The organism is uncultured Friedmanniella sp. (assembly GCF_964244285.1).
In the GTDB taxonomy this organism is placed as follows: domain Bacteria; phylum Actinomycetota; class Actinomycetes; order Propionibacteriales; family Propionibacteriaceae; genus Microlunatus.
On record NZ_CAXTHT010000002.1, the window covers coordinates 521,279 to 747,799 of the forward strand.

The following is a 226,521-nucleotide window of genomic DNA, read 5'->3' on the forward strand; positions in this document are numbered from 1 at the left end:
GGACGGTGGTGTCGTCCGCGCCGCCGACGCCGGGGGAGTCCGGCACGGCGTCGGACGTGATGGGGGCGCTGGCCGCACGGCGGGCCGAGCTGATGGACGTGCTGGTGTTCCGCCGGGTGGTGGAGCCGGGCGCGTGCCAGGTCGCTGCCGGTCGGACGCTGAGTGGGTCCGAGCGCGAGCTGCTGAGCGCTTCGCTGCAGGAGGTCGAGGTGGCGGCCGGGCCGGCGGCGCACCGGCGGGCCGACTCGCGCCTGCATCTGGCGCTCGCCGCGCTGACCGGCTCGCCGCGGCTGGTCGAGGCGGTGACCACGGTGCAGGCGGGGCTGCACGACATGCTGATCGCCATCCCGGTGCTGCGGGTCAACATCGAGCACTCGGGCGCCCAGCACCGCGCCATCGTCACGGCGGTGCTCCAGGGCCAGGGTGTGCGGGCGGCCCGGGAGATGGAACGGCACTGCGACGACACTGCCGCGCTGCTGCGGGGCCTGCTCGGCTGAGCCGGTCACGAGACGACGAGGAGAGACACTGATGGCACTGCGCAACGACCGGCACCTGAGCCCGCACGACCTGCGACGGCGGGTGAGCGAGGGCGAGATCGACACCGTCGTGGTCGCGTTCACCGACATGCAGGGCCGGCTCCAGGGCAAGCGGATGCACGGCGCCTACTTCGTCGACCACGTGCTCGACGCCGGCACCGAGGGCTGCAACTACCTGCTGGCCGTCGACATCGACATGAACACCGTCGACGGCTACGCGATGTCGTCGTGGGAGTCCGGGTACGGCGACCTGGAGTTCGCCCTCGACCTCGACACGCTGCGGCTGCTGCCGCACCTGCCGGGCACGGCGATGGTGCAGTGCGACCTGGTCCAGCTCGACCACTCACCGGTCCCGCAGTCGCCGCGGACCATCCTGGCCACCCAGCGGGCCCGGGCTGCGGACCTCGGCTACGTGGCCCTCGCCGGCACCGAGCTGGAGTTCCTGGCCTTCGAGAGCTCCTACGAAGCGGCCTGGGCCTCCGGCTACCGCGACCTGACGCCCGTGCTGGCCTACAACGGGGACTACTCGGTGCTCGGCACCACCCGGGTCGAGCCGCTGCTGCGGGCCATCCGGAACGCCATGTACGGGGCCGGGATGGACGTGGAGAGCGCGAAGGGCGAGTGCAACCTCGGTCAGCAGGAGATCGGCTTCCTGTACGCCGAGGCCATGACCACCGCCGACAACCACGCCGTCTACAAGACCGCGGCCAAGGAGATCGCCGCCAGCCTGGGCAAGGCGATCACCTTCCTGGCCAAGTACGATGCCCGCGAGGGCAACTCCTGCCACATCCACCTGTCGCTACGCAGCACCGACGGCGACACCGTCTTCTGGGCGGACGGCGCGAGGACCCCGCTCTTTGACCACTTCCTGGCGGGACTGCTGGCCACCATGGGCGACTTCACGTTGCTCTACGCGCCGAACGTGAACTCCTACAAGCGTTTCGCCGCTGGCTCCTTCGCCCCGACGACCATCGCGTGGGGCAGCGACAACCGGAGCTGCGCGCTGCGGGTGGTGGGCCACGGTGCGGGGGCTCGGGTGGAGAACCGGGTGCCGGGCGGCGACGCCAACCCGTACCTGGCCATCGCGGCGATGCTGGCCGGCGGGCTGTACGGGATCGAGCACGAGCTGGAGCTGCCGGCGGAGATGACCGGCAACGCCTACACCTCGGGGCTGCCGACCGTGCCCCGGACCCTGCGGGCCGCCCGCGACGCGTTCTCGGCCTCGGCGGTGGCCCGGGAGGTGTTCGGCGACGAGGTCGTCGAGCACTACACCCACGCGGCCGACGTCGAGCTGACCGCCTTCGACGCCGCGGTCACCGACTGGGAGCTGCGGCGCGGCTTCGAGAGGATGTGAGGTGAGCACCTACGCCGTGGTCAACCCGGCCACCGAGCAGGTCGTGGCCGAGGTGGCGATGGCCGATCTGGCCGCCACGGACGCCGCGATCGACGCCGCCGCGGCGGCCGCGCCCGCCTGGGCCGCGGTGGCGCCGGGGGACCGGGCCCGGCTGCTCCGACGCTTCGCCACCCTGGTGGAGGAGTCGGCCGACGAGCTGGCCGAGCTGGAGGTCCGCAACTCCGGCCACACGGTCGGCAACGCCCGCTGGGAGGCCGGCAACGTCCGCGACCTGCTCCACTACTATTCCGCCAGCCCCGAACGGCTGCTGGGTCACCAGATCCCGGTACCCGGAGGGATTGACGTCACCTTCCGCGAGCCGCTCGGCGTGGTCGGGATCATCGTCCCCTGGAACTTCCCGATGCCCATCGCAGCCTGGGGCTTCGCGCCCGCGTTGGCGGCGGGCAACACCGTGGTGCTCAAGCCGGCCGAGCTGACACCGCTGACCGCGCTGCGGCTGGCCGAGCTGGGCCGGGAAGCGGGGCTGGCCGAGGGCGTGTTCACCGTCGTCCCGGGCGAGGGGCCGGTGGTGGGGCAGCGTTTCGTCACGCACCCGCTGGTCCGCAAGGTCTGCTTCACCGGCTCGACCGCAGTCGGCAAAGCCGTGCTCGCCGGCTGCGCGGACCAGGTGAAGCGCTGCACCCTCGAGCTCGGCGGCAAGAGCGCGAACGTCGTCTTCGCCGACGCGGACCTCGCGCGGGCGGCGGCCAGCGCGCCGTCCGCCGTCTTCGACAACGCCGGCCAGGACTGTTGCGCCCGGTCCCGGCTGCTGGTCCAGGAGTCGGTGCTCGCTGAGTTCCTCGACCGGCTGCAGCCGGCCGTGGAGGCGATGGTGGTGGCCGACCCCGCCCGGGCTGACGCCGACATGGGCCCGCTGATCTCGGCCCGGCAGCGCACCCGGGTGCAGGGCTACCTCGACGAGGTGGACGTCGCGTTCGCCGGTAGTGCCCCCACGGGCCCCGGCTACTGGGTGCCGCCGTCGGTCGTGCTGGCCAGCGGCACCGACCAGCGGATCTGGCGCGAGGAGGTCTTCGGACCGGTCATGGCCGTGCTGCCGTTCCGCGACGAGGCCGAGGCCGTGGCGCTGGCCAACGACTCCGACTACGGGCTCTCGGGCTCGATCTTCACCGCCGACCTGGGCCGGGCCCTGCGCGTGTCCCGGGCCGTCCAGGCCGGCAACCTCAGCGTCAACTCGCACTCCTCGGTCCGCTACTGGACGCCGTTCGGCGGCTACAAGCAGTCGGGTCTGGGACGCGAGCTGGGGCCTGAAGCCCCGAACGCCTTCACCGAGGAGAAGAACGTGTTCTTCAGCGACGGCTCATGATCATCAGCAGCAAGATCAACCCAGGCAAGATCACCACGACCAAGATCACCACGAGCAAGATCAACAGGAGGATCGCATGACGGGACGGGTCGAGGGCCGGGTCGCGGTGGTGACCGGAGGGTGCTCCGGCATCGGGCTCGCCAGCGTCCAGCGGCTGGCGGCCGAGGGGGCGCGCGTCGTGATCGGCGACGTCGACGACCGCCGCGGACCTGAGGTCGCCGAGTCGGTGGGCGGCCGCTACCTCCGGACGGACGTGACCAGCCCCGAGGACGTGACCGCGCTGTTCGCCCTGGCGAAGGAGGCCTACGGCTCGGTCGACATCGCGTTCAACAACGCGGGCATCTCCCCGCCCGAGGACGACTCCATCCTGGACACCGACCTGGAGGCCTGGCGGCGGGTGCAGGAGGTCAACCTGACGAGCGTCTACCTGTGCTGCAAGGCCGCGCTGCCGCACATGATCGACCAGGGTCGGGGCTCGATCATCAACACCGCCTCGTTCGTCGCGGTGATGGGCGCGGCGACCTCCCAGATCTCCTACTCCGCATCGAAGGGCGGGGTGCTGTCGATGAGCCGCGAGCTCGGGGTGCAGTTCGCCAGGCAGGGCGTCCGGGTCAACGCGCTCTGCCCGGGGCCGGTGAACACGCCGCTGCTGCGGGAGCTGTTCGCCTCCGACCCCGAGCGTGCCGCGCGCCGGCTGGTGCACATCCCGCTGGGCCGCTTCGCCGAGCCGGCCGAGATCGCCAGCGCCGTCCTGTTCCTGGCCTCGGACGAGTCCAGCTTCATCACCGCGAACACCTTCCTGGTCGACGGAGGCATCAGCGGTGCCTACGTCACCCCGCTGTGACAACCGGGGCTGAGGATGGAGAGGTGACCCTTCCTCTGATCGGCCCTCTTCCACTCATTGGACTGAGCGCGTACCGGGAGCTCGCCGCCTTCGGCGTCTGGCACACCCAGACCGACCTGCTCAACTCCCTGTACGCGCGGTCGGTCGAGGCCGCCGGCGGCATCGCCGTCCTGATGCCGCCGCAGGGCGAGCAGGCGGCAGCGGTCGTCGACCGGCTGGACGGCCTGATCATCACGGGCGGCTCCGACGTGGAACCCGCCCGCTACGGGTCGTCGGCCCACCCGCAGACGCAGAGCCCGCGCCGCGAGCGGGACGCCTGGGAGCTGGCGCTGCTGGACCGGGCCCGTGCCCAGGGAGTCCCCGTGCTCGGCATCTGCCGGGGGATGCAGGTGATGGCCGTGCACGCCGGCGGCACCCTGGAGCAGCACCTGCCCGAGGTGGTCGGGCACGACGAGCACTCACCGGGCGGGGACGCCTTCGGCTGGGTCTCGGTCACCACGGCCGCAGGCTCGCTGGTCCAGGCCCTCGTGGGCGAGGAGATGCAGGTCAACTGCCACCACCACCAGGCCGTTGCCTCTCATCCCGGCCTGGTGGCGACCGCCCACGCCGCCGACGGCACGCTCGAGTCGGTCGAGGACCCGGAGCGCCCGTTCTGGCTGGGCGTGCAGTGGCATCCCGAACACGGTGACGACTTCGGCCTGTTCCGTGGCCTGGTCGAGGCAGCGAGTCGTCGGCTGCCGGCCGCGGCCTGACGGGCCGGCGTGAACCGACCGGCCTGGACGCCGCGGCAGAGCGTGGCGCAGGAGTGCGCCCGTCGGGGGCCGGCCCAGGTGGTCGACGGGTGCGTCGCGCTGCTCGAGGGCCGCGAGGTGGACGGCGAGCTCGTCTTGGCCCTCGGCGGGGCGCCGGCCCGGTGGGCGGTGGCCGGTGGGGAGGGCGGACCGGACTACTGGCTACGCGTCTGGGCGGCCCGCGGGCTGCTCTACGTCTGGGACGACTCGGCCACGCCGGCCGTTCTCGCCGCCCTCAGCGACGAGGCCTGGCGGGTGCGCGAGATGGCCGCGAAGGTCGTCGCCCGGCATCGGCTGGGCGACGCGCTGCCGGCGGTCGCCGCGCGGGCCGACGACCCGGTCGCCCGGGTCCGCGCGGCCGCCGAGCGGGCGGTGGTCCGGCTGACCAATGACCGCGCCTGAGACCACCTGCCCTCGCTGGACCGCGGCAGGGACCGCCGTCCAGCGCGAGGCCCATGACCGTAGCCACGCGCTGCAGGTCGGCACCGGCGGACAGCAGGTCGGCGTCGCGTCGCCAGGTCACGGCAGCGATGAGGCAGTCCAGCAGCAACCGCCGGAGATCGCGCTCGCGGGCGTCGACCGAGCGCCGGCCAGCACCTCCATGACCACGGGCTCGGTCACCGCCACCGGGCCGTCCGCGGCGACGAGGACGGTCGGCCGGGCATCGACGGCGCTGCCCGTGGCCCGGTCGAACTCGACCCGCGCTGAGGTGTCGACCAGGATCACGCCGGCCCGACGCCCGTGCCGGCCGGAACCTCGCCGATCGAACGGGTTTCGGGCATCGCCAGCGCTTCATCTCTCGTCATCGGTTGTCCCGCGAGGTGTCTCAGGGCGAGGTCGACCGCTTCAGTCTTGGTGTGGACTCCGTAACGGTCCATCACCGTCAACAGGTAGCAGGCTCGTAGCAGTGGTGACGTCAGGAGAGCCGCAGCTGCGGGTCGTCCAACCGGAACGTGCGGACCGGTCCCGGAGCGGTGTCGCGAGTCTCGAACCGGACGGTCACCCGGCCCAGCCCAGAGCCCCAGACCCAGCCGCGGCCGTGCTCATCGTGCTCGACGTCGGCCCCGGGCAGCCATCGAGGCTGCTCGAGGGGTTGTTGAGGATCTGGTGCTGGGTAGTCGTTGGTTGTCGCACGGTTATCCAGCACAAGGTCGGCGTCAGCGGCGAAGAGCTCCTCCTGCAGCACGTCGGTCAGCCCGGCCACGCTGACACCGAGCAGTCGGACGCCGGCGGTGACGTCGACGGCGTCGAGCAGCCCGTGGGCCACCGAGCCGATCACCTCGGCGCGGTCCGTGGCACTCAGCAGGGTCCGCGACCGGGTGAGGGTCGAGAAGTCGTGCTGCCGTACCTTGATCGACACCGTCCGGGCGAACAGCCCGGCCGCGCTCAGCCGGCCGGCCACCTGCCGGGCGTCGCGCCGCAGGATCGCCGTCAGCTCGTCGCGGTCGACGAGGTCGGTCTCGAAGGTGTCCTCGACGGAGATGGACTTCGCCTCGCGCTCCGGCTCGACGGGTCGGTCGTCCTGGGCGGACGCGAACGCCACCAGGGCGGCGGCGTGGCTGCGGCCGACCACCTGGGCCAGCTCGTCCACGTCGGCCCCCTGCAGGTCACCGACGAGGTGGATGCCGATCCGCTGCAGCCGGTCCACCGTGACCGGCCCGGCCCCGGGGATCACGCCGACCTTCATCGGCGCCAGCAGCGCGACCTCCGTCCCGGCCGGCACGATCCAGCTGCCGTCAGGCTTGGCCAGCTCGGTGGCGACCTTGGCCATGAACTTGGAGCTGCCCACCCCAACCGAGGCGGTGAGGCCGCCGGTCACCTCGGCGACCTCGGCCCGCAGCCGGTCGACCACGGCCTGCAGCCCGGCGCGCTGGAAGTTGGGTACCGGGTCGGCGGCCCGCAGGTCGACGAACGCCTCGTCCAGCGACAGCGGCTCGACCAGCGGCGACAGGTCGCGCAGCCGGCCCATCACCTGGGCGCTGGCCTCCCGGTACGCGAGGAACCGACCGGCGAGGAAGGCTGCGTGCGGACACCGCCGGCGCGCCTCCGAGGCGGGCATCGCCGAGCGCACCCCGAACACCCGGGCCTCGTAGGAGGCGGTGGCCACCACCCCGCGCGCGCCGACCCCGCCGACGACCACCGGCTTGCCCCGCAGCGACGGTTTGTCCCGCTGCTCGACGGAGGCGAAGAACGCGTCGAGGTCGAGGTGCAGCACACTCGCCTCTGAACGCACCTGTCCATTCTGCGGCGTCGGGCCACAGTGTCGGGGAAAACCAGGTGGGTAGGGGACCTTCATGATGACGTCCAACCGATACGCCTTCGACGGCCGCACGATCCTGGTCACGGGGGCGGGCAGCGGCATCGGGCAGGCGATCGCCCGGGCTTTCCTGGACAACCGCGCCTCGGTGGCCGTGGTCGGGCGACGGACGGCGAAGCTCGAGGAGACGCTCAGCGGCTACGACCCCGACCGCGTCCTGGCCATCGGCGCCGACCTCGCCGATCCCGAGCAGGCCGCCACGGTCGTGCCGCAGGTGGTGGAGCGGTTCGGCGGGCTCGACGTCTTCGTCAACAACGCCGCCGGCTACCTCAACGCCCCGTTCACCGAGGTGACCACCGAGCAGTGGCAGCAGCTGCGGCGGACCAACGTGGACGCGTTCGTCCAGCTGGCGCAGGCGGCGCTGCCCGAGCTGGAGCGCTCGGGCGGCAACCTGGTCGCCGTCGGCTCGGTCTCGGGGCTGAGGGGGGACTGGGGCCAGTCCTTCTACAACGCGACCAAGGCGGCGGTGATGAACTTCGTCCAGTCCTTGGCGCTGGACTACGGCCCGAAGGGCGTCCGCCTCAACGCCGTAGCCCCGGCCTTCACCCGGACCGAGGTGACCGCCGGGGTCGGTGAGGACGAGGCCTCCCTGGCTCCCCTCGTCAACCGGGTCGCCCTCGGTCGGCCCGCGGTGCCGGAGGACATCGCCCCCGCGGTGCTCTTCCTGGCCAGTGCGGACGCCGCCTACATCACCGGAGCGATCCTGGCCGTCGACGGCGGCACCAGCGCGTCCACCGGCCAGGCCCACGTCGGCTGAGCGGTCCCGACCCGGCAGGGGTGCCGTAGGCTCGGCCGGTCAGTTCGCCGACCAGACGGGGGGAGTCCGTGGACGTGCCGCACCCGACCGTCGCCGGACGCTACCGCCTGGTCGAGCAGATCGGCGCCGGTGGTATGGGGGTGGTCTGGCGGGCCGAGGACGAGCGGCTGCGCCGACCGGTCGCGGTCAAGCTGCTCCGGCCGCCGATCGGCCTGAGCGAGGACGAGGCCGAGCTGGCGACCCAGCGGGCGATGCGCGAGGCGCGGATCACCGCCCGGCTGCACCACCCGCACGCGGTGTCGGTGTTCGACGTCGTCGAGCACGAGGGCCGGCCGGGCCTGGTGATGCAGTACGTGCCCTCGGTGCCGCTGTCCGCCGTGCTCCGCGAGGGCGGTCCGCTCTCCCTCGACGAGACGGCCCGGCTGGGCGCCGAGGTGGCCTCCGCCCTCGCCGCCGCCCACCAGCTGGACATCGTGCACCGCGACGTGAAGCCGGGCAACATCCTGGTCGCCGAGGACGGGTCGGCGATGCTCAGCGACTTCGGCATCTCCCGGGTGCTCGGCGACGCGACCCTCACCGTCACCGGGATGGTCCACGGCACCCCGGCCTATCTCGCGCCCGAGGTGGCCCGGGGTGCCAGCTCCGACGCCGCGACCGACGTCTACTCCCTCGGTGCCACCCTCTACGCCGCGCTGGAGGGCAGGCCGCCCTTCGGCAGTGACCCCAACCCGATCGTGCTGCTGCATCTCGTGGCGAGCGGGGACTTCCCGCCGCCACAGCGCAGTGGCCCGCTGACCCCGCTGCTGCTGCGGATGCTGGCCGTCGACCCGGGTGGCCGGCCGACCATGGCCACGGTCGCCTCCGAGCTCGCAGCGCTGCGGATCGACCTGGCCCAGGGCGTCCAGCCGACGCGCCCGCTGGCCGTCCCGGCTCCCGCGGTGACGTCGCCAGCTCCCGAGCAGCCGGCTCCAGCACCGCCGGCTGACCTCCCGGCCGATACCCAGGCCACGCCCCTGCTGCCGGCTGCCGCCGCCGCCCCGACCGAGCAGACCACGCGACGGCCCGCCGTTCCCGCCCCCCGGCGCCGGCGGGGTGCGATCGGATGGGTGGTGGCCGTGGTGCTGCTGCTCCTGGTCGTGGGCCTGGGTTACGCCGTCCTCCACGACGGTGGCGGCTCGGGGGCCGGCATCGCGGCGTCACCCTCCGCGGCGCGCACCCCGGCGTCCAGCCGGTCCACCTCCTCGAGCACGAGCTCGGCCACGACGTCGACCAGCGCGTCGTCGAGCCCGACTGAGTCCGCGTCGTCCAGCTCGCCCACCCCGAGCGACAGCCCCAGCCCCAGCCCCAGCTCCACCCCCAGCCCCTCGGCCTCGGCCGGGGAGGCCCGGCTGGTCGAGGGCGTCACCAGCTACTACGCCCTGCTGCCCCGGGACACCGAGGCGGGCTGGGAGCGGTTGACCGGCCGCTACCGCAGTGCCACCGGCGGTCGCAAGAGCTACGACCAGTTCTGGGGCGAGTTCAGCGCGGTGTCGACGTCGAAGGTGACCGCCACCGGCGCCGACCAGGTGGAGGCGACCGTCAGCTACGTCGGCACAGACGGACGCAAGAGCTCCGAGCGTCGTTCCTTCACCCTGGTCGAGGACGACGGCGAGCTCAAGATCGACGCCTCGTCCCGCACCTGAACCCCGGACGGGCCAGGTTGCGAACTTTTGGCCAAGATCGCCCTCACCGCCGGTCCGACCCGCGCCAATCTTGAGGTAACGAACCCATACTGATGCCTCCTGGGGCGCCTCATCAGCCGTCGCAGGCGGCCAAGGGGTTGGTGGGGGCGATGAGTCGGGGCGCTCCCACCAGCCCCTTCCTGCGTGCCCCGTCAGTGCCGGGCCTTACGGTGGGGACCAGCGCCTGAGCCCAGGCGGAGCCCCCCGTCCGCCGGTTGAGCCGGCGCGGCCCGGGGTAACCCGTGGGCGCGGGCCCAGGCCTGCGATGACGCTGAACCGACCGACGCTTCGACAACCAGCTCTGACACCACACTGCTCGACACAGATACGAGGTTCCACATGGACATCTGGCCCGGAAGGCCCTATCCCCTCGGGGCGACCTACGACGGCACCGGAGTCAACTTCGCCCTGTTCTCCGAGGTCGCGGAACGGGTCGAGCTCTGCCTCATCGACGACGCCGGCGCCGAGACCCGCCACGAGCTCGTCGAGGTCGACGGCTACGTCTGGCACGCCTACGTCCCCGGCGTCCACCCCGGCCAGCGGTACGGGTTCCGCGTGCACGGACCCTACGACCCGGCGAACGGGCACCGCTGCAACCCCGCGAAGCTCCTGCTCAGCCCGTACGCGAAGGCCATCGAGGGCCAGATCGACGGTGACGAGTCGCTCTTCTCCTACCGCTTCGGCAAGCCGGACGCCTTCAACGACGACGACTCCCTCGGCCACAACATGCTCTCGGTGGTGACCAACCCGTTCTTCGACTGGGGTCACGACCGGCCGCCGCGGCACCAGTACCACGAGAGCGTCATCTACGAGATGCACGTCAAGGGTCTGACGATGACCCACCCCGACGTCCCCGACGACGTCCGGGGCACCTACGCCGCCATCGGCCACCCGGCGATCATCGAGTACCTGACCAATCTCGGCGTCACCGCCGTCGAGCTGCTGCCCGTCCACCAGTTCGTCAACGACTCGCACCTGGTCGACCAGGGCCTCAGCAACTACTGGGGCTACAACACCATCGGCTTCATGGCGCCGCACAACGGCTACGCGGCGGACACCGCGAACGGCCAGCAGACCACCGAGTTCAAGGCGATGGTGAAGGCGCTGCACGCGGCCAACATCGAGGTCATCCTCGACGTGGTCTACAACCACACCGCCGAGGGCAACGAGCGCGGGCCGACGATCGCGTTCCGCGGGATCGACAACGCGGCCTACTACCGGCTGGTGGATGAGGACAAGTCGCACTACTACGACACCACGGGCACCGGCAACAGCCTGCTGATGCGCAACCCGCACGTGCTGCAGCTGATCATGGACTCGCTGCGCTACTGGGTCCTGGACATGCACGTCGACGGCTTCCGCTTCGACCTCGCGGCCACCCTGGCCCGGCAGTTCCACGAGGTCGACAAGCTGTCCGCGTTCTTCGACATCATCCAGCAGGACCCGGTGATCTCCCAGGTCAAGCTGATCGCCGAGCCCTGGGACCTCGGTGACGGCGGCTACCAGGTGGGCAACTTCCCGCCGCTGTGGACGGAGTGGAACGGCAAGTACCGCGACACCGTCCGCGACTTCTGGCGCGGCGAGCCGGCCGCGCTGGGGGAGTTCGCCTCCCGGATCACCGGCTCCAGCGACCTGTACGCCCACTCCGACCGGCGCCCGACGGCCTCGATCAACTTCATCGTCGCCCACGACGGCTTCACCTTGCGTGACCTCGTCTCCTACAACGAGAAGCACAACGAGGCGAACGGGGAGAACGGGAACGACGGCGAGAGCCACAACCGCTCCTGGAACTGCGGGACCGAAGGCGAGACCGACGACGCGGCCGTCAAGGCACTGCGGCTGCGGCAGCAGCGCAACTTCATCACGACCCTGATGGTCAGCCAGGGTGTGCCGATGCTGGCCCACGGTGACGAGCTGGGGCGCACCCAGCGGGGCAACAACAACGTCTACGCCCAGGACAACGAGCTGGCGTGGGTGGACTGGGACCTCGACGAGGACCAGCAGGGGCTGTTGAGGTTCACCTCGGCCGCCATCGCGCTGCGGCAGGCCCATCCGGTGCTGCGCCGTCGCCGGTTCTTCGCCGGCGACGCCAGCCACGGTGGCCAGAGCGAGCTGGGCGACATCGTCTGGCTGCGGCCTGACGGCACCGAGATGGACGACAGCGACTGGTCAACCGGGTACGCCCAGAGCCTGATGGTGTTCCTGAACGGCGACGCCATCCCCGAGTCCGACGACATGGGCCGTCGGATCACCGACGAGCACTTCCTGCTCATGTTCAACGCCTCCGGCAGCGACATCGACTTCCGGGTGCCGCCCGCGCCCTTCGGCGACCACTGGGTACTCCGTCTGGAGACCGCCGACGGTACGGTCGGCCCGGCCGACGTCAAGCCCTGGGACGCCCTGACCGAGCACGCAGTCCCGGCGCACTCGATGGTGGTCCTGTCCACCGTCGTGGTGCCCGACGAGGAGCGGGAAGCCGCCGAAGGCCGGGCCCGCGAGGCCGCCCGGGTCGCCGCCAAGAAGTCGGAGAACCCGCGGAGTTCGAGGGCCAAGAAGAAGGCCTGACCGGTGTTCACTGTCCTCGCTTCGCTCGGACGTGGATGGGGCTCTGGCCCGCCTACTTCGTCGTGGCCGTTGAACGGAAAAGCGTGTTCACCGCCTCCTCCTCAGCACGGCGGCGCCCCATCCCTGGCCGTCAGGTCCGACTTCTCGGCCTGACAGCCGGAGATGGGCCAGCCCCCTCAGGCCTCCTCAGCCCACGTGGACGTGGGGGCGGCGGTCGCGGTCGGGCTCGGCCTGGCGGAGCACCTCCCGGGTGACCGGGGCGACCTCGCCGCTGCCGAAGAGCAGGAAACGGGTCAGGTTGGTCAGCGGGCTGCCCTCGGTCCACTCGAAGTAGATGTGGGGCTGGCGGCCGGTTCGGTCCCGGATGTCCAGCAGCAGGGCGGCGAGGGCGTTCGGCACGGTGGAGCTGGTGGCGGTGAGGACGCGGTAACGGCCGTGCATCACCTCCCCGCGTACCTCCAGCGTCGTCTCGAAGTCGGAGGCGTCGGCCACGGTGAGCTCGACGAAGAGCACGTCGGACTCATCGGTGAGGTCGTTGTCGCGGAGCACCTGGCGCAGTTTGTCGCTGTACTCGGCCCGGTCGCGCAGGTCGGGCTCGTTCGGCACGATCCGGATGGTCCGGCGGGCGCAGTCGCGGACGAAGCGCTCGGCCGTCGGGTCGAGCACGACCTCGTCCACCCGCAGCTCGAAGGCCCGGGACAGTCGGGAGATGAGGGAGACGGCGAGGATCGCGGCGATGAACACCGCGGCGATCTTCACCCCGTCCGGCCGCTCCACCACGTTCGCGCCGGTGGTGTAGACGAAGATCAGCGAGACCACGGCGAACGCGACGGTCTGGAACCGCTGACCCGCCCGTCGCGCGGCCAGCGTCACGGCGATGGAGGCCGAGGTGATCAGCACCAGCACCCCGGTCGCGTACGCGCCGCCCTGGGCGTCGACGTCGGCGTCGAAGATGATCGTGATGATGAAGGCGGCCGTCATCAGCACCAGGACCAGCGGCCGGACGGCACGGGTCCAGTGCGGGGCCATCCCGTACCGGGGCAGGTAGCGCGGGATCAGGTTGAGCAGCCCGGCCATGGCCGAGGCACCGGCGAACCACAGGATCGCGATGGTCGAGGCGTCGTAGACGCTGCCGAAGATGCTGCCCAGGTACTCGTGCGCCAGGTAGGCCAGGGCGCGCCCGTTGGCGGGCCCGCCGGGTTGGAAGTCCGCTGCCGGGATCAGCAGCGTGGTGACCAGGCTCGAGGTGACGAGGAAGACGCTCATGGTGAGGGCAGCGGCGGTCAGCAGCCGCTTGGCCCCGCGGATGCGGAACGCGGGCTTGACCGGGTCGTCGTCGGGAGCGCCGTCGATGTGCGGCATCACCGCGACGCCGGTCTCGAAGCCGGACAGGCCGAGGGCCAGCTTGGGGAACACGACCAGGGCGACGACCACGACCATGAGGGGGTTCGAGTGGGCTGTGGTCAGTGCCGTCTGCCAGTCGGCGAAGTGGTGCGGCACGGTGACCAGCCGGTACAGGCCGACGCCGATGACCACCACGTTGAGGCTCAGGTAGACCGCCACCAGGGCGACGGCGATGCCGATCGCCTCGCTGAAGCCCTTGAGGAACACCGCACCCAGCAGCGCCAGCAGTGCCAGCGTGATGGCCAGCTCGTGGCCCTCGAAGATGCTGCTGAGGCGGGGGTTCTGGGCCAGGTGGGCCGACGCGTCGGCCGCCGACAGCGTCATGGTGATGATGAAGTCGGTCGCGGCGAAGCCCAGCAGCACCAGCACGAAGACCTTGCCGCCCCAGAACGACAGCAGGTGCTCCAGCATGGCGATCGAGCCCTCGCCGCGGGGGCTCTCCTCCGCGACGCGTCGGTAGACCGGCAGCGCACCCAGCAGGGTCAGCGCCACCAGTACGAGGGTCGCGATCGGTGAGACGGCGCCGGCGGCGAGCGCGGCGATGCCGGGCTGGTAGCCCAGGGTGGAGAAGTAGTCGACTCCCGTCAGGCACATCACCCGCCACCACGAGTGCGTCTTCTCGGTGGACTCGGGGTGGGCGTGCGGACCGGGGTGACCGCGGGAGCGGTCGGCCAGGCCCTCGAGCAGCCAGGCCCGGACGGGGCTGCGCCGGGGGGCGGCGGGCCCGATCGCGGTGGCGCCCTCGCGGGCCGTGGTGGTCATGGTGCTCCTGTGCCGGTCAGCCGTTCGGGTGCAGTCGAAAACGGTACCCGTGGCCGGCGTCGAGAGCCCGGCCGTCGGCGTCAAGAACGCGTCAAGGACGTGTGACACGCCCTGCGCTTGTCGAAGGACAGGCTGGAGACGCGCCCTGAGCTTGTCGAAGGCCCCGAAGGGGTTGCGCTGGCCGTCGGGTAAGGCCCCGCAGGGGTTGCGCTGGCCGTCGGGAAGACCTAGCGCAACCTCTTCGAGGCCTTCGACAAGCTCAGGGCGCGGGGGTAGAAGTCCAGATGAGCCTTGGCCGCGGCTCGCCAGGTGTGGCGGGCGGCAAAGGCCGCGCCGCCCGGTAGCGGTCCCTCGGCCAGGGCGGTCCGCAGGGCGGCGGCGATGCCGGCAGGGTCGCGGCCGTAGCGGACGTGCGGTCCGAAGACCTCGGTCAGCACGGGCAGGTCGCGGGCCACCACCGGGACCCCGGCGGCCAGAGCCTCCATCGCCGCCAGCCCGAAGCCTTCCTTCGTGGAGACGAAGCCCAGTGCCGCGCAGCCCGCGACCAGGGCGGGCAGCCGCTCGTGGTCGACCGGGCCCAGCACCTGCGGGGCGACGCCCAGCTCGACCGCGCGCGCCTCGAACGCGTCCCGGTACCCCCGGTAGTCGAACAGCGTCTCGCCACCGGCGACCACCAGCCGCAGCTCGGGCGCGCCCGGCCGGACGAGCGCGTACGCCTCCAACAGGTCGATCGTGCCCTTGCGGGGCTCGATCCCTCCGACGGCCAAGAGGTACGCAGCCCCGATCTCGGCCCGCCACGCCGCCTGGCCGCCCTGGTCAGCGGCCGCGGCGTTGAACCGCTGCGCCTCCACCCCGTTCCCGATCACGGTCGGCCGTAGTCCCCAGCCCTGCTCGACCTCCCGGGCGACGGCGGCGGACACGCAGATCCGGGCGAACGGCTCGACGACCGCCCGCTCATGGCAGGCGGCGAGCTCGGGGGTGGTGAAGGTGTCGAGGTGGTGGATGGTCCGGATGCAGGGTCCGGCGGCGTTCGCGCTGATGCAGTCCTGGGCGTGCACCACGTCGTAGGAGCTCCGCTCCGGAGCGAAGCCGGCCCCGAGCACCGAAATCGAGCGCAGGATCCGGTCCCCTACGTCCTCGCCCTCGACGCCGGGGAAGTCGACCACCCGGACGGTCACCGCCTCGGCCACCGGCCGGAAGAAGGCGGCGTCCCCGCCGCGTCCGAGCGTCCAGACCGTCACCTCGGCCCCCAGCTCGGCCAGGGCCTCGGCGAGCGCGAGCGTGTGCACCACCCCGCCGCGGGGCTTCGTCGAGTAGGTGAGGAGCGCGACCCTCAACGCATCCGTGGCCGGCGACCGGGGGCTCACCGGTGGGCGGCCGGGTCGGGCTGGAGCGCGTAGGCGGCCGGACGGCGCTCGGCCAGGTGGTGCAGTACCCGGCGGGCGCGCTCGATCTCCGCCTCGACGTCCAGGTCGGCCCGGGCCAGCGCGCCCTTGGACCAGGTCCGCGACAGCACGTCGCCGCCGGGGCCGACCACCTTGGCCTGGCCGAGGAAGCGCAGGTCGCCGTAGACCCCGGTCTGGTTGGCCGAGGCCAGCACCACCTGGTTCTCCGCGGCCCGGGCGGCGTCGTAGAGGTCGAACAGCCGCGACTGCCGGTCCTCGGTGATCCGGGCGGCGCGGTTGGTGACGCTGGCCGGCCAGGCCGAGAGGGCGGCGATGATCCGGGCGCCGTCGAGAGCGAGGGTGCGGGCGGCTTCGGGGAACGTGAGGTCGTAGTCGATCAGCAGGCCGATCCGGCCGACGGGGGAGTCGAAGGCGGCGAAGGAGTCCCCGGCCGCGTAGGCGAAGTGCTCCCCGGCCGGCTGGTGCACCTTACGGTGGTGCCCCAGCACGCCGTCCCCGCTGACGCAGACGGCCGCGTTGTAGCGCAGTCCGTCGGCAGCCTCGCAGAAGCCGACGCACAGGGTCATCGACCCGGCCAGCCGGACCAGGTCGGCCACCATCGCCGACTCGAGGCCGAAGCTCGGCGGCAGGTCGTCGAGCCCGGGGTGGCGCAGGTCGGGGATGTACCCCCCGACTGTCGCGCCGGGCAGCACCAGCAGGTCCAGCCCGTCCCGGCGGGCGCTCTCGACGATCCCGGCCAGCTTGGCCATCGTCCGCTCCACGTCGCGGCCGAAGTGGGCCGCGACGGCCCCGATCCTGGTGATGGGCATGGGCGGAGCCTCTCGGGAGTGAGGAGCGGTTCCGGATGACGCGCTCGCCTGGAACGACGCCGGACTGCGTCACCCGGAACCGGGACGAACGAGCGAGATCTGGCGGAGGCCAGGACCGCGGAGCGCGGAGCGCGACAGACGAACACAACCATGCCTCAGGGTAGGGAGGCGCCGGCCGCCAGGACGGGCTCCCGCTCGGCACTGGGCGCACGAGGGTCGGCGCGACGCTGGACGAGGTGGTCGACAACATGGGCCGCGTCCCGCTGCACGCTGGCGAAGCGGCCCGAGCCCCAGGTGTGGAGCCAGGGCAGGCCCAGGAAGTACAGCCCGTCGACTGCCGTCACCCCGCGCTGGTGGCAGGGCTGGCCCTCGCCGTCGAAGACGGGGACGCCCAGCCAGCGGAAGTTGCTGGTGAAGCCCACCGCCCAGACGACCGAGGTGACGCCCTCGACGGTCAGGTCGAGCTCGGTGGACTCGACCTCGGGCCGCCACACGGGGGTGTACCGGGCCTCGGTCGGCGCGGCGATCCGGTGCCGGTCGATGTGGGCGTCGATCGCGTCCTTGATGGAGTCGGCCACCGCGTCGGCCGCGTCGAGGGAGGCCTCCAGCGTGGGGGCGAGCTGCAGGCGGCCGCCCTCGCCGCCGGTCAGCCGACCGTGGAGCCGCATCCCCTCCAGCGCGAAGGCGCGCAGGTCGATGTCGCGGCCGCCGTCGCGGCCGGTCAGGTAGTGGTTGGTCTTCTCCCGCGCGGCCAGCCCGCCGGGCTGGTTCTCCACGGCGACGTCGTAGGTGCCCATCTCCTCCAGCCAGGCCACGCAGTCCCGACCCCGGTAGAAGCGGGCGCAGCGCGGGGCCGAGCCGACGACGAGGTGGACCTGCCGCCCCTCCAGGTGCAGGTCCTCGGCAATCTGGGCGCCGGACTGGCCGGTACCCACCACCAGCACCGCGCCCTCGGGCAGGGCCGCCGCGCTGCGGTACCGCGAGGAGTGCAGCTGAACGATGTCGGCCGGCAGCCGCTCGGCCAGCCGCGGGATCCTGGGGTCGTGGTAGCCGCCGGTGGCCACGATGACGTGGTCGGCGCTGAGCACGGCCCGCTGGCCCTTCGAGGAGCTGACGGAGACCACGAACCCTCCGTCCCGGCCCTGCCGCAGCGAGGTGACGGTGGTGTGCTCGTAGAGCGGCGCGTCGACGCGGGCGACGTAGTCGGCGAGGTAGGCCACCACCTGGTCGCGGGTCATGAAGCCGTCCGGGTCGTCCCCGGGGTAGGGGTGGCCCGGCAGCCGGCACTGCCAGTTGGGCGTGACCAGGGTGAAGTTGTCCCAGCGGCTGTCCGACCACTCGTGGGCCGCGGTCTGCCGTTCCAGCACGACGTGCTCGACACCCTGTTGACGCAGGTGCCAGCTGGCCGCGAGTCCGGCCTGGCCGGCTCCCACCACGACGACGGAGACGTGCCGGCCGTGCAGCGCGGCGGCGACCCTCCCGGACGCGCTCACGCGGCACCCCGCCGGGGCGTGAGCCGCTCGACCAGGACCTCGCCGCCGGGGTAGCGGGCGGCGACCGCCTCGATCTCGGCCAGCGAGGCGGCGGCCCGGCCACAGGGGAAGCCGTAGCGGGCCTCGACGCGAGCACTCGCCGTCCGCAGGGCCTCGCCTGAGCGGCGGACGAAGTCGGCGACCGGGTACCAGGCGCCGGCGTCCAGGTGCTCGGAGACGACCAGCGAGGGGGAGTAGCTGGCCAGCCGGTGCCCGTCGGGCCAGCGGCTGACGAAGGTGAGCTCAGGCATACGAGGGCTCGGCGGTCAGCTGGGGCGCGGGCTGGTAGTCCCCGAGGACGGTGTCCAGCCGGTAGGCGCTCGGCCGGCGGTCGCGCAGGGCGTACATGCCGCCGCGGGTGGCGGCCAGCTCGCGCTGGACGTCGACGGTGGCCGTGGCCAGCCCGGGTCCGACTCCGGTCTCGGCCAGCACGTCCCCGCCCGGGCCGACGACCTTGGCGTTGCCGACGAAGCGCAGCGAGCCGAAGGTGCCGGACTGGTTGGAGGCCAGCCAGACCACCTGGTTGTCCAGCGCGCGGGCCTGGTCGTAGAGGTCGAAGCGCTTCTTCCAGCGGTCGTCCTCGAGGTTGGCCGCGGTGGCGGTCCGGGCCGCCGGCCAGGCCGACAGCGCGGCGATGATCTCGGCGCCGTCCAGGGCCAGCGTCCGGGACGCCTCGGGGAAGGCCTTGTCGTAGCAGATCAGCATGCCGATCCGGCCGACGGGGGAGTCGAAGGCGGCGAAGGAGTCGCTGGCGGCGTAGCAGAGGTTCTCCCCGAGCGGCTGGTGCACCTTGCGGTGGGTGGCCAGCACGCCGTCGCCGGTGAGGGCGACCGCGGTGTTGTAGGTGACGGCTTCGGCAGCCGACTCCCTGATGCCGAGCAGCACGGTCAGGTCGCCGGCCAGGTCGGCGACCCGGCGGAGCTCGGGCCCGTCCAGCTCGAGCGCCGGCGGGAGGTTGCGGGACCGGCGGGCGCGGGTCTCCTCGTCGTCGGAGGCGTTGCCGAGGCTGGGCAGGTAGCCGCCGAGGCAGGCCTCGGGAAGCACCAGCAGGTCGGAGCCGACGTCGCGCGCGTCGGCGACCAGGCCGGCGATGGTGGCGTACGCCTCGTCGAGGTCGCGGCCGAAGGCGGCGGAGGCGGCGGTCAACGTGTACGTGGTCATGCGGGTCCTAGTCCTGTGACGTCGGGGGAGAGGGCGGCGGTGCAGCGGCCGTCGGGCCAGCGCAGCGACACCCCGGGGGTGGTGGTCAGATCACCGCAGGACCGCGAGACGGCCGGGCCCGCAGGGGCGGGAGCGGCGTCGGCGCGGTCGGCGGTGATCATGGCGAAGCCGGGGAAGCAGGTGAGCCAGTCGCCCATGGAGGCTCCGGTGGGAAGGGGGACCTCGGCGACGTCGAGGGTGGCGCCGCAGCCACTGGCCTCGGCGAGCATGCCGAGGGTGCCGACCAGGCCGGCCATGCTGACGTCCTTGGCGGCGGCGGGAGCGGTCCGGGCGACGAACGAGCCCATGGTCTGGAGCTCCTCGGTGCTGCGGTCGCTCGAGGAGTCCCACTGCTGCCCGCGGTAGCCCCGGCGCCAGCCCCCGCCCAGGTCCGTGGTCACGCTGAGCCGGTGACCGGGGCGGCCGCCGCCGGCCGGAACGGGCGTCGAGGTCCGGCCCAGCGCGGTGACCGAGAGCGAGGCCGGCACACCCAGGGAGGTGTGGCCGCCCAGCACCGGCACCTGCCAACGTCGGCTCGCGGCCGCCAGCCCGTTCACGATCCGGGTGGCGAAGGAGCGGTCGCGGGCTCCGAAGGTGTCGAGCAGACCGACGGGCTCGGCGCCCATCGCCGCCAGGTCGTTGACGTTGACCAGCACGGCGCACCAGCCCGCCCACTCCGGGTCTCGCTCGACCATCGAGGGGAGGATCGCGTCGGCCGCCGCGACCAGGTCGATGCCGGGGACAGGGGCCCCGTCGTCGCCGCGGAAGCCGTCGCCGCCCAGCCCGTACGGCTGGAGCCCGAACGGCGCCAGGGTCGCGCCGAGCGGGGCCTTGGTGCGGGCGGCCAGCCGCGCGATGCGGTCCACCGGCCAGGTCATCAGCTGGTGCGGCCGGCCGTAGCGCTCCTCCTCGGCGAGTAGGGTCCAGCCGAGCCGGCGGAACAGGGACGCGTTCTGGGCCTGGACGGAGGCGTCGAAGCGCAGCACGCCCTCGGACTCCGCGTGCGCGCAGGCGGCCCGGACCAGCGCCGACCCCACGCCGGCCGCGTGGCCGCGGGCTCCCGGGTGCACGGCGAGCCGGCTACCGGTCCACCAGCCGAGGTCGCGGCCCGCGGTCTGAGAGGAGGCGGGAGCCAGCCGGACGGTGCCGACCACCTCGCCCGCCGGGTCCCGGGCCAGCAGCGTGATGGCCCGGTCGTCGGCGTCGCTGTCGTCGGTGTCGTGGCCGGCGAACAGTCCCTGCTCGAGCACGAAGGTCTCGTGCCGCAGCCGACGGGCGGCAATGTGCTCGCTGGCGGACTCCGCGCGGACCACGGTGACCGCGGCGGGCGCCGCGGTCGGCCGGTGCCGGGTCAGCACCTCCACATCGAACACGGGCACGTCGAAGGTCACCTCAGGCGCCCGCGTTCTTGAGGGTGCTGCAGGCGCCGCAGGCTGCGCAGCCGGCCCGCTGGCCGGCCGAGGTCATGCCGGCGGCGATCAGCGACCGGGCGACCCGGCGGGTCACGTCCTCGAGCATCGCCGGCTCGGGTGCCCGGGCACCGTCGGCCATGGCCAGCGTGCCGACCAGAGGCCTGAAGGGGACGACGAACGGGTAGACGCCCAGGGCGATCAGGTCCTCGGCGCCGGCCACCAGTTCGTCGGGGTCCTCTCCGAGCCCGACGAGCAGGTACGTCGAGACCTGGTTGCGGCCGAAGACACGGACCGCCTCGGTCCACGCTGCGCGGTACTCGGCCAGGGTGACACTGGACTTGCCCGGCATCCATCGTCGGCGGACGTCGTCGTCGAGGGACTCGACGTGGATGCCGATCGACTCAGCACCCGCCTCGTGCAGCTCCGTGATGGTGGCGAGGTCGCCGGGCGGCTCGCACTGGACCTGGATCGGCAGCCAGGGGACGGCGGCCTTGACGGCCCGGACGCAGCGGGCGAGGTGGGTGGCGCCGCGGTCCTTCGCCGCGGAGGTGCCGGTGGTCATCACCATCGAGGTCACCCCGTCCAGGGCGACGGCTGCCGCCGCGACCTCGGCGATCTCCGCCGGCCGCTTGACCGCGACGGTGGCACCGGCGGCGAGCGAGGCCTCGATCGCGCAGAACCGGCAGCGCTGGTCCTCGGCGTAGCGGACACAGGTCTGCACGACCGTGGTGGCCAGCACGTTGCTGCTGTGCAGGCGGGCGATCTGCTCGTAGCGGACGCCGCCGGCCGTGGTCAGGTCGTAGAAGTGCGGTCGGTCGATCGTCTCGACGTCCAGGCCGATGTCGGCGCCGTCGAGGGTGATCCGGTCCCGCTCGAGCAGGTACGGGCTGGTGTCGTTGATCGGGATCGCCGCGCCGAGGCCGTCGATCAGCAGGTGCTTGTCGTCGCTGGGCCCGGCGCCGGCGACCCGGCTCACGGGGGCCCGGCCGCGCACGCCCAGGATCGAGAGGTCGACCCGGGTGCTCACGCTCATGGTTGCTCCTGCGCTCCGGCCGCGACCGGGCTCAGACCATGTAGGTGGAGTTGATGATCGCGCCCTTGTTGGCGTAGTGGATGACCGCGTCCTGCACGTCGAGCGGGTGGCAGGGGATGACGCCCTCGATCAGGTCCTCCTCGCGGCCGCCGTGCAGGGCCAGGCCGAAGCGGCAGCAGAAGACGGTGCCGCCCTCGCCGATGAAGGTGGCGATCGAGTCGTTCAGGTTCTGCTCGCCAGGGAAGGCGGAGTCGCCGGTGGTCGGGAAGCCGCGGGTGGACAGGCAGTTGATCGAGCCCGGGCCGTAGAAGTAGAGCGCCGACTCGAAGCCCTTGCGTAGCGCCCGGGTGGCCTGCAGGACGGCCACGAAGCTGACCGAGGACTCGTGGGCGATGCCGTGCACGAGCGTCAGGTAGGACTGTCCCTCCGAGGCCTGGTAGTCGGGAAAGATCTTCGTCCCGCCGTAGATGCTCGAGCCCTTGGGCAGCGAGGGGTGCGGGATCTCGTTGATCGACTTCTCGATGTTGGCGGTGATGGTCTCGTCGAACTGGGGCATGGCGGAGCTCCTTCAGCAGTGGGTGGTGGGTCGGCCGGTGCGGTGCCGTGCGACATGTTCCGCAGCGGCGCCCAGCGAGCGGAGAGAGAGAACGGGGCCGATGCGGATCGGCGGCGTACATCCATTGTTGGGCCGGGCCGGTTTCCGGCTGGTTACAGCCGGAACAAGGCGGCGTGACGGCCGTAACGATCTCAGGTCCGCCGGCTCACACGCCTGCAGCCCTACGGTGACCCGGCGTGCGTCTCAGGTGGGCGGCAGCGATCTGGGTACGGTCGACCCATGCGGTTGGCGACCTTCAACATCCTGCACGGGCGCAGCCTGCACGACGGGACGGTCGACCCGGATCGGCTGGCCGAGGCGGTCCGGCGGCTGGACCCGGACGTGCTGGCGCTGCAGGAGGTCGACCGCGACCAGCCGCGCTCCCACCTGGCCGACCTGACGGCCGTGGCGGCCGAGGCGATGGGCGCGCTCAGCTACCGTTTCGCCGCCGCCCTGGTCGGGACGCCGGGCCGCGCCTGGACCGCCGCCGGCGAGGACGACCTCCCGGGCGAGGCCGCGTACGGGATCGCGCTGCTCTCGCGCTACCCGGTCACGTCCTGGCGAGTCGCCCAGCTGCCGCGGATCCCGTTCGCGTTCCCGTACTACCGGTCCCAGCAGCGGCGGGTCGTCCGGATGGTCGAGGAGCCGCGGGCGGTGGTGACCGCTCACCTCGACACCCCGGACGGCCCCCTCGTCGTGGTCAGCACCCACCTGTCCTACGTGCCCGGTTGGGGGCGGACCCAGCTGCGGCAGATCCGCCGCAGCCTGGTCGCCGTGGCCGACCCCGTGGTGCTGATGGGCGACCTGAACCTCGCCGGGGCCGCCCCGGCGCGGGTCACCGGGTTCCGGCCCCTCGCCGCACACCCGACCTTCCCCCTCGGGGCACCGGACCGGCAGATCGACCACATCCTCGCCCGCGGCCCGGTCGGCGCCGTGATCGGCAGCGCTGCTCCGGACCTGGGCCTGTCCGACCACCGGGCCCTGGTGGTCGAGCTCGCCCCGCGTGCAGCCCGCTGACTGCTCCACCTAGGGTCGGGAGAGTGCCTACCGGCACCGTACGTGTACGACCGGACACCCCTAGGAGCTCTCATGACCACGGTCCCCGACATCGCCCTCAACAACGGCCGCACCATCCCGCAGCTGGGGTTCGGCGTCTTTCAGATCGATCCCGCCGACACCGCCGACGCGGTCGGCCAGGCGTTCGAGATCGGCTACCGCCACATCGACACCGCCGAAATGTACGGCAACGAGAAGGGCGTCGGCGAGGCGCTCCGCAGCTCTGGCCTGGACCGCGGCGAGGTCTTCCTCACCAGCAAGCTGAACAACGGCTTCCACGCACCGGAGGACGCCCGGCGCGCCTTCGACCAGACACTGGCCGACCTCGGCGTCGACTACGTCGACCTCTTCCTCATCCACTGGCCGCTGCCGACGCGCTACGACGGTGACTTCGTCTCCACCTGGAAGACGTTCGAGGAGTTCTACCACGACGGCCGTGCCCGCTCGATCGGCGTCAGCAACTTCCAGCCCCACCACCTGCGCCGGCTGGCCCAGGAGAGCGACGTCGTGCCCGCGGTCAACCAGGTCGAGGTGCACCCCTACCTCGACAACGCCGAGGTCCGCGCCTACGGGGCCGAGCACGGCATCGCCACCGAGGCGTGGTCCCCGATCGCCCAGGGCGGGGTGCTGCACGACCCGGTGATCACCCGGATCGCCACGGCCGCGGGCCGCACCCCGGCCCAGGTGGTGCTGCGCTGGCACATCCAGCGCGGCGACATCATCTTCCCGAAGTCCACGACACCGTCGCGGATCCAGGAGAACTTCGAGCTGTTCGACTTCGAGCTCACCGACGCTGACCTGACCTCGATCACCGCCCTCGACCAGGGCGAGGACGGGCGGACCGGCCCCAACCCGGACGCGTTCGACTACATCCCCGACTGAGTCCGAGATCGATGTAGCACCATTGCTACGCTGGGCCCCTGAGCACGGTCGGTCTCCACGAGTTGCGCCAGAACGCCTCCGACCTCGTTCGCCGGGTCGAGGCAGGTGAGGTCGTGGAGATCACGGTGGCTGGTCGGCCGGCGGCTCGGCTCGTGCCGGTGGCCCCGCGCAGTGGCAGCCGTGGGAGGACCTCGCCGAGGTCTTCCGGGGACCGGCCGATCCGGGGTGGGTGCAGGACCGCGACGAGCTCGACCGGGATTTCGTCGACCCGCGGGAGCAGGGCCGGGCGTGAAGGCCGTTCTCGACACGAGCGTGCTCTTGGCCACGGAGCAGCCTAGGCTCGAGGGCCGGCTGGCCATCAGTGCCGACTCGCTGGCCGAGCTGCACTTCGGGGTGCTGGTGACGACCGACCCGGCCACGAGGGCCGAGCGGCTCCGGCGCCGGTGGGGATTCCAGCGTCGTTTCGCTGCTCTCCCGGTGGACGAGTCCGTCGCGGTCAGCTACGGGCAGCTGGCGGCTGCGGTCGTCGCCGTCGGGCGACGGCCGCGGGCCCGGGTGGTGGATCTGCTGATCGCGGCCACCGCTCACGTTCACGGGGCCCGGCTCTACACGCGCAACGCCGGCGATCTTGTCGGCGTCGAGCACCTCGTCGCTGTCGTCCCGGTCTGAGCGAAGCAGTCGTCGGTTTACCTCTCAGCGGCTCGAGGGTTGCGGCGCCGCCCCTTCGGGGACCAGGGGACGGATGGTGCCCCCGATCGCGATGGCCAACGCCAGCAGGGCCGCGGTGACGGTCAGGGCGTGCTGGACGCCGACGTGGCCGCCGAGGAAGCCGACCAGCGGCGGCCCGGCCAAGAACGCGGTGTAGCCGATCGAGGCGACCACGCTCACCCGTCCGGCTGCGCGAACGGGGTCGTCCGCGGCCGCGCTCATCCCGACAGGGAAGCCGAGGGCAGTCCCCAGCCCCCACAGCACGGCGCCGACCACGGCGAAGGGCAGGGCCGTCCCGAGCACGACCAGCAGCAGCCCGGCCAGGGCCAGCAGGGCCGAGCTGCGGACGGCCCGCACCCGTCCGAACCGGGCGATCACCTGGGGGCCGAACCAGCGTCCGGTGGTCATCGCGCTGAGGAAGACCGCGAAGGTCAGCGGTCCGGCGACCGGCGCGGCGTGGTAGCCGTCGATCACCGCGACGGCCAGCCAGTCGTTGCCCGTCCCCTCGCTGAAGGCCATACAGAGGACGAAGACCCCGATCAGCACCGTCCGGGGCTCGAGCCAGGCCCGGAGCGGGTTCCGGGAGGCGGCGTCGGGATCGTTGTCCGGTTCGGGCGCCGTCCCGCTCGCCGGCAGGAAGCCGCGCACCGCCAACGGGACCACGACGGCCAGCAGGACGCCGGCCCCCACCAGGTGGGCGTTCACCGGGACGTGGAGCGCCACCATGGCCGCCCCGCCGAGCGCGCCGGCCACACTGCCGACGCTCCAGCCCGCGTGGAAACGTGGCATCACGGCCCGGCCCAGGCCCTGCTCCACCGCGGCGCCCTCGACGTTCATGGCCACGTCCCAGGTGCCGTTGCCGAAGCCCATCAGGAACAGTCCGAGGACCACCGGCGGGATCCCGTACGGGTAGCCGAGACCGATCACCACCAGCCCGACGGCGAAGCAGATCGCCATCGCGGCCACCGCCCGGGCGGTGCCGAACCGGGTGACGACCAGCCCCGCGAGCGGCAGCGAGACCACCGAGCCGAGCGCGACCGCGAGCAGCACCAGCCCCAGCACCGACGGCGAGGCGTGCAGCGCGTCCCGCACAGACGGGATCCGCGAGGCCCAGCTGGCGAAGCCGAATCCGCTGGCGATGAACGCCGCGTAGGTGGCGCGCTGGGCACGGAGGACGGACGGGGACAGATGATGGGCACTCATGGCCCGCCCGACGCTACCGGTCGCGGCGGGGTCCCTCGAGCAGGAGGACAGCGGTGGCACAGTCGGAGTGGGTGGGGGAGCGCTCGCGGCGCTGGCTGGCCGGCTTGAGCGTCCGGGAGGCGCAGCTGGCTCCGGTGTCGCTGCCGTTGTTCGCCGCGGCCGGGCTCGGTCCCGGCGAGCGGGTGCTGGACGTCGGCTGCGGTCCCGGGACGACGACCGAACCGGCCTTCCGGGCCGTCCAGCCGGGTGGCCGCGTCACCGGGATGGACGTGGCGCCGGAGATGATCGACGCCGCGCGCGACCGCTTCGCGGGGCTCGACATCGACTGGCTCGTCGGGGACGCCGTCAGCACCCCGCTGCCGGAGGCGGCCTACGACGTGGTGCTCTCGCGGTTCGGCGTGATGTTCTTCTCCGACCCCCTCGCCGCGTTCGGCCGGCTCGCCGCCGCCACCCGACCCGGGGGCCGGTTGTGTGCGGCGGCGTGGCGCCGCCGACCGGAGTCGCCGTTCTTCGCCGTCCCCTACGCGGCGGTGCTGAGCGACCTGCGTCGGGGCGGCGCTGACGTGGTCGAGCCCGACCCGGACGGCAGCTCGTTCAGCCTCGGTGCGACCGACCCGGCCAGCGCGCTGCTGATGGCGGCCGGCTGGTCCGACGTGACCTGGGAAGCGCGGGACGACCGGCTCTACGTGGGCGGCCCAGGCTCGGTCGCCGACGCGGCGGCCGCGGCCGTCGAGGTGGGCTCCACCTTCACGCTGCTGGAGGACCGCACCGACGAGGAGCGCCGTTCGGCCCTGATCGCCCTCGAGCAGGCGCTCGAGCCATGGTTCGACGGCCGCGGCGTGGCCCTGCCGGGCGGGTTCTGGGTCGTGTCGGCGCGCCGTTCGCCGTAGTCGCCGGCGCCGGCCGAACGGCGCCGGCTCTGCCAGGATGACCGGATGCGCACCGTCTCGCTGCTCGACCTGGCGACGAAGGTCGCCGTGGTGGCGCTGCTGGTCCTCGCGGTGGTCTTTCCCGACCTCGGTGGGCTCAAGGGCAAGGCCACCACCGCCCGGCTGGTGGTCTACCCGCTCGGCGAGCTGGCGGTCCCGTTGTGGTGGTGGCTCTACGGCCGGCGCCGGGCCAGGCGACGCGGCGAGCCCGGGTTCCCCTGGACGGCCGACCTGCTCGTCAGCCTGCCCTGGCTGCTGGACACCCTGGGCAACCGGCTGAACCTCTTCGACACCATCAGCTGGTGGGACGACGGGATGCACTTTCTGAACTGGCTGCTGCTCACGTCCGGGGTGCTGCTGGCCTGGTCGGCGCGCGGGGTCTCCCGCAGCGTGGTGGTGATGTGTGGCCTCGCCTTCGGGATGGCCGCGGCCCTGCTCTGGGAGCTGGGGGAGTACGCCTCGTTCGTCCGCGGCTCACCCGAGCTGCAGACCGCCTACACCGACACCTTGGGTGACCTCACCCTCGGCACGCTCGGCGCCCTGGTGGCCGGGTTGGTGGTCAGCCGGCTGGCTCCACCTGCTCCCTGAGCCTGTCGAACGGGTCAGAACTGGTCGCCGGTCCGCCAGGCCATCTCCTGCAGGGTCAGGCTGTTGCCGTCGGGGTCGCTGAACCCGGCGTAGCGGACGCCACCGCCGACGTCCTCGATCTCGCCGATCTCCACCCCCCGGCCGGCCAGCTCGGCTCGCGCGGCCTCGATGTCGGCCACCACCAGGTGCAGGCCCTTGACCGAGCCCGGCGGCATCGCGTCCAGGGCCGCCATCCCGGTGCCGATGACGATCGAGCAGGCCGATCCGGGCGGCGTCAGCTGCACCACCCGTAGACCCTCGAACGGGGTGACGTCGACGTCGAGGGCGAAGCCGAGCTGCTCGATGTAGAACACCTTGGCCTGGTCCACGTCGCTCACCGGCACCGGGACGAGCTCGAGCTTCATGTCCATCGTGGCTCCTCAGCGTCTGACCGCACCTGCGCGCGGCCCGGCAGACTCTAGTGCGCGAGCGGGCTGCGGTCGCCCCCCATGCTGACGGCTTCGTCGCCGTCCTCGCGCTGCGGACGGAAGGGCAGCGCGAGGTCTGAGGGTTGGGCCGGCGGGGCGCATCGGGGCGTTGGAAGGGCAACCCGGGGACAGGACCGCCCTACGGCACGGTGAGCCAGACCTGCGCGCGCGCTCAGCGGGCCCCGGCGCCAACCTGCTCGGCGGCGCTGGGGAAGTGGCCCAGCAGGAACGTCCGGACGCGGACGAACTCGGCCTCGACGGCCCGGAGCTGCCGCTCGCGGTTCTCCGGGCCGGTCAGGTCCGGGGCCTCGAGCTCGGCGCACCGGGCTGCCAGCTCCTGGGCGCCGAGGGAGAGGGCGGCACCACGCAGGGCGTGGCTGAGCCGGCGCAGCGGGGCGTCCTCGCCTGAGGAAGCGGTGCTGCGCATCTGCTCCAGCTGGGCGGCGGAGGTGTCGAGGAACAGCCCCACCAGGCCGCCGGTCTGGTCGTCGTCGTCGCTCAGCCCCCGCAGGGTCACCAGATCCACGGCCGCACCCGGGGCCCGGCTCGGGCCCGCGCCCTCGGCCGCGCCCTCGCCCCCGCCGGTCGGGGGCAGCCGCAGCCAGCGGTTGAGGGCGGCCCGGAAGTCCGCGATCCGCACCGGCTTGGTCAGGTAGTCGTCCATCCCGGCCTCGAGGCAGCGTTCGGCGTCGCCCTTCATGGCGCTCGCGGTGAGCGCGACCACCGGGGTGTGCCGCTGGCCGGCCTCGTGCCGGCGCAACGCCGCCGTGGCCTCGTAACCGTCCATCTCCGGCATCTGGCAGTCCATGAAGACCAGCCCGTACGGGCGCCTCCGGGCCGCGGCCAGCACCTCGCTGCCGGTGCCCGCGATGTCGACGGCGCAGCCCAGCGACTCGAGCATCCGGCGGGCCACCTGCTGGCTGACCGGGTTGTCCTCGGCCACGAGGACGCACGGCAGCCCAGGCTCGGCGACTTCTGCTCCGGGCTCGGGTTCTGGCCGGGCCGTTGTCCGCGTCCCCTGGTCGAGGGTCGGCGTCGTGGCCGTGGGGCAGGTCGCCTCGGTCAGCGTCCCGGCGTCCAGCCGCGCGAGGAGTCCCGCGGTGCACTCGAGCAGCACCGAGGGCCGGACGGGCTTGGTGAGGTGGGCGTGCAGCTCGCCGCTGGTCAGCCCGCTGCGGTCACCGCTGGAGGTGAGCAGGACCCGGGCGGTCCGGCGGTGGCGCGGGTCGGCAGCCATCGCCCGCGCCAGCTCGGTGCCGTTGCGACCGGGCATCTGGTGGTCGATCCAGGCCAGGTCGAAGTGGCCGCCCACCGCGTCCCGCCGGCGCAGCTCCACCAGGGCCCGGTCGACGTCGGGGACCGCCACCACCTCCAGCTGCCACGCCTTCGCGGTCTCGGTCAGGATGGTGCGGTTGACGGCGTTGTCGTCGACCACGAGCAGGCTCCGTCCCCGCAGCTCCGTCGCCGCCGGGATCGGCGGCCAGGCCTCGGACGCCGCCCCGAGCTCCAGCTCGAACCAGAAGCGGCTGCCTTCACCCCGGGTCGTCTCGACCTCGATCGTGCCGCCCATCAGCTCGACCAGCCGTTTGGAGATGGCCAGGCCGAGGCCGGTGCCCCCGTGCCGCCGGGTCGAGGAGGCGTCGGCCTGGAAGAAGCTGTCGAACAGGGCGGCCACTGCCTCCGGCGCGATCCCGCACCCGGAGTCGCTCACCTCGAAGCGGCACCGGATCGCTCCCGGACGCTCGCCGTCGGCACCGGTGGCCACCCGGGTGACCCGCAGCACGACCTCGCCGCTGTCGGTGAACTTGACGGCGTTGCCGGCCAGGTTGAGCAGGATCTGGCGGATCCGGCCGACGTCGCCGCACAACGCCTGGGGCACGTCCTCGCCCACCGCCATCGCCAGCTCGATGTGCTTGCCGTTGGCGGCGCCGGCCAGCAGGGCGAGGATGTCCTCGACGGCCGCGCGCACGTCGAAGTCTCCCGAGCTCAGGTCGAGCTTGCCCGCCTCGATCTTGGAGAAGTCGAGGATGTCGTTGAGGACGTTGAGCAAGGCGTCGGCCGAGCTCTGCACCGTGGCGGCGTACCCCCGTTGCTGCTCGTCGAGGTCGGTGGCCGCCAGCAGCTCGGTCAGGCCGATCACGCCGTTGATCGGGGTGCGGATCTCGTGGCTCATGTTGGCCAGGAACTCCGACTTGAGCCGGGACGCCTCGAGCGCCCGCTCGTGGGCCTGCGCCAGCTCGTCGCGGCTCTCGATCCGGTTCAGGGCGGTGCCCACCATCAGGCTGGTGCTCTCGAACAGCCGGACCTCATCGGATCCGAAGACGGGGGCGTAGCGGCCGGTCTGGGCCACCAACGTGCCCGAGCCCAGCTCGAAGCGGACGACGGTCTGCTCCGCGATCTCGGCCGGCTCCTGGGCCCGCACGGCGCGGATCAGCTCGGACACGTCCTCGGGCGGACCCTCGGCCAGCAGGACCTGGCCGTCCTTCTCCAGCATCGCGGCGGCGCGGCAGCCAAGCAGTCCCTTGAGGACGGGCAGGACCGCCGCGGCCACCTCCGGGCGGCTCTCGGCCCGGATCAGGGCGAGCTGGAGGTCATAGACCCGGTCCTGCTCCGCGCGCCGCCAGACCAGCCGCACCGGGGCCGGCGGGGCGAGCCCCACCAGCACGCAGCCGGCCGCCACGACGACGAGGGCGACACTCAGACCCTGCTCGAGGGGCGATCCGGACGTCAGCAGCAGCGGCAGCAGGATGACCGCCGAGAGGGTGACCGCGCCGACGCTCAGCAGTTGCATCCGCCGCCGGGTGACCGCGGGTTCACGCCGGCCCGCCCGCCAGAGCAGCAACGCGGCCAGCACCGACAGGCCCACCCACTGGAGGCAGAACCCCACGATCCAGACGGTGAACCACCACGGGGACCGGTCCGAGGGGAAGGAAGGCAGAGCCAGCGTCCAGCAGGAGACGACGACGGTCTTGACCCCGGCGAGTCTGCGGATGAGGCGGCTGCGCTCGAACGAGGCCGCGAAGCGGATGAGGCAGTACGGGTAGATCAGGATCGGCAGCAGGACCCCGACCTTGATGAGCCACTCATACGCCGTCTCGTGGCTGGCGATGAGCTGCAGCAGGGGGCTGGCCACCACAGCCACGCCCAGCGATCCCCACGCGCCGGCGAGCCAGGCGGTGGCCGCGTCGCGGCGGCGGGACCACAGGTAGAGCGCGGAGGCCCCGAGCGCGACGAACAGCACCGGGTTGAGGATGTGGTTGATCAACGGGGGATTGGTCCCTTCTCCCCCGGACCCTTTTCGCACCATCGGGTGCGGTAGGTGGACCTTAACCCAGTTTCCTCAGGACCGTCTCAAGAACCGGTGACCCGGCCCACCAGTGCGCCGGCTTCGACCAGGACCGAACGGAGCCACCGGTGGGCCGGGTCCGCCCGGAGTGACGCATGCCACCAGAACGCCTCGCGCAGGGGCACCACCTCCCAGGGACAGGGCAGCACCCGGACGCCGGCCGCCTCAGCCAGCCGGCCGGCCAGGCCGGCCTGCAGCAGAGCGATCCGGTCGGTGCCGCCCACCAGGAACGGGACAGCGAGGAAGCTCTCCACCACCACCCGGACGTCGGGCTCCACCCCGATCACCCGGAGCTGCTGGGCGGCCGGGGTGAAGGCGGTCGGCCGGTTGTAGGTGACGACCCAGGGCAACCGGGCCACGTCAGCCATGCTGAGGGCGTCGCCGACGCTGTCGTTGTCCCGGGCCACGACGCAGACCCAGCGGTCCTCGTACAGGTCGTCGTGGCCGATGCCGGTGAGGAAGCCGTGGGGCAGGATCAGCCCGTCGACGCCCGGCAGCACGTCCGCCGCACTGCTGACCATGTCGGGGGTGTGCTGGCGCAGCTGTAGCCGGACGCCCGGCGCCTGCGCCGCCATCGCGGTCACCAGGTGGTCGCCGAGCACCGCCGCGGTGTAGTCGGAGACGAGCACGGTGAACTCCCGGACGGCGGTCGCAGGGTCGAAGTCGGGGGCCGCGTCGAAGACGCGTTGCAGGCTCGCCACGGCCAGCGAGGTGCGCTCACCGAGCTGCGCGCCGAGGGGCGTCAGCTCGTAGCGGTTGCCCTGGCGCCGCAGCAGCTCGTCGTCGAAGTGGCGGCGGAGCCGACCCAGCGCGGCGCTGACGGCGGGCTGGCTGAGTCCGAGCCGCTCGGCCGCCCGGGTCACGTTGCGCTCGTGCAACAGGGCCTCGAGGGTGAGCAGGAGGTTCAGGTCGAGGTTGCGCAGGTTGACACCGGGCATGCCATGAACGATAGACCGCGGTGATGGTAGGCATCGCGAACTCGTTATTGCCTGATGGTTCTGGGCCGACGACAGTGGAGGTCTGCCGCTGGAGGAACGTCAAGGGAGAAGCATGAACGAACGCCTGATCACCCACCTGCGCCATGTCGACCTGGCCGTGCCCGACTTCGACCGGCAGCTCGACTTCTACACCGGCATGTGGGGGCTGAAGCAGGAGACCACGGACGACGGCCTCTCCTTCCTGGCCGCGGAGGGCTCGCCGGAGCAGTACCAGGTGCGGCTGCGCAAGGCTGAGGAGAAGCGGCTCGACCTGATCTCCTTCGGTTCGGCCGACGAGGCCTCCGTCGACGCGCTGGCCCTGCAGCTGGCCCGGGACGGCGTCCAGCTGATCACCGAACCCGACAAGCTGACAACCCCGGGCGGCGGCTACGGCTTCCGCTTCTTCGACGTCGACGGCCGCACCATCGAGGTCTCCGCCGACGTGGACGTCCGCGTCCACCGCAAGATCGAGGAGGGCGAGTCGATCCCGGTCAAGCTCTCCCACGTCGTGGTCAACTCGCCCAACCCCGAGGCCACCGTGGCCTTCTACGACCGCCACCTGGGTTTCGCCCTGTCGGACACCTTGACCTCCCCGCACATGGGCGAGGTGATGTGGTTCCTGCGCACCAACCGGTACCACCACAGCCTGGCCATCGCGCGCGGCCCGCACGTCGCCCTGCACCACGCCTCGTTCGAGCTGCGGGGGATCGATGAGTACATGCGCGGAACGGGGAGGATGCTCCGCGGTGGCGTGGAGAAGGTTTGGGGCCCGGGCCGGCACAAGGCCGGCAACAACACCTTCAGCTACTTCCTCGACCCGCACGGCAACACCATCGAGTACACGACCGAGCTCGAGGAGCTCGACGAGGACACCTGGCACCCCCACCTCTACGACTTCTCCGACCCGGAGGTGACCGACCAGTGGGGGACCGCGAACGCCATGAGCGAGTTCGTGGCCAAGCAGTCCTTCAACGACGTCGACCGCGGCTCCTTCGTCGCGCCGCCGGTCTGATGGGGCTCGCTCCGCTCGGGGCCGTCTGATGCGGCTCGCGACGTACCGCACCGGCGCGGTCGTCCATGCGGGCGTGGTGGTCGATGACTCGGTGTTCCCGTTCGAGGACGGGGTGACCATGCGTGATCTCGTCGAGGCCGGGCTGGAGGAGACCCACGAGCTCGCCGACCGGGCGACGTCGCGCTGGCCCACCCGGCTCGACCGGGTGCAGCTGCTGGCCCCGCTGGTGCCGGCGAGCGTGCGCGACTTCGTGGCGTTCGAGGAGCACGTCGAGGGGGTCCGCAAGAGCGTGGACGGGGTCACCGGGGTGGCCGAGGCCTGGTACGACGCGCCGACCTTCTACTTCACGAACCCGCACGCGATCCTCGGGCCGGACGACGTGGTCGCCTTCCCCGCGGCCTGCGTTGCGCGCGACTTCGAGCTGGAGGTGGCCGCGGTCATCACCGGCGAGGCGTCCAGCCTGAGCGTCGAGCAGGCCGAGCAGCACCTCTTCGGCTACACGCTGTTCAACGACTGGTCGGCGCGTGATCTGCAGGGCCGCGAGATGCAGGTGGGGCTGGGACCGGCCAAGGGCAAGGACTTCGGCAGCACCCTCGGCCCGTGGATCGTCACCGCGGACGAGCTGGAGCCCTACCGGAACGGCGACGGCTTCCTGCAGCTCGGCTGCTCGGTGAGCGTGAACGGTACCGAGGTGGGCAGTGACGTCCTCTCCAACATGGGCTGGAGCTTCGCCACCCTGCTGGCCTACGCCTCCCGGGACAGCCGGGTCGTCTCCGGCGACCTGCTGGGTTCGGGCACCACCGGGCACGGCGGCTGCCTGGCCGAGCTGTGGGGCCGGGCGGGCAGCCAGACCCCGCCGCCGCTGCAGCCCGGCGACGTCGTGACGCTGACCGTCGAGGGCATCGGCAGCCTGAGCAACAAGGTCGGCGTCGCTCCGCCGTCGCCCCCGCTACCGCCGTTCCGCAGGTCGGACTACGTCGCGGCCCGCGCCAGGTGAGCAGGGTCGGGTGAGCGGACTGGTCGTGGTGACCGGGGCCGGCTCAGGCATCGGGGCGGCCGTGGTCGAGGCGGCCCGGGCGGGCGGGTACGAGGTCCTCGGGCTGGATGTCGCGGGGGACGGCGTCCGTCACCTGGACGTCCGCGACGAGGCGGCCTGGACGGCGTTGGCGGGCGAGCTCACCGCGCAGGGCCGCACGGTGGCCGGACTCGTGAACTGTGCCGGCACCACCTACCGGGCCCGGCTGGGCGAGGTCTCGGCGGAGGCGTTCGGGCAGGTCACGGCGGTGAACGTGCTCGGCCCGCTGCTCGGCATCCAGGCGCTGGTCCCGTTGATGGTCGCCGGCTCCTCCATCGTGAACGTCGGCTCGCTGGCCGCGCTGCAGGGGCACTACCCGGTGGCGTACACGGCGAGCAAGTGGTCGCTGCGGGGGCTGACCCACGCGGCCTGCCTGGAGCTGGGACCCCGCGGCATCCGGGTCAACATCGTGCACCCCGGCTTCATCGAGACCCCGATGACGGCCTCAGCCGCGCCGGCCTTCCGCGAGGCCTCGGTGGACGCAGCACCCCTGGGCCGGGCGGGCACCCCAGCGGAGGTCGCCGCGGTGGTGAGCTTTCTGCTGAGCGACGCCGCGGCCTACGTCAGCGGGGCCGAGATCGCGGTGGACGGCGGGGCCAGCTCGCACGGCGGGGCGAAGTCGGTGTCGGACGCGATGCGGGCATGACCGGTCGGCTCACGGGGCAGGTCGCGCTGGTCACCGGTACGGCCGGTGGTCAGGGCCGGGCAGCGGCACTGCTCTTCGCCGCCGAGGGCGCGACCGTGGTGGGCTGCGACGTTCAGACCGCGGGGGCGGCCGAGACGCACCGCCTGGTCCGCGCCGCCGGCGGCACGATGGACAGCACGGCGCCCCTGGACCTGACCGACGAGCCGGCCGTCGCCGCCTGGGTCGACGGGGCGGCGGCGCGTCACGGCGGCATCGACATCGTCTACGCCAACGCCGGGGCCACCCGCTTTGCCCCGCTGGAGGAGATCACCGCCGAGCACTGGGACTTCGTGCTGCGCTCGGAGCTGGACGTGGTTCTCTGGCCGGTCAAGCACGCCTGGCGGTACCTCAAGGTCGCAGCGGCGCCAGCGGTGGTCCTGGTCGGCTCCACGGCAGGGGTGAGCGGGTCGCGGACCAACGCGCGGGTCGCGCACACGGTGACCAAGGGCGGCGTCGTCGCGCTGACCAAGCAGCTGGCGGCCGAGGGCGCGGCGCACGGCATCCGGGTCAACTGCGTCAGCCCCGGCATGATCGAGACGCCCGCCACCCGGGCCGACCTGCTGGCCCCGGACTCCCCGATGCGCGAGATCGGGCGGCACATCCCGCTCGGCCGGGTCGGCTCGGCGGAGGAGGTCGTCCGCTGCGCGCTCTTCCTCGCCTCGTCGGACGCCTCGTACGTCACCGGTGCGAACCTGATGGTCGACGGCGGCTGGTCCGCGGTGCTGCCGGGCTGATCCGTCACGACACTGCTGCGCGGTGCCGTGCACTCACGGCACCCCGCAGCATCATGATGCCGACCGGCTCCTGACCACCGCGACGGCCAGCGCCCCGACGACGGCGACCACGGCGAACAGGTAGAAGCCCCACGGGTAGGCGATACCTGCGGTGAGCAGCATCCCGGTCAGGAACGGGCCGGTGATCGCGCCGAGCCGGCCGACCCCGGCCGCGCCGCCCAGCGCCGCACCGCGGGCCGCCGCCGGGTAGACCTGGGCGACGTAGGCGTAGACGAGCACCTGGGCGCTGAACACGAAGACGCCGGTGGCCAGCACCACGGCGTACACCCCCACCCCCGGCAGCCTGACGCTCAGCAGGGCCAGGAAGACCGCCGACGCCACGAACCAGACGACGGCAGCGCGTCGCGTCCCGATCCGGTCGGCCACCCGGCCGGCGACGAGCAGACCGAGCACGGCCCCGACGTTGAGCACGAGCAGGAGCGCCAGCGCGGCACCCAGCTCGTAGCCCGCGGACCGCATGATCTGCGGCAGCCAGGTGTTCAGCCCGTAGACCAGCAGCAGGCCCATGAACGAGGTGACCCAGAAGGCGAGCGTGGAGCGGGCCAGGCCGTGCCGGAACAGCAGCCCCACCGATCCGGCCGGGCGTCCGGCCGGTGCCTCGGTCGTCGCCGGGGCGCTGCTGCCGGCGCTGCGCCGGGCCTCGCGGGCGGTCAGGTAGGCGCCGGACTCGGGCAGGTGGCGCAGCAGCAGGGGCACCAGGACCAGGGCCGGCAGGGCGCCCAGGGCGAACATCCAGCGCCAGCCCAGGCTGGGGATGATGAGGATGCCGAGCAGGGCGGTCAGCACGGCGCCGACGTGGTAGCCGGTCATCATCGAGGTGGTGGCCCGGCCGCCGTGACCGTCCGCCGCCTGCTCGTTGACGAGGGCGAGCGCCGTGGGCAGGACCCCGCCGAGACCGAGCCCGGCCAGGAAGCGCAGCAGGCCCAACACCTCAGGGTTGGGCGCGAAGGCGCAGAGCAGGGTCATCACCGAGAAGCTGGTGACGGTGAGCAGCATCGTGCGGCGGCGGCCGATCACGTCGCTGATCGCGCCGGTCGCCAGCGCGCCGAGCATCACCCCGACCAGTCCCACGACGGAGATCAGCGACGCCGAGCCGGGGGTCAGCGCCCAGCTGCGCTCGGTGAGCAGCGAGGGCAGGACCACGCCCAGCACCACCAGGTCGACGCCGTCCAGGACCACCGCCGACCAGCACAGCGGAGCCACCCAGCCGGTCCGGGTGCGGTGGGAGGTTGCCACAGTCGCAGTCATGCCAGCTCTCTTCGTCGAGGTGGTGGGCATCGTAGCGGGGGGTGTCCCGCTCACAGACCGATCGGCAGCCCGGAGTAGTTGGCGGCCAGCTCGGCGGCCGCGTGCTCGCTGCCGCAGACCCGCCGCAGCTGGGACAGCTGCAGCTGGTCGTCGAACGGGTCGCCAGTGCTGTGCAGCATCGTGGTCATCCACCAGGAGAAGTGGGTGCAGCGCCAGACCCGACGCAGGGCGGTGTCGGAGTAGGCCTCAGCCGGTCGAGGGTCGCCCCTGAGCAGGGCGGACACGGCAGGGGCCAGCAGCGCGACGTCGGCCACAGCCAGGTTGAGCCCCTTGGCGCCGGTCGGGGGGACGATGTGCGCGGCGTCGCCGGCCAGGAACAGCCGGCCGTACCGCATCGGCGTCGCCACGAAGCTGCGCATCGGCAGCACGCTGCGGTCGGTGATCGGACCCGGCGTCAGCTCCCAGCCCTCCTGGCCGTGGCCGAGCCGGACGGCCAGCGCGTCCCAGATCCGGTCGTCGGACCACGTCGCGAGGTCCGTCCCGGGCGGCACCTGCAGGTAGAGCCGGCTGACCGACTCCGAGCGCATCGAGTGCATGGCGAAGCCGTCGGGGTGCCAGGCGTAGATCAGCTCGTCGGTCGACGGCGCGACGTCGGCGAGGATGCCGAGCCAGGCGTAGGGGTAGGTGCGCTCCCAGGTCTGCTGCGACCCGGCCGGGACGGTGCCGCGGCTCGGTCCGAACGAGCCGTCGCAGCCCACGACCACGTCGGCGTCCAGCCGCTCCGGCCGGCCGTCGCCGCCGGTCCAGGTGACGTACGGTCGGTCGGTGCCCACGTCGTGCAGGGCGGTGTCGCTGATCTCGTAGCTGATCTGCTGACCGGCCGCCTCCCGCGCGCGGCCGAGGTCGCGGGTCACCTCGGTCTGCCCGTAGAGCCAGATGCTGCTCTCGCCGAGGTCGACGAAGTCGAGGTGGTGGCGCTCCTCGGGCCACTGCAGGTAGATGCCGCGGTGCTCGTGACCCTCGCGGTGCAGCCGCTCACCGAGGCCGACGCTGTCCAGGAGTCCGACCGTCGAGCTCTCCAGGATGCCGGCGCGGACGCGGGCCTCGACGTAGCGGCGGGAGCGGGTCTCCAGCACCACCGACTCGACGCCGTCGGCGGCCAGCAGGTGCGAGAGCAGCAGCCCGGCCGGTCCGGCTCCGATGATCACGACCTGGGTGCGGCTCATGCTCGGCCCCCGACGGTGCCCAGCTCGACGTCGAGCCGGCCGCGCAGCTCCTCGACCGTCGTCCCGAACGTCTCCAGCACCGTGGCCCCCTCAGCGCCCACCTCGAAGGTCGCGACGTCGGTGTAGACCCGGCTGACGCAGCCGAGCCCGGTCAACGGGTAGGTGCAGGCCGGCACCAGCTTGGCCGTGCCGTCACGCGCGAAGAGCGTCATCATCACCAGCACAGCCTTCGCCCCGATCGCCAGGTCCATCGCGCCACCGACCGCCGGGATCGCGCCTGGGGCACCGGTGTGCCAGTTGGCCAGGTCGCCCCGCGCCGAGACCTGGAACGCGCCCAGCACGCAGACGTCGAGATGGCCGCCGCGCATCATGGCGAAGGAGTCGGCGTGGTGGAAGTAGGACGCCCCGGCCAGCTCGGTCACCGGCACCTTGCCCGCGTTGATCAGGTCGGGGTCGACCTGGTCGCCGACGGCCGCCGGACCCATGTTGAGCATCCCGTTCTCGGTGTGCAGGACGACTCCGGAACCGCTGGGCAGGTGGTCGGCCACCAGCGTCGGCTGGCCGATGCCGAGGTTGACGTAGGAGCCGTGCGGGATGTCGGTGGCGATGGCGGCCGCCAGCTCGTCCTTGCCGCGGGGGCCGCGGTCGGGGTGCTCGAGCGTCTGTCCGGGACGGGTCAGGCTGCTCATCGCACTCCTCCGGCGAGGTCCAGCAGGGTGTCGACGTAGATGCCCGGGGTGACGACGACCTCCGGGTCGATGGCGCCGACCTCGACCACCCGTCCGACCTGGACGATGGTCCGCGTCGCGGCGGTGGCCATCACCGGACCGAAGTTGCGAGCCGTCTTGCGGTAGACGAGGTTGCCCATCAGGTCTCCCTCGTGGGCAGCGATCAGGGCGACGTCACCGGCGATGGGCAGCTCGAGGACGTAGGGTCGACCGCCGAACTCGCGGGTCTCCTTGCCCTCGGCCAGCGGCGTGCCGACGCCGGTGGGGGAGAAGAACGCGCCGATCCCCGCGCCGGCGGCGCGCATCCGCTCGGCCAGGTTGCCCTGGGGCACCACCTCGAGCTCGATCTCGCCGGCGCGGTAGAGGCCGTCGAAGACCCACGAGTCGCTCTGCCGCGGGAACGAGCAGACCACTTTGCGCACCCGGCCGGCCGCCAGCAGCGCCGCCAGCCCGGTGTCGCCGTTGCCGGCGTTGTTGCTGACGACGGTCAGGTCGGTCGCCCCGCCGCGGATCAGCGCGTCGATCAGGACCACCGGCATCCCGGCCATCCCGAAGCCGCCCACCAGGACGGTCGAGCCGTCCTCGATCCCGGCGACGGCCTCGTCGGGGTCGGTCACCACGCGGGGCTTCATCGCGCCTCCCCGGCCCTGGCCGAGGCGACGTTCTCCAGCACGACAGCCAGGCCCTGGCCGACGCCGATGCAGATCGCCGCGACCCCCCAGCGCTCGCCGCGTTCGCGAAGCACCGCAGCGAGGGTGCCCAGGATCCGGCCGCCGGACGCGCCCAGCGGGTGCCCCACGGCGATCGCCCCGCCGCGGGTGTTGACGATCTCGGGGTCGATCCCCCAGGCGTCCACGCAGGCCAGCGACTGGACCGCGAAGGCCTCGTTCAGCTCGACCGCCCCGACGTCGTTCCAGCCGATTCCGGCCCGCCGCAGAGCCAGGTCGGCGGCCACCACCGGCGCGTAGCCGAACTGCTGGGGGTCCAGCGCCGCGGCGCCTCGACCGGCGATCCGGGCCAGGGGCTGGCCGCCGATGGTCGCCGCCGCCGCGCCGGAGCCCAGCAGCAGTGCCGACGCGCCGTCGGTCAGGGGGGAGGCGTTGCCTGCGGTGATGGTGCCCTCAGGCCGGAAGGCGGGCTTGAGCCGGCTGAGCTTCTCGGCCGTGCTGCCGGGCCGGATGCCCTCGTCGCGGGCCAGCTCGGTGCCGGGGACGGTCACGGTGAGGTCGGTGTAGAAGCCCTCGTTCCAGGCCTGGTCGGCCAGCTGGTGCGAACGGGCCGCGAAGGCGTCCTGACGCTCGCGCGAGATCGAGTAGCGCTCCTGGAGCTGCTCGTTGCACTCACCCAGGGAGACCGTCCACTCCGCCGGCATCCGCGGGTTGACCAGCCGCCAGCCGAGCGTGGTGGAGGGGGCGGTGACGTCGCCGGCCGGAAACGCGCGGGACGGCTTGGGCAGCACCCACGGGGCCCGGGTCATCGACTCGACCCCGCCGACCACGACCACTTCGGCATCCCCGCTCTCGATGGTCCGCGAGCCCATCATGGCCGCGTCGAGGCTCGAGCCGCAGAGCCGGTTGACGGTCGTGGCGGGCACGGAGGTGGGAAGTCCGGCCAGCAGCACGGCCATCCGGCCGACGTTGCGGTTGTCCTCGCCGGCCCCGTTCGCCAGGCCCCAGTAGACGTCGCCGATGGCGCCCGGGTCGAGGTCGGGGGCCTGGGCCAGCACCCCGGTCAGGGCGGTGGCCGCGAGGTCGTCGGGCCGCACCTCGGCGTACGCGCCACCGAACTTCCCGAACGGCGTCCGGGTGGCGGCGTAGAGGTAGGCCGACGTCATGGGTTCTCCTCTCGTGTTCCAGACTCAGCAGCGATCTCGGTGAGGACGCGCTGGGCGATCCGGAACGCCGTGTTGGCGTCCGGGACGCCGCAGTAGATGGCCGTCTGCAGCAGCAGCTCCTTGATCTCGTCCTCGGTCAGCCCGTTGGTGCGGGCCGCCCGGACGTGCATCGCCAGCTCCTCGTGGTGACCGCGGGCGACCAGGGCGGTGAGGGTGATCAAGGAGCGGCTACGCCGGTCCAGACCGGGTCGGGTCCAGATCGTGCCCCAGGCGTAGCGGGTGATCAGCTCCTGGAAGTCGGCGGTGAAGGCGGTGGTCGCCGCGACCGCCCGGTCGACGTGGGCCTCACCCAGGACCTGCCGCCGGACGGCCAGCCCGGCGGCGTACGGATCGGGAAGCAGGTGCCTCAGCAGCAGCGCGGCCAGCGCGGCGGGCGCCTCGGCCGGGGCGAGGTGGGCGACCCCCTCCAGCACCACGGACGTGGCTCCCGGGACACCGTCGGCGATCTCCTGCAGGCTGGCCGGCGGGGTCACCTGGTCGAAGGCGCCGGCCACGGTGAGCACCGGGGCGGTGATCCGACCCAGCCGGCCCCGGACGTCGAAGCCGGCCAGCGCCTCGCAGACCTGCGCGTAGCCCTCGTCGTCGGCGTCGCTCAGGCTGGTCAGCAGGGCCGAACCGACGCTCGGCTCGCGCTCGAGGAACCCGGGTGCGAACCAGCGGGTGGCTGAGCCGGCCAGCACGGCCGGGGTACCGGACGCCCGGACGGTGGCGGCCCGGTCCGCCCACGTCTGCGGGTCACCGATCCGGGCTCCGGTGCACAGCAGCGCCGCCGCCGCCACCCGGCCCGGGGCGTCCAGCAGCAGCTGCAGCCCGACCGCCCCGCCCACGGAGTCCCCGGCGTAGAGGAACGACCCGCCCGGCTCGCCGCGCTCGACCAGCGCGGTCTCGGCCAGGGCGAGCACCCCGGCGGCCAGCTCGGCCATGGTGAAGGACGATCCGACGGTCCGGTTGCGGCCGTGCCCGGGCAGGTCCCAGCCGACGACCTGGAAGTGCGGCGCCAGCCGGGCTGCACAGGCGGACCAGAGGGCGTCGACCGACGTGCCCAGGGACGGCCCGAGCAGCAGCAGCGGACCGGCCGTGACCTCGCTCAGCTGGACGCCGGTGATGCGGGGAACGGTCATGCGTCGGCCTCCAGGAAGGTGCGGGCGCGGGCCAGGACGGCGTCCACCATCACGGCGGCCGCGCCCAGGTACGGTCCGCTCGGCACCCCGCCCACCAGCGCGGCCATGCTCTGCTGCTCGGTGGAGGGGCCGGCAGCCTCGAGCGTGGCCCGCATCCGGCCCGCGTGCACGTGCAGGTCGCCGAGCAGCTCGGTGGTCTGGCTGGCGGCCACGACCGTACGGCGCCCGAGGTCGCGCAGGGTCGCCCACTCGACGTGCCAGGCGCCGTCCGGACGCTCGTCCACGGTGGTCGCCGCGGCCAGGTGCAGGGTCGCGGCCAGGCCCGGGGCGGCCAGCGCGGCCCGGCGGACTAGGACCGACAGCACCGGGTTGGCCTTGCCGGGCATCGTCGACGAGCCGCCCCGCGCGGCTCCTGAGGAGGACGGCCCCTCGGCCAGCTCGCCGACCTCGGGACGGGAGAGGGTGGTGACGTCGGCCGCGAGGTGACCCCAGGCGTCGGTGGCGGTCACCAGGGCGTCGCCCACCGCGGTCACGATGCCGCGGTTGGTGTGCCAGGGCAGCCGGGGCTGGAGGACCAGCCGTCCCGCCGTGCCGGCGACCAGGCCGACGGCCACGGCGGCCGGATCGGGGTGGCCGCTCAACCGGGCCAGCTCCGCGGCCGCGGCCAGGGTGCCGGCCGCACCCCCCGCCTGCACGGCGAGAGCCGCGTGAGCGGTGGTGACCGCGGCGCCGGCGTCGAGCACGCCGCCCAGCCAGGTGGCCGCCTTGAGGCCGAAGGTCAGGGGGACGGCGTGCTGGGTCAGCGTCCGGCCGATCATGACGGTCTCGCCATGAGCCTCGGCGAGGGCGACGAGGACGGCGGCCTGGCGGCGGAGCTGGCGCTCGACCTCGTCCAGCACGTCCCGGAGCGTGAGCACCAGGGCGGTGTCCAGCACGTCCTGGCTGGTCAGACCGCGGTGCAGCCAGCGGCTCGCCTCCTCGGGCAGACGCGTCCGCAGCAGGGCGACCAGGCCGATCACCGGGTTGCCGCCGGCCTCGGCCCCGCGGGCGATGAACTCGCTGTCGGACTCCCCGACCAGGCCGCGGACGGTGACGCGCGCCTCGGCCGGGGCCAGGCCGGCGTCCACCAGCGCCTCGAGCCACGCCTCCTCAACCGTGCTCATCGCCTCGAGGAGGGCGAGGTCGCTCATCAGCACCCCCGCCCGCTCGTCGCCGGGCCAGTACAGGTCAGCCACGGCTCACTGCCCCGGGTAGCGCAGGAAGACCGTCTCGCGGTCGCCCTGCAGCCGGATGTCGAAGACGTAGCCGTGGTCGTCGGTGCCGCAGACGAGCGTGGCCCGCTCCTGCGGGCTCAGCGAGCCGAGCAGGGGGTCCGCGGCCAGCGTCCCCTCTTCGGTGGGCAGGTAGGCCCGGGTGAACAGCCGGTTGGTGAGCCCTCGAGCTAGCACGACGATCGCGAAGAACGCCACCCTGCCGGGAGCCGCGCCGGGGGTCAGGGTGGAGAAGGTGTAGCGCCCGGCGGGGTCGGTGGCCGCGCGGCCCCAGCCGGTGAAGGTCCAGCCGTCGCGACGGAGCGAGCCCTCCTGCTGGACGACCCGGCCCTCGGGATCTGCCTGCCACACCTCGACCAGGGCGTCCGGCACGGGCTGGCCGTGCCCGTCGAGCACTCGACCGTGAAGCCGGACCGCGTCCGCGCGGCCGGGGGGCACGAGATCACCGCCGCCGGTATAGGGGAGCGCGTAGCCGAAAAAGGGCCCGACGGTCTGTCCCGGCGTCGGGGCGCTCACGACTCCCCTCCCGCCTGGTCGTCGGTCCACGTACGGCGGCCGCCGGTCAGCACGATGTCCCAGCGGTAGCCGGTGGCCCACTCGTGCGTCGTGACGTCGTGGTCGTAGCGCGCGACCAGCCGGTCCCGGGCGGACTGGTCGACAATGCTGGAGTAGATCGGGTCGAGCGCGAACAGCGGGTCCCCCGGGAAGTACATCTGGGTGACCATCCGAGCCGTGAAGTCGGTGCCGAAGAGCGAGAAGTGGATGTGCGCCGGCCGCCAGGCGTTGTGGTGGTTCTTCCACGGGTACGGGCCGGGCTTGATCGTCGTGAAGCGGTACCAGCCGTCGTCATCGGTCAGGCAGCGGCCGGCCCCGGTGAAGTTCGGGTCCAGCGGCGCGGGGTGCTGGTCGCGCTGGTGGGCGTAGCGGCCGCCGGCGTTGGCCTGCCAGATCTCCACCAGCTGGCGGCGGACGGGTCGACCCTCGCCGTCCAGGATCCGGCCCGTGACCACGAGCCGTTCGCCGATCGGCTCGCCGCGGTGCTGGATGGTCAGGTCTGCCTCGAGGACGCCGACGTCACGTTGGCCGAAGCAGGGTGCCACCAGCTCGACAGTTTCGGGGTCGACCTGGTGCAGGGCCTTGGTCGGGTGCCGCAGCAGGCTGCTGCGGTAGGGCGGGTAGTCGTAGCGGGGCTGGGTCTCCACCTGGCCGGCGGCGCGGTAGTCGCGCTCGAGGGTGCCGATCTCGTCGCTGATCTGGGCCTGGCTCACTGCCGCGCCGTCGGGGTCCGCCGGTGGACCGGAGGCGAAGGTCGCGGCCAGCGGGGACGCGCCCGTCGTCCCGGCCTCGGCTGCAGCCGCAGCGGGTGTCGTCGTCGTCACCAGTCCACCGTAAGCCGGAGGTCGCGACCCGGACGAGTAGGGTCTTCCACTGAACGGAAGGGTGCGGACGAGCAGGAACAGGGGTTCGGGTGGCGGGCGGTACGGAGCAGCCGGGCAGCAGCGTGGCCTCGCGGCTGCTCGCCCTGCTCGCCGCGTTCGACGACGGCCACCGGACGCTGACGCTGAGCGCGCTGGCCCGCCGCGCCGACCTGCCGCTGGCGACCGCGCACCGGCTGGTGGCTGAGCTGGTGACCTGGGGGGCCCTGGTCCGGACGCCGGCGGGGGAGTACACCGTGGGCCGCCGGCTGTGGGACCTCGGGCTGCTGGCTCCGGTGCAGTCCGGTCTGCGCGAGGTCGCCTCGCCCTTCCTGCACGACATCTACGCCGCCACCCGCGCCACCGTGCACCTGGCCGTCCGGGACGGGCTCGAGGTGCTCTACCTCGACCGCCTGGCCGGGCACGCGTCGGTGCCCGTGGTGAGCCGGGTCGGTTCCCGGCTGCCCCTGCACGCCACGGCGGTGGGCAAGGTCCTGCTGGCCGAGGCGCCGGAGGAGGTGCGACGGTCGGCGTTCGCCCAGCTGAGCCGGATCACCCCCTACACCGTGGTGCAGCCGGGCCGGCTGAACGAGCAGCTCGGACGGGTCCGCCGTGACGGCTACGCCTCGACCTCGGAGGAGATGAGTCTCGGCGCCTGCTCGGTGGCTGTGCCGGTCCGACCCCGCGATGGTGAGGTCGTCGCCGCGCTGGGGATCGTCGTGCCCAGTCTCAAGCGGGACCGGCCCCGGTTGGTCGCGGCCTTGCAGGTCGCGGCCCAGGGGATCGGCCGGCAGCTGCCGGGCTGAGGGTGGCCTCTCGGCTGGAGACCGTCAGCACCGGGCCCCCTCACAGGTCGACGTCGACGCACAGCTGGAGCTGGGAGCGGACCGCCTCGACCAGGTCGACCTGGGACGGGGCGAGCAGCCACTGCAGCGTGACGCCGTCCCGCAGGGCCGAGACGTGCAGGGCGGCCTGCTCGGGGGTGAGCGGCCGGCCGCGGTAGCGGCCGCGGGCCTCCAGCTCGGTGAAGGCGAGGCTCAGCCTCGAGCGGACACGCTCGTGCCAGCGGATCAGGTAGCCGTGCGCGGGGTGCCCCGGGGTCAGCGCCTCGGCCGAGATGATGGCGAACATCCGCACCTCGACCGTATGGGTCAGGTCGTACTCGGCCACCTGGACCAGGGCCCGCAGGAACGTCTCGGGGTGCTCGCTGCCCAGCGGGAACGCCACGGAGGCGCTCTCGACGCGGGCGTCCAGCACCGCCTCGAGCAGGCCGGGCTTGTCCGGGAAGTGGTGCAGCAGCCCGGTGTGGGACAGGCCGGCGCGGCCGGCGATGTCGCGCAGGGACGTCCCGTTGTAGCCCGACTCGGCGAAGGCCTCGACCGCGGCCCGGAGGATCTGCTGACGCCGCTCCTCGGTGGCCTCGGCGCGGACGCTCGGCTTGCGGCGGACGCGCACGTCCTCGGTCAGCGGCACAGCAGCTCCTCCTCGACGGCGTTCGGCCCGAGGTCCGAGGCGACGGGCCTCGAGCGACAGGTGACGCACAGCAGATTACCAGCCGGTCTAGGTTTATCTAACAGGTGTAAGGCTTTTACTTTACAAGCGGTTGGTTGTCCTGATACGTTCCAGCCCAGTCGGATCGGCCGGTGGCGAAGGGTCATCGGGATGAGCAAAGGAGCTGCGATGTCCACGTCACCCCTGCAGAGCGCCACGGCGGCCGAGCAGTCCCAGGCCGAGGCCGAGCAAGCCCAGCTCGGGGCAGCGGCGGGCGCCCCACCCGGCGGTTGGGCCAACCCCGGCCCCGGGTTCCTGGCCCTGCTCGCCTTCGCCACGCTCTCGGCGTACATGGCCACCCTGGTCCCGGCGGTCCTCACCCTGTCGCTCAAGGCCTCGGCGGTCGACGCCGCGCGGGCCACCACGGTGCTGTCGATCGTCGTGGGAGTGGCCAGCCTGTTCGCCCTGGTCGGCTACCCGGCCCTGGGCCGGCTCAGCGACCGGACGGCCTCCCGACTCGGCCGCCGCCGCCCGTTCCTGCTGCTGGGCGCCGCGCTGATCGCGGTGGGGGCCGTGCTGACGCTCCTCGCGGGCACGACCGTGACGCTGACCATCGCCCACATCATCACGACCCTGGGCGGCACGGCGACGGTCGTCGCGGCCACCTCGGTCATCCCGGACCGGTGGGCCCCGAACCGCCGCGGGCCGGCGTCCGCGCTGGTCGGGCTCGGCGCTCCGCTGGGCGCCCTGGTCGGGCTGTTCATCGCCCAGGCCGTGTCGCCGAACCTGTCGGCCATGATCCTGCTGCCCGCAGCGGTGGCCGTGGTGGGCATCCTCGGTCTCGCCCTCGTCCTCCGGGACCGACGGCTGGACCCGGCCGACCGTCCCCGCTTCTCCCTGACCGACTTCTTCACGACCTTCTGGGTGAACCCGCTGACCAACCCGAACTACGCCTGGGCGTGGTGGAGCCGGCTGCTGATCTACTTCGGCGTCGCGGCGGTCAACGCCTACCAGGCCTTCTACCTGATCATCGTCCAGCACGTGGCCCCGGCTGACGTGGCGGGCAGGATCTTCCTCGCCACGCTCGTGCTCACCGGCGTCTCGCTGGTCTTCGCCCCCGCGGCGGCCCGGCTCTCGGACCGGATCGGCCGGCGGAAGCCGTTCGTGATCGCCTCAGCGGTCATCTTCGCGATCGGCCTGGTCATCGTGGCCACCGTCCACAGCTACGGGGCGTTCCTGGTGGCCATCGCGGTGATCGGGCTGGGCCAGGGCATCTACTTCGCGGTCGACCTCGCGCTGGTCACCCAGGTGCTGCCCGACCCCGCCACCGCCGCCAAGGACCTCGGTATCATGAACCTGGCCAACAACCTGCCCTCCTCCATCGTGCCCGCGGTCGCTCCGGCCCTGCTGGCCATCGGCGCCTCCGCGGCGTCGCCGCAGAACTTCTCGGCGCTCTTCCTGGCCGGTGCCGGGGCGGGCGTCCTCGGTGCGCTGCTGATCGTGCCGATCCGTCAGGTGCGCTGACATGAGCTTTGAGTACCTGACCGATCCCGGCCGACCCGCCTGGACGGGGCTGCTTCCCGGCCGCCCGGAGGCCTACTTTCTGCGCCGCGGTGAGGGGGAGCACGCCAAGTTGTTCACCGACACCTTCTCGGTGCTGCTCAGCGGGGACGAGACCGAGGGCCAGTTCGGGATGTTCACCGCCACCTGCCCGGCCGGCGACATCATCCCGCCGCACTCCCACGCCGACACCCACGAGACGTTCTTCGTGCTCGAGGGCCGGGTGCGGGTCTTCGTCCAGCAGCCCGATGGCGCCAAGGTGTCCCGGCTGCTCAGCGAGGGCGACTTCGGCTTCGTCCCGGCCGGGGCGCCGCACGCGTACCGGGTCGAGCAGGCCGCGCGGATGCTGGGCACGGCCACCGGTGGCTTCGAGCGCTTCTTCCAGCAGATGGGGACCCCGGCCGACACCATCGACCCCGACTCGCCCCCGTACGTGCCCGACTTCCCGCAGATGGCCGCGGCCGCCGAGGCCCACCACATGGAGTTCCTGCGCGGCCTCGAGTGGCCGGAGCCCTGATGCCGTCCGCTGGTCCTCCGACCGGACTACCGCTGCCCCCGCACCTCGCGCCGTTGCCGCCGGGCCGTCCGCTGCCCGGCGGCGGGCAGGTGCTCGCCGGGGTCCCCTACGCCACGCTGCCGGGTGTCCGGCCGCTCGAGCTGGACCTCTACCTGCCGCCGGCGGGGCCGGTCCCGGCCCCCGTGGTCGTGTTCCTGCACGGCGGCGGCTGGCGGCTCGGCAGCCGGCGGTCGGTCGGGCCCGCGTACCCCGGGCCCACTGCTGAGGGCACCGCGCCGACCCCCTTCGAGGTCGTCGCGGCCGCCGGGATCGCCGTGGCCAGCGTCGACTACCGGCTGACCGGGGAGGCGACCTGGCCGGCACAGCTGGACGACGCGAAGGACGCGGTGGGCTGGCTGCGGCTCCGGGCCGACGACCTGGGCGTCGACCCCGCACGGATCGCCGCGTGGGGCGAGTCGGCCGGTGGTCACCTGGCCGCCCTGCTCGGGCTGTCCGGAACGGTGACGGCCGTCGCTGCCTGGTACCCGCCGAGCGACCTGGCCGCCCTGCCCGGTGACACCGGTGCTGACCCGGGCGCCCCGGACTCCCGCGAGGCCCAGCTGCTCGGCGCGCCACTGGCGGCCGTGCCCGAGCTGGCTGCCGCGGCCAGCCCGGTGGCGTACGTGGCCCCGGGAGCCCCTCCCTTCCTGCTGTTGCACGGCCGTGCCGACCGGGCCGTCCCGTGGGAGCAGAGCGAACGCTTCGCCGCGGCCCTGCGCGCGGCGCACGTCGCCGTCGACTTCGTGTGCTACGACGACGCCGACCACATGTGGCTGGGCTCGCCCGCCGCAGCGACCGACGCGCTGGCCCGGACGTCTGCGTTCCTGCGCCGACAGCTGGGCGCGTGAGCTGGATCGGTCCGGCCGAGGGACGGGTCGCGGCGCCGGGCGAGCGGCCGGCGCCCCTGCTCCGGGGCGAGTTCGCGGTGGCCACCCCGGTCGCCTCGGCCCGGCTGCGCGTCACCGCGTGCGGGATCTACGAGGCGTTCCTCAACGGCGTCCGGGTCGGCGACGACGAGCTGACGCCCGGCTTCACCTCCTACGACACTCGGTTGCAGGTGCAGACCTACGACGTCACGGAGCTGCTGCGGCCGGGCCGGAACGTGCTCGGGGCGATCCTGGCCGACGGCTGGTACCGCGGCCAGATCGGCATCACCCGGGCCGCGGACCAGTGGGGCACCCGGACGGGGCTGCTCGCCCGGCTGGTGCTGACCCACGCCGACGGCACCGAGACGGTGGTCGGCACCGGTCCGGACTGGCGTACCAGCCCCGGCCACGTGGTCGCGGCGGACCTGATCGCCGGCGAGCGGTGGGACCTGCGCCTGTTGCCCCGCGGCTGGTCCGAACCCGGCTTCGACGCCTCGGGCTGGCCCCTCGTCGAGCCCCGCACCGGCGACCTGTTCCGGCTGGTGGTCTCACCCGCCCCACCGGTCCGCCGGATCGAGGAGCTGACCCCGGTCTCGATCACCCGGCTGGACGCGCACCGACAGGTCGTCGACCTCGGCCAGAACATCAACGGCTGGGTCCGGCTGTCGCGGCTCGGCCCGGCGGGCACGACCGTCCGGCTCGTGCACGGGGAGTGGCTCGACGCCGACGGCGACGTCACCACCGGCCACCTGCGGCCGGCCGTCCCGTTCCTGCCCGAGCCGCTACCCGCCGGCCAGGTCGACGAGGTGACGTCCGCGGGCGTCCCCGGCGACGTCTTCGAGCCGCGCCGGACGACCCACGGCTTCCGTTACGTCCGGGTCGAGGGCCACCCCGACGACCTGACGCCGACCGACGTGACGGGCGTGGTCGTCCACACCGACCTGCGGCGGACCGGCTGGTTCGCCTGCAGCGACCAGCGGCTCAACGCGCTGCACGAGGCGGCGGTCTGGAGCTTCCGCGGCAACGCCTGCGACCTGCCCACCGACTGCCCGCACCGCGAGCGCGCCGGCTGGACGGGGGACTGGCAGCTGTTCGTGCCCACGGCCGCGTTCCTCTACGACGTGGCCGGCTTCTCGACCAAGTGGCTGCGCGACGTCGCCGCGGACCAGTGGCCGGACGGGACGATCGCCAACATCAGCCCGACGGCGCCCAGCGAGGGCCGGGACAGCCCGATCGCCTTCCTCAACGGCTCCGCGGGCTGGGAGGACGCCGTCGCCGTCGTGCCCTGGGAGCTGTACCGGGCCTACGGCGACACCGAGATCCTCGCCGAGCTGTGGCCGGCGATGGTCCGTTGGCTGGCGCGGGTCGAGCGGGTGGCCCGCGAGGGGCGGCATCCCGGCCGGGTCGCCGCCCGGCCCGAGGCCGCGCCCCACGAGCGGTACCTGCGCGACACCGGCTTCTCCTGGGGCGAGTGGCTGGTGCCGGGGGAGGACCTGTCGGACTTCGGCGCCTTCGTGGCCGCGGACCAGGGGGACGTCGCGACGGCCTGGTTCGCCCGCTCCGCGGGCCTGCTGGCCCGGATCGCCGCGGTGCTCGGCCGGACGGACGAGGCCCCGCGCTACGACGACCTCGCCGCCCGGGTCCGGGACGCGTGGTGCGCGGAGTACGTGGACGCCGAAGGCCGGCTGACCCCGGACACGCAGGCGAACCACGTCCGGGCGCTCGCGTTCGACCTGGTGCCCGACGCGGTCCGGCCGGCGGTGGCGGCGCGGCTGGTCGCGCTGGTCCGGGCCGCCGGCACCCATGTCGGCACGGGGTTCCTGTCCACGCCGTACCTGCTGCCGGTGCTGGCCGACTCGGGCCACCTGGATGTGGCTTACGCGTTGCTGCGCTCCGACTCCGAGCCGTCGTGGCTGACCATGCTGGACCGCGGCGCGACCACGCTCTGGGAGCGCTGGGACGGCGTCTCGGCCGACGGCGTCCCCTCGGAGTCGCTCAACCACTACTCCCGTGGCGCGGTGATCTCGTTCCTGCACCGCTACGCGGCGGGGATCGAGCTGCTGGACGGCGAGCCGGCCTACCGGAGATTCCGGGTCCGGCCCCGGCCCGGTGGCGGGCTGACGTGGGTCGAGGCCGCGCACGACTCGCCGTACGGGCGGATCGAGGTCCGGTGGCGGCTGGACGGTGCCGTCTTCGAGCTCTCGCTGACCGTGCCGGCCGGCAGCAGCGCGGAGGTCGTGCTGCCCGACGGCTCCATCTCCGAAGCCGGCCCCGGCCGGCACACCTTCACCAGCCGGGTCAGCTGAGCCCGTTCCGGCGCGCCACCTCGCCGAGCCAGGCCAGGCTGGGCTTGGTGGTGCGGACGAAGGTCGACCGGTCGACGGCGATCAGCCCGAACTTCGGGCCGTAGCCGGCGAACCACTCGAAGTTGTCCAGCAGGCTCCAGTGGATGTAGCCACGGACGTCGGCTCCCTCGGCGACCGCGGCGTGCAGCCCACGCAGCGCCTCCTCGGTGAAGACGCGACGCTCGGCGTCGTCGTCGGTGGCCAGGCCGTTCTCGGTGATCACGATCGGCAGGTCGGGGACCACCTCCGACACCCGCCGCGCCGAGGCGCCGAGGGCCTGCGGGCGGTACTCGACGTGGGCCTGGGTCATCGGGGCGTCCGGGCTCGCGACCGGGCCGTCCGGCCCGATCCGGGCGCAGCTGTAGACCTGCATGCCGACGAAGCCGTCGCCGCTGGTGGCGGACAGGAACTGGTCCTCCATCGCGGCCCGGTGCGAGACCATGGCCTCGTCGGCGCTCTCACCGTCCGGCCCGGGCTCGGCGATCCACTCCTGGCCCACCAGGGCCAGGCCGGCGGGCGGTGAGCCGGCGCCGTCCAACACCTCCATCGCCCGCCGGTGGGCGGCGATCAGGGCCTCGCTCAGCGGCTGGTCGGGGCGGGGCAGGCCGGCGACGGGCTCGCCCCGGGCCGCCATCTGGGCCAGCACGGGCAGGCAGGCGGCCAGGTTCGGCTCGTTCAACGTGACCACGTACGCCGCCTGCTGCGCCACCGGCAGGGCCAGCTCGACGAAGCGGGCGAACCGGTCGCCGGCGCGCTCGCTGAGCCAGCCGCCGTCGGCGTGGAACCAGCGCGGCGTGGTGAAGTGGTTGAGGGTGAGCAACGGCGCCAGCCCGCGGTCGCGACAGCCGTCCAGCATCCGCCGGTAGTGGTCGAGCGCGGCGCGGGAGAACTCGCCCTCCTCGGGCTCGATCCGGCTCCACTCCAGGCTGAACCGGTACGCCGTCAGCCCGGCGCCGGCCAGCAGGTCGAGATCCTCGCGCCAGCGGTGGTAGTGGTCGACGGCGTCCCCGCTCGGCTCCGCGAACGGCGTGTCGGACGCGTGCTCCCACTCCCAGTAGTGGTTGGCGACGTTGCCGCCCTCCACCTGGTGCGAGGCCGTCGCGGCTCCCCAGAGGAAGCCGTCGGGGAAGGTGGCCGAGCCTGGCGTCGTCATCTCAGCACCGTACGAGACGGCGGTCGACCCGGTTCAGCCGGCCTGGCCCCGCGGGGCGTACATGATGAGGGCGACACCGGCCAGGCAGAGCGCCGCGCCGGCGAGGTCCCAGCGGTCGGGGCGGAAGCCGTCGGCCACCATCGCCCAGAGCAGCGAGCCGGCCACGAAGATCCCGCCGTACGCGGCGAGGATGCGGCCGAAATGGTTGTCCGGCTGCAGGGTGGCGACGAGGCCGTAGAGCGCGAGCGCCACGGCCCCGGCGGCCACGAAGCCCCAGCCGCGGTGCAGTCTCACCCCCTGCCAGACCAGCCACGCGCCGCCGATCTCGGCGACGGCGGCGAGGACGAACAGGCCGAGCGAGCGGAGAACCGTCATCCCTCGACGCTAGTACCCGCAGTCCCCACCTGATTTTCCATGACCAGTTCGCGCCATCGCCGCCTGGCTGCGCTCAGGGCGGGCCGGCGGCTCCAACTGGTGGTGATAATTCAGGGAGCCGGCTCGGCCACCTCGGCCGGCCCGTCTACTTGAGCGCGATGGGGTTCAGGGGGGCGCCGACGGCGCCCGTGACCTTGAGCGGGGCGGCGGTGAGCAGGAAATCCCAGCGGCCGTCGGTGGCGCAGTCCTCGGCCAGCTCGTCGAGGTCCCAGAGCTCCCCGATCAGCAGGCCCATGTTCGGGATGACCACCTGGTGCAGCGGCTGGAAGGCGTCGGGGAACTCGTTCGGACGCACCTCGAAACCCCAGGTGTCGGTGGCCACGGCGGCCACCTCGGTCCGGTGCAGCCAGCCCGCCGTCCAGAAGGACAGGCCCGGGGCAGGGCCGCCGGCGTAGGCACCCCAGCCGTCGCGCTTGGCGCGGGCCAGCCGACCCGTCCGCACCAGCACGATGTCGCCGCTGCCGACGGCCGCGCTCGCCCCCTGGGCCGCGATGGTCGCCTCGAGATGCTCCTCGGTGATGGCGAAACCGTCGGGCAGCTCCCCGTCGGTCCCCAGCCCGTCACCCAGGGCCCGGCCGACGTCGAGCAGTACGCCCCGGGAGACCACGGGTGCGGCCATGTTCTCCATCCCGGTGACGCGGTCGCCCTCGCCGGTCACGACCTCCTGGCAGGGCCGTCCGTTCCACGCCATCGTGCGGTCGAAGATGTGGCCCAGCCCGTCCCACTGGGTGCTGCACTGCAGCGGCATAGCGATCACGTCGTCGGCGCCGCCGAAGCCGTGCGGGAAGCCCTGGACGCCGAAGGCCGCGTCGGTGCCCGAGTCGAGCATCGTGTGCACGGGATTGGTCCGGCGCCGCCAGCCGTTCTGCGGGCCGTCCATGTCGAAGGACTGCGACAGCGAGATCGAGACGCCGCGGGTGACCAGCGCGGCCGCCTCCCGGCGCTTCGCCTCGTCGATGAAGTTGACCGTGCCGAGGACGTCGTCCTCGCCCCAGCGGCCCCAGTTGCGGTACTTCTCGGCCGCCTCGACGATCGCGTCCTCAGCGCGCCCTGAGCCTGTCGAAGGCCCCGAAGGGGTTCCGCTCACCGGGCCCCCACCGTCGAACGCTGCAGCAGTCGAGCCGCGTTGCCGCCCCGGACCGCAACCTCGTCGGCGGCGTCGAGCCCGGCGGCCAGCAGCCGGTCGACCGGATCCTCGACGCCCATGTCGAAGGGGTAGTCACTGCCCAGCACGACCTGCGCGGCGCCGACGGCCTCGACCAGCTGCCGCAGCGCCTGCGGGGTGTAGACGAGGGAGTCGAACCAGATCCGGCGCAGGTACGCGCTCGGCGGCTCGGCGCACGCGTGCGCGTCCGGCCGGGCGGCCCAGGCGTGGTCGGACCGGCCGATGTAGGTGGGCAGGTAGCCACCGCCGTGCGCGGCCAGCAGGCGCAGCCCGGGGTGCCGGTCCAACAGTCCCGAAAAGATCAGGTGCGACAGCGCGACGGTGGTCTCGGTCGGATTGCCCACCGTGTTGGCCAGGTAGTGCCGGTCCAGCCGCTCGCCCAGCGAACAGCCCCACGGGTGCACGAAGACGACGCAGCCCAGCTCCTCGGCCCGCGCCCAGAAGCCCGCGTACGCGTCGTCGGCCAGCTCACGGTCGCCGTACGCGGTGCCGATCTGTACCCCGGCCAGGCCCAGCTCGCTGACGGCGTGGTCGAGCTCGGCCGCGGCCAGCTCGGGATGCTGCAGCGGAACGGTGCCGAGGCCGGTCAGCCGTCCGGGGTTCGTGGCGACCAGCTCAGCAACACCGGCGTTGGTCAGGCGGGTGATCCGTTCCGCCAACGGCTCGTCCGCCCACGAGTGGTAGAGCGGCATCGGGCTGACCAGCTGGCGGTCGACCCCGGCGGCGTCCATGGCCGCGAGCCGGCGGGCCGGGTCGGTCAGCAACGGGCCGATCCGGCCCAGCTGGGCCCCGTTGACCGCGGACGATGCCGCGCCGAAGAACCGTCGGTCCTGGTCCTGCTGGGCCAGGTGGCCCGGCTGGTCCGACACCAGGCCCATCACGGCCGGCGCCAGGGCGTGGGCGTGCAGGTCGACGGTCTCGACCCCGTCCGGTACCTGGTCGCTCATTCGTCGCGGCACCCGTTGCGCTGCACCCCGAGGCCGGTGATCTCGGACTCCATCACGTCTCCCGCGCGCAGCAGCCGCCCCCAGTGCATGCCGTTGCCAGCGGGGCTGCCGGTCAGCACCAGGTCGCCGGGCAGCAGGGTGGCGATCGAGGAGCAGTAGGAGACCAGCTGCGCGACGTCGAAGATCATGTCCTTGGTGGACTCGTCCTGCATCACGTCGCCGTTCAGCTTCAGCGTCACCCGCAGGTCCATCGGGTCGCCGACGAAGTCCGCCGGCACCAGGAAGGGGCCGGTGGGCAGGAAGGTCGGGGAGTTCTTGCCCCGGAACCAGTCCGTGCCGAGCTCGGGGAGGTCGCGGCGCCAGACCCACTCGCGGGTGGTCACGTCGTTGACGATGGTGTAGCCGGCGACGTGGTCCAGGGCGTCCTCGACGCTGACCCGTCGAGCCGGCCGACCGATGACCGCGGCCAGCTCGAGCTCGAAGTCGTTCTTCTTCGTCCCCTCCGGCAGCACGACGTCGTCGTAGGCGCCACACATCGCCGAGACCAGCCCCGTGAAGACGTACGGCTCGCCCGAGGCCGCCCGCGCGTCCTGCTGCCGACCGACCTCCTCACGGATCTCCTCGGCCGTGCGGGTCTCACCGGGCTTGCGGTCGGCCGCGGCCAGGTCCATCACGTGGGTGCGGTAGTTGGCGCCGCTCTGGAAAATCTGCCGCGGCTCGACCGGCGGCAGGGTCTTCAGCAGCTCGAGCTCCAGCAGCTCCAGGCCGGGCTCATCGTCCGCGACCCGGTCGGCCAGGGCGTCCAGCGCGGGCCGGGTGCTCTCCCAGTGCTCGAGCAGCTCACGGACAGAGGGGTGCGGGAGCCCGCTCAGCTCCTCGAGCGGGTGGACCCGCTGACCCACGACCAGTCCGGCGAACGAGCGGCCACCCGCTGCGAAGGTGCCGAGGGCGTACGGGCCGGCATGCGCGGCGTTGCGACTCATGAAGTTCCTCCTGGAGTTGCGGTTCACGCTAGGCCCTTGGCTATCCCTTCTGAAATTCGTGATAACGATGGGAGGTATCGGTTCGACGGATATCCAGGCGCCGTCGAGCGGTGGATCCCGCGATATCACTGCGGCAAATGCGGAGCATCCCGACGTTGGATTTCCGCTATCCGACCGATCCGTGGTGACCTGATGTCGTTCTCGGCCCGGCTGACGCCCGCGCCGGACCGGGGACGCTGACGGGCCCCACCAGCCCGCCGCCGAACCAGCAGCCAGGAGTCGATGATGACCAGTGTGAGAACCGTCCTGATCGTGGGCGGTGGCACCGCGGGCTGCGCGCTCGCGGCCCTGCTGGGACGCGCCGGCGTGTCGGTGGAGATCGTCGAGCGGCTGCCGGGCTTCACCACGTACGGGTCCGGCATCACCTTGATGGGAGCGGCCCTGCGGGTGCTCCGCGACATCGGCGTCTGGGACGAGCTGAGCCAGCACGGCTACGCGTTCGACTCCGTCGGCATCCGCTCGGCCAGCGGCCGGCTGCTGGCCGAGCTGCCGGACACCCGGACGGGTGGGCCCGACCTCCCGTCGACGCTGGGCGCGTACCGCCCCAAGCTGGCGGAGGTGCTCGCGAACGCCGCCGTCGGCGCCGGTGCGAAGGTCCGGCTGGGCACCACCGTCACTGCCATCGTCGAGGCTGAGGACGAGGTCGAGGTCACCTTCTCCGACGGCGACACCGGCCACTACGACCTGCTGGTGGCGGCGGACGGCATCAGGTCCGCGACCCGTGCCCAGCTGGGGATCGACGCCTCTCCCGAGCCGGCGGGGATGGGGATCTGGCGGGTGCACGCCCGCCGGCGGCCGGCCGAGGTGCAGCGGACGGAGCTGGTCTACGACGGCCCCTGCTACATCGCCGGCTTCTGCCCGACCGGGGAGGACACGCTCTACGCCTACCTGGTGGAGGACAGTCGCGCGACGGCGCCCGAGGGTCCGGCCGAGCGGCTCGCGGCGATGCGCGCGCTGGCCGAGGCCTACCACGGACCGTGGGACGAGATCCGCGAGGACATGACCGACGGCGACCTCATCAACTACACCTGGTTCGAGTCCCTGCTGCTCGAGGGGCCGTGGAACCGCGGCCGGGGCGTGGTCATCGGCGACGCCGCGCACGCCTGCCCCCCGACGATGGCGCTCGGTGCGGCCATGGCCCTGGAGGACGCGGCCGTGCTGGCCGAGCTGCTGCTCAGCCGCGACCAGGTCGACCAGGACCTGTTCGACACCTTCGTGGCGCGCCGTCGACCCCGGGTGCGGGCCGTCGTGGAGTCCTCGATGCAGCTGGTGCGCTGGCAGCTCGCGCACGACCGTAGCGCCGACGTCCCCGGATTGATGCATACCCTCAACACCATGATCAGTGAAGCAGCCTGACCCCGGTATTCCTCACCTGGATGGCCCGCATATCGCCATTCCATTTCCTACTTCTCACTATCCGTGTTTTCGTCTTTTCACCGCACGAGCGCTCCACCGACAACGAGGTTAGGTGTTTGAATGACTGACCAGGCTCTGAACCGCCCACCCCTGCAGACCAGCAGGCCCACCGCCGAGGTGATCCCCGCCGCGAACGGTCGCGTCCCCGGGATGACCCAGCTGGTCCTGCTGCTGGCGGGCAGCTGCATGTCGGTGCTGGGAGCGGTGCTGATCGCCCCCGTCCTGCCGCAGATGTCGGCAGAGTTCGCCGGCATCCCGGGGGTGGCGGTGCTGGTGCCCCTCGTGCTCACCGCCCCGGCCTTGATGATCGGGCTGACGGCGCCCTTCGCCGGACTGGTCGTCGATGCGATCGACCGCAAGCGGCTGCTGCTGGTCGCGATGGTGGCCTACACCGTCTTCGGCACGATGCCGCTCTACCTGCACTCCCTCGGCCTGATCCTCGGCAGTCGCATCCTCGTCGGCGTCTGCGAGGCCGCGATCATGACCTGCGCCACCACCCTCATCGGGGACTACTGGTCGGGCGCTACCCGCGGCAAGTACCTGGGCCTGCAGACGCTGGTGGCCGCGCTGGCCGCGACGGTCTTCCTCACCGTCGGCGGGGTGCTCGGGGCCTCCGGCTGGCGGACGCCCTTCTGGCTCTACGTGGCCGCCGCCCTGATCGCCATCCCGATGGCGAAGTACCTGTGGCAGCCTGCCCGCCCCGAGGGCCACCGTGAGTCCCGTCGGCTCGAGCCGATGCCGTGGCGCCAGATGCTCAAGCCCTGCCTGATCACCCTGTTCGGCGGCATCACCTTCTACGCCCTGATCGTCGAGCTCTCCTACGTCCTCACCGGAGTCGGCTTCACCTCGACGGCCAGGATCGGCGTGATCGCCGCCGTGATGTCCCTGGCCACAGCCCTCGGCGCCGTCGCGTTCGCCAAGCTCTCCCACCTCTCGCCGCGCGTCCTGGTGCCGGCCGAGTTCGCCCTCATCGCCGTCGGGCTGCTCGTGGTCTTCGCCACCGGCTCGGTGGCGGTGATCACCGTCGGCGCGGTGCTCACCGGCTTCGGCACCGGCATCCTGCTGCCCACCCTGCTCACCTGGGCGGTCAACCAGCTCACCTTCCCCCAGCGCGGCCGTGGCACCGGGCTCTGGACGGGGACGCTGTTCATCGGTGAGTTCATCTGCCCGGTGATCCTGGCCGTCCTGATCACGAAGGTGGGTGGGCTGCAGCCCGCGCTGGCCGTCCTCGGCGTGGCTTCGGCCGTGATGGCGCTGGTCACGCTGCTCGTGCTGCGCACCGAGCGTCGCCCCCTCAACGTCAGCCAGGACTGAGGCGTGACCTCGACCCCGCCCACCGAGCTCGCCGCCCAGGTCCAGTGGCTGGTGGACCGGGCCGCGATCAGCGACTTGTTGATCGAGTTCGCCCGGACCCTGGACGAGCGTGAGTTCGACGCCAACACCGCCCTGTACGTGCCTGAGGGCTCCTTCGGCGTCGAGGGCGCGTTCACGTTGCAGGGTCACGAGCAGCTGGCGGCCACCGGCTCGCCGCGCGGGCTCGGCCAGTACGACGGGACATGGCACGGCAGCAGCAACCACGCGATCGCGATCGACGGGGACACCGCCACCACGCGCTCCTACCTGCTGGGCGTGCACATGCTCGGCGGCGGGACGTTCGACCACGCCGACGGGGGTGGCTGGTACGACTGCACGCTGCGCCGGACGGCCGAGGGCTGGCGGTTCGTGACCGTCCGGGTGCACGAAGTCTGGAACGCCGGGCAGCCGCTGCCGCACGTCCCTCCCGCGCACTGATCGCGACGTGTCAGCGTCGTGGTCGCGCGAGCGACCCCCTGTGCTGACAAGTCGGACTAGGTTGCTCAGTGATGGACCTGCCCGGCATCGACCTCAACCTGCTCGTCGCCCTCAACGCCCTGCTGCGCGAGCGCAACGTCACGCGCGCCGGGGAGAGCATCGGGCTGAGCCAGCCGGCCATGAGCGCCTCGCTGGGCCGGCTGCGGCGGCACTTCGGGGACGAGCTGCTGACCCGGAACGGGCAGCAGTACCTGCTCACCCCGCTGGCGGCCTCCCTGGTCGACCAGACCGAGATCGCGCTGCGCTTCGTCGGCCAGACCTTCGCGGCCCGGCCGGTCTTCGACGCCGTCTCCTCCCAGCGCGAGTTCACCGTCGTCATGTCCGACTACGCGCTCACCGTCATCGGCGGGCCGCTGCTGCGGCTGCTCGAGCAGCGGGCGCCTGAGGTCCACCTGCGGATCCGGCCCTTGGACCGGATCACCGTCGACGAGTCGGCCGCGACCCTGCGGGCGGCGGACGTGATGGTGCTGCCGCGCGGTTTCGTCAGCGAGGTCCGCTCGGCCGACCTCTTCCGCGACCGCTGGGTGTGCGTCGTCGACCGGGCCAACTCCGTCGTGACCGACCGGCTGAGCCTGGAGGACCTGAGCCGGCTGCGCTGGGTGCAGACCTACGACGCGCCCACGCAGTACACGCCGGTCGACAAGCACTTCGCCCTGGTCGGGATCGACCGGCGCACCGACGCGGTCACCGAGAGCTTCCTCGCCCTGCCCTTCCTGCTCGCGGGCACCCAGCGCGCCGCCGTCCTCCAGGAACGTGCGGCCCGCACGATGGCCGGGTCGGACCGGATGCGGATCCTCGAGCTGCCCAGCTCACCGCCGGAGCTGCAGGAAGCCCTGTGGTGGCACCCCTCCCGCGACGGCGACCCCGGCCACCGCTGGCTACAGCAGCTCTTCCTCGACGCCGCCGCCGACTTGTCAGAACCCCGTTGACCCGGAGAGCCTTCGGCGTCTGACCACTCGGCAAGAGGGAGGCTCAGACGGCCTGGAGGACCACCGCGGAGCCCTGACCGCCGCCACCGCAGATGCCCGCAGCGCCGACAGAGCCTCGACCGGCGGCGGCGAGCCGCCGGGCGAGGTGACCGACGATCCGGGCACCCGAGGCGCCGATGGGATGGCCGAGCGCGATGGCGCCGCCGTGGGCGTTGACGATGCCGTCGTCGATGCCGAGCAGGAGGGTGGAGTGGACGGCGACCGAGGCGAACGCCTCGTTGATCTCGACCGCGGCGAGGTCGGCGGCGGACCGGTCGAGCTTGGCCAGCGCCGCCCGGATCGCGTTCGCCGGCTGCGCGTGCAGGGTGACGTCGGGCCCGGCGACGAAGGCGTGACCCAGCACCCGGGCCAGCGCGGGGAGGCCTCGACGCTCGGCCAACTCCGCCGACACCAGTACCAGCGCCGCCGCGCCGTCGGTGATCTGGGAGGAGTTGCCTGCCGTGATCGTGCCGCCGCCGCCGAAGGCCGGTCGTAGCGTCCCGAGGCTCTCCATCGTGGTCTCGGCGCGGAGCCCGTCGTCGGCGGCCACCTCGGTGGTCGTCCCGCGGCGGCCCGGGACCAGGTACGGCTCGATCTCCCCCGCCAGGAAGTCGGCGGACGCGGCCAGCCGCTGGTGCGATGCGGCGGCCCAGGCGTCCTGGGCCGTCCGGTCCAGGCCGAGGAGTGAGTTGCGGGCCTCGGTGGAGGCGCCCATCGACTGGTGCTCGAAGGCGTCGGTCAGCCCGTCGTGCTCGAGGGTGTCGATCAGCTCGACCGTGCCGTACCGGGCGCCGGCGCGCGATCCCGACCACGCGTGCGGAGCCAGGCTCATCGACTCCTGACCTACGGCGACCACGATGTCGGCCTCCCCGCCGTCGATCAGCCGGGTGGCCGCAACCACCGCCTCCGTCCCCGAGAGGCAGACCGCGTTCAGCGTGATGGCCGGCACCGTCAGCGGGATCCCGGCGGCGGCTGCCGTCTGCCGCGCCGGGTTCTGGCCGGCGCCGCCCTGCAGCACCTGCCCGCCGTAGACGTGCTGGACGTCGTCCGGCGCCACCCCGGCCCGGGCCAGCGCGGCCCGGAGAGCGTGCGCGCCGAGCGTCACGGCCGGGACTGCGGCGAAGACGCCGTTGAACTTCACGAACGGGGTGCGGGCGTACCCCACGATGACGGTGGTCACGCGTTCTCCTCGGCCGGACGGGCGACCTCGGCGTCGAGGTCGACGCTGAACGGGGCGCCGGTGGTGGCTCGCAGGTCGTCGACGGTCGTACCCGGGGCCAGAGCCCGCAGCACCAGCCCGTCGGGAAGCACGTCGAGGACGGCGTGGTCGGAGACGATCCGCTGCACCACCCGCGACCCGGTCAGCGGCAGCGTGCACTCGGCGACGACCTTGGGCGACCCGTCCTTGGCCAGGTGCTCGGTCACCACCACCACCCGGGGAGTGCCGGCGACCAGGTCCATCGCGCCGCCCATCCCCTTGACCAGCTTTCCCGGGATCGTCCAGTTGGCCAGGTCACCGTGGCCGGAGACCTGCAGCGCACCGAGGATGGCGACCTGGACGTGGCCACCACGGATCATCGCGAACGAGGTGGCCGAGTCGAAGTAGCTGCCGCCCTCGAGCAGGGTGACGGTCTGCTTGCCGGCGTTGATCAGGTCGGCGTCCTCCTCGCCCTCGTAGGGGAAGGGGCCCATGCCCAGCAGGCCGTTCTCGCTCTGCAGCGTCACCCGCACCCCGGGCGGCAGGTGGTTGGCCACCAGGGTGGGGATGCCGATACCGAGGTTGACGTACTCACCGTCCCGCAGCTCGGCGGCGGCGATCGCCGCCATCTCGTCCCGGGTCCAGGCCACGTCGGTCCGCCGTTCTCAGGCCGCCGGCCGGGGCCGGACGGTGCGCTGCTCGATCTCCTTGGCCCGCGGCCTGGCCGCCACCAGCCGCTGCACGTAGACGCCCGGGGTGACGACGGCGTCCGGGTCCAGGAACCCGGTACCCAGGACCTCCTCGGCCTCGGCGATGGTCACCCGGCCCGAGGTCGCCACCACGGGGTTGAAGTTGCGCGCCGTGTGCCGGTAGAGCAGGTTGCCCTCCGCGTCGGCCCAGTAGGCGTGTACCAGCGCGACGTCGGCGCGGATTCCACGTTCCAGCACGTAGGTCTGGCCGTCGAAGTCGGCGTGCGGCTTGCCCTCGGCGACCGGGGTGCCCACCCCGGTCCGGGTGTAGAAGCCGGCGATCCCGGCCCCGCCGGCGCGAAGCCGCTCGGCCAGCGTTCCCTGCGGGACGAACTCGACCTCCAGCGTGCCGTCGAGGTACTGGCTGGCGAACAGCTTGTTCTCTCCGACGTAGGAGGCGAGCACCTTGGCCACCTGTCGGTTCTCCAGCAGGATCCCCAGCCCGCGGCCGTCGACGCCCATGTTGTTCGAGACGATGGTCAGGTCCCGGGCTTCCGAGTCGCGCAGCGCCTCGATCAGGTCGCTCGGGTTGCCGCTCAGCCCGAACCCGCCCACGGCGACGACGGCGCCGTCGCGGATGACGTCGCGGAGTGCCTCGACGGCGCTGTTCCGGAGCTTCGGCACGTGATCTCCCTGGGTCCCCACGGGGTGCCCACAAAGTGGGCATGCCCGACTGTGGATCGACCGTAGGTCGCCCGTAGTCAGCCGTCAAGCCGTTCCAAGGTTCGTGACATGATGGTGCGCGTCTGTCCATCATGTGGAGGAGCTGCCGTGGCGGAGTCGGTCCAGGGTGCCCAGGTGGTCGGCCGTGTGGCCCGCGTGCTGCGCGTCGTGGCCCGCCATCCGGCCGGGGTGTCGGCGGCCGTCGTGGCCCAGGAGAGCGGACTGACCCGGCCGACGGCGCACCGGTTGCTGTCCTCGCTGGCCGCCGAGGGGCTGTTGGACGCGGACGTCCGGCGGACGCGCTGGCAGCTCGGTCCTGAGCTCCTCGTGCTGGGCACCCTCGCCGCTGATCGCTACCCGGTGGTCGACTTGGCCCGGCCACGCGTCCGCGCGCTCGCGCAGGCCACGGGGGAGAGCGCGTTCCTCTCCGTCCGCCGCGGCACCGAGACCGTCTGCCTGCTGCGCGAGGAGGGCAGCTTTCCCGTCCGCTCGTTCGTGCTCACCGAGGGCGTCCGGTTCCCCCTCGGCGTGGCGTCCGCCGGCCTGGCCATCCTGGCCTTCGCCGGCGACGCCGAGATCGACGCCTACCTGGCGACGGCGGAGCTGGAGCAAGCCTGGGGAGCCGAGCACGCGCAGGCCGCGATCCGGCACCGGGTGGCGCAGACCCGCCGACTCGGCTACGCCGTCAACCCCGGCCTGATCGTGGAGGGCAGCTGGGGGATGGGCGCCGCGGTCTTCGACGCCGGTGGAGCGCCGACCTGCGCCCTCAGCCTGACCGGTATCGAGCCGCGCTTCAGCCCCGCCCGCCGGCCCGGGCTGGGCGCGGCGTTGCTCGAGCAGGCCCACCTGCTCAGCCGGGCGCTGGGCCACGAGCCCGCAGTCCGCCGTGGCCGTTGACAACCGGGGGAAGCGCTCAGCAAGATCATCCTGACGCACCGGGTCCGGTCCGTCCTGCGCACCTCCGGTTCGACGACGAGCGAGGATGATCATGACGGCAGACCAGGCTCCCCTTGTCCCGACCGGGTCGGAGGTCGAGCTCAACCCCGGGACCAGGTCGTGGGTGCCGCGGGCCCACCCGATCTCCTGGCTGACCCTGGTCGTGACCACCGGCGCGATCTTGATGACCTCGATCGACAACGGCATCCTGCCCGCCGTGCTCCCGGCGATCTCGAGCGAGTTCGGCCTGAACGCCAAGCAGGGCGGCTTGATCAACTCGTTCTTCTTCGGCGCGCTGGTCGTCGGCGGGATCCTGTTCGGCATCATCGCCGACCGGGTCGGCACCGGGTACCGCCGGACCTGGACCTGGAACATCGCCATGCTGCTCGCCATCGTGGGCGGAGTCCTCACCTGGGGTGCCACCACCAGCTTCCTCCTGCTGCTGGTGTGGCGGATCCCCATGGGACTGAGCCGCGGTGGGTCAGAGCCGGTCAACGTGGCGCTGGTCAGCGAGTGGTGGCCGAAGGAGCACCGCGGCTTCGCGCTCGGGGTGCACCACACCGGCTTCCCGATCGGCCAGTTCGCCACCGGCGCCCTGATCGCCCTGGTGCTGAGCGCCGGCAAGTGGCGGGAGGCGTTCCTGCTGATCCCGCTGCTGGGCATCGTCATCGTCGTCCTGCAGGCGTTCGTGGGCACGAAGAAGAACCAGGTCAAGGTCTATGACTGGATCGACGCCAACCACCTGACCCGGCCGCTGCCGGAGCTCTCCACCAAGCTGGACGGCGGCGTCATGGCCCCGGTCCGGGAGGCGTTGAAGCATGCGAACGTCCGCTGGGCGGTGGTCCTGGTCTTCCTCTTCCTGTGGGGCGAGGCCGGCGCGGTGACCTTCCTGACCACCCAGTTCGTGCAGCTGGGCATGAGTCAGAGCCAGGCGGCGCTGATCGCCGGCGCGTCTGGGCTCACCGGCTGGATCGGCCAGGTGCTGTGGGGCACGGTGTCAGACCACGTGGGCCGGAAGTTCTCGATCACGTTCTTGATCATCGGCTGGTCGCTCGCCCTGCTCGGGATGATCTTCATCACCGGGACTACCAGCGCCTGGCTGATCCTGCTGTTCTGGGGCCTGTTCCGCAACGCACCCTTCCCGGTGGTCTACGCGCTATTGATCGACTCCGTCCCGAGGGCCGCGGGCACCGCCATGGGCATCATGATCGGCATCGCCCTGGGCGTGTCCGGCGTCTTCGCCTCGCTGGTGGCGGGGGCCATCATCGACGCCTTCGGTTTCACGACCCACTACATCGTGCTGGCCGCCATCGTCGCCCTGGCCCTGATCCCGCTGTCCCGGATCAGGGAGACCGTCGCCGGGCACGGCAAGGCCGCGACAGCGAGCGGGGTGCGGTGAGCGGGCTGCTCGAGTCGGGCGCCCAGCTGGAGAAAGTGGCCACGGGAACGACCTGGGCCGAGGGTCCGGTGTGGATCCCCGAGCGGCGGGCCGTCCGGTACAGCGACATCCCCGGCGACCGGATCATGGAGTTCAGCGAGCCGACGGGAGAGTCGAGCGTCTACCGGCACCCGGCCGGCTTCACCAACGGCCGGACGCGCGACCCCGACGGCTCGGTGGTGCAGTGCTCCCACGGCCACCGCGCGGTGGAGCGGGAGGTCGACGGGGTGGTGAGCACGCTCGTCGACTCCTGGCGCGGCTCGCGGCTCAACTCTCCGAACGACGTGGTGATCGCCTCCGACGGCGCGATCTGGTTCTCCGACCCCGCCTACGGCATCAAGAAGGAAGGAGAGGGCCACGCCGGAGAGGAGGAGTACGGCGACCGCTACGTCTTCCGGTTCGAGCCGGCGACCGGTCGGCTGGATCCGGTGGTCACCGACCTCGAGGAGCCGAACGGGCTCGCGTTCTCACCCGACGAGAGCCTGCTCTACGTCTCCGACACCTCCCGCGAGCCACCCGGCCCGCCGCACGTCTCCCAGCCGTTCGGTCACGCCATCCACGTCTACGACGTGGTGGACGGGTGCCACGCCAAGAACGGGCGCACCCTGGTGGTGGTCGAGCCCGGCCTCCCTGACGGCTTCCGGGTCGACCAGTACGGCAATCTCTGGTCCTCGAGCGGGGACGCGGTCCAGGTGTTCTCCCCCCGAGGTGAGCTGCTGGAGCGGGTGCCCGTCCCCGAGGTCATCGCCAACGTGTGCTTCGGCGGTGAGGACGGGCAGACCCTCTACATCGCGGCCTCGACCAGCCTGTACCGGATCCGGACCACCGTCACCGACGCGGTTTCCCGGCGACCACGCCCGCGGCCGGAGCTGGACGCCAGGTCCTGACCCGCAGGCGCCGGATCGACGAGGCGTTCCTCAACGAACCACGGGGTGCCGGTCACAGGCCTCCGGAACGGCCACGTTCGGAACGGTCGGCGTGCCGACCACGCCGCCGCCGTTGACCGGGGACAGCACCACCTGGCGCACCGACACGGACTTGGTCTGGGCGACGTCGAACACGCCGGCCGGGCTGATCGCCGTGGGGTTGACCGAAACCGTGAACACGACCGAACCGGTGCCGTCGGTGGTGAAGCTGCCGGACGGGAAGGCGCTCACCCCGGCGGCCGGAAGGCAGACGCCGTCCTTGTACGGCACGGTGACGTAGGTGGTGTTGGCCCGCAGTCCGGTCAGGCTGCCGCTGGCGGTGATGGCGGCCGACGGTGCCGCCTGGCGCAGGGTGACCTGGCCGGACACCTGCAGGTTCGCGTCGGTTCCGGAAGTGGTCAGGTAGTTGCCCGAACCTCCTCGGAAGGTGGCCGTCGCCGTCGAGCTCGCGGCGTGCGCCGGAAGGGGCAGCGCGAGCGTCAGGGCAACAGCGGACAGCACGATGGTGGTGGAACGGAACATGGTTTCTCCCGGGGGGTGGAGAGGTGGACGTCGAGAGGGAAGCCGGTCGGCTCCCGGACGGCTCGGACGGCGGTGTCACGAAGACGTCTTGACCTCGGCGAAGCACAAGCACCCGGCGCAGGGCGATACCCATCTTTGCGAACCGCCGGCGTCAGCTCTCAGCATTGATCCGAGGTATTCCTGACCTTAGGACCGTTGCTGGACAATGCTTCTTAAGAGAAAAGAAAGCGTTTCTGAGAATACTCAGAAAGCGATTTACCGGGCATTCCCCAGGAACTCCGGCGGGACCCGCAGGTGCTGGCGACCGATCGCGCCGACGTCAGTCTCGCCGAGCAGGATCAGGGTCTCGCGCAGCTCGGCGGTGAGGATGTCGACCACCTTGGTCACCCCGCGCTCACCGGCCGCGGCCAGGCCGTAGACCCAGGGCCGGCCGACCGCCGCCGCGGTGGCCCCGAGCCCGAGCATCTTGACCACGTCCCCCCCGGTCCGCACGCCGCTGTCGACGATCACCTCCATGCCCTCAGCCGCCTCGACCAGCGGCGCCAGGACCGAGACGGTGCTGGGCAGGCTGTCCAGCTGGCGGCCCCCGTGGTTGCTCACCCACACGGCGTCGGCGCCGACCCGGCGGGCCTGCTCGACGTCGTGCCGGGAGGTGACGCCCTTGACCAGCAGCGGTCCGTCCCAGGTCCGGCGCAGCCAGGCGACGTCCTCCCAGCTGGCCTTGAGGTTCACCATCTGGGTGTTGATGTACTCCTGGTGCGACATCGCGCTCGAGCCCTCGGCGACGCCCATCAGGTTGCGGAAGCCGATCGTCGGACCGGTCATCAGGCTGGTGAACCAGCCCGGGTGCCGGACTGCCCCGAGCGCGTTGCGCAGTGTGACCTGCGGCGGGATGGACATGCCGTTGCGCTGGTCGCGGGACCGCTTGCCGTTGACCGCCACGTCGACGGTGACGACCAGGGCTCGGCAGCCGGCGGCCCGGGCCCGGTCCACCAGCGTCTCCACCACCTCGCGGCTGCGCCACATGTAGAGCTGGAACCACAGCGGGCCGCTCGCCTGCTCGGCGATCTCCTCGATCGACCAGCTCGACGCCGTGCTGATGGTGTAGGTCAGTCCAGCGGCGCCGGCGGCGCGGACCGCGCTCAGCTCGCCGTCGCGGCCCACCACCCGCATCGACCCGCAAGGGGCCAGCACCAGCGGCATCGGCATCTGCTGGCCCACGACCGCGGTCGCCAGTGCGGTGGTCGAGACGTCGCGCAGTGAGGACGGGACGAAGCGCACCCGCTCCAGGTCAGCCACGTTCGCCCGCAGGGTGATCTCGGAGTCCGCACCGCCGTCCACGAAGTCGAACGCCATCCGCGGCAGCTTCCGCTTCGCCAGTAGGCGGACGTCGGCCACGGTGGGGGCGTAGGCGAGGCGGTCGGTGGTGATGCCGCCCGCCACGAGCATCTTGGCCAGGTCGGCGCCGGCACTCGGACGTAGGCTCACGGGATGCTCCTCGGCGGTGAGGTCCGGTCACGGTGGTGTGGGGCGGTGACCGGGCTGGAGCGGGTGACGAGAATCGAACTCGCGTAGCCAGTTTGGAAGACTGGGGCTCTACCATTGAGCTACACCCGCAGGATGCGCCACGAAACTACACGCGGGACGTCCTCGCGTGCGAACCGGACCGCGCGAGTCGGGGCGACAGGACTCGAACCTGCGATCTTCTGCTCCCAAAGCAGACGCGCTAGCCACTACGCTACGCCCCGCGGCGGCCGGGCGGGCCGGCGACGAGTACCCACTCTAGGGGCAGGTGCCAGAGCCACCAACCGCACTTTTTGGCCCGGTCGCGGGGGCCGCCCTAAGATGATCGTTGCTCGTCACGAGCCCATGCCTTGCCAGGCGCCGTCCCATGCGTCCTCGGCAGAACTGCGAACCCAGGAGTTGAAAGAGTGCCCAGCACCGTCGAGCAGCTGAGCCCCACGCGGGTCAAGATCACGGTGGAGGTCCCGTTCACCGACCTCAAGCCCAGCATGGACAAGGCCTACGCCGAGATCGCCAAGACCGTGAACATTCCGGGCTTCCGACGTGGCAAGGTGCCCCCGACGGTCATCGACCAGCGCTTCGGCCGCGGGACGATCATCCAGGAGGCGTTCAACGACTCGTGGATGCGTTTCTACGGCGCCGCTGTGATGGAGAACTCCCTGGCGCCACTGGCTCAGCCCGACGTCGAGGTGACCAAGCTCGAGGACGGCGACCTCATCGAGTTCACCGCCGAGGTGGACGTGCGGCCGGACTTCGAGCTGCCGGACTTCTCGACCCTGCAGGTCAGCGTCGACGCCCTCGAGGTCCCCGACACCCTGGTGGACGAGCAGGTCGACGTGCTGCGCGTTCGCTTCGGCTCGCGCGAGGTCGTCGAGCGCGCGGCGGCCGACGGTGACGTCCTCACCATCAACCTGGTGGCCCGCAAGGACGGCGAGACGCTGCCCGACGCCACGGCCGAGGACCTCGAGTACACCGTCGGCTCCGACCAGATGCTCGAGGGTCTCGACGAGGCCGTCACCGGCCTGTCGGCCGGGGAGTCGGCCACCTTCACCTCCACCCTCGTCGGCGGCCCCCTCAAGGACGAGCAGGCCGACATCGAGGTGACCGTGACCAAGGTGCAGGCCTCCGAGCTGCCCGACGTCGACGACGAGTTCGCCCAGCTGGCCTCGGAGTTCGACACCATCGGTGAGCTCCGGGACAGCATCCGCGAGCGCCTCACCTCGATGGCGCGGCTGGAGCAGGCCGGCGTCGCCCGCGACGCGGTGCTGGAGGAGCTGATCGGTCAGCTCGAGATCGACGTGCCGGAGAACATCCTGGCGTCCGAGCTCGAGGCCCGTACCTCCCAGATCACGACCCAGCTCGCGCAGGCCCAGCTCAGCCTCGAGGAGTACCTGGCCGAGGCCGAGGAGGGTCAGTCGGAGGAGCAGTTCTGGGCCGACGTCGAGCTGAGGTCCACCCAGGCGCTCAAGGCGCAGATGATCTTGGACAAGGTCGCCGACGAGCGCGAGGTCGGGGTCGACCAGAACGACCTGACCCAGCACATCATCCGCAAGGCCCAGGCCGAGAACACCACTCCTCAGCAGATCGCCGACCATCTGCAGGAGCACCCGCACCACATCGACGAGTACATGACGGAGATCCGCCGGGGCAAGTCCCTCGCGTTGATCGTCGAGTCCGCCACGGTGACCGACTCGAACGGCCAGCCGGTCGAGCTGGCCAGGCTCCGCGAGGACGGCACCGTGGGCGATGACGAGGTCCCGGAGATCGAGGCGCCGGAGTCCCTCGTGGCCGAGGACGAGGAGTCCGAGGACACCAGCGCGAGCTGAACCACCCGAGCACCTGCCCGACCCGAGCCCCCGTCCTGAGGACGGGGGCTCGGCTGCTCTCAGGTCCTTCTCAGATGGTCTGAAGGTCTGGACCCAACCTTGCGCTGATCTTGAGGGAACCCGAACGCGCGCTCGATGTCCCCCGGAGGTCGGCCGACCATAGTTCTTCTTGTCGGGCAGGACGGGGAGATCCGGTCCGACTCAGCTCCGGGAGGCCGGGAGCGGCGCCCAGATCAGGGGGAGGGCGCAGCGACCGCGGACCGGAGGGGCAGCGGCTCAGATCAGGGGGAGAGCCCGGCGCCCAGAGTAGGAACCAGGGGACGTAGGAAGCAGGGGACGCAGGAAGCAGGGAGTCGGCGCGCAGGCCCAGATCAGGGGAGGGCCCGCGCCGAGAGCTCGGCCAGGGGAATGGCGCGATCGGGCCCAGATCAGGGGGAGGGTCCGAGCGCGGGAACGAGGCAGTGGGGATGGCGCGGCGACCCAGATCAGGGGGAGAGTCGCCCGCCGACCCCTCGCCGACCGGCCCCCGATCCACCGCCGACACCGCAGGTGCGGCCGCTGCGCCGACAGCGAACACCGGCTCCGAGCACCTCGTCGTGTCAGTCCTGCGGGGTAGGTTCGTCCCCGTGAACGCAACCTCTGGGTATCCCCGATCGGCGGGCGTCGCCCCGCCCCGTGCAGCGAGCCGGAACGGTATCGGGCTCGACGACAACGTCTACCAGGCCCTGCTGCAGAACCGCATCATCTTCCTCGGCTCCGAGGTCCGGGACGAGAACGCGAACGCGATCTGCGCGCAGATGCTGCTGCTCAACGCCGAGGACCCGCACCGCGACATCTTCCTCTACATCAACTCCCCGGGCGGCTCCGTCGACTCGGGCATGGCGATCTACGACACGATGAACTGGATCTCCAACGACGTCGCCACCGTGGCCATGGGCCTTGCGGCGTCGATGGGTCAGTTCCTCCTCTGCGCCGGCACCAAGGGCAAGCGCTACGCCCTGCCGCACAGCCGGATCATGATGCACCAGCCGTCCGGCGGGCTCGGTGGCACGGCCAGCGACATCCGGATCCAGGCCGAGCAGTCGCTGCACATCAAGTCGGTGATGCAGCGCCTGATCGCCGAGCACACCGGCCAGACCCTCGAGCAGATCGAGGCCGACTCCGACCGCGACCGGTGGTTCACCGCCGAGGACGCGCTCAGCTACGGCCAGATCGACCACGTCTACGCCTCGGCGGCGCAGATCCCCGCCAGCCAGGCCGAAGCCCCGAACCAGTGACCTCCCGACTCCTCAGAAAGGGCGGATCCCTGTGAGCGCCTTCGCCAACCCGTTCGGCCGTAGCGCCGTGCCCACCGCCGAGGGCCAGCCCTTCGCTCCGGCGATGGACTACTACATTCCGCAGTGGGAGGAGCGCACGTCCTACGGGATGCGGCGTATCGACCCCTACACCAAGCTGTTCGAGGACCGGATCATCTTCCTCGGCACCCCGATCTCCGACGAGATCGCGAACGCCGTGATGGCCCAGCTGCTCTGTCTGCAGCAGATGGACGCCGACCGCGAGATCGACATCTACATCAACTCCCCGGGCGGTTCCTTCACCGCGCTGACGGCGATCTACGACACGATGCGCTACATCAAGCCCGACGTGCGCACGGTCTGCCTGGGTCAGGCCGCCTCCGCGGCCGCCGTCATCCTGGCCGCCGGCACCAAGGGCAAGCGGCTCGCGCTGCCCAACAGCCGGATCCTCATCCACCAGCCGGCGACCGAGGGTGGGTACGGGCAGTCCTCCGACATCGAGATCCAGGCGCGCGAGATCCTGCGCATCCGGTCCCTGATGGAGGAGATGCTCTCCACCGACACGGGCAAGACCGCAGCCGAGGTCAGCCACGACATCGAGCGGGACAAGTACCTGACCGCCGAGCAGGCCCTCGAGTACGGCATCATCGACGAGATCCTGACCTCGCTGAAGGCCGTCGACGCCTGAGTCGAGCCGACGTGACCCGGCGGTCGATGTGCTGCACATCACCGGCACGCCGGGTTAACCTGGGCCCTCGACCATCGTCGGTAGACCCCCGTTCAAGGTACTGAGAGAGGAAGCGGCGTGGCGCGCATCGGAGAGAGCGGTGACCTGCTCAAGTGCTCGTTCTGCGGAAAGAGCCAGAAACAGGTCAAGAAGCTCATCGCCGGACCTGGGGTCTACATCTGCGACGAGTGCATCGATCTCTGCAACGAGATCATCGAGGAGGAGTTCTCCGAGGGCACCGAGGTCGGACTGCTCGAAGAGCTGCCCAAGCCGCACCAGATCCGTCAGTTCCTCGACGGCTACGTGATCGGCCAGGGCAACGCCAAGAAGGCCCTGGCCGTGGCGGTCTACAACCACTACAAGCGGGTGCAGTCCCAGGCGGCCAACCCGGCGCGGCGGGCCGAGGACGACGGCGTCGAGCTGGGCAAGTCGAACATCCTGCTGATCGGGCCGACCGGCTGCGGCAAGACCTACCTGGCGCAGACCCTGGCCAAGATGTTGAACGTCCCGTTCGCCATCGCCGACGCGACCGCACTGACCGAGGCGGGCTACGTCGGCGAGGACGTCGAGAACATCCTGCTCAAGCTGATCCAGGCCGCCGACTTCGACGTGAAGAAGGCCGAGACGGGCATCATCTACATCGACGAGGTCGACAAGATCGCCCGCAAGAGCGAGAACCCGTCGATCACCCGGGACGTGTCCGGCGAGGGGGTGCAGCAGGCCCTGCTGAAGATCCTTGAGGGGACGTCGGCCTCGGTGCCGCCCCAGGGTGGGCGCAAGCACCCGCACCAGGACTTCATCCAGATCGACACCACCAACGTGCTGTTCATCGTCGGGGGCGCGTTCGCCGGCCTGGAGCACATCATCTCCTCCCGCGTCGGCAAGCGTCCGCTCGGGTTCAACAACGACTCGGCGCTCCGGCTGCCCGAGGCCGAGGACCCGTTCACCGACGTCCGGCCCGAGGACCTGGTCAAGTTCGGCCTGATCCCCGAGTTCATCGGCCGGCTGCCGATGATCTCCTCGGTCAGCCCCCTGGACCGGGACGCGTTGATCCGCATCCTCGTCGAGCCGCGGAACGCCCTGGTCAAGCAGTTCAAGAAGCTGTTCGAGCTCGACGGCGTCGAGCTCGAGTTCTCCTCGGACGCGATCGAGGCCATCGCCGATCTCGCGCTGCTGCGCGGGACCGGGGCCCGCGGTCTGCGCGCGATCCTCGAAGAGGTCCTGCTCAACGTGATGTACGACGTGCCCAGCAGCGACGACGTGGCCCAGGTGATCATCACCGGCGACGTCGTCAAGGACGCGGCCCTGCCGACGCTGGTCCCCCGGGAGAAGCTGGCCAAGCGGGAGCGTCGCGACAAGTCCGCCTGAGCCCGCCCTGGACATCCGGGGGTCCTGGGGCGAGCATGTCCGGATCCCTTCGCCGAACGGCAACGACGCCCAGGAGCTCTGCAGGCATGACCGTGAACCCCTTCCGCCTGACGACGACCGGGCTCGCGCTGCTGCTCGCCACCAGCGGGTTGGTCCTGGGGACGACGGCCCCGACGGCGGTCGCAGCTGCGGGCTGCTCCGGGGTCGCGGGTGACGTCAACGGGGACGGTCATGCCGAGGTCGCCGTGGGTGAGCTGGGGGAGCGCACCTGGACGGGAGCCGCTCACGTGCTCTACGGCACCGCGTCCGGGCTGGCCACCGACGCGAAGGGCAAGGCCCTCGACGACCAGTACCTCGCCCAGGCCCGGCCCGGTGTCCCCGGCACGGCGCGGTTCGGGGACGAGTTCAGCGGGGCGCTGGCCTTCGGTGACTTCAACCACGACGGCTGCGCCGACCTGGCGGTCGCGGCTCCCGGGGAGGAGACGGTGACGATCTTCTACGGCTCGCCCCGGGGCCTGCTCACCGAGGGCGCCCAGCTGTTCGCGACCCGCCGGCTGGTGCCGCGCACCCCCGAGACGCAGATGAGGGGGGCCGCGGCGCTCGCGGTGGGCGACTTCGACGGCGACGGGGTCGACGACCTGGCGGTCGGTGCCGACGAGAGCGCGGACACCGGCAACGGGAACGGGGCCGTCCTGGTGCTCTACGGCGACTCGGCGGGCCTGAACCGGGGCGCCACGCCGTTCGAGTTCATCCGGCACGACACGCCCGGAGTTTCCTCGGGTGACAACGGCGAGGACCACCCGTTCGCCCACGTCTTGGCCGCCGGGGACTTCGACGGCGACGGCGACGATGAGATCGTGGTCTCCGGGAACCACGTGGCGCAGGTGCTGAGCCGAGGCCCGCAGGGGTTCAGCCAGCAGCAGCAGGTCCCGGCGTTCGTGCCCAGCACCCGTGGCTTCCCCGGTCAGGGCGGCATCTGGTACGACTTCGGGGACGCGTTGGCGGTCGGTGACGTCGACGGGGACGGTCGCGACGACCTCGCCGTCGGTTCGCCCGGCTACCAGCCGGTCGGCAAGACGCGGCAGGGGGCCGTGTTGCTCCTCCGGGGCTCCCGGCAGGGCCTGACGTTGAAGGGCCACCAGGTCTGGACCCAGCAGTCCCCCGGGGTGCCGGGGGTTGCCGCGAGCGAGGACCGGTTCGGCGGTGCCCTGGCCATCGGCCGGCTGGACGACGGGCGCTACGCCGACCTGGCGATCGGAGCGCCGCACGACGACGTCGGCTCGCGTAAGGACGTCGGGTCGGTGACGGTCCTGCTTGGCAGCCGCCGCGGCCTGACCACCGCAGGGGCCGGCGGTACGCGCTTCGACCAGGACACGTCGGGGATCGGGGGCAAGGCCGAGGCCGACGACCAGTTCGGTGGCCGGCTCGCCGTCGCCGCGGTGCAGTCGACGCGTCGGGACTGCCTGATCGTCTCCGCCTTCGGTGAGGACATCGGCGGCCTCGACCGAGTCGGGCAGATCCTCCGGCTCAGGGCAACCGCCAAGGGCCCGACCGCTTCCGGCAGCCAGACGTTGAGCGTCACCTCGCCCGGGGTGAAGGGAACCCGGGAGAAGTGGGACGCCTTCGGCTGGACCCTCGGGTAGGGGCGCAGCAGCGGCTAGGGGAGCAGCGGGCGGCCCGCTTCGGCTCAGCCGTTGACCGCCGCGGCGAGGGAGGCCAGGGACTGCTCCATCGAGTCCTCGCTGATGAGCGGGAAGGTGATCTTCTTCAGCAGCTCCTTGTCGGTGACCGCCGACCAGTCGTAGGTGAGCGAGACCTCGGTGGTCCCCGAGCCCTCGGCCTTCAGCTCGTAGAGCCACTCCCATCCGGGGGGCTCGGTGCCGGCGGGGGCGCTCTTCCAGGCGATCAGGGTGTTCGGCTGGAAGCCCGAGACGTGGTTGTCCATCTGGTACTCCCCGCCCATGTGCGGGCCCTCCATGTCCATCCGGAAGGTGTCGCCGACCGCGCTGATGCGCTGCGGCTTGACCGCGGCGCGGACGAAACCGGACCCGTCGAACTCGGCATGTCGCTCGGGGTTGCTGAGCAGGTCGAAGATCTCGGTGGCGGGGGCGTTGATGGTGCGGCTGACCGTCTGCGATGTCGTCATGGTCCCCAGTCTGCCTGCGGGAAGAGGAAGGCCCACCATCCGCGTTGCCCCGGACATGAAGAGCATCGTCTACCGGACCACCGGCGACCCCTCCGTCCTCGAGCCCGTCGAGCGGCCCGTGCCCCAGCCCGGCCCCGGCGAGGTCCTGGTCAACATGGCCGTCTCCGGCGTCAACCCGACCGACTGGAAGTCCCGCCGTGGCAGCAAGCCGGGCGAGGACCTGGCTTTCGCCGAGGTGACACCCAACCAGGACGGCGCCGGCACGATCGACGCCATCAGCCCCGAAGCCGCCGAGCTGAACCCGCGGCTCGAGGTGGGCGACCCGGTGTGGGTCTTCCTCGCCCAGCACCGCCGGCCGGGGGGGACCGCGAGCGACTACGTGACGGTACCGGTCGAACACGTCGTCCTCCTGCCCACCGGAGTCTCGTTCGACGTCGGCGCTTCGCTCGGCGTGCCGGCGATGACGGCGCACCGCGCGCTCACCGTCTCTGAGCAGGGCCCGTCCCGGCTCGCACCGGGTGCGCTGCAGGGTCGGACGGTGCTGGTCGCGGGTGGGGCCGGTGCCGTCGGGCACGCCGCCATCCAGCTCGCCCGCTGGGCCGGGGCCACCGTGGTCACCACCGTGAGCAGCGAGGCCAAGGCCGCGCTGGTCCGGGCCGCCGGTGCCCACCACGTGGTCAACTACCGCGAGGGCGACACCGCCGCGAAGATCCTGGCCGTCGCGCCCGACGGGGTGGACATCGTGGTCGAGGTGGCGCCCGGTCCCAACGCCGAGCTGGATCTCGCCGTGCTCGCCAACCACGGCACCGTCGCCGTCTACGCCAACAACGGCGGCGACTCGGTCACCTTCGACGTCCGGCCCTTCTTCGCCCGTAACCTCCGGGTGCAGGGCCTGCTGCTCTACACCGTCGGCGAGGACGCCCTGCAGGTCGCCGTCGAGGACATCACCGCCGCCCTGCGCGCCGGCGTGCTCGGGGTCGGCGAGGAGCACGGACTGCCGCTGACCCGCTTCCCGCTCGAGCGCACCGCCGAGGCGCACGCCGCCGTCGAGGCCGAGACCGTGGGCAAGGTCCTCATCGACATCGCCTGACCACTCCGGATCGGGAGTCAGGGGACCTGGACGTCGGCGGCGACGAGCCGGCTCACCCGGTCGATCACCGTGTCGTCGGGCCTGGTCGCCCCGCGGACTTCGACGATGTCCATCCGGTCGTCGAAGTTGACCAGCCAGATCGAGCCTGCGCGGTCTCCGGCCCCCCAGCTGAACTGGACCACCTCCAGGTCGGCGCTGATGTCGTCGTTGAAGAGCGCCTTGTCCTCGGGGCAGGACTGAACCTTTTCCACGACCGCCCGCATGGCCCGGTTCGAGTCGTCCCTCGACGCGTACCGCATCCGTTCGAGGAAGGCGTCGGTCCTCGCCTGCACGTGAACGTGGTCGATCGTCGAGTCCCGCGGCTCGGGGAGCGACAGTGTCTTGCTCAGGCAGGACGGGACGTCGGTGACGTCGGCCGTCCCTTCCGCCCAGCGGACCCAGCCCCTGCTTGCGGTGTTGAGTCCGGTCAGGGTCAGCCGGGCCGGCATCGGAACGTCCCCGTCGGTCGAGGCGGAGGAGGGGGCAGGCGGTGTCACCGTGCTCGGTACCGCCACCACCGGGGCCGTGCTCGGCCGGCTGCCCAGCAGAGCCCACCCGCCGAGGACGGCGCCCAGGACCAGCACGGCGACGACCGCGATGGCCGAGGCGGCCCGACGGCGACCGGCGGAGCGGACCGCGATGTCGGCTCCCGGCGGACGGCTGCGAGCCCCGATGTCGTCGACGAGCACGAGGATCGCGCGGTCCACTCCGTCGGTGTCCGGTCCGCTGCTGTGCTCAGACACGGCTGCCCTCCAATCCGTCGGTGCTTCGTGGTCGGTTCTCGCCCAGCAGCGCGGCCAGGGCGGTGCGGCCCCGCGACAGCCGGGCCTTGATGGTGCCTTCGGGACAGCCCTCGAGCTGGGCGACCTCGCGGACGGGCAGGTCGCCGAGGTGGTGCAGCACGACGGCCCGCCGCTGCTCGACGGGCAGTCGGGCGAGGGCACGGGCCAGGCTCACGGCGTCAGGATCGGGACCCGGCACCGGATCCGGCTCACGGCTGCCGACCAGGAAGGCACGGGCGACGCGCCCCCGCCGCCAGCTGCTGATCGCCAGGCGCGTGGCCACCTGCCGCACCCACGCGGCCGGTTCGTCGTACGAGCTGATCCGGGACCACCGCGGCCAGGCGCGGGTGTACGCCTCCTGCGCGAGGTCCTCAGCAGCGCCCAGCTCACCGGTGATGGCGTAGGCACAGGCCACTGTCCGCGACCACGTCGCGTCGTAGAAGGCAGTGAAGTCCGCCCGCTGATCGCTCACCTAGCCGCCTCCCGCTCGCCGGTGTCCTGCTCCTGCACCAGACACGCGCGGGTCAGGAGTCCGGTTGCACCGCGGCGACGGCTTTCTCAGCCGGCGAGCTCCACCTCGATCGCCAGCGGCGCGGGCGCCACCTCCCAGCTGATCTCACCCGTGATGCGGCCCACCGCCCGCAGGTCCTCGGTCACCGCCCGCAGCTGGTCGAGGACCGGCTCCGGACCGCGCACAGACGCCCGGCTGACCTCGGTCTTCATCGACACCTTGGCTGCCGACTTGGCGCCCCGGACCGCCGCCAGCGCCTCGGCCACGGTCGTCAGCAGCCCCGGGTCCCCAGCGACGGCCAGCTCCTCGGGCACCGGCCAGCTCGCGGTGTGGACCGAGCCCTGCTGCCACCAGGACCAGACCTCCTCGGTGACGAACGGCATGATCGGGGCCAGCAGCCGCAGCATCACCGCCAGCGCCGAGCCCAACGCCGCCTGCGCCGACCGGACGGCCGGGTCGGCGGAGTCACCGTAGGCCCGCTCCTTCACCAGCTCGAGATAGTCGTCGCAGAACTGCCAGAAGAAGTGCTCGCTCACCTCGAGGGCACCGGTGTAGTCGAACGCCTCGAAAGCCGTCGTCGCCGCTCGTACCACCTCGACGAGCGCGGCCAGCAGGGCCCGGTCGACCCGCTCGGTGACCGCGGCCACGTCGGTGGTCGAGGCGATGCCCAGCACGAACTTGCTCGCGTTCAGCACCTTGGTGGCGAGCCTGCGGCCTACCTTCATCTCCCGCTCGTCGAAGGGGGAGTCCATCCCGGGCCGGGCTTTCGCGGCGCGCCAGCGCACGGCGTCGGAGCCGTAGCGGACCAGGATGTCGCTGGGCACCACCACGTTGCCCTGGGACTTGCTCATCTTCTTACGGTCGGGGTCCATCACGAAGCCCGAGATCATCGACCGGACCCACGGCAACGAGTGGTTCTCGTAGTGGGCGCGGACCACCCGGGAGAACAGCCAGGTACGGATGATCTCGTGCGCGTGGGTGTTCAGGTCCATCGGGAAGGTCAGCTCGAACAGCTCGGCGTCCCGCTCCCAGCCGCAGACGATCTGGGGGCTGAGCGAGGAGGTGGCCCAGGTGTCCATCACGTCCGGGTCGGCCACGAAGCCGCCTGGTACCCCCCGCTGGCCGGCGGCGTACCCCGCCGGCACGTCCGAGCTGGGGTCGACCGGCAGCTGCACCTCCTCGGGCACCAGCGGGTGGGCGTAGTCCGGCTCGCCGGCCTGGTCCAAGGGGTACCAGACCGGGAACGGCACGCCGAAGAAGCGCTGCCGCGAGATGAGCCAGTCTCCGTTCAGGCCGCCGACCCAGTTGTCGTAGCGGTACTTCATGTGCTGCGGCACCCAGGCCAGCTCGTCACCGCGGGCCAGCATCTCGGCCTTGACGTCGGCGTCGCGGCCGCCGTTGCGGATGTACCACTGCCGGGTGGAGACGATCTCGAGCGGCTTGTCGCCCTTCTCGTAGAAGTTCGCCTTGCGAGCAGTCGGCTTCGGCTCACCGTCGAGGTCGCCGGAAGCACGCAGGGCGGCCACCACCTTCTCCCGCGCCGAGAAGGTGGTGAGCCCGGCCAGCTCGGTCCAGTCCACCGACTCGGGCAGCCACTCCGGCTTGTCGCGCAGGATCCGGCCGTCGCGGCCGATGATCACCCGGGCCGGCAGCTGCAGCTCCCGCCACCAGGTCACGTCCGTCAGGTCGCCGAAGGTGCAGCACATCACCAGGCCCGAGCCCTTGTCGATCTCGGCGGCCGGGTGCGCGAGCACGGGCAGCTCGACGCCGTAGACCGGGGAGGTCACCGTGCCGCCCACCAGGTGGGCGTAGCGCTCGTCGTCGGGGTGGGCGATCAGGGCCACGCAGGCCGGGATCAGCTCCGGTCGGGTGGTCTCGATGTAGACCGGACCGCCTCCTGCTGGACCGGACGTGTGGAAGGCCACCCGGTGGTAGGCGCCCGGGTAGTCGCGGGCCTCCAGCTCGGCCTGGGCCACGGCGGTCTGGAAGGTCACGTCCCACAGCGTCGGGGCCTCGGACAAATAAGCTTCGCCTCGCGCGACGTTGCGCAGGAACGCGCGCTGGGCCACGCCGACCGAGTCGTCGGAGATGGTGGTGTAGAGCGAGGACCAGTCCACGCTCAGCCCCACCCGGCGCCACAGGTCCTCGAAGGTGCGCTCGTCGACGTGGGTCAGCTCGTGGCACAGCTCGACGAAGTTGCGCCGGCTGACCGGCAGCTGGCGCTTGGCGTCAGGCTTCAGCGGCGGGGCGAAGTCGGGGTCGTAGGGCACCGACGGGTCGCAGCGCACGCCGTAGAAGTTCTGCACCCGGCGCTCGGTGGGCAGGCCGTTGTCGTCCCAGCCGATCGGGTAGAAGACGTGCTTGCCGGTCATCCGCTGGTAGCGGGCAATCAGGTCGGTGTGGGTGTAGGAGAACACGTGCCCCACGTGCAAGGACCCCGACACCGTGGGCGGCGGGGTGTCGATGCTGAACACCTCCGCGCGCGAGCTCGGACGGACGAACGCGTAGGTGCCGTCGGTGTGCCAGCGCTCGAGCCACTTGTCCTCCAGGCCCTCCAGCGCGACGGCCTCCGGGACCCGCGCACCAGGTGAGGTGGCGTCGGGCTGGCGGTCGAGGGTCGGTGCGGTCATGAGCCCAATCCTAGGAGAGCGGGCTGACAGGTCCTGACCGCTTTCCCGCCCGCAATCAGTCCGTGGGGCCCTCGGCAGGCAGCGAGGTGATGTCGGTGAGGGAGGCGGACTGCACCTCGGGGATGACGTTGGCCGGCCGTAGCAGCCCCCGGTCGTAGGTGCGGGCGGCGCTCTCGAAGAGCAGGTACAGCCGGCCGTCCAGCACGGTGAGGCCCTCGTTCATCGACGGCACCCGGAAGCAGTACGACCGCGCTGCCGTCGACCCGCGAGGGACGACGCGGAGTGTGCCGCGGGAGAGCCGGCCGTAGGAGGTGGAAGAGATCGTCTGGTCGGCGGTGACGGTCAGACCCTGGGTCTTCGGCGGGACCAGGATGCCGGCATCGGCCTGCAGCTCCAGGGTGCCGGCGCGGGCATCGGTCTGGACGTAGCCCGTGAGCGGGCTGGAGCCCGTCTTGGTGTAGCGGCCCGCCCAGAGCCGGCCGTCGCCCGAACCGAGGTTCGCCACGTCGTGAGTGCTGCTGCGGCGGTACTCGGTCGGCTGGAGGTCGTCGCCGCCCTCGGGCAGGGCTCGGCGGACGGCGTCCAGCCGGTAGCCGCGGATCTCGTGCTCGCTGCCGACGTAGAGCCAGCCGCGGTGGACGACCAGACCACCGACATGCCCGGGGTCGACCAGCATCCTCCCCGCGCTGGTGCCGGCTCGCGGGCCGTCGGCCACCACCGCGAAGACGGCGCTGGGACCGTCCGCAGCCTTGTCGGCGTCGCCGTCGTGGTAGGCCGAGATCAGCAGCAGGCTCTCGCCCGAGCCGTCCCAGTTGGGCCAGCCGGCCAGCCCCTGAGGCACGTACCGGCCCTCCAGAAGCGCGTCCGGGAGGGCGACGGCCGCGCCGAACCGGGACGTCGTCTGCGCGTCGACGTCGGTCCAGTCGTAGACCCGGCTCGCGGACCGTCCGGGGTAGGCCGGCTTCGTCGTGCTGCGCCTGGAGTAGCAGCCGGTCTCGCCGCCGTCGTGCTCGAGGGCCACCACCGCGCCCGCGGCGACCACCACGGCAACGGCGACGACCGCCACGATCCGACGCGTCGGCTTCCGGATGGCCGCCTCCTGAGGTGTGGTCGCCTCACCGTAGCCGGTCGGGCCCCGCCCCTAGACTGAGGTGGTTATGCCTGACCCTCGCACCGACGCCCCAGCCCAGAACCACGCCGAGATCGTCGCGGCGCTGACCGGTCGTTGGCCCGAGCACCGGATCGCCCCCAGCCTGGGCCGCATCCGGGCCCTGACCGGCCTGCTGGGCGACCCGCAGCAGGCCTTCCCGGTCATCCACGTCACCGGCACCAACGGCAAGGGCAGCACCGCGGCGATGATCGAGTCGCTGCTGCGGGCCACCGGACTGCGGACGGGCCGGTTCACCAGCCCCCACGTGACCGCGGTCAACGAGCGGATCACGATCGACGGCGAGTCGATCTCCGACGAACGCTTCGACGACACCTGGCGCGAGATCGAGCCGCTGGTCGCCCTCGTCGACGAGCAGCGGATCGACGGCGTGGCCATGACGTTCTTCGAGATCATCACCGCGATGGCCTTCGCGGCCTTCGCCGACGCGCCCGTCGATGTGGCCGTGCTCGAGGTCGGGCTGGGCGGCACCTGGGACGCCACCAACGTGGCTGACGGCGACGTCGCCGTGATCACCCCCATCGACCTGGACCACACCCACCTGCTGGGCGCCACGATCGCCGAGATCGCGACCGAGAAGGCCGGCATCATCAAGCCCGGCGCCCACGCGATCCTCGCCGGCCAGACCCTCGAGGCGGCCCAGGTACTGCTGGCCCGGTGCGCCGAGGTCGGTGCGCTGCCCCAGCGCGAAGGGCTGGACTTCGGGGTGATCGGCCGGCAGCTGGCCGTCGGCGGTCAGGTGCTGCGGCTGAACGGCGCCGAAGGTCCGGTCGACGACGTCTTCCTGCCGCTCTACGGCGCCCACCAGGCGGCCAACGCGGCGCAGGCCCTCGCCGCCGTCGAGGCGTTCCTCGGCCTCAAGGCGGTCAACCCGGACGTGGTCCGCGAAGGTTTCGCCGCCGTCCGCTTCCCGGGCCGGCTCGAGGTGGTCCGACGCGGTCCCACCGTGGTCCTCGACGCCGCCCACAACCCGCACGGCGCCCGGGCCACGGCCGCCGCGGTGACCGAGGCCTTCGGCTTCACCCCGCTGGTCGGCGTGGTGGCCGTGATGGCCGACAAGGACGCCCGCGGTCTGCTCGAGGTCTTCGAGGAGACGATGAGCTCGGTCGTGGTCACGACGGTCGCCTCGACCATCCGCGGTCTGGCCGCCGAAGCCCTGGGCGAGCTCGCCGCCGAGGTGTTCGGGCCCGAGCGCGTCACCGTCGCTCCCCGGCTCGACGACGCCCTCGAGGCCGCGGTCGCGCAGGCCGAGGCCGACGGAGCCGGCTCGCCCGGCGTCCTGGTCACCGGCTCGGTCGTGCTGGTGGGCGAGGCGCGGGCGTTGCTGGTGACCGACGAGCCGGCCGCTGACCCGGGACCGGTTCGCGACGACGACTGGGAGGTCGACAGCGATCTCGCCGAGGAGTCCGACGAGGGTGACGAGGGCGACGACCCGTACGGCGGCTTCGGCCCGCAGCCGGACCGCCGATGAGGCTCAGCGTCAAGAACCCGATGCGGGTGGTGCTGCTGACGGTGCTGCTCTCGGAGGTTCTCGTCTTCGCGCTCGCGATCCCCGTGATGGTGCTGGTCTCGGACGTCCCCGCCGGCCGCGCCAGCCTCTTCGCCGGCGGCGCCGCGGTCCTCGCCCTGGTCGCCGCCGGGCTGATGCGACGTCCTGCCGGCTACCCGCTCGGTTGGCTGACCCAGCTCCTCGCGGTGGGGCTGGGCCTGTTGACCGCCAGCATGTACGTGGTCGGTGCGCTCTTCCTGGTGATCTGGTTCGTCACGTTCCTGCTGGGTCGTCGGTTGGACGAGATGGCGGCGTCGCGGGCCGAGGCCGGGCCGGGCCCCGATAAGGTCACCCCATGACTGCCGTCGCCGACGTCCCGACCCAGCGTTCGTTCGTCCTGATCAAGCCCGACGCCGTCCGCCGCGGACTCGTCGGTGCGGTGCTGAGCCGTTTCGAGCACAAGGGCCTCACCGTGGTGGCACTCCAGTTGCGCCAGGTCACCGAGGAGTTGGCCGACACCCACTACGCCGAGCACCTGGACCGGCCGTTCTACCCGCCGCTGCGCCGCTTCATCACCTCCGGGCCCTCCGTCGCGCTGGTGCTCGAGGGCGACGAGGCCATCGGCGTCGTCCGGGCCCTGAACGGTGCGACTGACGGCCGCGTCGCCGCCCCGGGCACCATCCGCGGCGACTTCTCTCTCTCCAACCGGGAGAACCTGGTGCACGGCTCCGACTCCCCGGAGTCCGCCGCCCGCGAGATCGCCCTCTGGTTCCCCGAGCTCGGCTGAGCGTCCCTCGATGAGCGGTCCCGGATGAGCCCGGTCGTCGTGGTCGGCGCCGGACTGGCCGGGTTGGCCTGCGCGCAGCGACTGACGCGGGCCGGGGTCGAGGTCACCGTGCTCGAGGCGTCCGACGCGGTGGGCGGACGGGTCCGGACCGACGTCATCGACGGCTTCCGCTGCGACCGGGGGTTCCAGCTGCTCAACCCGGCCTACCCGGTGCTCGAGGACGTGGTCGAGGTGTCCGAGCTCGACCTACGGGCTTTCACCGCGGGGGTGCGGGTGGCGGTGGGGGACCGGCACGCCGTGCTGGCCGACCCGCGTCGCGCCCCCGGGCTGCTGCCCGCCACGCTCGCGGCCCCGATCGGCTCGCTTCTGGACAAGGTCCGCTTCGCGCGGTGGGCCGCGGTGTCGCTGCTTCCCGTCCGGCAGCTGCTCCGGCGACCCGACCGGACGCTGGGGGAGTCCCTCGACCGGGCCGGCGTGCGCGGACCGCTGCGGACCGGCGTCGTCGAGCCGTTCCTGGCCGGTGTCCTCGCCGACTGGGAGCAGACGTCGTCGGCCAACTTCACCGCGCTGCTGCTCCGCTCCTTTCTCCTCGGTTCACCCTCGATCCCGGCGCTCGGTATGGGCCGGCTGCCCGAGCTGGTCGCCGCCTCGCTGCCGGCCGGCACCGTCCGGCTGGGGACCGCGGTTCACGCCGTCGACCCGCGGGGAGCGGTCACCGACGACGGCGAGCGGGTCGCGGCCCGGGCCGTGGTGGTGGCCACCGACCCGGACTCGGCTGGGCGCCTCACCGGACGGGCGACGCCGGCGATGAAGTCTCTGACGACCTTCTGGCACACCGCCGCCGAGCCGCCCAACGAGGCCCCGATGCTGCACCTGGACGCCGACCGCCGTGGGCCGGTGGTCAACACGGCGGTGATGACGAACGTCGCTTCCTCCTACGCTCCCGCGGGCCGGCCGCTGGTCGCCACGACGGTCGTCGGCGCCGACGGCAGCGTCGAGGCCGAGCACGCCGCCCGCACGCACGCCGGCCTCATCTACGGTGTCGACCCCACCCGTTGGGAGCTCGTGACCACCCACGTCGTCCGCTCGGCCCAGCCTGTCCAGCCGCCCCCACTGGAGCCCCGCCGCCCGGTGACCCTGGCCGACGGCCTGTTCTGGGCCGGCGACCACCGCGACACCGCGTCGATCCAGGGCGCTCTGGTCTCCGGTCGGCGGGCCGCGACGGCCGTGCTGACCCGGACGCCACGCGGCTAGTCTGAGCAGACCATGACGCCCGACTCGCTCTTTCCCCGGCTGGAACCGCTGCTGGCCCGCGTGGGCAAGCCGATCCAGTACGTCGGCGGCGAGCTGAACTCGGTAGTCAAGGAGTGGGAGTCCGCCCAGGTGCGCTGGTGTCTCAGCTACCCCGACGCGTACGAGGTGGGCCTGCCCAACCAGGGTGTCGCGATCCTCTACGAGATCCTGAACGAGCGCGACTGGATCCTCGCCGAGCGGACCTACGCGGTCTGGGCGGACATGGAAGCGCTGATGCGCGAGCACGCCGTGCCGCAGTTCACCCTGGACAGCCACCGGCCGGTGGGCGCGTTCGACGTCTTCGGGCTCAGCTTCGCCACCGAGCTCGGCTACACCAACATGCTGACGGCGCTGGACCTGGCGGGCATCCCCCTGCACGCCCGGGACCGGCGCGAGCACGACCCCGTCGTGCTGGCCGGCGGGCACGCGGCCTTCAACCCGGAGCCGGTGGCCGACTTCATCGACGCCGCCGTCCTCGGTGACGGTGAGGAGATCGCGCTCAAGATCTCCGAGGTCGTGCGGGAGTGGAAGGCCGAGGGCCGGCCGGAGGGACGCGACGGCCTGCTGCTGCGGCTGGCCGCGGGCGGCGCGGTCTACGTGCCGAAGTTCTACGACGTCGACTACCTGCCCGAAGGTCGGATCCGCCGAGTTGCGCCGAACCGGAGCGGTGTCCCCTTCACCGTTCGCAAGCACACGCTGATGGACCTGGACGCCTGGCCGTACCCGAAGCGGCCGCTTGTGCCGCTGGCCGAGACGGTCCACGAGCGCTACTCGGTGGAGATCTTCCGCGGCTGCACCCGCGGTTGCCGCTTCTGCCAGGCCGGGATGATCACCCGGCCGGTCCGCGAGCGCAGCATCGAGACCATCGGTGCCATGGTGCAGGGCGGGATCGACGCCACCGGGCTGGAGGAGGTCGGCCTGCTCAGCCTCTCCAGCGCCGACCACTCCGAGATCGCCGAGATCACCCACCAGCTGGCCGACCGCTACGAGGACACGAACGTCTCCCTGTCGCTGCCCAGCACCCGGGTGGACGCCTTCAACATCGACCTGGCCAACGAGTTGAGCCGCAACGGCCGTCGCTCCGGGCTGACGTTCGCGCCCGAGGGCGGGTCGCAGCGGCTGCGTCAGGTGATCAACAAGATGGTCACCGACGACGACCTGATCCGGACCGTTGCGGCCGCGTACGCGAACGGCTGGCGTCAGGTGAAGCTCTACTTCATGTGCGGACTGCCCACCGAGACCGACGAGGACGTGCTGGCGATCGCCGACCTCACCAAGCGGGTGATCGACACCGGCCGCCGGGTCAGCGGCCGCCGCGACATCCGCTGCACCGTCTCGATCGGCGGCTTCGTCCCCAAGCCGCACACGCCGTTCCAGTGGGCGGCGCAGTGCGAGGCCGACGTGATCGACGACCGGCTCGCGCGGCTGCGGCAGGTCGTCCAGCGGGACAAGCAGTACGCCAAGGCCATCGGCTTCCGCTACCACGATGGCAAGCCCGGGACGGTCGAGGGCCTGCTCAGCCGGGGCGACCGGCGGGTGGGTCGGGTGATCGAGGCGGTCTGGCGCGACGGCGGACGGTTCGACGGCTGGAGCGAGCACTTCTCCTACGAGCGCTGGATGCGGTGCGCGGCCGAGGCGCTCGCCGGTACCGGCGTCGACGTCGCCTGGTACACCACCCGCGAACGGGACTACGCCGAGGTGCTGCCCTGGGACCACCTCGACTCCGGCCTGGACCGGGAGTGGCTCTGGGAGGACTGGCAGGACGCCCTCGACGAGCGCGAGGTCGAGGACTGCCGCTGGACGCCCTGCTTCGACTGCGGGGTCTGCCCGCAGCTCGACACCTCGATCCAGATCGGGCCCACCGGCCGGACGCTGCTGCCCCTCACCCCGGTGACCACAGCCCTCGGCTGACCGGAGCCCGTCGACCCACCTGACTGCGGCGGCAGTCCGCGGTGGGTGGCTCCCGCATCCGGTGGCGCAGCCGGTCTTCCTCGCCGTGCCCCTCGGCGAGCGGTTTCTCGAACGGACGGGTATCCGGGTCGCTCGGTCGACCGCGGCGCCGCCGACCTCACGGAGGTCTCCGCCGGGCGTCGTCGAGGTGCGCCGGCCCTGCGCGCGCGACCAGCACCGGCGCGACCTGGGTTGCGACTTGCGGCTGATCGAGGGCGGATGGCAGCGCTGCGGCTCCACGTCCGGGACCCGTCGACCCGCGCCCGGCTGACGGCCCGGTGGCAGGTGCGGGACGCCGGCAGGCCGCGGGACCGTGAAAATGTCGTCGTCCCCCAGTCGCCGCGGTGCAAGGATCACCCCATGACCTGGGCCGAGATCACCACCGTCGCCGAGCTCGAGGCCGTGATCGGGACGCCCGGTCCGGCGGCGGTGGCCAAGCAGCGTCCCGCCTTGCACGAGCTGGACCGGGAGTGGCTGGCGGCGTCGCCGTTCTGCCTGCTGGCCACCTCCGACGCCGAGGGCCGCTGCGACGTCTCACCCAAGGGCGACCCGCCGGGGGAGCTGGTGCACGTCTTGGACGACCACACGCTCGCCATCGCCGAGCGGCCCGGCAACCGGCGCGTCGACGGCTTCCGGAACGTGCTGGCCAACCGCCACGTCGGGCTGATCTTCTTCCTGCCCGGCCGCGGGGACACGCTGCGGGTCAACGGCCGCGCGCGGCTGGTCTCCGACGCGCCCTTCCTCGACGACCTCGTGGTGAGGGGCCACCGGCCCGTCCTCGCCCTGGTGGTGGAGGTGGAGGAGGTCTTCCACCACTGCTCGAAGGCGTTCCTGCGCTCGAAGCTGTGGGACCCGACCACCTGGGCGCCGGAGACCGTTGTCGCCCGGCCCGTGATCGCCCGGACGTTGGAGCGGCCCGCCGACAGTCTCGACGAGCTGGAGCGCTACTACGGACCCAGCTACGCCGAGCATCTCTACGGCTGAGCCGGGTTCACCTCTGAGCAGGGCCCGTCGGCTAGGTTGGCGGCCATGCCCAGCGAAACCGTCGTCGTGACCGCCGTCTTCACCCCCGTCGAGGGGCGGCTGAACGATCTGCGCGAGGCGCTCGCTGCCTCGATCCCGGCGGTGCACGCCGAGGCCGGCTGCGAGCTCTACGCGATCCACGACGGCGAGGACGGCCGGATCCACATGCTCGAGAAGTGGTCCTCGGTCGAGGAGCTGGACGCCCACGGCGCCGGAGAGGCCGTCGCCGCCCTCCAGCAGGCGACGGCCGGGCTCTCCTCCGGCGCCGAGGTCACCCGGATGTTCCCCATCCCCGCCGGGACGCCGGAGCAGGGTCTGCTCTGACGCCTCGACGGGCTCGGCTCACAGGGTCGTGAGCGCGGTGGTGGAGGGCGCGAAGAAGTACTCACCGCCCTGCATCGACACGAAGTGCGACACGCTCAGGTCGGGCCGGTCCGCCGGGTCCAGCGTGACCGGTGCGGCGCCGCGGAAGTGCGTCGTCGCGTCGCTCGACTGGCCGATGATCGGGTCCAGGCCCGAACCCGCCTGGGCGAAGTCGGCGTTGTCGGCCCACCGCTGCTGGACGAACTCGAACTGGTCGGCGATCGAGGTCACGTAGCACTTGAAGAGGAGCCCGCGCTGCTGCCCGGGGTCGCTGACGCCGGTGAGCGCCTCCTGGTGGCTCAGCTCGGGCCCGAACGCGATCCCGCGCCGCATCATCCGGTGCGTCTGGGTGAACGCCTCGGCGGCGTCCACGACCGACTGCTCCGGCTCGAGGTCGGTGCTGAACGGCGTGTCGTCACGCGGGTAGGCCTTCCGGACGTGCGCGGCGTAGGGGCAGCGGGTGCCGTCGCGGTCCTTGTCGAACTCGAAGTCGTTCTCGGCTCCGGTGCCCTCGGCGAGGGCGGGGTCGTCGTGGAGCGGCGACATCACCAGCGGGGCGCCGCTCTTCCAGCGGCCGACGAGCTGGGCGCCCATCAGCTCGGGCGTGACCGGGTTGTCCGCCGTGGTCGCGGTCGCGGCGAGGGACTTCACGGCGAGGTCGAACTCGGGCACGTGCTGGACCAGTCGGCGGAAGACCAGGAAGGAGCCGTTCCTCATCACCGGGACCGGCGGCGTGGACTTGGCTCCCTTGGTGCGGAAGGTCGGTCCGGCCGGGTTCTGGCCGAGGTAGCCGAAGACGAACTCCCCGGGCCAGAGCAGGTCCTGCCCCAGCGAGCCCTGGTCGGGGTGCCCGGCCGGGTCGACGCTCGGGGTGACGGCCTGGCCGTCCGGGGTCCGTCCACGGACGCCCGGCTGGGAGACCCCGTCGGCGTAGCCGAAGTGCTCGTGGCCGTGCACCGGGTCGGGCCGGACGGTCCCGGCCTCCTCGTGCACGAGGGTCCAGCCGTTGGTGCCCACCGGAGCCAGGTGCAGGGCGATGGTGTCGTCGATCTCGGCCCGCGAGGCGCCGGTGAGGACGAAGACCCCGTCGACGGGTTGGCCCGGGCCGAGCACCGACCAGTCGGTGCCCGGCGGGTCGGCGAGCACGTCGGTGCGGCCGGCCATGCCGGCGCGGAACGCGGCCAGCTCGGCCGGGGTGTCCATCCCGGCGACGCCCAGCTTGGTCAGGCCGGCGAAGGTGAAGGCGACGTTGAGACCGGGGACCGGCAGCAGGGTCTCGACGCCGGCCTGCTTGCGCCGGGTGACCTCCGCACGCTGCTCGAGCGCCTCGGCCATCGAGGTGAACGGCAGGGCGTGGAGGAAGGGTCGGAACGTCGTGACGTCGTCGATGGTGAAGAACAGCAGTGCCTCGTCCTTCTTCAGCAGGCCCGGCAGGATGTCGCCCTGGATGGCGTGGGTGTCGAGCTGTGGTTCGGCGTTCAGGTTTCGGCTCATCGGCCGGCCTCCTCGTGAGGGTGGTGGCGCGCCCCGCGGAGCGCCGGGCGTCTGCCCTTGCTCGAAGGAGCCGCTAGCCGACCGGCTGATACTCAACGGCCCCGCCGGTAGGTTGTCGGCGTGGCAGGACGCACGCAGCCCGAGCAGCAGGCGCCTCCGGTGCAACGGCTCCGGATCCGCTACGCCAAGCGCGGCCGCGCCCGGTTCACCAGCCACCGCGACTTCGGCCGGGCGTTCGAGCGGGCCCTGCGCCGCGCGGGCGTCCCGATGGCGTACTCGTCCGGCTTCAGCCCGCACCCGCGCATCTCCTACGCGAACGCCTCGCCGACCGGTGCGGCCAGCGAGGCCGAGTACCTGGAGATCGGGTTGTCGCAGGTGTGCGACGCCGCCGCGGTCCAACGGGCGCTGGACGCGGCCCTGCCGCCCGGCCTGGACATCGTCGAGGTCGTGCCCGCGTCACCCGGCGCGCTGGCGGACCTCCTCACCGGTTCGCGCTGGACGGTCGAACTGGTCGGGGTGGCGGAGATCACCCTCCGGACGGCGGTGGACCAGCTGCTGGCCAGCGAGCAGGCGCCCGTCGAACGGTTGACCAAGAACGGCATCCGGGCCTTCGACGCGCGGGCCGCCCTGATCGGGCTGGAGGTGGGCCCGTCGACGCGCGCGGACGCGGCGGGGCCGGGGGAGGGCGGGTGGACGCTGGCGATGACCCTGGCCCACACGGTGCCGGCCGTCCGCCCCGATGATGTGCTCGCCGCGCTGGTGTCCCTGGTACCGGCGGTCGCGCCGGCCCTGCCGCCCGTACTGACGAGGTGGGCCCAGGGCGTGCTCGACCCCGCGACCGGCCTCGTCCGCGAGCCCTGACCGGCCCGAGAAGCCGGCCGGGGCGTGCACGACACCGGGATCGGTGGTGCCGTGTGGGATACTGGCGGCGATCGCACGTCGTCAGGCGTGCGGTCCCGATGAGACGTGGTGGGGTGACAGTCCGCCACGACGGTGCTGATCTCGGTTCTCCACCGCGACGAGCCAGCCTGCGCGTGTGACGCAGGCGGCGCTTGACCGCGGGAGGCCCGCCTCACCACATCGGTCCACGGAAGCTTCCGCTGCCCGGCTCGCGAGCCGGAGCGCGAACGAGTAGGACGCGGCAACGCGTTCACAAGGAGTACGGATGCTCGAACACGAGCCCGACACGAACAACCCGACCGACGGACCCGTGACGAGCGGCGCTTCCGACCCGGTCACCGACCAGGCCGCAGCCCGACCCCCCCGCCGCCGACGCGCGGCCAGTCGCCCGGCCGGGCCCCCGTCGACCGCCCCCGACGCTCCGCCGATCGAGCACGTCGTCACCGAGGCGCCCGCTTCCGAGGCGCCCGCTTCCGAGGTGCCCATCCCCGAGACACCTGGACTGCCCGAGACGAAAGCGGCTCCGGAGCTTCCGGTCGCCGAGACGGTGGGCCTCGACGAGGCCCTGCCGGTCAAGAAGCCTGTCCGCAAGGCCGCCGCCAAGCGCCCCGCGAAGAAGGCGGCCGCCGCGCCGGAGCAGGCCGCCCTGCCGGAGAGCGTCCTGGCTGACGGCGTCGTGACTGAGGACGTCGTGACTGAGGACGTCGTGACTGGCGCGCCTGAGGACGGGACCACGTCCGAGACCGCTCCGGCCCCCCGGACGCGAGCCCCGCGCAAGCGGGCACCCCGCAAGGTCGCTGCCCCAGCCGAGGAGGCCCCGGCCGTCGCCGAGGACGAGCCCGCCGAGGAGCAGGCTGCCGAGACAGCGCCCGAGCCTCCAGCCCCGAGCTATGCGATCTCCTTCAGTGCCGGCCCGCTGAGCCAGGACGACCTGAGGACCGACGCCCTGCGGCCGGCCGTCGCGCCGGCTACGGCTGCTCCGGCCGAGGACGCTCCCGTCGAGGACGCAGCCGCTCCGGCCGAGGACGCGTCGGGCGACCGCCAGGACGCCGGGGACGAGTCCGGCCAGGCCGAGGACGAGAGCGACACCAACGACGAGTCCGAGCACGAGGGCGGTGACGGGCGCCGTCGCCGTCGTCGTCGCGGCGGCCGGCGTCGCCGTCGCACCGGCAGCGACGAGGACCGCGAGGACACCTCCGTCGAGTCCGAGTCCGACGCCGACGCCGACGCCGACGGCGACGATGACTCTGCCCCGGCCGCGACGAGCACCGCCCCGGACCACCAGCCCGAGGCCCAACCGGACGTCAGCGAGAGCGCTGCGGACGAGGACTCCGGCAACGAGGACGACGGGGACACCGAGGGCGACGGGTCGCGCCGTCGACGCCGGCGGCGTCGTCGTCGGGGGGAGGACTCCGCCTCCGCCCCCGATGACCCGACCGAGGTCGTGGTGCGGGTGCGCGAGCCGCGCCGCAGCACCAAGTCGGCCGGCACGGGGTCGGACAGCTCAGGGGTCACCGGCATCGAGGGCTCGACCCGGATGGAGGCCAAGCGTCAGCGTCGCCGGGACGGCCGTGAGGCCGGTCGTCGTCGTGCGCCGATCCTCAGCGAGGCCGAGTTTCTGGCCCGCCGGGAGTCGGTCAGCCGCAAGATGATCATCCGGCAGGCCGACGACCTCTCCCAGATCGCCGTGATCGAGGACGACATCCTCGTCGAGCACTACGTCGACCGGGACTCCGCGGCCTCGCTGATCGGCAACGTCTACCTCGGCCGCGTGCAGAACGTGCTGCCGTCGATGGAGGCTGCCTTCATCGACATCGGCCGGGGCCGCAACGCCGTCCTCTACGCCGGTGAGGTCGACTGGGACTCCTTCGGCGCCGAGGGCCAGGGCCGCAAGGTCGAGCGGGTCCTCAAGTCGGGCCAGACCATCCTGGTGCAGGTCACCAAGGACCCGGTCGGGGCCAAGGGTGCGCGGCTGACGAACCACGTCTCCATCCCGGGCCGCTACATCGTCTACGCGCCCAGCGGACACCTGTCCGGCATCTCGCGCAAGCTACCCGACACCGAGCGCAAGCGGCTCAAGGACATCCTGTCCGACCTGATCGGGGAGGCCAGCGTCATCGTGCGCACGGCGGCTGAGGGGGCGAGCGAGGACGAGCTCGTCCGCGACGTCAACCGGCTGAAGGCCCAGTGGGCCGACATCGAGAAGAAGGTCAAGGCCGGCCAGTCGCCGCAGCTGCTCTACGGCGAGCCCGACCTCACCGTCCGGATCGTCCGCGACCTGTTCACCGAGGACTTCTCCGAGCTGATCATCCAGGGCAACGGCGCCGCGAACGACGCGTACGAGGCCGTGGAGGCCTACGTCACCCACGTCGCCCCGCACCTGGCCGACCGGCTGCGCGGCTGGAACCCCGCCGAGCGCGGTGACCTGTTCGCCGAGTACCGGCTGGACGAGCAGATCGCCAAGGGGCTGGAGCGCAAGGTCTTCCTGCCCTCGGGCGGCTCGCTGGTGATCGACCGCACCGAGGCCATGACGGTGATCGACGTCAACACCGGCAAGTTCACCGGCAGCGGCGGCAACCTCGAGGCGACGGTCACGTCGAACAACCTCGAGGCGGCCGAGGAGATCGTCAACCAGCTACGGCTGCGCGACGTCGGGGGCATCATCGTCATCGACTTCATCGACATGGTGCTGCCCGCCAACCGCGAGCTGCTGCTCCGCCGGCTGGTGGAGTGCCTGGGCCGCGACCGGACCCGGCACCAGGTGGCCGAGGTCACCAGCCTGGGTCTGGTCCAGATGACCCGCAAGAAGATCGGCACCGGTCTGGCCGAGGCCTTCACCACCGAGTGCCCGCACTGCCACGGCCGGGGCGTGGAGATCCACGACCTGCCCGTCGACTCCCAGCGCCAGGCCGACGGGGGCGCCCGCGACGGTGGTCGCCGCGACCAGCGACGGGGCGGCGGGGCCTCCAACGGTGGCGGGTCCCACGGGGGCAGCTCCAACGGCTCCGGGAACGGTGCCCCGAGCCCCGCTCACCGTGCGCCGATGCCGCCCGAGCTGCGGCCGCACCACGAGCCGGAGAGCCGGCCCGAACCTGAGGTCCAGCCCGAGGCCGAGACCCAGCCCGAGGCCGAGACCCAGCCCGAGCCGGTGACCCAGCCCGAGACGCAAGCTGAGGTCGAGCCGTTGCCTGAGGTCGAGACGGTGGCCGAGACGGTGGTGGTGCCAGAGCCGGAGCCGGAGGCTCCGAAGGCGCCGCCGCGCCGACGTCGCGCGACCCGTCAGCAGGGGGCTCCGACGGCCGCGGACCCGCAGGCTGCGCCGGCGAGCGACCCGCAGGGGGAGCCCGTTCCGGCCAGCTGAGGACTTGGGTGGAGAAGTCGTGGGTAGTCGGACGACTTCTCCACACACGGTCACCCATACTGGGCCGGTGAGCGACGAGGCGACCCCGCTGGTGGTGGCGGTGGTCGGTGCCGGACCGTCGGGCATCTACGCTGCCGAGGCGTTGACCGTGCAGTCCCAGCTACCTGTCGAGGTGGCGGTGATCGACCGGCTCCCGGTGCCGTTCGGCCTGGTCCGCTACGGCGTCGCCCCGGACCACGAGGCGATCCGCTCCATCCGGCACACCCTGGAGCGGACCCTCGCCGAGCCGGGCGTCGCCTTCTACGGCGACGTGACCATCGGCCGGGACCTCGTGATCGAGGAGCTGCGCGCCAGCGTGGACGCGGTCGTCTACGCCTACGGCGCGGGCAGCGACAAGCGGCTGGGCATCCCGGGCGAGGACCTCACCGGCAGCCTTGCCGCACCGGAGTTCGTCGCCTGGTACTGCGGCCATCCCGACGTCCACCCGGACGCGCACACCCGTCCGGACGGGGGCAGCGCGGCCGACCACCGGCTCGCCGACCTGGTCACCGGAGCCACCTCCGCCGTCGTCGTGGGCGTCGGCAACGTGGCGCTCGACGTGGCCCGGGTGCTGCTCAAGACCGCGCCGGAGCTCGCCGAGACCGACATGGCTGATGAGGTGCTCGAGTCCCTGGCCGGCAAGCAGGTCACCGACGTGCACGTCCTCGGCCGGCGTGGGCCGGCGTACACGGCCTTCACCACCAAGGAACTGCGGGAGCTGGGCCAGCTGCCCGACCTCGACATCGTCCTCAGCGCTGCCGACCTCGAGCTCGACGCCTCCAGCGAGGCCGCGGTGGGCCAGGACAAGGTCGCCGCCCGGAACGTCGCCGTGATGCGGACCTGGGCCGAGCGATCCTCGACCGGCGCCTCTCGGCGTGTCCACCTGCACTTCTGGACCCGCCCGACCCGCATCCTCGGCGGCGACCGGGTCACCGGGATCGAGCTGGAACGAACCACCATCGGGCCGGACGGCTTCGTCGAGGGCACCGGCGAGCTGACCGAGGTCTCGGCGCAGCTGGTCGTCCGCTCGGTCGGCTACCGCGGTGTCGCCCTGCCCGGCGTGCCCTACGACGCGAGCACCGGCCGCGTCCCGCACGCCGAGGGTCGGGTGATCCGCGACGGCGCGTTCTCACCCGACGAGTACGTGACCGGCTGGATCAAGCGTGGACCGACGGGGGTGATCGGCACCAACCGCTCCGACGCCGTGGAGACGGTCCGCTCGCTGCTGGCCGACGTCGACGCCGGCCGGTTAGTCGCCCGGGGCCGCTCGGGCCGGCTCGAGCAGCTGCTCACCGGCCGGGGGATCACGGCCCTCGACCTGCCGGCGTGGCGGCGGATCGACGCCGCCGAGGTGGCGCTCGGGGCCAGCCACGGCCGGCTCCGCACCACACTCGCGCACCGCGTCGAGCTGCTGGCCGCAGCGGGAACAAGCGCGGAAGATTGACGGTTCAACCACTATGCAGAACATCGGGTTTCTGACCTTCGGGCACTGGCAGGCCATCCCGCACTCCCAGGTGCGGACGGGCGCGGACGCGCTGCTCCAGACCGTCGAGCTCGCGGAGGCGGCTGAGGAGCTTGGGCTGCAGGGCGCGTACGTCCGGGTCCACCACTTCGCCCGCCAGCTCTCGGCTCCGTTCCCGCTGCTCGCGGCCATGGCCGCGCGGACGCGGCGGATCGAGCTCGGTACGGGGGTGATCGACATGCGCTATGAGAACCCGCTCTACATGGCCGAGGAGGCCGCGGTCGCCGACCTGATCAGCGGTGGCCGACTGCAGCTCGGCGTGAGCCGGGGGTCGCCCAGCGAGGCGCTCCGCGGCTACGAGAGCTTCGGCTACCGGGTGGCCGAGGGCGCGACGGAGACCGAGGACGCGCGCTCGCGTACCGAGCTGTTCCGCTCCGCCGTCGCCGGCTCGCCGATGGCGCGGACCGACCCGCGCTTCACCGGCGTCGACGGCACCCTGGCCGTGACGCCGCGCTCGCCCGGGCTGGAGGACCGGATCTGGTGGGGTTCGGGCACCCGCGAGACCGCCCGCTGGGCCGGTGAGCAGGGCTACCACCTGATGAGCTCGACGCTGCTCACCGAGGACACCGGGGTGCCGTTCGGTGAGCTGCAGGCCGAGCAGATCAACCTCTTCCGCAAGTCGTGGGCCGAGGCAGGCTGGGAGCGGACACCGCGGGTCTCGGTCAGCCGGAGCGTGCTGCCCATCACCAGCGACGAGGACCGTGCCTACTTCGGTGGTCGCGACGACGACGACCAGGTCGGCGTCCTCGAGGGCGTCCGCTCCCGCTTCGGCCGGAGCTACACCGGGGAGCCCGACGCCATCGCCGCCGAGCTGGCGGCTGACCCGGCGGTCCAGGCGGCCGACACCCTGCTGGTCACCGTCCCCAACATGCTCGGCGTCGCCTACAACACCCGGATGCTCGCCACCATCGCCCGCGACATCGCCCCGGCCCTGGGCTGGACGCCGGCTCCCTGACCGACCTGTCAGAAACCAGTTGTCCTCTGGGGCAACTCAGTTCTGACACGTCGGGTTCGGGTCTCAGGCCGGCGGCGCGACCAGCCGGGTCAGCAGCCCGGCGAGGGTCTGCTCGGGGTCGTCGGTGAGGCCGGCGTGCACGGGGGAGGGCTGGACCACCGTGCTGCGCGGCGCGGTCAGCTGGCCGAAGGTGTAGGCCAGGCCGGTGTTCTCCCGGGCGGTGCCCTCCGGCCGCCGGCAGGCCAGCACCACCGCGTCGGCCGAGGTCGAGACGGCGTCCAGGTCCACGTCGACGTCGAGGGCGCGCAGCCGGACCGGGTCCAGGACGACGGAGGCACGCAGGTAGTCCAGGCCCTGGCAGTAGAGGATCACGCCGACGTTGACGAACTCGCCGCGGTCGATCCGGGGGACGGCGCGCAGCACGGCGTACTGGAACGCGTGCCGGCTCACGGTCTGGCCTCCGCCGGCAGCCAGCGCTCGGCCGCAGCCAGCCGGGCCAGCAGGTAATCGGTGTAGAGGCTGCGCGCGGCGGCTGCGTCCTGGGGCGCGCGGGCGTCCGGCCGGGTCGGGTCGGGCAGCAGCCACTCGTCGGGCACCAGGCCCAGGACCTCGGTCACCAGGGCGGACGTCACCCGGGCCGCCAGCTCCTCGTGCACTCGGCGCGGGTCGCCGATCCGGGCCAGCACGTGGTCGCCGTAGTGGTACGCGGAGCCGGCGAACGTCCCGACGTCGCCCCAGGAGTGGTGGAAGCGCAGGCAGGCGCCATGGTCGATCGCCCACAGGCTCCGGTGCCAGATCAGCAGGTTGGTGTTCCGGGCGCTGCGGTCCACGTTGGCCACGAAGGCGTCCAGCCAGACGATCGCCGCCGCCACGACCGGCTCGACGTCGAAGCTGCGGTCGTACCCGACCGAGCCCGGCAGGAAGTCCACCGCCAGGTTGAGCCCGGCGCTGGTGGTGACCAGCTCCTGCACCTCCTCGTCCGGCTCGCGTCGGCCGATCTCGGCGTCCACCTCGATCAGCGCGAGCTCGGGCACGGCGATCCCGAGCGCGCGGGCCAGCTCGCCCACCACGATCTCGGCGACCAGCGCTTTCGGTCCCTGACCCGCACCGGTGAACTTGACCACGTACGTCCCGAGGTCGTCGGCCTCCATCAGGCCGGGTAGCGAGCCGCCCTCGCGCAGCGGCGTCAGGTAGGCCGTGGCGCTGATCCGGGGGAGCACGGTGACACAGTAGTGGCGGGCAGACCGCTCGTTTGACCCCCCGATGGCCGCCGCGTAACCTTGACCCTCGGCGTGCGCCCGACTTCGGTTGTGCGGGCATGCCCTCCGAAAACATCCAAGAGAGTAGGTCAGGCGTGTACGCAGTTGTGCGTAGTGGCGGCCGCCAGCACAAGGTCAGCGTCGGCGACGTCCTCGAGCTCGACAAGTTCGACGGTGCGGTGGGGTCGACCTTGACCCTGCAGCCGTTGCTGCTGGTCGACGGCGAGACCGTCACCTCCGCGGCGTCCGCGCTGGAGTCGGTGTCGGTGACCGCTGAGGTCCTCGGCGCGTCCAAGGGTCCGAAGATCCACATCCTCAAGTACAAGAACAAGACCGGCTACCGCAAGCGCCAGGGGCACCGTCAGCACTACACCCAGGTCCGCGTCACCGGTATCGACAGCTGAGCCGAAAGAGCTAAGGGACACTGACATGGCACACAAGAAGGGCGCATCGTCCACCCGGAACGGCCGCGACTCCAACGCTCAGCGCCTCGGCGTGAAGCGCTTCGGCGGCCAGCTGGTCAACGCGGGCGAGATCATCGTCCGCCAGCGCGGCACCCACTTCCACCCCGGAGACGGCGTTGGTCGCGGTGGCGACGACACCCTTTTCGCGCTCCGCGAGGGCCACGTCGAGTTCGGCACCAAGCGCGGCCGTCGGGTCGTCAACATCACGATCCCGGCCCCGGTCGAGGCGACTGTCTCCGCCTAGCTCCCAGCAGCACACGAACGACTCAGGAGGGTGGCCCTTTCGGGGGCCGCCCTCCTGTCATCTTCACTCCCGGTCATCCCGACCCGTACGAAAGGAGCGCGGCATGGCGATCCCCAGCTTCGTCGACCAGGTCACGCTGCACGTCTACGGCGGTAACGGCGGCCACGGCGTCGCCTCGGTCCACCGGGAGAAGTTCAAGCCGCTCGGCGGCCCCGACGGCGGCAACGGGGGCGACGGCGGCTCGGTGATCCTGCGCGTCGAGCACGGGCTGACCACCCTGGTCGACTACCACCGCCAGTCCCACCGTCGCGCCACGAACGGCCAGCCCGGCCGCGGCGACCACAACAACGGGGCGAACGGTGAGGACATCGTCCTGGCCGTCCCCGACGGCACGGTAATCCTCGACGCCGACAGCGGGGAGCAGCTGGCCGACCTGACCGGTGAGGGCGCGGAGCTCGTCGTCGCCCAGGGCGGACGCGGCGGCCTCGGCAACGCCGCGCTCGCCTCCGCCGCGCGCAAGGCGCCCGGCTTCGCCCTGCTGGGCGAGGAGGGAGAGACGCGGACCGTCACCCTCGAGCTCAAGGTGGTGGCCGACGTCGGTCTGGTCGGCTTCCCGAGCGCCGGCAAGTCCTCGCTGGTGGCCGCCATCTCGCGCGCCCGGCCCAAGATCGCCGACTACCCCTTCACGACGCTGGTGCCGAACCTCGGCGTCGTCGTCGCCGGCGAGACCACCTACACCGTCGCCGACGTTCCCGGCCTGATCGAGGGCGCGAGCGAGGGCCGTGGCCTCGGGCACGACTTCCTCCGCCACATCGAGCGCTGCGCCGCGCTGGTGCACGTGCTCGACTGCGCGACCTTCGAGCCGGGACGTGACCCGCTCAGCGACCTCGACGTGATCGAGGCCGAGCTCAGCGCCCACGGCGGGCTGGAGGACCGGCCGCGGCTGGTGGCGCTGAACAAGGTGGACATCCCGGACGCGCGCGAGCTGGCTGAGCTCGTCGCCGACGACGTCCGGGCTCGCGGCCTCGCGGTCTTCGAGATCTCGACCAAGAGCGGTGCCGGCCTGCAGGCCCTCACCTTCGCCATGGCCGAGCTGGTCGCCGCTCGCCGTGCTGCGATGCCGGCCCCGGCGCCGCAGCGGATCGTGCTGCGCCCGAGGCCCGTCGGCAAGGGCGGTGAGTTCACCATCCGGCAGGAGGGCGAGCTGTGGCGCGTCCGCGGCGAGAAGCCCGAGCGCTGGGTGCGCCAGACCGACTTCAACAACACCGAGGCGGTCGGCTACCTGGCCGACCGGCTCAACCGGATCGGCATCGAGGACCGCCTGCTCGACCTGGGCGCCCGGGCCGGTGACGGCGTCGCCATCGGTGGCGAGGACGCGGTGGTCTTCGACTTCGCGCCCCAGGTCGACGTCGGTGCGGAGATCCTCAGCCGTCGCGGCGAGGACCAGCGCTTCACCGAGGAACGTCCCGCCGCCCGTCGCCGTCGGGACAAGGACGCGGCCTACCATGCGCCGGAGGATGAGGAGTTCGTCAGCCTCGCGAGTCTGGACGCCGACAGCCCCGACCGTGACTGAGCTTCGCGCCCTGAGCCTGTCGAGGGCCTCGACGAGGTTGTGCTGATGGACCCACGGGAAGTCCGCGCCGCCATCGCCGAGGCCCAACGCGTGGTGGTCAAGGTGGGCTCGTCCTCGCTGACCACGGCCGAGGGTGGCATCGACCCGGCCCGGATCGAGGCCCTGGTCGACGCACTGGCGGCGGTCCGGCAGGCCGGCCGCGAGGTGGTGTTGGTCTCCTCCGGCGCGATTGCGGCGGGCCTGGCGCCGCTCGCCCTGCGCAGACGCCCGCGCGACCTGGCCACCCAGCAGGCCGCGGCGTCGGTGGGTCAGGGACTGCTGATGGGCTACTACACCCACCTCTTCGCCGCGCACGGGCTGGGCGTGGGGCAGGTGCTGCTCACCGTCGACGACGTGACCCGGCACGGGCACTACCGCAACGCGTTCCGCACCTTCGCCCGGCTGCTCGAGCTCGGGGTCGTCCCGGTGGTCAACGAGAACGACACCGTGGCCACCCACGAGATCCGCTTCGGCGACAACGACCGCCTCGCCGCCCTGGTCGCCCACCTGGTGCACGCCGACGCGCTGGTGCTGCTCAGCGACGTCGACTCCCTCTACACCGCCAAGCCGGGCACGCCCGGGGCGCGACGGATCTGCGACGTGCACGGCGAGGACGACCTGGTCGGCCTGGACGTCTCGGCGCGCGGCACCGCGGTCGGCACCGGGGGCATGATCACCAAGGTCGAGGCGGCCAAGATCGCCACCTCGGCGGCCATCCCGGTGGTGCTGACCGACGCCGGCTCGGCTGCTCGGGCCCTCGCCGGAGAGCCTGTCGGCACCTGCTTCCACCCCACCGGCAAGCGCCGCCCCACCCGGCTGCTCTGGCTGCGGCACGCCAGCGACGCCCAGGGCCGGCTGAAGCTGGACGCGGGGGCCGTCCGCGCCCTGGTCGAGCGGCACGCCTCGCTGCTGCCGGCCGGGGTGACCGGGGTCGAGGGCCAGTTCAGCGCGGGCGAGGCGGTCGACCTGGTCGGTCCGGACGGGACGGTGGTGGCGCGCGGGCTGGCCAACTACGACGCCGACGAGCTGCCGTCGCTGCTGGGCCGCAGCACCCGGGACCTCGCCGCCGAGCGCGGCGCGGGCTACGACCGCACCGTCGTGCACCGGGACGCACTGGTGCTGCTCGACGAGCCCGGATCCGCGTCAGCCGCCGATCACTAGTCGCCTAGCCGCGCAACAATCTGCTGCTGGGCCGGCCGGTCGCGCGTTCTTGTTACCGCCTGGTTCCGCCACACAGGCAATACGTGGCAATCTCTCAGCCCTGGGATAGGGTCAGAGCACTTTCCCAGTCCGACGCTTCCGAAGTGAACAGCAGACACTGGTCAGCCCCGGGGGCGTCGCCTGCACACCAGAGGTGGACGTTGACCAAGCCATACGCACGCAGCCGCTCGACCGCGTTCACGCGTACCGTCGCCGTGCTGGCCTCCGTCGCCGCCGTGACGGCCATGGCCTCCTGCGCGAAGAGCCAGCGCGACACCGGTAGCACCACGACCACCGGCGGGGACACCTCGTTCACCTTCGCCGCCTCGTCCGACCCGGTGATGCTCGACCCGGCGATGGCCAGCGACGGCGAGACCTTCCGCGTCTCCCGCCAGATCTTCGAGGGCCTCGTCGCCTCCAAGCCCGGCACCACCGACATCGAGGGTTCGCTCGCGACCAAGTGGGAGACGAGCAAGGACGGCAAGAGCACCACCTTCACGCTCCGCGACGGGGTCAAGTTCTCCGACGGCACCGCCTTCGACGGCAAGGCGGTCTGCGCCAACTTCGACCGCTGGTACAACTGGACCGGCGTCAACCAGTCCGAGAACATCAGCTACTACTACAACAGCCTGTTCAAGGGCTTCAAGACCGGCAAGACCGGCGGGATCTACGACAGCTGCAGTGCCCCGGACGCCACGACCGCGACGATCAAGCTGAAGAAGCCGTTCGCCAGCTTCGTCCAGGCCATGACGCTGCCGGCCTTCTCGATGCAGAGCCCGACCGCGCTCGAGAAGTACAACGCGGACAAGACCTCAGGCACCGACACCGACCCGCGCTTCTCCGAGTACGCGACCGCGCACCCCACCGGCACCGGCCCGTTCGTGTTCGAGAAGTGGGACCGTGGCCAGCAGGTCACCCTGAAGGCCAACCCGGACTACTGGGGCGACAAGGCCAAGACGCAGACGATCATCATCCGCACCATCAGCGACGCCAAGGCGCGCACCCAGGAGCTGCAGGCCGGAAACATCGACGGCTACGACCTGGTCGGCCCGGCCGACGTCCAGCCGCTGAAGGACGCCGGCTTCTCGATCGTGAACCGGCCGGCCTTCAACATCTTGTACCTGGGGTTCAACCAGAAGAACAAGGCGCTCGCCGACATCCGGGTCCGCCAGGCCCTCAACTACGCCATCGACCGGACTGCGGTGGTCAAGTCCTCGCTGCCCGAGGGCTCGGTGCCGGCGATCGAGTTCATGCCGCCGACCGTGGCCGGCTACAACGACAAGGTCAACGCCTACCCCTACGACCCGGACAAGGCCAAGCAGCTGCTCGCGGAGGCCGGACAGAGCAACCTGACGCTGAAGTTCGCCTACCCGACCGGGGTCTCCCGGCCCTACATGCCGGCCCCCGAGGACACCTTCGCGGTGGTCAAGTCCCAGCTGGAGAAGGTCGGGATCAAGATCACGCCGGTGGCGGCGAAGTGGAGCCCGGACTACCTCGACATGATCCAGGGCGACGCGGGGACGGACAAGCACGACATCCACCTGCTCGGCTGGACCGGCGACTACAACGACCCGGACAACTTCATCGGCGTCTTCTTCGGCCAGAAGTCCTCGGAGTGGGGCTTCAGCAACCCGAAGCTCTTCGCCGACCTGGCCAGCGCCCGTGAGCTGCCGACCCGCGACGAGCAGGTGGGGGCCTACGAGAAGATCAACGCCGAGATCGCCGACTACGCCCCGGGGGTCCCGCTGTCCCACCCGGCACCCTCGCTGGCCTTCTCCAAGAACGTGCAGGGCTTCACGCCCAGCCCGACCCAGGACGAGGTCTGGAACAACATCACCGTCAGCAAGTAGCAGCCAGCAGCCGCCGGGGAGGATGACGCGATGCTGAGATTCGTGATCCGGCGGCTGCTGCTGCTGGTCCCGGTGCTGGTCGGGCTGAGCCTGCTGCTGTTCGCCTGGGTACGGGCCCTGCCCGGCGACCCCGCCCGGGCGTTGCTGGGGGAGAAGGCGACCCCGGCCTCGATCGCCCAGGTGAACGAGCAGTACGGGTTCACCAAGCCGCTGGTGACGCAGTACCTGACCTACAGCGGTCGGCTGCTCCGCGGGGACTTCGGCATCTCGCCGCGGACGGGACTCCCGGTGCTCGGGACCTTCCTGGAACGGTTTCCGGCCACCGTCGAGCTGGCGGTCGCGGCGCTGATCTTCGCGGTCGTGCTGGGCATCCCGATCGGCTACCTGGCCGCCAAGAACGCGGGCGGCTGGCTCGACCGCATCTTCGTCGCAGGCTCGCTGCTCGGGGTCGTGGTCCCGGTGTTCGTGCTGGCCTACCTGCTCAAGATCGTCTTCGCCGTGGGCATCCCCGGGCCGCTGCACGTGCTGGCGGTGCTGCCGACCTCGGGACGTCAGGACCCACGGATCGACGCCACCCACATCACCAACTTCTACGTCCTGGACGGCCTGTTGACCCGGGAGTGGGACTCGGCCTGGAACGCGGTCACGCACCTGATCCTGCCGGGCATCGCGCTGGGCAGCATCCCGCTGGCGATCATCGTGCGGATGACGCGGGCGTCGGTGATCGAGGTGCTCAACGAGGACTACGTCCGCACCGCCCGCTCCAAGGGCCTGGCCCGGGGGCTGATCACCCGCCGGCACGTGCTCCGCAACGCGATGCTGCCGGTGACCACCACCATCGGCCTGCAGACCGGAGCCCTGCTCGCCGGTGCCGTCCTGACCGAGTCGGTGTTCGCGTTCAACGGCATCGGCTCCTACCTCTTCGACGCCATCAGCGGGTTGGACTTTGCTGTCCTGCAGGGTTTCATCCTCTTCATCGCCGTGATCTACGCCGTGATCAACTTGATCGTCGACCTGCTCTACGGCGTCATCGACCCCCGGCTGCGTGCCGCGTGAGCGGCCACGAGAGGAACCAGCGATGACCAGTGCGCTCGAGGTGATGCGGCCGAGCCGTCCGGCGGCGCTGGCGGCGCTGATGGGCGACGTCGAGGCCGACGACCGCGGCACCAGTCTCTGGCGGGGAGCCTTCGTCCGGCTCCGTCGCAACCCCAGCGCCATCATCGGGGCGGTGATCGTGCTCGTCTTCGTGGCCATCGCCCTCCTCGCGCCCCTGATCGCGCCGTACCCGCCGGCCGACACCGACTGGATCGACCAGGTCACGCCCAGCAGCGTGCCTGGGCCCTCACCCGGTCACCTCCTGGGTCTCGGGACGTTCGGTACGGACCTGTTCTCGCAGCTGGTCTACGGGGCGCGGGCGTCGCTGGTCATCGGCGTGGTGTCGACGGCGCTCGGTCTGTTCGGCGGGGCCGTCCTGGGTACGCTCGCGGGCGGACTCGGCGGTTGGGTGGACACCCTGGTGATGCGGGTGGTCGACATCCTGCTCTCCATCCCGTCGCTGCTGCTCGCGGTGAGCATCGCCGCGGTGCTGGGTCTGCGGCCGAGCGCCATCATGATCGCCATCGGCGCCGCGCAGGTGCCCATCTTCGCCCGGCTGCTGCGCGGCTCGATGCTCGCCCAGCGCAACCAGGACTACGTCCTGGCCTCGCGTTCGCTGGGTCTGAAACGGCAGGCGATCATCCTCGGCCACGTGCTGCCGAACTCGCTCGGACCCGTGATCGTGCAGGCCACGCTGACGCTGGCCACGGCGATCATCGAGGTCGCCGCCCTGTCCTACCTCGGACTGGGCGCGCCCGACCCGGCCACCGCCGAATGGGGCCGGATGCTGGTGAAGGCGCAGGACCGGCTGCAGTCCGACCCGCACCTGGCCCTGCTGCCGGGCATCTGCATCGCCATCACCGCCCTGGGCTTCACCCTGTTCGGCGAGGCCCTCCGGGAAGCGCTCGACCCCAAGTCGAGGAGATGACGATGGCCGCCGTGAAGGACTCCACCCTGGTCCAACGCTCCACCCGCGAGCCTGTGAACCGCACCGAGGTGCTGCTCGAGGTGGAGAACCTCGACGTCACCTTCCAGCGGAGGGGCGGCCGCGCCACCCGCGCGGTGGACGGCGTCTCTTTCTCCGTGCGGCCCGGCGAGGTCGTCGGCATCGTGGGCGAGTCCGGCAGCGGCAAGTCCGTCACCTCGATGGCCATCATGGGCCTGCTGCCGACCCGCGGGGTCCGGGTCAGCGGCAAGGCGCTGTACCGGGGCCGCAACCTACTGGAGATGGACGACGCCGAGTTCTCCGACCTGCGCGGACGCGAGCTGGCGATGGTCTTCCAGGACCCGATGAGCTCGCTCAACCCGGTGATCCCGGTCGGCCTCCAGGTGACGGAGGTGCTGCGTCGTCACTCCGACATCTCGCGGTCGGACGCCGAGGACGAGGCCGAGGACCTGCTGCGCCGCTGCGGCATCCCCGACCCCCGCCGCCGGTTGGACGAGTACCCGCACCAGCTGTCGGGCGGCATGCGGCAGCGGGCGCTGATCGCGATCGCCCTGGCCTGCAAGCCGGCGCTGCTGATCTGCGACGAGCCGACGACCGCGCTCGACGTCACCATCCAGGCGCAGGTGCTCGAGCTGCTCAAGGAGCTGGTGACCGACCTCGGGACGGCGATGGTGATGATCACCCACGACCTCGGCGTGGTGGCGGGGCTGTGCGACTCGGTCAACGTGATGTACGCCGGCCGGGTCGTGGAGTCAGCGTCTCGCCGCGAGCTGTTCGAGCACCCGCGTCACCGTTACACCGAGGGTCTGCTCGGCTCGATCCCGCGCCTGGACGCCCCTCGCGGCGAGCCGCTGCAGCCGATCCCCGGCACGCCGAGGGACACGATCGCCTGGTCGAAGGCCTGCGCGTTCGCCCCTCGCTGCCGACACGCGGCGGACGACTGCGTGGTCAGTGATCTGGGGCTGGAGCCGCTCGGCCGGGCCGGCCACCTCGTCCGCTGCGTGCACCCCGCGCCGGAGAACCCGGAGGACCCCGACTTGTCAGCCTCTCAGAGGGCGATAGCCCTCTCAGCGTCTGACACGTCTGGAGGGGAGGAGCGATGAGCGAGGCGCTGCTGCGGGTCCAGGGGCTCAAGGTGCACTTCCCGATCAAGCGGGGGCTGGTGGTCGACCGGACGATCGGTCACGTCCGCGCGGTCGACGGCGTCGACCTGGCCGTCCGGGCCGGTCAGACGTACGGGCTGGTCGGGGAGTCGGGCTGCGGCAAGTCGACGCTGGGCCGCGCGATCCTGCGGCTGGAGGAGCCCACCGACGGCTCGGTGATCTTCGACGGCGAGGACATCCGGCAGCTGAAGGCCGAGCCGCTCCGGCTGATCCGGCGGCGGATGCAGATGGTCTTCCAGGACCCTCTGTCCTCCCTCGACCCCCGGCAGTCGGTCGAGAGCTCACTGACCGAACCGCTGAGCGTGCACGGTCTCGCCGAGGCCGACCGGGAGGAGTTCGGCACCGACTCCGGCCGCAGCCACCTGGCGAAAGCCTCGGCGATGCTGGACGTCGTCGGGCTGCCCCGCGGCTCGCTGGCCAAGTACCCGCACGAGTTCTCCGGCGGTCAGCGGCAGCGGATCGGCATCGCACGGGCGATGATCCTCAACCCCGACCTGGTCATCGCCGACGAACCGGTCAGCGCGCTCGACGTCAGCGTCCAGGCCCAGGTGATCAACCTGCTGGAGCACCTGCAGGACATCCTCGGGCTCACCTACCTGGTGATCGCCCACGACCTCGCCGTCGTCCGGCACATCAGCGACGTGATCGGGGTGATGTACCTGGGCACGCTGGTCGAGGAGGCCGACAGCGACGACCTGTACGCGGCTCCTCTGCACCCGTACACGATCGCCCTGATGTCGGCGATCCCGATTCCCGACCCCGCGGTGGAGGACCGGCGCGAGCGGATCCTGCTGCGCGGCGACCTGCCCAGTCCGGCCAACCCGCCAAGCGGCTGCCGCTTCCACACCCGCTGCCCGTACCGGCAGCAGACCCGCTGCGACGACGAGGTGCCGGCGCTGCGCGAGATCGAGCCGGCCCCGGGCCGTCGCGTCGCCTGTCACTACGCCGAGGAGATCCTGGCCGGCCGGATCGGGGTCAAGGACCCCGATCTGGTGGTGGAACCTGTCGCAGCATCGACCTAGGCTGGCGGCATGGCCCCGACCGCGACGACGACCCTGGCGCACGCCAGGTACTCCTCGCCCGTCGGGCTCGTCGATCTGGTCGGAGGGCTGGCTGGGCTGCGGCGTTGCGGTTGGAGCCTGGACGTTCCGGGCACCTCCGACGAGCTGGACGAGACGATGGCCGAGGCGCTGGCGCAGGTGGTCGCGTACTTCGCCGGTGAGCTCCGCACCTTCGACCTCGTCCTGGACCTGCCGCCGATGGAGCCGCGCAAGCGGGCGGTCCTGGACGCCATGGCCACGATCGAGTACGGCGAGGTGATCACCTACGCCGAGCTCGGCCGGCGCAGCGGCACCGGACTGCCGCCGCGCGCCATCGGCTCCCTGATGGGCGGCAACCCCGTGCCGATCGTCATCCCGTGCCACCGCGTCGTCGCCGCCGACGGTCTGGGCGGCTTCTCCGGCGGCGAGCGTGGCCACGAGCTGGCCACCAAGCGCTGGCTCCTCGAGCACGAAGGTGCCCTGCCGCCCAGCCTCTTCTGACCCCGCGTCTGCGTCGTGCCTGCCGCACCTCTTCCCTGACGGTCACTTCACACCCTGCGGAGTCACGTAACAGCCTTCCCGGCGGCGTGTCGCGTACCGGAGGGCTGTGAAGTGACCGTCAAGGAAGGGACGCGGCCCGGGGCAGTGTCGCGGACCCGCGGCCGGGCCGCAGACCTACAGGTACATCCCCTGCAGGCCGGTGTGGTCGACGGGCGGCTCGGTGGGAAGGTCGTCGGCCTGCAGGGTGCGGATCTGGTCCAGCGTCGGGTCCTCGAGGCCGACCAGCCGTTCGGCCTGGATGGACACGGCCTCCTCGAACACGTTGCGGATGAAGCGGCCGTTGCCGAAGCCGGCGGGGTGGGGCTTGGGCAGCAGGGCCCGGACCCGCGCCTCGACGCCGGGGCCGACCTCGAAGCCCTGGCGGTGGGCCGTCAGCTCGAAGATCGAGTAGAGCTCGTCGGCGTCGTAGTCCTCGAACGTCAGGGTCTTGGGAAAGCGCGAGGCCAGGCCCGGGTTGGAGGAGAGGAAGCGCTGCATCTCGACCGGGTACCCGGCCACGATGACCACGACCTCGTCCCGCCGGTCCTCCATCAACTTCAGCAGCGTGGACACCGCCTCGACACCGAAGTCGCGGTGCGAGTCGTGCGGTATCAGCGCGTACGCCTCGTCGATGAACAGCACCCCACCGGAGGCCTTGTTGAACATCCGCCGGACCTTGGGCGACGTCTGGCCGATGTACTGCCCGACCAGGTCGACCCGGCTCGCCTCGACGAGGTGGCCGTTGGAGAGCGTGCCCAGCTGGGCGTAGATGCGGGCGAGCAGCCGGGCGACCGTGGTCTTCGCGGTGCCGGGGTTGCCGACGAAGACCATGTGCCGGGAGCGGTCGCGCTCGGGCATGCCCGCGTTCTGCCGCAGCTGGTCGGCCTTGGCCTCGGCGACGAGCCGGCGCACCTGCTCCTTGATCGGGGCCAGGCCCACCAGCTCGGCGAGCTCGCCCTGGGGGTCACCGATCTCTACCTCGGGCACGGTCGCGTCGTCCTCGGGTTCCTCGTCCTCGGCCTCGGAGCCGAGAGCGCGGAGGACGCGGGCGCGGACCGGCGGCTCCGCCCGGACGACGACCCGGGAGGTCTCGGGGAACGAGCGCACCATCGGGTTGACGGTCCGCCGGAAGGTGAAGAGCTCCTCGACGTCGGTGACGAAGCCGATCGTGTCGGGGGCGGCCGACGGGGTGGGCGGCCCGGGCAGGCCGGCGACGACGCGCGAGACCTGGGCGGCCATGGCCAACCAGGCCCGACAGGCGTCGATCTCGCCGCTGAGCAGGGCCCGGGTCAGCCAGCCGCGGTTCGACTGGAGCCACTCGATCGCGTCGAAGCCGTGCTGGCGGGCCTCGAAGGCGGCCTCGATCTCGGCGAAGCGCGGTTCCCCGACCGCCACGGCCAGGGCCGCGGGCAGCGTCTCGACGTTATCGCCGAGGGCCATCGACGCCACGACCTCGGGCAGCGACTCGGCGCGCGTGGTGACCTGGCTGAGGTGGTCGTGCACCGCCTCGAGGCCCTGGTAGGACCAGTACAGGGCCGAGCCCCAGCCGCCGATCTCCGGCAGCAGCTCGTGCTCGGCCTCGGTCAGCAGCGAGTGGCGCCACAGCCGGGCGACCTCCGGGAAACCCGCGCTGGTGTGGAAGTCGAGCAGCGAGGGGGTAGCCAGGACTCGGCGGTACACGCCGACGAGGGCCTCCGCCCGCGGTCGCAGCGGTCCGACCTCGGCGAGCAGGGCCACGCACTCCAGCGACAGCTCCAGGGCACCGCGGCGGGCGTCGGCGTCGGAGCCGGCGTACTTGTAGAGGAAGAGCGGCCACTCGCAGTCGGTCATGTACCAGTTGCGGGCGACCATCGGCTCGCGGCGCTGGTTGGGGGCGAGGTAGTCATCGACCAGCTGCTCGGGGAACTGCGCGAACTCACCGGAGAAGATCGCCACGTAGCCGCCGAGGGACATGGCCAGGTTCTGCAGGAAGGGTGCGACGTCGCGGGTCTGGTCGGGCCAGCTGGTCCAGTTCTGCGTGGCGCCCGCCCGCGGGTCCTCCACGAGCTCACGGACGCGGCTGCGGGTCTGTTCCCACCAGCCGTTCGGGACCGGCCAGGGAGCGGCGGGTCCGATCACGTCGATGTAGGGCCGACCGGACATCAGGACGGACAGGTACTCGGGCAACACCAGTGCGGTCAACGTCGCGCTCCTGTCTCGATACCCCGCCGTCTCACGCTGACGGTGCCCCCAGGGTGGTCGAGTTCTGCGCCATCTTCCCATCTCCGGCGACCTCTGCGGGCCAAACGGTCAGTGACAACCTGCGAAGTTCTCGATCGTGAGTCATGTCCTCGGGGCGGACCGCACCACGCTGACTGGTGTTCGGAGCCCTTCGAGCGACGGATTGGTCGTCGCGGCGTCCGTGGCGTCACGGCCGATACCGTAGGGCCCGTGGACGTGACCGAGCAGGCGACCCGGGCGAGGACGGCGTCCCAGCGACTGAGCCGGGCCACCCGGGCGGAAAAGGACGGGGCGCTGCACGCCATGGCGGACGCGCTGGCCAACGCTGAGACCGCCGTGCTCGAGGCGAACGCGGCCGACGTCGCCCAGGCCGAGGCGGCCGGCACCTCGGCGGCCCTAGTCGACCGGCTGCGGCTGACGTCGGACCGGGTGGCGGCCATGGGCACCGGCCTCCGAGACCTCGCCGGCCTCCCGGACCCGGTCGGCGATGTCGTCCGCGGCTGGACCAACCCGAACGGCGTCCAGGTCCGTCAGGTCCGGGTGCCGTTCGGCGTCGTGGGCATCATCTACGAGGCCCGACCGAACGTGACCGCCGACGCCGCCGGCATCTGCCTCAAGTCGGGCAACGCCGTCCTGCTGCGCGGGTCGTCCTCGGCCGCCGGCTCGAACGGGGCCGTGGCCGAGGCCCTGCAGGCAGGCTTGGCCGGGGCCGGGCTGCCCGTCGACGCGGTCCAGCTGGTCCCGGGGCCGCGGTCGGTGACCGATCAGCTGATGGCGGCGCGTGGCCTGGTCGACGTGCTCATCCCGCGCGGCGGTGCGGGGCTGATCGACCACGTCGTGCGGCACAGCCACGTCCCGGTGATCGAGACCGGGGTCGGCAACTGCCACCTCGTCGTCGACGCCACCGCCGACCCGACGATGGCCCTGGAGATCCTGCTCAACGCGAAGACCCAGCGGCCCTCGGTCTGCAACGCGGTCGAGACGCTGCTGGTCCACGTCGACGCCGCGGCTCGGTTCCTCCCCGACGCGCTGACCTGCCTCGCCGCAGCCGGGGTCACCGTCCACGGCGACGCGCGAACGGCCGCCTTCGGCGACGTCGTCCCGTCCACCGAGGCCGACTACAAGACGGAGTACCTCTCCCTCGACCTGGCGGTGGCGGTGGTCGACGACCTCGACGCCGCTCTCGACCACATCCGGCGCTACGGCACCGGGCACAGCGAGACCATCGTGACGGAGTCCCAGCGAGCCGCCGCGCGCTTCACCGCCGAGGTGGACGCGGCAGCGGTGCTGGTCAACGCGTCCAGCCGGTTCGTCGACGGGGCAGAGTTCGGGTTCGGCGCCGAGATCGGCATCTCGACCCAGAAGCTGCACGCGCGGGGACCGATGGGCCTGGCCGAGATGACCTCCACCAGGTACGTCGTCACCGGCTCCGGCCAGACCCGCCGTTGAGCGCTCGCGCTCTTCGACCCACCGCCACCCCGACCGGTAGGCTGCAGCCATGACCCTCGGACTGACCCTGCTGGAGACCGAGCTGCCGGTCCCGCCTTTCGTCTTCGGACTGATCGCCTTCGGCCTGCTGATCACGCTGTTGCTGATCACGCTGTCGTTGGGCAAGGGCCGTCCGCACAGCTGAGTGAGCTCCTCCGACGAGGTCGTCAGCGAGGACGACGTGGCCCGTGCCCGTCCGGACCGGGCCACCGGTCTGGCCCGGACGCCCGGTGCCGACCCCGGTCGACCGCACCGTCTGGGCGTGATGGGCGGCACGTTCGACCCCATCCACCACGGGCACCTCGTGGCCGCCAGCGAGGTGGCGATGCACTTCGGGCTGGACGAGGTGGTCTTCGTCCCCACCGGCCAGCCGTGGCAGAAGCTCGACCGGCAGGTGTCGGCGGGCGAGGACCGCTACCTGATGACGGTCATCGCGACCGCCTCGAACCCGCGGTTCACGGTCAGCCGGGTCGACATCGACCGAGCGGGAATGACCTACACCGTCGACACGTTGACCGACATACGTGCCGAACGGGGCGACGACGTCGAGCTCTACTTCATCACCGGGGCCGACGCCCTCACCCAGATCCTGACCTGGCACCAGGTCGACCGGCTGTTCGAGCTGGCCCACTTCGTCGGCTGCACCCGGCCCGGGGTCGAGCTCGACACCACGGTGATCGACCAGCTGCCGCAAGAGCGGGTGACCCTGCTGGAGATCCCGGCACTGGCCATCTCCTCGACGGCATGTCGGGCTCGCGTGCAGAAGCTGGACCCGATCTGGTACCTGGTGCCGGACGGCATCGTGCAGTACATCGCCAAGCGGGGCCTCTACCACCCCTGACCGGGTGGCTGCTCCCTCCCGGACCTCCGCCTCGGAGGTCCCGAACCGAAGGAAATCGTGACCGCAACCGAACGCGCCCTCGAGCTGACCCGGACCGCTGCCGCGGCGGCCGCCGACCGGCTCGGCACCGACCTGATCGCCTACGACGTCTCCGACCAGCTGGCCATCACCGACGTCTTCCTCGTCGTGACCGCCACCAACGAGCGGCAGGTGGGTGCCGTCGTCGACGGCATCGAGGAGGCGCTGCGTGGGCTGGACGCCAAGCCGGTCCGCCGCGAGGGCGACCGTGAGCAGCGCTGGGTGCTGCTGGACTATCTCGACCTCGTGGTGCACGTCCAGCACAGCGAGGAGCGTAAGTTCTACGCCCTGGAGCGGCTCTGGAGCGACTGCCCCGTGATTCCGCTGGGCGTGGACACGCGCCGGTGACCGCCCAGCGCGTCATTCTCTGGCGCCACGGCCGCACCGCCTGGAACCAGGTGAACCGCTTCCAGGGCCAGGCCGACATCGAGCTGGACGAGGTGGGCCGCGCGCAGGCGGCACGGGCGGCGTCCGTGCTGGCGGCGTTCGAGCCGGCCGTGCTGTGGTCCAGCGACCTCGTGCGGGCGCGGGCGACCGCAGCCGCCCTCGAGGCCCTGACCGGGCTCGAGGTGACCACCGACAAGCGACTCCGCGAGATCCACGTCGGCTCCTGGGAAGGTCTGACCGGCGACGAGGTGGACCAGCTCGACCCGGACCTCTCGCGAAGGTTGCGGGCCGGTGAGGACGTCCGTCGCTCGGCGACGGGGGAAAGCCCCTCCGAGGTCGCCGTCCGGGTGGCCGAGTGCCTGACCGAGCTGGCCGACTCCGCTCCCGACGGCTCGACCGTCGTCGCCGCGAGCCACGGGCTGGCTGGGCGCGTCGGCGTCGCCGAGCTCGTGGGGCTCCCCCTGGAGCACTGCCGGCTGCTCGGCGGGATGACCAACTGCGGGTGGGTGAGCCTCGACCGGCACCGCTCCGGCCGCTACTGGCGGATCGCCGCCTACAACGCCAGCGCCGACCCGACCGGTGACCTGATTTCGTGACCCGGACGCTCGCAGGCTAGTATTTCGGGGTCCCCAGGGGGCTGGGACCGCAAGGTCTCGGCTTGTCCGGGGCCACCCGCAAGGGGCTTTGGCGCAGTTGGTAGCGCGCTTCCATGGCATGGAAGAGGTCAGGGGTTCGAATCCCCTAAGCTCCACACTGAGAGGGCGAGCTCGGTAGCTCCCAGCTGGCCATCGGGGCGGTGATGTCCACATCCCCGGCAGCAACGATGACGTTCTCGCCCTTCCGCCTCCCCGGTCGCGCAGTTGCTGATGACGTGTTCGACGAGCTGGTGGACCCCTCACTGCCGGCCTCGGCGGGCGGCTGGACCGCTCAGCCATGCCGGGGTGGATGGCCTGGTACCTCCTGACCGGAGGGTGCGGTCGGCTTCTGCGGCTCGACGGGTGCCCCGCACAGCGGCTACGCCCTGCGGGGCGGGTCAGGTTGGCCCTGGTCGCGTCAGTAGGTCACGGGATCAGCACGACCTTGCCGTGGGGTCCTCGGAGAGGCTGAGCTCGGCCGCAGCGCGCCAGTCGTCGAGTGGGTAGGTCGCGGCTAGCGGGATGGGGAACTCCCCTACGGCGGCGAGTGCCGCGTACGCGGACAGGAAATCCGACCCCGGGTGACCGCCGGCAGCCGCCAGCTGCGTGCACGCCGGCACCGGCGCTTCGTGCCTCGTCCTGGTTCGAGATCGTCATCACCCGCGAGGGGTCGCCGGCGATCTCGACCATCGCCTGCGCGCCGGCACTGCGTCAGGAAGCTCGGCGAACGCCGCATCGACCGATTCGGTCAACCGCTGCTCCACGTCGAAGAGGACCTCGCGCTTGTCGGGGAAGTGCCGGAAGCGCGTGCGCTCGGTCACCCCGGCGCGCCCGGCGAGCTCGGCGGTCGTCACCGTGCCGAAACCGCGCTCGGTGCTCAGCTCGAGCGCGGCCCTCACCAGGCGCTCGCGCCTCTCGCTTCCGCTCGGGGCGGCTCAGTCGGCGGCCCGGACCTGCTCGAAGGACTGGGCGCCGACGACGCCCAGCAGGTCCAGGCGTGCTGCCGTACCCGTCCCGACCTGTGGTCTGAACAGCACCAGCCGCTGACCCGAGGGCGGGCTGAGGACGACGTCGCACTGCAGGTCCAGCCGGCCGACCTGAGGATGGACCAGCACTTTCAGGGTGGAGTGCCGGACGGCCACCTCCTGCCGCGCCCAGACGGCCCGGAACTCCTCACTGGCCTCGGAGAGGGCGGCCACCAGCGACTGCGCCTCCTCGTCGAGGTGCCGCGTGGCGGACGCGGCCCGCAGGTCGGCGACGTACTCCCGGCTCAGCGACTCGTGCTGCTCGGCCAGGTACCGCGACCGCAGCCCCGGATCGGTGAACCAGCGCCAGACGAAGGTGGATTCGCGCCCGGAGGCGCCGGCGATGGGACCGAGCAGCGCCACGTTGAGCGGATTCTGGGCCACGACGTCGCTCAGCTCGTCGGTGACCAAGGCCGGGACGGTCGGGGCCACGGCATCCAGCACGCACATCAGTCCGGGGTCGGCGTAGCCGAGGGACCGGTGACGGGGTGGCGGCGTCTGCTCGGCCAGGCGGTAGACGTAGTCACGTTCGTCCAGGGTCAGCCGCAGCGCCCGGGAGATCGCGCCGAGCATCGACGGGGACGGCCGCGGCCCGCGGCCCTGCTCGATCCGCTCGTAGTAGTCGGTCGACATGGCGGCGAGCACCGCCACCTCGTCGCGCCGCAGCCCTTTGGCACGGCGACGCCCGCCTGGCACCAGGCCGACGTCACCGGGACGCAGCTCCTCGCGCCGGTGACGCAGGAAAGCTCCCAGCTCCTGCTGAGCCATCGGCCACCTCCTCGTTCTGGTGCGCACCCCCATTCTGCGGCAGCGGCGGCGGGCCAACCACGCACTGGCGATCCGGGGATCAGCGGGACGCCCGAAGCGTCCGGTCGCCCTGCCAGCCTGATGGCACCACTCGTTCGTCCCAGGAGGACCCCATGCCCCGCACCACCATCGCCCTGGTCACCGGCGCCAGCCGCGGACTCGGACGCAACATGGCTCAGCACCTCGCCCGCGCCGGCGTCGGGGTGATCGGCACCTACCATCGCAACTCCGACGCGGCCGGCTCACTCGTCACCGAGCTGCACGGTTTCGGGGTGCCGGCCGCCGCGCTGTCGCTCGACGTGAGCGACAGCGCGAGCTTCGAGGGCTTCGTCGTCGCCGTCCGGCAGACCCTGGAAGACCTCGGGGCGGAACGTCTCGACGCGCTGGTCAACAACGCCGGTACCGGGGTCCACGCCTCCTTCGCCGAGACCACGCCGGAGCAGTTCGACGAGATGGTCGCCGTCCAGCTCAAGGGCCCGTTCTTCCTGACCCAGGCCCTGCTCCCGCTGATCGCCGACGGCGGCCGGATCCTGAACGTCTCCTCGGGCCTGGCCCGGTTCACCGGGCCGGGGTACGCCGCCTATGCGGCGATGAAGGGCGGCATCGAGGTGCTCACCCGCTACCAGGCGGCCGAGCTCGGCAGCCGACAGATTCGCGTCAACACCCTGGTGCCGGGCGCCATCGCCACCGACTTCAGCGGCGGGCTGGTTCGTGACAACGCCCAGGTCAACCAGGCGGTGGCTGCCGGCATCGCGCTCGGCCGGGTCGGGCTGCCCGACGACATCGGGGCCCCGGTCCCGGCGATCCTCTCCGACGCCTTCGGCTGGGCCACCGGCACCCGGATCGAGCTGTCCGGCGGCCAGAGCCTCTGAGCGGCGCTACTTCCTGGGCGTCGGGCGGCTCGCGGCGTGCGAGCGGCTCGTCAGCCACGGCGGTCCGGCCCGAGCGCCGCGTCGTACTGCTCGACGAGACCCGTGCGGCGCTGGCGGTGAAGGGGGCTCCTTCCGTGCGCTGCGCGTCCAGACCCGCGTCATCTTCACCCCCTGCGTTGGGCCCCTCCTCGACGTCCCGGCCGGGCAGCGACAGAGATGGTCCGTGTTGTCTCGACAGCCCAGCGTTGCTGCAGGCTTCCGCTGACTACGCCAGGTCCTCGTCGAACCACCGACGCCGCTACGGTGAGGACGACCCACGAGGAGCGCCGGTTGCTCTCAGGACCGGCACCTCAAGAGAGGTAGGCCCCGAGTGACTTCGGCGTTCGGCGGCGGGATGGTCGCGCTGGGAAGCTCTTTCGCAGCCGGTCCTGGCATCACCCCGGTCATCGATCGTCAGGCCGGGCGGTCGGGGCTCAACTACGCGCACCTCGTGGCAGGACGTCTGGGTCTGGAGCTCGTCGACGCGACCGTGTCCGGGGCCACCACGTCGACGATCCTGGACACGCCCCAACGGGTCGGCCGCCGGACCTTCGCGCCGCAGGTGTCTGCCGTGACCCCGGACGCGAGCCTCGTCACGATCACGGCAGCAGGCAACGACCTCGGTTACCTCCGCGGCGTCATGACCACCGCGATCTTGAACCGCGCGTACCGGCGCACGCTCCTGCGACCGCTGGTACGACGGCTGCGCGTCCGCCTCCCACCCCGTGAGGTGAGCAGGCAGGCGGTCGAGGACGCGACCGAGGGTCTGGCGCGCATCGTGGTCGAGGTCCACCACCGGTCGCCGGCGGCCCGGGTCGTGCTGGTGGACTACCTGCCCATCTTCACGGCGGCCACCACGCCAGACGCGTCCGCCCTCTTCGAGAACACCGAGATCGCCGACTTCCGCCGGGTCGCCGACATCGTGACCGGCGTGTTCGAGACGGCGGGTCGACGAGCGGGCGCCGAGGTCGTCACGGCGAGGAGGTACTCCCAGCCGCGCGGGACCGCAACGACGTCCCCCTGGGTGTTCGGGCTCCGGCCGCTGCGGCAGCTGGGTTCGTCCTTCCACCCCACGGCGGCCGGGATGGAGGAAGTCGCCCGGGTGCTGGTCGACCACCTCGCGACCGACGGCGCAGCACCGGGCGGGGCATCTGGGTGACGTTGCCTCGGTCGCCGCCAGGGTCCCCCGTGGGTGCCCGCGGCTCGGCGACCAGCTCACCGCGACCGGTGCGTCGGTCCGGGTCAGGCAGCCGGCGAGACGGCGTCCAGTTCAGTGCGCCGGTCCTCGCCCAGGTGGATGGCGGCCACGGCCGGGTTCTGCTCGAGGTGAGCAGGATGGTGTCAACGCCTCCGGCGGCGACGTCCTCGCCCGGATGACCGCCGGTGCCCCGGCCGGGCGTCCGGCCACCCCCGACGGGGTCGCAACCGCGGTCGCCCTGGCTCCTGTGGGACCAGGCCAGCGACGTTCGGGCACCGACACCCCCGTCGATGGCGGGATCACCACCACCCGGTCCGCCTGAGAGCCTCGCCTCGCGCATCGGGTCTTGACCCACGACCCCGTAGAGGCGCGATGGTCAGCACGCGCGCAGCGCGGCGAACTCCACCTCGCGCCGGAGCTCGAAGCCCATCGCCAGGTAGAGACTGATGGCCCGTGAGTTGGTGGCCCCGGTATGCAGGAACGGGGTCTCGCCCCGGCCGCGGGCCAGTTCGGCGACGGCGCGGACGAGCCGCGTGGCCAGCCCCTGCCGGCGGTACGCGGGATCGGTGCAGACCGCGCTGATCTCGGTCCAGCCGGTGGGATGCAGCCGCTCGCCCGCCATGGCCACGAGGGCACCGTCGCGCCGAAGACCGAGATAGGTCCCGAGCTGGTAGGTGCGTGGGCGGAACGGTCCGGGCTCGGTCCGGACGACCAGGTCCACCGCCTCCGGTGCGTCGGCCGCGCCGAGGACGAAGGCGTCGTCCGCGCGGGCGCTCCACAGGGCGTCGGTGGCGACGAGCTGGACGCCCGGGACGACTCCCTCCAGCCCCCACCCGCAGGGCACGGCACGGGTGAAGCCGGGTGGCCCGGCCAGGCCGGCCACCTCCCCGTCGGTGTACAGCTCGCGCAGGTCCGCCCAGGCGCGGTCGTCCTCGAACGAGGCCACCGCGGCGAACGGGGAGACGTCAGCGGGGTAGCGGCGGGCACGTCCCTGGCCGAGCGCGAAACGGGCGTGCACGCCGGTCAGCGACGCCCACGCGGCGGAGTCGAGCGGGTGCGGGGACGGCGCGGCGCTCTCGCCGCCGGACAGGACACGGGTGGTCACGACGCGACAACCTACTCGAGCCACCTGCTATTCCCTACTATCCCTACAGGGTTTGACACTTCGAGGGCCTGGCCGTAACGTTCTCGGCAGGTCACGAGAATCAGCGACAAGCCCTGGCTGGCTGATCGGCAACCCTCGTCTTCGGCGGTGGGGTGCCCCAGGTGACGACCGGGCAGGGGAGTCCCTCCTCTGCAAGCGCCGGTCCCCGCCCGGGGGCCCCGAGCTCGATCGGCTTGCCGCATGACCTGTCACCCCAACGCCTGGCATCCCCAGAGTCAGACCGCCGCTACAGATCGGCGCCGGACCCCCATCGGCCACCCCCGGGGGGCGGCCTGTTGTCGACACCCCCGCGGCCCTCGCGGCTGAGCGGCGCCCCGCTCGCCGCTGCCCCCCTCACCCTCCGTCAGCCCCGGAACCGGCTCCCGCCGGCGCCCCGTCACGCCTCGAGGTCCCCATGAGCATGAGCACCGACCGTCGGCCGCCGCCGGCGTCTGACCACCCACCCCAGCCCGGGCAGCCCAAGCCGGTTCTCCGGCCGGACGCGACCGGCGCCGCCACCCCGGCCGCCCAGCTGGCCTCCACCCGCGTCGTCCCGCTGCGCCACCCGTGGCGCTGGGTCGCGAGCGTCGTCGTCCTGCTGCTGCTGGCCCAGGTGGTCCGCGGCCTGGCGGCCAACCCGGCCTACCAGTGGGGCGTCTTCGGCTACTGGTTCTTCCAGCCGATCATCCTCGAGGGCCTCCTGGTGACCCTGAAGCTCACGGCCTACAGCGCGGTCATCGGCTTCGCTGCCGGCATCGTGCTGGCGCTGATGAGGCTCTCGGCGAGCCCCGTGCTGCGCTCGGTGAGCTGGGTCTACATCTGGATCTTCCGCTCGATCCCGCTGATCGTCCTGCTGCTGTTCCTCGCGAACGCCACCGCCCTCTACCCGAGCCTCGGGCTGTCGGTGCCGTTCGGGCCGCAGCTGTTCAGCCTCGACGCGACCCAGCTGCTCAGCTACGAGGCCGCGGCGATCATCGGCCTCAGCCTGAACGAGGCCGCCTACGCCGCCGAGATCGTCCGGTCCGGCCTCATCTCGGTCGACCCGGGCCAGCGCGAGGCGGCCGTCGCACTGGGACTGCCGCGGCACCGGCGCTTCAGCCGCATCGTGCTGCCGCAGGCGATGCGCGCGATCCTGCCCTCGTACGCGAACCAGCTGATCGGACTGCTCAAGGGCACCTCGGTCGTCTACATCACCTCGCTGCTCGACCTCTTCGGCCAGGTGGAGACCCAGGCGAGCACCAACAGCGGCGAGGTCATCCCGCTCCTGATGGTGGCGACGGTCTGGTACGTCATCCTCACGACTGTCCTGTCGGTGTTCCAGTACTTCGTGGAGCAGCGCTTCGCCCGCGGCGTCGACCGGCTGGCCCAACCCGGACGAGCCCAACGGGTGCTGGCGGCTGTCCTCACCCGACGGGGGGTGGCCCGATGAGCGCGGCGGTCACCGGCACCTCGCCCGTCCCGACGGCACCCGCGGCGACCACGGCCGTCGTCCAGGTGCGTGGGGCGACGAAGTCCTTCGGCGCGCACACCGTCCTTCACGAGGTCGACCTCGACGTCGAGCGGGGCACGGTGACCGTGGTCCTCGGGCCGTCCGGGTCGGGCAAGTCGACCCTGCTGCGCTCGATCAACCACCTGGAGAAGCTGGACGCCGGCTTCGTCAGCGTCGACGGCGAGCTGGTCGGCGTCCGGGTCCACCGCGGCCGGCTGCACGAGCTCAGCGAGCGCGCGATCCTGCGCCAGCGCGCCCGGATCGGGTTCGTCTTCCAGAGCTTCAACCTCTTCCCGCACCTCACGGTGCTGGACAACGTCGTGGAGGCGCCCGTCGCGGCGCTCGGACGCGACCGGGCCGAGGTGCGGGCCGAGGCGCGGACGTTGCTGGAGCGGGTCCGTCTCGCCGACAAGGCGGAGTCCTATCCGCGACAGCTCTCCGGCGGGCAGCAGCAGCGGGTGGCGATCGCCCGTGCTCTCGCGCTGCGTCCGGAGCTGATCTTGTTCGACGAGCCCACCTCGGCCCTGGACCCCGAGCTCGTCGGCGAGGTCCTCGCGGTGATCAAGGACCTGGCGGCGTCCGGCACCACCATGATCATCGTCACCCACGAGGTCGGATTCGCCCGCGAGGTCGCCGACACCGTCGTGTTCCTCGACGGCGGCCGCGTCCTCGAGCAGGGACCTCCCGAGCAGGTCCTGACCCATCCGCGGCACCCGCGCACCGCCGCGTTCCTCAGCCGCGTGCGCTGACCCACCCCACCCGGACCCACCTCATCCCGCACGGCCTGCGGCGCCGCCGCGGCACCCCATTTCAAGGAGACAACCATGTCGATCACCACCCGTACCCGAGCAGGGTCGGTCGCCGCCCGCGCCGCGCTGCTCATCCCCGTCCTGGCCCTCGCGCTCGCGGCCTGCTCGACGAGCGACGCGGCCACCACGAGCGCGCCGAGCGCCGACGCGAACGGCAACACCGCCGTCGTGGTCGCCGACAACACCACCACCGCCACCCGCACCGAGATCACCGTCCAGACCCAGGCGGCCCTGCGGGACGAGCTGCCCGCCGCCGTGAGGGACCGCGGGACGCTGGTCATCGGCGTCGGCGCCCTGCCCGCCGGCTTCCCCCCGCTGGCCTACGTCGGCGACGACCACAAGACGCTCACCGGCGCAGAGCCAGACCTCGGCCGGCTCGTTGCCGCGACCCTGGGCCTGAAGCCCGACCTCCAGAACAACGCCTGGGAGAACATGTTCGTCCGGCTCTCCAGCGGCCAGCTGGACGTCGGCTTCTCCAACATCACGGTCACGGAGGAGCGCAAGCAGAAGTACGACTTCGCCTCCTACCGTGACGACAACCTCGCCTTCGCGGTCACCAAGGACGACCCCTGGACCTTCGACGGCGACTACCACGCGCTGGCGGGCAAGACCGTCGCGGTCGGTTCGGGCACCAACCAGGAGAAGATCCTGCTCGAGTGGCAGAAGAAGCTGAAGGCGGAGGGCCAGACGCTCGAGGTGCGCTACTACAAGGACAACAACAGCACCTACCTGGCCCTGGCCTCGGGTCGCATCGACGCCTACTTCGGGCCCAACCCGGGGATCGCCTACCAAGACCAGCAGTCGGCGGCCACGAGCACGCCGACCCGGACCGCCGGGACGTACTCGGGGGCGGGTGACACCCTCCAGGGGCTCATCGCCGCGACGACGAAGAAGGACAGCGGCCTCGCGAAGCCCGTTGCCGACGCCATCAACTACCTGATCACGAGCGGACAGTACGACGCGTGGCTGAAGGCGTACAACCTGCAGAACGAGGCGGTCAAGTCCTCCGAGATCAATCCGCCCGGGCTGCCGCTCGACAACGCATGATGCGTCCGCGTCGGGTGCGGCTCACGTGAGTGACCTCACGCCGCATTCCCGATGAAGCCGGTAGACAATGGGGAGGAAAGTACCGTGACCACCGAGGAGCACGCCATGACCGAGCCGTCGACGAACCGGCCGCTCGTGCTCGCCCTGGTGGGCGTCGGGCCGCGGGGAGCCGGCCTGCTCGAGCGGCTCGTCGCCAATGCTGCGGTGCTCGGCTCCGGGCCGGTCGAGGTGCACCTGATCGACCCGTTCCCGGCGGGCGGCGGACGGGTGTGGCGCTCGGCGCAGTCGGAGCTGCTGCGGCTGAACACCACCGCCGAGGACCTGACCGCGTTCGTCGACCACACTGTCGCCATGGCGGGGCCGGTCACCCCCGGTCCGACGCTGGCCGAGTGGTGCCAGACCCACGGCGTCGACCTCGACGACCGGGCCCTGGCCGCCGAAGCCGCGTCCCTCGGTCCGCTCGACTTCCCGACCCGACGGCTGGCGAGCGCCTACCTGGACTTCGCCGTGCGGCGTGCGCTGTCCCCGCCGCCCGCCGGTACGACCGTCCTCACCCACCGGCAGCGGGCTGTCGACCTTCGCTGCGGCCCTCGCCCCGACGCCAAGGGCGATCGCGAGGTCGTGGTGCTCGAGAACGGCGAGACCATCGAGGCCGATGCGGTCGTCCTGCTCAACAGTCATGTCGACGTCGGCCCGGCGCCTCGGTTCGCGGCGCTGGCCGACTTCGCGACCGAGCACGGGCTGACCTACCTGCCGCCCGGGTACGCCGGCGACCTGGACCTGAGCGCGGTGCCGGCCGGGCAGGACGTGCTCGTCCGGGGCTTCGGCCTGGACTTCGTCGACCTGATGGTCCTGCTGACCGAGGGTCGCGGCGGGCGCTTCGTCACCCGAGGTGACCGGCTGGTCTACGAGCCGTCCGGCTCCGAGCCGCACCTGCTCGTCGGCTCGAGGCGCGGCGTCCCCTACCACGCGAAGCCGACCTACCGGCTGCGCGTGCCCAGACCGCCGGGCACCACCTTCTGCACGCCACAGGCGGTGTCCGCGCTGCTCGGGAGGGGCGAGACGCTCCACTTCTTCGACGACGTGTGGCCACTCGTCGGACGTGAGGTGGCCTGGGGCTACTACCGCGAGCTGGGGCTGGGCCACCCGGACCGGATCGCCACCTCCTGGTCGGACTTCGCGGAGGGCTTCGCCGCGCTGGAGTGGGGGAGCGAGGCCTATGACCGCTGGATCGCTGACGCGGTACCGGACCACGCCGACCGCTTCGATCCGGCGGCCGTCGACCGCCCGCTGCGTCAGCTGCGTGTCGCCGACGCCGACGAGCTCAGTACGGTCGTCCGCCGCTACGTCCGCGCCGACCTCGCCCGTCGCGCGGACCAGCGGCACAGCGCCGACCTCGGCGCCTTCTTCGCGCTGCTCGCGGTGCTGCCGGTCCTCGGGCCGGTGCTCGGCTCCCCGCAGCTGGACCCGCGCTCGCTGGTGGCGGACTTCTACGGCTGGTTCCTGGGCTTCTTCAGCTTCTGGGCCAGCGGGCCGCCGCCCGACCGACTGGAGCAGCTCCTCGCGCTCGAGGAGGCCGGAGTCGTCTCCTTCCTCGGCCCGGGTCTGGAGGTGGCGGCCGACGTCGAGCGCGGAGTCTTCGTCGCCCGGTCCTCCGCCGTGGCCTACGAGGTCGAGGCGCACGCACTCGTGGACGCCACGTTGCCGGCGTTCGACCTGGGCCGCGCCGAGGACCCACTGCTGGCCGCGCTGCTCGCGCGCGGCGAGGTGTCCTCCCACGTGCTGCGGGACCCGGCTGGACGGCCGCTCGACACCGGCCAGCTGCGGACCGACGCCACTCATCACCTGGTCCGCGCCGACGGGTCGGTCGCGCCGCGGCGGCTGGCCCTGGGCATGCACACCGCGGTGAAGGCGGCGGCGTTCGCGCGTCCGTGCACGAACGCGCCGGTGCACCGGCTCAACGACCAAGTCGCCCGTGCCCTGCTCGCGCTGCGACACCACCCGGCCGAGGAGGCCGTTGGCGTACCCGCCGACGATGAGCCGGTCGGCGCGGGAACGAGGGGCTGACGTGAGCCCGCGGTCGCCAGGACGCCCGGCGGCACCCGTGGCGCGGACAACGGCCGGGGGGCGCCCGGCTCGTGGCCTGGCACCGCTCGTCGACCTCTCGGCGATGGCGGGTCTCCCGTGTTCCGACGGGCGGGGCTCGGTCAGCGACGTGACGGGTGAGGACGACCTGGCGAGGGTCACAGACGACAGCGGGCCCTCCCTGACCGAGCTCGCCGCCCTGCTGTCCGTGCTGCTCAAGTAGCCGCCGGCTCCCGTCCACACCCTGTACCAATGCTTGTTGCTAGGAAATATCGAGTTATCGTGTCCCTGTCACGAGCGTCAGCGTCAAGCCCCGGCTTGCTGACCGGCAACCCTCCTCCGCGGTGGGGTGCCCCGGGTGACGACATGGCCGCTGCCGACCGGGCAGCGGCAAGCGCGGCCCCGTCCTGGGGTCCTGATCCGGAAGGTCATCCGTGACCGTTCTCGCCCCCCCGTCCACCCCGACCCCCAGCGTCGCGAGCCCGACCCCGACCGGGCCTGCGGTCGCCGCCGAGGTGCCCGCCTTGCTGCCGACCGTCGGCGCCTCGGAGTCCGTGCCGCTGGTCGGGGGCCGGCGTGCGCGTTTCGTCCACCTGGACACCGCCGCCAGCGCCCCCGCCCTGACCCGGGTCGCGAACCACGTGAGCGACGTGCTGCCGTTCTACGCCAGCGTCCACCGCGGCGCCGGGTACCTCTCGCAGCTGTGCACCGGACTCTACGAGCAGGCCCGCGTGACCGTCGGCCGCGCGGTCGGGGCCCGCGCCGACGATGTCGTCGTGTTCACCCGCAACACGACCGACGCCCTCAACCTCCTCAGCGCCGCGGTCCCGGGCGAGGTGGTCGTCCTCGACGTGGAGCACCACGCGAACCTGCTGCCCTGGCGCTCGCCGTCTCCTGGGCACGGCGTCCGGGTCGTGCCCAGCGGCTCGACCCTGGGGGAGACGGAGGCGGCGCTGGCGGCCGAGCTGGCGCGCCGCCCGGCGGCGCTGCTCGCGGTCACCGGCGCGTCGAACGTCACCGGGGAGGTTCCCGACCTGCCTCGCCTGGTCCGTCTGGCTCACGCCCACGGCGCCCGGATCGCCGTGGACGCAGCCCAGCTCCTCCCGCACCGGGGCTTCGACCTCGCCGGGCTGGGCGCGGACTACGTGGCCTTCTCCGGTCACAAGCTGTACGCCCCGTTCGGCGCCGGCGCGCTCGTCGGGCGCCGCGACTGGCTGGACGAGGCCGAGCCGCACCTGGCCGGCGGCGGTGCCGTGCGTCAGGTCACGACGACCGGCACGGAGTGGGCGAGCAGCCCGGAGCGGCACGAGGGCGGCACCCCGGCCGTGCTCGGCGCCCTCGCGCTCGCCGAGGCGCTGCGCACCCTCGAGGCGACCGGCCCGGGCCGGATCCGCGCCCACGAGGCCAGCCTGCACCGACGCCTCGTCGACGGGCTACGGCTGCGGGGGATCGAGCCGCTCCGGATCTGGCCCGACGCTGCCGACGTGGTCGGCGTCGTCAGCTTCACCGTGCCCGGCTTCCGCTCGGCGCTGGTTGCCTCCTACCTCTCCGCCGAGCACGGCATCGGCGTCCGGGACGGCCGGTTCTGCGCGCACCCGCTGCTGGCCCGGCTCGGGGTCGACGACGGCGCGGTGCGCGCCAGCCTCGGGGTCGCCAACTCCTCGGCCGACGTCGACCGACTTCTCGGAGCCCTGGACCTGCTGGTCGCCGAGGGTCCCCGGTGGACCTACACCGCGGACGGCTGCCGCCCCTTGCCTGACGACCGCGAGCTTCCTGCCTGGGCGGCCGTGACCGGTCTGCAGGCCCTCGGCACGGCCAGCACCCCGTGCGCACCTTCGAACACCCCAGCGGCAGGAGCCGACCGATGACCGAGACCACCACCGCCCGGGCGGGCTTCGCCAGTCCCGTCGACGTGGCGCGGCACGGGACCTACCGGGTGCCGCAGCGCCCTGAGGACCCCCGGCCGCTCTACCGCTTCACCCACCGGATCACCCGGGACGGCTCCAGCGGCTTCCCGGCCGTGCCCGGTCGCTACCACCTGTACGCGGGCTGGTTCTGCCCCTGGTCGCAGCGGGTGGTGCTCGAGCTCGAGGTGAACGGACTCACGACGAGACCAGCGGGGGGTCAGGCGGGTCGTCCCTCCTCTGAGGATGGCGGTGTCATCTCGGTGTCCTACGTCGACGACGCCCGCGACGGCCGCGGCTGGGCCTTCCGGCAGACCCACGGACCCGACCCCGTGAACGGCTTCACCCTCTTGCGCGACGCCTACGAGGCCACCGAGCGGGGCTTCGACGGCCACGTCAGCGTGCCGACCCTGTGGGACACCGAGACCGGACGGGTGGTCAGCAACGACTACCGGACGCTCGGGCTGGACATCGCCACGCAGTTCCCGGGTTTCCGCTACCCGGGCGTCGACACCTATCCCGCGGGCCACCGTGCGGAGATCGAGGAGCTCGACCGGTGGGTCGGGCCAGCGGTCAACCAGGGGGTGGGTCGGGCGTCGGGGAAGGGGCCGGCGGCCGAGCAGGCACGCTCGGAGCTGCTCGGCGCGTTCCGGCGGCTGGACGCCCGGCTCGTCGACGGCGGTTTCCTGGTCGGGCGTGGGCTCACCGAGGCCGACATCCGGCTGTGGGTGACGCTCGCCCGCTACGACGTGCAAGCGAACGCCGACGGGCGGCTCGGTCCGCCGCTGAGCAGCTACCCGCACCTGGCCCGCTACGCGGCCTACCTCGCGGAGCTGCCCGCCTTCCGGGCCAGCACCCGATGGTCCAGCTTCAGCGCGCCGGACGCGGTGCCGTCCTTCCTGCCCCACCGTCCCGCCGACCCCACCGGAGGTCCCCGATGACCCGCCCGCTGCACCTCGCCGTCGCTCTGGACGGTGCCGGCTGGCATCCTGCGGCCTGGCGGCTGCCGACGGCCCGGCCGCGTGACCTGCTCACCGCCGGCTACTGGGGCGACCTCACCCGGCGCGCGGAGGAGGGGCTGCTCGATCTCGTGACCATCGAGGACGGGCTGGCCCTGCAGAGCACCTCGTTCGTCGGGCCCGACCACCGCACCGACGAGGTCCGGGGCCGGCTGGACGCGGTCCTCGTCGCCGCCCGGGTGGCGCCGCTCACCGAGCACATCGGGCTGGTGCCGACCGGCACGGTGACCCACACCGAGCCGTTCCATCTCTCCAAGGCCATCGCCACCCTCGACTACGTCTCCCAGGGCCGCGCCGGCTGGCGGCCGCAGGTGTCGGCGCGGCCCGAGGAGGTCGCCCACTTCGGGCGACGGGAACCGTGGGGCGACCCGTTTGCCGCCGCCGAGGGGGCCGACGACGAGGCGGCCCGGGGTCTGGTTCGCAACCTCTTCGCCGACGCCGGGGACGCCGTGGAGGTCGTCCGGCGGCTCTGGGACAGCTGGGAGGACGACGCCGAGATCCGCGACGTCGCGACAGGCCGTTTCGTCGACCGCGACAAGCTGCACCACATCGACTTCGTGGGGCGCTCCTTCTCGGTGCGGGGGCCCTCGATCACCCCGCGTCCACCGCAGGGGCAACCGGTCGTGGTGGCGCTGGCGCACGCGGAGATACCGCGGACCTTCGCCGCGCGTGCCGCCGACGTCGTCCTCATCACCCCGCACGACAACGCCGCTGCCGCGGCGCAGGTCGAGGAGATCGTCGCGTCCCGCCGGGAGGCCGGTCGCACGGGTGCCGACCACGTCTTCGGCGAGCTCGTCGTGCTGCTCGACGCCGACCAGGCGCGGGCCGACGCGCGGTGGGCCCAGCTCGAGGACTGGTCGGGCCGCAGGTTCACCAGCGACGCCGAGATCTTCGTCGGCACGCCCCAGGGCCTCGCCGACCTGCTGCTCGCCCGGGCCGAGGCCGGGCTGACCGGCTTCCGGCTCAGGCCGGCCGCCCTGCCGCAGGACCTCGACGCGATCGTCGACGGCCTCGTGCCCGAGCTGCAGCGCCGGCAGGCCTTCCGTACGGCCTACGAGCCGGGCACCCTCCGCGACCGGCTCGGCCTCGAGCGTCCGGCCAACCGCTACGCCACGAACCGAGGATCGGTATGACCAGCACGCCCCGCAAGCAGATCCACCTCGCCGCCCACTTCCCGGGGGTGAACAACACCACCGTGTGGAGCGACCCCGCCGCCGGGAGCCACATCGAGTTCAGCTCGTTCGTGCACCTCGCTCAGACCGCGGAGCGGGCGAAGTTCGACTTCTTCTTCCTGGCCGAAGGGCTGCGGCTGCGCGAGCAGGGCGGCGAGATCTACGACCTCGACGTCGTGGGTCGGCCCGACACCTTCACGGTCCTGGCCGCGCTCGCTGCCGTCACCGAGCACCTCGGGCTGGCCGGGACGATCAACTCGACGTTCAACGAGCCCTTCGACGTGGCGCGCCAGTTCGCGACGCTGGACCACCTCTCCGCCGGCCGCGCCGCCTGGAACGTCGTCACCTCCTGGGACGCCTTCACCGGGGAGAACTTCCGGCGCGGCGGCTTCCTGGCTTCTGACGAGCGGTACTCCCGCGCCCAGCACTTCCTCGACGCCGCGTTCACGCTCTTCGACTCCTGGCGAGGCGACGAGGTCGTGAGCGACCAGACGACGGGGAGGTTCCTGCGCAACCCCGAGGTCGGGACCTTCACCCACCGCGACCAGCACTTCGACATCTCCGGCGCCTTCACCACCCCGCGCAGCCCGCAGGGCCGACCGGTGATCTTCCAGGCCGGGGATTCCGAGGAGGGCCGGGAGTTCGCCGCCGCGACCGCCGACGCGATCTTCACCCGCCACGGCACCTACGACGCGGGCCGCGCCTTCTACGCCGACGTCAAGGGCCGGCTGGCCGCGTACGGCCGGCGGCCCGACCAGCTGGTGGTGCTGCCCGCGTCGACGTTCGCGCTCGCCGACACCGACGCCGAGGCCGCCGAGCTCGCGCACGAGGTCCGGCTGCAGCAGGTCAGCCCGGCGACGGCGATCAAGCTCGCCGAACAGCTGTGGAACACCGACCTGTCCGAGATCGACCCCGACGGTCCGCCACCGGCCTTCGACCCTGTGGTGGGGGAGACCATCAGCAAGGGCCGGGCGAGCGTCCGCATGTACCGCGACCCCGTCGCGACCGCGCGGGAATGGCGCGAGCGTGCGGCGACCGAGCACCTGTCGCTGCGCGAGCTGATCGTCGAGACGACGAACCGGCAGACGTTCGTGGGCTCGGCCCAGACGATCGCGGACACGATTGACCGGTTCGTGCAGGACGACGTCTGCGACGGCTTCATCCTGGTCCCGCACATCACCCCGGGCGGGCTCGACCGCTTCGCCGACGAGGTCGTCCCGCTGCTGCAGGAACGCGGCTCGTTCCGCACCGAGTACGAGGGCGAGACCCTGCGGGACCACCTCGGGCTGGACCCGGCCCCCCGCGTCCTCCCTCGCTCCTCCGCCGGTGCGGCCCCAGCCAGTACAGCCCAGGTCGGAGCGTCCTCGTGAGTCTCGTCGCCCTGTCCGGGAACCCCCGTGCCGGCTCGCGCACCCTGCTGGTGGCCCGGACGCTGGCCGAGGCGATCGCCGCCCGGACCGACGCCGGCCCGCCGGTCTCGCTGGACCTCGCCGAGGTCGCGCCGCAGCTGTTCTCCGAGAGCGCGCCCGAGGTCGACCGGTTCGCCGAGACCCTGGCCGGTTCGTCGGTGGCCGTGGTCGCGACGCCGGTCTACAAGGCGAGCTACACGGGCCTGCTGAAAGCCTTCCTCGACCGCTACCCGAGTGGGGGACTGCAGGGCGTGCTCGCTGTGCCGGTGGTGGTCTCGGCGAGCCCGGCCCACTCGTTCGTGGCCGAGCACCTGCTGCGGCCCCTGCTGGTCGAGCTCGGCGCCCTCGCTCCGACACGTCCGTTCGCGGTGACCGAGAAGCAGCTGCCCGACCTGGACGGTCTCGTGGGCGCGTGGGCGGACGAGGCCGCCGCGCTCGTCTCCGCCCTGCTGAGGGTCCGGCGGGCGGGGGCAGGGGCATGACCGTCGAGCCCCGCGCCCAGGCTCAGGAGGGCCAGGGGTCGGCGGCGATCAGCTCGGAGGCGTTCCGGTCGATCTTCCGTCGCCACCCCGCCGGCGTGGCCGTCGTCGCCCTGCGTGACGGCGACCGGCCGGTGGGTTTCACCGCGACGTCGGTGGTCTCGGTGTCCGCGCAGCCGGCCCTGCTGACCTTCTCGGTGGCGGGGACGTCGTCGTCCTGGCCGGCCCTCAGCCGGGCCGACACCCTGACGATCAGCTTTCTCGGAGCCGCCCAGGTCGACCTGTCCGCCCGGTTCGCCACCCGGGACGTCGACCGGTTCGCCGGGGTCGACTGGCGCTGGCTGCCCACCGGCGAACCCGTCCTCGACGGGGTGCCGGCGTGGATCCGGGGGGACGTCGTCCAGCGGGTCGCCCTCGGGGCCAGCCACCTCGTCGTCGTCGGTGCGCGTGAGTCGTCCCAAGACGGCGGCGGAGCTCCGCTGGTCTACCACGACCGGGCCTACCACTTCCTCGACGAGAATTCCGCCCTCTGACCGGGCGTCGACGCCGTCCTCGGCGTCACGGCGTACCGGCCCCTCGAAGACGGTCGCTCAGGGCGAGCACGGCCTCTCGGAGCGGTGCCGGACCATCGACGGTGAAGTCGACCGTCAACGCGGCGAAGGTGGCGGCCAGTCCCGTCCAGGACCACGACCCGAGCGTGACCCGGCACTGACCCGGACCGGAGGCCTCGACCAGCGCGTCCTCCGGCAGGTAGGGCGCCAGGCTGGTCACCGCGTCAGCGGGCACGGTCACCGAGCCGGTACACGGCCAGACGTCGTCACGCCGGGAGCCCTTGAAGCGGGCGGCGACGAAGGCCGCCGGATCGCCTCCGGGGACCTGACGCGGCGTGAACCGGAGTCCGGTCCGCGACCTCGGGGTCATCCGGTCGACGCGGAAGGTGCGCCAGTCATCGCGGTCGAGGTCCCAGGCGAGCAGGTACCAGCGACCGTGGCGGGCGATGACGGCGTACGGCTCCACCCGGCGGGGCGGGCGGTCCTCGTCGGCGGGCAGCTGGTCGAAGCGGAGCACCTCACCGCGGTGCTCGGCCTCGCTCACCGCCACCAGGATGTTCGCGTCCACCTGGACTGCCTCCGGCTTCGTGACCGCGGCCACCGCGTCGATCCGGTGCCGCAGACGCGAGGGCATGACCTGGCGGACCGTGGCGAGGGCCCGCGCGGCCGGCTCGGCGATGTCGGCGCCGGACGCCGGGGCCACCGCGAGGGCCAGCGCGATGGCCACGGCCTGGTCGTCGTCGAAGAGCAGCGGCGGGAGTTCGGACCCCGCGGCGAGCCGGTACCCGCCGGCCGGCCCCCGGAGCGCCTCGACCCGGTAGCCGAGCTCGCGCAGCCGGTCGACGTCGCGCCGGATCGTCCGGGGACCGACGTCGAGCCGCTCAGCAAGCTCGTGGCCCGGCCAGTCCCGGTGCACCTGCAGCAAGGACAGCAGGGCGAGCATGCGGGAGGACGGTCCGGACATGGCGCCATTCTCGTCGAAGAAGCGGTCACGATCTGACCTGATCCTCCGAGAGGCTGTTCGCACGGCGATCACGACGGTCGCCCGAACCACGAGGAGATCCCATGTCCATCGAGACCACCCCGCACCTCAACTTCGACGGCGACGCCCGAGCGGCGCTCGACTTCTACGCCGCGGCCTTCGGCGGTGAGGTCGCGGCGATGACGTACGGCCAGATGGGCGCCTCCGACGACCCGGCGTGGGCCGACCGGGTCGTCTTCGGGCAGGTGTCCACCGCCGCCGGCTTCCGGGTGATGGCGTTCGACGTCTGGCCCGGCCAGCCGTACGACCAGGGGGCGAACGCGTTCTACGTGTACGTGCACGGCACCGACGCCGAGGAGGTCACCCGCTACTGGAACGGCCTGTCGGAGGGAGCTGAGGTCCGGCAGCCGCTCGGGCCGTCCGCGTGGGCGCCGCTCGCCGGCCAGCTCCGCGACCGCTTCGGCGTCGTGTGGGCGCTCGACGTCGCTCCGGCCGCCGGCTGAGGTCGCAGCGTCGACGCGTGAGGGCGTCACGCTTCCGTGGGCTGACGATGATCAGGAACCGGGCCATGGTCCGCTCTTGTGGCCAGGTTCCTGATCCTTCGGTGGGTTGAGATGGCTGGTCCGGCTCAGTCTCGGCGGTGTCATCGACCGCGGCCTCACCGCCTGCTGACCGGCGACCTACCGGCGAGGACAGACGGTGAGGTTGGCCGCGGTCAGCACCGGACGGTCGCAGTCGAAGGTGGTGGCGAGGCTCTGCCGGACGGCCGGGTCGGCGCGGTCGAGGTGGATCCAGCCGTTCTGGACCACCGCGTAGCGGGCGCGCGGGTCGGCCAGGCAGGCCAGGTTCTCTCTCAAGCTGGCCAGGCCGTCGACGTCGCGGTACGCGCTGCGCTGCAGGAAGGTCGCGGCGGCGTAGCGGCAGGAGGTGGGCTCGCGCACCCAGTAGGGACGGTCGCCGAAGCCGAGGTAGACCACCGGCGTACCGGGGCCGATCCGGGCCCGGATGGCGGCACCGGCGGCGGCGTCGCGGGTGGCCAGCCGTTGCTCCCCGAGCGCCGTCCGGCCGGCGTTCGCCCCGTCGAAGCTGTAGCCGATGGCCGGCAGCAGCGGCAGCGCCAGGGCCGCCAGCAGCGCCAGCGCCGTGACCGCCCCGGCTGGACCGCGTCGCGCGACCGGCCCGGCCGGTCGGTCCAACCGCTGCGTTCGCCGGACGGCCGTGACCGCCCCAACCGTCGCGCTGAGCGCCACCAGTACCGAGAAGCCGTACGTCCAGGCCGCGAGCGAGTGCCCGAGCAGCACCGCTCTCGGGGACGTGCGCTCGGCGGCCGGCCGGGCCAACAGCCCGGTGAGAACCACGGCCGCGATCAGCGCGGGGGCGACGATCTCGGCCGGGACCCGTCCGGTCCGGCGTACGGCCGAGGCCGCCGCCCAGCCGACCCAGCCCGCTGCGACAACCGGGACGGCCGCGACGTGGTAGCTGAAGTACTGAGCCTGGATGAGGGTGGTCGTCACGCTCAGCGCCACCGCGAGGACGGGCAGCACCAGCGCGGCCCAGCGGGCCCGACCCGGCAGCGTCCCGACCAGGAGCACCACCGCGGCCGGCAGCAGGAGCAGCAGCGGTGACCCGAGGGCCTCGTTGAACGCCAGCGACTGCAGATGGCAGGGGTCGTGGGGTACCGAGAGCGGCGAGCACCACCGAAGGGCGTCGGCCGGCGGGTTGAGCCGTGGGATCTCGGTCAGCCAGCGGCCCTCGTGAGGGACCGCCAGGACTTCGGCGCCGAGCACCAGCGGCAGCAGGACAGCGGCCATCAGAGTGAGCAGGACCAGTCGTCGACGCTCGGTCCGCCAGGTGAGCGCCACCAGCACCAGCCAGGCGGTCGCGGCGGTGCCGGCGGTGGTCCACTTCATCAGCACGGCGGCCACCATCAGGGCCGCCGAGGCGGTCGCCGCCGCCCGTCGTCGCCGGGCCTGGGTCGTCGGGTGCGCGCCCACCCCGACGGCGGAGGCGGCGAGCACCAGCGCGTACCACTCCGGCTGCAGCATCGTCCTCGGTGGCGCCCAGACCAGGGCGGCGAGCAGGGCGCTCCCGGCCGCCGCGGCCTCGGCCCGTCCCAGCCGCGGGGCCAGGGCGGTCGCCAGCGGCCAGACCGCGAGCCCGGCCAGCAGCGCGCTGAGCAGCAACAGCTGGTCCTCGCGGTGAGCACCGACCGTGAGGTGGTCCAGCCCGGCCATCAGCAGCCGGTTGAGCAGGGGCCGGTGGGTCCAGGTCGCTGCGGCCGACCACCCCGTGAGGGCCGTCGCCCGTTCCACGCCGAGGGTGTAGCGGACGTCGCCCCAGAGCTGGAAGGTCGGCATCCGCAGCACGGCCAGCATCGCGGCCAGGCCCAGCCACGGCCACGGTCGGGCGAGCGGTTGCCACACGCGCGGGGTGGCCAGGAGCGGCATGGGACGGAGCATCGCGTGTTGACGTTAGGACGTGGGAGCGAGGAGAACGGGTGTCGCAGGTGTCCGGTGAGTGAACGCTTCCCCGGTTCGAGGCGCGTGAGCCGCTGCTGAGCTGGCCGGTTTCGCCGAGGTACCCCGCACGTGGCTCCGGCACCCCCTCCGGTCGGGTCCGGGGTGCCTCGAACACGCTCGCCGAACGAGGGGCTCAGTCCTCGGGCAGGTCGGCGAAGGTCCTCTTGACGCCGTTGTACCAGTCCATGGACTTCTTGGGGTGGCGCCAGCGGCCCTTCATCGCGGCCCGCGCCTCCTGGTGGGTGGCGTCGCCGGCGCGGTCAGCGTCCTTCAGGTGCTGGTCCTGGGCCTTGATCACCGCGTCGGCGCTCTCCCCGTGGTGCCGCAGGTCGCAGGGGCCGCCCAGCTGGGCGCAGGTCATGGTCTTCATGTGTTCGTTCCTCTTTTCTTGCTTCGTCGATCGTGCGTGGCCGGTCGGGTCTGACGTCTGTCTGACGGTGCGGAGGGCTCGGCTGTGATCGGTCACGGCCGGCGTGACCCCTGGTCGCGTCGGGACAGCCGGGCCAGGAGGTCCGGATCGGCGCGGAAGGTGATGCGCCGGACCGTGCCGTCGACGACGGTGAAGTCGAAGAGCACCTTCGCCTCGCCCCGGTAGAACCAGGCGGCGCCCGGACGGTCGTCGACGAACACCGGTAGCGCGGACTGTGCGCTGCCGTTGAAGAACTCCGCCACCTCGCGCCGCCCGGTGATGCGTTCCGGTGTGCCGGCCGCGACGGCCGCAGCGTCGGCGCCGACAGCCGCGTCCGGGGCCAGCAGCTGGATCAGCCGGTCGAAGTTCCCCTCGCGGGCCGCCGCCATGAACGCGTCGACCACCTCCCACTCGGCCAGCCGGTCCTCCGGCGCGGGCTGCCGGACCTTGGCGCGGGCACGGGAGGCGAGCTTCCGTGCCGCGGCCGTGGTGGTGTCGAGGACCGCCGCGATCGTCGAGAACTCGAAGCCGAAGCTGTCGTGCAGCACGAACGCCACCCGCTCGCCGGGCGAGAGCCGGTCGAGAACCACCGACAGGGCGACGCCCACGGAGTCGGCGAGGGCCACCTCATCGGCGGGGTCCGGGCTGGTCGCGTCCCTCGCCAGCTCCACGTCCTCCTCCGGGACAGGGGTACGGACGCGAAGCCGGTCCAGGCACAGCCGGGTGGTGACGGTGGTGAGCCAGGCGGGCAGGTTCTCGACCACGGTCCCGGACGTGGTCACCGCTCCGTTCAGCCGCAACCACGACTGCTGGACGATGTCCTCGGCCTCGCCCCGGTCGGCCAGCACGCGGGTCGCCAGGCCGAGCAGCCGCGGCCGCTCCGCCTCGAACGCCTCGGTCATCTCCACGGCTCGTCCTCTCCTCGGTGCCTGGTACGTGGTTGACGGTCGGCACAGCACGAGTGTGACGGGCGGGACCCCGGCCGAGGTCACGTCGGCGGACGTGGGCGCTGCGGACCTCGATCGGGGCCGCCGCCCTGGCTACGGGGCTGCCGTGGCACTCGGCATCGGTCAGCGCGAACGGGCACGCAGGCTGGCGAGGAACAGCCAGACGACGCCCCCGGTCAGCAGCATGGCCCCCGGCACGTGGAGGTAGAGGGTGTCGTAGCCCCCGATCGCGGCCTGGATGAAGCCCCAGACGAAGACGCCGAAAGTCAGGGCGGCGAGGCCGAGGGTGATCCGGCCGGTGCGCCACAGCACGAAGGCGGCGATGGTGGCGAGCCCGCTGACCACGTGCAGCAGGATCGCGCCGGCAGCGTGCAGCTGGTCCGGCCCGCCCGAAGGGAAGAGCTGTCCGGCGGTGATGAACTGGAACAGCACGTTCAGCACGGCCAGCCCCGCGAGGACCTGCAACGCGCGCAGCAGCGGCGTCGGGGTCGCGAGGCCGCTCGAGGAGGTGGTGGCGGTCTGGGCCATGGCTGATCCTTCGTCGTGAGGGGTGGGCAGCGGTGCTCGCCCAGGATCCGTGCTGCCGGGCCGGAATCCAAGCGCGACGCTCCGCCGGGCCTCAGCATCCCCCCAGAACGCGTACGCCGTTGCGCCCCTCCTCTGCCGTTGCGCCCTTTCTCTGCCGTTGCGCCCTGTATGCCGGGCGCGACGGTGGCTGAGGGGCGCAACGCCTTCGCCAGGCGCTGCCGAACCCGCCCGACGCGGCCCGCTCCTCAGTCGCGGTTCAGCGGGCGGGGCCTACAGTCGTCCCACCCGCGGCTACCGGCGCGTGGTCGAGGAGGGTGATGGTCGGCTGGGGCAAGCGGCTCGCGGCGCGCCTCGGACCCCGGTTGGGGGTGCGGGCCCGTTCGGTGCTGATCGCCGTCGGCGGGGTCTCGGTCGCACTGCTGATCGGCGGCACCGGACTGCTCTGGGCGCTGCGGAACAACTTGGAGCAGTCGGCCGACGCGGTCGCCCAGCAGCGGGCTGCGGAGGTGGTGACCCAGCTGGTCGAGGAGGGGTTGCCGCGGACCTCGACCGCCTTGGCGGCCCGGCCCAGCAACACCCAGTTCGTCCAGGTCCTCGACCCGTCCGGCCAGATCGTCGCCTACTCCAGCACCCTCGTGGCGGAGCGGCCGCTCTCGACCCAGCGCCCCGCAGCCGGCCGTGACAGCACCGCCGAGGTCGACATCGACAACCTGGGCGAGGGCGGTGAATGGCGGGTGGTCGCCACCGGCGTCAGCACCGGGGGCGGGACGTCGGTCGTCCTGGTGGCCGTCCCGATCCGCGTCCAGCGCGAGACCGTGCAGACGGTGGCGGTCTTCCTGCTCGGCGTCACCCCGCTGCTGCTGCTCGGCGTCGCGGGGTCGGTCTGGCTGCTGGTCGGCCGGGCCCTGCGGTCGGTGGAACGGATCCGGACCCAGGTCGCGGCCATCGACGCCCAGCGGCTGACCGAGCGGGTGGCGGTGCCGCCGACGCGGGACGAGATCGCCGCGCTCGCCAGCACGATGAACGTGATGCTCGACGGGCTGCAGGTCTCGCACCGGTCGCAGCGGGCCTTCGTCTCCGACGCCAGCCACGAGCTGCGTAGCCCGCTGGCCACCCTGACCACGGCCGCCGAGCTCGCGGTGGGTGCCGACGAGGTGACCCGCGACCGGCTGCTGGGCACCATCAACGCCGAGCTGGCCCGGATGCGCGGCCTGGTGGACAACCTGATGACCCTCGCCCGCGCCGACGCGCAGGACCTGCTGCCGAACCGGGCCGACGTCGACCTCGACGACCTGGTGCACGACGAGGCCCGCCGGCTCCGCGCGACCAGCGCCCGTCGGCTCGAGCTGTCGGTGGTGCCCGTCCGGGTCTGGGCCGACCAGCCACGGCTGGCCCAGGCGCTGCGCAACCTCGTGGACAACGCCGAGCGGCACGCGCGGACCACCGTCCGGCTGAGCCTGGCCGTCGAGGCGGGTGAGGCCGTGCTGCGGGTCGACAACGACGGACCGGTGATCGAGCCGGCCGACCGCGAGCGGGTGTTCGAGCGGTTCGTCCGGCTGGACGACAGCCGATCCCGCGACGCGGGCGGTAGCGGGCTGGGCCTGGCCATCGCCCGGACTGCGCTGCGGACCCAGTCCGGCGACGTGGTGGTCGCCGACGCTCCTGACGGCTGGTGCCGCTTCGAGCTCCGGCTGCCGCCGGCCCCGCCCGCCGAACCGGCTCAGGCCGCCGTCGTGAGCAGCTCGTCGCCCGCCGCGGGGACGTCGGTAGGGACTCCGGCGGGAGCGGGGACTCCGGTGGAGCGGACGCCCATCAACCGGGAGTAGCAGTCCTCGAACGCCCCGACCGTGGCCGCCAGGCGGTGTTCCTCCGCGATCCGGCGGCTCCGACGGCCCAGCGTCGTCCGCAGCCCGGGGTTGCCGAGCACCCGGGCCAGCAGCCGGGCCAGGCCCGCGACGTCACCCGGGGTGTAGCGGTAGCCGTTCTCGTCCTGGTGGACCAGGTGCGGCAAGGCCATCGCGTCGGCGGCGACCACCGGGCGGCCGGACGCCATTGCCTCCAGGGTCGCCAGGCTCTGCAGCTCGGCGGTGCCCGGCATCACGAAGACGGCAGCGCGGCCGTAGGCCCGGACCAGCTCGGCCTCGTCCACCCGGCCGCTGAAGGTGACCCGGTCCCGCAGTCCCAGGGCGTCGGCCCGGGCTTCGAGCTCGCCGCGCAGGCTGCCCATGCCGATGATCTCGAGGCGGGAGGCGAGGTCGAGCGGCAGCAGGGCGAAGGCCGCCAGCAGCTCGTCCACGTGCTTCTCGTGCTCCAGCCGGCCGACGAACAAGACGGTGCCCGAGTCCGCGGGGTCCCAGCCGTCGACGCCGTAGCGGTCGAGGTCGATGCCGCAGGAGATCGGCTGGGCGGCCGGTAGCCGGGTCGCGGCGGCCAGCAGGTCGACCGCGCGGGGGGTCGGCGCGCTCAGCAGGTCGGCGCCGACGAAGACCCGCTCGAGGTCGCGCCAGGCCAGCCGCGTGGCCGTCCGGGGAAAGCGCCGGACCACCGGGACATGCGGCAGCAGGTTCTCGGGCATGAAGTGGTTGGTCGCCATCACCGGCACGCCGGTCTCGCCCGCCGCCCGCAGCAGCGCGCGACCCAGCCCGAGGTGGGACTGGACGTGCACCACGTCGGGGCGGGCGATCTCCAGGATCTGGCGCACCTGCCGCCCGACCGACCAGGGCGGGCAGACCTGCATCCTCGGCCGTCCCGGCAGGCTCGCCGAGCTCAGCCGGTGCACCCGAACACCGTTCTCGAGGCACGTCCGGTGCCGGCCGTCGCCGGCCGGCCACAGCAGGTCGACGGTGTGCCCGTTCGCGGTGAGGCCCGCGGCCAGCCGGGTGGTGAAGGTGGCGGCACCGTTGGTGTACTCCGGGTACTGGTCGGCGCCGAGCAGGATCTTCATGCGGTGCTGGTCTCCATGCCGACCACGCTCGCTGATGGTGGCTGTGCCGAACCTGAGTCCCGACGGGTCCTCAGGTGGGACTCAGGAGCGGCCGGGCACGATGGTTTCATGCGGGTGCTCCTGGTCGAGGACGAGGTCCGGCTGGCCGGCGTGGTCAAGGACGGTCTCGCCGCTGAGGGCTTCGTCGTCGACGTCGTGTCCGACGGGATCACCGGCCTGTGGGCCGCCACCGAGAACAGCTACGACGCGATCGTGCTGGACATCATGCTGCCCGGCCTCAACGGCTACGACGTGCTCAAGCAGATCCGCAGTCGCAAGATCTGGACGCCGGTGCTGATGCTGACCGCGAAGGACGGCGAGTACGACCAGACCGACGCCTTCGACCTCGGGGCCGACGACTACCTGACCAAGCCGTTCAGCTTCTTGATCCTGATGGCCCGGCTGCGGGCGCTGGTCCGCCGCGGCGCACCCGAGCGTCCGGTGCTGGTCACCGTGGGCACGCTGGTCCTGGACCCGGCCCGGCGGGTGGTGGCTCGCGGTGGGGTGCCCGTGGCCCTGACCGCCCGCGAGTACGGCCTGCTGCTCTACCTGATGCGGCACGCCGGCGACGTGGTCAGCAAGGCCCAGATCCTCGACAACGTCTGGGACTCCGCCTACGAGGGTGGGGACAACATCGTCGAGGTCTACGTCGGCTACCTCCGCCGCAAGCTGGACGCACCGTTCAACCTGAACACCCTGCGGACCGTCCGTGGCCTCGGCTACCGGCTGGACCCCGACATCCACTAGCCGGTCAAGGGCCGGTCAGGAGCCCGGACGGGGTGCCGCCGACGCGTCGGCCGGGTACGCCCGGGCGAGCAGCACGACGCCGGAGCTGGCCACGACGGCGCAGCCGGCGGCCGCGAGCAGCAGCGGACCGCTCAGCGCGACGCCGTCGTGCAGCAGCAGCCGGCCGGCGGCGACCGCGGTGACGGGGTCCACCAGGGTCAGACAGCACAGGACGACGTGGGCCGAGCCGGTGAGGTAGGCCGTCTGCATCGCCCACAGCCCGACCGGCAGGGCGACCACGATGGCGAGGCCGCAGACCGTGAGCAGCGGCAGCTGCCCGGTGACCGCACCGCTGCTGATCAGCTGGCCGGCCAGCCGGACCAGCACCGAGACGAGCCCGAAGAGCACGGCCGACCCGGCGGCCAGGGTCGCGCAGCGCAGCAGCGGGCCACCCAGGCCGCCGGTCAGCGCGGCCGTCGCGGTGAGGACGGTGGCGGCCAGGACCACCGCGCCCAGCACGAGGGGCCGGGGCAGCACGACCGGCTGGGTGGCGGGCAGCAGCAACAGGACGGTCAGTGCGGCGATGCCGCCGACGCTGAGGACCGAGCCCAGCACCTGGCCGGGCGTGGGGCGACGGTGCGCGGCCCAGGCGCTGGCGACCACGGTGACCGGGACGGCCAGCACCCCGACCGGCTGGACCAGGGTGATCGGCGCCAGGGCGAGGGCCGCGACGTGCGCGAGACCACCGGCCAGCCCCTGGGCGGCCCCGAGCAGCCAGGCCGGCTGGCGGGCCAGGCGCCAGAACGCGCGGAGCCGGCCCAGTCCCGTCCGAGGTCCGGTGACGGTGGCCAGCACGGCCACCTGCTGACGGAGGGCCGCCAGGCCGAAGAGCACGGCGCCCAGGGCGGCGAGCGCCACCGCCAGCGTGTGGTCCAACGCCCTCAGCCCGCCGCGGGTTCGCGGAAGAGGCCGACGCTGCCGGCCGCGTCGGCCGGGCGTCCGTCGACGATGCCGGTGCGGGCGTCGAGGGGTGGCTGGATCTCGTGGCGTTGCACCGCGACGTAGACCACGAGCACCACGATAGTCACCCCCGTCCTGCGGCCCCGGTCCCGTCGCCGTCGCCGAGCGGCCGGGTCAGCCGGGCGAGGCGGCCGGGCGCGGTGGTATCGGAGCTGGCGGGTGCCCACCAGCGTGCGGGATGGTTGCTGAGCGGTACCTGAACGAGGGGTTGTCGGTCGTCCCACGGGGACGCGGTGTTTGGCTGCAGCCGCGGACGGGCAACGTCTCGGCGGACGGCGGCAACCGTCGTCCGCGACCACCAGAAGGAGATCTCATGGGACTGGACGAGCTGAAGGACAAGGTCGGCGGCGAGGGCCTGGAGAAGGCCAGCGACGCCGGGATCGAGAAGGCCGGCGACGCCGTGGAGGACAAGACCGGCGGCAAGGGCGGTGAGCAGATCGAGCAGGGCGAGCAGCTCGCCGACAACAAGATCGGCGAGTAGCCGACGTCTCCTACCGACCGACCTGTCAGGGCTCCCGGGGGGACACCGTCCTCCGGACGCTCTGACGGGTCGGTCAGGACCGGCGGGGCCGGCCGAAGTCGAGGATCTCCACGCGGGGCGCGTACTGGCCGGCGCCGCTGCCCCGACCGGCCACGGCGACCTCCGGCGTCCAGGCCGGCTCGACGTCGGATGCTGTCGGCGGGTAGCGGGCGGCCTCGCCCAGCTCGGCCAGCTCCGCGAGCAGCTGACCGTACGCCAGTCGGTTGCCCGTCTGCCGGACAGCCGACTGGTGGCTGTCGTCGGCCAGGATTCGCCGCAGCCGGGCGACGTGCTGGAGCAGCCGCTGCCGACGCAGGGCGTGGTAAAGGTCGAGGACATCGGGGTCGGCCTCGGGCTCGGCGGTGAGCGCGAGCAGGATCCGCTCACCGAGCGTCGCCAGGGCGCGGCGGGCAAAGGCGAACTGGTACAGCACCAGGGCGAGCAGCAGGCAGACCAGCGAGGACCACGCGCCCACCTCGTGACCGGTCACGGGGCCTCCTCGTCGTCGAAGGACCACCGGCGGGACCCTGGCTGGAGGTCCGTCGCCTCCCGACCACGGTAGACCCGTTCAGGCTGGGTCGTCGCGGGCTGTCGGCCGCGTTCTCTAGGATCGCGGGCATGTCTTCCCTCTCCGTCCTCTTCCTCGGTGGCACCGGCATCATCAGCTCCGCCTGCACGGTCCGCGCGCTCGCGCTGGGGATGGAGGTGAGCGTCCTGAACCGCGGCACGTCGACCACCCGGCCGCTGCCGGAGGGCTGCCACAGCCTCGTCGGGGACCTGTCGGACGCGTCGAGCTTCCGGGAGGCGGTCGGGGACCGCGAGTTCGACGTGGTGGCCGACTTCCGGGCCTTCGTGCCGGCCGACGTCACGTCACGGCTGGAGGTGCTCGAGGGTCGGATCGGCCAGTACGTGTTCATCAGCTCGGCGTCGGCCTACCAGACCCCGCCCGGCCGGCTGCCGGTGCGCGAGTCCACGCCGCTGCGCAACCCGTTCTGGCAGTACTCCCGGGACAAGATCGCCTGTGAGGACCTGCTGGTGGCGGCGTACCGCGACCGGGCCCTGCCGGTCACCATCGTCCGGCCGTCGCACACCTACGACCAGACCCTGCTGCCTTTCGACGGCGGCTGGACGGTGGTGGACCGGATGCGTCGGGGGGTCGAGGTCGTGGTGCCGGGCGATGGCACCTCGCTGTGGACGCTGACACACCACACCGACTTCGCCCACGCCTTCGTCGGGCTGCTCGGCCAGCCGGCGGCGCTGGGCGAGAGCTTCCACATCACCTCCGACGAGTGGCTCGCCTGGAACGAGATCTACACCACCGTCGCGGCCGCGGCCGGCGTGGAGCCGCGCCTGGTGCACGTGCCCTCGGACGCCATCCACGCGGCCGACCCCCGTTGGGGAGCCGGGATGCTCGGCGACAAGTCGCACTCGATGATCTTCGACAACACGAAGGTGAAGCGGCTCGTACCCGACTACGTCGCCAGCGTCCCGTTCAGCCGGGGTGCGGCCGAGATCATGGCCTGGTACGGGGCCGACCCCGCCCGCCAAGAGGTCGACGCCGCGATGAACGCCACCATGGACGACCTGGTCGCGCGTTACCGGGTCGGCTGAGCCGTCACCACGATGTTGTCGCGGTAGCCGGTCTGCTGGCTGAACGGTCCGCCGCAGGTCAGCACCGTGAGGCCCGGCGGACCGTCGGTCCGGAAGAGCTGGTCGAGGGGGATCCGCGACTTCGGCACGTCCGCGACGCTCGTGACGGTGTAGCGGCGGGTCCGGCCGGTCGCGTCGGTGACGGCCAGCCCGGCGCCGCGGCGCAGCTGCCGGAGCCGGGCGAACGGGCCCAGACCCTCGGTCCGGGTGTCGACGTGCGCGGCCAGCACGGTCGTGCCGGCCGGGTCGCCCGGGCGGGAGCCGTAGCGGTACCAGGCGACCTCGCGGTTCGTCTCGGGGAGCTGCATCAGGCCGTCGTCGCTCACGCCGGTCCGGACCACCGGGAGGTCGACCCCGATGCTGGCGGCCGCGAACCGGGCGGGCGCCGGGCGCTCCGGGGCCACCGGGGGGACGGTCGCGCGGTACTGCGGCACCGAGGGCACGCGCTCGGCGCCGGAACGACGCGCCGGGGAGGGGCTCGGGGGCCGTGTCGGGACGTCCTGACCCGCTGACGGACCCCCCGACGACGCGGTCGGCGGCGGACCGGGTGGGAAGGCCTCGCCCCCACCCGGCCCGGTCGCACACCCGCCCACCATCACGCTGGTGAGCAGGAGTGAAAGCAGGAGGGCAGCCGGGACAGGCGCGGTGTGCATCGGCACCGGGTGGTCTCCGACCACCCTCCTGCAGGACCTCACCGGGCAGCGGCCGCCCGGGTCGCCGTGAGCCGACGGCGTCCGACCAGGGCCCCGGCGCCGAGCAGCAGGACGCCCCCGGCGAGCAGCGGCAGCGGACTGCGGTCGGCGGCGAGCCCGACCTCACCGGCGTTCACGCCCCCGGGCCCGGAGTGCAGGCCCGAGATCGTCTGCACGGCCAGGTCCAGGTTGTCCTGGTCCAGGCTGCCCCAGGCGTAGACGATCGTGTTGACGCCGTCCTCGACCGCCACGTCGGCCGGTCCGATCAGGGCCTTGGTCTTCCCCGTGGCCGTGACCGAGGCGCTGACGGTGCCGGCGGCCAGGTCGAGAACCTCCTCGTCCGGGTTGGCGAGGTCGCTCACCACCGCCGTGCCGCCGGCGCGGACGTCGACGGCGGGTGCCGCGGCCACGTGCCGTACGGTCAGCCGACCCTGCCCGGCTGCGGTCTTCGAGACGTCGTTGCGGTACAGCGTGGCCGTCGGGTCGCCGTTCTCCTTCAGGTGCGCGACCGCGGTGTAGTTGCCGCCCGCGGCCAGCTTGAGCTTGACCGGTCCGATCGCCGGATCGGAGTCGTCCTTGGCGTCGCCCTTGGTGACGGCGACGGTGTACGTGCCCGCCGCGAGCTTCAGCGGGCCGGCCATCATGCCCGGCTTGAAGTCGTTGAGGGTGCGCTGGCCGTTGACGTACACGTCGACGGTCAGCCCGGGGACGCCGTGGAACACCGACAGCTGGGCGTCGGCGGCCGCGTGGGCGGGGGTGGTCAGGAGCGTGCTGCCGGCCAGGACGAGCGTGCCGGCGGCCGCGAGGGCGAGAATGCGGGACCGCATGTCTTCTCCTTCGTCGTTGAGGGACTGTGATGCCTGCTCTGCGGTCGCCGACGCCCTCCGGATGCGTTCGTCGGTCGACGGGAACTCCCGGGTTGTCGATGCATCCGGGCAGGTCCGGCGAGCGCAGAGGGGGTACCTGCCCCTCTCGGGGGCGCCACCCGCAGCAGGAAGGCCCGTCATGACCTTTGGACGACTCGCGAGGCTGGGCACCGTGCTCGTTCTCGCCGCCGCGACCACGCTCGCCACCGTGGCCCCGGCCAGCGCGCACCGCCGCTCCGAGCCCGCGCCCCCGACCGGCACCGCCAGCCTGGCCACCCTGCTGGCCGCTGACGGCTCGGGCTTCGACCGCAACCCGCGCGACTTCGACATCCTCGACAACGCGGTCACCGCCGTGCTGACCGCGAAGCCGTCCAGCCCGGTCGCCGTCCTCGCCGACGGCAACACGGCCCTGACCGCCTTCCTGCCCGACGACCGGGCTTTCCGCCGCCTCGCCTACGACCTGACCGGGCACCGCTACCGCAGCGAGGCCCAGGTCTTCAGCGTGCTGGCCACCAAGCTCGGCGTCGACACCATCGAGAGCGTGCTGCTCTACCACGTCGTCCCGGGCGCCACTATCGGCTACCGGGCGGCCCGGGCCGCGAACGGGACCGTGCTGACCACGGCCCTGACCGGCTCGTCGCTGACGGTCAAGGTCTACCGCTGCCGCTTCGTCTCGCTGGTCGACGCCGACCCCGACGCCCGGAACGCGTTCGTGGTGGCCCCGGACCTCAACGCCGGCAACCTCCAGATCGCCCACGGCATCGACCGCGTGCTGCGTCCGGTCGACCTCTGAGGACTCCGGCGCGCTGAGGGGGGAGACGGCTCTGCCTGCTGGCAGTAGGGTGCGAGACGCGGAGAGCGGTGGCGCGGTCGATGGAGTCCGATGACACCGCGGCCGCGACCACGACGAGGTGGGCTGCGGCCGCGGCCTCGTACCCGACGACGCGGTGGGAAGGTCAGCTCGTGAGGGTCGAACCCCCGCCGCGTCGGGCCGTCGACTCCTTCGACTGGGCCGAGATGAGCGACGCCGACCTCGGGCTCGCCTTCGTCGCGGGCACCGAGGGCAGCCTGGAGGAGTGCTTCCGCCGCTGGGCTCCACTGGTCAACACCCTGGCCTGGCGGCTGCTCGGCAACGGGAGCGAGGCCGAGGAGGTCACCCAGCAGGTGTTCGTGTCCGCCTGGCGCGGGCGGCGCACCTTCTCCCCCGAGCTGGGCAGCCTGCCGGCCTGGCTGCTCGGCACCACCCGGCACCGGGTCGTCGACCGTCAGCGCACCCGGGCCCGCGAGGTGCGACTCGTCCGGGCCGCCCTCGACGATGTCGCGGAGGGGAGCCTGCGGGAGGCGCCCGAGACGGTCACCGACCGGCTGTTGCTGGCCGAGGAGATCGCCCGGCTGCCCGACCCCCGGCGCTCGATCCTGCGTCTCGCCTTCTACGACGGCTACACTCACGCGGAGATCTCCGAACGTCTCGGGCTACCGATCGGCACCGTGAAGAGCCATGCCCGCCGCGCCCTGCTGCTCCTTCGCCAGCGGTTGACGACCCCATGAGACACCCCCACGACGAGGTGCTCGCCGGCCTCGCGCTGGACGAGCCGGACCGTCTCAGCCGCTCCCAACGGCTCCATCTGCGGTTCTGCGGGCACTGCTCGTCGCGGCTCCGCGAGCTGCGCACCCTCGTCGCCACCGGTCGCGCCGGCGAGCCGGAACCGTTGCGTGCTCCGCGTCCGGGACTGCTCGCCGCCATCCAGGCCGAGCTGGCGACCGACCCAGCGCCCGCCCCGACTCCGATGTCGGGGCCGGGCCGGCAGCCGGAACAGCCCCTCCTGGCGGACCGGCCGGTGCCGGTACCGGCGCGGGCTCGGTCCTACGTGCCGCGGCTGATCGGCGCCGCAGCCGTGCTCGCCGTCGCGGTGGGCGGCACGGTCTGGTACCGCTCGGGCGACGATGTGGTGGCCCAGGCCGCCCTGGCCCCGCTGCCCGACAAGACCGGCCGCGGCACGGCCCGCCTGACCAGTCGTGACGGCGCTCTGCAGCTCTCCATCGACGTCACCTCCCCGGCCACGCCGAACGCGTTCGAGGAGCTGTGGCTGCTGAACACCGACGGCCGCAAGATGATCTCGCTGGGGGTCGTGCCCCCGGACGGGCGGGCGACCTACCCGGTGCCGACCGCGAAGGGCGCTCTGGACGGCTACATCGTCGTGGACATCTCGATCGAGCCCTTCGACGGCAACTCCGACCACAGCCACAACAGCCTGCTGCGCGGGACACTGGGCTGAGGTGACCGACCCGTACCCCGCGTGGTTCTTCGACCGCGACGACCCGAGTTCCGACGACCGGTTCTACACCCCGACCCGGCTGGTGACCCACATCGACGACCGCGCCATCGCGGCGGTGGGCGCGCTCTACGCCGAGCTCGGCGTGGACCGCGGGCCGCGGGTGCTGGACCTGATGTCCTCGTGGGTCTCCCACCTCTCCTCGCCGCCGCCCGAGCTGGTGGTGCTGGGCATGAACGCCGCCGAGCTCGCCGCCAACCCGATGGCCACCGAGCGGGTGGTCCAGGACCTGAACCTCGACCCCGCGCTGCCGTTCGAGGACGCCACCTTCGACGCCGTGCTCTGCTGCGTCTCGGTCGACTACCTGGTCCGACCGGTCGAGGTGCTCGCCGAGACCGCGCGGGTGCTGCGCCCGGGCGCACCGGTGGTCCTCACCTTCTCCAACCGCTGCTTCCCGACCAAGGCGGTGCACGGCTGGCTGGCCGCCGACGAGCCCGGCCGGTGCGCCATCGTCGTCGACTACCTGCGTCGGGCCGGCGGCTTCACCGAGGCCGAGGTCAGCCTGCGGACGCCCGGGGGGCGCTACCGGGGCGACCCGCTGTACGCCGTGGTCGCCCGCCGCCTGCCTCGCCGACGGGGGGCATGACGGGGTCGGCGTTTCAGGGGACGAAGCGGTAGCCGACGCCGGGCTCGGTGATGAAGTGCCGCGGACGGCCGGGCTCGGCCTCGAGCTTGCGGCGCAGGTTCGCCAGGTAGACGCGTAGGTAGTTGGTCTCGCGGTGGTAGCTGGGGCCCCAGACCTCCCGCAGCAGGTCGGTCTGGCGGACCAGCTGACCGGGCTGGCGGGTGAGGACCTCGACCAGCCGCCACTCGGTGGGCGTCAGGTGCACCGGCTCACCGTTGCGGAGGGCGGTCTGGTCGTTCAGGTCCAGCCGGAGGGACGGCGTCTCCACCACCCGCGGTGGCGTGCTGGCGCCGAGCGGGCTGTGCCGGAGCGCGGCCCGGACCCGGGCCAGCAGCTCCTCCATCCCGAACGGCTTGGTCACGTAGTCGTCCGCCCCCAGGTCGAGCGCCTCCACCTTGTCGTCGGCGGCGTGCCGCGCCGAGAGCACCAGCACCGGCACCGCCGCGAACGTCCGCAGCCGGGTCAGCACGCTGACGCCGTCGATGTCGGGCAGGCCGAGGTCGAGCAGCACGAGGTCGGGCATCCGCTCGGCCACCACCTGCAAGGCCGACCGGCCGTCCCCGGCGGTCTCCACCTCGTAGCCGCGCGCCCGGAGGTTGATGGTCAGCGTCCGCAGCAGGGCCGGGTCGTCGTCGACGGCCAGGATGATGGTCACGGTGCCACCGCCCCGAGCGGACGGGAGACCGGCGCAACCCCTTCGGGGCCTTCGACCGGCTCAGGGCGCGGTCCGGGGTCTTCGACAGGCGCACGGCGCGGTTCGGGGTCTTCGATAGGTTCGGGGCCTTCGACGGCTTCAGGGGACGGGGCCGGCTGCGTCGCGGCGGGCAGGTCGATCACCATGGTGAGGCCCCCGCCGGGGGTGTCCTCGGCGCTGAGCCGGCCGTCCATCGCCTCGGCCAGACCCCGGGCCACGGCCAGACCGAGCCCCAGGCCGTCGCCGTTGGGGACGTCGCCGAGCCGTTGGAACGGGGCGAACAGCGCCGCCTTCGACTCCGCCGGGATCCCCGGCCCGTGGTCGACCACGCGGACCAGCACGCGCGGGCCGTCCGCGGTCGAGGGGTCGACGTCGGCCTCGCTGGTCACCTCGACGGTGGTGCCGGCCGGGGTGTGCCGTAGCGCGTTCTCGACCAGGTTGGCCACCACCCGGTCGAGCAGACCGGGATCGGCGTGCGCGGTCAGGGCGTCCTCGCCCAGCCGGACGCGCACCTGGCCGCTGTCGGGCAGCGGGTCCAGCGCCCACTCCACCGCGCTGGCCAGGTCCACCTCGCCGAGCAGCGGGTTGATCGTGCCCATCTGCAGCCGGCTCAGGTCGAGCAGGTTGCCGATCAGGTTCTCCAACCGGTCCGCCCCGTCCTCGACGGTGGCCAGCAGCTCGGCCTCATCGGCCGGCGACCAGGTGACGCCCGGCGCACGCAGGCTGCTGACGCCGGCCTTGATCGCGGCCAGCGGGGTCCGCAGGTCGTGCGAGACCGCCGCCAGCAGAGCCGTCCGGGTCCGGTTGCCCTCCGCCAGTTCGGCCGCGTGCCTGGACTCCGCCAGCGCCTCCCGGCGTTCCCGGACGATCTGGAAGTGGGTGGCGTAGGCCGACATCAGCCGGCGGTCGGCGGCGTCGAGGGGGTGGCCGCGGAACACGACGGTGACCTCCGGGCTCACGACGATGTCGGCGTCGGCCTCGTCGACGGTGCTCGGCGCATCCCCGAAGCGGGTCTCGACCCTCGTCTGGTCGCCGGTGGTGCGCAGGATGGCCCCGCCGGACATCGTGAAGAGCTGGCAGACCCGGCTGAGCAGCGACTCCTGGGAGTCCCCGGTGTGCAGCAGGGTGTGCGAGAGCACGGCGAGCGCGTTGGCCTCGGCCCGGGCCCGGGTCGCCTGCACCGTCTGCCGGGCGGCACGGTCGACGACGGTGGCCACGGCGACGCCGGTGAGCAGGAAGACCGCGATCGCGAACGCGTTCTCCGGGTCGGCGATGCTCAGGGTGCCGGTGGGGTCGACGAAGAAGTAGTTGAGGGCCAGCCCGCCGCACAGTGCCGCGGTGACCGCCGGCCACAACCCGCCGACCAGGGCCGTGGCGATGACCAGCGCCATGAACAGCATCGACTCGGTGGGCAGCCCGTGCAGGTCCGGGGTGAGGTAGAGCCCGACCGCCAGCGCCGTGGTCCCCAGCACGGCCAGCAGGTAGCCGACGACCAGCCGCCGCCGGCTGACCCGCGCCCGCCGGCGTCCGCTGCCGGCGCCCCGGCGTGCGTAGGCGTGGGTCACCACGTGCACGTCGATGTCGCCGGAGTCGCTGATCACCGTCTCGCCCACACCGGGCCTGAGCAGGGTGGCCAGCCGGCTGCGGCGGCTGGCCCCGAGCAGCACCTGGGTCGCGTTCACCCCGCGGGCGAAGTCCAGCAGACCCTCGGCCACGTCGGCGGCCACGACGGCGTGGAACGTCCCGCCGAGCTCCTGGGTCTTGGCCCGGAGCCGCTCCAGCTGCACCGCCGAGACCGCGCTCAGCCCGTCGCGGCGGGTGACGTAGACCGCCAGCCACTCCCCGCCGGCGGTCCGGCTGGCGATGCGCGCGGCCCGGCGCATCAGGGCCACCGACTCCTCGGCCCCCGAGACCGCGACCACGACCCGCTCCCGCGTCGCCCAGGTGGCGTCGATGCCGTGCGCGCTGCGGTAGCGGTCCAGACCCTCGTCCACCCGGTCGGCCAGCCAGAGCAGGGCCAGCTCGCGCAGCGCCGCGAGGTTGCCCTCGCGGAAGTAGTGGGTGAGCGCGTGCTCGATCTTGTCGGCGGCGTAGATGTTGCCGTGGGCCATCCGTCGCTGCAGCGCCTGGGGGCTCATGTCCACCAGCTCGACGGTCGTCGCCGCGCGCACGAACGCGTCGGGCACGGTCTCGGTCTGCCGGATCCCGGTGATCGACTCCACCACGTCGTTGAGGGACTCCAGGTGCTGGACGTTGACCGTGGTGATGACGTCGATGCCGGCCTCGAGCAGGTCGCGGACGTCCTGCCATCGCTTCGCGTTCGCCCCGGGGTGCGCGGCACGGTACTCGTCGTCGTAGGCGTTGGTGTGGGCCAGCTCGTCGACCAGAGCGACCTCGGGCCGCCGGGCGAGCAGCGACTCGAGGTCCATCTCGGTGGTCTCGACGCCACGGTAGGAGACGAGCTGACGGCTCACGACCTCGAGGTCGCGGGCGGCCTCGACGGTGCGGGCCCGACCGTGTGTCTCGACGTAGCCGATCACCACGTCGGTGCCCCGCTCCAGCCGACGGCGACCCTCGTCGAGCATGGCGAAGGTCTTGCCCACCCCGGGCGCCGCACCCAGGTAGACCCGGAGCTGACCTCCTGCCATGGCCACAGTCTGCCTCCTCGTGTCGTCCGGCTCGGCCTGTTGGTCCGTGTCGGGGCTCAGGCCTGGGCGGCCAGGGCGGCGTTCAGCAGGACCACGTTCACCCGCGGCTCACCGAGGAAACCCAGCGCGCGGCCGGAGGTGCTCTCCGCCACCAGCGCGGCCACCTTGGTGGGGTCGAGGCCTCGGACCCGCGCCACCCGGGCCTCCTGCAGCGCCGCGTAGGCGGGGGAGATGAAGGGGTCGAGCCCGGACGCCGAGGCGGTCATCGCGTCCGGCGGCACCGCCGCGGGGTCCACGCCGTCGCGCTGGGCGACGGCGGCCCGGCGCTCGGCGATCGTCGCGACCAGGTCGGGGTCGGACGGGCCGGCGTTCGAGCCGCCGCTGGCCTCGGCGTCGTAGTCGTTGGCTGACGGGCGGGAGGCAAACCACTCGTCGCCCTTGAACTCCTGGCCGATCAGGCTGGAGCCGTGGCCGGTGGCCAGCTGCGACCCGTTCGCCTGGTGCGGGAAGGCCAGCTGGCCGACCCCGGTGACCACGAGCGGGTAGCCGACACCCAGCAGGACGGTGAGGACGAGGAGGAGGCGGAGGCCGGTGAGGACCTGGCGGAAGAACATGATCAGCCCATTCCAGGGATCAGGGAGACGACGAGGTCGATGATCTTGATGCCGATGAAGGGAGCCACGATGCCGCCGACGCCGTAGATCAACAGGTTGCGGCGCAGCACCTCGCCGGCAGAGGCCGGCCGGTAGCGGACGCCGCGCAGGGCCAGCGGGATCAGCGCCACGATGACCAGGGCGTTGAAGATCACCGCCGACAGGATGGCCGAGGAGGGCGAGCTCAGCCGCATGATGTTGAGCGTCTGCAGGTCGGGGTAGACGCGTGAGAACATGGCCGGGATGATCGCGAAGTACTTCGCCACGTCGTTGGCGATCGAGAACGTGGTCAGGGCGCCGCGGGTGATCAACAGCTGCTTGCCGATCTCCACGACCTTGATCAACTTCGTGGGGTCGGAGTCGAGGTCGACCATGTTCCCGGCCTCCTTGGCCGCGGCCGTCCCCGAGTTCATCGCCACCCCGACGTCGGCGGCGGCCAGCGCGGGGGCGTCGTTCGTGCCGTCCCCGGTCATCGCCACCATCCGGCCCCCGGCCTGCTCGGTCTTGATCAACGCCAGCTTGTCCTCGGGCGTGGCCTCGGCCAGGAAGTCGTCGACCCCTGCCTCCGCAGCGATCGCGGCCGCCGTCCGGGGGTTGTCGCCGGTGATCATCACCGTCCGGATGCCCATCGAGCGCAGCTCGGCGAAGCGTTCCCGGATGGCCGGCTTGACCACGTCCTTGAGGTGGATGACGCCCAGCACGTGGGGCTCAAACCCCTCGACCCGCTCGGCCACCACCAACGGGGTACCACCGGTCGCGGAGATGCCGTCGACGACCCCGGCCAGTCCCGGCGTGTCGACCCCGACCCAGGCCGAGATGGCCGAGCCGGCGCCCTTGCGGACCTGCCGCCCGGGTACGTCGATGCCCGACATCCGCGTGTTGGCGGAGAAGGCCACGTAGGTGGCGCCGGTGGGCAGGTCGGCGTCGTCGGAGCCCTGCTCGAGCGCGAGCTCGACCACCGAGCGGCCCTCGGGGGTCTGGTCGGCCAGGCTCGACCAGCGGGCGGCGTCCCGGAGGGTGTCGGCGTAGACCCCGGCCATGGCGACGAAGGCCGAGGCGCGCCGGTTGCCGAAGGTGATGGTGCCCGTCTTGTCCAGCAGCAGGGTGCTCACGTCACCGGCGGCCTCCACGGCCCGGCCGGACATGGCCAGCACGTTCGCCTGCACCAGGCGGTCCATGCCGGCGATGCCGATGGCGCTCAGCAGGGCGCCGATGGTGGTGGGGATCAGGCAGACCAGCAGGGCGATCAGCACCACCACCGACTGGCGCTGCCCGGAGTAGGCCGCGAGCGGCTGCAGGGTGGCCACCGCGAGCAGGAAGACCAGGGTCAGGCTCGACAGCAGGATCGACAGCGCGATCTCGTTCGGGGTCTTGCGGCGCTCGGCGCCCTCGACCAGGGCGATCATCCGGTCCAGGAACGACTCCCCGGCCGCGGCGGTGATGGCGACGACGATCTCGTCGCTGAGCACGGTGGTGCCGCCGGTGACCGCCGACCGGTCACCACCCGCTTCGCGGATGACGGGGGCGGACTCGCCGGTGATGGCCGACTCGTCCACGCTGGCCACCCCCTCGACGACGTCACCGTCGCCGGGGATGACCTGGCCGGCGGATACCCGGACCCGGTCGCCGACCTCGAGCAGGGTGCTGGGCACCTCGACCTCGATGCCGTTTGTCTCGATCCGGCGGGCGGTGGTGTCGGTCCGGGTGGCCCGCAGCGAGGCGGCCTGGGCCCGGCCGCGGCTCTCGGCCACCGCCTCGGCGAGGTTGGCGAAGATGACCGTCAGCCAGAGCCAGACGGCGATGGCGATGGTGAAGACGCCCGGCTGCACCGCAGCGGCGATGGTGGTCAGCACGGAGCCGATCCAGACGATCAGCATCACCGGGCTGCGGTAGAGGTGGACCGGCGACAGCTTGCGCAGCGCTTCGGGCAAAGCCGAGAGGAGCTGCTGGCCCAGCGGCAGCTGGTCAGCACCGTTGCGGCGGTGGCGCGTCGGCTCGACGCCGGTCGGTGACCCCGGGTCGGCGGACGTCGTGGTGGGAAGGGAGACGGTCACGAGCGGAGCCTCTCGGGAGTGAGGAGGGATTTCCGACGACACGCTTGGCTGTTGGGACGCGAGACTGTGTTGTCCGAGATCAGGACGAACGAGTGAGATCGGGCGGAGCCCAGGACCCCGGAGCGCGGAGCGCGACCATCGGGCCAGCTCATGAGAGCGCCTCGGCGATCGGCCCGAGCGCGAGCCCGGGGAAGAAGGTCAGGCCCGTGACCAGGAGGATGACGCCGACGAGCAGGGTGACGAACAGGGGAGTGGTCGTCGGCAGGGTGCCGGCGGTCACCGGCACCGGTCCGGCCTTGGCCAGCGAGCCGGCGAGGGCGAGGACCAGGACGATGGGTGCGAGCCGGCCGGCCAGCATGGCGAGGGCCAGCGTGAGCTGGAAGAAGGTCGACGTCACGGTGATGCCGGCGAACGCGCTGCCGTTGTTGTTGGCCGCCGAGGCGTAGGCGTAGAAGACCTCGCTCAGCCCGTGCGCACCGGCGTTGTTCATGGCGTCCGGCGTGCTCTTCAGGGCCATGGCGACGCCGAGACCCAGCAGCACCAGCGCCGGGGTGGCCAGCACGTAGAGGGCGACGTAGGTCATCTCGCGGGCGCCGATCTTCTTGCCCAGCAGCTCCGGCGTCCGGCCCACCATCAGCCCGGCGACGAAGGTGGTCAGCACGGCGGCGACGAGGATCCCGTAGAGCCCGGACCCGGTGCCGCCCGGGGAGACCTCGCCGAGCAGCATGTGCACCAGCACCGTGCCTCCGCCGGCCGCGGTCAGCGAGTCGTGCTGGGCGTTGATCGCTCCGGTCGAGGTGCCGGTGGTGCTGACGGCGAACAGGGCGCTGGCCCAGGTGCCGAACTGGGTCTCCTTGCCCTCCATCGCCGCGCCTGCGGCCTGCGGCGCCAGACCGTGGGTGCCGACCTCGGCCCAGGTGGTGAGGGCCAGCGCGGCACCCCAGAGGACGGCCATCGCCGCAAGCACCGCGTGGCCCTGGCGGCGGTGACCCAGCATGGTCCCGAGGGTGCGGGTCAGGGCGACCGGGATCACCAGCAGCGAGAAGATCTGCAGGAAGTTCGTGACCGGGTTCGGGTTCTCGTACGGGTGGGCGGAGTTGGCGTTGAAGAAGCCGCCGCCGTTGGTACCCAGCTCCTTGATCGCCTCCTGGCTGGCCACCGGGCCGCCGGGCAGGGTCTGGGTGCCGCCGGCGAGGGTCGTGAGGGTGTGGTCGGGGGCGAAGTTCTGGATCACGCCGCCGGCGATGAGCGCGACCGCGAAGACGACCGAGAGCGGTACCAGCACGCGGTAGGTGACCCGGGTCAGGTCGACCCAGAAATTACCGAGGTCGCCGGTCCGCCGAGCCAGGAAGCCGCGGATCAGCGCCCCCGCGACGGCGATGCCGACCGCCGCGGAGGCGAAGTTCTGCACGGCCAGCCCCGCCATCTGGGCGGTGTAGCCCAGCGTGGACTCACCGGCGTAGGACTGCCAGTTGGTGTTGGTGACGAAGGAGACGGCGGTGTTCAGGGCCATGTCCCACGGCATCCCGGCGAGGCCGCGGCTGTAGGGCAGGTGGGCCTGCCCCACGAGGATCGCGAACAGCACGACGATGGAGACCGCGGAGAAGCCGAGCACGGCCAGGGTGTAGCTGCGCGCGTCCTGCTGGCCGTCCGGGTCGACCCCGATCAGCCGGTACGTCACCCGCTCGGCCCGGTTGTGCCGGGCCGGGGTCAGCACCGCGGCGAGGTAGTCGCCGAGCGGCACGTAGACCAGGGCGAGCAGCACGAGCAGGGCCAGGATCTGCAGCAGCCCGGCGGCGGTGTCGCCCATCAGAAGTGCTCGGGGAAGACGAGGGTGACCAGCAGGTAGACCACGAGGGCCGCGACGGCGAGGATCAGGCCGAGGGACAACAGACTCATGGGTCCATCACAGGCCCGGTCCGCCCTGCGCCGCCTCGTCTTGACGGCCTCTTGCCGGCTCTTGACGGGGTATTAGCGGATAGCCTCAGCGGATGCTCGGGAGCCCGGACCTCGCGCTGGTGGCCCGGCTGCGGGCCGCCGGCTGCGTCTACGCCGAGGAGGAGGCGGAGCTGCTCAAGGAGGCCGCGGCCGGCTCGACCGCGGAGCTCGACCTGCTGGTCGCCCGGCGCGCCGACGAGGGGCTGCCGCTGGAGCAGGTGCTGGGCTGGGCGGCGTTCGCCGGGCTGCGGGTGGCCCTGAGGCCGGGGGTGTTCGTGCCCCGGCGGCGGACCGAGCTGCTGGCGAGTGAGGCCTTGGCCCTCGCTCGGCCGGGGAACGTGGTGGTCGAGCTGTGCTGCGGGTCCGGCGCGATCAGCCTGGTGCTGCTGGCCGCTCGGCCGAGCCTGGAGCTGTACGCCACCGAGGTCGAGCCGGCTGCCGTGGCGTGCGCGGCCGAGAACCTGTGGGGCCGGGCCACCGTGCTGGCCGGCGACCTCTACTCAGCCCTGCCCATGACGCTCCACGGACGGGTGGAGGTGCTGGTGGCCAACGCGCCGTACGTGCCCACCGGCGCGATCCCGCTGATGCCGGCCGAGGCTCGCGAGCACGAGCCGGCCGTGGCCCTCGACGGCGGCGCGGACGGGCTGGACGTGCTGCGTCGGGTGCTGACCGGGGCGCCGACGTGGCTGGCGACCGGCGGCACGGTGCTGGTCGAGTGCGGCGAGGCCCAGCTGCCCGCGCTCACCGCAGTAGCCCTGGCCGCTGGTCTGGCGCCGCAGGTCCGCCGCGACGAGGAGCGCGAGGCGACGGTCGTGGTGGCCCGCCGGCTCAGTCGGCGGCCGGGGTGACCACGAGCTGGTGCTCACGGACCCCGCGGGCGACGAGCCGCAGCGAGATGCGGCGGAAGGCGTCGGACAGGAACTCCTCGACCTGCTGCTCCGGGATCTCGAACTGCACCACGGGGATCTCGCCCTGGGCCCGAGCGAGCTCCTCGATGTCGGCGTGGGACTCCAGCCGGTGGGCGATGCGGTCCACGGCGTAGACCTGCACGGTGGTGGTGGTCTCCCAGATCGACAGGTCGATGCCCACGATGGTGAACCGTCCCCGGTCGACGCCGGCCAGCTCGTAGAGGCTGGGCCGGTCGAGCAAGGCGTCCGCATCGTCGGCGGCCGCCGTCCCCACGTAGTCGTTCCAGCGGACCGCCGCGGGCCCCAGAACACGTCGCTGCACGTCCATGGTCCTCAGGTTGGCACCCTCAGGTGAACACGAGACGACCGTCACGGACGGCAAACGTTCACCGTCTGGTCGCCGAAAGGTGCGGTCGGCGCCACCGGCCGTCCGCTCCGAACTGTTGGCATGGCGACCATGCTCCTCGCGCGCAGCCCACGGGTCAGCCCCCTCCGGCCGAACGGGCTGCGCTCGACCCGGCTCCCCCCGGTCCTCATCGCCCACCGGGGGGCCAGCGGCTACCGTCCCGAGCACACGCTGGCCGCGTACGCGCTGGCCATCGCCCAGGGCGCCGACCAGATCGAGCCCGACGTCGTCGCGACGGCGGACGGTGAGCTGGTCGCCCGGCACGAGAACGAGATCAGCGCGACCACCGACGTGGCGGCGCACCCGGAGTTCACTGGCCGGTACACCACCAAGATGATCGACGGCGTGACCCGCACCGGTTGGTTCACCGAGGACTTCACCCTGGCCGAGCTCCGGACCCTGCGGGCGGTCGAGCGGCTGCCGCTGGCGCGGCCGGGTAACACCGAGCACGACGGGCGGCACCAGATCCCGACCCTCGCCGAGGTCGCGGCCCTCGCGGCCGCGTCGCGGACGGTGGACGGTCGGCGGATCGGTATCTGCCCCGAGACCAAACACCCCAGCTACTTCGCGGGGCTCGGGCTGCCGCTGGAGGCCCGGCTGCTGGACGAGCTGGCCGCGGCCGGCTTCGTCGACCGGCACGACCCGGCGATGATCCAGAGCTTCGAGACCACCAACCTGCGCTGGCTGGCCCGCCAGACCTCCATCCCGTTGCTGCAGCTGATCGAGAGCACCGGAGCGCCCTGGGACCTGGCGAGCACGGGCGACCCGCGCCGTTACGCCGACCTGGTCAGTCCGGCGGGACTGCGCCAGATCAGCGGCTACGCGGAGGTCCTCGGGGTGGACAAGAACCTGGTCATCCCGCGGGACGCGACCGGACGGCTGCTCGCGCCGACCCCGCTGGCCGCGCAGGCGCACGCCGTCGGGCTGCAGCTGTGCGGCTGGACCTTCCGTCGTGAGAACCAGTTCCTGCCGCTGCAGTTCCGCAGCAGCGACGACCCGTACGCAGTCGGAGATCTGGAGGGCGAGCTGCGCCGCTACCTGGACGCCGGGCTGGACTCCTTCTTCACCGACAACCCCGACATCGGCGTCCGGGCCCGGCTGCTGCCGGAGCGGACGCCCGCTCCGTTGGGTCTCGCCGGCTGAACCGGGCCTACGGTGGGGCGTCGTCCGGCCGGGTGTCGTCCGGTCAGGTGTGGGCTCGCAGCCGCTCGGCGGTCTCGACGAGAACGGCGACGAGGTCGGCGAACCGGGCGTCCGGGTCGCCGAAAAGCTCCGGGCCGGCGGCCACCACCAGCGGGTGCTCCCCGTCGCTGAGCCGCTCCTCCCGCGCCTCGAGGCTGTAGCGGGGGTCGCCCGCCGCGACGGCCTGGCGGACCGACTGCTCCTCGATGCAGAAGCCGATCGTGAAGCTGTAGACCAGCGACCAGACCCGCAGCGCGTCCGCCAGGGTGAAGCCCTCGGCCATCATCCGGGCCAGCCCAGCCTCCTGCCGGTGCAGCACGCCGGTGTCGTTCAGGTACGTTCCGCTGAACACCTTGGCGCCGTCACGGTGGGAGAGCAGCTCGGCTCGGGTGGTGGTCGCGAAGGCCGTCATCTCCTGCGTCCAGCCGATGTCGGGGGGCAGGACCTGCAGGGTCGCGCTGATCCGACGCCAGATCTCGGTGGCCATCTCGTCGCGCAGGTCCTGCTTGTTCCGCACGTGCCAGTAGAGCGCGGGCGCCTGGACGCCCAGCCGTGCCGCCACCGCCCGGACGGTCAGCCCCTCGATGCCGTGCGCGTCGAGGACCTCGAGCCCCGCACGCACCAGGTCGGCTCGGGTCAGGGCGGGCTTCACGTTGACACCTTAACAACGTTAAAGCAGACTGGGCCCACCATTTAACTTTGTTAAGGAGCAGACATGAAGGCAGCAGTGGTCCGGTCTGCAGGCAGCGGGCCGGTGTACGGAGAGTTCGACGAGCCGGTCGTGGCGGCCGACCAAACGCTCGTCTCGCTGGTCGCGGCGGGGATCCACCCGGTGGTCCGCTCGGTGGCGGGCGGCGGGCACTACGCCAGCGCCGGCACCTGGCCTCTCATCCCCGGCCTGGACGCCGTCGCCCGGACGGCCGAGGGGACCCTCGTCTACACGGGGTACGTCCGCGCACCGTACGGGACCTTCGCCGAACGGATGGCCGTACCGGCCGGCCTCGGCTTCCCGCTGCCCGCGGACGCGGATCCGGTGCCGGTGGCGGCCGGGGTCAACCCGGGGCTGTCCTCCTGGCTGCCGCTGCGGGCGCGGGCCGCCGAGGTGGAGAGGCTGGGGACGGTGCTGATCCTCGGGGTGACCGGGGCGGCGGGTCGGCTCGCGGTGCAGAACGCCCTGGCGGTGGGCGCGGAACGGGTGGTCGGCGTCGGTCGCAACCCCGAGGGGCTCGCCCGGGCCGGGAGCATGGGCGCCGAGGCCCTCGCGCTGACGGGCGACGTGGCGACGGACACCGCCGCGATGGTGGAGGCGCTCGCCGGGCAGGCGCCGACCCTGGTGCTGGACTTCGTCTGGGGGGACGGTGGCCGAGACGGCCTTCGCGGCGCTCGGACGCCGCGGGATGGGGAGGACACCGCCGACGTCTCCTACGTCGAGATCGGGGCGATGAGCGGGGCCAAGGCCAGGGTCCCGGCCGCCCTGCTGCGCAGTCGTCGGCTGCGGATCAGCGGCAGCGGGGTCGGGTCCACGCCGCTCGCCGTGCTCGGGCGGGAGATCCCCGCCTACCTCGAGCTGATCGCGAACGGCGCGGTCACGGTGGCGGCTCAGGCCTACGACCTCGCCGACGTCGCCACCGCCTGGGCGGCGGCGTCGGACGGCGGGCCCCGTCCGGTGGTCGTCGCCCCCGCGTAGTGGACCACGAGCTCCCGACTACACTTCCGGGGCCTCGCCGCTGGCGAGCTGACCCTCACCCCGCCAGGAGCTCGTCATCAACCTCGACAGCCCCGGCCTGCTCTTCCTCGCCGTCGGGCTCGCCGCGTTCGCCGCCGCCCTCCTGCCGCGGGTGCTGGGCCGGGTGCCGGTGTCGATGCCGATGGTGTTCCTGGCGCTGGGGATGGGACTGTTCACCTTCGTGCCGGGGTTGCCGAGCCCCGTTCCGCAGGCGCACGCGTCCGTGACCACGCACCTGTCCGAGGTCTGCGTGCTGGTCTCGCTGATGGGGGCGGGGCTGGCCCTCGACCGGCCCGTGGGCTGGCGGCGCTGGGCCACGACCTGGCGGCTCATCGGGCTGACGATGGTGGGCTCGATCGCGGTCGTGGCTCTGCTGGCGGGCTGGCTGCTGGGCTTCGGACTGGCCGCCGCCCTGCTGCTCGGCGCCGTGCTCGCGCCGACCGACCCGGTGCTGGCCAGCGAGGTGCAGGTCGCCGAACCGGCCGAGGAGGAGGACGCTCCGGCCGAGGACGAGGCCCGGTTCGCGCTGACGTCCGAGGCCGGGCTCAACGACGGGATGGCCTTCCCGTTCACCTACGCAGCCGTGGCCATCGCCACCACCGGGCTGGGCTGGGCCGGCTTCGGCCACTGGCTGGCGGTCGACGTGGCCTGGCGGCTCGGAGCCGGGCTGGCGGTCGGGGTGGGCGCCGGCTGGTTGCTGGGGAAGCTGTTCTTCAACTCACCGGTGCGGCCGTTGCGCTTCGCCGACCACGCGGAGGGCTTCGTCGCCCTCGCCGTCACCGCCGGCACCTACGGCCTGGCCGAGCTGCTCCACGGCTACGGCTTCGTGGCGGTCTTCGTCTGCGCCTGCGCCCTGCGGGCCGCCGAGCGCAGCCACGGCTACCACCGGGTCCTGCACTCCTACATCGAGCAGCTCGAACGGTTGCTCACCGTGCTCATCCTGGTGCTGCTGGGCGGAGCGCTGGCCCGGGGCCTGCTGGCGCCGCTGCGGCCGCTGGACGTGGTCGTCGTCCTCGCCGTCCTGCTGGTCGTGCGTCCGCTGACGGGATGGCTCGGGTTGCTCGGCAGCAGGACCGGTCCGCGGGAGCGGGCGGTCATCGCCTTCTTCGGGGTCCGCGGCATCGGTTCGGTGTTCTACGTCGGCTGGGCCCTGCAGCACGCCGACTTCGCCCAGCCGGACCGGCTCTGGGCGATCGTGGCCTTTGCGGTGGCGGCGTCGGTGGTCGTGCACGGCATCACCGCCACGCCGGCGATGACCCTGCTCGACCGGCGCCGCCAGCGGGCGGCGGTGGACCGGCACGGCGACGAGTCGCTCGCCCCGGAGACCGCTGTCTGACCAACTCCCCTGAGAAACTCACTCCAGTTGGCCCGACACGCCGAGCGCGCCGGTGTGTCGACGGATCTGGCGTGAGTTTTTCAGGGACGACCGACGAGGACCTCGCGCAGGCTCAGCGGCGACCGGCCCGTCAGCCGGCGCACGTCGTCGCTGACCGCGGCCAGACTTCCCTCGGCGATCGCGGTGTAGGTGCTGACCCAGGCATCGAGCTGCCAGTCCGGCGCCCCGTAGGAGGCCCGGGAGGCGTAGGCCTCCGGGACGGTCTCGTCGTGGTAGGTCGTCGGCCGGCCGGTCACCTCGGTCAGGACCCGGGCGACGTCGGCCAGGCTCAGCGCCTCCGGCCCGGTCAGGTCGTAGTGACGGCCGCGGTGCCGCGCTGGGTCCCGCAGCACCGCGGCGGCGCAGCGGGCGACGTCGGCTCGGGCCACGGCGGCGAGCCGACCGTGGCCCGCCGGACCGCGGATCACCCCGTCCTCGCCGACCGTGTCGGGCAGGAAGTCGAGGTAGAAGCTGTCCCGCAGGATGGTGGCATCCATCCCGGACGTCTCGAGGTGCTGCTCGGTCGCGCCGTGGTCGCGGCCCAGGGTGAAGGTGGACTCCGGACCCGCGGCGACGAAGGAGGTGTAGACGACGTGCTGGACGCCGGCGGCCGCGGCGGCGTCGATGAGCCCCAGGTGCTGCGTGCGCCGGTTGGCGTTCTCGGCCGCCGAGACCATCAGCAGCACCTCCACCCCGGCCAGCGCCTGCTGCGCCTGGTCGGTGTCGCCGTAGGACAGCTCGGCGACGGGGCAGCCCGGCAGGTCGGGGGCACGTTCGGGCGAGCGGGCCAGCAGCCGCAGCGGCACGCCAGCCGCAGCGAGCTGGCGGGCGACGAGCCCACCGACGTGGCCCGTCACCCCGGTGATCGCCAGGCTCGGCATCGACATCACGCGGCTCCTGCTGCTCGGGCGAGCCGGCCGCGAGCGCTGCGGGCGGCATAGAGGGCGGCCAGCACGGTGCCGACGCAGAGCGCGATCGCGCTCAGGGACAGCGAGGTGTGGATCCCCACCACGGTGCCGAAGATGCCGACGGTGAGGCCGCTGCCGGCGCGCAGCCCGCTCGCCGACATCGTGTAGACCCCGACCACCTGACCCCGCTGCTCGGCCGGCGCGCGCAGCTGGACCACCGTCTGGCTGATCGACATCGACGCCAGGTTGGCCACCCCCTGGACGAACAGCAGGCCGAGCGCGAGCACGTAGCTGTGGGTCAGGGCGAACCCGAGGATCGCCAGCCCGTAGACGGCGGTGGCCGCGACCGCCGCAGAGACCCTGGGGCGGATCCAGCCGGTCGCCTCCAGCACCAGCCCGCCCAGCACCCCGCCGGCCCCGGTGGCGAAGAGCAGCACCCCGTACGCGCTGTTGCCGGACCCGCCGGCCAGGTCGGCGGCGAAGATCGGCATCGCCGACTGCAGCGAGGCGCCGACGAAGAACGAGCCGAGGCCGGCCAGCACGATCATCGACACCAGGGTGTGGTCCGCGGCGACGCCCTGCAGCGTCCGCCACGCGTCGGCGATGGTCATCCGGGCCCGGGTGACCGCACCGTCGCGGAGATGTCCGGTGAAGCGGGTCCGGGTCAGGAACAGGGTCAGCGGCAGGTAGATCGCGACGTTGGCGAAGATGCCCCAGGTGGGTCCCAGGCCCAGCAGCAGCGCCGACCCCACCACCGGGCCGAACAGGATGCCCAGGCTCTTGAACGTGGCGTTGAGCCGGACGGCGCTCGGCAGCTCGGCCGGCCCGACGAAGTCGTGCAGCATCAGCTGCTCGGCCGGCCCCCAGAGCGCCCCGGCGATGCCGTGCAGCACCAGCAGCACGCAGGCGTGCCAGATGTGCAGGCTGTGGGTGAGGAACAGCACGCCCCATGCCACCGAGACGAACATGAACAGCGCCTGGCCCGCCTGGATCACCCGGCGGCAGTCGTAGCGGTCCGCCAGGCCGCCGAACCAGACGGCGAAGAGCAGGAACGGCACCCAGTGGCTGATCACCTGGAACCCGACCAGCGCCTCGGAGTGGAACTGCTGCCACAGCACCCAGTAGGTGATGACGTGCTCGACGTTGTCGGCCATCATGGCCAGGCCGCTGCCCACCAGGTACGGCCGGCAGTCCCGGTTCCGCAGCGCAGCGAAGCGTCGCGGCGCTTCCGGTGCCGACAGCGGGACCGGTTCGGCGGGAAGGTCGGCAGCCGGGACGTGACCGGCCACTCCGCACGCGGCACACACGAGAATCCTCCTCAGACCAGGGCGACCGGGTCAGTCTAGGGAGCGCCGGCGGCAGCGACGTCTGCCGCTGCCGTCATGGACGCAGGAGGTCCTGCTCGACCGCCAGGTCGACCCGGTCGCCCGCGAGCAGCCGGGCCAGGCCGTCCGCGACGGCGTCGATGGGGTCGTTCAGCCCGGCGATCTCGGCCCGCAGCCGCTCGGCCGCTCCGGCGTACCCGGGGTCGGTCAACAGCCGCCGCACCGCCCGGCGCACCCGGGTCGGCGTCGGTCGGCCCGTCCGCAGGTTCAGCCCGGCCCCGGACCAGGAGACCCGGGCGGCGACCTCGGGCTTGTCCTCGGTGCTGCCCGCGACCACCAGCGGGACGCCGGCGGCGAGCGCCTGCTGCACCCCGCCGAAGCCGCCGTTGGTGACCATCGCCGCTGTCCGGGGGAGCAGCCGGTCGTACGGCAGGAAGGTGGCCACCCGCGCGTTGGCGGGTAGCGGTCCGCCGAGCTGCGCCTCCAGCTGGGCGACCGGTCGACCGCCCGTCGACGCGACGACGAGCACGTCCTCGGACGCGAGCCCGCGCAGCGCCGGCACCATCAGGCGGCTGAGGTCGAGGTTGGCCATGGTGCCCTGGGTGAGGTGGACGACCGGTCGGCTGCCGTCCAGGTCGCCCCACCAGCCGGGCAGCGGAGCCGCCGGGACGGGCAGCCGCAACGGTCCGACGAAGCGGACGGACGGCGGCAGCTCCCGGCGGGGGTACTCGATCCCGGGGGTGGCCAGCTGGAACGTGAGGTCGAAACGGGTGGCCTGGTCGAAGTAGTTCCCCTCGGGCGGAGGCGCTCCGACGGTGTCGAGCGCCGTCCTCAACGCCGTCTGCACCGGCCGGAGCGGCCCGCCGTGCAGGACGGTGGAGATGAAGCGGTTGCGCCGGCGGGAGTGCGCGGAGCTGCCGGGCTCCAATCCCGAGCCGAACGGGGCGCTGTCCACGCTGGTCAGGGCCAGCGGCGTCGCGGACACCCCGACGACGGGCAGCCGCTCGTGCCGTGGCTGGGCCAGCAGCGGCAGCACGCCCAGGAAGGCGGCCTCGCAGACCACCGCGTCGTAGCGCCGGCTGGCCACCGCGACCTGCAGGGCCGTGTGCTGGGCCGCCAGGGGCCGGACGAAGAGGTTCAGGATGTCGTACCGGCCGGCGGCGAGACCGCGGTGCCGCGCCCGGTCGGGCAGCCAGTCCTCGAGGTGGCCGTCGTCGTAGTCGGCCTCCGCGCTCAACGGCAGGAAGCCGAGGCCGGCCTCGGCGACCAGGTCGGCGTAGCGGCGGCCGGTCAGCACCGTGACCTGGTGGCCACGCTCGGCCAGACCTCGGCCGACGGCCACCATCGGGGTCAGGTGACCGTAGATGGGGGTGCTCGGCAGCAGGAAGTGCGACATGGGAACCGGCTCAACCTAGCGCGCGAGCCGAAACGGCCCGGGTGCCTCGCCGCTCGGTCACCTGACGTCTCACCAGCACCAGGGCGCCGACCGCGGTGAGCAGCCCGACCCGCCAGCGTCGCCGCCGCCGTCGGGTCACGCGCACGTCCTGCTCACGGATGGCCGGGGCGGCCCCGAGCACCCGCCGGCCGGTGACACGGTTGACCGCCAGGTTCAGCGCGTAGTGGTAGCCGTAGGAGACCAGCACCGTGTACGCCAGCCCCTGGTCCATCCGGCGCGAGGAGGTGAGGACGGGGTTGCCACCGTCCCAGGCCACGTGCCCGCGCCGCCGCAGCCGCCGCAGGAAGTCCACCTCGTCGCCGCCCTGGGTCAGGCTGGTGTCGTAGCCCGGGAAGTCCTCGCGCCGGAAGGCGACGTTCGTCGCGGTGATGTAGCCGATCCGCCCGGTCGCCCGGTAGCGGGCGTCGATGGCCGCGAAGTACAGCGGCGGGAAGATCCGCGCCCACCAGGGCGGGTCGGCGTAGCGGCAGGGTCCCGCGACCGCGACCACCCCGTCGGTGAACCTCGCCTCGACCCGGGCCAACCATCCCGGGGGGAAGCGGGTGTCGGCGTCGGTGGAGACGACGATCTCGCCCCGGGCCGCCAGCGTGCCGCGCTGCCGGGCGGCGCAGACCCCCCGCTGGGGCTCGTGCAGCACCCGTGCCCCGTACCGCGCGGCGACGACGGCGGTGTCGTCGGTGCTGGCGTTGTCGACCACGATCACCTCGACCCCGCCGGCCACCCGCTGGACCGCCAGGGAGGCGAGGGTGGCGTCGAGGAAGGCCCCCTCGTTGTAGGCGGGGATCACGACGGAGAGGCGCACGCCCGTCTCGGTACCCAACGTCGTGCGTTCAGACCGCCGGCGGCTTCGGCCAGCTCGAGTTCCCCGGGTCCACCCGGGCGACGATGGCCTCGACCGCCTCGTGCAGCTGAGACAGCTGGGTGGGCGTGAGGGCGTCGATCACCAGCTCCCGGACGGCGGTGACGTGGCCGGGTGCGGACTCCACGACCTTGGCCACGCCGACGTCGGTCAGGACGGCCTTGGTGTAGCGGCCGTCCTCCCGGTCGGGCTCGCGTCGTAGGAACCCCCGTGACTCCAGCCGCTTGGCCACGTGCGACAGCCGGGACAGCGAGGCGTTGGTCAGGGCGGCCAGCTGGCTCATCCGCAGCGTGCGGTCGCCCTGCTCCGACAGCACGGCCATCACGATGTACTCGAAGTAGTTCAGGTCGGCGTCGCGCTCCAGCTGGGTGTCGAGGGCGCTCGGCAGTTTGGTCGTCAGTCGGGCGAGGCCGAGCCACACGGCCCGTTCGGCGGGGTCCAGCCAGCGAGTCGGCTGGTCGTCGGCCGGTTGGTCGGGGGAGGGCATGGTCGGGAGTCTATGAGCGTTCCTGGGTGCCGTGGATGACGGAGGACCATACTCAGACCAGTTCCGCACGCGAGGTCGACGCCGTGCGCCGGCCCGAGAGGATGCTCCCGTGAGCGCTGCCGACACCGAGCCGGCCGAGGCCCGGCTTGCCGGGGAGATCGTGGTGCTGGTGGTGATGGGCGTGACCGGGACGGGCAAGTCGACGGTGGCCGGGCTGCTCGCCGGGACGCTCGGCTGGGACCTGGAGGAGGGCGACGACCTGCACCCCGAGGCCAACGTGGCGAAGATGCACGAGGGTACGCCGCTGACCGACGCCGACCGGTGGCCCTGGCTGGACCGGGTCGCGGCCTGGATCTCGGTCCACACGGCCTCGGGCACGCCGGGAATCATCACCTGCTCGTCGTTGAAGCGCGCCTACCGGGACCGGCTCCGCGGGCCGGGCGTGGTGTTCGTCCACCTCGACGGTAGCCGCGACGTGATCGCGGCTCGGCTGAACGCGCGGCTGAACCACTTCATGCCGGCTGCGCTGCTGGACTCACAGCTGGCCACGCTCGAGCGGCTGCAGCCCGACGAGCGGGGGGTGGTGGTTCCTCTCGGTGGTCGGCCGCGCGAGGAGGCCCGGCGCGCCCTGGACCTGCTCGGCCTGACCCCCGCGGCTCACCGCGCCTGAACCGGCGAAACGCTCAGCCCTCCGTCGCGTACTCCGCGGCGGTGAGCAGCAGCCAGTCGGCCAGGTGGTCGGCGAAGGAGGAGCGGACGAGTACCTCCACCCGGTCGCCGGTGCTCGCCGGCTCGCCGTCACCGAACGCGACCACGGCACACTGCGCGAGCAGGGTTTGGACGCAGGTGCCCGGCACGAGCGCGTCGAGGTCGACCGCCATGCCGTGACTCAGCACGTCCCGGGCGTGACGGCCACTGAGAGCCACCGTGGTCCGGGTGGCCGAGACGTCGGTCACCGCGCCGTCGCTGCCCAGCGCGCTCCGCAGCTGGCCGGCCCCTGCCGCGGTACCGCCGAGCAGCAGGAACTCGTCCGGGCCCAGGGCCAGCACGGTCCGCTCGCCGCCTCGGGTGACCAGGCCCGTCCGCGCGGGAAGCGTCGCCCCGAGCCAGCCGACCGCCGCCCGCTCGCCGTCGGTGCCCCGGCGGACCCGCAGGTTCAGGACCGTCCGGGGCGCGAGCTCGGTCACGAACAGCGTCGCCGGTCGTCGGCTGAGTCCGGCGAACGCGTCGGCGTAGCCGATCAGCGCTGTGCGCCCGCTCGGGTCGGCAGGGACGACCGCGGGCCAGACGAGCGGCTCCATGTCCGGGGCGCCGTCGCGCCGGGCGCCCTCGGGGTCCAGCAGCACCGGCGAGGTGACGACGACGGGTTGCGGGACACCGTCGACCACCACCTGGACCTGCTCGCCGACCCGGTCCCGGCCACCGCGGCACAGGGCCAGCGCGAAGGGCCGGCCCAGCGCGACCGAGGGGTAGGACGAGGTGACGTGCCCGATCATCGGCACCGGCGGCAGCGGGAGGTCACCGTCGACGAGGGCCTCCGAGGGCACCAGCTGGCTGCCCTCGGGCAGCACGAGATCCGGGTCGACCGGCAGCAGGCCCACCAGGTGCTTGCGGTCGTCGCGCAGGTTGTCCGGGCGGGCGTGCGACCGCTTCCCGAGGTAGTCCGCCTTCTTCTTCGAGATCGCCCAGCCCATCCCGAGGTCCTGCGGCGTCACCGTGCCGTCGGTGTCCTGGCCGATGATCGGGTAGCCCTTCTCGGCACGCAGCACGTGCATTGCCTCGGTGCCGTACGGGGTCAGGCCCAGCGGCTCGCCGACCGCCCAGACGGCGTCCCAAAGCGCGGCGGCGTCGGACCAGGCCACGTTCACCTCGTAGGCGAGCTCGCCCGAGAAGGAGATCCGCGCGACCCGGGCCGGCAGGCCGGCGGCCTCGGTGTCCCGCCAGGTCATGAAGGGGAACGCCGGCTGGCTCACGTCGAGGCCGGGGGCGAGGGCACCGACCAGCTCGCGGGAGCGCGGCCCGACGACCGCCATGGTGGCCCACTGCTCGGTCACCGAGGTGCACCAGACCCGCAGCTGCGGCCACTCGGTCTGCAGCCACTCCTCCATCCAGTCCAGGATCTTGGCGGCGTTGCCGGTGGTCGTGGTGACCAGGAACCGCTCCTCGGACAGCCGGAAGACCGTGCCGTCGTCGAGGATCATCCCGGTCGGCTCGCACATCACGCCGTACCGGACCGAGCCGACCTTGAGGCTGGACATCAGGTTCGTGTAGAGCAGGTCCAGGAAGGTGCCCGCGTCCGGGCCGGCCACCTCGATCTTGCCCAGGGTGCTGCCGTCCATGAACGCGACGCCGGTACGGGCGGCGCTGGTCTCGCGGGCGACGGCCGCCTGCAGGTCCTCCTCGCCGCCGCCGGCCAGCGGCCGCGGGTAGAACCACGGCCGCAGCCACTGGCCGACCGGCTCGAAGGCCGCACCGCGCGCGACGTGCCAGCTGTGCGCGCCGGTCGTGCGGACGGGGTCGTACAGCCGGCCGCGCTCGCGCCCGGCCAGGGCGGCGAAGGCCACCGGCGTGTACGGGGGCCGGTAGGTCGTGGTGCCGAGCTCGCCGGGCTCGACGCCGAGCAGCTGCGCGACCACCGCGGTGGCCAGCAGACCGGACGTCTTGCCCTGGTCGTGTGCGGTGCCGGCCGTCGTGTAGCGCTTGACGTGCTCGACCGAGGCCAGTCCGGCGCCGGTGGCACGGGCCAGGTCGGCCACGGTCACGTCGCGCTGGAGGTCGACGAAGTGCCGGTCGAGCGACCGCGGCTCAGCGTCGTCCGGGGCGATCAGGTAGAGGCGTTCGGCCGGGTCCGGGTCGGCCTTGAGACCGTCGGTCGGGGGTTCGGGCACCTCGGGCAGGGGGGTGGCCGCCGACGTCCTCGAGGTGGCCAGCCCGTCGGCGAAGGCCTCGGCGGTGGTCCGCAGGCCGCGCGCCGCCCCGATCACCCGCACTCGCTGCCGTCGGGCCCGAGGGGCCGTCGGGTCGGGCAGGAAGGAGCCGACGGCGTCGTCGTAGCGCAGCACGCCGCCCGACTGGGAGTAGAGGTGGACCGCCGGGTTCCAGCCGCCGGAGAGCGCGAGCAGGTCGGCCGGCAGCTCGGTCTCGCGGCCGTCGGCGGTCCGGCGGACGGTGACGCCGGTCAGGGTGCCGTTCACCCCGGTCCTGGTGCGGGTGACCACGCAGCCGCTGAGCACCGATCCCGTGGACACGGTGCCGGTCGGCACGTCGCCCTCGAGGGGGAAGCTGGTCCCGTCGCCCCGCGGGTCGACGATCACCACGTGCGCGCCGACCACCAGCAGGTCCATGGCTACCCGGTAGGCGTCGTCATGGGTGGTGAAGAGCACGACCCGGTCGCCGGCCAGCACCCCGTACCGCAGCAGGTAGGAGCGGACGGACTCGGCCAGCATCACGCCGGGCACGTCGTTGCCCTCGAGGACCAGCGGCCGCTCGTGGGCGCCGGTGGCCAGCACGACCTCGCCGGCGCGGATCCGCCAGACCCGCTCCCGGACCACCCCCTCGCCACCGGGCACCGAGCGCTGGACGGCGACCAGGTAGTTGTCGTCGTAGTAGCCGACCACGGTGGTCCGCTGCAGGTGCGTCACGTTCGCAGACCCCGCCAGCCGGTCGGCCAGGACGGCGGCCCAGGCCACCTCCTCGTCCCGCAGCAGGGCGCCGCCGGCCTCGGGGCGGTCGTCCAGCAGCAGTACCCGCGAGCCCGAGGCGGCGGCGACCAGCGCTGCGGCGAGGCCGGCCGGTCCGGCGCCGACCACGGCCACCTCGCAGAACGCGTGGCGGGCGTCGTAGGTGCTGGCGTCGGGTTGGTCGTCCAGCCGACCCTGGCCCCAGAGCCCGGAAGCGGCGACGCCGTCGGCCAGCTCGACCGTGGTGGCGGTGGTGATCGGCTCGGCGTGCGGGCCCTTCACCTCGACCAGTGCGTTCGGCTCCTCGACGCCGGCCGCGTAGAGCCCGCGGGGACGGCCGAGCAGGACCGAGTGGGCCACCGCCCGGATGTCGGAGGCCAGCAGGGCCGAGGCCAGGGTGTCCCCGGGCCGGGCGTCCAGGCTCACGCCCTCGAAGGTGACGTCGAGCAGCCGGTCGCGGACCACGCGGCCGCCGACGAGCAGTCGGGAGGACGTCATGCCGACACCTCGCTCGGCTCCGGCCGGGGCTCACCCGGCCGGTACACGGCGAGGAACTCATACGTCACCGTGTCGCGAACGGCGTTGAACCAGCGGCGGCAGCCGGCCGCGTGCAGCCAGCGTTCGGCCATCGGGCCCTTCGGGTTGGTCCGGTAGAAGAGGAACCGCGCCCACTGCTCCTCGGTCAGGTCGTGGCCGCCACCCTCGGGGTAGGCCACGTGGGCCTGACCGCCATAGGTGAACTCGGTCTCGTTCCGCGGCCCACACTCCGGGCAGGGGATCAGCATCATCTCGGAATCCTCGTGCTCAGACGTCAGTGGGCGACGGCGGCGGCACCGTGCTCGTCGACCAGCCGGCCCGTGACGAAGCGGTCCAGACCGAAGTCCTCGGCCAGGGCGGGAACCTTGCCGGTCTCCAGCAGCTCGGCCATCACGTGCCCGACGCCCGGCGTGGCCTTGAAGCCGCCGGTGCCCCAGCCGCAGTTGACGAACAGGTTGTCCACCGGGGTGAGACCGAGGATGGGTGAGGCGTCCGGGGTGGTGTCAACCGTGCCGCCCCAGGTCCGCAGCACCGACGCGCGGGAGAAGATCGGGAACAGCTCGACGGCTGCGGACATCTGCCGCTCGATCACGTGGAACGAGCCCCGTTGGCCGTAGCCGATGTAGGAGTCGACGCCCGCGCCCATGACCAGCTCGCCCTTGTGGGCCTGGGAGACGTAGACGTGGACGGCGTTCGACATCACCACGGTGGGATGCACCGGCTCGAGCAGCTCCGAGACCAGGGCCTGCAGCGGGTGGGACTGGACGGGTAGCTCGAAGCCGGCCATGCCCGCCAGCACGGAGGAGTGGCCGGCGCCGATCATCGCCACCCGGTCGGCCGAGATGGGTCCGAGCGAGGTCTGGACGCCCTGCACGGTGCCGTGCTCGACGTCGATACCGGTCACCTCGCAGTTCTGGATCAGGTCGATGCCGGCGGCGCTGGCCGAGCGGGCGAACCCCCAGGCGACGTAGTCGTGCTTGGCGATGCCGGCCCGCGGTTGGTAGGTGCCGCCGAGGACGGGATATCGGATCGAGCCGTCAATGTTGAGGACGGGGCAGAGCTCCTTGGCGCCGGTCGCGTCCACCCACTCCGCGTCGAGACCGTTCAGGCGGTTGGCCTCGACCCGGCGGCGGGAGTCGCGGACGTCGGTCAGCGAGTGGTCGAGGTTCAGCACGCCCCGTTGGGAGAAGAGGATCGGGTAGTCGAGGTCGTCGGCCAGGGTCTCCCAGAGCTTGAGAGAGTGCTCGTAGATACCGGCGGAGGCGTCCCAGAGGTAGTTGGAGCGGATGATCGTGGTGTTCCGGGCCATGTTCCCGCCGGCCAGCCACCCGCGTTCCAGCACCGCGACGTCCGTGATCCCGCGCCGGGCCAGGTAGTGCGCCGTGGCCAGCCCGTGGCCGCCGCCACCGATGATGACCAGCTCGTAGTGCCGCTTCGGCTCGGGGGTGCGCCACAGGAACTCCGGGTGCTCCGGGAGGTCGGCCCCGGGCGGGGTCTGCTGCCGGGCGCGGCTCGGCGGCAGCTCGTTCTCGACGGCACTCACGCTCTGCTCCTCATCTGCTCATCCTGGCGCGACCCACTGACAGTTCCTGCCGCCACTAGCACCGGATGCGCTTCATCTCGGGGTCGAAGGCCGGTTCGGCGGTGACGACGGCCCGGTAGCGGGCCCCGAACCAGCCCACCTCGACCTCGGCGCCCGGCTCGGCCAGGCCCGTCGGCAGCCAGGCGTAGGCCAGCGGCAGACCGAGGGTGTAGGAGTACGCCGCTGAGGTGACGTACCCGACCGCCCCCGCCTCGCCGGCCGGGTAGACCGGCTCGGAGCCGAGGACCAGGTCGTCCGGACCCTCGAAGCTGAGCAGGCAGAGCCTCCGGTCGGCCGCCGGACGCCGGACCAGGCCGGCGTGGCCGAGGAACTCCAGGTCGGGCTTGACCGCGAAGGCCAGCCCGGCCTCGTCCGGGCCGTGCTCGGGCGTCATGTCGGTGCCGTAGGAGCGGTAGCCCTTCTCGATCCGGAGCGCGTTGAACGCCCCGCGGCCGGCGGCGATGATGCCGTGGTCGGCGCCCGCCGCCATCAGCAGGTCCCACAGGACGAGGCCGTGGTCGGCGGTCGTGTACAGCTCGTAGCCCAGCTCGCCGACGTAGGAGAGCCGCATCGCGGTCACGGGCACGGTGCCGAGGTAGCACTCCTGCGCGCGGAAGTACTTGAAGCCGCCGTGCGAGAAGTCCGCGTCGGTCAGTCCCTGGACGACGTCGCGGGCGTTCGGTCCCCAGATGCCGAGGCAGCACGTGCCCGGGGTGAGGTCGCGGACCTGCACCGAACCGGCGTAGGTGGAGGCACGCAGGTGGCGCTGCAGCCAGTCGAGGTCGAGGGGACCGTTGGCCCCGACCTGGAACCGGTCCCGGCCCAGCCGCGCGACCGTGACGTCGGAGCGCACCGACCCGCTCTCGTCGAGCATCAGGCAGTAGGTGACGGCCCCGACCGACTTGTCCATCTTGCCGGTGACCATCGACTGCAGGAACGCGACCGCGCCGGGGCCGGTGACCTCGAGCCGCTTGAGCGCCGTCATGTCGTAGAGGGCCACGTCCGTCCGGGTGACCGCGGCCTCCGCCGCCACCACCGGCGACCACAGGTGGCCGGCCCACGCGTCGGGACGCGGAATGTGCCAGCCGGTGTTGCGCGGGGAGTCGAGCAGGCGTGCGTTGGCTTCGTACCACTGTGGGCGCTCCCAGCCGCTCGCGGGCAGGAAGACCGCCCCGAGCTCGGCCTCCCTGTCGTAGAAAGGAGAAGTGCGCAGCGGGCGCGAGTGCGCCGGCGGCTGCAACGGATGGATGATGTCGTAGACCTCGACGAAGTTCTGGCAGTTCGTCGCCTCGACCCAGGCGGGGGAGAGCTGGGCCACCTCGAAGCGGTTCACGTCGCAGCCGTGGAGATCCTGGCTCGGCTGACCGTCGACCAGCCACTCGGCCATGGCCTTCGCCACGCCGGCGGAGTGGGTCACCCAGACCGCTTCGGCCGTCCAGAAGCCGTCGAGGGTGGCGTGCGGGCCCAGCAGCGGCAGGTTGTCGGTGGTGAAGGAGAAGACCCCGTTGAACGGGTTCGCCAGCTCCAGTTCGCCGCGCTCGTCGAAGAGCGAGGGCAGGATCCGGCGGGTCTCCTCGAGCGGAAAGGCGAAGTCCTCCGGCGTGAACGGCATCACGGACGGTTGCCCGTGCAGGCTGTCCATGTCCGCGACGTCGGACCAGGCGGCCAGGTCTTCCAGCCGGACGGGCATCGGGCGGTGCCGGTAGGAACCGATGCCGACGGTGGTCCCGTTCTCGCGGTAGTACAGGTCGGCGTCCTGGTGGCGCAGCACCGGGCGCACCGCCTCGGTCTGCCGGCCGGCCAGGGGCGGAACGGGACCGGTCCAGGCGAACTGATGGGCCAGCGGGGTGAGCGCCAGCCGTTGGCCCACCATCGAGGCCACCCGCTGACCCCACAGGCCGGCGCAGCAGACCACGACGTCGGCGCGGAGGTCCCCCGTGCTGGTGCGGACGCCGGTGACCCGGTCGCCGCTGGTCAGCACGTCGAGCACCTCGGTCCGGGCCCGGACCGTCGCTCCTCGCTCGACCGCCCGGTCCAGCTGGGCCGACACCGCGCGGACCGCCTTGGCGATGCCGTCCTCAGGCACGTAGAGCCCGCCCAGGACGGTGCCCGGAGCCAGCAGGTCGAACCGGCGGATCGTCTCGTCGGCGTCGAGCAGCTGGGCCCCGGCCACACCCCAGGACTGGGCGAAGCCGTAGCGCCGCTGCAGCTCGCGCGCCCGCTCGGGCGTGGTGGCGATCTCGAGGCCGCCGACGGGCAGGTAGCAGGCCTGGCCCTGCCAGGACAGGGCCGAGAACTTCTCCACCGAGTAGCGGGCGAAGTCGGTCATCACCTTACTGGCGTTGGTCTGGAAGACCACCCCCGGCGCGTGCGAGGTCGACCCGCCCGCTGCGGGCAGCGGGCCGGCGTCCAGCACGGTGACGTCGGTCCAGCCGCGGGCCGTCAGCTCGTCGGCCAGGGAAGCGCCGACGATGCCGGCGCCTACCAGGACGACCTTTGGTCCCACCACTCTACCTCCTCGTGTTGCGTAGAATGCAACCTATCGCTTCCTACGCAACAGTCTACCTCTCCCGGCCAGCTCAAGCTCGTGGCTACTTGAGCCAGGCGTCGACCTTGTCCGGGTTGGCGTCGACCCACTTCTTGGCCGCGTCCTCCGGCTTCATCTTGTCGGCGGTGATGTACTTCGCGACCACGTTCTGGTCGTCGTTGGTCCAGGTGAAGTTCTTGATCAGGTTCGCGGCGGGGGAGCCGGAGCTGGCGAACTTCGCGGACTCGATCTTGTTCAGCGTGTAGTCCGGGTAGTCACACGCCACCTTCTGGGCGTCGGTGTCGCACCCGTCGGTGTACTTCGGCAGCGAGACCTTCTTCAGCGGCACCTCGGAGAGGAACCACTGCGGGGAGTAGAAGTAGCCGATGACCCACTTCTTGTTCTGCTCGGCGTCGCGGAAGGACTGGATCAGTGCGGCCTCGGAGCCCGCGTAGACCACCTTGTAGTTGAGGTTCAGGTTCTTGACCAGAGCCTCGTCATTGGTGACGAAGGACGGGTCGCCGTCCAGCAACTGCCCCTGGCTGCCCGACTCCGACGTCTTGAACTGGTCCGCGTACTTGTTGAGGTTGTTCCAGTCCAGGATGTCGGGGTGCTCGGTGGCCAGCCACGGCGGCACGTACCAGCCGATCTGCCCCTTGTTCCCGGTCGGTCCGCCGTCGACGGCGACCTTCTGCTGGGTGATGTACTTCGCCGTCAGGTCCGCGTGGCCCCAGTTCTCCATGATCACATCGACCTGGCCGGAGGCGAAGCCCTGCCAGGCGATCTCCTCCTTGAGCGCCTTCTGGTCCACCTTGCAGCCCAGCTTGTTCTCCGCGACGTAGGTGACCACGGCCGCGTCGGCGGTGTAGCCGACCCAGTCGTTCATGGCCATGTTGACGGTGCCGCAGGCGGCTCCCGAGGACGCGGCTCCCGAGGCGGCGGGCGCCGCGCCGTTGACGGTGGCTCCGCCACAGGCTGCGGTCAGCACCAGGGCGGTGCTGGCGAGGCCGACGCCGAGGCGGCGGGCGAGGCGTGGGGTGGTGACGAGCATGGGTTCTCCTGGGTTCGGGTCTCGTGCGTGCGGAACAGTCGGTGTTGCCGGGGGTTCAGTGGGCGAGCGGGGAGGTGCGGCCGGAGCGGTCGGTGGCGGCCTGGGTGAGCCGGTCGAGCAGGATGCCCATCACCACGAGGGTGAGACCGGCGGCCAGGCCCTTGCCGAAGAGGTCGAGCTGGTTCAGCCCGGCGATCACGTCGTAGCCGAGCGCCCCGGCGCCGACCATGGCGCCGATGACCACCATGGAGAGGGCGTAGATCAGGCCCTGGTTGGCCGCCAGGCCGATCGCCTTGGCCGACATCGGGATCTGCACCTTGGTGATCATCTGCCAGGTGGTCGACCCTGAGGACTCGGCCGCCTCGACGGTGGTGGCCGAGACCTGGGAGATGCCGTCGGCGATGATCTTGATCGCGGCCGGGGCGGCGTAGACCACGGCGGCCACGATGGCGGTGAACCGGGTCGCGCCGAACAGGGCCAGAAACGGCACCAGGTAGACGAACGCCGGCATGGTCTGGGCTGCGTCGAGGACGGGCCGGATGATGTTGTCCGCGGTCGAGGAACGTCCCATCCAGACGCCGAGGACCAGGCCCAGGATCATCACGATCACCGTCGCCAGCAGCGTGGCGGCCAGGGTGAACATGGCGTCGTTCCAGACCCCCAGCCACACCATCAGGGCGACGGCGACCGCCGCCAGCAGGGCGGTCCGCCAGTGGCCGGCCACGAAGCCGAGCACCACCAGCACCGCACCGACGACGAACCACGGCGAGCCGGTCAGCAGCGACTCGAGCGGGTTCAGCACCCCGTAGGTGACCAGGTCGCGCAGCGTCTGGGTGAGGAAGGACAGGTTGGTCTGGGCCCAGCCGGAGACCGCGTTGCCGGCGGTGCTCAACGCCCCGCCGAGGTCGGGCAGCGTGGGCGGCAGGGCGGCCCAGAGCATGGTGCGCGACAGGTAGATCGACACCAGAGCCACGACGGCCCCGGCGCCCACGGCGATCCGACGGGCGCGGACCGAGACCTTGCCGGCGCGGACGGCGAGCTCGGAGCGCATGCTGGCCGCGGTGGTGACGCGGTCGAAGACGATGGCGAGGATGACGATGGCCACACCGCCGTTGAGGGCCGTGCCCACGTCGAGGGACTGCAGGGCCTGGGTGACCACGAGCCCCAGACCGGGGGCGCCGATCAGGGCCGCGATGGTCACCATGGACAGCGCGGCCATGGTGGTCTGGTTGATGCCGATCACGACGGTCCGCTTCGCCATCGGCATCAGCACGTGTCGCAGCCGCTGGAGACCGCTGACGCCGAGGGAGTCCACGGCCTCGCGGGTCGCGGCGGGCACCTGGCGGATGCCGTGCGCGGTCAGCCGGATCACCGGCGGGATGGCGAAGATCCACGTGGCGACGATGGCCGGGGCCGGGCCGATCATGAACAGCAGCACCAGCGGCGCCAGGTAGGCGAACGAGGGCAGGATCTGCATGAAGTCCAGCACGGGCGTGATGACCTTGTGCGCCCGCTCGTTGGTCCCGGCCCAGATGCCCAGCGGGAGGCCGATGACCAGGGCCAGCAGCACCGCGGCCAGCACCAGGGCCAGGGTGTCCATCGACTCCGACCACAGGCCCTGGCTGACGATGACCAGCAGGCCGACCAGGGTCAGCACCGCCACCCGGACGTTGCCCAGGGCCCAGGCCGCGAAGGTCATCAGCACCGTGGTCCCCAGCCAGCCGAGCTGCGGGATCTCCTTGCCCACGTCCGTGTGGGCGAAAAGATGGGTGAAGAAGCTGCCCAGACCCTCGACGCCCAGCTGGATGTAGTTGAAGAAGTAGAGGAACACGGGCGAGGTGTTGCGGTTGGCCCCCACCCAGTCGTTCAGGGCGTTCAGGTTCTCGTGCACCGAGGTGAGCTCGGATCGGCCGATCGCCAGGGTCCACTGGCCGCCGAGGGCGACGCGCAGCACGAGCCAGAGAACCACGGTGGCGATCACCACCCAAGTGCCTGTGCTGAGCCGGGCCAGGGGGCTCCGGCGTCGCGGTGGAGCGGCGACCTCCCCCGGGACTTCCGCCACCGCCGCGCTGGGCGGCTTGACGACGGTGGTCATCGCGGAGTGCCTGCGTCCGCCAGCGCGACGCTGTCCCGCGAGACGTTGATCAGCTTGAGCACGTCGTCGCGGTCGACCACGCCCAGCGGGGTGTCACCGTCCAGCACCCGGACCGGCGAGGGACTGGAGAGGATGGTCGGCACCGCGTCGCGGATGATCATGGTCGACGGCAGGGTGGGCCCGAGGTCGTCGCCCTGCCCCGGCGTCGCCGGTCGGGCGACCCAGCGCAGCGTGAGCACGTCGGCTCGCGGCACCTCGGAGACGAAGTCCGCCACGTAGTCGTCGGCCGGGGCGCCGACCAGCTCGTCGCCAGTGCCGATCTGCACCAGCTCGCCGTGCCTCATGATCAAGATCCGGTCGCCGAGCTTCAGGGCCTCGGACAGGTCGTGGGTGATGAAGATCATCGTCTTCCCCATGTCCTTGTGCAGGCGGATCACCTCAGCCTGCATGTCGCGGCGGATCAGCGGGTCCAGGGCCGAGAACGGCTCGTCGAAGAGCAGCACATCGGGATCACCCGCCAGGGCCCGGGCCAGGCCGACCCGCTGCTGCATACCGCCGGAGAGCTGGTCGGGGTAGCGCCGGTCGTAGCCGTGCAGCCCGACGAGCTCGATCACCTCCTGCGCCCGGGCCAGCCGCTCGGCCTTGCCCATCCCGCGGACCTCGAGCCCGTAGGAGACGTTGCCGAGCACCGACCGGTGCGGCAGCAGCCCGAAGTGCTGGAAGACCATGCTGATCTTGCGGCGCCGCAGGTCGCGCAGGGCTCCGTCCGAGAGGGTCGTGATGTCCTGTCCCTCGAGTCTCACCTCGCCGGCGGTGGGCTCGATCAGCCGGGTGAGGCAGCGGACCAGCGTCGACTTGCCCGAGCCGGACAGACCCATCACCACGAACACCTCGCCGCGGGCCACGTCGAAGCTCATGTCCCGGACGGCGGTCACGCAGCCCGTCTTCTCGAGGATCTCCGGCCCGCTGAGGTTCCGCATCGACTCGTCACCCGGGATGGAGGCGGCCCGGGCGCCGAAGATCTTCCAGAGGTGACGGACCGAGAAGTCCGGCTGCTCAGTCGACGCCGAGCCGCTGGTCGCCGGCGCCGCGGCGCCCCGAAGTGGTGCGGTGGTGGCCATGTCGGGCTCCCTGGGTGGTGTGGGTGGTCGGGCCGGACGGTTCAGGTCGGGGTGGAGCGGGTCAGGAGGAGAACCAGCGTTGGGGAGCAGGGGCGATGTTGTGCCAGATGTGCTTGGTCTCGCGGTACTCCGCCAGCCCGCCGGGGCCGAGCTCGCGACCGTTACCGGACTGGCCGAAGCCGCCCCACTCGGCCTGGGGCACGTACGGGTGGTAGTCGTTGATCCAGACCGTGCCCAGCCGCAAAGCGCCGGCGACCCGTTGGGCCCGGCCGGCGTCGGCGGTCCAGACCGCCCCGGCCAGCCCGAACGGGGTGCCGTTGGCCAGCCGGACCGCTTCGGCCTCGTCGGCGAACGTCTCGACGGTCAGCACGGGCCCGAAAGACTCCTGCTGCACGCAGCCCATCGCCGCCTGGCAGCCGTCGAGCACGGTCGGTGGGTAGAAGTAGCCCTCGGCCAACGCCGGGTCGGTCGGGATCTCGCCGCCGCAGCGCAGCACCGCCCCCTCCGCGACCGCGGCCTCGACGTAGGCGTGCACCTTGTCGCGGTGCGCCGCCGAGATCAGCGGGCCCGTCTCGGCGGCCTCGTCGAAGGGTCCACCCATCCGGATCTGCTGTGCGCGGGCCACCAGCTCGTCGACGAAGGCCTCGGCGATGCTGTCCTGCACCAGTAGCCGCGCGCCGGCCGAGCAGACCTGGCCGGAGTGCAGGAAGACCGCCGTCAGGGCCATGTCCACGGCGGCCTCGCGGTCGGCGTCGGCGAAGACCACGTTGGGGTTGATGCCCCCCAGCTCCAGCGCCACCCGCTTCACCGTCGGAGCTGCGGCGGCCATGATCGACTTCCCGGTCTCCAGCCCGCCGGTGAAGCTGACCAGGTCGACGCGGGGGTCGGTGGTCAGGACCACGCCCACCTCGGGTCCGGTCCCGGTGACCAGGTTGCCCACGCCGGCGGGCAGGCCGGCCTCGGCGAGGGTGTCCATCAGCAGGACCGCGGTGCCGGGCGTCAGCTCCGAGGGCTTCAGGACGAAGGTGTTGCCGGCGAGCAGCGCGGGCGCGACCTTCCAGGCCACCTGGAGCAGCGGGTAGTTCCACGGGGTGATCAGCGCGCAGACGCCGACCGGGGCGTGGACGATGCGGCTGATCGCGTCCGTCCGGCCGGTGTCGACCACCCGACCGGCGTCGGTCCCGGCGATGCCGCCGTAGTAACGGAAGCAGCCGACGATGTCGGCCAGGTCGTAGCGGGACTCCACCAGCCGCTTGCCCGTGTCGAGGGACTCGGCCTTGGCGTACAGGGCGGTGTCGCGCTCCAGCAGGTCGGCCACCCTCAGCAGCAGCTCGCCGCGTCCACGCTCGGGCGTCGTCGACCAGGTCCCTTCGTCAAAGGCGTGCCGCGCCGCGGTGACGGCCGACGCGGCGTCCTCGGCGGTGCACTCGGCCACCGCAGCCACCGGCGACCCGTCCGCGGGACAGACGATCTGCCGAGCCGCTGCGGTCTCGTGCCAGTCGCCGGCGTAGTACAGCCCGCGTGGGGGTGTGCTCGTCATGCCGGGCTGCTGTTCACGTGGTCGGGGTCCCTGAGTTCGTCGCCATCAGGACGCGTGCTGTTGCGTATTGCGCATCGCCCCGCTTTCTGAGCAACAGCATGGGCCGACCCGGTTGAGGGTGTCAAGGCTCCCGGGAGCCTCGACGGCACCTGTTACGCCGCGGACACACGCCGTAACCGACGGCGACCTTCCGGGGCGCGGAGGCTGCTCCAGCAGGCGTCAGCCGGACCAGCCCAGCCGTCCCGACACCGCCCTGGCGGCCGCGCCGACCTGCTGGGCGATCGAGTCCAGCCGGTCCTCGATCCGGAACGTGGGACCGGACACCGAGAGGGATGCGACCACCTCGCCCGCGGCGCCCCGGACCGGCGCGGCGACCGCGGTCAGGCCGATCTCGAGCTCGTCGCGGACCACCGCGTAGCCGCGTTCCCGGATCTGGGCCAGGTCGGCCCGGACCGCCTGCTGGGTGACCAGGGTGCGCTCGGTCAGCCGGGTCAGCTCGCCGCCCCCGTCGGTCAGGGCGGCCAGGGTCGCGTCGCTCTCGGCCTCCGACATGTGGGCCAGCAGCACCCGTCCGTTCGCGGTCGCGTGGATCGGGTTGCGTTTGCCCACCCAGTTGTGGATCTGCAGGGCCGAGGGGCCCGAGACCTGGTCGAGGTAGAGCGTCTCGCGGCCGGACAGGATCACCACGTTGACGGTCTCGCCGACCGTCGCGGCCAGCGCGGACGTGACCTGGCGGCTCTCCTGCACCAGGTCCATCCGGGAGCGGGTCGCGCCGGCCAGCCGGAGCACGCCGACGCCCAGGCGGTACCGGCCACGGTCCGGCAGCTGCTCGGCGAGCCCGTGCGCCTCTAGCGTGGTCAGCAGCCGGGACGCCGTCGACTTGTGCACATCCAGCAGCGCCGCGATCTCGGTGACGCCGAGGTGGCCGTCGGCGGCCAGCAGCTCGAGAATGGTGAGGGCCCGGTCGACCGACTGCACCGCGGCCGGACCGGAGTCAGCGGGGGCGGCCACGCCGCGAGTGTAGTGCGCGGCTCCGGGGCTTGTACGCTGCGCTGTCGTCGCGTCCGAGAGGGTGCGACGTCGCTCGCCCGGTCCTCACCCCGTCCGCCCTTGGAGCCTCGATGTCGCCCCGCCCCGCGCCCGGCCAGCAGTACGTGCTCACGCTCTCGTGCCAGGACGGTCCCGGTCTGGTGCACGCCGTGGCCGGCTTCCTGGTCCAGTACGGCGGCAACATCCTGGCCAGCCAGCAGTACGAGGACCGGGGGACCGGCCGCTTCTTCATGCGGGTCCAGTTCGACTTCGTCGGCGCGGTGCCGCCGCTGGAGGAGCTGCGGGCCGCGTTCGCGACGGTCGCCGGCCCCAACCGGATGGAGTTCACCCTTTCCGACGTGGCCACCCCGACGCGCACGCTGATCCTGGTCAGCAAGTTCGGGCACTGTCTCAACGACCTGCTCTACCGGGACCGGATCGGCTCGCTCAACATCGACATCCCCGTCGTGGTGTCGAACCACCCGGACTTCGCCGAGCTCGTCACCTCGAACGGCATCGAGTACGTGCACCTGCCGGTCACCCCCGACACCAAGCCCGAGGCCGAGGCCGAGCTCTTGCGGCTGGTCGACGCCTACGACATCGAGCTGGTGGTGCTGGCCCGCTACATGCAGGTGCTGAGCGGGCCGACCTGCCGGGCCCTGACGGGCCGCGCCATCAACATCCACCACTCCTTCCTACCCAGCTTCAAGGGCGCCAAGCCCTACCACCAGGCTCACGACCGGGGCGTCAAGCTGATCGGCGCCACCGCCCACTACGTCAACGACGACCTCGACGAGGGCCCGATCATCGAGCAGGACGTCGCCCGCGTCGACCACCAGATGAGCCCCGAGGACTTCGTCGCCGTCGGCCGGGACGTGGAGACCCAGGTACTGTCCCGCGCCGTCCGCTGGCACAGCGAGCACCGCGTGATGCTGAACGGCAGCCGGACCGTCGTCTTCCGCTGAGAAACGCGTATCTGGGTGGCCACGAGGCCACTCCTCTCCGGGTACGCACGTCACGTACACGAGAGAGGGAACCGGCATGCGAGGAAGCAAGCGGAAAGTCGTCCAGAGCTCGGTGGTCCTCAGCCTGGCCGTGGGGAGCCTGCTCTGGCACACGGAGTCGGCCGCGGCCGCACCTGGGTGCCTCACCAGCAGCTCCGACTTCGACCGGGACGGTGTCGCCGACATCGTGGTCGGCATCCCCGGGGGCTCCGGCCGCCACGGCTCCGTCCAGGTCCGGCTGAGCAACGGGGGTCATGCGTTGACCCGGACCATTACCGGAGCGCCGGGCTTCGGCTCGGCGGTCACCTCGTTGAGCTCCTACACCAAGGCGGGTGACGAGGGGCTGTGCAGCCAGCTCGTCGTCGGCAGCCCGGATGAGAGCGTCAGCACGGGTCGGTCCCGCAGTGGGGCCCTGCATGTCTACGCGTGGGACGCCGGGAGGCGGCAGTTCGTGTCCCGCGGGGCCTTCGGACCCGGGAGCCGCGGGGTCGCGGCCCCCGACCAGGCGGGCGCCCGCTTTGGCGCGTCCCTGGCCGCGAAGCAGCACCGGGTCGAGGACGGCGAGCGCGGGCCCGACCGGCTCTACGTCGGCGCTCCCGGCTTCGACGTCGACGACGGTGACGGCGGCGCCGTCCGCGACGCCGGCCACGTGGTGTCCTTCGTGATCGACGACGGCGCGGACCCCCAAGCTCACCGCAACCGCACTCTCGACTACAGCGACGAGGACGGGGCGGGTGGCTCGACCGTGGGCGGACGACTGGGCTCCTCGTTGAGCGTCGGCGGCGGCCTCGTCGCCGCGGGCGCGCCAGGACAGACCGTCAGGGGCGCCGTGGGTGCCGGGGCCGTGCTGGTGGAGAAGGTCGACGCGGGCCCGGACGACTTCATGCCCGAGGAGCTCTCCCAGGCCACCGCCGGCGTGCCGGGCACGCCGGAGAAGGGTGACCGGTTCGGCGCAGCGGTGCACCTCACCGCCTCCGCCTCGGGACGGCCGACGCTGGCCGTCGGTGCGCCCGGAGAAGACCTGCGTGGCAAGGCCGACACCGGTGCGGTGACGCTCGCGCGGATCTCCTTGACCACCGGGGAGCCCGTCGGCTCGGTCCGGTCGGTCGACCAGGACACGGCCGGTGTGGCCGGTACGGCCGAGCCCGGCGACGCGTTCGGCTCGGCCCTGTCGAGCACCGGAGCGGTGAGCGCCCAGACCTTCCTGGTCGGCAGCCCCGGTGAGGACGTGGGCCGCGCGCGCAACGCCGGGATGGTCCAGACCATCGGCCACGGCACCGGCTGGACGCAGGACACCACGGGGGTGCCGGGGCAGGCGGAGACCGGCGACCGGATGGGGGCGTCCCTGGGCGGTTCGACCGCATCGGGCGCCGACAAGCCGCTGATCGGCGTGCCCGGGGAGGACAGCTCCACCGGAGCCGTGATCGTCGGCCTGCCGAGGAGCAACCACCCGGCCGGCTACCTCAAGGGCACGAAGCCGGGCGGCCGGTACGGGTTCGCGGTCGCGCAGTAGCTCACGCCGTCGGTGGGGTGCTGCCCAACGGCAGCGGGGCCGTGCTCGGCGGGCGAGCCGCCGCACCCCGGCCGCGGGGTGCGACCCTGACTGCATGGTCGAAGCGGTCTTCCTGAACGGGACGGTCGGGGCGGGCAAGACGACGACGGCGCTCGCGCTGTCCGACCTGCTGAGGGAGCGGCAGGAGCCGCACGGGTTGGTCGACCTCGACCAGATCCGGCTCGTCTTCCCCGCGCCACCGGACGACCCCTTCCAGCACGAGGTCGAGCTGACCAACCTGGCCGGTATCGCCGCCACCTACCGAACCGCTGGAGCGCGCTGGCTGGTCGTCGCCGGTGTCCTCGAGAGCCCGGGCGAGGTCCCGCGGTACGCCGCCGCCCTCGGCGTCCGGTCGCTGCTCGTCTGCCGGCTCCTGGTCGACGCCGGTACCGCCAGGCAGCGACTGCGGCGTCGTCACGCCGACGACCCGGAGGGGCTGGCCTGGCACCTGCACCGCACGGAGGAGCTCGCCGCCGTGCTGGACCACGCTGGTGTCGACGACCTCCAGGTGGGCACCGCAGGTCGCACCCCCCGTGACGTCGCCTATGAGGTCGGCCAGTGGGCCGGCTGGATGAGCAAGGCTGCCGAGCTCTGAACCCCTCGACCGCTCACAGGGTGTTGTCAGTGAGGGCCAAAGCTATCTATCGAACGTGTGTTCGAGTAGAATCGACGCATGGAACTCGGGGGAGGCTCAGTCGTACCGGTGCCGCTCTCGGTGCCGGTGCTACTGCGCCTGGCGGCGATGGCCACCGAGCTCGAGGCGTTGACCGCTGAGGTCGAGTCGGGTGGTCTGGACCACCTGGACGACGGTGGGCTGCTGGCGTTCTGGCAGGAGTTCGAGGGGTTCCGGAACCGGATGCCGGTGGTCGAGCACCGCGTGGTGCGCGACGCGGGGTCCCGTGACCTGGCCGGACGGTACTGCCAGCCGAGTGTGGCGAGGTTGATGGCGCAGACGCTGCGGATCCCTGCGGGCGAGGCGGCGCGGCGGGCGCGCGCGGCCGAGCAGCTGGGTGGTGGGGTGTCGATGCTGGGTGAGCCGCAGGCCCCGGCGCGACCGGCGTTGGCGGCCGCCCAGCGGTCGGGGCAGGTTGGCCCTGAGCAGGTGGAGGTGGTGCTGCGCGGGCTGGCGAAGGTGGACGTCCGCGGGTTCGACCCAGTGGCGATCGCCGCTGGTGAGGAGCTGCTGACCGGTTATGCGGCGACGTTCGGGCCGAAGGACCTGCAGGTGTGCGTGGACCGCTTCGTCGACACGCTGGATCCCGATGGTTCGCGTCCGGACGAGGAGCTGCAGGCGGACCGGCGGTTCTTCGAGCTGCGGGCGCAGCGGGACGGGTCGTGGCGAGGTGAGTTCCGGCTCACCGGCACAGCGGGAGCCAAGCTGGCCGCGGTGCTGGGTCCGCTGGCGAGGCCGCGGGTCTCGTTGGTGACCACGGCTGGTGGCCGGAGGGTGGAGGAGCCGGACCCGCGACCGTATCCGCAGCGGATGCATGACGCGTTGGAAGAGATCTGCGACCGGCTCCTCCGGGCCGGATCGGCGACGGAGTGGGGCGGGGTGCCGGCGACGGTGATCGTGACCATCGATGAGGAGAGCCTGCGGAGCCGGACCGGCGGCGGGACCACGACCGGCGGCGGCCGGCTGTCCACCGCGGCCGTGTTGGGCCTGGCTGGGCAGGCGGAGGTCGTCCCTGCCGTGCTCGACGACGCGGGGGCGGTGCTGACCCTGGGTCGGCGGCGGCGGATCGCGTCCCGGGACCAGACATTGGCGTTGGTCGCCCGGGACCGCGGTTGCAGCTTCCCTGGGTGCGACCGGCCACCCGAATGGTGCGAACGGCACCACATCAGGGCCTGGATCGACGGCGGCCTGACCGACCTGGACAACCTCACGCTGCTCTGCGCCTACCACCACCACCACTTCGCTGCCCGCGGCTGGACCTGCCGGCTCAACCCCGACCGGCTACCGGAGTGGGTGCCACCCCGGCACGTCGACCGACATCAGAAGCCGATCATCGACCGCCGCATCCTCGCGGCTGGACTACGTGAGGAACCGCATGCGGCCGCGGCGTGAGGTCCGGCTGGAGTCGGTACCGAGCCGTTCCTGCTGCTCGGAGTCCCGGTCCTCGCGTCCGCATGTGAAGGTTGCGTGTCACCGCGGGCAGCCGCTTGACAGCGAAGCGCCCGGTCACGAGGCTGTTGCGTATCACGAGTCGGGTTGTTGCTGTCGCTGCAACGACGCGACCAAGCAGAGGACAGATCCCGATGGCGCAGAACGGGTCGGCGGTCCGGGTGGGGGAGCTCGCAGAGCTGCCGCCCGGGGAGGCGCTGCGGGTCACCGAGGTCTCGCCGCCGGTGGCGGTGTTCCACACCGAGGACGGCGAGCTCTACGCCATCGACGACACCTGCACCCACCAGGACGCCTCCCTCGCCGACGGCTGGCTGGAGGGCTGCGAGGTCGAGTGCCCGCTGCACGCCTCCCGGTTCGACCTGCGGACCGGCACCGTGGACGCCCCGCCGGCCAAGGTCGGAGTCCGCACCCACGCGGTCACCGTGACCGACGGCGAGATCTGGCTGACGCCGTCCTCCGAGGCCCCGAACCTCCCTCCCGGAGTCACCGCCTGATGCCGTTCCCGCCTCCTCTCCGGTCGCCGCTGATGCCCGGCCTCCGCTGATGCCGGCGTTCGCGTCCGTCCTCGTCGTCGGGGCGAGCCTGGCCGGACACGCCACGGCGCGAGCGCTCCGGGCCGAGGGCTTCGACGGCCAGATCACCCTGGTCGGCGCCGAGCCGGAACGCCCCTACGACCGGCCGCCGCTGTCCAAGGCCTTCCTCGCGGGGACGGCGACCGAGGCCGACCTCGCGCTGGAGAGCCCGGTCGAGGAGCTGCAGGTGGACTGGGTGCTGGGCGTGCCCGCCACCGAGCTCGACGCTGCGGCCCGAGCCGTCACCCTGGCCGACGGTCGCCGGCTGAGTGCCGACGCGGTGGTCCTGGCCACCGGATCGGGTGCCCGGCACCTTCCCCACGCGCTGGGCGGCGTGCACACTCTCCGGAACCTGGCCGACGCCCGTGCGCTCAGGGCCGAGCTGGTGCCCGGCGTCCGGGTGGTGGTGGTCGGTGCGGGCTTCATCGGCGCCGAGGTCGCCTCCACCGTGCACGGGCTCGGTCTGGACGTGACCGTCGTCGAGGCGGCTCCGGCTCCGCTCGCCGGACCGCTCGGGGTCGAGCTCGGCCTGGCCGTGGCGGCCCTGCACGAGCGGCACGGCGTCCGGCTGGAGTGCGGCGTGCCGGTCGCCGACCTGACCGGCCGCGGCCGGGTCACCGGCGTCGCGCTGGCCGACGGCACCGTGCTGCCCGCCGACGTGGTGGTGGTAGGGATCGGCAGCCACGCCGCGACCGACTGGCTGGTCTCCTCAGGCCTCGACGTCCGCGGCGGCGTGGCCTGCTCCGCGACCGGCGCGACTGCCGCCCCCGGCGTCTGGGCGGTCGGGGACTGCGCCGCCTGGTACGACCCCGCCCGCGGGACCGAGCACCGGCTGGAGCACTGGACCGACGCGCTGGAACGTCCCGCCACCATGGTCAAGGCCATGCTCGGCCTGGCGACCAAGCCGTTGCGGGCGCCCTACTTCTGGTCCGAGCAGTACGGCGTCATGATCCAGTTCGCGGGCCGTCACCTCGGCGGGGAGGACATCACCATCGAGGCCGGCAGCGTCGAGGACGGCAACCTGCTGGCCACCTACCGCCGCCCCGTACCCGGCGGGGGAGGGCTCTCCGAGGTCGTCGGGGTTCTCGGGATGAACCAGCCGAAGCTGTTCACCCGCGCTCGGCGGACTCTCGCGTCCACCCCCACCGAGGTCGAGGGCCGCCCTCAGCCCGTCGCCTGACCGTCGCCCGACCCGAGACCTGCCATGAGAGAGAAGCCCGTCATGATCAGCACCCAGCTGCCCGAGTCGCTGCTCTCCACCCTGCCGGGGCGTTACTACACCGACCCGGCGATCTTCGCGCTCGAGCAGGCGACCATCTTCGAGGACATGTGGTTCTGCGCGGTCCGCGGTAGCGACATCCCTGACGCCGGCAGCTTCCGGACCGTGCAGGTGGGCACCGAGTCGCTGATCATCTCCCGCAGTCGACGCGGCGAGGTCCGCGCCTTCTTCAACGTCTGCCGGCATCGCGGCGCGAAGATCTGCACGGAGGAGTCCGGCGCGGTGAAGCGGGCCTTCCAGTGCCCGTACCACGCCTGGACCTATGACCTCGACGGCAAGCTGATCGCCGCCCCCAACCTCACCAAGATGCCCGACATCGACCGGGTCGCGTACGGCCTCCGCCGGGTCCACGTCCGGGAGTGGCTCGGCTACGTCTGGGTGTCGCTGGCCGATGAGCCACCGTCCTTCGAGGCCACCGTCGAGCAGGAGATCGTCGACCGGCTCGGAGAGGTGGAGAACCTCGACCACTACGACCTGGCCAGCCTGTCGGTCGGCAAGCGGATCGTCTACGACGTCGCGGCGAACTGGAAGCTGATCGTCGAGAACTTCATGGAGTGCTACCACTGCGCGACGATCCATCCCGAGCTGACCGAGGTGCTGCCGGAGTTCGCCGACGGGCTGGCCGCGCAGGTCTTCGTCAACCACGGAGCCGAGTTCGGCGCCGGGGTCCAAGGCTTCACGGTCGACGGCTCGGCCGGCGTCGACACCATCCCGACCATCGACCCGGAGCAGGACCGGCGCTACTACGCGGTGACCATCAAGCCGCAGGTCTTCGTCAACATGGTGCCCGACCACATCATCTTCCACCGGATGTACCCGATGGCTCCCGACCGCACGGTGGTTGAGTGCGACTGGCTGTTCCTGCCGTCGGTGGTGGCGTCGGGCCGCGACGTGTCGAAGTCGGTCGAGCTGTTCCACCGGGTCAACCGCCAGGACTTCGACGCCTGCGAGCGCACCCAGCCGGCGATGTCCTCCCGGATGTACGCCGACGGCGGAGTCCTCGTGCCGAGCGAGCACCACATCGCGGGCTTCCACGAGTGGCTGCTGGCCAAGATCGACCCGCGCTGAGTCCGGGTGAGCTCAGTCGAGGTAACCCAGCCGCTCGCTGACCCTGTTCGCGGCGGCCATCGCCGCCCGCCCGGCCTCGGCGACGGCATCGGGCGGGAGCCGGTAGGCCGGTGCGGAGATCGACAGTGCCGCCACCACGGTCCCGTCCAGCCGGCGCACCGGAGCGGCGACCGCGTTGAGTCCGACCTCCAGCTCGCCGACGGTACTGGCCCAGCCGTCGGCCCGCACCCGCTCCAGCTGAGCGCTGAGCGCGGTCGGGTCGGTGAGGGTCGCGTCGGTGTAGCGGACCAGTTGGCTCAGCACCCGATCGCGAACGGCGGCCGGCGCGTGGGCCAGCAGCACCTTGCCCGACGAGGTGGCGTGCAAAGGCGTCGGACGTCCCACCCAGCTGTCCACGGTGACGGTCCCGCCGCCCTCGGCCTGGAGGACGTTGACGGCGGCCTCACCCTGCCGGATGGCCAGGTTCACCGTCTCGCCCCGCTCCTGGGCCAGCTCCTCGCAGATCGCCGCACCCTGGCTGGAGACGTCGAGCCGACCGCCGGCCGCGGCGGCGAGCCGGAGGATGCCGGTGCCGAGCCGGTAGTGGCCGCGGGCCGAGCCGGGTTCGACCAGCTCGCGTGCGGCCAGGGCCATCAGGAGCCGGGACGCCGTCGACTTATGCACGCCGATGGCGACGGCCACCGACGACACCCCGGAGTCGGGGTGCCGGGCCAGGTGCTCGAGCGCGCTGACGGCCCGGTCGACGCTCTGGAACGCTCCCGGCGCTGCATCGGCCGTCCGATCGTTGTACACACCGCAACTCTAGGCGTAAGACGAGGGGAACCGACGTGACCGAGACCAGCTACGACTACGTGATCGTGGGCGGCGGGAGTGCCGGCTGCGCCCTGGCGGCCCGGCTGAGCGCCGACGGCGACCGCACCGTGCTCGTGCTGGAGGCTGGCCGCAGCGACTACCCGTGGGACCTGTTCATCCAGATGCCGGCCGCCCTGACCTTCCCCAGCGGCAACCGGTTCTACGACTGGCAGTACGCCTCCGAGCCCGAGCCGTTCATGAAGGGCCGGCGGATCGCGCACGCCCGCGGCAAGGTGCTGGGCGGCTCCAGCTCGATCAACGGCATGATCTGGCAGCGCGGCAACCCGCTGGACTTCCAGCGCTGGGGCGCCGACCCCGGCATGGAGGAGTGGGACTGGGCGCACTGCCTGCCCTACTTCAAGCGGATGGAGAACTGCCTCGCCGCGGACGTGTCCGACTCGATGCGCGGCCACTCCGGGCCCCTGGTGCTGGAGCGTGGTCCCGCCCGCAACCCGCTGTTCGGGGCGTTCTTCGAGGCCGCGCAGCAGGCCGGCTACCCCCTGACCGAGGACGTCAACGGCTTCCGCCAGGAAGGCTTCGCTCCCTTCGACCGCAACGTCCACCACGGCCGGCGGCTGTCGGCCTCGCGCGCCTACCTGCGACCGGTGATGTCGCGACCGAACCTCACGGTCCGCACCCGGGCGCTGGTCACGGGCATCGCCATGCGCACGGACGCCGGCGGACAGGCGCCCCGCGCGACCGGGGTCTCCTACCGCCGCAACGGCCGGCAGCACCGGGTCGGCGCCGGTGAGGTCATCCTGTGCGGTGGCGCCATCAACTCCCCGCAGCTGCTGCAGCTCAGCGGCATCGGTCCCGCGTCCGTGCTCGGGCCGCTCGGCATCCCGCAGCTGGTCGACCTGCCCGGCGTCGGGGCGAACCTGCAGGACCACCTCGAGGTCTACGTCCAGCACGCCTGCAGCCAGCCGGTCAGCATGCAGCCGTACCTGGAAAAGTGGCGGATGCCGTTCATCGGCCTCGAGTGGCTGCTCGCCCGTCGCGGTCCGGCGTCGACCAACCACTTCGAGGGCGGCGGCTTCGTCCGCTCCAACGACGAGGTCGACTACCCGAACCTGATGTTCCACTTCCTGCCCATCGCCGTCCGCTACGACGGTTCGGTCAGCGCTGCGGTCTCCCGCACCGGCCACGGGTACCAGGTGCACATCGGCCCGATGTACTCCGACGCCCGCGGCACCTTGGCGATCACCTCGACCGACCCGAGCCGGCACCCCGCGCTGCGCTTCAACTACCTCTCCACCGAGCAGGACCGCCGGGAGTGGCTGGAGTGCGTGCACGTCGCGCGCGACATCCTCGGCCAGCCGGCGCTGCAGCCCTTCGACGCGGGCGAGACCTCGCCCGGTCCGGGCGTCATGAGCGACGAGGAGATCCTCGACTGGGTGGCCGAGGACGCCGAGACCGCGCTGCACCCCTCCTGCACCGCCAAGATGGGTCCGGCCTCGGACCCGATGGCCGTCGTCGACCCGCAGACGATGCGCGTCCACGGCGTCGAGGGCCTGCGCGTCGTCGACGCCTCCGTGATGCCGTACGTGCCCAACGGCAACATCTACGCGCCCGTGATGATGCTCGCCGAGAAGGCCGCCGACCTCATCCTGGGCCGGGAGCCGCTGGTCGCGAGCGCCGAGCTGTACTACTCCCACCGCGAGAACTCCGGTTCCTGACGGCGTGTCGGCTTGCCTGCAAAGGGTTCAGGCCTTTCGACCCTGCCCAACGGACGGGAACCTTCGATAACGTTCCGGTGTCACGGGGACGGTTCCACCGCGGTTCGCGGCGCGGTGTGGTCACGAGGAGAACACGATGGCGGCCAGCAGCACGCTCGTCCGAGCCACCCGAACATTCCCCACCCCCCGAGCCGGCCGGACGGTCCGGACCTCGGTCCGGCTCGTGACCGCCGGTCTGCTCGCGGGCGCGCTGCTCGGCCCCACCGCCGCCGAGGCGGCGCCGACCGCGCCCGTGGTCGCCTCGTCGGGGATCACCTCGCTGCGCCCTGGCGTCCCCGGGTCGACCAGCCCGGTGGCCCCGGCGGCCCCCACGGTTCGCGCCACGGCGTCGGCGGTGGCGACCATCCGCGCCACGGCGGCCGCCAAGGGCGTCGCGCTGGGCACCCTGGACGTCGGCCAGCGGATCCCCACCCTCGCGGATCCGGTCAAGGGCTGGGTCGAGGTCCGGTTCCACACGGGGCGGGCCTACGTGGCCCTCAGCCAGCTGCGCCTGGCCGGGGTCGGCGTCGAGCCGGCTCGGCCCGCGACGCTGAGCACGTCGGGCACCAAGATCGCGACGGCCAAGCTGGTGGTCCGGTCGGCGGCGGCCAAGTCGGCGTCCTCCGTCGGCCGGATCAACGAAGGCAGGCCCCTCACCCTGACCGGCCCGGTCCGCAATGGGTACGCCCAGACGAAGGTCGCCAAGAAGCTCCGCTGGGTCTCGGTGCGCTACCTGGCCAGCCAGGCGCCGGCCCAGACCGCTCTCGACTTCGCCCGGGCCCAACTGGGCAAGCCCTACAAGTTCGGGGCCGAGGGGCCAAAGGCGTTCGACTGCTCGGGTCTCACCCAGTCCTCCTGGGCCGCTGCCGGCGTGGCTATCCCGAGGACCGCGGCTCAGCAGTCCCGCAGCGGCACCAAGGTGACCAAGGCGAAGCTGCAGCCCGGCGACCTGGTCTTCTTCTACGGCAAGACGCCGTCGCACGTGGCCATCTACGTCGGTGAGGGGCTGGTCATCCACTCACCCCGGCCGGGCAAGAAGGTCGAGTACATCAAGATGGCGTACATGCCGTACTCGAAGGCCCGCCGCTACCGCTGACGGGCACGTCCCGCCGGACTACTCCGGGACGGTCGCCGTCTGGATGAAGCCGAGGATGAAGATGCCCAGAGTCGAGAACATCGCGACCACCGCAGCCACGACAGCCCGGCCAGGGGTCGGGATCGAGTTGATGCCGGTCGTGGTCACCATTACGGCCACCGCCACCCCGTAGATGGCGAGGACGAGCAGGGTCCCGACGAGGAAGATGACCTTGCGCGACACGACGGACTCCCGTTCGTTGGTGCAGACAGAACAGACGGGCCGGACGGCCTGCGCCCACGCTACCCCCGGTCGTCCCTCGGCGCGCGCCGGGCGGTGACCGGGCCGACGTCGGCCCTGCCCCGGCCGCGCGTAGCCGTGCTGGCCCGCCCGGTACCGTCGACGCGGCGGGTGTGCGGGCGCGGTTCGGACGCGGCCGCCTGCGCCGGAACCGATGGAGGACTTCACGTGGCCACCAACCCCACGATCGTCTCGATGGGCGCGCTTCCCGGGGGCGTGGGGCGCCACCGCAGGCCGCGGGACGCCGTGGTCATCGGGGCCGGCCCCAACGGGCTGGTAGCCGCCAACCTGCTGGTCGACGCCGGCTGGGACGTGCTGGTGCTGGAGGCCCAGCCGACCGTGGGCGGGGCCGTCCGGCACGATTCCGGGGTGGCCGGGGGCTTCGTCCACGACGAGTTCAGCGCCTTCTACCCGTTGTCGCTGGCCGGCCCCACCATTCCGGCGCTCGGGCTGGAGAACTACGGCCTGCGCTGGGTGCACGCCCCGGCCGTGCTGGGCAACCCCCAGCAGGACGGCTCCTGGGCCATGCTGCACCGTCGCCCCGAGGACACCATCGCTGGACTCGACGAGCTCAGCCCCGGGGACGGCGCGGCCTGGCGCGAGCTGTACGAGGCCTGGCAGATCATCGGGCCCTCGGTCGTTCGGTCGCTGCTGACGCCCTTCCCGCCCGTGCGCGGGGCCCTGTCGACACTGGCCAGGCTGCCGAAGGTGGGTGGGTTCGACTACGTCCGCTTCCTGCTGGAGCCGGCCTCGGTGATGGGTGGCGCCCGTTTCCGGACCGAGCACGGCCAGCTGCTGATCGCGGGCAACGCCCTGCACGCCGACATCGCGATGGACTCCGCCGGGTCGGGTCTGCTGGGGCTGATGCTGGCCATGAGCGGCCAGGCCGTCGGCTTCCCGGTGCCCGAGGGGGGGTCCGGGCGGCTCACCCAGGCGATGGCCGACCGGCTGGTGGCCCGCGGTGGCCTCATCCAGTGCGACACCCGGGTGGACAAGGTGCTGGTCGACCGACGCCGGGTCCAGGGGGTCGTCACCGCCGCGGGCGAGCGGATCGAGGCGCGGGCGGTGGTGGCCGACGTCTCCGCCCCGGCCCTCTACGGCGACCTGGTCGGCTACGACGAGCTGCCCGACCGCGTCCGGCGCGGGATGGCGCGGTTCGAGTTCGACCCCGCCACCATCAAGGTCGACTGGGCGCTGTCCGGCCCGGTGCCCTGGGCCAGCACTCCGCCGTCGGCGCCGGGGACCGTGCACATCATCGACTCGATGGACCAGCTCAGCCGCGCCCAGGCCGCCATCACCAGCCACAGCATCCCGGCCGAGCCGTTCCTGCTGGTCGGTCAGATGACCACGGCCGACCCGACCCGCTCACCCGCCGGGACCGAGGCGCTCTGGGCCTACACCCACGTCCCGCAGGAGGCCCGGCGCGACGACGGTCCGGACGGGCTGACGGGCCGCTGGGACCGAGACGAGTGCGAGCGGTTCGCCGACCGGATGCAGGCCCGGATCGAGAAGTACGCGCCCGACCTCGCCTCCCGGATCATCGCCCGGCGGGTGCTGGGGCCCTACGAGCTGCAGGCGCGGAACGAGAACCTGGTCCGCGGCGCGCTCGGGGGCGGGACCGCCAACCTGCAGCAGCAGCTGATCTTCCGTCCCGTCACGGGCACGGGACGGGCTGACACCGCCGTCCGCGGCCTGTTCCTCGGCTCGGCCTCGGCGCATCCCGGCGGCGGCGTGCACGGCGCCCCCGGCTCGAACGCGGCCCGGGCGGTCCTGGCCGCCGCGCGTACCGGCCGCCTCTGAGCGCGGAGCGGCTCGACCTCAACGGCCTGCGGCTCGGCCTTCGGCGAGGTAGGTGAGCCGGCGTAGCGTCTCGGTGTTGCGGACGTGGATCAGCGCGTCCCGGGCGGGCTTGGGCAGCAGGGTGCCCGGACCTTCGATGGCGTCCTCCTGCAGGGTCATCCGACAGCCGGAGGGGGTCGGCTCCACCTCCAGCACCACCTTGGCCGAGCCCATCGGCCAGCCACGCGCCTTGAGCACCGCTCGGCGCGGTGGGTCCCACTCGAGGATCGAGGTGCTGTCGTTGATCAGCAGCGGCCACACCCCGAACGAGTGGTGGATCTTGGCCCCCTCGGCCGGCCAGGACGCCTCGACGTCGCGGATCCGGGACGCGCCCACGACCCACGTGGGGTAGAGCCACCCGTCGGCGAGGACGGCGAAGACCGCCTCGGGGGAGCAGGACGCGGTGCCGTGGTTGGTCGCCATTCCCGCATCCTCCCCCACCCGACTTGTCAGAACTGGGTTGCCCCAGAGGACAACCCAGTTCTGACAAGTCGGCGGAAGGTGACCTCAGGGGCGGAGCTGGGCGCCCACCGAGTCGGCCTCGGACAGTCCGGAGACCTCGTCCTCGGTGAGCAGCCGGGACCGGATCAGGAACCGGAACCCGGTCGGGCCCTCCAGCGAGAAGCCCGCACCACGCCCCGGCACCAGGTCCACCGTCAGGTGGGTGTGGCGCCAGTAGGCGAACTGCTCCTTGCTCATCCACATCGGCACCGGCTCCGGTGTCCCGGCGTCGAGCTCGCCGAGGAACTGGTCGGAGTCGCCCGTGAGAAACTCACCCGCCGGGAAGCACATCGGCGACGACCCGTCGCAGCAGCCGCCGGACTGGTGGAACATCACCGGCCCGAACTCGCTCGTCAGGCGGCGGATCATCTCCGCCGCCGCCGGCGTGACCGCGACGCGCTCGGTCAACGTACCCTCCGATGGACGAACCGGGTCATCAGAAGAAGCCCAGCTTGTCCGGGGAGTACGACACCAACAGGTTCTTGGTCTGCTGGTAGTGGTCGAGCATCATCAGGTGGTTCTCGCGGCCGATGCCGGAGGACTTGTAGCCGCCGAAGGCCGCGTGCGCCGGGTACTGGTGGTAGCAGTTGGTCCAGACGCGGCCGGCCTGGATGTCGCGGCCTGCCCGGTACGCGGTGGTGGTGTCGCGCGACCAGACGCCCGCGCCCAGCCCGTAGAGGGTGTCGTTGGCGATCTCGATCGCCTCCGCGTAGTCCTCGAAGCCGGTCACCGAGATCACCGGGCCGAAGATCTCCTCCTGGAAGACCCGCATCTTGTTGTTGCCCTGGAAGATCGTCGGCGCCACGTAGTAGCCGCCGGAGAGGTCCCCGCCGAGGTCGACGCGCTCACCGCCGCAGATGATCCGGGCGCCCTCCTCGGTGCCGATCTGGATGTAGGACAGGATCTTCTCGAGCTGGTCGTTGCTGGCCTGGGCGCCGACCATGGTGGCGGTGTCCAGCGGGTTGCCCTGCACGATCGCCTTGACCCGGTCGGTCGCGGCCGGCAGGAACTGGTCGAGGATCGAGTTCTGGATCAGGCCCCGGCTGGGGCAGGTGCAGACCTCGCCCTGGTTCAGCGCGAACATCGCGAAACCCTCGAGCGCCTTGTCGTAGAACGCGTCGTCGGAGCGGGCGACGTCCTCGAAGAAGATGTTCGGGCTCTTGCCGCCCAGCTCCAGGGTCACCGGGATCAGGTTCTGGCTGGCGTACTGCATGATCAACCGGCCGGTGGTGGTCTCGCCGGTGAACGCGATCTTCTTGATCCGCTTGGACGAGGCGAGCGGCTTGCCGGCCTCGGTGCCGAAGCCGTTGACCACGTTGAGGACGCCGGCGGGCAGCAGGTCTGCGATCAGCTCGACCAGCAGCATGATCGAGGCCGGGGTCTGCTCGGCGGGCTTGAGCACGACGCAGTTGCCGGCCGCCAGGGCGGGGGCGAGCTTCCAGGTGGCCATCAGGATGGGGAAGTTCCACGGGATGATCTGGCCGACCACGCCCAGCGGCTCGTGGAAGTGGTAGGCGACGGTGTCGTCGTCGATCTGGGACAGGTGGCCCTCCTGGGCCCGGATCGCCCCGGCGAAGTAGCGGAAGTGGTCCACGGCCAGCGGCAGGTCGGCAGCCATCGTCTCGCGCACGGGCTTGCCGTTGTCCCAGGTCTCCCCGACGGCGAGCATCTCCAGGTTCTGCTCGATCCGGTCGGCGATCTTGTTCAGGATCACCGCGCGGGCGGCGACCGAGGTCTTGCCCCAGGCCGGGGCCGCGGCGTGGGCAGCATCCAGGGCCAGTTCGATGTCCTCGGCGGTGCCACGGGCGACCTCGCAGAACGTCTTCCCCGTCACGGGCGAGGGGTTCTCGAAATACTGGCCCTTGACCGGGGCCACCCACTCGCCGCCGATCCAGTTCTCGTAGCGGGACTTGTAGGTGACGACGCTGCCGTCGGTTCCGGGTGCTGCGTAGACCGTCATGGTGACTTCCTTGTCGTTGAGGTGTGGACGGGACGGGGCTGGACGGGAGGGGCGCGACCGCGACGGGCACGCCTACGGCGAGGCTAGGCCCGGCGAGGTTGCAGCAACGTTGCGCCGCAGCCCAGGGTCTGGTCGAGCCGGTCGACGTGGCCCGCCACCTGGGCGTAGCGGGGCGAGCTGGCCGGCAGCGCGGTCAGCGCCGCCCGCCAGACCTCGGAGTCGTCCCGGCCGTGGGCGGTGTCGGCGAAGGAGAGCAGGGCGTCGGGGTCGCCCGCGCCCAACAGCGCTGAGCGCAGCAGCTGGTGCAGCTCGTCGCGGAGCCGCTCCACCCCGGGCGCGGTCGACGCCGGCAGCACCGGCCCGCGGTAGGCCGCGACGGCCTGGCGCACCCGACCGCTCCTCAGCTCGCGACGCACGTCGGCGACGTCGGTGCGCAGCGCGTCGAGCACCCGGTACGGGCGCGAACCCAGCCGAACCGGTCCGAGCAGCGTCCGAAGTCGGGAGAGCTCCGCCCGGATGGTCACCGAGGGGTGGTCCTCCTCACTGAGCGCCACCGCGAGCTGGTCGGCGCTGAGGCCGCCGTCCGCCTCGGTGAGGAGCAGCAGGATCTCGCTGTGCCGCGGGCTGAGGGTGGTGGTGGTCGAGCCGTCGTCGTGGCCGCCGTAGCCCAGCTGCGCACTCCGGCGGCCCAGCAGGGACAGGGTCGGTGAGGTCCAGCCCGACGCCACCGAGCGGGGCCGGACCGGGCGCAGCCGCTCGAGTCGCAGCTCGGCCTCGACGGCTGCGACGGTGGCCCGCACCAGGGTCAGGGTCTGCAAGGTGACCACCTCCGCCCCGCCGGTGAGGTCGAGGACGCCCAGGACTGCGCCGGTGTCGGGCTCGTGGATCGGCACGGCCGAGCAGCTCCACGGGGTCACCGGTCGCGAGAGGTGCTCCGCGCCCAGGATCTGCACGGGAGCGTCCAGCGCGAGGGCGGTCCCCGGCGCGTTGGTGCCGGCGACCGCCTCGCTCCAGTCCGCGCCGGCGAGGAAGTGCATGCTCTCGGCCTGGGACCGTAGTGACACGTCACCCTCCACCCACAGCAGCCGGCCCGCGGCGTCGCTGACCGCGACGAGCAGCCCCGACTCCGCGGCCGGGTCCACGAGTAGGCGGCGGATGACCGGCATCACCAGCGCCAACGGGTGGCTGGCCCGGATCTGGGCCAGCCGCGCGTCGTCCAGCCGGATCGGGGCGAGCGTGGACTCCGGGTCGACGCCGCTCTCGACGCTGCGGCGCCACGAGTCCACCACGAGGGGTCGCAGCGACCGGTCCAGATGGCCGGTGCTGACGAAGGCGTCGTGCGCTGACCGCAGGTAGCGCGTGAGCTGCCGCGGGTCCGAGCCCGGCGGCAGTGCCAGGGAGGGAGGCCCCATGCGGCCACAGTAGCCGCCCCTCCGAAGCGCCGTCAGGCCTCGCGGAGGACGGTCACGGGTTGTTGGCGATCCCCTCGTCGACCTCGGCGCCGCGAGCACCGGTGATCGCGGCGTACGTCGCCCCGGCGACAGCGGCCCCGATGATGGGAGCCAGGATGAACAGCCACACCTGAGCCAGGGCCGGGCCGCCGGCGAACCAGGCCACGCCGATCGAGCGGGCCGGGTTGACCGAGGTGTTGGTGACCGGGATCGACACCAGGTGGATCAGTGTGAGGCCCAGCCCGATGGCAAGGGGGCCGAAGCCCTTGGGCGCCCGGTCGTCGGTGGCGCCCAGGATGATGTAGAGGAAGACGGCGGTCAGCACGACCTCCACCAGCAGGCAGGCGAGCAGGCTGTAGCCGCCCGGTGAGCGCGAGCCGTAGCCGTTGGACGCGAAGCCGCTCCCGGTCGCGCTGAAGCCGGCCTTGCCCGACGCGATGGCGAACAGCACCGCCCCGGCGAGTGTGGCGGCCACGATCTGGGTGATCACGTAGGGCAGCACGAGCCGCCACTCGAACCGCCGCGCCACGGCAAGCCCGACGGAGACCGCGGGGTTGAAGTGGCCGCCCGAGACGTGCCCGAAGGCGTAGGCGCCGGTGAGCACCGTCAGGCCGAAGGCCAGCGAGACGCCGACGAAGCCGATGCCCAGCTGGATGTTGTCCGGGCTGCTGAGGAACTTGGCGGCCAGCACGGCGCTGCCGCAGCCGCCGAACACGAGCCAGAAGGTACCGAGGGCCTCGGCTCCGAGCTTGGCGCCGAGCGATGGCTCCGACATGACGTCTTCCTTTCGGTGAGCCCGTCGAGCCGACGAGCCGGTGGGGGACGACCAGCCGGTTGTGTCCGTCTGGTCGCGCTCCCACCTTGGACCAAAAGCGCGCTCAGCGCGAGCCGCCGGGCGGGGGGCCGGGCCCGGGGGCCGGCTCACGGGTTGTTGGCGATGGGCTCTTCCGGCACGTCCTGCTCGTGGCCCACGATCGCGTGGTACGACGCCCCGGCGATGGCGGCCCCGGCCAGCGGCGCCACGAGGAACAGCCACACCTGACCCAGCGCCCCGCCCCCGGCGAACCACGCCACCGCCAGCGAGCGGGCCGGGTTGACCGAGGTGTTCGTCACAGGGATGGAGATCAGGTGGATCAGCGTCAGGCCGAGTCCGATGGCCAGCGGGGCGAAACCCTTGGGCGCGCGGTCATCGGTGGCACCCAGGATGATGTAGAGGAAGACGGCGGTGAGCACCACCTCCACCAGCAGGCAGGCCAGCAGGCCGTAGCCGCCGGGGGAACGGTCCCCGTACCCGTTCGAGGCGAAGCCGCCGACCCCGCGCTGGAAGCGCGGCTGGCCGGAGGCGATCACGTAGAGCACGCCGGCGGCGACGGTCCCGGCGACGACCTGGGTCACGACGTAGGGCAGCACGTTTCTCCACGGGAAGCGCTGGGCGACCGCCAGCCCGACGGAGACGGCCGGGTTGAAGTGGCCGCCGGAGACGTGGCCGAAGGCGTAGGCGCCGGTCAGCACCGTGAGCCCGAAGGCCAGCGCGACACCGACGAAGCCGATGCCGAGCTGGATCTTGTCGGCGCTGAGGAAGGTGGCGGCCAGCACGGCGCTACCGCAGCCGCCGAAGACCAGCCAGAAGGTGCCGAGGAACTCCGCGCCGAGCTTGGCGCTGAGAGTGGGGGTCCGCATGGTGGTGTCCTTCGAGTCGGGAAGTGGCAGGTGGAGCGGGAGAGACCGATCGGGAGCAGTCCCGATGCGGCCGTCGCGGACGGGATTGCGTTCTTTACCCCGCGGGAACTCCTGCGTAACGGCGCTTCTCGATGCTGAGGCGTAGCAGCCTCATTTCCTTTCCCCCGGGAGCAGCCATGACCTCAGACACCGCACCTCCGGCCGAACCCGCCCTGCAGGCCGGTCCGGCCAGCGACGCCGGGACGAAGGAGACGCTGGAGGACTTCACGCTGCGGTTCGCCCCGCGGCACTACCGCCGCTGGACCACGGGCGTGGTGGCCATCTCCGCCCTCGGAGGGATCGCCTACCTGGCCGACTTCGCCATCGGGGCCAACATCGGGATCGCCTACGGGACCACCAACGCCCTCTGGGGGATCGCGGTGTTCGCCGTGGTGATCTTCCTGACCGGCTTCCCGCTGGCCTACTACGCCGCGCGCTACAACCTGGACCTCGACCTGATCACCCGCGGCAGCGGCTTCGGCTACTACGGCTCGGTCGTCAGCAACGTGATCTTCGCGACCTTCACCTTCATCTTCTTCGCGCTCGAGGGCTCGATCATGGCCCAGGGCCTCAATCTCGGCCTCGGCGTACCGCTCTGGGCGGGGTACGCCGTCTCGACCTTGATCATCTTCCCGCTCGTGATCTACGGCATGAAGGTGCTCTCGACGCTGCAGCTGTGGACCACCCCGCTGTGGTTGATCTTGATGGTCATCCCCTTCGTCTACCTGCTGGTCAGCCACCCCGAGTCGATCTCCACCTTCTTCGCCTACGGCGGCGAGGACGGGCAGGGCTCGACCAACCTGGGCTCGATCATGCTCGCGGCCGGGGTCTGCCTGTCCCTGATCGCCCAGATCGCCGAGCAGATCGACTACCTCCGCTTCATGCCGCCGCGGACGCCGGAGAACTCCCGTCGCTGGTGGCGGGCGGTGGTCCTGGCGGGACCGGGCTGGGTGATCTTCGGAGCGATCAAGCAGGTGATCGGACTCTTCCTGGCGGTCTACATCATCGCGAACATCGCCGACGGCGCCACCGTGGCCAACCAGCCGGTGCACCAGTTCCTGGAGATCTACCGCGACCTGATGCCGGGCTGGCTGGCCCTGACCCTCGCGGTGGCCCTGGTGGTGATCAGCCAGGTCAAGATCAACGTCACGAACGCTTACTCCGGCTCGCTGGCCTGGACCAACTCGTTCACCCGGATCACCAAGCACTACCCCGGCCGGCTGGTCTTCCTGGCCTTCAACCTGGCGGTGGCGCTGGTGCTGATGGAGGCCGACATGTTCAGCTTCCTCAACACCATCCTCGGCTTCTACGCGAACTGCGGGATGGCCTGGATCGTCACCGTCGCCTCCGACATCACCTTCAACAAGTACCTGCTGAAGCTGTCGCCGGTGGCGCCGGAGTTCCGTCGCGGGATGCTCTACCCGGTCAACCCCGTCGGCTTCGGCTCGATGGTCGTGGCGGCCGGCGTCTCGATCCTGGCGTTCTTCGGCGGGCTCGGCGACGCCGTCCAGCCGTACTCGCCGCTGGTCGCGATCGGGTTGGCGCTGGTGCTGCCGCCGATCCTCGCGCTGGCCACGCGGGGCCGCTACTACCTTCGCCGGGTCGACCCCGCCGACCCGCTGCGCTCCGACGACGGGATCGCCGAGCCGATGACCGACGAGTACGGCAACCCGTCCGCGGTGCTGATGACCTGCCACGTCTGCCGCCAGGACTACGAGCGTCCTGACATGGCCGCCTGCCAGACCCACGACGCCTACGTCTGCTCGTTGTGCCTGAGCACCGACCGGGTCGCCGACCACGTGCTGCCCCCGCAGCCGGCGGTGCGCTGAGGCGAGGACGACGCCGGACAGGGCCGGGCTCGTTCGCGTCCGCCTTGGTCGGGCCGGGGACAATCAGGAGATGGTCAACCGCCGTCAGCTCCTTCTCGGTGCCTCCGGGCTCGCTCTCGGCGGACTGACCGGCTGCACGGACGCGGCATCGACCGGCAGCGACCCGGCGGCGACCGCCACGCAGCCCGGCCCGGCGTCGACCAGCCCTTCGTCCAGCAGCGCCAGCCCGACCGGTCCCGCCTCGCCCACCCCGGCAAGGAGCTCGGCGAGCCCGTCGCCCAGCCCCTCGGCCAGCAGCCCGTCCCCCTCGGGCCCGCCGAAGCCGGAGCTGGCGGACACGGTGGCGGACGACCTGGAGGTCCCGTGGGGGATCGTCTTCCTGCCCTCGGGGGACGCCCTGGTGGGCGAGCGGGGGACCGCCCGGCTGCTGCGGGTGACCCCCAAGGGGCGGACGACCACCCTCGGTACGGTCCGGGGCGTCGTCGCGCCGTCCGGTCTGGGTGAGGGCGGCCTGCTCGGGCTGGCGCTGGCTCCCGGCGACCCGGACACACTGTTCGCGTACGTGACGAGCAGCTCCGACAACCGGGTGGTCCGGCTGAGCGTGGCCGGCGGGCGGGTGGGCAGGCCGCGCGCGGTGCTCACCGGCATCCCGACCAGCACCCACCATCACGGCGGCCGGTTGCTCTTCGCCCCCGACGGGACACTGTTCGTCTCCACCGGCGACGCCGAGCGGTCCGCCCTCGCCCAGGACACGTCCTCCCTGGCGGGCAAGGTGCTGCGCATCCGGACCGACGGACGGGCGGCGCCGAGCAACCCCTTCGGCAACCGGACGTGGTCCTACGGTCACCGCAACATCGAGGGCCTGGCCTTCGACGCCGCCGGCCGGCTCTGGGCCACCGAGTTCGGTGAGAAGAAGTCCGACGAGCTCAACGTGATCCGGCGCGGCGGAAACTACGGATGGCCGGTGGTCGAGGGCCGCTCCGACGACGACCGGTACCGGTCACCGGCCGCCACCTGGTCGCCCACGAGCAGCTGCTCACCGTCCGGTCTGGCGATCACACGGTCGACGGCCTTCGTGGGTGCGCTGCAGGGGCAGTGCCTGTTCGCGGTCGCGCTGGACGGCACTTCGGCGGGCAAGCCGAAGGCCTACTTCGCCCGTGACCACGGCCGGATCCGCAACGTGGTGCACGCTCCTGACGGGTCGCTCTGGGTGACCACGAGCAACACCGACGGACGCACCAGCCCCGGCCCGCACGACGACAAGATCCTCCGGGTCCGGCTCTGAGGTCGGGTCCAAAGTCCCTGGTGCGGCGCAGGCAGCGCGTGGGAGTGTCGAGAGGACGCTCGGGGGACCATCTCCTCGACACTCCTGCCGAAAGTACCGAGCCGCGGCCTGCGGTCGCCATCGGTCAATCATGTCCTCATGAGGACATGTCCTAATGAGGACACTTGCGCTGTTTCCTCTGTGCACGAGGCCTACGGTCCCGTAGCCTTTCGCCTGTTGACGACTGGTGACGAGGGGACAATCGGGGGATCGAACAGCGTTTCCAGTGGTAGGTGGGTCGGACGGCGGAGACGCTGACCGGCCCATTCTGCTGTTCTGGCCCGCCAGGTCTCGGGCCTCAGCCGAGGCGTTCGACGCGGTACTCGGTGGCGACGGTCTCATACGCCGCCCGGCAGGTCAGCTGCGCCGGCGGCCGGCGACGGGCGACCACCTCGGCCCGGACCGGGCCGGCCACCCCACGGACCGCCAGCTCGACGAACGTCCGCGAGTCGGTGGTGCCGTACCCGCCCTCGTGCCGGGCCCCCGTGACGGCCACCCCTGCGGCGGGCAGGGGGCCGTACCGCGCGAAGGCCGCGACCACCGCCGCCTGCTGGGCGGGCGGGTAGCGGGCGGCGCCCCGGAGCGCCTTGGCACTCACCCGGCCCCCGAGGTGCGCGGCCACCACCTCGACCGCGTCGGCCGGGTCCAGGCCGCCGTAGTAGAAGCCGTCCGGTAGCACCACCACGTTCGGCGCGAAGCGGTCACCGCCGACGTGGCTGCACTCCCAGACCAGCTCCGGCCACCGTAGGGCCAGCGCTGCCGCCACCGGTCGGCCGCGGACCGCGCAGCAGGTGTCGTGCAGGCCGTGGGCGCACACCAGCAGCACGGGCTCGGCGGTCCCCGAGGAGGTCGCCGGAACCGGCGGCACCCTCAGTGCGGCCAGCGCACCACGGAGGTCCGCACCCGTGGTCCAGTGACCGGCGACGGTCGCGGCACCGGTGCTGACCAGCAGCCAGCGGCGCGAGTCGGGTCGAGCGGTCCGCCCGGGCCGTCGGACCAGCAGGATCCGCGCCCGGCCACGCGCGGCGGTCCCGGTCAGGTCGGCGAGCAGCTCCGCGTCGATACCCGCGCCGGCGAGGGCGTCCACCGGCCATGGCCCCGGGTGCTCCAGCAGCAGCCAGCGGTCCGCCGGGGGAGCGGTGCCGGCGAGCGGGTCGGCCCGGCGGCCTGCGGCGTCCGCGCAGCGGATCACCAACGAGTCACTCCGTCGCAGTCGGCGGCCCGGTCAGCACCCCGGCGAAGATCAGCCGCCGGGCGAGATCGGCCCCGAGGTCGGCCACGACGGCCCGGCCCGAGTCCAGCAGCGCCTTCACCGCCGGCAGGTCCTCCTCGGCGACGGGCAGGTCACCGGCCCGGCTGCGCAGCACCGTGCGGGTGCCCGTCTGGTCGAGAGTGGCGGCGAGGTGTTCCCGGAGCACCAGCACCGTGCCGTCGTCGAGGCTCTCGGCGGTCCGCAGCTGGGCGAGCGGACCGACGGGCGCGGCACGCTGACTGCCACGGCTGCCGGCCCGCAGCACCGACGTGGCCTGCTCGAGGTCGGTCCGCTCGAGCGCGGCCACCAGGGCGGCTCGGACGGCGCCGGTCTCGGCGCGCAGTTCCGTCGGTTCGTCCAGGTCGATCGCAAGGGCCAGTGACTGCCGGATGGTCGGGTCCCCGGCTACCGTCCGCAGCGCCTGGGCCACCAGCTGCTCGGCCAGGGCGTAGCGGGTCCAGGTGTGGACGCCGATCGTCAGGTGCGTGCTGACGCCGCCGAGGGCCGTGGCGGCGTGCAGGTAGCCACGGGGCAGGTAGAGACAGTCACCCGGCCGCAGCACCGCCTCGAGCAGCGGCTCCTCGGCGGCCCGGGCGGTCACGGCCGACCGTCGGTCGGTCCAGGGCTGGTCGCGCAGCGGCGACTCGTGCACCGGGGCGTGGATGCGCCAGCGCTTCTCGCCCTCGATCTGCAGCACGAAGACGTCGTGCACGTCGTAGTGGTTGCTGAAACCCTGGTTCTGGGGCGGTGTCACGTAGGCGTTGGCCTGGACCGGGTGCCCCAGCTCGCCGGCCAGCTGCTGGCAGAGCTGCAGGATCGGGGGCCAGACCCGGTGCAGCGCCTGCAGCACCATCGTGGCGCCGTCGGCGAAGAGGCCGACGAGCTTGTCGTCGCTGACCTGGTCGGTGATGCCGGCCCCGACGCCACCCGGGGCGGTGAAGCTGCGCTCGGCCAGCGTGGTGCCGCTCTTGGCGACCCGCAGGAACGGGGTCCGCAGTCCGCGTTCGGACACCAGCTCGTCGATGGTGTCGGCGCTGAGCAGGTCGTCGAAGGCCAGAGGTAGCTGAGCCGCGGTGGAGAGCAACGGCTGCCGGCCCCAGTAGGCGGTCGCGAAGCTCGCGGCATCGACCGAGATCAGTCGGGGGAGAACGGGAGACGGCACGGTGTGCCCAGCCCGGGGGCTGGGCACACCGTCGTGGTGCGGGGTGGTCAAGGTCTGACTAGCCCGCCCCGCCGTCGGCTCCGCCGTCCTGGACGCCGGGTGTGCCGTCGGCTCCGCCGTCGGCAGGACCCTCGGCCCCACCGTCCGCACCGCCGTCGGCGCCACCATCGGCACCGCCGTCCTGGACGCCGGGTGTGCCGTCGGCTCCGCCGTCAGCAGGGCCTTCGGCTCCACCGTCGGCGCCGCCATCCGCGCCTCCGTCGGCTCCGCCGTCCTGAACGCCCGGGGTGCCATCGGCTCCGCCGTCAGCGGGGCCCTCGGCTGCGCCGTCGGCGCCTCCGTCGGCTCCGCCGTCCTGGATGCCGGTGATGCCGTCGGCGCCGCCGTCGGCCGGGCCCTCGAGGTCTGCTGCGCCTTCGCTGGGTGCTTCGCTCATCGGTCCTCCGTCTCGATTCTCCCGCCCGTGGCGGGTGCTGAGATGCGGCGAGGTACGCCGTCCGTCTCACTCTCGCACCCGGCCCGGACGCGGTCGCCGCGGGGTCGCCCGCGCTCGGCGGAACCGTCGGTGGCCGCGGTTAGCATCGTCGCGTGTCGTCCTCCGAAGTCCCGGCTGCCGCGGGTTCCCCGTCCTGGGACGACCTGCTGGGCAACGACGAGATCCGGGCCATGGTCGGCAGCGGGGCCTTTGCCCGGGGGATGGTGTACGCCCGCTCCGGCCACGTCGGCGAGGTCGCGCTGGACGAGGAGTCCCTCACCGTGACCGGCCAGGTGCGGGGCACCTACCGGGACGCGTACGAGGTGACGGTCCAGCTGGCCCCCTCCCGGTCCGGTGCCACCACCGTGTACCGCAGCCAGTGCACCTGCCCGGTCGCGCTGGACTGCAAGCACGCCGCGGCGGTGCTGATCGTGGCCCGGCACACCGCGTCGGTCCGGCAGCGGATCGAGCGGCCGGAGTGGGAGAAGGCGCTGACCCGGCTGCTCGCGGCCCCCCGGGTCGAGCCCGCCACCGCCGCCCTGCCGCTCGCGCTCGAGTTCGAGGTCGAGCGGATCCCCGCGTTCCGTGGCTACGCCGGCCGTCAGGACCTGCGGGTCCGCCCGACCCGGCCCGGCCGCGGCGGCGGCTGGGTCCGCAGCGGCATCTCCTGGGAAGACCTCGACCACGTCACCTCGACCTACCTGCCCGAGCACCGCGAGCTGCTGCTGCAGTTCCGGGCCGCCGCCGGGGCCGGCGCCCGCTACGCGCTGCCTCGCACCCCCTGGCTCTCGCTCGGCACCGTCACGAGCGCCTTCTGGTCCCTGCTCGAGCAGGCCGGAGGCGTCGGTGTCGACCTGCTGGCCGCCAAGCCGCTACGTGGCCCGCTCCGGGCGGCGCACCCCGCGTCCGTGAGCCTCGACGTCCGTCGCTCCGGTGCGGCCGGGCTGCTCGTCGGCCCCCGGGTCGTCGTCGGTGAGCATCGTCTCGAGCTGCCCGCGGTCGGGGTGCTGGGCGAGCCGGCGCACGGGGTCTTCACGGTGTCCCCGGCCGCGGACGGGGTCGAGGAGCTGGTGGTGGCGCGGCTGGGGTCGATGCTGAGCCGTGAGCTCCGCCAGCTCGTCGTCGAGGCGCGTCCGTTGGTGGTGCCGGCCGGTGACGAGAGCCGCTTCCTCGCCGAGTTCGTCCCCGAGCTGCGGCACGCGGTGTCGGTCACCTCCGTCGACGGGTCCGTGGACCTGCCCCGCTACGTCGCGCCGACGCTGGAGCTCACCGTCGCCTTTGCGCCCGGACCGCGGGTCGAGCTGACCTGGTCGGCGCGCTACGACCGGGACGACGGCGTCCAGAGCTTCCCTCTGGACGGTCCCCGCCGGCCGAGCCCTGGTCGCGACCTCAGCGCGGAGGCCGAGCTGGTCGCTGCCGCGTCCGGGACGGGCTGGCCGGCCAGAGCCCCGAAGCCGGTCGTCAGGGCGGTGTTCGCCGGGTCCGCGGCCCTCACCTTCCTCGACGAGGCGCTGCCGGCGCTGGAGCTGGCCGGGGTGGCGGTCGTGCTGGCCGGTCAGGTCGTGGACTACCGCCGCAGCGAGGCCGAGCCCGCGGTCGCGGTCGCCGCGGTCGAGCGGGACGGGTCCGCCGACTGGTTCGACCTGCACATCGAGGTGTCGCTCGAGGGCGAGGCGGTGCCGTTCGACCAGCTCTTCGTCGCCCTGATCCGCGACGAGGAGTACCTCGTGCTGGAGACCGGCGTCTACTTCAGCCTCGACCGACCCGAGCTGCGCCGGCTGCGCGAGCTGATCAAGGAGTCCCAGGCCCTGACCGACGCGACGGTGGCCGATGCGGGGGCGGGTGAGCTGCGGATCAGCCGCTCCTCGGTCAGCCTCTGGGAGGACCTGGTCGAGCTGGGCTCGGTGCTCGAGTCCTCCGCCCGATGGACGAGCGCGGTCCGGGGTCTGGGCGCGGCAACGCCGGTCGAACCGGTTCCGGTGCCGGACACGCTCCGGGCAGAGCTGCGGCCCTACCAGGTCGAGGGGTACCGCTGGCTGCACCACCTGTGGTCGCACGGGCTGGGCGGCGTCCTGGCCGATGACATGGGGCTGGGCAAGACGCTGCAGGCGCTCGCGCTGGTCTGCCACGCCCGGGCCAGGGACGCGGCTCACCCCGGACCGGCGGACCCCGGGTCAACCGGACCGTTCCTCGTCGTCGCGCCGACCAGCGTCGTGTCCAACTGGAAGCGCGAGGCTGCGACCTTCGCGCCCTCGCTCCGCGTGGCGGTGGTGAGCGAGTCGGAGGTGAAGCGCAGCCGCGCCGGGGGGCCGTCGGTGGCCGAGCTGGCGGCCGGGGCCGACCTCGTGGTCACCTCCTACGCCCTGCTGCGGATCGACGTCGAGGTCTGGGCCGGCCAGACCTGGGGCGGCCTCGTCCTCGACGAGGCCCAGTTCGTCAAGAACCACCGGGCCAAGACCTACGCCAGCGCGCGCCGGGTGGCGGCCCCGTTCACCCTGGCCGTCACCGGGACGCCGCTGGAGAACAACCTGATGGACCTGTGGGCGCTGCTCTCGCTGACCGCGCCCGGCCTCTTTCCCGACCCGGACCGCTTCAGCGAGTTCTACCGTCGGCCCATCGAGCGTGGCGGCGACCGCGCGAAGCTCGACCAGCTGCGCCGCCGGATCCGGCCGCTCGTGCTCCGGCGGACCAAGGAGAGCGTGGCCCCGGAGCTGCCGGCGAAGTCCGAGCAGGTCGTCGACGTCGTGCTGGCGCCGCGACACCTGCGGCTGTACCAGACCCACCTGCAGCGGGAGCGGCAGAAGGTGCTCGGGCTGATCGAGGACGTCGACGCCAACCGCTTCACGATCCTGGCCTCGTTGACGCTGCTCCGCCAGCTCAGCCTGGACGCCTCCCTGGTCGACCCGGCGCACGCGGGCGTGCCGTCGGCGAAGATCGAGCTGCTGGTGGACCAACTCACCGAGCTGGTGGCCGAGGGGCACCAGGCGCTGGTCTTCAGCCAGTTCACCGGTCTACTCGGCCGGGTGCGGCAGCGGCTGGAGACGGCGGGGATCGACTACGCCTACCTCGACGGCCGGACCCGGAACCGGGACCGCGTGGTGCAGCGGTTCCGTGACGGTGCGGCGCCGGTCTTCCTGATCAGCCTCAAGGCGGGCGGGTTCGGGCTCAACCTGACCGAGGCCGACTACTGCTTCCTGCTCGATCCCTGGTGGAACCCGGCGGCGGAGGCCCAGGCGGTCGACCGCGCACACCGGATCGGGCAGACCAAGACGGTGCTGGTCTACCGGATGGTGTCCACCGACACCATCGAGGAGAAGGTGATGGAGCTCAAGGCCCGTAAGAGCGAGCTGTTCGACTCGGTCCTCGGCGAGGACGGCATGGCCGGCACGGCGCTGACCGCGGAGGACATCCGTACGTTGCTCGTCGGGTGATCGGATGGGTCGATGTCCTGTATTGGACATGGCCAGAAGTGGACAAGTTGTCGACAGAGGTCCCGTGAAAGGGCAAATGTGTCAGTAGACGTTCGGGGATCCGGAGCCGAAAGACGTTCTCCTCTTGGGGGAGAGAGCGTACCGCGCCGGCGTACGTCGCACTCGGGAAAGCACGTGCCTCCTACCCACGGGTGGGAGGCACGAGTGCTTCCGAGCCCGTGCTTTCGTCTCCGGGCCCGTTCGCGGATGGGGTTCCTCAGGTGATCCTGAGCAGATCCTGAGGTTGGCTTTGTCCAATCCTGTCGACGCCCAGAGACCGGCGGAGCAGGATCATCGCTGTCGGGATCGGGGGGTCCTGGCGTCGGGGCCTCACGATGGCCCTGACCTTGCGCGAGGAGGACTGCAGATGACTACCACGGCAGACCGTCAGGTCGGTGGCCGCCGTAGCGCGTCGCAGCCCGGCTCGGTCCCGGGATCGGGCACATGACGTGGCGGGGATCCGAGGCCGCGTCCTCCCAGAGGTGGTCGTCGCCGGGGCAGGTTTCGGGGGGAACTCTGTCTCGCGTCCGGCGGCCGTCCGGAAGGAGCCCGGTCCAGCTCCTGGGCTCCTTCTCGACTCCCAGTGCGTCCCGGGGGACGCCAGGCGTTCCGGGGCGCGTCCGCCTCAGCAGTGGCCGCGCCCCGGTCTGCGGGTCCGGCCCGGGAGCGACCTGATGACGCAGGAGCCGAAAGCTCCCCCCTCCCGCCGCTGGGACATGACCAGCCAGGAGCAGGACATGATGGACCGCTTCCGGCGGGACTTCCTGGACCTGTTGGACGGACGGCTGGCCAAGATCGAGAAGCTGGTCCTCACCGCTCAGCTCGAGCCCGCGCACGTGGCCCTGCTCAGCCTCGAGTCGAGCAGCACGATGGTGGGACGGGCCGAACTGTCGGCCGCGGTCCGGCGACTGCGTTCGGTCCTGACCTCAGCCGGCCCCGCCGAGATCGACGGGCTGCTGGCTCAGCTGCTCGAGCAGGCCGAGACGGCCCGTCGGGAGCTGGGGACCGTCGGCTCCTGACCCGGGTGGGTCAGCGACGCGCAGCGCGCCTGGCGTCGGCCAGCCGGTAGCCGACACCGCGGACGGTCTCGATGAAGCGAGGGGAGCCGACGGGGTCGTTCAGCTTGCGGCGCAGGTTGGCCATGTGTACCTCGACGGCCCGCTTGTCGGAGTCGGAGACGTAGCCGGTCGTGGCGTAGTCGCCGCGGAGCTCCAGCGCGAGGCTCTCCTTCGAGATGACCCGACGGGCGCCCTGCATGATGGCGAGCAGCAGGTCGAACTCGCTGCGGGTGAGCTCCACCGGCGAGCCGTCCACGTCGCAGAGCCACATCTCCTCGTTGATCCGCAGGCCGTTGTGGCTGAGCCAACCCGGTTCCTCGGGTTCGACGGCGGCGGTGTCCGCGGTCTCCGCGGTCCCAGCTGGCGCCGGTACCACCGTGCCGACCGGTGTGGGCGGCGGTGCCTCCTGCTCGGCGGTGGAGGCGTGGTAGCGCCGCAGCATCGCCTCGATCCGGGCCCGGAGCTCCCGGGGCCGGAAGGGCTTGGTGAGGTAGTCGTCAGCCCCGGCGTCGAGGCCCATCAGGGTGTCGATCTCCTCGTCGCGGGCTGACAGCATGATGATGTAGGTGGTGCTGAAGCTCCGGATCTGACGCGCGACCTCGAAGCCGTCGATGCCCGGCAGGCTGATGTCCAGGGTGGTCAGGATGGGCTGGTACGTGCGGATGGCCTCGATGCCGACGGCGCCGTCCTCGCAGGCGTGGGTGCTGAAGCCCGCCTGCTCCAGGATGGCCTGCAACAGGTTGCGGATGTCGGCGTCGTCCTCGATCACGACCGCGACCCGACCCGGCTCGGGCGGCGACTCCGCAGCTGGGGACCCGTTCGGCATGCTCATACGGTACCCATCGTTCTCTGTGCGGCGGCGTCGGCAGGGCCGATCTGGACCACCTCGTTGCCCAGCCGGGCCGCGGCGGGCGACGCCGGGGTGGGGTCTGCTGCTTCCGGGGCCGCCGGAGAGGAGAAGTCCACGGTGTAGTAGCTCTGCACGTCGGAGGGCACCGAGACCGCGCCGGTGGTCCGCCGGAAGCTTTCGGCGACGCGTCGGCTCAGTCCCAGCTCGGCGTCGTTGTAGGCGCACATGTCGTACGCGCAGATCGCTCCCTCCTCCACGAGCTCGCCGACCCCGACATCGACGATGTGGTCGAGGAAGCGGCTGTGGCGCTGGGTCGGGTGGGCGAGCAGGAAGGTGATGTACCAGATCGCACGTCTCTCCCAGTGCTCCGGATAGCGGGCCGCGAAGTACTCGGCACTGATCCACGGCACCGTGGTGAGGTCCGTGGTCACCACGCACATGCCCACCGGATCGCCGTCGGCCGTCCAGGCCACGTACTTGCGGACGTCCGGGTTGACCATCTGGGCACCGAACTCCTCCTCGGTCAGCACCTGCCGAGCCATCGAGCGGGTGCGCAGCCCGCCGAAGGCCGCCTCGTACAGCTCCCAGAACACCAGCACCAGCTCGGGTTCGACGACGAGCTCGAGGGTGAAGCACCAGGCCCCCCGCTCGCCGAGCTCGGTGGACTGCGCGACCTGCTGGCGACGCTTCACCGGGCACCGCCCGTCGTCGCCGCGAGAGGATTCGACCGCGCGGGGGGCGGCGGGTCGCCCCAGCCGACGGTCCGGTAGCTCGCGACCACGACGGCCGCCGCGGGCAGGTCGGTACATCGCACGTCGGCGAGCACCCGGCCCGACTCCTGGTAGGCCTCCGGCCGCGACGTCACCATCGCGCCGAGGGTGGCGCTGAGGGCAGCCTCGAGGCCGGTCCGGCTGTCGGCCTGGTGCTCCACGAACAGCCCGGCGCCCGACCCGTCCGGCCGGAGCGCCCAGGCGATGCCGGCCCACGCGTGGGTGCCCGGTCGGTCGGCGGTGGCGCAGGCGTAGACGCAGTAGAGCAGGTCGCCGTGCTCACCCCGGATCTGGCCGTCCGGGGTCACCACCTCGACGCGGGCGCCGGGCGGGATGACCGAGCTGAGCCGCAGCAGGTTGAAGTCCGCCACGCCGGCCGACAGCAGGGCGGCGTCGAAGGCGGCGAGCGTCGTCGGGCCGTGTCCGTGGCCGTGGCTGAGCCGGATCACGGGGCCGCTCGTCGGGGCGTGCGGGGTCGACACGGGTGAGGTTCCTCCGGAGGCGTTGGGGGGTGTCCGAGCGGCTGCTCGACATCGATGGTGGCTCGCGGGTGGGGACGGAGGGTCAGCCTCGACCGGGCCGTCAGTGGGCGGACTCGGCGGGTTGGGCCTCGAGGGCGCGGTCGTCGAACGGGTCGTCGTCTCCGTCGTCGTCGTCGAGGTCGCCATCGACGGCGACGGCGTTCCCGGCCGGCGTGCTCGGCGCGGCAGGGGCCGGACCGGGCTCGGTGCGCACCGGGACGGGCAGGGTGAAGCGGAAGACCGCCCCGCCTGCGCTGTTGTTCTCGGCCCAGATCCGCCCGCCCAGGCGCTCGACCAGGCTGCGGCTGATGGCCAGTCCCAGACCGGAGCCGCCCTTCTCGCGGGCGTCGGAGGAGTCGACCTGCTGGAAACGGGCGAAGACGGTCTCCAGCTTGTCCTCGGGGATGCCGCGCCCGGTGTCGGACACCTCGAACTCGACGAACCGGCCGCGGACCGCCGACTGGACGGTGACCTCCTGGCCCGGCTCGGAGAACTTGATGGCGTTGCCCAGCAGGTTCAGCAGTGTCTGCACCACCCGGTCGGCATCGGCAACCACCTCGCCGTCGGTCCGGACGACGCGGACGTTCACCCCGGCCTCGTGGGCCAGCACGGAGGCCTGGCCCATCGCGGTGTCGATCAGCGCGAGCGCGGGGTAGGTGCCCAGCTCCAGCGGCAGCCCGCCCGCCTCCATCCGCTCGAGGTCGAGGATCTCGTTGATCAGCCTGGTCAGGCGGTCGCTGCTGACCAGGGCGATGTCCACCATCCGCGTGGCCGTCGGGGTCAGCGGGCCGAGCGCGCCGCCGGCCAGCAGACCCAGCGAGCCGCGGATCGCGGTCAGCGGGGTCCGCAGCTCGTGGCTCACCATCGACACGAACTCGTTCTTCAGCCGGTCCACCTCGCGGCGCTGGGTGACGTCGCGGAAGACCACCACGGCCCCCAGCGTGGTGCCGTCGTCGCTCAGCGGGGTGGCGGTCACCTCGACCGGGATCTCACGGCCGTCGGCGCGGAGGTAGGTGTCCTCCTGGCCGCTGGTCATCACGCCGTCGCGGATCGCCTGGGCGAGGTAGGAGTCCTCGCCCAGGTAGGCGACGTCGACGGCGGCCGGGGAGTGGAAGGTCCGGTACGCGTCGTGCCCGATCAGCTCGACGGACTCATAGCCCAGTGCCGTCGCCGCAGCGGGGTTGACGAAGGTGATCAGCCCGAAGCGGTCCACGCCGTAGATGCCGTCACCCACGGAGGAGACCACGAGGTCGCTGCGTCGGGTGACCTGGCGCAGCGAGCGGGTCCGCTCGACCACCCGCTGCTCGAGCGTGCGCCGGAGCTGCTCGTTGTCGACCACCAGGAAGAACTGACGGCCCAGCAGGGCCAGCAGCACCACGACCCACAACGCGGCGGTGGCCACGCTGATCTCGGAGCCGCGGAGCACGACCAGACCGATCAGCGCCCCGCCGAGAAAGATCGACATCACGGTGGCGGTGCCGCTCACCGGCGAGGTCTCGGTGGTGCTGGCGTGGCGCGAAGCCGTCAGGGCTCGTGGGTGCCGGACGCCCCAGGCCATCAGCAAGTAGCCCGCCAGCCAACCGAGGTCGGTCGGCGTCCCCAGCGAGAAGTGCCCGGCGGTGAGCAGGGTCGTTGCGTAGAGGAGGTCGGAGACGGCGAAGAGGATGAACCCCAGGGCGCCTGCACCGAGGGTGAAGCGGTCGGCGGGAGCGCTGCGGGTGAACAGCAGGATGGCCAGGGTGGCCACCACCACGTCGAGGATCGGGGTGGCGAGGTTGACGGCGTAGTTCGCCGCGTTCACCCCCGACAGTGCGGTGCCGATCTGCATGATGACCACTGCGAGGATCGACCCGCCGATCACGACCCCGTCGAGCAGCATCCGGGCGAGGTCGGCGCCGCGGCGACGGATCCGCGGGAAGCTCACCATTCCGGCCGTGGCGAGGACGAAGGTCAGCAGCAGGGCGATGTCGCTCGGGGCGACGGTCCGCCGCACCGCCTCGGCGCCGGTGAGCATCAGGCCGAGGTTGCTCACGGCACCCGAGACGCAGGCCAAGGACCACAGCGTCCAGGCGCGGCGCCGGCGGCGGTTCGGGTTGTTCCGCGTCCGGTCCGTCGGCTCCAGGCCGGCGCTGGGGGAGGGAGCCTGAACGGGGATCAGCGCGCGACGCCGGCAGGCCAGAGCAGCGTTCAGCCCCACCGCGATCAGTCCGACACCGCTACCGATCCGTCGGATGTCGGCCGGGAGGCTACTGAACAACAGCAGCGCGAGGAGGAGCACCGCCAGCACCGTGGCCACGCTCTGAGTTCGGTATCGCCAAGCCCCCGGATCTTGGAGGTGCACTTGGCTCCCCATGCCCGTGACGCTACCATCCGGGGCCCGCTAGCATGACTGACGTCGCCCAGGTGCGCACAGCCCCGGCCACCCGCCCGACAACGCCGCTGCGTGCGGGGAAGGGGGGTCGGTCGATGGTCCGACGGGTTCTGGTCGTCGACGACGACCCGTTGCTGCGGGAGGTGGCCAAGGCGGCACTGGAGATGGTGGGCGGCTGGGAGGTGCTGACGGCCGCCTCCGGAGCCGAGGCGCTCGAGGTGGCCGCCCGCGAGCTGCCCGACGCTCTGCTCCTGGACGTGATGATGCCGGGTCAGGACGGGCCCAGCACGCTGGTCGAGCTCCGGGCGCAGGCGAGGACGCAGGACATCCCCGTCATCTTCCTGACCGCCAAGGTCGGTGGTGACAGCCGCGAGGAGTGGAAAGATCTGCCTGCTTCGGGTGTAATAGGCAAGCCCTTCGATCCGATGACCCTGTCGGCGGAGGTGGCCCAACTGCTCGGGTGGTAGCGGAAGGAGCGTGCTTGTCCGTCCCCTCACCCGAGGAGCGCGTCGACGCGGTCGCCGCGGTGCTCCGTGGTCTCGCGAAGTCTGCTGCACAGGCCAACCTCGCCCGATCCTCGGTGATCGACGAAGCCGTGCGGGCGGCTGAAGGTGGCGAGCTGCTCGAGCCGCAACGCGTGGCCGCCCTCGCCGCCGCGCACCAGGTGGTCGGTTCCGCCGGCACCTTCGGGTGGCCGCGGGCGTCCCGGACAGCTGCCGATCTCGAGCACTTCTTCGCCGAGGTCACGCCCACTCGGCCCGGGCTGGACCCCGACGACGTGCGGCGCGCCCGACAGGCGTTGGAGGAGCTGACCGCCCTGCTCAGCGAAGGGGCCGACGAGCAGGACGGTTCCTACGAGGACGCCGACGAGTAACGCCGCCGAACGGTCGGGCCCAGGTCCGCACGCCGGTGCAGCCGCCAGGCCGCGAGCACCCCGCCGGCCGCGCCGCCGAGGTGGGCCTGCCAGCTGATCCCGGCCGCTCCGGGCAGCACGCCCCAGATCAGGCTGCCGTAGACCAGCAGCACCAGGACCGCCAGCACCACCTGCCCCGGCCGCCTCGACCACAGCCCTCGGGCGAGCAGGTAGGTCAGCCAGCCGAAGATCAGCCCGCTGGCCCCCAGCACGATCGTGTTGGCCGGAGTCAGCAGCCAGGCGACGAGCCCGGAGCTCACGATCGAGACCAGGGACGACACCAGCCAGCGGACGGCTCCGCCCAACAGCACCAGGAAGCCCAGCACCAGGAACGGCACGGAGTTGCTCACCAGGTGCGCGTAGCCGGCGTGCAGGAAGGGCGCGGTGAAGATCTCGGGCAGCCCGTCCAGCTCGCGGGCGTGGATCCCGTACTGGTCGAGCGCGTTGCCGCTGGCCTGGTCCACCAGCTCGAGCACCCAGAGGATGCCGAGCAGGACCAGCATGACCACGGCGGCTCTGAGGGGGCGGGCGAACGCACTCGGCATGGGACCAGGGTGCCCGGTCCGGGCAAGCGTCCCCGCGGCCACCGCCCCCGCGGCCGATCCCGCGGCCGATCCCCAGGCCAGGCCCGTCAGCCCAGCACGGTGGTGCCGAGGAGCCGGCCGAGGGCGTAGGTGGCGGCGAGGGCGAGCGCGCCGCCCAGCACCACCCGAAGCGTGGGCCGGAGCGCGGTGCTGCCGCCCAGCCGGGCTCCGGCCGCGCCGGTCCCGGCGAGCGCGAGCAACACGACCGCGGCCGTGCCCGCGACCCTGGCCTCCAGCGGCAGCAGCAGTACCGCCAGCAGGGGCAGCAGCCCGCCCAGGACGAAGGCCGCGGCCGAGGCCCGGGCCGCGCGCCACGGGTCGACGAGGTGGTCGGGGTCGATGCCCAGCTCGGCGTCCAGGTGGGCGGCGAGCGCGTCGCGCGCCGTCAGCTCCTCAGCCACCAGCCTGGCGGTGGCCGGGCTCAGCCCGCGGGCGGCGTAGAGCTCGGTCAGCTCGTCCAGCTCGGCCTCCGGCGTCGCCGCCAGCTCGGCCGCCTCAAGGACGATGAGCGCCCGCTCGCTGTCGCGCTGGCTGCTCACCGACACGTACTCGCCCAGAGCCATCGACACGGCCCCGCCGACCAGCCCGGCGAGACCGGCGGTGAGCACCGGCGCGAGCTGTGGGGTGGCGCCGGCGACCCCGACGGCCAGCGCCGCCACCGACACGATGCCGTCGTTGGCTCCCAGCACGCCGGCGCGGAGCCCGTTCAGCCGGTCGGCCAGTCCGCGGGCGTGCGGCTCGAGGTCGCCGTGGGTCTCCCGCCCGGCCGCGGCGGTCGGCTGGACGGGGGTGCCCGACAGCACCGGTGTCTCGTTCACCCTGGCAGTGAACCAGGTGACCGGCGCGGCCGCCACGTAGGCGTGTCTAGCCTCACGCGTCCAGCCTTACCCGTCAGCCGGCCGGGTGCTCCGGTCCGGGTGGACGCGGACGCTCACCCGGCTGCTGAGCTGTTCCCCCGGCTGGGCCCAGCGTGCCGTCGCGGACGTCCGACGCACCTCGTGCAGGCCGTGGGCCGGCCAGCTGCTCGACGGGGTGAGGGCGAGGAAGTAGCCGTTGCCGAACCACGGGAAGCCGTCCCGCCCGCCCGCTTCGAGGGAGTACCAGAGGTAGGGCCGGCTCTCGTCCCACGTGAGGTCGACGCCCAGCGTGCCCGCCGCGTTCAGCACGGTGAGGGTCGGCGTTCCGAAGTCGCTGAGGTAGGCCAGCCGGGACTCCCCGGCGTCAGGGCCGGGCAGCCGGGAGAGGTTGACCACCGAGTGCGGGCCGTGCGAGCGCGGCCACGGCATCAGGTCCTCATAGCTCGCGCCGCTGCTGGTGCGCGGGTCCGGTCGGACGACGCTGGCGGACGTGCTGAGGCTGGTGCCCGGCCCGATCAGGTCGCCGCCGAACGCGAGCTGGGAGCCCCACATCACCTCGACCTGCTCGCCGCCCTGGTTGGTGACGTGCTCGGTCACCGTGACCGTGTCGTCCTCGACCCGGACCGTCTTGGTCAGCGCGAAGGGCGAGCGGACCAGCCGGCCGGTCAGCTCCAGCGCACCGTCGCGCAGCTCCCACTCCAGCCAGGTGACCCGCGCCTCGCCGTCGTGGCCCCACTCCACGCCGTGCACCACGGCGGTGTCACCGCCGTTGGGGAACAGGGTCTGCCAGCCGCCCGGGTAGCTGTCGAGCATCACCGCCTCCGAGCTGCCGGGTACCGGGAGCGAGCCCCGGTGCCGCAGCCCCCAGGGGGTGGACCACAGCAGCGACGCGCCGTCCGCGCGCCGCGTCAGGTCGGTCACCGTGCCGCCCAGAGCCGGCACCACGTCGACGCTCACCTGGTCACTGGTCAGCCGGAGGACCTCCCAGCCCCGGACGTCGCGAGCGGTGAGTTCAGCCATGGCCAGAGGATAGGCCGCCGGGGACGGGCCTGCCCCGGCCGACCCACCCGTCCGTGGCCCTTGACCTGTCCACTTGTCCACAGCCTGCGGCTGTCTTCTGGTCGTCCACAGATCACGGACCGACGCGCACACCGGCACCTTGCGTCCTGATCCTCTCGACATGAGACGACCAGACCCTCGCCCGGCCGCACCGACCCGGCTGCGGGTACGACGCCCCGCCGACTTCCTCGCCCTGATCCCCTATCTGCTGGGCTTCCACCCGGAGGAGTCGGTGGTGGTGATCTTCTCCGCGCGCGGACGGGTACTGCTGACGGCGCGGATGGACCTGCCGCCGCCGTGCCTGGCGGACAGCCTCGCGGAACAGCTCGTCGGTCTGGGCGCGCAGCACGATGCCGACGAGCTGGTGCTCGCGGGCTACGGGAAGGAGGACGCCGACGCGCGGCTCGTGCTGGAACGGCTCGCCCGGCAGGTGACGGTGCCGGTGCGCGAGAGCCTGCTGGTCTCCGGCGGCCGTTGGTGGTCGCTCACCTGCTCGAGCGGCTGCTGTCCGGCGGAGGGGACCCCGTACGACCCTGGCTCGCACCCGCTGGCCGCCGAGGCGGTCTACGCCGGGATGAGCGTGCAGCCCGGACGGGGTCAGCTGCAACGGCAGGTGGGCGGTCCCGGACAGGCCGAGGAGGCCCGGTTGGCCGACCGCGCGGTCGTGGTGGCGACGCAGGTCGAGGCGTTGGGCCGGGAGGAACGGGCGGCGCTGATGGCGGAGACGGTCCAGCACTGCTGCGCGGACGCGCAGGGTCCGGACGAGGACGAGGGTCTACTGCTGGCCGTGCTGGCCGCGGACCTGGTCGTGCGGGACGTGGCCTGGTCCATGGTGACCCGGGACGAGGTGGAGGACCACCTGCGCGTCTGGGCCCGGACGGTGGCCACTGCACCCGCCTCGCTGGCGCTGGGACCGCTGGGGCTGCTCGGAGTGACCGCGTGGATCGCCGGCCAGGGTGCGCTGCAGAACTGCTGCGCCGAACGGATGCAGCAGCTCGATCCGCAGTACACCCTGGCCGCCGTGCTGGACGACATCAGCGACCGTGCCCTGCCGCCGCGCTACTGGGACGAGCTGGCCGAGAGCTTGAGGCAGGAGGTGGGCGCAGTCGCGGGGCTGCCGGGGGTGCAGTAGCGGCGCACCCCCGGGCCGCCGTCACTGGACCTGGACGTCGGGGCGCTGGACTTCCGTGGTGACCACTAGGTTTCTCCCCATGACGCGCTTCGTGGTGTGCGGGGAGACCCTGATCGACCTGGTCCAGGACCGGTCCGACACCGACGACAGTTTCCGCTCCAGCTGGCTCGCCCTGTCCGCCGGCGGTCCCATGAACTCCGCCGTCGCCCTCGGCCGGCTCGGCAACGACACCCAGTTCCTGGGCCGGCTGTCCACCGACTCCTTCGGGGTGCAGCTCCGGCACCACATCACGCGCGCCGGCGTGGGCCTGGACCTCGCCACCGAGTCCTCGCAGGCGACCTCGATCGCGGTGGTCAGCCTGGACGCCGAGGGGGTGGCCAGCTACACCTTCCACTTCAACGGCACCGCCAACTTCGGCTGGCAGTCCGACGACCTGCCGGCTCTGGGCGCCGACGACTGGCTGCACATCGCCTCGCTGTCCTGCGTGGTCAGCCCCGGGGCGGAGGTGCTCCTGGACTGGATGAGCACTGTCCGGTCCGGTGTCTCCTACGACGTCAACGTGCGGCCGACGGTCATCTCCGACCCGGAGGTCTACTGGAGCAAGGTCCAGCCCTGGCTGGTCGCGGTCGGTCGGCGGGCCGGCATCGTGAAGGCCAGCGACGAGGACATCCGCTTCCTCGCCCGGGCCGGGCTGAGTGGCGACCCGGTCGAGGTCGCCGCCGGCTGGGTGGAGCAGTACGGCCTGGGACTGGCGGTGGTGACGCTCGGGGCCGGTGGGGGGGCGGCCGTGGCGCCCGGGGGTGGCGTGACCCGGGTGGCGGGTTTCCCCACCACCGTCGTCGACACCGTCGGTGCCGGTGACACGTTCATGGCCGGCTTCCTGGACGGTCACGTCGGCCGCGGGCTCGACCTGGAGCAGTCGTTACGCCGGGGTGCGGCGGCCGCGTCGATCGTCTGCTCCCGTCAAGGAGCGCAGCCGCCGACCGCGGCCGAGGTCGACGACCTGCTCGCTCGGGACCAGGGTCCGGCGGCCGCGGGTGCCACTAGCTCGCGGTGACATGGGCCGCTGCGGCGTCCCGCCCGGCGGCCCGGGCCAGCGACTGGACCGCCGCGGCGCCGCGGGCGGCGTCCGGACGGGTGCCGTCGGCCTCGGTCAGGTAGAACGTGTCGATGGCCAGCCCGGCCAGCGTGCTCGCGTGGGCGGAGCGGATCGAGAGCTCCAGCGCGGCCACCGCGTGCCCGAGGGCGTAGAGCAGGCCGGGCCGGTCGGTGGTCCGGACCTCCACCACGGTGGCCGACTCGCTCGCGCCCCGGACCAGCTCGATCCAGGGCTCCGACAGGGAGCCGGAGCCGTGGGCGCGGGCCTCGCGGCGCCGTACCGTCTCCAGCACCGCACGGTCGCCCTGTTCGAGCCGCTCCAGCTGTTGGACGAGGAAGGCGGGGTCCGGCAGGTCGGCGGGGGCCTGCTTGTCCACCCGCCAGGTGTTGACCGCGACGCCGTCGAGGGTGTGCAGCACGGCCGACCGCACCTGCACCGCGTTGGCGGCGAGCAGTCCCGCGGTCTCGCTGAACAGCCCCAGCCGGTCCCGCGCGGCGACCAGCAGCTCCACCCCGCCCGGTCGGCTCTGGACCCGGACGCGGGGGCGGCCGTCGAGGGCGACCGAGCGGGCGAGCCCGACGTCGACCAGCCGGGCGACGTCGGCCTGGCGGCGCGCCTCGGCCCGGGCACCGTCGGTCCGGGGGTCGTCGGCCTCCAGCAGGGTCCGGACCTGCTCGGCCAGGCTGTCGATCAGCGACGCGCGCCAGGGTGACCAGGCCGCCGGGCCGGCGGCGCGGGCGTCGGACTCGGTGAGGTAGCGCAGCAGGTCCAACACCTCGGTCCGACCCTGCACCGCGTCGACGAGCGCCTGCTGGGTGACGGGGTCGGCGTGGTCGCGCTTGGTGGCCAGCGAGGCCAGGGTGAGGTGGTGGCGGACGAGCAGCTCGACCACGTCGGCGTCCTCGTCGTCGAGACCGATGGCGAGCACGCATCGCCGGGCGATGGGCGCCCCGACGGCGGCGTGGTCGGTGCCGGCGCCCGGCAGCTTGCCGATGTCGTGGAACAGGCAGGCCAGCAGCAGCAGGTCCGGACGCTCCACCTGGGTCAGGTGGCGCTGGGCCTCGGCCGCCGTCTGGACCGAGTGTCGGTCGACGGTGTGCCGGTGGATCGGGTTGTGCTGGGGTTGGGCCCGGATCGGCTCCCAGTCCGGGATCCAGCGGGCGATACAGCCGGCGAGGTCGAGCGCCTCCCAGACCGGCACCAGCTGGGCGCCCGTCGACAGCATCTCCAGGAAGGCCTCGCGGGCGTCGCCGGGCCATGGCGTCGGTAGGGGCGGCGCATGTAGGCCCAGGTTCTCCGCGGTCACGGGGGAGAGGACCAGCCCGCGCGAGGCGGCGAGCGCTCCGGCGTGCAGGCCGGTGGTCGGCGACGACGCGCTGGCCAGGCTGGCCAGCCCGACCTCGCCCGAGTGGATGATCAGTCCGTGCTCGGCCTCGGCGTAGACCGGCCGGCGCTCCCGCCGGGCGAAGCTCAGTACCCGGCGCTGCGGTACGGCCTGCCGGGCCGAGCGCACCGTCAGGTCCACCGCGTGACCGATCCGCCGGGCCGCCAGGCTGACCGCCCGGTGCAGGGCGTCGCGCTCGGGGTAGCCGAGCTGCGTGGCCACGGCGTCCACCTCGCTGGCCAGCAGCCGGTCCAGCGCCCGGCCCGAGCTCACGTGCAGCGCGTCGCGGACGTCGAGCAGCTGGTCGTAGGGGTCCCGCACCCCCGAGTGGGGCCGGTCGGTCAGCCAGGTCGCTGCGAGCGCCCGCAGCATGGCCAGGTCGCGGAACCCGCCGCGGGCCTCCTTGAGGTCCGGCTCGAGCAGGTAGGCCGCGTCCCCGAAGCGGGCCAGCCGCTCGTCGACGGAGGACAGCAGCTCCGGTAGCCGACGCCTCGCGTTGCTGCGCCAGGCACTCAGCAGGGCGGTCCGGGCCCCACTGACCAGGGCGGCGTCGCCGGCGACCAGTCGCAGGTCCAGCAGGCCGACCCCCGCGCTCAGCTCCTGACCTGCGACATCGGCGCACTCGGCGGGGGTACGGACGGAGTGGTCCAGCCGGACCCCGGAGTCCCAGAGCGGGTACCAGAGCTCACCGGCCAGCCGGTCGGTGGCGGCCGGGTCCCGGCCGTCGTGCAGCAGGACCAGGTCGACGTCGGACCTGGGACCCAGCTCACGGCGGGCCAGGCTGCCGACGCAGGCCAGCGCAGTGCCCGAAGCCGGTCCGGCGACCTCGGCGTAGAGCCCGACGAGGGCGTCCTCGACGCACGAGGTGACCGAACGCCGACGATCCGGCCCTGCCGTGGAGAACCACGGGGACCGGATCGCGACGTTGAGACGCTCGTTGGTCAGGTCACGCCTCAGAGCGCGTCCAGCCCGCGCTCTCCGGTTCGCACGCGGACGATGTCGTCCACGGGAACCGACCAGACCTTGCCGTCACCGATTCGGCCGGTCCGGGCGCTCTTGACCAGGACGTCGATGATGTCTTTCGCATCCTCGTCGTCCACGAGCACCTCAAGTCTCACCTTGGGCACCAGGTCGACGGTGTACTCCGCCCCCCGGTAGACCTCCGTGTGCCCCCGCTGGCGGCCGAAGCCGCTGGCCTCGCTCACCGTCATGCCCTCGATACCGAAGGACTCGAGCGCGGTCTTCACTTCGTCCAGCATGTGCGGCTTGATGATCGCGGTCACGAGCTTCATGCCGTCACCTCCTCGTCATGGTTGTGGCCCTCTTCTGCACGGCGCGGGCTGCTGCCCGCGAGCGCTCCCCGCAGGCTGGAGGTGAGGTTGCCCAGATCGTAACCAGTCTCCGCGTGCTCGGTGCTGTCGATCCCCTCCATCTCGTCCTCCTCCGCGACGCGGAAGCCGAGGGTCTTGTGCAGCGCGAACCCGATGACCAGGGTCAGGATGAAGCTGTAGAGCAGGACGGCCAGGGCGCCGACGGCCTGGCGCCAGAGCTGGTCGAGCCCACCGCCGTAGAAGAGCCCGTCCACGCCGGCCGGGGCGTCGGCGTTGGCCAGGAAGCCGACCGACAGGGTGCCCCAGAGGCCGCCGACCAGGTGAACGCCGACCACGTCGAGCGAGTCGTCGTAGCCCAGCTTGTACTTCAGGCCGATGGCCACGGCGCACAGCGCGCCCGCCACCAGCCCGACGATGATCGCCCCGATGGGGGAGACCGAGGAGCAGGACGGGGTGATGGCGACGAGGCCGGCCACCACTCCGGACGCCGCGCCCAGCGAGGTCGGGTGGCCGTCGCGGATCTTCTCCGTGACCAGCCAGGACAGCGCGGCCGCCCCGGTGGCGACCATGGTGTTCACCCAGACGGTCGAGGCGGCGCCGTTGGCGGCCACGGCCGAGCCGGCGTTGAAGCCGAACCACCCGAACCAGAGCAGCCCGGCACCGATCATCACCAGGGTCAGGTTGTGCGGCCGCATCGGGTCGCGCCGCCAACCCACCCGCTTGCCGAGCACGATCGCGAGGGCCAGGCCGGCCACACCGGCGTTGATGTGCACCGCCGTGCCGCCGGCGAAGTCGATCGCCTTCAGGTTGTTGGCGATCCAGCCGCCGACGTGCTCGCCGGCGGAGAAGTCGAAGACCCAGTGGGCAACGGGGAAGTAGACCACCGAGGCCCAGATGCCCGAGAAGACCATCCAGGTGGAGAACTTGGCCCGGTCGGCGATGGCGCCGGAGATGAGGGCGACCGTGATGATCGCGAACACCGCCTGGAAGGCCACGAAGGCCATGGCCGGGTAGGTGCCGATCTGCTCCGGGTCCGCCACCACCGTGACGGTGTTGTCGGTGCTCATCAGGCCCTTGAGCCCGAGGTACTGCAGCGGGTCGCCGACCAGGCCGCCGCCCTTGTCGTCGCCGAAGGCCATCGAGTAGCCGTAGAGCACCCAGAGCACGGAGATGAGGGCCAGCGCCCCGAAGCTCATCATCATCATGTTCAGGACGCTCTTGGCGCGCACCATGCCGCCGTAGAACAGAGCCAGGCCTGGCGTCATCAGGAGCACCAGGGCGGATGAGGTCAGGATCCACGCGGTGGTACCGGTGTCGATCTCGAGTGGTGTCATGTTGCTTCTTTCGGTGAACGGATGAGGAGTGACAACCGCGCGGCGGGGCTGGATCCGCCGGGCGGGATGAGTCAGAAGAACTCTGGCGGTCGCGTGTTGCGGCCAGACAGCCGCTGGTTACGTCCGTGTGACAGTTGGCGCGGCCCGGTGTCGCCGGTGTTTCACCGTCGCGGTCGCCGCTGACTTCCCGCCCGGTACGCTGAGCGCTCGACGGAGGAGGCTTATGGCCTGGTTGGTGACCGGTGGGGCGGGCTACATCGGCTCGCACGTGGTGCGGGCGTTCCGCGAGGCGGGGACCGAGGTCGTGGTGGTCGACTCCCTGACCAGCGGGCATCCCGAGTTCGTGCCGGCCGGCGTCCCCTTCGTCCGAGGCTCCATCCTGGACGGCGACCTGGTCCGGCACGCGCTGGTCGAGCACGGCGTGACCGGCGTGGTGCACCTGGCGGGGTTCAAGTACGCCGGGGTCTCGGTGACCAAGCCGCTGCTGACCTACCAGCAGAACGTGACGG

Annotated in this window: 211 protein-coding genes, 3 tRNA genes and 2 riboswitches (2 of these 216 only partly in view); of the genes, 110 read left to right on the forward strand and 104 right to left on the reverse strand. The window is 72.4% G+C overall.

Features of this window, described 5'->3' with window-relative positions; translation table 11 throughout:
• The 6 genes from ACFE7W_RS06770 to ACFE7W_RS06795 form a co-directional block, all read left to right on the forward strand.
• On the forward strand, positions 1-497 hold the 3' portion of the coding sequence (locus ACFE7W_RS06770; protein WP_375423984.1) for a FadR/GntR family transcriptional regulator. 241 nt of this gene lie to the left of the window's left edge; only the last 497 of its 738 coding nucleotides appear in the window; its start codon lies off the left edge, out of view; it ends in the stop codon at positions 495-497.
• Positions 498-528: 31 nt separating this feature from the next.
• Positions 529-1,890, forward strand: coding sequence for a glutamine synthetase family protein (locus ACFE7W_RS06775; RefSeq protein ID WP_375423985.1), 1,362 nt, complete (start codon positions 529-531; stop codon positions 1,888-1,890).
• 1 nt (position 1,891) lies between these two features.
• Positions 1,892-3,253 (forward strand): aldehyde dehydrogenase family protein, encoded by a 1,362-nt coding sequence (locus ACFE7W_RS06780; RefSeq protein ID WP_375423986.1) that lies wholly within the window; start codon positions 1,892-1,894, stop codon positions 3,251-3,253.
• A 76-nt stretch (positions 3,254-3,329) separates the two neighbouring features.
• A complete protein-coding gene (locus ACFE7W_RS06785; RefSeq protein WP_375423987.1) occupies positions 3,330-4,097 on the forward strand; it encodes a 3-oxoacyl-ACP reductase in 768 nt (255 codons plus the stop codon).
• A 23-nt stretch (positions 4,098-4,120) separates the two neighbouring features.
• Positions 4,121-4,849: a gamma-glutamyl-gamma-aminobutyrate hydrolase family protein gene (locus tag ACFE7W_RS06790; protein ID WP_375423988.1), complete on the forward strand. Its 729-nt coding sequence runs from the start codon at positions 4,121-4,123 to the stop codon at positions 4,847-4,849.
• 9 nt (positions 4,850-4,858) lie between these two features.
• The gene (locus ACFE7W_RS06795) at positions 4,859-5,290 is read left to right on the forward strand and encodes a HEAT repeat domain-containing protein (RefSeq protein ID WP_375423989.1); all 432 of its coding nucleotides are present in this window, start codon (positions 4,859-4,861) and stop codon (positions 5,288-5,290) included.
• Between the two features lie 117 nt (positions 5,291-5,407).
• Here ACFE7W_RS06795 and ACFE7W_RS06800 read toward each other — a convergent pair whose 3' ends face one another.
• From ACFE7W_RS06800 to ACFE7W_RS06810, 3 genes are read right to left on the reverse strand one after another with little or no spacing between them, the layout of a single operon-like run.
• Positions 5,408-5,614: a hypothetical protein gene (locus tag ACFE7W_RS06800; RefSeq protein WP_375423990.1), complete on the reverse strand. Its 207-nt coding sequence runs from the start codon at positions 5,612-5,614 to the stop codon at positions 5,408-5,410.
• A complete protein-coding gene (locus ACFE7W_RS06805; protein ID WP_375424223.1) occupies positions 5,611-5,766 on the reverse strand; it encodes a type II toxin-antitoxin system VapB family antitoxin in 156 nt (51 codons plus the stop codon). Before ACFE7W_RS06805 ends, ACFE7W_RS06800 begins: the two co-directional genes overlap by 4 nt.
• Positions 5,767-5,804: 38 nt before the next feature.
• Positions 5,805-7,121, reverse strand: a complete 1,317-nt coding sequence (locus ACFE7W_RS06810) for a DNA polymerase IV (protein ID WP_375423991.1) — start codon at positions 7,119-7,121, stop codon at positions 5,805-5,807.
• A gap of 64 nt (positions 7,122-7,185) precedes the next feature.
• Here ACFE7W_RS06810 and ACFE7W_RS06815 point away from each other — a divergent pair, with 64 nt between their 5' ends.
• The 3 genes from ACFE7W_RS06815 to glgX all read left to right on the forward strand — a co-directional run bounded on the left by ACFE7W_RS06815 (position 7,186) and on the right by glgX (position 12,248).
• Positions 7,186-7,962, forward strand: coding sequence for an SDR family NAD(P)-dependent oxidoreductase (locus ACFE7W_RS06815; protein WP_375423992.1), 777 nt, complete (start codon positions 7,186-7,188; stop codon positions 7,960-7,962).
• Positions 7,963-8,036: 74 nt separating this feature from the next.
• Positions 8,037-9,644, forward strand: a complete 1,608-nt coding sequence (locus tag ACFE7W_RS06820) for a serine/threonine-protein kinase (RefSeq protein WP_375423993.1) — start codon at positions 8,037-8,039, stop codon at positions 9,642-9,644.
• A gap of 378 nt (positions 9,645-10,022) precedes the next feature.
• Positions 10,023-12,248 carry a glycogen debranching protein GlgX gene (gene glgX, locus ACFE7W_RS06825; RefSeq protein ID WP_375423994.1) on the forward strand — a complete coding sequence of 742 codons (2,226 nt, stop codon included), beginning with the start codon at positions 10,023-10,025 and terminating at the stop codon, positions 12,246-12,248.
• A 186-nt stretch (positions 12,249-12,434) separates the two neighbouring features.
• On the opposite strand, the gene ACFE7W_RS06830 is transcribed toward glgX, so the two are convergent.
• The 9 genes from ACFE7W_RS06830 to ACFE7W_RS06870 form a co-directional block, all read right to left on the reverse strand.
• Positions 12,435-14,414, reverse strand: coding sequence for an amino acid transporter (locus ACFE7W_RS06830; protein ID WP_375423995.1), 1,980 nt, complete (start codon positions 14,412-14,414; stop codon positions 12,435-12,437).
• 227 nt (positions 14,415-14,641) lie between these two features.
• A complete protein-coding gene (locus tag ACFE7W_RS06835; RefSeq protein ID WP_375423996.1) occupies positions 14,642-15,751 on the reverse strand; it encodes an MSMEG_0565 family glycosyltransferase in 1,110 nt (369 codons plus the stop codon).
• 26 nt (positions 15,752-15,777) lie between these two features.
• Positions 15,778-16,629 (reverse strand): carbon-nitrogen hydrolase family protein, encoded by an 852-nt coding sequence (locus ACFE7W_RS06840; protein ID WP_375423997.1) that lies wholly within the window; start codon positions 16,627-16,629, stop codon positions 15,778-15,780.
• A gap of 155 nt (positions 16,630-16,784) precedes the next feature.
• Positions 16,785-18,122, reverse strand: coding sequence for an MSMEG_0569 family flavin-dependent oxidoreductase (locus ACFE7W_RS06845; RefSeq protein WP_375423998.1), 1,338 nt, complete (start codon positions 18,120-18,122; stop codon positions 16,785-16,787).
• The gene (locus ACFE7W_RS06850; RefSeq protein WP_375423999.1) at positions 18,119-18,412 is read right to left on the reverse strand and encodes an MSMEG_0570 family nitrogen starvation response protein; all 294 of its coding nucleotides are present in this window, start codon (positions 18,410-18,412) and stop codon (positions 18,119-18,121) included. The genes ACFE7W_RS06845 and ACFE7W_RS06850 overlap by 4 nt, the downstream gene beginning before the upstream one ends.
• Positions 18,405-19,322 carry a carbon-nitrogen hydrolase family protein gene (locus ACFE7W_RS06855; RefSeq protein WP_375424000.1) on the reverse strand — a complete coding sequence of 306 codons (918 nt, stop codon included), beginning with the start codon at positions 19,320-19,322 and terminating at the stop codon, positions 18,405-18,407. Before ACFE7W_RS06855 ends, ACFE7W_RS06850 begins: the two co-directional genes overlap by 8 nt.
• Entirely contained in the window at positions 19,319-20,740 is a 1,422-nt protein-coding gene (locus ACFE7W_RS06860) for an MSMEG_0567/sll0787 family protein (protein ID WP_375424001.1), read from the reverse strand. The genes ACFE7W_RS06855 and ACFE7W_RS06860 overlap by 4 nt, the downstream gene beginning before the upstream one ends.
• 13 nt (positions 20,741-20,753) lie before the next feature.
• A complete protein-coding gene (locus ACFE7W_RS06865) occupies positions 20,754-21,806 on the reverse strand; it encodes an MSMEG_0568 family radical SAM protein (protein ID WP_375424002.1) in 1,053 nt (350 codons plus the stop codon).
• A 31-nt stretch (positions 21,807-21,837) separates the two neighbouring features.
• Positions 21,838-22,362 carry an MSMEG_0572/Sll0783 family nitrogen starvation response protein gene (locus ACFE7W_RS06870; protein WP_375424003.1) on the reverse strand — a complete coding sequence of 175 codons (525 nt, stop codon included), beginning with the start codon at positions 22,360-22,362 and terminating at the stop codon, positions 21,838-21,840.
• Positions 22,363-22,641: 279 nt separating this feature from the next.
• On the opposite strand from ACFE7W_RS06870, the gene ACFE7W_RS06875 reads away from it, so the two are divergent.
• From ACFE7W_RS06875 to ACFE7W_RS06890, 4 genes are all read left to right on the forward strand, one after another.
• Complete coding sequence (locus tag ACFE7W_RS06875; RefSeq protein WP_375424004.1) at positions 22,642-23,418, forward strand: endonuclease/exonuclease/phosphatase family protein; 777 nt, start codon at positions 22,642-22,644, stop codon at positions 23,416-23,418.
• 72 nt (positions 23,419-23,490) lie between these two features.
• On the forward strand, positions 23,491-24,339 hold the full coding sequence (locus ACFE7W_RS06880) for an aldo/keto reductase (protein WP_375424005.1): 849 nt from the start codon (positions 23,491-23,493) through the stop codon (positions 24,337-24,339).
• 62 nt (positions 24,340-24,401) lie between these two features.
• A complete protein-coding gene (locus tag ACFE7W_RS06885) occupies positions 24,402-24,677 on the forward strand; it encodes a type II toxin-antitoxin system Phd/YefM family antitoxin (protein ID WP_375424006.1) in 276 nt (91 codons plus the stop codon).
• Positions 24,628-25,008: a type II toxin-antitoxin system VapC family toxin gene (locus tag ACFE7W_RS06890; RefSeq protein ID WP_375424007.1), complete on the forward strand. Its 381-nt coding sequence runs from the start codon at positions 24,628-24,630 to the stop codon at positions 25,006-25,008. Before ACFE7W_RS06885 ends, ACFE7W_RS06890 begins: the two co-directional genes overlap by 50 nt.
• A gap of 24 nt (positions 25,009-25,032) precedes the next feature.
• Here the strand turns inward: ACFE7W_RS06890 and ACFE7W_RS06895 are convergent, their stop codons facing one another.
• Positions 25,033-26,250, reverse strand: a complete 1,218-nt coding sequence (locus tag ACFE7W_RS06895) for an MFS transporter (protein ID WP_375424008.1) — start codon at positions 26,248-26,250, stop codon at positions 25,033-25,035.
• Positions 26,251-26,303: 53 nt separating this feature from the next.
• On the opposite strand from ACFE7W_RS06895, the gene ACFE7W_RS06900 reads away from it, so the two are divergent.
• Positions 26,304-27,140, forward strand: coding sequence for a class I SAM-dependent methyltransferase (locus ACFE7W_RS06900; RefSeq protein ID WP_375424009.1), 837 nt, complete (start codon positions 26,304-26,306; stop codon positions 27,138-27,140).
• Between the two features lie 45 nt (positions 27,141-27,185).
• Complete coding sequence (locus tag ACFE7W_RS06905) at positions 27,186-27,767, forward strand: hypothetical protein (RefSeq protein ID WP_375424010.1); 582 nt, start codon at positions 27,186-27,188, stop codon at positions 27,765-27,767.
• A 14-nt stretch (positions 27,768-27,781) separates the two neighbouring features.
• Here the strand turns inward: ACFE7W_RS06905 and ACFE7W_RS06910 are convergent, their stop codons facing one another.
• The 3 genes from ACFE7W_RS06910 to ACFE7W_RS06920 form a co-directional block, all read right to left on the reverse strand.
• On the reverse strand, positions 27,782-28,177 hold the full coding sequence (locus ACFE7W_RS06910) for a VOC family protein (protein WP_375424011.1): 396 nt from the start codon (positions 28,175-28,177) through the stop codon (positions 27,782-27,784).
• A 229-nt stretch (positions 28,178-28,406) separates the two neighbouring features.
• Positions 28,407-31,499, reverse strand: a complete 3,093-nt coding sequence (locus ACFE7W_RS06915) for a response regulator (RefSeq protein ID WP_375424012.1) — start codon at positions 31,497-31,499, stop codon at positions 28,407-28,409.
• Between the two features lie 86 nt (positions 31,500-31,585).
• Entirely contained in the window at positions 31,586-32,518 is a 933-nt protein-coding gene (locus ACFE7W_RS06920) for a LysR family transcriptional regulator (RefSeq protein ID WP_375424013.1), read from the reverse strand.
• A gap of 112 nt (positions 32,519-32,630) precedes the next feature.
• Between ACFE7W_RS06920 and ACFE7W_RS06925 the strand changes: the two genes are divergently transcribed.
• Genes ACFE7W_RS06925 through ACFE7W_RS06940 form a run of 4 tightly spaced genes read left to right on the forward strand, consistent with a single transcriptional unit; the run spans position 32,631 to position 36,063 of the window.
• A complete protein-coding gene (locus tag ACFE7W_RS06925; protein ID WP_375424014.1) occupies positions 32,631-33,569 on the forward strand; it encodes a VOC family protein in 939 nt (312 codons plus the stop codon).
• Between the two features lie 28 nt (positions 33,570-33,597).
• A complete protein-coding gene (locus ACFE7W_RS06930) occupies positions 33,598-34,566 on the forward strand; it encodes a fumarylacetoacetate hydrolase family protein (protein WP_375424015.1) in 969 nt (322 codons plus the stop codon).
• A 10-nt stretch (positions 34,567-34,576) separates the two neighbouring features.
• Entirely contained in the window at positions 34,577-35,290 is a 714-nt protein-coding gene (locus ACFE7W_RS06935; RefSeq protein ID WP_375424016.1) for an SDR family NAD(P)-dependent oxidoreductase, read from the forward strand.
• The gene (locus ACFE7W_RS06940; protein ID WP_375424017.1) at positions 35,287-36,063 is read left to right on the forward strand and encodes an SDR family NAD(P)-dependent oxidoreductase; all 777 of its coding nucleotides are present in this window, start codon (positions 35,287-35,289) and stop codon (positions 36,061-36,063) included. Before ACFE7W_RS06935 ends, ACFE7W_RS06940 begins: the two co-directional genes overlap by 4 nt.
• Before the next feature lie 51 nt (positions 36,064-36,114).
• Here the strand turns inward: ACFE7W_RS06940 and ACFE7W_RS06945 are convergent, their stop codons facing one another.
• From ACFE7W_RS06945 to pcaH, 9 genes are read right to left on the reverse strand one after another with little or no spacing between them, the layout of a single operon-like run.
• Positions 36,115-37,371, reverse strand: a complete 1,257-nt coding sequence (locus ACFE7W_RS06945) for an MFS transporter (RefSeq protein WP_375424018.1) — start codon at positions 37,369-37,371, stop codon at positions 36,115-36,117.
• Positions 37,372-37,421: 50 nt separating this feature from the next.
• Positions 37,422-38,597, reverse strand: a complete 1,176-nt coding sequence (locus ACFE7W_RS06950) for a 4-hydroxybenzoate 3-monooxygenase (protein ID WP_375424019.1) — start codon at positions 38,595-38,597, stop codon at positions 37,422-37,424.
• Entirely contained in the window at positions 38,594-39,286 is a 693-nt protein-coding gene (locus tag ACFE7W_RS06955; protein ID WP_375424020.1) for a 3-oxoacid CoA-transferase subunit B, read from the reverse strand. Before ACFE7W_RS06955 ends, ACFE7W_RS06950 begins: the two co-directional genes overlap by 4 nt.
• Complete coding sequence (locus tag ACFE7W_RS06960; protein WP_375424021.1) at positions 39,283-39,957, reverse strand: 3-oxoacid CoA-transferase subunit A; 675 nt, start codon at positions 39,955-39,957, stop codon at positions 39,283-39,285. Before ACFE7W_RS06960 ends, ACFE7W_RS06955 begins: the two co-directional genes overlap by 4 nt.
• Positions 39,954-41,159: a thiolase family protein gene (locus ACFE7W_RS06965; RefSeq protein ID WP_375424022.1), complete on the reverse strand. Its 1,206-nt coding sequence runs from the start codon at positions 41,157-41,159 to the stop codon at positions 39,954-39,956. Before ACFE7W_RS06965 ends, ACFE7W_RS06960 begins: the two co-directional genes overlap by 4 nt.
• Positions 41,156-42,340, reverse strand: coding sequence for a 4-carboxymuconolactone decarboxylase (pcaC, locus tag ACFE7W_RS06970; protein ID WP_375424023.1), 1,185 nt, complete (start codon positions 42,338-42,340; stop codon positions 41,156-41,158). The genes ACFE7W_RS06965 and pcaC overlap by 4 nt, the downstream gene beginning before the upstream one ends.
• A complete protein-coding gene (locus ACFE7W_RS06975) occupies positions 42,337-43,575 on the reverse strand; it encodes a lyase family protein (RefSeq protein WP_375424024.1) in 1,239 nt (412 codons plus the stop codon). The genes pcaC and ACFE7W_RS06975 overlap by 4 nt, the downstream gene beginning before the upstream one ends.
• A 3-nt stretch (positions 43,576-43,578) precedes the next feature.
• Positions 43,579-44,127: a protocatechuate 3,4-dioxygenase subunit alpha gene (gene pcaG, locus ACFE7W_RS06980; RefSeq protein ID WP_375424025.1), complete on the reverse strand. Its 549-nt coding sequence runs from the start codon at positions 44,125-44,127 to the stop codon at positions 43,579-43,581.
• Positions 44,124-44,990, reverse strand: coding sequence for a protocatechuate 3,4-dioxygenase subunit beta (pcaH, locus tag ACFE7W_RS06985; RefSeq protein ID WP_375424026.1), 867 nt, complete (start codon positions 44,988-44,990; stop codon positions 44,124-44,126). The genes pcaG and pcaH overlap by 4 nt, the downstream gene beginning before the upstream one ends.
• 89 nt (positions 44,991-45,079) lie before the next feature.
• Between pcaH and ACFE7W_RS06990 the strand changes: the two genes are divergently transcribed.
• On the forward strand, positions 45,080-45,832 hold the full coding sequence (locus ACFE7W_RS06990) for an IclR family transcriptional regulator (RefSeq protein ID WP_375424027.1): 753 nt from the start codon (positions 45,080-45,082) through the stop codon (positions 45,830-45,832).
• A gap of 40 nt (positions 45,833-45,872) precedes the next feature.
• Here ACFE7W_RS06990 and ACFE7W_RS06995 read toward each other — a convergent pair whose 3' ends face one another.
• Entirely contained in the window at positions 45,873-46,499 is a 627-nt protein-coding gene (locus ACFE7W_RS06995) for a TetR/AcrR family transcriptional regulator (RefSeq protein WP_375424028.1), read from the reverse strand.
• A gap of 207 nt (positions 46,500-46,706) precedes the next feature.
• Here ACFE7W_RS06995 and ACFE7W_RS07000 point away from each other — a divergent pair, with 207 nt between their 5' ends.
• Genes ACFE7W_RS07000 through ACFE7W_RS07015 form a run of 4 tightly spaced genes read left to right on the forward strand, consistent with a single transcriptional unit; the run spans position 46,707 to position 51,805 of the window.
• Positions 46,707-48,041: an MFS transporter gene (locus tag ACFE7W_RS07000; RefSeq protein WP_375424029.1), complete on the forward strand. Its 1,335-nt coding sequence runs from the start codon at positions 46,707-46,709 to the stop codon at positions 48,039-48,041.
• Between the two features lies 1 nt (position 48,042).
• Positions 48,043-48,594, forward strand: coding sequence for a quercetin 2,3-dioxygenase (locus ACFE7W_RS07005; protein WP_375424030.1), 552 nt, complete (start codon positions 48,043-48,045; stop codon positions 48,592-48,594).
• Positions 48,594-49,481: an alpha/beta hydrolase fold domain-containing protein gene (locus tag ACFE7W_RS07010; RefSeq protein WP_375424031.1), complete on the forward strand. Its 888-nt coding sequence runs from the start codon at positions 48,594-48,596 to the stop codon at positions 49,479-49,481. The genes ACFE7W_RS07005 and ACFE7W_RS07010 overlap by 1 nt, the downstream gene beginning before the upstream one ends.
• Positions 49,478-51,805 (forward strand): glycoside hydrolase family 78 protein, encoded by a 2,328-nt coding sequence (locus ACFE7W_RS07015; RefSeq protein WP_375424032.1) that lies wholly within the window; start codon positions 49,478-49,480, stop codon positions 51,803-51,805. The genes ACFE7W_RS07010 and ACFE7W_RS07015 overlap by 4 nt, the downstream gene beginning before the upstream one ends.
• Here the strand turns inward: ACFE7W_RS07015 and ACFE7W_RS07020 are convergent.
• From ACFE7W_RS07020 to ACFE7W_RS07040, 5 genes are all read right to left on the reverse strand, one after another.
• On the reverse strand, positions 51,798-52,997 hold the full coding sequence (locus ACFE7W_RS07020) for a glycoside hydrolase family 1 protein (protein WP_375424033.1): 1,200 nt from the start codon (positions 52,995-52,997) through the stop codon (positions 51,798-51,800). The two genes, ACFE7W_RS07015 and ACFE7W_RS07020, sit on opposite strands and share 8 nt — an antisense overlap.
• 33 nt (positions 52,998-53,030) lie before the next feature.
• Complete coding sequence (locus tag ACFE7W_RS07025) at positions 53,031-53,372, reverse strand: YnfA family protein (protein WP_375424034.1); 342 nt, start codon at positions 53,370-53,372, stop codon at positions 53,031-53,033.
• Positions 53,373-53,517: 145 nt separating this feature from the next.
• Entirely contained in the window at positions 53,518-54,519 is a 1,002-nt protein-coding gene (locus ACFE7W_RS07030; protein WP_375424035.1) for a cyclase family protein, read from the reverse strand.
• Positions 54,516-55,544 (reverse strand): amidohydrolase family protein, encoded by a 1,029-nt coding sequence (locus ACFE7W_RS07035; protein WP_375424036.1) that lies wholly within the window; start codon positions 55,542-55,544, stop codon positions 54,516-54,518. The genes ACFE7W_RS07030 and ACFE7W_RS07035 overlap by 4 nt, the downstream gene beginning before the upstream one ends.
• Complete coding sequence (locus ACFE7W_RS07040; protein ID WP_375424037.1) at positions 55,541-56,527, reverse strand: fumarylacetoacetate hydrolase family protein; 987 nt, start codon at positions 56,525-56,527, stop codon at positions 55,541-55,543. The genes ACFE7W_RS07035 and ACFE7W_RS07040 overlap by 4 nt, the downstream gene beginning before the upstream one ends.
• Before the next feature lie 285 nt (positions 56,528-56,812).
• Here ACFE7W_RS07040 and ACFE7W_RS07045 point away from each other — a divergent pair, with 285 nt between their 5' ends.
• From ACFE7W_RS07045 to ACFE7W_RS07060, 4 genes are all read left to right on the forward strand, one after another.
• Positions 56,813-57,943 carry an FAD-dependent monooxygenase gene (locus ACFE7W_RS07045; protein WP_375424038.1) on the forward strand — a complete coding sequence of 377 codons (1,131 nt, stop codon included), beginning with the start codon at positions 56,813-56,815 and terminating at the stop codon, positions 57,941-57,943.
• Positions 57,944-58,063: 120 nt separating this feature from the next.
• Complete coding sequence (locus ACFE7W_RS07050) at positions 58,064-59,317, forward strand: MFS transporter (protein ID WP_375424039.1); 1,254 nt, start codon at positions 58,064-58,066, stop codon at positions 59,315-59,317.
• 3 nt (positions 59,318-59,320) lie between these two features.
• Positions 59,321-59,794, forward strand: coding sequence for a nuclear transport factor 2 family protein (locus ACFE7W_RS07055; protein ID WP_375424040.1), 474 nt, complete (start codon positions 59,321-59,323; stop codon positions 59,792-59,794).
• Positions 59,795-59,865: 71 nt separating this feature from the next.
• Positions 59,866-60,783 carry a LysR family transcriptional regulator gene (locus tag ACFE7W_RS07060; RefSeq protein WP_375424224.1) on the forward strand — a complete coding sequence of 306 codons (918 nt, stop codon included), beginning with the start codon at positions 59,866-59,868 and terminating at the stop codon, positions 60,781-60,783.
• A 43-nt stretch (positions 60,784-60,826) separates the two neighbouring features.
• Here the strand turns inward: ACFE7W_RS07060 and ACFE7W_RS07065 are convergent, their stop codons facing one another.
• Genes ACFE7W_RS07065 through ACFE7W_RS07075 form a run of 3 tightly spaced genes read right to left on the reverse strand, consistent with a single transcriptional unit; the run spans position 60,827 to position 63,393 of the window.
• A complete protein-coding gene (locus ACFE7W_RS07065; protein WP_375424041.1) occupies positions 60,827-62,002 on the reverse strand; it encodes an acetyl-CoA C-acyltransferase in 1,176 nt (391 codons plus the stop codon).
• Entirely contained in the window at positions 61,999-62,670 is a 672-nt protein-coding gene (locus ACFE7W_RS07070; RefSeq protein WP_375424042.1) for a CoA transferase subunit B, read from the reverse strand. The genes ACFE7W_RS07065 and ACFE7W_RS07070 overlap by 4 nt, the downstream gene beginning before the upstream one ends.
• Positions 62,671-62,685: 15 nt before the next feature.
• Positions 62,686-63,393 (reverse strand): CoA transferase subunit A, encoded by a 708-nt coding sequence (locus ACFE7W_RS07075; RefSeq protein ID WP_375424043.1) that lies wholly within the window; start codon positions 63,391-63,393, stop codon positions 62,686-62,688.
• A 147-nt stretch (positions 63,394-63,540) separates the two neighbouring features.
• On the opposite strand from ACFE7W_RS07075, the gene ACFE7W_RS07080 reads away from it, so the two are divergent.
• The 3 genes from ACFE7W_RS07080 (at position 63,541) to ACFE7W_RS07090 (ending at position 66,693) form a co-directional block, all read left to right on the forward strand.
• Complete coding sequence (locus ACFE7W_RS07080; RefSeq protein ID WP_375424044.1) at positions 63,541-64,329, forward strand: IclR family transcriptional regulator; 789 nt, start codon at positions 63,541-63,543, stop codon at positions 64,327-64,329.
• A gap of 91 nt (positions 64,330-64,420) precedes the next feature.
• Positions 64,421-65,767 carry an MFS transporter gene (locus ACFE7W_RS07085; RefSeq protein ID WP_375424045.1) on the forward strand — a complete coding sequence of 449 codons (1,347 nt, stop codon included), beginning with the start codon at positions 64,421-64,423 and terminating at the stop codon, positions 65,765-65,767.
• Positions 65,764-66,693, forward strand: coding sequence for an SMP-30/gluconolactonase/LRE family protein (locus ACFE7W_RS07090; protein WP_375424046.1), 930 nt, complete (start codon positions 65,764-65,766; stop codon positions 66,691-66,693). Before ACFE7W_RS07085 ends, ACFE7W_RS07090 begins: the two co-directional genes overlap by 4 nt.
• Before the next feature lie 30 nt (positions 66,694-66,723).
• Here the strand turns inward: ACFE7W_RS07090 and ACFE7W_RS07095 are convergent, their stop codons facing one another.
• From ACFE7W_RS07095 to ACFE7W_RS07110, 4 genes are all read right to left on the reverse strand, one after another.
• Entirely contained in the window at positions 66,724-67,254 is a 531-nt protein-coding gene (locus ACFE7W_RS07095) for a hypothetical protein (RefSeq protein WP_375424047.1), read from the reverse strand.
• Positions 67,255-67,509: 255 nt separating this feature from the next.
• Entirely contained in the window at positions 67,510-68,742 is a 1,233-nt protein-coding gene (locus tag ACFE7W_RS07100) for an alpha-hydroxy acid oxidase (RefSeq protein WP_375424048.1), read from the reverse strand.
• Positions 68,743-68,797: 55 nt separating this feature from the next.
• A tRNA-Gly gene (locus ACFE7W_RS07105) sits at positions 68,798-68,871 on the reverse strand.
• Between the two features lie 58 nt (positions 68,872-68,929).
• Positions 68,930-69,002: transfer RNA gene (locus tag ACFE7W_RS07110), tRNA-Pro, on the reverse strand.
• A gap of 183 nt (positions 69,003-69,185) precedes the next feature.
• Between ACFE7W_RS07110 and tig the strand changes: the two genes are divergently transcribed.
• The 5 genes from tig to ACFE7W_RS07135 all read left to right on the forward strand — a co-directional run bounded on the left by tig (position 69,186) and on the right by ACFE7W_RS07135 (position 75,637).
• The gene (gene tig / locus ACFE7W_RS07115; protein ID WP_375424049.1) at positions 69,186-70,604 is read left to right on the forward strand and encodes a trigger factor; all 1,419 of its coding nucleotides are present in this window, start codon (positions 69,186-69,188) and stop codon (positions 70,602-70,604) included.
• 626 nt (positions 70,605-71,230) lie between these two features.
• Positions 71,231-71,881, forward strand: coding sequence for an ATP-dependent Clp protease proteolytic subunit (locus ACFE7W_RS07120; protein WP_375424050.1), 651 nt, complete (start codon positions 71,231-71,233; stop codon positions 71,879-71,881).
• Between the two features lie 103 nt (positions 71,882-71,984).
• Positions 71,985-72,587, forward strand: a complete 603-nt coding sequence (locus tag ACFE7W_RS07125) for an ATP-dependent Clp protease proteolytic subunit (protein WP_375424225.1) — start codon at positions 71,985-71,987, stop codon at positions 72,585-72,587.
• Between the two features lie 117 nt (positions 72,588-72,704).
• A complete protein-coding gene (gene clpX / locus ACFE7W_RS07130) occupies positions 72,705-73,994 on the forward strand; it encodes an ATP-dependent Clp protease ATP-binding subunit ClpX (protein ID WP_375424051.1) in 1,290 nt (429 codons plus the stop codon).
• A gap of 86 nt (positions 73,995-74,080) precedes the next feature.
• The gene (locus ACFE7W_RS07135) at positions 74,081-75,637 is read left to right on the forward strand and encodes an FG-GAP repeat protein (protein WP_375424052.1); all 1,557 of its coding nucleotides are present in this window, start codon (positions 74,081-74,083) and stop codon (positions 75,635-75,637) included.
• A 44-nt stretch (positions 75,638-75,681) separates the two neighbouring features.
• Here ACFE7W_RS07135 and ACFE7W_RS07140 read toward each other — a convergent pair whose 3' ends face one another.
• Complete coding sequence (locus ACFE7W_RS07140; protein WP_375424053.1) at positions 75,682-76,140, reverse strand: SRPBCC family protein; 459 nt, start codon at positions 76,138-76,140, stop codon at positions 75,682-75,684.
• A gap of 55 nt (positions 76,141-76,195) precedes the next feature.
• Between ACFE7W_RS07140 and ACFE7W_RS07145 the strand changes: the two genes are divergently transcribed.
• Positions 76,196-77,230 carry an NADPH:quinone reductase gene (locus ACFE7W_RS07145; RefSeq protein ID WP_375424054.1) on the forward strand — a complete coding sequence of 345 codons (1,035 nt, stop codon included), beginning with the start codon at positions 76,196-76,198 and terminating at the stop codon, positions 77,228-77,230.
• Between the two features lie 17 nt (positions 77,231-77,247).
• Here the strand turns inward: ACFE7W_RS07145 and ACFE7W_RS07150 are convergent, their stop codons facing one another.
• From ACFE7W_RS07150 to ACFE7W_RS07165, 4 genes are all read right to left on the reverse strand, one after another.
• On the reverse strand, positions 77,248-78,012 hold the full coding sequence (locus tag ACFE7W_RS07150) for a hypothetical protein (RefSeq protein ID WP_375424055.1): 765 nt from the start codon (positions 78,010-78,012) through the stop codon (positions 77,248-77,250).
• Positions 78,005-78,523, reverse strand: a complete 519-nt coding sequence (locus tag ACFE7W_RS07155) for a SigE family RNA polymerase sigma factor (protein ID WP_375424056.1) — start codon at positions 78,521-78,523, stop codon at positions 78,005-78,007. Before ACFE7W_RS07155 ends, ACFE7W_RS07150 begins: the two co-directional genes overlap by 8 nt.
• Before the next feature lie 86 nt (positions 78,524-78,609).
• Positions 78,610-81,192 carry a valine--tRNA ligase gene (valS, locus tag ACFE7W_RS07160; protein ID WP_375424057.1) on the reverse strand — a complete coding sequence of 861 codons (2,583 nt, stop codon included), beginning with the start codon at positions 81,190-81,192 and terminating at the stop codon, positions 78,610-78,612.
• Between the two features lie 55 nt (positions 81,193-81,247).
• Positions 81,248-82,258 carry a hypothetical protein gene (locus ACFE7W_RS07165; protein WP_375424058.1) on the reverse strand — a complete coding sequence of 337 codons (1,011 nt, stop codon included), beginning with the start codon at positions 82,256-82,258 and terminating at the stop codon, positions 81,248-81,250.
• A gap of 91 nt (positions 82,259-82,349) precedes the next feature.
• Here ACFE7W_RS07165 and ACFE7W_RS07170 point away from each other — a divergent pair, with 91 nt between their 5' ends.
• The 7 genes from ACFE7W_RS07170 to ACFE7W_RS07200 all read left to right on the forward strand — a co-directional run bounded on the left by ACFE7W_RS07170 (position 82,350) and on the right by ACFE7W_RS07200 (position 89,226).
• Positions 82,350-83,831, forward strand: a complete 1,482-nt coding sequence (locus tag ACFE7W_RS07170; RefSeq protein ID WP_375424059.1) for a bifunctional folylpolyglutamate synthase/dihydrofolate synthase — start codon at positions 82,350-82,352, stop codon at positions 83,829-83,831.
• Positions 83,828-84,208: a DUF4233 domain-containing protein gene (locus ACFE7W_RS07175; RefSeq protein ID WP_375424060.1), complete on the forward strand. Its 381-nt coding sequence runs from the start codon at positions 83,828-83,830 to the stop codon at positions 84,206-84,208. Before ACFE7W_RS07170 ends, ACFE7W_RS07175 begins: the two co-directional genes overlap by 4 nt.
• A complete protein-coding gene (gene ndk / locus ACFE7W_RS07180; RefSeq protein ID WP_375424061.1) occupies positions 84,205-84,636 on the forward strand; it encodes a nucleoside-diphosphate kinase in 432 nt (143 codons plus the stop codon). Before ACFE7W_RS07175 ends, ndk begins: the two co-directional genes overlap by 4 nt.
• Before the next feature lie 24 nt (positions 84,637-84,660).
• Positions 84,661-85,890, forward strand: a complete 1,230-nt coding sequence (locus ACFE7W_RS07185) for an NAD(P)/FAD-dependent oxidoreductase (RefSeq protein WP_375424062.1) — start codon at positions 84,661-84,663, stop codon at positions 85,888-85,890.
• 12 nt (positions 85,891-85,902) lie between these two features.
• Positions 85,903-87,840 (forward strand): TIGR03960 family B12-binding radical SAM protein, encoded by a 1,938-nt coding sequence (locus ACFE7W_RS07190; protein ID WP_375424063.1) that lies wholly within the window; start codon positions 85,903-85,905, stop codon positions 87,838-87,840.
• A 399-nt stretch (positions 87,841-88,239) separates the two neighbouring features.
• Entirely contained in the window at positions 88,240-88,863 is a 624-nt protein-coding gene (locus ACFE7W_RS07195; protein WP_375424064.1) for a pyridoxamine 5'-phosphate oxidase family protein, read from the forward strand.
• Positions 88,864-88,908: 45 nt separating this feature from the next.
• Entirely contained in the window at positions 88,909-89,226 is a 318-nt protein-coding gene (locus ACFE7W_RS07200; protein ID WP_375424065.1) for a putative quinol monooxygenase, read from the forward strand.
• Between the two features lie 18 nt (positions 89,227-89,244).
• Here the strand turns inward: ACFE7W_RS07200 and ACFE7W_RS07205 are convergent, their stop codons facing one another.
• Positions 89,245-90,759, reverse strand: coding sequence for a Dyp-type peroxidase (locus ACFE7W_RS07205; RefSeq protein ID WP_375424066.1), 1,515 nt, complete (start codon positions 90,757-90,759; stop codon positions 89,245-89,247).
• 120 nt (positions 90,760-90,879) lie between these two features.
• Here ACFE7W_RS07205 and ACFE7W_RS07210 point away from each other — a divergent pair, with 120 nt between their 5' ends.
• The 4 genes from ACFE7W_RS07210 to ACFE7W_RS07225 all read left to right on the forward strand — a co-directional run bounded on the left by ACFE7W_RS07210 (position 90,880) and on the right by ACFE7W_RS07225 (position 97,536).
• Positions 90,880-91,620: a TIGR03936 family radical SAM-associated protein gene (locus ACFE7W_RS07210; protein ID WP_375424067.1), complete on the forward strand. Its 741-nt coding sequence runs from the start codon at positions 90,880-90,882 to the stop codon at positions 91,618-91,620.
• Between the two features lie 304 nt (positions 91,621-91,924).
• Positions 91,925-95,020, forward strand: coding sequence for an Rne/Rng family ribonuclease (locus ACFE7W_RS07215; RefSeq protein ID WP_375424068.1), 3,096 nt, complete (start codon positions 91,925-91,927; stop codon positions 95,018-95,020).
• A gap of 67 nt (positions 95,021-95,087) precedes the next feature.
• Positions 95,088-96,503 carry an FAD-dependent oxidoreductase gene (locus ACFE7W_RS07220; protein ID WP_375424069.1) on the forward strand — a complete coding sequence of 472 codons (1,416 nt, stop codon included), beginning with the start codon at positions 95,088-95,090 and terminating at the stop codon, positions 96,501-96,503.
• A gap of 13 nt (positions 96,504-96,516) precedes the next feature.
• Positions 96,517-97,536 carry an LLM class flavin-dependent oxidoreductase gene (locus tag ACFE7W_RS07225; protein ID WP_375424070.1) on the forward strand — a complete coding sequence of 340 codons (1,020 nt, stop codon included), beginning with the start codon at positions 96,517-96,519 and terminating at the stop codon, positions 97,534-97,536.
• A gap of 63 nt (positions 97,537-97,599) precedes the next feature.
• Here the strand turns inward: ACFE7W_RS07225 and ACFE7W_RS07230 are convergent, their stop codons facing one another.
• Together ACFE7W_RS07230 and ACFE7W_RS07235 are read right to left on the reverse strand one after the other, a co-directional pair.
• On the reverse strand, positions 97,600-97,986 hold the full coding sequence (locus ACFE7W_RS07230) for a DUF3037 domain-containing protein (protein WP_375424071.1): 387 nt from the start codon (positions 97,984-97,986) through the stop codon (positions 97,600-97,602).
• Positions 97,983-98,756, reverse strand: a complete 774-nt coding sequence (locus ACFE7W_RS07235) for a HipA family kinase (protein ID WP_375424072.1) — start codon at positions 98,754-98,756, stop codon at positions 97,983-97,985. Before ACFE7W_RS07235 ends, ACFE7W_RS07230 begins: the two co-directional genes overlap by 4 nt.
• Positions 98,757-98,890: 134 nt before the next feature.
• On the opposite strand from ACFE7W_RS07235, the gene rplU reads away from it, so the two are divergent.
• The 10 genes from rplU (at position 98,891) to ACFE7W_RS07285 (ending at position 108,910) form a co-directional block, all read left to right on the forward strand.
• Positions 98,891-99,199 carry a 50S ribosomal protein L21 gene (rplU, locus tag ACFE7W_RS07240; protein ID WP_375424073.1) on the forward strand — a complete coding sequence of 103 codons (309 nt, stop codon included), beginning with the start codon at positions 98,891-98,893 and terminating at the stop codon, positions 99,197-99,199.
• Between the two features lie 25 nt (positions 99,200-99,224).
• Entirely contained in the window at positions 99,225-99,503 is a 279-nt protein-coding gene (gene rpmA / locus ACFE7W_RS07245) for a 50S ribosomal protein L27 (protein WP_375424074.1), read from the forward strand.
• A 103-nt stretch (positions 99,504-99,606) separates the two neighbouring features.
• Positions 99,607-101,076: a GTPase ObgE gene (gene obgE, locus ACFE7W_RS07250; protein WP_375424075.1), complete on the forward strand. Its 1,470-nt coding sequence runs from the start codon at positions 99,607-99,609 to the stop codon at positions 101,074-101,076.
• 45 nt (positions 101,077-101,121) lie between these two features.
• Positions 101,122-102,276, forward strand: coding sequence for a glutamate 5-kinase (gene proB / locus ACFE7W_RS07255; protein WP_375424076.1), 1,155 nt, complete (start codon positions 101,122-101,124; stop codon positions 102,274-102,276).
• Positions 102,277-102,476: 200 nt separating this feature from the next.
• Positions 102,477-104,165 (forward strand): ABC transporter substrate-binding protein, encoded by a 1,689-nt coding sequence (locus ACFE7W_RS07260; RefSeq protein WP_375424077.1) that lies wholly within the window; start codon positions 102,477-102,479, stop codon positions 104,163-104,165.
• A 30-nt stretch (positions 104,166-104,195) separates the two neighbouring features.
• Entirely contained in the window at positions 104,196-105,221 is a 1,026-nt protein-coding gene (locus ACFE7W_RS07265) for an ABC transporter permease (RefSeq protein WP_375424078.1), read from the forward strand.
• 22 nt (positions 105,222-105,243) lie between these two features.
• Positions 105,244-106,188: an ABC transporter permease gene (locus ACFE7W_RS07270; RefSeq protein ID WP_375424079.1), complete on the forward strand. Its 945-nt coding sequence runs from the start codon at positions 105,244-105,246 to the stop codon at positions 106,186-106,188.
• A gap of 2 nt (positions 106,189-106,190) precedes the next feature.
• Positions 106,191-107,309, forward strand: a complete 1,119-nt coding sequence (locus tag ACFE7W_RS07275) for an ABC transporter ATP-binding protein (RefSeq protein WP_375424080.1) — start codon at positions 106,191-106,193, stop codon at positions 107,307-107,309.
• Complete coding sequence (locus ACFE7W_RS07280) at positions 107,306-108,391, forward strand: ABC transporter ATP-binding protein (RefSeq protein WP_375424081.1); 1,086 nt, start codon at positions 107,306-107,308, stop codon at positions 108,389-108,391. The genes ACFE7W_RS07275 and ACFE7W_RS07280 overlap by 4 nt, the downstream gene beginning before the upstream one ends.
• Positions 108,392-108,400: 9 nt before the next feature.
• Entirely contained in the window at positions 108,401-108,910 is a 510-nt protein-coding gene (locus ACFE7W_RS07285) for a methylated-DNA--[protein]-cysteine S-methyltransferase (protein ID WP_375424082.1), read from the forward strand.
• A gap of 174 nt (positions 108,911-109,084) precedes the next feature.
• Here the strand turns inward: ACFE7W_RS07285 and ACFE7W_RS07290 are convergent, their stop codons facing one another.
• Positions 109,085-111,130 carry an AAA family ATPase gene (locus tag ACFE7W_RS07290; RefSeq protein ID WP_375424083.1) on the reverse strand — a complete coding sequence of 682 codons (2,046 nt, stop codon included), beginning with the start codon at positions 111,128-111,130 and terminating at the stop codon, positions 109,085-109,087.
• A 249-nt stretch (positions 111,131-111,379) separates the two neighbouring features.
• Here ACFE7W_RS07290 and ACFE7W_RS07295 point away from each other — a divergent pair, with 249 nt between their 5' ends.
• The 6 genes from ACFE7W_RS07295 to ACFE7W_RS07320 all read left to right on the forward strand — a co-directional run bounded on the left by ACFE7W_RS07295 (position 111,380) and on the right by ACFE7W_RS07320 (position 114,714).
• The gene (locus ACFE7W_RS07295) at positions 111,380-112,618 is read left to right on the forward strand and encodes a glutamate-5-semialdehyde dehydrogenase (RefSeq protein WP_375424084.1); all 1,239 of its coding nucleotides are present in this window, start codon (positions 111,380-111,382) and stop codon (positions 112,616-112,618) included.
• A 49-nt stretch (positions 112,619-112,667) separates the two neighbouring features.
• On the forward strand, positions 112,668-112,802 hold the full coding sequence (locus ACFE7W_RS07300; RefSeq protein ID WP_375424085.1) for a hypothetical protein: 135 nt from the start codon (positions 112,668-112,670) through the stop codon (positions 112,800-112,802).
• 36 nt (positions 112,803-112,838) lie between these two features.
• On the forward strand, positions 112,839-113,498 hold the full coding sequence (gene nadD, locus ACFE7W_RS07305) for a nicotinate-nucleotide adenylyltransferase (protein WP_375424226.1): 660 nt from the start codon (positions 112,839-112,841) through the stop codon (positions 113,496-113,498).
• A 57-nt stretch (positions 113,499-113,555) separates the two neighbouring features.
• Complete coding sequence (gene rsfS / locus ACFE7W_RS07310) at positions 113,556-113,924, forward strand: ribosome silencing factor (protein WP_375424086.1); 369 nt, start codon at positions 113,556-113,558, stop codon at positions 113,922-113,924.
• A complete protein-coding gene (locus ACFE7W_RS07315) occupies positions 113,921-114,559 on the forward strand; it encodes a histidine phosphatase family protein (RefSeq protein WP_375424087.1) in 639 nt (212 codons plus the stop codon). Before rsfS ends, ACFE7W_RS07315 begins: the two co-directional genes overlap by 4 nt.
• Before the next feature lie 82 nt (positions 114,560-114,641).
• Positions 114,642-114,714, forward strand: a tRNA-Ala gene (locus ACFE7W_RS07320).
• Between the two features lie 540 nt (positions 114,715-115,254).
• On the opposite strand, the gene ACFE7W_RS07325 is transcribed toward ACFE7W_RS07320, so the two are convergent.
• Positions 115,255-115,497, reverse strand: coding sequence for a helix-turn-helix domain-containing protein (locus ACFE7W_RS07325; protein ID WP_375424088.1), 243 nt, complete (start codon positions 115,495-115,497; stop codon positions 115,255-115,257).
• Positions 115,498-115,533: 36 nt separating this feature from the next.
• The gene (locus ACFE7W_RS07330) at positions 115,534-116,391 is read right to left on the reverse strand and encodes a helix-turn-helix transcriptional regulator (RefSeq protein WP_375424089.1); all 858 of its coding nucleotides are present in this window, start codon (positions 116,389-116,391) and stop codon (positions 115,534-115,536) included.
• A gap of 152 nt (positions 116,392-116,543) precedes the next feature.
• On the opposite strand from ACFE7W_RS07330, the gene ACFE7W_RS07335 reads away from it, so the two are divergent.
• Both ACFE7W_RS07335 and ACFE7W_RS07340 read left to right on the forward strand, forming a co-directional pair.
• Positions 116,544-117,302 carry an SDR family NAD(P)-dependent oxidoreductase gene (locus tag ACFE7W_RS07335; RefSeq protein ID WP_375424090.1) on the forward strand — a complete coding sequence of 253 codons (759 nt, stop codon included), beginning with the start codon at positions 116,544-116,546 and terminating at the stop codon, positions 117,300-117,302.
• 394 nt (positions 117,303-117,696) lie between these two features.
• Positions 117,697-118,500 carry an SGNH/GDSL hydrolase family protein gene (locus ACFE7W_RS07340; protein ID WP_375424227.1) on the forward strand — a complete coding sequence of 268 codons (804 nt, stop codon included), beginning with the start codon at positions 117,697-117,699 and terminating at the stop codon, positions 118,498-118,500.
• A 415-nt stretch (positions 118,501-118,915) separates the two neighbouring features.
• Here ACFE7W_RS07340 and ACFE7W_RS07345 read toward each other — a convergent pair whose 3' ends face one another.
• Positions 118,916-119,644 (reverse strand): GNAT family N-acetyltransferase, encoded by a 729-nt coding sequence (locus ACFE7W_RS07345; RefSeq protein ID WP_375424091.1) that lies wholly within the window; start codon positions 119,642-119,644, stop codon positions 118,916-118,918.
• 89 nt (positions 119,645-119,733) lie between these two features.
• A riboswitch (SAM riboswitch) is annotated at positions 119,734-119,848 on the forward strand.
• Between the two features lie 256 nt (positions 119,849-120,104).
• Between ACFE7W_RS07345 and ACFE7W_RS07350 the strand changes: the two genes are divergently transcribed.
• The 11 genes from ACFE7W_RS07350 (at position 120,105) to ACFE7W_RS07400 (ending at position 131,629) form a co-directional block, all read left to right on the forward strand.
• Positions 120,105-121,112 carry an amino acid ABC transporter permease gene (locus ACFE7W_RS07350; protein WP_375424092.1) on the forward strand — a complete coding sequence of 336 codons (1,008 nt, stop codon included), beginning with the start codon at positions 120,105-120,107 and terminating at the stop codon, positions 121,110-121,112.
• Entirely contained in the window at positions 121,109-121,921 is an 813-nt protein-coding gene (locus ACFE7W_RS07355) for an amino acid ABC transporter ATP-binding protein (RefSeq protein WP_375424093.1), read from the forward strand. Before ACFE7W_RS07350 ends, ACFE7W_RS07355 begins: the two co-directional genes overlap by 4 nt.
• A 75-nt stretch (positions 121,922-121,996) precedes the next feature.
• Positions 121,997-123,028, forward strand: a complete 1,032-nt coding sequence (locus tag ACFE7W_RS07360) for an ABC transporter substrate-binding protein (protein ID WP_375424094.1) — start codon at positions 121,997-121,999, stop codon at positions 123,026-123,028.
• Between the two features lie 84 nt (positions 123,029-123,112).
• Positions 123,113-125,095, forward strand: coding sequence for an FAD/NAD(P)-binding protein (locus tag ACFE7W_RS07365; protein WP_375424095.1), 1,983 nt, complete (start codon positions 123,113-123,115; stop codon positions 125,093-125,095).
• Positions 125,096-125,198: 103 nt separating this feature from the next.
• Entirely contained in the window at positions 125,199-125,336 is a 138-nt protein-coding gene (locus tag ACFE7W_RS07370) for a hypothetical protein (protein WP_375424096.1), read from the forward strand.
• A gap of 66 nt (positions 125,337-125,402) precedes the next feature.
• Positions 125,403-125,516: riboswitch (SAM riboswitch) on the forward strand.
• Positions 125,517-125,547: 31 nt separating this feature from the next.
• On the forward strand, positions 125,548-126,981 hold the full coding sequence (locus ACFE7W_RS07375; protein ID WP_375424097.1) for an aminotransferase class V-fold PLP-dependent enzyme: 1,434 nt from the start codon (positions 125,548-125,550) through the stop codon (positions 126,979-126,981).
• Complete coding sequence (locus tag ACFE7W_RS07380) at positions 126,978-127,958, forward strand: glutathione S-transferase C-terminal domain-containing protein (protein WP_375424098.1); 981 nt, start codon at positions 126,978-126,980, stop codon at positions 127,956-127,958. Before ACFE7W_RS07375 ends, ACFE7W_RS07380 begins: the two co-directional genes overlap by 4 nt.
• On the forward strand, positions 127,955-129,169 hold the full coding sequence (locus ACFE7W_RS07385) for an LLM class flavin-dependent oxidoreductase (protein WP_375424099.1): 1,215 nt from the start codon (positions 127,955-127,957) through the stop codon (positions 129,167-129,169). The genes ACFE7W_RS07380 and ACFE7W_RS07385 overlap by 4 nt, the downstream gene beginning before the upstream one ends.
• A complete protein-coding gene (locus ACFE7W_RS07390; RefSeq protein WP_375424100.1) occupies positions 129,166-130,578 on the forward strand; it encodes an NtaA/DmoA family FMN-dependent monooxygenase in 1,413 nt (470 codons plus the stop codon). The genes ACFE7W_RS07385 and ACFE7W_RS07390 overlap by 4 nt, the downstream gene beginning before the upstream one ends.
• Entirely contained in the window at positions 130,575-131,099 is a 525-nt protein-coding gene (locus tag ACFE7W_RS07395) for an NADPH-dependent FMN reductase (RefSeq protein WP_375424101.1), read from the forward strand. The genes ACFE7W_RS07390 and ACFE7W_RS07395 overlap by 4 nt, the downstream gene beginning before the upstream one ends.
• Entirely contained in the window at positions 131,096-131,629 is a 534-nt protein-coding gene (locus ACFE7W_RS07400) for a flavin reductase family protein (RefSeq protein ID WP_375424102.1), read from the forward strand. Before ACFE7W_RS07395 ends, ACFE7W_RS07400 begins: the two co-directional genes overlap by 4 nt.
• Positions 131,630-131,654: 25 nt before the next feature.
• Here ACFE7W_RS07400 and ACFE7W_RS07405 read toward each other — a convergent pair whose 3' ends face one another.
• Entirely contained in the window at positions 131,655-132,611 is a 957-nt protein-coding gene (locus tag ACFE7W_RS07405) for a helix-turn-helix transcriptional regulator (protein WP_375424103.1), read from the reverse strand.
• A gap of 101 nt (positions 132,612-132,712) precedes the next feature.
• Between ACFE7W_RS07405 and ACFE7W_RS07410 the strand changes: the two genes are divergently transcribed.
• A complete protein-coding gene (locus tag ACFE7W_RS07410) occupies positions 132,713-133,132 on the forward strand; it encodes a VOC family protein (RefSeq protein WP_375424104.1) in 420 nt (139 codons plus the stop codon).
• A 177-nt stretch (positions 133,133-133,309) separates the two neighbouring features.
• On the opposite strand, the gene ACFE7W_RS07415 is transcribed toward ACFE7W_RS07410, so the two are convergent.
• The 4 genes from ACFE7W_RS07415 to ACFE7W_RS07430 all read right to left on the reverse strand — a co-directional run bounded on the left by ACFE7W_RS07415 (position 133,310) and on the right by ACFE7W_RS07430 (position 137,032).
• On the reverse strand, positions 133,310-135,076 hold the full coding sequence (locus tag ACFE7W_RS07415; RefSeq protein ID WP_375424105.1) for a hypothetical protein: 1,767 nt from the start codon (positions 135,074-135,076) through the stop codon (positions 133,310-133,312).
• Between the two features lie 205 nt (positions 135,077-135,281).
• Positions 135,282-135,518 (reverse strand): hypothetical protein, encoded by a 237-nt coding sequence (locus ACFE7W_RS07420; RefSeq protein ID WP_375424106.1) that lies wholly within the window; start codon positions 135,516-135,518, stop codon positions 135,282-135,284.
• Positions 135,519-135,610: 92 nt separating this feature from the next.
• Positions 135,611-136,459, reverse strand: a complete 849-nt coding sequence (locus tag ACFE7W_RS07425) for a sigma-70 family RNA polymerase sigma factor (RefSeq protein ID WP_375424228.1) — start codon at positions 136,457-136,459, stop codon at positions 135,611-135,613.
• A gap of 168 nt (positions 136,460-136,627) precedes the next feature.
• Positions 136,628-137,032, reverse strand: a complete 405-nt coding sequence (locus tag ACFE7W_RS07430) for a hypothetical protein (RefSeq protein WP_375424107.1) — start codon at positions 137,030-137,032, stop codon at positions 136,628-136,630.
• A gap of 317 nt (positions 137,033-137,349) precedes the next feature.
• On the opposite strand from ACFE7W_RS07430, the gene ACFE7W_RS07435 reads away from it, so the two are divergent.
• Positions 137,350-138,858: a sensor histidine kinase gene (locus ACFE7W_RS07435; RefSeq protein WP_375424108.1), complete on the forward strand. Its 1,509-nt coding sequence runs from the start codon at positions 137,350-137,352 to the stop codon at positions 138,856-138,858.
• Here the strand turns inward: ACFE7W_RS07435 and ACFE7W_RS07440 are convergent.
• Positions 138,753-139,976: a glycosyltransferase gene (locus ACFE7W_RS07440; RefSeq protein ID WP_375424109.1), complete on the reverse strand. Its 1,224-nt coding sequence runs from the start codon at positions 139,974-139,976 to the stop codon at positions 138,753-138,755. The two genes, ACFE7W_RS07435 and ACFE7W_RS07440, sit on opposite strands and share 106 nt — an antisense overlap.
• Positions 139,977-140,084: 108 nt before the next feature.
• Between ACFE7W_RS07440 and ACFE7W_RS07445 the strand changes: the two genes are divergently transcribed.
• Positions 140,085-140,762 (forward strand): response regulator transcription factor, encoded by a 678-nt coding sequence (locus ACFE7W_RS07445; protein WP_375424110.1) that lies wholly within the window; start codon positions 140,085-140,087, stop codon positions 140,760-140,762.
• Positions 140,763-140,777: 15 nt separating this feature from the next.
• Here ACFE7W_RS07445 and ACFE7W_RS07450 read toward each other — a convergent pair whose 3' ends face one another.
• Positions 140,778-141,677: a DMT family transporter gene (locus ACFE7W_RS07450; RefSeq protein WP_375424111.1), complete on the reverse strand. Its 900-nt coding sequence runs from the start codon at positions 141,675-141,677 to the stop codon at positions 140,778-140,780.
• 5 nt (positions 141,678-141,682) lie between these two features.
• Complete coding sequence (locus tag ACFE7W_RS07455) at positions 141,683-141,829, reverse strand: hypothetical protein (protein ID WP_375424112.1); 147 nt, start codon at positions 141,827-141,829, stop codon at positions 141,683-141,685.
• 245 nt (positions 141,830-142,074) lie between these two features.
• Here ACFE7W_RS07455 and ACFE7W_RS07460 point away from each other — a divergent pair, with 245 nt between their 5' ends.
• Positions 142,075-142,242 (forward strand): Rv0909 family putative TA system antitoxin, encoded by a 168-nt coding sequence (locus ACFE7W_RS07460; protein ID WP_375424113.1) that lies wholly within the window; start codon positions 142,075-142,077, stop codon positions 142,240-142,242.
• A 73-nt stretch (positions 142,243-142,315) separates the two neighbouring features.
• Here ACFE7W_RS07460 and ACFE7W_RS07465 read toward each other — a convergent pair whose 3' ends face one another.
• The gene (locus tag ACFE7W_RS07465) at positions 142,316-142,771 is read right to left on the reverse strand and encodes a hypothetical protein (protein WP_375424114.1); all 456 of its coding nucleotides are present in this window, start codon (positions 142,769-142,771) and stop codon (positions 142,316-142,318) included.
• Positions 142,772-142,899: 128 nt separating this feature from the next.
• Between ACFE7W_RS07465 and ACFE7W_RS07470 the strand changes: the two genes are divergently transcribed.
• Positions 142,900-143,892, forward strand: a complete 993-nt coding sequence (locus ACFE7W_RS07470) for an NAD-dependent epimerase/dehydratase family protein (RefSeq protein ID WP_375424115.1) — start codon at positions 142,900-142,902, stop codon at positions 143,890-143,892.
• Here the strand turns inward: ACFE7W_RS07470 and ACFE7W_RS07475 are convergent.
• Both ACFE7W_RS07475 and ACFE7W_RS07480 read right to left on the reverse strand, forming a co-directional pair.
• Positions 143,877-144,335, reverse strand: a complete 459-nt coding sequence (locus ACFE7W_RS07475; RefSeq protein ID WP_375424116.1) for a class F sortase — start codon at positions 144,333-144,335, stop codon at positions 143,877-143,879. The genes ACFE7W_RS07470 and ACFE7W_RS07475 overlap by 16 nt on opposite strands.
• 287 nt (positions 144,336-144,622) lie before the next feature.
• Positions 144,623-145,450 (reverse strand): DUF4397 domain-containing protein, encoded by an 828-nt coding sequence (locus ACFE7W_RS07480; protein ID WP_375424117.1) that lies wholly within the window; start codon positions 145,448-145,450, stop codon positions 144,623-144,625.
• Positions 145,451-145,628: 178 nt separating this feature from the next.
• On the opposite strand from ACFE7W_RS07480, the gene ACFE7W_RS07485 reads away from it, so the two are divergent.
• The 4 genes from ACFE7W_RS07485 (at position 145,629) to ACFE7W_RS07500 (ending at position 148,408) form a co-directional block, all read left to right on the forward strand.
• On the forward strand, positions 145,629-146,282 hold the full coding sequence (locus ACFE7W_RS07485; RefSeq protein ID WP_375424118.1) for a fasciclin domain-containing protein: 654 nt from the start codon (positions 145,629-145,631) through the stop codon (positions 146,280-146,282).
• Positions 146,283-146,452: 170 nt separating this feature from the next.
• Complete coding sequence (locus ACFE7W_RS07490) at positions 146,453-147,037, forward strand: RNA polymerase sigma factor (RefSeq protein ID WP_375424119.1); 585 nt, start codon at positions 146,453-146,455, stop codon at positions 147,035-147,037.
• Positions 147,034-147,765, forward strand: a complete 732-nt coding sequence (locus ACFE7W_RS07495) for an anti-sigma factor domain-containing protein (protein ID WP_375424120.1) — start codon at positions 147,034-147,036, stop codon at positions 147,763-147,765. The genes ACFE7W_RS07490 and ACFE7W_RS07495 overlap by 4 nt, the downstream gene beginning before the upstream one ends.
• 1 nt (position 147,766) lies before the next feature.
• The gene (locus ACFE7W_RS07500; RefSeq protein WP_375424121.1) at positions 147,767-148,408 is read left to right on the forward strand and encodes a class I SAM-dependent methyltransferase; all 642 of its coding nucleotides are present in this window, start codon (positions 147,767-147,769) and stop codon (positions 148,406-148,408) included.
• 13 nt (positions 148,409-148,421) lie between these two features.
• On the opposite strand, the gene ACFE7W_RS07505 is transcribed toward ACFE7W_RS07500, so the two are convergent.
• The 5 genes from ACFE7W_RS07505 to kdpA all read right to left on the reverse strand — a co-directional run bounded on the left by ACFE7W_RS07505 (position 148,422) and on the right by kdpA (position 156,306).
• Positions 148,422-149,102, reverse strand: a complete 681-nt coding sequence (locus ACFE7W_RS07505; RefSeq protein ID WP_375424122.1) for a response regulator — start codon at positions 149,100-149,102, stop codon at positions 148,422-148,424.
• Positions 149,099-151,789 carry a DUF4118 domain-containing protein gene (locus tag ACFE7W_RS07510; protein WP_375424123.1) on the reverse strand — a complete coding sequence of 897 codons (2,691 nt, stop codon included), beginning with the start codon at positions 151,787-151,789 and terminating at the stop codon, positions 149,099-149,101. The genes ACFE7W_RS07505 and ACFE7W_RS07510 overlap by 4 nt, the downstream gene beginning before the upstream one ends.
• Positions 151,790-151,845: 56 nt before the next feature.
• Complete coding sequence (gene kdpC / locus ACFE7W_RS07515) at positions 151,846-152,403, reverse strand: potassium-transporting ATPase subunit KdpC (protein WP_375424124.1); 558 nt, start codon at positions 152,401-152,403, stop codon at positions 151,846-151,848.
• A gap of 2 nt (positions 152,404-152,405) precedes the next feature.
• The gene (gene kdpB, locus ACFE7W_RS07520; protein ID WP_375424229.1) at positions 152,406-154,403 is read right to left on the reverse strand and encodes a potassium-transporting ATPase subunit KdpB; all 1,998 of its coding nucleotides are present in this window, start codon (positions 154,401-154,403) and stop codon (positions 152,406-152,408) included.
• A 241-nt stretch (positions 154,404-154,644) separates the two neighbouring features.
• The gene (gene kdpA / locus ACFE7W_RS07525) at positions 154,645-156,306 is read right to left on the reverse strand and encodes a potassium-transporting ATPase subunit KdpA (RefSeq protein WP_375424125.1); all 1,662 of its coding nucleotides are present in this window, start codon (positions 156,304-156,306) and stop codon (positions 154,645-154,647) included.
• 181 nt (positions 156,307-156,487) lie between these two features.
• Between kdpA and ACFE7W_RS07530 the strand changes: the two genes are divergently transcribed.
• Positions 156,488-157,282, forward strand: a complete 795-nt coding sequence (locus ACFE7W_RS07530) for a putative protein N(5)-glutamine methyltransferase (RefSeq protein ID WP_375424126.1) — start codon at positions 156,488-156,490, stop codon at positions 157,280-157,282.
• Here ACFE7W_RS07530 and ACFE7W_RS07535 read toward each other — a convergent pair.
• Positions 157,263-157,664: a hypothetical protein gene (locus ACFE7W_RS07535; RefSeq protein WP_375424127.1), complete on the reverse strand. Its 402-nt coding sequence runs from the start codon at positions 157,662-157,664 to the stop codon at positions 157,263-157,265. The two genes, ACFE7W_RS07530 and ACFE7W_RS07535, sit on opposite strands and share 20 nt — an antisense overlap.
• Before the next feature lie 126 nt (positions 157,665-157,790).
• Here ACFE7W_RS07535 and ACFE7W_RS07540 point away from each other — a divergent pair, with 126 nt between their 5' ends.
• The gene (locus ACFE7W_RS07540) at positions 157,791-158,891 is read left to right on the forward strand and encodes a glycerophosphodiester phosphodiesterase (protein WP_375424128.1); all 1,101 of its coding nucleotides are present in this window, start codon (positions 157,791-157,793) and stop codon (positions 158,889-158,891) included.
• 43 nt (positions 158,892-158,934) lie between these two features.
• On the opposite strand, the gene ACFE7W_RS07545 is transcribed toward ACFE7W_RS07540, so the two are convergent.
• Entirely contained in the window at positions 158,935-159,582 is a 648-nt protein-coding gene (locus ACFE7W_RS07545) for a TetR/AcrR family transcriptional regulator C-terminal domain-containing protein (RefSeq protein WP_375424129.1), read from the reverse strand.
• Positions 159,583-159,645: 63 nt separating this feature from the next.
• On the opposite strand from ACFE7W_RS07545, the gene ACFE7W_RS07550 reads away from it, so the two are divergent.
• Together ACFE7W_RS07550 and ACFE7W_RS07555 are read left to right on the forward strand one after the other, a co-directional pair.
• Positions 159,646-160,617 carry a zinc-binding alcohol dehydrogenase family protein gene (locus ACFE7W_RS07550; protein ID WP_375424130.1) on the forward strand — a complete coding sequence of 324 codons (972 nt, stop codon included), beginning with the start codon at positions 159,646-159,648 and terminating at the stop codon, positions 160,615-160,617.
• A 97-nt stretch (positions 160,618-160,714) separates the two neighbouring features.
• The gene (locus tag ACFE7W_RS07555; RefSeq protein ID WP_375424230.1) at positions 160,715-161,992 is read left to right on the forward strand and encodes a cation:proton antiporter; all 1,278 of its coding nucleotides are present in this window, start codon (positions 160,715-160,717) and stop codon (positions 161,990-161,992) included.
• Between the two features lie 80 nt (positions 161,993-162,072).
• Here ACFE7W_RS07555 and ACFE7W_RS07560 read toward each other — a convergent pair whose 3' ends face one another.
• From ACFE7W_RS07560 to ACFE7W_RS07580, 5 genes are all read right to left on the reverse strand, one after another.
• Positions 162,073-162,918: an SDR family oxidoreductase gene (locus ACFE7W_RS07560; RefSeq protein WP_375424131.1), complete on the reverse strand. Its 846-nt coding sequence runs from the start codon at positions 162,916-162,918 to the stop codon at positions 162,073-162,075.
• The gene (locus tag ACFE7W_RS07565) at positions 162,918-164,246 is read right to left on the reverse strand and encodes an MFS transporter (RefSeq protein WP_375424132.1); all 1,329 of its coding nucleotides are present in this window, start codon (positions 164,244-164,246) and stop codon (positions 162,918-162,920) included. Before ACFE7W_RS07565 ends, ACFE7W_RS07560 begins: the two co-directional genes overlap by 1 nt.
• Positions 164,247-164,319: 73 nt before the next feature.
• Entirely contained in the window at positions 164,320-165,660 is a 1,341-nt protein-coding gene (locus ACFE7W_RS07570; RefSeq protein ID WP_375424133.1) for a glycosyltransferase, read from the reverse strand.
• Positions 165,661-165,670: 10 nt separating this feature from the next.
• Positions 165,671-166,522 (reverse strand): glycosyltransferase family 2 protein, encoded by an 852-nt coding sequence (locus ACFE7W_RS07575; protein ID WP_375424134.1) that lies wholly within the window; start codon positions 166,520-166,522, stop codon positions 165,671-165,673.
• A 28-nt stretch (positions 166,523-166,550) separates the two neighbouring features.
• A complete protein-coding gene (locus ACFE7W_RS07580; protein WP_375424135.1) occupies positions 166,551-167,066 on the reverse strand; it encodes a MarR family winged helix-turn-helix transcriptional regulator in 516 nt (171 codons plus the stop codon).
• A 109-nt stretch (positions 167,067-167,175) separates the two neighbouring features.
• Between ACFE7W_RS07580 and ACFE7W_RS07585 the strand changes: the two genes are divergently transcribed.
• On the forward strand, positions 167,176-167,736 hold the full coding sequence (locus tag ACFE7W_RS07585; RefSeq protein ID WP_375424136.1) for a gluconokinase: 561 nt from the start codon (positions 167,176-167,178) through the stop codon (positions 167,734-167,736).
• 13 nt (positions 167,737-167,749) lie between these two features.
• Here ACFE7W_RS07585 and ACFE7W_RS07590 read toward each other — a convergent pair whose 3' ends face one another.
• The 9 genes from ACFE7W_RS07590 to ACFE7W_RS07630 form a co-directional block, all read right to left on the reverse strand.
• The gene (locus tag ACFE7W_RS07590; RefSeq protein WP_375424137.1) at positions 167,750-171,244 is read right to left on the reverse strand and encodes a 2Fe-2S iron-sulfur cluster-binding protein; all 3,495 of its coding nucleotides are present in this window, start codon (positions 171,242-171,244) and stop codon (positions 167,750-167,752) included.
• On the reverse strand, positions 171,241-171,534 hold the full coding sequence (locus tag ACFE7W_RS07595) for a sarcosine oxidase subunit delta (protein WP_375424138.1): 294 nt from the start codon (positions 171,532-171,534) through the stop codon (positions 171,241-171,243). Before ACFE7W_RS07595 ends, ACFE7W_RS07590 begins: the two co-directional genes overlap by 4 nt.
• 23 nt (positions 171,535-171,557) lie before the next feature.
• Positions 171,558-172,805 (reverse strand): sarcosine oxidase subunit beta family protein, encoded by a 1,248-nt coding sequence (locus tag ACFE7W_RS07600; protein ID WP_375424231.1) that lies wholly within the window; start codon positions 172,803-172,805, stop codon positions 171,558-171,560.
• Positions 172,806-172,881: 76 nt separating this feature from the next.
• Positions 172,882-175,374, reverse strand: coding sequence for an FAD-dependent oxidoreductase (locus tag ACFE7W_RS07605; RefSeq protein ID WP_375424139.1), 2,493 nt, complete (start codon positions 175,372-175,374; stop codon positions 172,882-172,884).
• Between the two features lie 82 nt (positions 175,375-175,456).
• Entirely contained in the window at positions 175,457-176,443 is a 987-nt protein-coding gene (locus ACFE7W_RS07610; RefSeq protein WP_375424140.1) for an ABC transporter substrate-binding protein, read from the reverse strand.
• 55 nt (positions 176,444-176,498) lie between these two features.
• The gene (locus ACFE7W_RS07615) at positions 176,499-178,538 is read right to left on the reverse strand and encodes an ABC transporter permease (RefSeq protein WP_375424141.1); all 2,040 of its coding nucleotides are present in this window, start codon (positions 178,536-178,538) and stop codon (positions 176,499-176,501) included.
• Positions 178,535-179,659 carry a glycine betaine/L-proline ABC transporter ATP-binding protein gene (locus tag ACFE7W_RS07620; RefSeq protein ID WP_375424142.1) on the reverse strand — a complete coding sequence of 375 codons (1,125 nt, stop codon included), beginning with the start codon at positions 179,657-179,659 and terminating at the stop codon, positions 178,535-178,537. The genes ACFE7W_RS07615 and ACFE7W_RS07620 overlap by 4 nt, the downstream gene beginning before the upstream one ends.
• A gap of 61 nt (positions 179,660-179,720) precedes the next feature.
• Positions 179,721-181,199: an aldehyde dehydrogenase family protein gene (locus tag ACFE7W_RS07625; protein ID WP_375424143.1), complete on the reverse strand. Its 1,479-nt coding sequence runs from the start codon at positions 181,197-181,199 to the stop codon at positions 179,721-179,723.
• A gap of 219 nt (positions 181,200-181,418) precedes the next feature.
• Entirely contained in the window at positions 181,419-182,210 is a 792-nt protein-coding gene (locus tag ACFE7W_RS07630) for an IclR family transcriptional regulator (RefSeq protein ID WP_375424144.1), read from the reverse strand.
• A 110-nt stretch (positions 182,211-182,320) separates the two neighbouring features.
• Between ACFE7W_RS07630 and purU the strand changes: the two genes are divergently transcribed.
• From purU to ACFE7W_RS07665, 7 genes are all read left to right on the forward strand, one after another.
• Entirely contained in the window at positions 182,321-183,193 is an 873-nt protein-coding gene (gene purU / locus ACFE7W_RS07635; protein WP_375424145.1) for a formyltetrahydrofolate deformylase, read from the forward strand.
• Between the two features lie 76 nt (positions 183,194-183,269).
• Entirely contained in the window at positions 183,270-184,745 is a 1,476-nt protein-coding gene (locus tag ACFE7W_RS07640) for a hypothetical protein (protein ID WP_375424146.1), read from the forward strand.
• Positions 184,746-184,839: 94 nt separating this feature from the next.
• Entirely contained in the window at positions 184,840-185,379 is a 540-nt protein-coding gene (locus tag ACFE7W_RS07645) for a hypothetical protein (RefSeq protein ID WP_375424147.1), read from the forward strand.
• Positions 185,380-185,457: 78 nt separating this feature from the next.
• A complete protein-coding gene (locus tag ACFE7W_RS07650; protein WP_375424148.1) occupies positions 185,458-186,849 on the forward strand; it encodes a DUF222 domain-containing protein in 1,392 nt (463 codons plus the stop codon).
• A gap of 191 nt (positions 186,850-187,040) precedes the next feature.
• On the forward strand, positions 187,041-187,400 hold the full coding sequence (locus tag ACFE7W_RS07655; RefSeq protein WP_375424149.1) for a bifunctional 3-phenylpropionate/cinnamic acid dioxygenase ferredoxin subunit: 360 nt from the start codon (positions 187,041-187,043) through the stop codon (positions 187,398-187,400).
• Positions 187,401-187,449: 49 nt separating this feature from the next.
• On the forward strand, positions 187,450-188,658 hold the full coding sequence (locus tag ACFE7W_RS07660; RefSeq protein ID WP_375424150.1) for an NAD(P)/FAD-dependent oxidoreductase: 1,209 nt from the start codon (positions 187,450-187,452) through the stop codon (positions 188,656-188,658).
• A 42-nt stretch (positions 188,659-188,700) separates the two neighbouring features.
• Positions 188,701-189,825: an aromatic ring-hydroxylating dioxygenase subunit alpha gene (locus ACFE7W_RS07665; RefSeq protein WP_375424151.1), complete on the forward strand. Its 1,125-nt coding sequence runs from the start codon at positions 188,701-188,703 to the stop codon at positions 189,823-189,825.
• 12 nt (positions 189,826-189,837) lie between these two features.
• Here the strand turns inward: ACFE7W_RS07665 and ACFE7W_RS07670 are convergent, their stop codons facing one another.
• The gene (locus ACFE7W_RS07670; RefSeq protein ID WP_375424152.1) at positions 189,838-190,617 is read right to left on the reverse strand and encodes an IclR family transcriptional regulator; all 780 of its coding nucleotides are present in this window, start codon (positions 190,615-190,617) and stop codon (positions 189,838-189,840) included.
• Positions 190,618-190,652: 35 nt separating this feature from the next.
• Here ACFE7W_RS07670 and betA point away from each other — a divergent pair, with 35 nt between their 5' ends.
• Positions 190,653-192,353 carry a choline dehydrogenase gene (betA, locus tag ACFE7W_RS07675; RefSeq protein ID WP_375424153.1) on the forward strand — a complete coding sequence of 567 codons (1,701 nt, stop codon included), beginning with the start codon at positions 190,653-190,655 and terminating at the stop codon, positions 192,351-192,353.
• A gap of 136 nt (positions 192,354-192,489) precedes the next feature.
• Positions 192,490-193,488 carry a C40 family peptidase gene (locus tag ACFE7W_RS07680; protein WP_375424154.1) on the forward strand — a complete coding sequence of 333 codons (999 nt, stop codon included), beginning with the start codon at positions 192,490-192,492 and terminating at the stop codon, positions 193,486-193,488.
• Between the two features lie 18 nt (positions 193,489-193,506).
• On the opposite strand, the gene ACFE7W_RS07685 is transcribed toward ACFE7W_RS07680, so the two are convergent.
• Positions 193,507-193,710 carry a hypothetical protein gene (locus tag ACFE7W_RS07685; protein ID WP_375424155.1) on the reverse strand — a complete coding sequence of 68 codons (204 nt, stop codon included), beginning with the start codon at positions 193,708-193,710 and terminating at the stop codon, positions 193,507-193,509.
• A gap of 225 nt (positions 193,711-193,935) precedes the next feature.
• Between ACFE7W_RS07685 and ACFE7W_RS07690 the strand changes: the two genes are divergently transcribed.
• Positions 193,936-195,567, forward strand: coding sequence for a phytoene desaturase family protein (locus ACFE7W_RS07690; protein WP_375424156.1), 1,632 nt, complete (start codon positions 193,936-193,938; stop codon positions 195,565-195,567).
• A gap of 18 nt (positions 195,568-195,585) precedes the next feature.
• Here ACFE7W_RS07690 and ACFE7W_RS07695 read toward each other — a convergent pair whose 3' ends face one another.
• From ACFE7W_RS07695 to aqpZ (ACFE7W_RS07720), 6 genes are all read right to left on the reverse strand, one after another.
• Positions 195,586-196,029, reverse strand: coding sequence for an SRPBCC family protein (locus ACFE7W_RS07695; protein ID WP_375424157.1), 444 nt, complete (start codon positions 196,027-196,029; stop codon positions 195,586-195,588).
• Between the two features lie 84 nt (positions 196,030-196,113).
• Positions 196,114-196,515 carry a DUF779 domain-containing protein gene (locus ACFE7W_RS07700; RefSeq protein WP_375424158.1) on the reverse strand — a complete coding sequence of 134 codons (402 nt, stop codon included), beginning with the start codon at positions 196,513-196,515 and terminating at the stop codon, positions 196,114-196,116.
• Between the two features lie 28 nt (positions 196,516-196,543).
• Entirely contained in the window at positions 196,544-198,067 is a 1,524-nt protein-coding gene (gene adh, locus ACFE7W_RS07705; RefSeq protein WP_375424159.1) for an aldehyde dehydrogenase, read from the reverse strand.
• An 83-nt stretch (positions 198,068-198,150) separates the two neighbouring features.
• The gene (locus tag ACFE7W_RS07710; RefSeq protein ID WP_375424160.1) at positions 198,151-199,479 is read right to left on the reverse strand and encodes a GAF domain-containing protein; all 1,329 of its coding nucleotides are present in this window, start codon (positions 199,477-199,479) and stop codon (positions 198,151-198,153) included.
• A gap of 52 nt (positions 199,480-199,531) precedes the next feature.
• On the reverse strand, positions 199,532-200,293 hold the full coding sequence (gene aqpZ, locus ACFE7W_RS07715; protein ID WP_375424161.1) for an aquaporin Z: 762 nt from the start codon (positions 200,291-200,293) through the stop codon (positions 199,532-199,534).
• Positions 200,294-200,439: 146 nt separating this feature from the next.
• On the reverse strand, positions 200,440-201,198 hold the full coding sequence (aqpZ, locus tag ACFE7W_RS07720; RefSeq protein WP_375424162.1) for an aquaporin Z: 759 nt from the start codon (positions 201,196-201,198) through the stop codon (positions 200,440-200,442).
• 176 nt (positions 201,199-201,374) lie between these two features.
• Between aqpZ (ACFE7W_RS07720) and ACFE7W_RS07725 the strand changes: the two genes are divergently transcribed.
• Positions 201,375-203,066: a purine-cytosine permease family protein gene (locus tag ACFE7W_RS07725; protein ID WP_375424163.1), complete on the forward strand. Its 1,692-nt coding sequence runs from the start codon at positions 201,375-201,377 to the stop codon at positions 203,064-203,066.
• 84 nt (positions 203,067-203,150) lie between these two features.
• Here ACFE7W_RS07725 and ACFE7W_RS07730 read toward each other — a convergent pair whose 3' ends face one another.
• Entirely contained in the window at positions 203,151-203,405 is a 255-nt protein-coding gene (locus tag ACFE7W_RS07730; RefSeq protein WP_375424164.1) for a hypothetical protein, read from the reverse strand.
• A gap of 1 nt (position 203,406) precedes the next feature.
• On the opposite strand from ACFE7W_RS07730, the gene ACFE7W_RS07735 reads away from it, so the two are divergent.
• On the forward strand, positions 203,407-204,351 hold the full coding sequence (locus ACFE7W_RS07735) for a PQQ-dependent sugar dehydrogenase (protein WP_375424165.1): 945 nt from the start codon (positions 203,407-203,409) through the stop codon (positions 204,349-204,351).
• 337 nt (positions 204,352-204,688) lie between these two features.
• Here the strand turns inward: ACFE7W_RS07735 and ACFE7W_RS07740 are convergent, their stop codons facing one another.
• The 3 genes from ACFE7W_RS07740 to ACFE7W_RS07750 are packed head-to-tail and all read right to left on the reverse strand — an operon-like array spanning position 204,689 to position 207,240.
• Positions 204,689-205,582 (reverse strand): sucrase ferredoxin, encoded by an 894-nt coding sequence (locus ACFE7W_RS07740; RefSeq protein WP_375424232.1) that lies wholly within the window; start codon positions 205,580-205,582, stop codon positions 204,689-204,691.
• A gap of 7 nt (positions 205,583-205,589) precedes the next feature.
• Positions 205,590-206,855, reverse strand: coding sequence for a cupin domain-containing protein (locus ACFE7W_RS07745; RefSeq protein ID WP_375424166.1), 1,266 nt, complete (start codon positions 206,853-206,855; stop codon positions 205,590-205,592).
• 7 nt (positions 206,856-206,862) lie between these two features.
• Positions 206,863-207,240: a hypothetical protein gene (locus ACFE7W_RS07750; protein WP_375424167.1), complete on the reverse strand. Its 378-nt coding sequence runs from the start codon at positions 207,238-207,240 to the stop codon at positions 206,863-206,865.
• 152 nt (positions 207,241-207,392) lie between these two features.
• Here ACFE7W_RS07750 and ACFE7W_RS07755 point away from each other — a divergent pair, with 152 nt between their 5' ends.
• Positions 207,393-210,710: an SNF2-related protein gene (locus ACFE7W_RS07755; RefSeq protein WP_375424168.1), complete on the forward strand. Its 3,318-nt coding sequence runs from the start codon at positions 207,393-207,395 to the stop codon at positions 210,708-210,710.
• A 713-nt stretch (positions 210,711-211,423) separates the two neighbouring features.
• Positions 211,424-211,768 (forward strand): hypothetical protein, encoded by a 345-nt coding sequence (locus ACFE7W_RS07760; protein ID WP_375424169.1) that lies wholly within the window; start codon positions 211,424-211,426, stop codon positions 211,766-211,768.
• 10 nt (positions 211,769-211,778) lie between these two features.
• On the opposite strand, the gene ACFE7W_RS07765 is transcribed toward ACFE7W_RS07760, so the two are convergent.
• The 4 genes from ACFE7W_RS07765 to ACFE7W_RS07780 form a co-directional block, all read right to left on the reverse strand.
• Positions 211,779-212,633 (reverse strand): response regulator transcription factor, encoded by an 855-nt coding sequence (locus ACFE7W_RS07765; protein ID WP_375424170.1) that lies wholly within the window; start codon positions 212,631-212,633, stop codon positions 211,779-211,781.
• A 2-nt stretch (positions 212,634-212,635) separates the two neighbouring features.
• Positions 212,636-213,349: a hypothetical protein gene (locus ACFE7W_RS07770; protein WP_375424171.1), complete on the reverse strand. Its 714-nt coding sequence runs from the start codon at positions 213,347-213,349 to the stop codon at positions 212,636-212,638.
• A complete protein-coding gene (locus ACFE7W_RS07775; protein WP_375424172.1) occupies positions 213,346-213,909 on the reverse strand; it encodes a pyruvoyl-dependent arginine decarboxylase in 564 nt (187 codons plus the stop codon). Before ACFE7W_RS07775 ends, ACFE7W_RS07770 begins: the two co-directional genes overlap by 4 nt.
• 100 nt (positions 213,910-214,009) lie before the next feature.
• Positions 214,010-216,244, reverse strand: coding sequence for a sensor histidine kinase (locus ACFE7W_RS07780; RefSeq protein WP_375424173.1), 2,235 nt, complete (start codon positions 216,242-216,244; stop codon positions 214,010-214,012).
• A gap of 170 nt (positions 216,245-216,414) precedes the next feature.
• On the opposite strand from ACFE7W_RS07780, the gene ACFE7W_RS07785 reads away from it, so the two are divergent.
• Together ACFE7W_RS07785 and ACFE7W_RS07790 are read left to right on the forward strand one after the other, a co-directional pair.
• Positions 216,415-216,786 (forward strand): response regulator, encoded by a 372-nt coding sequence (locus ACFE7W_RS07785; RefSeq protein WP_375424174.1) that lies wholly within the window; start codon positions 216,415-216,417, stop codon positions 216,784-216,786.
• A gap of 14 nt (positions 216,787-216,800) precedes the next feature.
• On the forward strand, positions 216,801-217,193 hold the full coding sequence (locus ACFE7W_RS07790) for an Hpt domain-containing protein (protein WP_375424175.1): 393 nt from the start codon (positions 216,801-216,803) through the stop codon (positions 217,191-217,193).
• Here the strand turns inward: ACFE7W_RS07790 and ACFE7W_RS07795 are convergent.
• The 3 genes from ACFE7W_RS07795 to ACFE7W_RS07805 form a co-directional block, all read right to left on the reverse strand.
• Positions 217,172-217,735 carry a rhomboid family intramembrane serine protease gene (locus ACFE7W_RS07795; RefSeq protein ID WP_375424233.1) on the reverse strand — a complete coding sequence of 188 codons (564 nt, stop codon included), beginning with the start codon at positions 217,733-217,735 and terminating at the stop codon, positions 217,172-217,174. The two genes, ACFE7W_RS07790 and ACFE7W_RS07795, sit on opposite strands and share 22 nt — an antisense overlap.
• Positions 217,736-217,863: 128 nt before the next feature.
• Positions 217,864-218,634 carry a VIT1/CCC1 transporter family protein gene (locus ACFE7W_RS07800; RefSeq protein WP_375424176.1) on the reverse strand — a complete coding sequence of 257 codons (771 nt, stop codon included), beginning with the start codon at positions 218,632-218,634 and terminating at the stop codon, positions 217,864-217,866.
• Between the two features lie 66 nt (positions 218,635-218,700).
• Positions 218,701-219,693, reverse strand: coding sequence for a DUF4432 family protein (locus ACFE7W_RS07805; protein WP_375424177.1), 993 nt, complete (start codon positions 219,691-219,693; stop codon positions 218,701-218,703).
• 160 nt (positions 219,694-219,853) lie between these two features.
• On the opposite strand from ACFE7W_RS07805, the gene ACFE7W_RS07810 reads away from it, so the two are divergent.
• Both ACFE7W_RS07810 and ACFE7W_RS07815 read left to right on the forward strand, forming a co-directional pair.
• Positions 219,854-220,864, forward strand: coding sequence for a DUF4192 domain-containing protein (locus tag ACFE7W_RS07810; protein ID WP_375424178.1), 1,011 nt, complete (start codon positions 219,854-219,856; stop codon positions 220,862-220,864).
• Between the two features lie 79 nt (positions 220,865-220,943).
• On the forward strand, positions 220,944-221,921 hold the full coding sequence (locus ACFE7W_RS07815) for a PfkB family carbohydrate kinase (protein WP_375424179.1): 978 nt from the start codon (positions 220,944-220,946) through the stop codon (positions 221,919-221,921).
• Here ACFE7W_RS07815 and ACFE7W_RS07820 read toward each other — a convergent pair.
• The 3 genes from ACFE7W_RS07820 to ACFE7W_RS07830 are packed head-to-tail and all read right to left on the reverse strand — an operon-like array spanning position 221,908 to position 226,012.
• Positions 221,908-224,367, reverse strand: a complete 2,460-nt coding sequence (locus tag ACFE7W_RS07820) for a [protein-PII] uridylyltransferase (RefSeq protein ID WP_375424234.1) — start codon at positions 224,365-224,367, stop codon at positions 221,908-221,910. The two genes, ACFE7W_RS07815 and ACFE7W_RS07820, sit on opposite strands and share 14 nt — an antisense overlap.
• Positions 224,301-224,639 carry a P-II family nitrogen regulator gene (locus tag ACFE7W_RS07825; protein WP_091413825.1) on the reverse strand — a complete coding sequence of 113 codons (339 nt, stop codon included), beginning with the start codon at positions 224,637-224,639 and terminating at the stop codon, positions 224,301-224,303. Before ACFE7W_RS07825 ends, ACFE7W_RS07820 begins: the two co-directional genes overlap by 67 nt.
• Positions 224,636-226,012 (reverse strand): ammonium transporter, encoded by a 1,377-nt coding sequence (locus ACFE7W_RS07830; RefSeq protein WP_375424180.1) that lies wholly within the window; start codon positions 226,010-226,012, stop codon positions 224,636-224,638. The genes ACFE7W_RS07825 and ACFE7W_RS07830 overlap by 4 nt, the downstream gene beginning before the upstream one ends.
• A gap of 223 nt (positions 226,013-226,235) precedes the next feature.
• Here ACFE7W_RS07830 and galE point away from each other — a divergent pair, with 223 nt between their 5' ends.
• A protein-coding gene (gene galE, locus ACFE7W_RS07835; RefSeq protein ID WP_375424181.1) for a UDP-glucose 4-epimerase GalE crosses the window boundary here: on the forward strand, positions 226,236-226,521 show its 5' portion. 689 nt of this gene lie beyond the right edge of the window; only the first 286 of its 975 coding nucleotides appear in the window; its start codon is at positions 226,236-226,238; the stop codon falls past the right edge of the window.

Bases quoted from the DNA above. Each gene is read 5' to 3' on its own strand.
- ACFE7W_RS06775 (WP_375423985.1), top strand. From the start codon at position 529: ATGGCACTGCGCAACGACCGGCACCTGAGCCCGCACGACCTGCGACGG.
- ACFE7W_RS06785 (WP_375423987.1), top strand. From the start codon at position 3,330: ATGACGGGACGGGTCGAGGGCCGGGTCGCGGTGGTGACCGGAGGGTGC.
- ACFE7W_RS06805 (WP_375424223.1), bottom strand. From the start codon at position 5,766: ATGGACCGTTACGGAGTCCACACCAAGACTGAAGCGGTCGACCTCGCC.
- ACFE7W_RS06815 (WP_375423992.1), top strand. From the start codon at position 7,186: ATGACGTCCAACCGATACGCCTTCGACGGCCGCACGATCCTGGTCACG.
- glgX (WP_375423994.1), top strand. From the start codon at position 10,023: ATGGACATCTGGCCCGGAAGGCCCTATCCCCTCGGGGCGACCTACGAC.
- ACFE7W_RS06830 (WP_375423995.1), bottom strand. From the start codon at position 14,414: ATGACCACCACGGCCCGCGAGGGCGCCACCGCGATCGGGCCCGCCGCC.
- ACFE7W_RS06840 (WP_375423997.1), bottom strand. From the start codon at position 16,629: ATGCCCATCACCAGGATCGGGGCCGTCGCGGCCCACTTCGGCCGCGAC.
- ACFE7W_RS06850 (WP_375423999.1), bottom strand. From the start codon at position 18,412: ATGCCTGAGCTCACCTTCGTCAGCCGCTGGCCCGACGGGCACCGGCTG.
- ACFE7W_RS06855 (WP_375424000.1), bottom strand. From the start codon at position 19,322: ATGACCACGTACACGTTGACCGCCGCCTCCGCCGCCTTCGGCCGCGAC.
- ACFE7W_RS06865 (WP_375424002.1), bottom strand. From the start codon at position 21,806: ATGAGCGTGAGCACCCGGGTCGACCTCTCGATCCTGGGCGTGCGCGGC.
- ACFE7W_RS06870 (WP_375424003.1), bottom strand. From the start codon at position 22,362: ATGCCCCAGTTCGACGAGACCATCACCGCCAACATCGAGAAGTCGATC.
- ACFE7W_RS06875 (WP_375424004.1), top strand. From the start codon at position 22,642: ATGCGGTTGGCGACCTTCAACATCCTGCACGGGCGCAGCCTGCACGAC.
- ACFE7W_RS06880 (WP_375424005.1), top strand. From the start codon at position 23,491: ATGACCACGGTCCCCGACATCGCCCTCAACAACGGCCGCACCATCCCG.
- ACFE7W_RS06895 (WP_375424008.1), bottom strand. From the start codon at position 26,250: ATGAGTGCCCATCATCTGTCCCCGTCCGTCCTCCGTGCCCAGCGCGCC.
- ACFE7W_RS06905 (WP_375424010.1), top strand. From the start codon at position 27,186: ATGCGCACCGTCTCGCTGCTCGACCTGGCGACGAAGGTCGCCGTGGTG.
- ACFE7W_RS06910 (WP_375424011.1), bottom strand. From the start codon at position 28,177: ATGGACATGAAGCTCGAGCTCGTCCCGGTGCCGGTGAGCGACGTGGAC.
- ACFE7W_RS06920 (WP_375424013.1), bottom strand. From the start codon at position 32,518: ATGCCCGGTGTCAACCTGCGCAACCTCGACCTGAACCTCCTGCTCACC.
- ACFE7W_RS06925 (WP_375424014.1), top strand. From the start codon at position 32,631: ATGAACGAACGCCTGATCACCCACCTGCGCCATGTCGACCTGGCCGTG.
- ACFE7W_RS06930 (WP_375424015.1), top strand. From the start codon at position 33,598: ATGCGGCTCGCGACGTACCGCACCGGCGCGGTCGTCCATGCGGGCGTG.
- ACFE7W_RS06940 (WP_375424017.1), top strand. From the start codon at position 35,287: ATGACCGGTCGGCTCACGGGGCAGGTCGCGCTGGTCACCGGTACGGCC.
- ACFE7W_RS06945 (WP_375424018.1), bottom strand. From the start codon at position 37,371: ATGACTGCGACTGTGGCAACCTCCCACCGCACCCGGACCGGCTGGGTG.
- ACFE7W_RS06950 (WP_375424019.1), bottom strand. From the start codon at position 38,597: ATGAGCCGCACCCAGGTCGTGATCATCGGAGCCGGACCGGCCGGGCTG.
- ACFE7W_RS06955 (WP_375424020.1), bottom strand. From the start codon at position 39,286: ATGAGCAGCCTGACCCGTCCCGGACAGACGCTCGAGCACCCCGACCGC.
- ACFE7W_RS06960 (WP_375424021.1), bottom strand. From the start codon at position 39,957: ATGAAGCCCCGCGTGGTGACCGACCCCGACGAGGCCGTCGCCGGGATC.
- ACFE7W_RS06965 (WP_375424022.1), bottom strand. From the start codon at position 41,159: ATGACGTCGGCCTACCTCTACGCCGCCACCCGGACGCCGTTCGGGAAG.
- pcaC (WP_375424023.1), bottom strand. From the start codon at position 42,340: ATGACCGTTCCCCGCATCACCGGCGTCCAGCTGAGCGAGGTCACGGCC.
- ACFE7W_RS07000 (WP_375424029.1), top strand. From the start codon at position 46,707: ATGTCCACGTCACCCCTGCAGAGCGCCACGGCGGCCGAGCAGTCCCAG.
- ACFE7W_RS07005 (WP_375424030.1), top strand. From the start codon at position 48,043: ATGAGCTTTGAGTACCTGACCGATCCCGGCCGACCCGCCTGGACGGGG.
- ACFE7W_RS07010 (WP_375424031.1), top strand. From the start codon at position 48,594: ATGCCGTCCGCTGGTCCTCCGACCGGACTACCGCTGCCCCCGCACCTC.
- ACFE7W_RS07020 (WP_375424033.1), bottom strand. From the start codon at position 52,997: ATGACGACGCCAGGCTCGGCCACCTTCCCCGACGGCTTCCTCTGGGGA.
- ACFE7W_RS07025 (WP_375424034.1), bottom strand. From the start codon at position 53,372: ATGACGGTTCTCCGCTCGCTCGGCCTGTTCGTCCTCGCCGCCGTCGCC.
- ACFE7W_RS07035 (WP_375424036.1), bottom strand. From the start codon at position 55,544: ATGAGCGACCAGGTACCGGACGGGGTCGAGACCGTCGACCTGCACGCC.
- ACFE7W_RS07040 (WP_375424037.1), bottom strand. From the start codon at position 56,527: ATGAGTCGCAACGCCGCGCATGCCGGCCCGTACGCCCTCGGCACCTTC.
- ACFE7W_RS07045 (WP_375424038.1), top strand. From the start codon at position 56,813: ATGACCAGTGTGAGAACCGTCCTGATCGTGGGCGGTGGCACCGCGGGC.
- ACFE7W_RS07050 (WP_375424039.1), top strand. From the start codon at position 58,064: ATGACTGACCAGGCTCTGAACCGCCCACCCCTGCAGACCAGCAGGCCC.
- ACFE7W_RS07060 (WP_375424224.1), top strand. From the start codon at position 59,866: ATGGACCTGCCCGGCATCGACCTCAACCTGCTCGTCGCCCTCAACGCC.
- ACFE7W_RS07085 (WP_375424045.1), top strand. From the start codon at position 64,421: ATGACGGCAGACCAGGCTCCCCTTGTCCCGACCGGGTCGGAGGTCGAG.
- ACFE7W_RS07095 (WP_375424047.1), bottom strand. From the start codon at position 67,254: ATGTTCCGTTCCACCACCATCGTGCTGTCCGCTGTTGCCCTGACGCTC.
- ACFE7W_RS07125 (WP_375424225.1), top strand. From the start codon at position 71,985: ATGGACTACTACATTCCGCAGTGGGAGGAGCGCACGTCCTACGGGATG.
- ACFE7W_RS07135 (WP_375424052.1), top strand. From the start codon at position 74,081: ATGACCGTGAACCCCTTCCGCCTGACGACGACCGGGCTCGCGCTGCTG.
- ACFE7W_RS07140 (WP_375424053.1), bottom strand. From the start codon at position 76,140: ATGACGACATCGCAGACGGTCAGCCGCACCATCAACGCCCCCGCCACC.
- ACFE7W_RS07145 (WP_375424054.1), top strand. From the start codon at position 76,196: ATGAAGAGCATCGTCTACCGGACCACCGGCGACCCCTCCGTCCTCGAG.
- valS (WP_375424057.1), bottom strand. From the start codon at position 81,192: ATGACCGCACCGACCCTCGACCGCCAGCCCGACGCCACCTCACCTGGT.
- ACFE7W_RS07170 (WP_375424059.1), top strand. From the start codon at position 82,350: ATGCCTGACCCTCGCACCGACGCCCCAGCCCAGAACCACGCCGAGATC.
- ACFE7W_RS07175 (WP_375424060.1), top strand. From the start codon at position 83,828: ATGAGGCTCAGCGTCAAGAACCCGATGCGGGTGGTGCTGCTGACGGTG.
- ndk (WP_375424061.1), top strand. From the start codon at position 84,205: ATGACTGCCGTCGCCGACGTCCCGACCCAGCGTTCGTTCGTCCTGATC.
- ACFE7W_RS07185 (WP_375424062.1), top strand. From the start codon at position 84,661: ATGAGCCCGGTCGTCGTGGTCGGCGCCGGACTGGCCGGGTTGGCCTGC.
- ACFE7W_RS07190 (WP_375424063.1), top strand. From the start codon at position 85,903: ATGACGCCCGACTCGCTCTTTCCCCGGCTGGAACCGCTGCTGGCCCGC.
- ACFE7W_RS07195 (WP_375424064.1), top strand. From the start codon at position 88,240: ATGACCTGGGCCGAGATCACCACCGTCGCCGAGCTCGAGGCCGTGATC.
- ACFE7W_RS07200 (WP_375424065.1), top strand. From the start codon at position 88,909: ATGCCCAGCGAAACCGTCGTCGTGACCGCCGTCTTCACCCCCGTCGAG.
- ACFE7W_RS07205 (WP_375424066.1), bottom strand. From the start codon at position 90,759: ATGAGCCGAAACCTGAACGCCGAACCACAGCTCGACACCCACGCCATC.
- ACFE7W_RS07215 (WP_375424068.1), top strand. From the start codon at position 91,925: ATGCTCGAACACGAGCCCGACACGAACAACCCGACCGACGGACCCGTG.
- ACFE7W_RS07225 (WP_375424070.1), top strand. From the start codon at position 96,517: ATGCAGAACATCGGGTTTCTGACCTTCGGGCACTGGCAGGCCATCCCG.
- rpmA (WP_375424074.1), top strand. From the start codon at position 99,225: ATGGCACACAAGAAGGGCGCATCGTCCACCCGGAACGGCCGCGACTCC.
- obgE (WP_375424075.1), top strand. From the start codon at position 99,607: ATGGCGATCCCCAGCTTCGTCGACCAGGTCACGCTGCACGTCTACGGC.
- proB (WP_375424076.1), top strand. From the start codon at position 101,122: ATGGACCCACGGGAAGTCCGCGCCGCCATCGCCGAGGCCCAACGCGTG.
- ACFE7W_RS07265 (WP_375424078.1), top strand. From the start codon at position 104,196: ATGCTGAGATTCGTGATCCGGCGGCTGCTGCTGCTGGTCCCGGTGCTG.
- ACFE7W_RS07270 (WP_375424079.1), top strand. From the start codon at position 105,244: ATGACCAGTGCGCTCGAGGTGATGCGGCCGAGCCGTCCGGCGGCGCTG.
- ACFE7W_RS07275 (WP_375424080.1), top strand. From the start codon at position 106,191: ATGGCCGCCGTGAAGGACTCCACCCTGGTCCAACGCTCCACCCGCGAG.
- ACFE7W_RS07280 (WP_375424081.1), top strand. From the start codon at position 107,306: ATGAGCGAGGCGCTGCTGCGGGTCCAGGGGCTCAAGGTGCACTTCCCG.
- ACFE7W_RS07285 (WP_375424082.1), top strand. From the start codon at position 108,401: ATGGCCCCGACCGCGACGACGACCCTGGCGCACGCCAGGTACTCCTCG.
- ACFE7W_RS07300 (WP_375424085.1), top strand. From the start codon at position 112,668: ATGACCCTCGGACTGACCCTGCTGGAGACCGAGCTGCCGGTCCCGCCT.
- ACFE7W_RS07330 (WP_375424089.1), bottom strand. From the start codon at position 116,391: ATGGCTCAGCAGGAGCTGGGAGCTTTCCTGCGTCACCGGCGCGAGGAG.
- ACFE7W_RS07335 (WP_375424090.1), top strand. From the start codon at position 116,544: ATGCCCCGCACCACCATCGCCCTGGTCACCGGCGCCAGCCGCGGACTC.
- ACFE7W_RS07340 (WP_375424227.1), top strand. From the start codon at position 117,697: ATGGTCGCGCTGGGAAGCTCTTTCGCAGCCGGTCCTGGCATCACCCCG.
- ACFE7W_RS07350 (WP_375424092.1), top strand. From the start codon at position 120,105: ATGAGCACCGACCGTCGGCCGCCGCCGGCGTCTGACCACCCACCCCAG.
- ACFE7W_RS07355 (WP_375424093.1), top strand. From the start codon at position 121,109: ATGAGCGCGGCGGTCACCGGCACCTCGCCCGTCCCGACGGCACCCGCG.
- ACFE7W_RS07360 (WP_375424094.1), top strand. From the start codon at position 121,997: ATGTCGATCACCACCCGTACCCGAGCAGGGTCGGTCGCCGCCCGCGCC.
- ACFE7W_RS07370 (WP_375424096.1), top strand. From the start codon at position 125,199: ATGGCGGGTCTCCCGTGTTCCGACGGGCGGGGCTCGGTCAGCGACGTG.
- ACFE7W_RS07380 (WP_375424098.1), top strand. From the start codon at position 126,978: ATGACCGAGACCACCACCGCCCGGGCGGGCTTCGCCAGTCCCGTCGAC.
- ACFE7W_RS07385 (WP_375424099.1), top strand. From the start codon at position 127,955: ATGACCCGCCCGCTGCACCTCGCCGTCGCTCTGGACGGTGCCGGCTGG.
- ACFE7W_RS07390 (WP_375424100.1), top strand. From the start codon at position 129,166: ATGACCAGCACGCCCCGCAAGCAGATCCACCTCGCCGCCCACTTCCCG.
- ACFE7W_RS07400 (WP_375424102.1), top strand. From the start codon at position 131,096: ATGACCGTCGAGCCCCGCGCCCAGGCTCAGGAGGGCCAGGGGTCGGCG.
- ACFE7W_RS07405 (WP_375424103.1), bottom strand. From the start codon at position 132,611: ATGTCCGGACCGTCCTCCCGCATGCTCGCCCTGCTGTCCTTGCTGCAG.
- ACFE7W_RS07410 (WP_375424104.1), top strand. From the start codon at position 132,713: ATGTCCATCGAGACCACCCCGCACCTCAACTTCGACGGCGACGCCCGA.
- ACFE7W_RS07415 (WP_375424105.1), bottom strand. From the start codon at position 135,076: ATGCCGCTCCTGGCCACCCCGCGCGTGTGGCAACCGCTCGCCCGACCG.
- ACFE7W_RS07420 (WP_375424106.1), bottom strand. From the start codon at position 135,518: ATGAAGACCATGACCTGCGCCCAGCTGGGCGGCCCCTGCGACCTGCGG.
- ACFE7W_RS07425 (WP_375424228.1), bottom strand. From the start codon at position 136,459: ATGACCGAGGCGTTCGAGGCGGAGCGGCCGCGGCTGCTCGGCCTGGCG.
- ACFE7W_RS07430 (WP_375424107.1), bottom strand. From the start codon at position 137,032: ATGGCCCAGACCGCCACCACCTCCTCGAGCGGCCTCGCGACCCCGACG.
- ACFE7W_RS07435 (WP_375424108.1), top strand. From the start codon at position 137,350: ATGGTCGGCTGGGGCAAGCGGCTCGCGGCGCGCCTCGGACCCCGGTTG.
- ACFE7W_RS07440 (WP_375424109.1), bottom strand. From the start codon at position 139,976: ATGAAGATCCTGCTCGGCGCCGACCAGTACCCGGAGTACACCAACGGT.
- ACFE7W_RS07445 (WP_375424110.1), top strand. From the start codon at position 140,085: ATGCGGGTGCTCCTGGTCGAGGACGAGGTCCGGCTGGCCGGCGTGGTC.
- ACFE7W_RS07460 (WP_375424113.1), top strand. From the start codon at position 142,075: ATGGGACTGGACGAGCTGAAGGACAAGGTCGGCGGCGAGGGCCTGGAG.
- ACFE7W_RS07470 (WP_375424115.1), top strand. From the start codon at position 142,900: ATGTCTTCCCTCTCCGTCCTCTTCCTCGGTGGCACCGGCATCATCAGC.
- ACFE7W_RS07480 (WP_375424117.1), bottom strand. From the start codon at position 145,450: ATGCGGTCCCGCATTCTCGCCCTCGCGGCCGCCGGCACGCTCGTCCTG.
- ACFE7W_RS07485 (WP_375424118.1), top strand. From the start codon at position 145,629: ATGACCTTTGGACGACTCGCGAGGCTGGGCACCGTGCTCGTTCTCGCC.
- ACFE7W_RS07495 (WP_375424120.1), top strand. From the start codon at position 147,034: ATGAGACACCCCCACGACGAGGTGCTCGCCGGCCTCGCGCTGGACGAG.
- ACFE7W_RS07510 (WP_375424123.1), bottom strand. From the start codon at position 151,789: ATGGCAGGAGGTCAGCTCCGGGTCTACCTGGGTGCGGCGCCCGGGGTG.
- kdpC (WP_375424124.1), bottom strand. From the start codon at position 152,403: ATGTTCTTCCGCCAGGTCCTCACCGGCCTCCGCCTCCTCCTCGTCCTC.
- kdpA (WP_375424125.1), bottom strand. From the start codon at position 156,306: ATGGGCGACACCGCCGCCGGGCTGCTGCAGATCCTGGCCCTGCTCGTG.
- ACFE7W_RS07530 (WP_375424126.1), top strand. From the start codon at position 156,488: ATGCTCGGGAGCCCGGACCTCGCGCTGGTGGCCCGGCTGCGGGCCGCC.
- ACFE7W_RS07540 (WP_375424128.1), top strand. From the start codon at position 157,791: ATGGCGACCATGCTCCTCGCGCGCAGCCCACGGGTCAGCCCCCTCCGG.
- ACFE7W_RS07550 (WP_375424130.1), top strand. From the start codon at position 159,646: ATGAAGGCAGCAGTGGTCCGGTCTGCAGGCAGCGGGCCGGTGTACGGA.
- ACFE7W_RS07560 (WP_375424131.1), bottom strand. From the start codon at position 162,918: ATGTCGATGCCGAGCCTGGCGATCACCGGGGTGACGGGCCACGTCGGT.
- ACFE7W_RS07570 (WP_375424133.1), bottom strand. From the start codon at position 165,660: ATGTCGCACTTCCTGCTGCCGAGCACCCCCATCTACGGTCACCTGACC.
- ACFE7W_RS07580 (WP_375424135.1), bottom strand. From the start codon at position 167,066: ATGCCCTCCCCCGACCAACCGGCCGACGACCAGCCGACTCGCTGGCTG.
- ACFE7W_RS07590 (WP_375424137.1), bottom strand. From the start codon at position 171,244: ATGACGTCCTCCCGACTGCTCGTCGGCGGCCGCGTGGTCCGCGACCGG.
- ACFE7W_RS07595 (WP_375424138.1), bottom strand. From the start codon at position 171,534: ATGATGCTGATCCCCTGCCCGGAGTGTGGGCCGCGGAACGAGACCGAG.
- ACFE7W_RS07610 (WP_375424140.1), bottom strand. From the start codon at position 176,443: ATGCTCGTCACCACCCCACGCCTCGCCCGCCGCCTCGGCGTCGGCCTC.
- ACFE7W_RS07615 (WP_375424141.1), bottom strand. From the start codon at position 178,538: ATGACCACCGTCGTCAAGCCGCCCAGCGCGGCGGTGGCGGAAGTCCCG.
- ACFE7W_RS07620 (WP_375424142.1), bottom strand. From the start codon at position 179,659: ATGGCCACCACCGCACCACTTCGGGGCGCCGCGGCGCCGGCGACCAGC.
- ACFE7W_RS07625 (WP_375424143.1), bottom strand. From the start codon at position 181,199: ATGACGAGCACACCCCCACGCGGGCTGTACTACGCCGGCGACTGGCAC.
- purU (WP_375424145.1), top strand. From the start codon at position 182,321: ATGTCGCCCCGCCCCGCGCCCGGCCAGCAGTACGTGCTCACGCTCTCG.
- ACFE7W_RS07640 (WP_375424146.1), top strand. From the start codon at position 183,270: ATGCGAGGAAGCAAGCGGAAAGTCGTCCAGAGCTCGGTGGTCCTCAGC.
- ACFE7W_RS07645 (WP_375424147.1), top strand. From the start codon at position 184,840: ATGGTCGAAGCGGTCTTCCTGAACGGGACGGTCGGGGCGGGCAAGACG.
- ACFE7W_RS07650 (WP_375424148.1), top strand. From the start codon at position 185,458: ATGGAACTCGGGGGAGGCTCAGTCGTACCGGTGCCGCTCTCGGTGCCG.
- ACFE7W_RS07655 (WP_375424149.1), top strand. From the start codon at position 187,041: ATGGCGCAGAACGGGTCGGCGGTCCGGGTGGGGGAGCTCGCAGAGCTG.
- ACFE7W_RS07660 (WP_375424150.1), top strand. From the start codon at position 187,450: ATGCCGGCGTTCGCGTCCGTCCTCGTCGTCGGGGCGAGCCTGGCCGGA.
- ACFE7W_RS07665 (WP_375424151.1), top strand. From the start codon at position 188,701: ATGATCAGCACCCAGCTGCCCGAGTCGCTGCTCTCCACCCTGCCGGGG.
- ACFE7W_RS07680 (WP_375424154.1), top strand. From the start codon at position 192,490: ATGGCGGCCAGCAGCACGCTCGTCCGAGCCACCCGAACATTCCCCACC.
- ACFE7W_RS07695 (WP_375424157.1), bottom strand. From the start codon at position 196,029: ATGGCGACCAACCACGGCACCGCGTCCTGCTCCCCCGAGGCGGTCTTC.
- adh (WP_375424159.1), bottom strand. From the start codon at position 198,067: ATGACGGTCTACGCAGCACCCGGAACCGACGGCAGCGTCGTCACCTAC.
- ACFE7W_RS07710 (WP_375424160.1), bottom strand. From the start codon at position 199,479: ATGGGGCCTCCCTCCCTGGCACTGCCGCCGGGCTCGGACCCGCGGCAG.
- aqpZ (WP_375424161.1), bottom strand. From the start codon at position 200,293: ATGTCGGAGCCATCGCTCGGCGCCAAGCTCGGAGCCGAGGCCCTCGGT.
- aqpZ (WP_375424162.1), bottom strand. From the start codon at position 201,198: ATGCGGACCCCCACTCTCAGCGCCAAGCTCGGCGCGGAGTTCCTCGGC.
- ACFE7W_RS07725 (WP_375424163.1), top strand. From the start codon at position 201,375: ATGACCTCAGACACCGCACCTCCGGCCGAACCCGCCCTGCAGGCCGGT.
- ACFE7W_RS07750 (WP_375424167.1), bottom strand. From the start codon at position 207,240: ATGAGCGAAGCACCCAGCGAAGGCGCAGCAGACCTCGAGGGCCCGGCC.
- ACFE7W_RS07760 (WP_375424169.1), top strand. From the start codon at position 211,424: ATGACGCAGGAGCCGAAAGCTCCCCCCTCCCGCCGCTGGGACATGACC.
- ACFE7W_RS07765 (WP_375424170.1), bottom strand. From the start codon at position 212,633: ATGCCGAACGGGTCCCCAGCTGCGGAGTCGCCGCCCGAGCCGGGTCGG.
- ACFE7W_RS07785 (WP_375424174.1), top strand. From the start codon at position 216,415: ATGGTCCGACGGGTTCTGGTCGTCGACGACGACCCGTTGCTGCGGGAG.
- ACFE7W_RS07795 (WP_375424233.1), bottom strand. From the start codon at position 217,735: ATGCTGGTCCTGCTCGGCATCCTCTGGGTGCTCGAGCTGGTGGACCAG.
- ACFE7W_RS07805 (WP_375424177.1), bottom strand. From the start codon at position 219,693: ATGGCTGAACTCACCGCTCGCGACGTCCGGGGCTGGGAGGTCCTCCGG.
- ACFE7W_RS07810 (WP_375424178.1), top strand. From the start codon at position 219,854: ATGAGACGACCAGACCCTCGCCCGGCCGCACCGACCCGGCTGCGGGTA.
- ACFE7W_RS07815 (WP_375424179.1), top strand. From the start codon at position 220,944: ATGACGCGCTTCGTGGTGTGCGGGGAGACCCTGATCGACCTGGTCCAG.
- ACFE7W_RS07825 (WP_091413825.1), bottom strand. From the start codon at position 224,639: ATGAAGCTCGTGACCGCGATCATCAAGCCGCACATGCTGGACGAAGTG.
- ACFE7W_RS07830 (WP_375424180.1), bottom strand. From the start codon at position 226,012: ATGACACCACTCGAGATCGACACCGGTACCACCGCGTGGATCCTGACC.